166 protein-coding genes, 5 tRNA genes and 5 pseudogenes are annotated in these 193094 nt (G+C 60.2%); 79 read left to right on the top strand and 97 right to left on the bottom strand.

The window, feature by feature from the left end; translation table 11 throughout:
* The first annotated feature begins 315 nt into the window (after nt 1-315).
* From pqqA to JFT44_RS19280, 9 genes and pseudogenes are all read left to right on the top strand, one after another.
* Entirely contained in the window at nt 316-387 is a 72-nt protein-coding gene (gene pqqA / locus JFT44_RS19320) for a pyrroloquinoline quinone precursor peptide PqqA (protein WP_003243383.1), read from the top strand.
* Between the two features lie 127 nt (nt 388-514).
* Entirely contained in the window at nt 515-1678 is a 1164-nt protein-coding gene (gene ercA, locus JFT44_RS19315) for an alcohol dehydrogenase-like regulatory protein ErcA (protein ID WP_057960071.1), read from the top strand.
* Nucleotides 1662-3032, top strand: coding sequence for a hybrid sensor histidine kinase/response regulator (locus JFT44_RS19310; protein ID WP_115128518.1), 1371 nt, complete (start codon nt 1662-1664; stop codon nt 3030-3032). Before ercA ends, JFT44_RS19310 begins: the two co-directional genes overlap by 17 nt.
* 148 nt (nt 3033-3180) lie before the next feature.
* Complete coding sequence (locus JFT44_RS19305; RefSeq protein WP_057439400.1) at nt 3181-3594, top strand: VOC family protein; 414 nt, start codon at nt 3181-3183, stop codon at nt 3592-3594.
* Nucleotides 3595-3684: 90 nt separating this feature from the next.
* A pseudogene (locus JFT44_RS19300) lies at nt 3685-3834 on the top strand (ATP-binding cassette domain-containing protein); the annotation flags it as partial.
* 75 nt (nt 3835-3909) lie between these two features.
* Nucleotides 3910-5196: an amidase gene (locus JFT44_RS19295; protein WP_198831038.1), complete on the top strand. Its 1287-nt coding sequence runs from the start codon at nt 3910-3912 to the stop codon at nt 5194-5196.
* A 108-nt stretch (nt 5197-5304) separates the two neighbouring features.
* A complete protein-coding gene (locus tag JFT44_RS19290; RefSeq protein WP_198831037.1) occupies nt 5305-6783 on the top strand; it encodes a DASS family sodium-coupled anion symporter in 1479 nt (492 codons plus the stop codon).
* 185 nt (nt 6784-6968) lie between these two features.
* Entirely contained in the window at nt 6969-8630 is a 1662-nt protein-coding gene (locus JFT44_RS19285; RefSeq protein ID WP_120733519.1) for an MFS transporter, read from the top strand.
* Nucleotides 8627-9778, top strand: coding sequence for an HlyD family secretion protein (locus JFT44_RS19280; RefSeq protein WP_115128515.1), 1152 nt, complete (start codon nt 8627-8629; stop codon nt 9776-9778). Before JFT44_RS19285 ends, JFT44_RS19280 begins: the two co-directional genes overlap by 4 nt.
* A 14-nt stretch (nt 9779-9792) precedes the next feature.
* Here JFT44_RS19280 and copD read toward each other — a convergent pair whose 3' ends face one another.
* Together copD and copC are read right to left on the bottom strand one after the other, a co-directional pair.
* Nucleotides 9793-10641 carry a copper homeostasis membrane protein CopD gene (gene copD / locus JFT44_RS19275; protein WP_169990357.1) on the bottom strand — a complete coding sequence of 283 codons (849 nt, stop codon included), beginning with the start codon at nt 10639-10641 and terminating at the stop codon, nt 9793-9795.
* A 3-nt stretch (nt 10642-10644) separates the two neighbouring features.
* On the bottom strand, nt 10645-11010 hold the full coding sequence (copC, locus tag JFT44_RS19270; RefSeq protein WP_169990356.1) for a copper homeostasis periplasmic binding protein CopC: 366 nt from the start codon (nt 11008-11010) through the stop codon (nt 10645-10647).
* Between the two features lie 115 nt (nt 11011-11125).
* Between copC and JFT44_RS19265 the strand changes: the two genes are divergently transcribed.
* The gene (locus JFT44_RS19265) at nt 11126-11746 is read left to right on the top strand and encodes a TetR/AcrR family transcriptional regulator (protein ID WP_029298440.1); all 621 of its coding nucleotides are present in this window, start codon (nt 11126-11128) and stop codon (nt 11744-11746) included.
* A gap of 112 nt (nt 11747-11858) precedes the next feature.
* Here JFT44_RS19265 and preA read toward each other — a convergent pair whose 3' ends face one another.
* The 3 genes from preA to hydA form a co-directional block, all read right to left on the bottom strand.
* Entirely contained in the window at nt 11859-13133 is a 1275-nt protein-coding gene (gene preA / locus JFT44_RS19260) for an NAD-dependent dihydropyrimidine dehydrogenase subunit PreA (protein WP_057441482.1), read from the bottom strand.
* Nucleotides 13134-14501: an NAD(P)-dependent oxidoreductase gene (locus JFT44_RS19255; protein ID WP_120734445.1), complete on the bottom strand. Its 1368-nt coding sequence runs from the start codon at nt 14499-14501 to the stop codon at nt 13134-13136.
* 146 nt (nt 14502-14647) lie between these two features.
* Nucleotides 14648-16087, bottom strand: a complete 1440-nt coding sequence (gene hydA / locus JFT44_RS19250; RefSeq protein ID WP_057441486.1) for a dihydropyrimidinase — start codon at nt 16085-16087, stop codon at nt 14648-14650.
* A gap of 600 nt (nt 16088-16687) precedes the next feature.
* Between hydA and JFT44_RS19245 the strand changes: the two genes are divergently transcribed.
* A complete protein-coding gene (locus tag JFT44_RS19245) occupies nt 16688-18175 on the top strand; it encodes an NCS1 family nucleobase:cation symporter-1 (protein ID WP_057441488.1) in 1488 nt (495 codons plus the stop codon).
* Between the two features lie 127 nt (nt 18176-18302).
* Entirely contained in the window at nt 18303-19583 is a 1281-nt protein-coding gene (locus JFT44_RS19240) for a Zn-dependent hydrolase (RefSeq protein WP_120733516.1), read from the top strand.
* Nucleotides 19584-19622: 39 nt separating this feature from the next.
* On the opposite strand, the gene JFT44_RS19235 is transcribed toward JFT44_RS19240, so the two are convergent.
* Nucleotides 19623-19784 (bottom strand): hypothetical protein, encoded by a 162-nt coding sequence (locus JFT44_RS19235; protein WP_164844848.1) that lies wholly within the window; start codon nt 19782-19784, stop codon nt 19623-19625.
* Between the two features lie 212 nt (nt 19785-19996).
* Between JFT44_RS19235 and JFT44_RS19230 the strand changes: the two genes are divergently transcribed.
* The gene (locus tag JFT44_RS19230; RefSeq protein ID WP_057441587.1) at nt 19997-20683 is read left to right on the top strand and encodes a peptidase C39 family protein; all 687 of its coding nucleotides are present in this window, start codon (nt 19997-19999) and stop codon (nt 20681-20683) included.
* 48 nt (nt 20684-20731) lie between these two features.
* Here JFT44_RS19230 and pbpG read toward each other — a convergent pair whose 3' ends face one another.
* The 3 genes from pbpG to folD all read right to left on the bottom strand — a co-directional run bounded on the left by pbpG (nt 20732) and on the right by folD (nt 23105).
* Nucleotides 20732-21655 carry a D-alanyl-D-alanine endopeptidase gene (gene pbpG / locus JFT44_RS19225; protein WP_057441495.1) on the bottom strand — a complete coding sequence of 308 codons (924 nt, stop codon included), beginning with the start codon at nt 21653-21655 and terminating at the stop codon, nt 20732-20734.
* Between the two features lie 246 nt (nt 21656-21901).
* Nucleotides 21902-22222 carry a hypothetical protein gene (locus JFT44_RS19220; protein WP_198831036.1) on the bottom strand — a complete coding sequence of 107 codons (321 nt, stop codon included), beginning with the start codon at nt 22220-22222 and terminating at the stop codon, nt 21902-21904.
* Between the two features lie 28 nt (nt 22223-22250).
* On the bottom strand, nt 22251-23105 hold the full coding sequence (gene folD, locus JFT44_RS19215; protein WP_057445013.1) for a bifunctional methylenetetrahydrofolate dehydrogenase/methenyltetrahydrofolate cyclohydrolase FolD: 855 nt from the start codon (nt 23103-23105) through the stop codon (nt 22251-22253).
* 280 nt (nt 23106-23385) lie between these two features.
* Here folD and JFT44_RS19210 point away from each other — a divergent pair.
* From JFT44_RS19210 to JFT44_RS19165, 10 genes are all read left to right on the top strand, one after another.
* Nucleotides 23386-23462, top strand: a tRNA-Arg gene (locus JFT44_RS19210).
* Nucleotides 23463-23494: 32 nt separating this feature from the next.
* Nucleotides 23495-23570 (top strand) — tRNA-His (locus JFT44_RS19205).
* A 58-nt stretch (nt 23571-23628) separates the two neighbouring features.
* Nucleotides 23629-23713, top strand: a tRNA-Leu gene (locus JFT44_RS19200).
* 77 nt (nt 23714-23790) lie between these two features.
* Nucleotides 23791-23866, top strand: a tRNA-His gene (locus tag JFT44_RS19195).
* Between the two features lie 402 nt (nt 23867-24268).
* Nucleotides 24269-25579 (top strand): trigger factor, encoded by a 1311-nt coding sequence (gene tig, locus JFT44_RS19190; protein WP_057441496.1) that lies wholly within the window; start codon nt 24269-24271, stop codon nt 25577-25579.
* A 92-nt stretch (nt 25580-25671) separates the two neighbouring features.
* On the top strand, nt 25672-26307 hold the full coding sequence (gene clpP / locus JFT44_RS19185; protein WP_029298421.1) for an ATP-dependent Clp endopeptidase proteolytic subunit ClpP: 636 nt from the start codon (nt 25672-25674) through the stop codon (nt 26305-26307).
* A 112-nt stretch (nt 26308-26419) separates the two neighbouring features.
* Nucleotides 26420-27703 carry an ATP-dependent Clp protease ATP-binding subunit ClpX gene (clpX, locus tag JFT44_RS19180; RefSeq protein WP_029298419.1) on the top strand — a complete coding sequence of 428 codons (1284 nt, stop codon included), beginning with the start codon at nt 26420-26422 and terminating at the stop codon, nt 27701-27703.
* A gap of 160 nt (nt 27704-27863) precedes the next feature.
* Nucleotides 27864-30260 carry an endopeptidase La gene (gene lon, locus JFT44_RS19175; protein ID WP_169990353.1) on the top strand — a complete coding sequence of 799 codons (2397 nt, stop codon included), beginning with the start codon at nt 27864-27866 and terminating at the stop codon, nt 30258-30260.
* A gap of 146 nt (nt 30261-30406) precedes the next feature.
* Nucleotides 30407-30679 (top strand): HU family DNA-binding protein, encoded by a 273-nt coding sequence (locus JFT44_RS19170; protein ID WP_003174819.1) that lies wholly within the window; start codon nt 30407-30409, stop codon nt 30677-30679.
* A 229-nt stretch (nt 30680-30908) separates the two neighbouring features.
* Entirely contained in the window at nt 30909-32780 is a 1872-nt protein-coding gene (locus JFT44_RS19165) for a SurA N-terminal domain-containing protein (RefSeq protein ID WP_115128511.1), read from the top strand.
* A gap of 63 nt (nt 32781-32843) precedes the next feature.
* On the opposite strand, the gene JFT44_RS19160 is transcribed toward JFT44_RS19165, so the two are convergent.
* The gene (locus tag JFT44_RS19160) at nt 32844-34019 is read right to left on the bottom strand and encodes an MFS transporter (RefSeq protein WP_198831035.1); all 1176 of its coding nucleotides are present in this window, start codon (nt 34017-34019) and stop codon (nt 32844-32846) included.
* A gap of 126 nt (nt 34020-34145) precedes the next feature.
* Between JFT44_RS19160 and JFT44_RS19155 the strand changes: the two genes are divergently transcribed.
* Nucleotides 34146-35090, top strand: coding sequence for a LysR family transcriptional regulator (locus JFT44_RS19155; protein WP_198792515.1), 945 nt, complete (start codon nt 34146-34148; stop codon nt 35088-35090).
* Nucleotides 35091-35134: 44 nt separating this feature from the next.
* Nucleotides 35135-35932 carry a DUF2242 domain-containing protein gene (locus tag JFT44_RS19150; protein WP_057960059.1) on the top strand — a complete coding sequence of 266 codons (798 nt, stop codon included), beginning with the start codon at nt 35135-35137 and terminating at the stop codon, nt 35930-35932.
* Here JFT44_RS19150 and aceE read toward each other — a convergent pair whose 3' ends face one another.
* The gene (gene aceE / locus JFT44_RS19145) at nt 35933-38593 is read right to left on the bottom strand and encodes a pyruvate dehydrogenase (acetyl-transferring), homodimeric type (protein WP_198792514.1); all 2661 of its coding nucleotides are present in this window, start codon (nt 38591-38593) and stop codon (nt 35933-35935) included.
* 155 nt (nt 38594-38748) lie between these two features.
* On the opposite strand from aceE, the gene JFT44_RS19140 reads away from it, so the two are divergent.
* Nucleotides 38749-39228 (top strand): MarR family winged helix-turn-helix transcriptional regulator, encoded by a 480-nt coding sequence (locus tag JFT44_RS19140; RefSeq protein ID WP_057441509.1) that lies wholly within the window; start codon nt 38749-38751, stop codon nt 39226-39228.
* An 18-nt stretch (nt 39229-39246) separates the two neighbouring features.
* Here JFT44_RS19140 and JFT44_RS19135 read toward each other — a convergent pair whose 3' ends face one another.
* The 3 genes from JFT44_RS19135 to JFT44_RS19125 all read right to left on the bottom strand — a co-directional run bounded on the left by JFT44_RS19135 (nt 39247) and on the right by JFT44_RS19125 (nt 42773).
* On the bottom strand, nt 39247-40269 hold the full coding sequence (locus JFT44_RS19135; RefSeq protein ID WP_057960057.1) for a hypothetical protein: 1023 nt from the start codon (nt 40267-40269) through the stop codon (nt 39247-39249).
* Nucleotides 40270-40597: 328 nt separating this feature from the next.
* A complete protein-coding gene (locus JFT44_RS19130; protein ID WP_057441512.1) occupies nt 40598-41638 on the bottom strand; it encodes an AraC family transcriptional regulator in 1041 nt (346 codons plus the stop codon).
* A gap of 4 nt (nt 41639-41642) precedes the next feature.
* Nucleotides 41643-42773: a carbon-nitrogen hydrolase family protein gene (locus tag JFT44_RS19125; protein WP_057960056.1), complete on the bottom strand. Its 1131-nt coding sequence runs from the start codon at nt 42771-42773 to the stop codon at nt 41643-41645.
* Between the two features lie 211 nt (nt 42774-42984).
* Between JFT44_RS19125 and JFT44_RS19120 the strand changes: the two genes are divergently transcribed.
* Both JFT44_RS19120 and JFT44_RS19115 read left to right on the top strand, forming a co-directional pair.
* Nucleotides 42985-45024, top strand: coding sequence for an NADPH-dependent 2,4-dienoyl-CoA reductase (locus JFT44_RS19120; protein WP_198792511.1), 2040 nt, complete (start codon nt 42985-42987; stop codon nt 45022-45024).
* 57 nt (nt 45025-45081) lie between these two features.
* Nucleotides 45082-45972, top strand: coding sequence for a 1-aminocyclopropane-1-carboxylate deaminase/D-cysteine desulfhydrase (locus JFT44_RS19115; protein ID WP_057960054.1), 891 nt, complete (start codon nt 45082-45084; stop codon nt 45970-45972).
* On the opposite strand, the gene JFT44_RS19110 is transcribed toward JFT44_RS19115, so the two are convergent.
* The 3 genes from JFT44_RS19110 to JFT44_RS19100 form a co-directional block, all read right to left on the bottom strand.
* Complete coding sequence (locus tag JFT44_RS19110) at nt 45969-46514, bottom strand: cytochrome b (protein ID WP_057960053.1); 546 nt, start codon at nt 46512-46514, stop codon at nt 45969-45971. The two genes, JFT44_RS19115 and JFT44_RS19110, sit on opposite strands and share 4 nt — an antisense overlap.
* Nucleotides 46515-46628: 114 nt before the next feature.
* Nucleotides 46629-47456, bottom strand: a complete 828-nt coding sequence (phnX, locus tag JFT44_RS19105; RefSeq protein WP_057441522.1) for a phosphonoacetaldehyde hydrolase — start codon at nt 47454-47456, stop codon at nt 46629-46631.
* A gap of 77 nt (nt 47457-47533) precedes the next feature.
* Nucleotides 47534-48643 (bottom strand): 2-aminoethylphosphonate--pyruvate transaminase, encoded by a 1110-nt coding sequence (locus tag JFT44_RS19100; protein WP_057444272.1) that lies wholly within the window; start codon nt 48641-48643, stop codon nt 47534-47536.
* 112 nt (nt 48644-48755) lie between these two features.
* Between JFT44_RS19100 and JFT44_RS19095 the strand changes: the two genes are divergently transcribed.
* Nucleotides 48756-49616, top strand: a complete 861-nt coding sequence (locus tag JFT44_RS19095) for a LysR substrate-binding domain-containing protein (RefSeq protein ID WP_057960052.1) — start codon at nt 48756-48758, stop codon at nt 49614-49616.
* Here JFT44_RS19095 and JFT44_RS19090 read toward each other — a convergent pair.
* Nucleotides 49586-50491: a LysR substrate-binding domain-containing protein gene (locus JFT44_RS19090; protein WP_057441524.1), complete on the bottom strand. Its 906-nt coding sequence runs from the start codon at nt 50489-50491 to the stop codon at nt 49586-49588. The genes JFT44_RS19095 and JFT44_RS19090 overlap by 31 nt on opposite strands.
* Nucleotides 50492-50757: 266 nt before the next feature.
* Between JFT44_RS19090 and JFT44_RS19085 the strand changes: the two genes are divergently transcribed.
* Both JFT44_RS19085 and JFT44_RS19080 read left to right on the top strand, forming a co-directional pair.
* Nucleotides 50758-52083 carry an MFS transporter gene (locus JFT44_RS19085; RefSeq protein WP_057441526.1) on the top strand — a complete coding sequence of 442 codons (1326 nt, stop codon included), beginning with the start codon at nt 50758-50760 and terminating at the stop codon, nt 52081-52083.
* A gap of 118 nt (nt 52084-52201) precedes the next feature.
* Complete coding sequence (locus JFT44_RS19080; RefSeq protein WP_057441529.1) at nt 52202-52909, top strand: YebC/PmpR family DNA-binding transcriptional regulator; 708 nt, start codon at nt 52202-52204, stop codon at nt 52907-52909.
* 149 nt (nt 52910-53058) lie between these two features.
* Here the strand turns inward: JFT44_RS19080 and JFT44_RS19075 are convergent, their stop codons facing one another.
* Genes JFT44_RS19075 through JFT44_RS19060 form a run of 4 tightly spaced genes read right to left on the bottom strand, consistent with a single transcriptional unit; the run spans nt 53059 to nt 56773 of the window.
* Nucleotides 53059-54363, bottom strand: coding sequence for a protein kinase (locus tag JFT44_RS19075; RefSeq protein ID WP_169990348.1), 1305 nt, complete (start codon nt 54361-54363; stop codon nt 53059-53061).
* A gap of 35 nt (nt 54364-54398) precedes the next feature.
* Complete coding sequence (gene zapE, locus JFT44_RS19070; RefSeq protein WP_198831034.1) at nt 54399-55511, bottom strand: cell division protein ZapE; 1113 nt, start codon at nt 55509-55511, stop codon at nt 54399-54401.
* A gap of 12 nt (nt 55512-55523) precedes the next feature.
* The gene (locus JFT44_RS19065) at nt 55524-56270 is read right to left on the bottom strand and encodes an anti-sigma factor (RefSeq protein ID WP_057960049.1); all 747 of its coding nucleotides are present in this window, start codon (nt 56268-56270) and stop codon (nt 55524-55526) included.
* A complete protein-coding gene (locus tag JFT44_RS19060) occupies nt 56267-56773 on the bottom strand; it encodes a sigma-70 family RNA polymerase sigma factor (RefSeq protein ID WP_198831039.1) in 507 nt (168 codons plus the stop codon). Before JFT44_RS19060 ends, JFT44_RS19065 begins: the two co-directional genes overlap by 4 nt.
* Before the next feature lie 152 nt (nt 56774-56925).
* Here JFT44_RS19060 and JFT44_RS19055 point away from each other — a divergent pair.
* Together JFT44_RS19055 and JFT44_RS19050 are read left to right on the top strand one after the other, a co-directional pair.
* Nucleotides 56926-58008 (top strand): annotated as a pseudogene (locus JFT44_RS19055) (catalase family peroxidase).
* Nucleotides 58005-58541, top strand: a complete 537-nt coding sequence (locus JFT44_RS19050) for a cytochrome b (protein WP_169990346.1) — start codon at nt 58005-58007, stop codon at nt 58539-58541. Before JFT44_RS19055 ends, JFT44_RS19050 begins: the two are co-directional and overlap by 4 nt.
* Here the strand turns inward: JFT44_RS19050 and JFT44_RS19045 are convergent.
* Nucleotides 58439-59704 carry an MFS transporter gene (locus JFT44_RS19045; RefSeq protein ID WP_198831033.1) on the bottom strand — a complete coding sequence of 422 codons (1266 nt, stop codon included), beginning with the start codon at nt 59702-59704 and terminating at the stop codon, nt 58439-58441. The genes JFT44_RS19050 and JFT44_RS19045 overlap by 103 nt on opposite strands.
* 96 nt (nt 59705-59800) lie before the next feature.
* On the opposite strand from JFT44_RS19045, the gene JFT44_RS19040 reads away from it, so the two are divergent.
* Complete coding sequence (locus JFT44_RS19040; RefSeq protein WP_057960045.1) at nt 59801-60262, top strand: helix-turn-helix domain-containing protein; 462 nt, start codon at nt 59801-59803, stop codon at nt 60260-60262.
* A gap of 20 nt (nt 60263-60282) precedes the next feature.
* Here JFT44_RS19040 and JFT44_RS19035 read toward each other — a convergent pair whose 3' ends face one another.
* On the bottom strand, nt 60283-61434 hold the full coding sequence (locus JFT44_RS19035) for a M14-type cytosolic carboxypeptidase (RefSeq protein WP_120733500.1): 1152 nt from the start codon (nt 61432-61434) through the stop codon (nt 60283-60285).
* 479 nt (nt 61435-61913) lie between these two features.
* The gene (locus tag JFT44_RS19030) at nt 61914-62258 is read right to left on the bottom strand and encodes a DUF6124 family protein (RefSeq protein ID WP_057960043.1); all 345 of its coding nucleotides are present in this window, start codon (nt 62256-62258) and stop codon (nt 61914-61916) included.
* 129 nt (nt 62259-62387) lie between these two features.
* Here JFT44_RS19030 and JFT44_RS19025 point away from each other — a divergent pair, with 129 nt between their 5' ends.
* Nucleotides 62388-63035: a LexA family transcriptional regulator gene (locus JFT44_RS19025; protein WP_057441591.1), complete on the top strand. Its 648-nt coding sequence runs from the start codon at nt 62388-62390 to the stop codon at nt 63033-63035.
* Here the strand turns inward: JFT44_RS19025 and JFT44_RS19020 are convergent.
* The 4 genes from JFT44_RS19020 to JFT44_RS19005 are packed head-to-tail and all read right to left on the bottom strand — an operon-like array spanning nt 63032 to nt 68584.
* Nucleotides 63032-64984, bottom strand: a complete 1953-nt coding sequence (locus tag JFT44_RS19020) for an acetyl/propionyl/methylcrotonyl-CoA carboxylase subunit alpha (RefSeq protein ID WP_169990344.1) — start codon at nt 64982-64984, stop codon at nt 63032-63034. The genes JFT44_RS19025 and JFT44_RS19020 overlap by 4 nt on opposite strands.
* Nucleotides 64981-65787, bottom strand: a complete 807-nt coding sequence (locus JFT44_RS19015) for a gamma-carboxygeranoyl-CoA hydratase (RefSeq protein ID WP_120733498.1) — start codon at nt 65785-65787, stop codon at nt 64981-64983. The genes JFT44_RS19020 and JFT44_RS19015 overlap by 4 nt, the downstream gene beginning before the upstream one ends.
* 14 nt (nt 65788-65801) lie before the next feature.
* A complete protein-coding gene (locus JFT44_RS19010; protein ID WP_198831032.1) occupies nt 65802-67409 on the bottom strand; it encodes a carboxyl transferase domain-containing protein in 1608 nt (535 codons plus the stop codon).
* 11 nt (nt 67410-67420) lie between these two features.
* Nucleotides 67421-68584 (bottom strand): isovaleryl-CoA dehydrogenase, encoded by a 1164-nt coding sequence (locus tag JFT44_RS19005; protein ID WP_057441554.1) that lies wholly within the window; start codon nt 68582-68584, stop codon nt 67421-67423.
* A 171-nt stretch (nt 68585-68755) separates the two neighbouring features.
* Here JFT44_RS19005 and JFT44_RS19000 point away from each other — a divergent pair, with 171 nt between their 5' ends.
* Entirely contained in the window at nt 68756-70438 is a 1683-nt protein-coding gene (locus JFT44_RS19000) for an AMP-binding protein (protein WP_115128492.1), read from the top strand.
* A 685-nt stretch (nt 70439-71123) separates the two neighbouring features.
* Here JFT44_RS19000 and JFT44_RS18995 read toward each other — a convergent pair.
* The 3 genes from JFT44_RS18995 to JFT44_RS18985 form a co-directional block, all read right to left on the bottom strand.
* Entirely contained in the window at nt 71124-72023 is a 900-nt protein-coding gene (locus JFT44_RS18995) for a hydroxymethylglutaryl-CoA lyase (RefSeq protein WP_057441558.1), read from the bottom strand.
* A 13-nt stretch (nt 72024-72036) separates the two neighbouring features.
* A complete protein-coding gene (locus JFT44_RS18990; protein WP_057960037.1) occupies nt 72037-72438 on the bottom strand; it encodes a MerR family DNA-binding transcriptional regulator in 402 nt (133 codons plus the stop codon).
* A gap of 70 nt (nt 72439-72508) precedes the next feature.
* On the bottom strand, nt 72509-73438 hold the full coding sequence (locus JFT44_RS18985; RefSeq protein WP_057960036.1) for a LysR family transcriptional regulator: 930 nt from the start codon (nt 73436-73438) through the stop codon (nt 72509-72511).
* A 151-nt stretch (nt 73439-73589) separates the two neighbouring features.
* Here JFT44_RS18985 and JFT44_RS18980 point away from each other — a divergent pair, with 151 nt between their 5' ends.
* Complete coding sequence (locus JFT44_RS18980) at nt 73590-74819, top strand: acyl-CoA dehydrogenase (RefSeq protein WP_120733494.1); 1230 nt, start codon at nt 73590-73592, stop codon at nt 74817-74819.
* A gap of 116 nt (nt 74820-74935) precedes the next feature.
* On the opposite strand, the gene JFT44_RS18975 is transcribed toward JFT44_RS18980, so the two are convergent.
* Both JFT44_RS18975 and xthA read right to left on the bottom strand, forming a co-directional pair.
* A complete protein-coding gene (locus JFT44_RS18975) occupies nt 74936-76276 on the bottom strand; it encodes a phosphate ABC transporter substrate-binding/OmpA family protein (protein ID WP_198799373.1) in 1341 nt (446 codons plus the stop codon).
* Between the two features lie 198 nt (nt 76277-76474).
* Nucleotides 76475-77287, bottom strand: a complete 813-nt coding sequence (xthA, locus tag JFT44_RS18970) for an exodeoxyribonuclease III (protein ID WP_057441571.1) — start codon at nt 77285-77287, stop codon at nt 76475-76477.
* Nucleotides 77288-77475: 188 nt separating this feature from the next.
* On the opposite strand from xthA, the gene JFT44_RS18965 reads away from it, so the two are divergent.
* The 6 genes from JFT44_RS18965 to JFT44_RS18940 all read left to right on the top strand — a co-directional run bounded on the left by JFT44_RS18965 (nt 77476) and on the right by JFT44_RS18940 (nt 87008).
* Nucleotides 77476-78126 carry a GNAT family N-acetyltransferase gene (locus JFT44_RS18965; protein WP_057441572.1) on the top strand — a complete coding sequence of 217 codons (651 nt, stop codon included), beginning with the start codon at nt 77476-77478 and terminating at the stop codon, nt 78124-78126.
* Between the two features lie 64 nt (nt 78127-78190).
* A complete protein-coding gene (locus JFT44_RS18960) occupies nt 78191-79918 on the top strand; it encodes an autotransporter assembly complex family protein (protein ID WP_057441574.1) in 1728 nt (575 codons plus the stop codon).
* Nucleotides 79915-83589 carry a translocation/assembly module TamB domain-containing protein gene (locus JFT44_RS18955; RefSeq protein WP_198831031.1) on the top strand — a complete coding sequence of 1225 codons (3675 nt, stop codon included), beginning with the start codon at nt 79915-79917 and terminating at the stop codon, nt 83587-83589. Before JFT44_RS18960 ends, JFT44_RS18955 begins: the two co-directional genes overlap by 4 nt.
* A 172-nt stretch (nt 83590-83761) precedes the next feature.
* Nucleotides 83762-84235 carry a MarR family winged helix-turn-helix transcriptional regulator gene (locus JFT44_RS18950; protein WP_057441577.1) on the top strand — a complete coding sequence of 158 codons (474 nt, stop codon included), beginning with the start codon at nt 83762-83764 and terminating at the stop codon, nt 84233-84235.
* A 41-nt stretch (nt 84236-84276) separates the two neighbouring features.
* Nucleotides 84277-85479, top strand: a complete 1203-nt coding sequence (locus JFT44_RS18945) for an efflux RND transporter periplasmic adaptor subunit (RefSeq protein WP_115128488.1) — start codon at nt 84277-84279, stop codon at nt 85477-85479.
* Nucleotides 85479-87008, top strand: a complete 1530-nt coding sequence (locus JFT44_RS18940) for a DHA2 family efflux MFS transporter permease subunit (protein WP_057441580.1) — start codon at nt 85479-85481, stop codon at nt 87006-87008. The genes JFT44_RS18945 and JFT44_RS18940 overlap by 1 nt, the downstream gene beginning before the upstream one ends.
* A gap of 70 nt (nt 87009-87078) precedes the next feature.
* Here the strand turns inward: JFT44_RS18940 and lpxH are convergent, their stop codons facing one another.
* Together lpxH and JFT44_RS18930 are read right to left on the bottom strand one after the other, a co-directional pair.
* Nucleotides 87079-87828, bottom strand: a complete 750-nt coding sequence (lpxH, locus tag JFT44_RS18935; protein ID WP_057960031.1) for a UDP-2,3-diacylglucosamine diphosphatase — start codon at nt 87826-87828, stop codon at nt 87079-87081.
* A complete protein-coding gene (locus tag JFT44_RS18930) occupies nt 87825-88328 on the bottom strand; it encodes a peptidylprolyl isomerase (RefSeq protein ID WP_057441582.1) in 504 nt (167 codons plus the stop codon). Before JFT44_RS18930 ends, lpxH begins: the two co-directional genes overlap by 4 nt.
* 247 nt (nt 88329-88575) lie before the next feature.
* On the opposite strand from JFT44_RS18930, the gene JFT44_RS18925 reads away from it, so the two are divergent.
* Nucleotides 88576-90276 carry a glutamine--tRNA ligase/YqeY domain fusion protein gene (locus JFT44_RS18925; RefSeq protein ID WP_057960030.1) on the top strand — a complete coding sequence of 567 codons (1701 nt, stop codon included), beginning with the start codon at nt 88576-88578 and terminating at the stop codon, nt 90274-90276.
* 21 nt (nt 90277-90297) lie between these two features.
* Nucleotides 90298-91680, top strand: a complete 1383-nt coding sequence (gene cysS / locus JFT44_RS18920) for a cysteine--tRNA ligase (RefSeq protein ID WP_057441584.1) — start codon at nt 90298-90300, stop codon at nt 91678-91680.
* A gap of 71 nt (nt 91681-91751) precedes the next feature.
* On the opposite strand, the pseudogene JFT44_RS18915 reads toward cysS, so the two are convergent.
* From JFT44_RS18915 to JFT44_RS18880, 9 genes and pseudogenes are all read right to left on the bottom strand, one after another.
* Nucleotides 91752-92301, bottom strand: a pseudogene (locus JFT44_RS18915) (dihydrofolate reductase family protein).
* Nucleotides 92302-92758: 457 nt separating this feature from the next.
* Nucleotides 92759-93178, bottom strand: coding sequence for a hypothetical protein (locus tag JFT44_RS18910; protein ID WP_057441586.1), 420 nt, complete (start codon nt 93176-93178; stop codon nt 92759-92761).
* A 705-nt stretch (nt 93179-93883) separates the two neighbouring features.
* Nucleotides 93884-94273 carry a hypothetical protein gene (locus JFT44_RS18905; RefSeq protein ID WP_170045415.1) on the bottom strand — a complete coding sequence of 130 codons (390 nt, stop codon included), beginning with the start codon at nt 94271-94273 and terminating at the stop codon, nt 93884-93886.
* Entirely contained in the window at nt 94273-94581 is a 309-nt protein-coding gene (locus tag JFT44_RS29215; RefSeq protein ID WP_120733481.1) for a polymorphic toxin type 47 domain-containing protein, read from the bottom strand. Before JFT44_RS29215 ends, JFT44_RS18905 begins: the two co-directional genes overlap by 1 nt.
* Nucleotides 94582-95014: 433 nt before the next feature.
* The gene (locus JFT44_RS18895; protein ID WP_198831030.1) at nt 95015-95425 is read right to left on the bottom strand and encodes a hypothetical protein; all 411 of its coding nucleotides are present in this window, start codon (nt 95423-95425) and stop codon (nt 95015-95017) included.
* Between the two features lie 902 nt (nt 95426-96327).
* Nucleotides 96328-96696, bottom strand: a complete 369-nt coding sequence (locus tag JFT44_RS18890; protein ID WP_081044273.1) for a hypothetical protein — start codon at nt 96694-96696, stop codon at nt 96328-96330.
* A 1-nt stretch (nt 96697) separates the two neighbouring features.
* The gene (locus tag JFT44_RS18885; RefSeq protein ID WP_374068251.1) at nt 96698-100876 is read right to left on the bottom strand and encodes an RHS repeat-associated core domain-containing protein; all 4179 of its coding nucleotides are present in this window, start codon (nt 100874-100876) and stop codon (nt 96698-96700) included.
* Entirely contained in the window at nt 100877-101326 is a 450-nt protein-coding gene (locus tag JFT44_RS29210) for a hypothetical protein (protein WP_374068250.1), read from the bottom strand.
* A gap of 176 nt (nt 101327-101502) precedes the next feature.
* Entirely contained in the window at nt 101503-103323 is a 1821-nt protein-coding gene (locus tag JFT44_RS18880) for a sigma-54-dependent Fis family transcriptional regulator (RefSeq protein ID WP_198831029.1), read from the bottom strand.
* A gap of 253 nt (nt 103324-103576) precedes the next feature.
* Here JFT44_RS18880 and JFT44_RS18875 point away from each other — a divergent pair, with 253 nt between their 5' ends.
* Genes JFT44_RS18875 through JFT44_RS18850 form a run of 6 tightly spaced genes read left to right on the top strand, consistent with a single transcriptional unit; the run spans nt 103577 to nt 109506 of the window.
* A complete protein-coding gene (locus JFT44_RS18875; protein WP_057445261.1) occupies nt 103577-104671 on the top strand; it encodes an ABC transporter ATP-binding protein in 1095 nt (364 codons plus the stop codon).
* Entirely contained in the window at nt 104671-105768 is a 1098-nt protein-coding gene (locus JFT44_RS18870) for an ABC transporter ATP-binding protein (RefSeq protein WP_198831028.1), read from the top strand. Before JFT44_RS18875 ends, JFT44_RS18870 begins: the two co-directional genes overlap by 1 nt.
* Nucleotides 105765-106631: a carbohydrate ABC transporter permease gene (locus JFT44_RS18865; protein WP_057441394.1), complete on the top strand. Its 867-nt coding sequence runs from the start codon at nt 105765-105767 to the stop codon at nt 106629-106631. The genes JFT44_RS18870 and JFT44_RS18865 overlap by 4 nt, the downstream gene beginning before the upstream one ends.
* A gap of 10 nt (nt 106632-106641) precedes the next feature.
* On the top strand, nt 106642-107442 hold the full coding sequence (locus JFT44_RS18860) for a carbohydrate ABC transporter permease (RefSeq protein ID WP_017735079.1): 801 nt from the start codon (nt 106642-106644) through the stop codon (nt 107440-107442).
* Between the two features lie 10 nt (nt 107443-107452).
* Nucleotides 107453-107725, top strand: coding sequence for a DUF2160 domain-containing protein (locus tag JFT44_RS18855; RefSeq protein WP_029293327.1), 273 nt, complete (start codon nt 107453-107455; stop codon nt 107723-107725).
* Between the two features lie 38 nt (nt 107726-107763).
* The gene (locus JFT44_RS18850) at nt 107764-109506 is read left to right on the top strand and encodes an ABC transporter substrate-binding protein (protein WP_029293329.1); all 1743 of its coding nucleotides are present in this window, start codon (nt 107764-107766) and stop codon (nt 109504-109506) included.
* A 233-nt stretch (nt 109507-109739) separates the two neighbouring features.
* Here the strand turns inward: JFT44_RS18850 and nuoN are convergent, their stop codons facing one another.
* From nuoN to JFT44_RS18740, 22 genes are all read right to left on the bottom strand, one after another.
* A complete protein-coding gene (gene nuoN / locus JFT44_RS18845) occupies nt 109740-111203 on the bottom strand; it encodes an NADH-quinone oxidoreductase subunit NuoN (protein ID WP_057441395.1) in 1464 nt (487 codons plus the stop codon).
* Nucleotides 111204-111210: 7 nt separating this feature from the next.
* Nucleotides 111211-112743 (bottom strand): NADH-quinone oxidoreductase subunit M, encoded by a 1533-nt coding sequence (gene nuoM, locus JFT44_RS18840; protein WP_057445263.1) that lies wholly within the window; start codon nt 112741-112743, stop codon nt 111211-111213.
* A gap of 39 nt (nt 112744-112782) precedes the next feature.
* A complete protein-coding gene (gene nuoL / locus JFT44_RS18835) occupies nt 112783-114636 on the bottom strand; it encodes an NADH-quinone oxidoreductase subunit L (RefSeq protein ID WP_029293339.1) in 1854 nt (617 codons plus the stop codon).
* Complete coding sequence (gene nuoK / locus JFT44_RS18830; protein ID WP_003174727.1) at nt 114633-114941, bottom strand: NADH-quinone oxidoreductase subunit NuoK; 309 nt, start codon at nt 114939-114941, stop codon at nt 114633-114635. The genes nuoL and nuoK overlap by 4 nt, the downstream gene beginning before the upstream one ends.
* A 2-nt stretch (nt 114942-114943) precedes the next feature.
* Entirely contained in the window at nt 114944-115447 is a 504-nt protein-coding gene (gene nuoJ / locus JFT44_RS18825) for an NADH-quinone oxidoreductase subunit J (protein WP_017476146.1), read from the bottom strand.
* A gap of 9 nt (nt 115448-115456) precedes the next feature.
* Complete coding sequence (gene nuoI / locus JFT44_RS18820; RefSeq protein WP_003174725.1) at nt 115457-116005, bottom strand: NADH-quinone oxidoreductase subunit NuoI; 549 nt, start codon at nt 116003-116005, stop codon at nt 115457-115459.
* Between the two features lie 11 nt (nt 116006-116016).
* Nucleotides 116017-117024 carry an NADH-quinone oxidoreductase subunit NuoH gene (gene nuoH, locus JFT44_RS18815; RefSeq protein ID WP_017737147.1) on the bottom strand — a complete coding sequence of 336 codons (1008 nt, stop codon included), beginning with the start codon at nt 117022-117024 and terminating at the stop codon, nt 116017-116019.
* Complete coding sequence (gene nuoG, locus JFT44_RS18810) at nt 117021-119735, bottom strand: NADH-quinone oxidoreductase subunit NuoG (protein WP_057960016.1); 2715 nt, start codon at nt 119733-119735, stop codon at nt 117021-117023. The genes nuoH and nuoG overlap by 4 nt, the downstream gene beginning before the upstream one ends.
* A gap of 135 nt (nt 119736-119870) precedes the next feature.
* Complete coding sequence (gene nuoF / locus JFT44_RS18805) at nt 119871-121226, bottom strand: NADH-quinone oxidoreductase subunit NuoF (RefSeq protein ID WP_057441397.1); 1356 nt, start codon at nt 121224-121226, stop codon at nt 119871-119873.
* The gene (nuoE, locus tag JFT44_RS18800) at nt 121223-121720 is read right to left on the bottom strand and encodes an NADH-quinone oxidoreductase subunit NuoE (protein ID WP_057441399.1); all 498 of its coding nucleotides are present in this window, start codon (nt 121718-121720) and stop codon (nt 121223-121225) included. Before nuoE ends, nuoF begins: the two co-directional genes overlap by 4 nt.
* 2 nt (nt 121721-121722) lie before the next feature.
* Nucleotides 121723-123507 (bottom strand): NADH-quinone oxidoreductase subunit C/D, encoded by a 1785-nt coding sequence (gene nuoC, locus JFT44_RS18795; RefSeq protein WP_198831027.1) that lies wholly within the window; start codon nt 123505-123507, stop codon nt 121723-121725.
* 71 nt (nt 123508-123578) lie between these two features.
* Nucleotides 123579-124253: an NADH-quinone oxidoreductase subunit B family protein gene (locus JFT44_RS18790; RefSeq protein WP_012724951.1), complete on the bottom strand. Its 675-nt coding sequence runs from the start codon at nt 124251-124253 to the stop codon at nt 123579-123581.
* Nucleotides 124254-124263: 10 nt separating this feature from the next.
* Nucleotides 124264-124677, bottom strand: coding sequence for an NADH-quinone oxidoreductase subunit A (locus JFT44_RS18785; protein ID WP_003219575.1), 414 nt, complete (start codon nt 124675-124677; stop codon nt 124264-124266).
* Nucleotides 124678-125347: 670 nt separating this feature from the next.
* Nucleotides 125348-126673, bottom strand: coding sequence for an isocitrate lyase (gene aceA, locus JFT44_RS18780; protein WP_003219577.1), 1326 nt, complete (start codon nt 126671-126673; stop codon nt 125348-125350).
* Between the two features lie 509 nt (nt 126674-127182).
* On the bottom strand, nt 127183-127908 hold the full coding sequence (locus JFT44_RS18775; protein WP_198831026.1) for a secretin N-terminal domain-containing protein: 726 nt from the start codon (nt 127906-127908) through the stop codon (nt 127183-127185).
* A gap of 240 nt (nt 127909-128148) precedes the next feature.
* Nucleotides 128149-128571 carry a GNAT family N-acetyltransferase gene (locus JFT44_RS18770; RefSeq protein WP_029293368.1) on the bottom strand — a complete coding sequence of 141 codons (423 nt, stop codon included), beginning with the start codon at nt 128569-128571 and terminating at the stop codon, nt 128149-128151.
* Entirely contained in the window at nt 128564-129733 is a 1170-nt protein-coding gene (locus tag JFT44_RS18765; RefSeq protein WP_120733467.1) for a cupin domain-containing protein, read from the bottom strand. Before JFT44_RS18765 ends, JFT44_RS18770 begins: the two co-directional genes overlap by 8 nt.
* An 84-nt stretch (nt 129734-129817) precedes the next feature.
* On the bottom strand, nt 129818-131188 hold the full coding sequence (gene purB / locus JFT44_RS18760; RefSeq protein ID WP_038441746.1) for an adenylosuccinate lyase: 1371 nt from the start codon (nt 131186-131188) through the stop codon (nt 129818-129820).
* A 125-nt stretch (nt 131189-131313) separates the two neighbouring features.
* The gene (gene hflD, locus JFT44_RS18755) at nt 131314-131937 is read right to left on the bottom strand and encodes a high frequency lysogenization protein HflD (protein WP_005789104.1); all 624 of its coding nucleotides are present in this window, start codon (nt 131935-131937) and stop codon (nt 131314-131316) included.
* Nucleotides 131934-133058 carry a tRNA 2-thiouridine(34) synthase MnmA gene (gene mnmA, locus JFT44_RS18750; RefSeq protein ID WP_057441406.1) on the bottom strand — a complete coding sequence of 375 codons (1125 nt, stop codon included), beginning with the start codon at nt 133056-133058 and terminating at the stop codon, nt 131934-131936. The genes hflD and mnmA overlap by 4 nt, the downstream gene beginning before the upstream one ends.
* 59 nt (nt 133059-133117) lie before the next feature.
* Nucleotides 133118-133564 (bottom strand): NUDIX hydrolase, encoded by a 447-nt coding sequence (locus JFT44_RS18745; protein ID WP_198831025.1) that lies wholly within the window; start codon nt 133562-133564, stop codon nt 133118-133120.
* A 213-nt stretch (nt 133565-133777) separates the two neighbouring features.
* Nucleotides 133778-136003 carry an NADP-dependent isocitrate dehydrogenase gene (locus JFT44_RS18740; protein WP_198831024.1) on the bottom strand — a complete coding sequence of 742 codons (2226 nt, stop codon included), beginning with the start codon at nt 136001-136003 and terminating at the stop codon, nt 133778-133780.
* A 495-nt stretch (nt 136004-136498) separates the two neighbouring features.
* Between JFT44_RS18740 and icd the strand changes: the two genes are divergently transcribed.
* Entirely contained in the window at nt 136499-137755 is a 1257-nt protein-coding gene (gene icd, locus JFT44_RS18735) for an NADP-dependent isocitrate dehydrogenase (RefSeq protein ID WP_057441442.1), read from the top strand.
* Nucleotides 137756-137834: 79 nt separating this feature from the next.
* Here icd and cspD read toward each other — a convergent pair whose 3' ends face one another.
* Nucleotides 137835-138125: a cold shock domain-containing protein CspD gene (gene cspD, locus JFT44_RS18730; protein ID WP_057960026.1), complete on the bottom strand. Its 291-nt coding sequence runs from the start codon at nt 138123-138125 to the stop codon at nt 137835-137837.
* A gap of 223 nt (nt 138126-138348) precedes the next feature.
* On the opposite strand from cspD, the gene clpS reads away from it, so the two are divergent.
* Complete coding sequence (clpS, locus tag JFT44_RS18725; RefSeq protein WP_029293391.1) at nt 138349-138717, top strand: ATP-dependent Clp protease adapter ClpS; 369 nt, start codon at nt 138349-138351, stop codon at nt 138715-138717.
* 29 nt (nt 138718-138746) lie between these two features.
* Nucleotides 138747-141017, top strand: coding sequence for an ATP-dependent Clp protease ATP-binding subunit ClpA (gene clpA / locus JFT44_RS18720; protein ID WP_057445275.1), 2271 nt, complete (start codon nt 138747-138749; stop codon nt 141015-141017).
* Between the two features lie 211 nt (nt 141018-141228).
* Here the strand turns inward: clpA and infA are convergent, their stop codons facing one another.
* The 3 genes from infA to aat all read right to left on the bottom strand — a co-directional run bounded on the left by infA (nt 141229) and on the right by aat (nt 142991).
* Entirely contained in the window at nt 141229-141447 is a 219-nt protein-coding gene (gene infA / locus JFT44_RS18715; protein WP_002553999.1) for a translation initiation factor IF-1, read from the bottom strand.
* Between the two features lie 100 nt (nt 141448-141547).
* Entirely contained in the window at nt 141548-142255 is a 708-nt protein-coding gene (locus JFT44_RS18710; protein WP_057441413.1) for an arginyltransferase, read from the bottom strand.
* Nucleotides 142256-142310: 55 nt separating this feature from the next.
* Nucleotides 142311-142991 (bottom strand): leucyl/phenylalanyl-tRNA--protein transferase, encoded by a 681-nt coding sequence (gene aat / locus JFT44_RS18705; RefSeq protein ID WP_057441414.1) that lies wholly within the window; start codon nt 142989-142991, stop codon nt 142311-142313.
* A 521-nt stretch (nt 142992-143512) separates the two neighbouring features.
* On the opposite strand from aat, the gene JFT44_RS18700 reads away from it, so the two are divergent.
* Genes JFT44_RS18700 through cysG form a run of 6 tightly spaced genes read left to right on the top strand, consistent with a single transcriptional unit; the run spans nt 143513 to nt 151001 of the window.
* Nucleotides 143513-145921: a DNA translocase FtsK gene (locus JFT44_RS18700; protein ID WP_057441416.1), complete on the top strand. Its 2409-nt coding sequence runs from the start codon at nt 143513-143515 to the stop codon at nt 145919-145921.
* Nucleotides 145922-145978: 57 nt separating this feature from the next.
* Nucleotides 145979-146602, top strand: a complete 624-nt coding sequence (lolA, locus tag JFT44_RS18695) for an outer membrane lipoprotein chaperone LolA (protein WP_057960009.1) — start codon at nt 145979-145981, stop codon at nt 146600-146602.
* Between the two features lie 10 nt (nt 146603-146612).
* Nucleotides 146613-147938 carry a replication-associated recombination protein A gene (locus JFT44_RS18690; protein ID WP_057960008.1) on the top strand — a complete coding sequence of 442 codons (1326 nt, stop codon included), beginning with the start codon at nt 146613-146615 and terminating at the stop codon, nt 147936-147938.
* A complete protein-coding gene (gene crcB, locus JFT44_RS18685) occupies nt 147935-148309 on the top strand; it encodes a fluoride efflux transporter CrcB (RefSeq protein ID WP_057441422.1) in 375 nt (124 codons plus the stop codon). The genes JFT44_RS18690 and crcB overlap by 4 nt, the downstream gene beginning before the upstream one ends.
* 16 nt (nt 148310-148325) lie before the next feature.
* A complete protein-coding gene (gene serS / locus JFT44_RS18680) occupies nt 148326-149606 on the top strand; it encodes a serine--tRNA ligase (RefSeq protein ID WP_057441423.1) in 1281 nt (426 codons plus the stop codon).
* Entirely contained in the window at nt 149607-151001 is a 1395-nt protein-coding gene (cysG, locus tag JFT44_RS18675) for a siroheme synthase CysG (RefSeq protein ID WP_057960007.1), read from the top strand.
* A gap of 66 nt (nt 151002-151067) precedes the next feature.
* Here cysG and JFT44_RS18670 read toward each other — a convergent pair whose 3' ends face one another.
* The 7 genes from JFT44_RS18670 to JFT44_RS18640 form a co-directional block, all read right to left on the bottom strand.
* The gene (locus tag JFT44_RS18670; protein ID WP_120733461.1) at nt 151068-152063 is read right to left on the bottom strand and encodes a glutathione S-transferase family protein; all 996 of its coding nucleotides are present in this window, start codon (nt 152061-152063) and stop codon (nt 151068-151070) included.
* Nucleotides 152064-152151: 88 nt separating this feature from the next.
* Nucleotides 152152-153153 carry a glycosyl transferase family protein gene (locus JFT44_RS18665; protein ID WP_198831023.1) on the bottom strand — a complete coding sequence of 334 codons (1002 nt, stop codon included), beginning with the start codon at nt 153151-153153 and terminating at the stop codon, nt 152152-152154.
* On the bottom strand, nt 153150-153485 hold the full coding sequence (locus JFT44_RS18660; RefSeq protein ID WP_057441427.1) for a TusE/DsrC/DsvC family sulfur relay protein: 336 nt from the start codon (nt 153483-153485) through the stop codon (nt 153150-153152). Before JFT44_RS18660 ends, JFT44_RS18665 begins: the two co-directional genes overlap by 4 nt.
* Nucleotides 153482-153775 carry a sulfurtransferase complex subunit TusB gene (tusB, locus tag JFT44_RS18655; protein WP_128593583.1) on the bottom strand — a complete coding sequence of 98 codons (294 nt, stop codon included), beginning with the start codon at nt 153773-153775 and terminating at the stop codon, nt 153482-153484. The genes JFT44_RS18660 and tusB overlap by 4 nt, the downstream gene beginning before the upstream one ends.
* Nucleotides 153775-154125: a sulfurtransferase complex subunit TusC gene (gene tusC, locus JFT44_RS18650; protein WP_057441431.1), complete on the bottom strand. Its 351-nt coding sequence runs from the start codon at nt 154123-154125 to the stop codon at nt 153775-153777. Before tusC ends, tusB begins: the two co-directional genes overlap by 1 nt.
* 1 nt (nt 154126) lies before the next feature.
* Complete coding sequence (gene tusD / locus JFT44_RS18645; protein WP_057960002.1) at nt 154127-154519, bottom strand: sulfurtransferase complex subunit TusD; 393 nt, start codon at nt 154517-154519, stop codon at nt 154127-154129.
* 87 nt (nt 154520-154606) lie between these two features.
* Nucleotides 154607-155278 (bottom strand): Bax inhibitor-1/YccA family protein, encoded by a 672-nt coding sequence (locus JFT44_RS18640; RefSeq protein WP_029293588.1) that lies wholly within the window; start codon nt 155276-155278, stop codon nt 154607-154609.
* A gap of 152 nt (nt 155279-155430) precedes the next feature.
* Between JFT44_RS18640 and JFT44_RS18635 the strand changes: the two genes are divergently transcribed.
* Nucleotides 155431-155521, top strand: a tRNA-Ser gene (locus tag JFT44_RS18635).
* A gap of 128 nt (nt 155522-155649) precedes the next feature.
* Here JFT44_RS18635 and JFT44_RS18630 read toward each other — a convergent pair.
* From JFT44_RS18630 to JFT44_RS18620, 3 genes are read right to left on the bottom strand one after another with little or no spacing between them, the layout of a single operon-like run.
* Nucleotides 155650-156636 (bottom strand): tyrosine-type recombinase/integrase, encoded by a 987-nt coding sequence (locus tag JFT44_RS18630; protein WP_307830299.1) that lies wholly within the window; start codon nt 156634-156636, stop codon nt 155650-155652.
* A 27-nt stretch (nt 156637-156663) separates the two neighbouring features.
* Complete coding sequence (locus tag JFT44_RS18625; RefSeq protein ID WP_198831021.1) at nt 156664-156900, bottom strand: DUF4224 domain-containing protein; 237 nt, start codon at nt 156898-156900, stop codon at nt 156664-156666.
* 11 nt (nt 156901-156911) lie between these two features.
* Nucleotides 156912-157142: a hypothetical protein gene (locus tag JFT44_RS18620; protein WP_198831020.1), complete on the bottom strand. Its 231-nt coding sequence runs from the start codon at nt 157140-157142 to the stop codon at nt 156912-156914.
* Nucleotides 157143-157887: 745 nt separating this feature from the next.
* Between JFT44_RS18620 and JFT44_RS18615 the strand changes: the two genes are divergently transcribed.
* Nucleotides 157888-158286 carry a TonB family protein gene (locus JFT44_RS18615; protein WP_198831019.1) on the top strand — a complete coding sequence of 133 codons (399 nt, stop codon included), beginning with the start codon at nt 157888-157890 and terminating at the stop codon, nt 158284-158286.
* 300 nt (nt 158287-158586) lie between these two features.
* Here JFT44_RS18615 and JFT44_RS18610 read toward each other — a convergent pair whose 3' ends face one another.
* From JFT44_RS18610 to JFT44_RS18600, 3 genes are all read right to left on the bottom strand, one after another.
* Nucleotides 158587-159441: an SPFH domain-containing protein gene (locus tag JFT44_RS18610; RefSeq protein WP_057959923.1), complete on the bottom strand. Its 855-nt coding sequence runs from the start codon at nt 159439-159441 to the stop codon at nt 158587-158589.
* A 377-nt stretch (nt 159442-159818) separates the two neighbouring features.
* Complete coding sequence (locus JFT44_RS18605) at nt 159819-160511, bottom strand: cytochrome P460 family protein (RefSeq protein ID WP_057959922.1); 693 nt, start codon at nt 160509-160511, stop codon at nt 159819-159821.
* Between the two features lie 143 nt (nt 160512-160654).
* Nucleotides 160655-161161, bottom strand: a complete 507-nt coding sequence (locus JFT44_RS18600) for a YkgB family protein (RefSeq protein ID WP_198831018.1) — start codon at nt 161159-161161, stop codon at nt 160655-160657.
* A gap of 121 nt (nt 161162-161282) precedes the next feature.
* On the opposite strand from JFT44_RS18600, the pseudogene JFT44_RS29205 reads away from it, so the two are divergent.
* Together JFT44_RS29205 and JFT44_RS18595 are read left to right on the top strand one after the other, a co-directional pair.
* A pseudogene (locus JFT44_RS29205) lies at nt 161283-161370 on the top strand (DUF4113 domain-containing protein); the annotation flags it as partial.
* A gap of 541 nt (nt 161371-161911) precedes the next feature.
* Nucleotides 161912-163165, top strand: coding sequence for a ferric reductase-like transmembrane domain-containing protein (locus JFT44_RS18595; protein ID WP_198831017.1), 1254 nt, complete (start codon nt 161912-161914; stop codon nt 163163-163165).
* Between the two features lie 142 nt (nt 163166-163307).
* Here JFT44_RS18595 and JFT44_RS18590 read toward each other — a convergent pair whose 3' ends face one another.
* The 3 genes from JFT44_RS18590 to JFT44_RS18580 all read right to left on the bottom strand — a co-directional run bounded on the left by JFT44_RS18590 (nt 163308) and on the right by JFT44_RS18580 (nt 165745).
* Entirely contained in the window at nt 163308-163871 is a 564-nt protein-coding gene (locus JFT44_RS18590; protein WP_198831016.1) for a histidine phosphatase family protein, read from the bottom strand.
* 498 nt (nt 163872-164369) lie between these two features.
* Nucleotides 164370-165209, bottom strand: a complete 840-nt coding sequence (locus tag JFT44_RS18585) for an endonuclease (protein WP_169990002.1) — start codon at nt 165207-165209, stop codon at nt 164370-164372.
* Between the two features lie 68 nt (nt 165210-165277).
* Nucleotides 165278-165745, bottom strand: coding sequence for a helix-turn-helix domain-containing protein (locus JFT44_RS18580; protein ID WP_057959916.1), 468 nt, complete (start codon nt 165743-165745; stop codon nt 165278-165280).
* A gap of 71 nt (nt 165746-165816) precedes the next feature.
* Between JFT44_RS18580 and JFT44_RS18575 the strand changes: the two genes are divergently transcribed.
* Nucleotides 165817-166338 (top strand): DUF2938 domain-containing protein, encoded by a 522-nt coding sequence (locus JFT44_RS18575; RefSeq protein WP_169990000.1) that lies wholly within the window; start codon nt 165817-165819, stop codon nt 166336-166338.
* Here the strand turns inward: JFT44_RS18575 and JFT44_RS28745 are convergent.
* From JFT44_RS28745 to JFT44_RS18565, 3 genes are read right to left on the bottom strand one after another with little or no spacing between them, the layout of a single operon-like run.
* Entirely contained in the window at nt 166291-166539 is a 249-nt protein-coding gene (locus tag JFT44_RS28745; protein ID WP_222933367.1) for a DUF6434 domain-containing protein, read from the bottom strand. The genes JFT44_RS18575 and JFT44_RS28745 overlap by 48 nt on opposite strands.
* A 54-nt stretch (nt 166540-166593) precedes the next feature.
* Nucleotides 166594-167115: a GNAT family N-acetyltransferase gene (locus JFT44_RS18570; protein WP_169989999.1), complete on the bottom strand. Its 522-nt coding sequence runs from the start codon at nt 167113-167115 to the stop codon at nt 166594-166596.
* Between the two features lie 50 nt (nt 167116-167165).
* Nucleotides 167166-167771, bottom strand: a complete 606-nt coding sequence (locus tag JFT44_RS18565) for a hypothetical protein (protein ID WP_198831015.1) — start codon at nt 167769-167771, stop codon at nt 167166-167168.
* A gap of 146 nt (nt 167772-167917) precedes the next feature.
* Between JFT44_RS18565 and JFT44_RS18560 the strand changes: the two genes are divergently transcribed.
* The 3 genes from JFT44_RS18560 (at nt 167918) to JFT44_RS18550 (ending at nt 169376) form a co-directional block, all read left to right on the top strand.
* A complete protein-coding gene (locus JFT44_RS18560; RefSeq protein WP_198831014.1) occupies nt 167918-168121 on the top strand; it encodes a hypothetical protein in 204 nt (67 codons plus the stop codon).
* A complete protein-coding gene (locus JFT44_RS18555) occupies nt 168121-168918 on the top strand; it encodes an aminoglycoside phosphotransferase family protein (RefSeq protein ID WP_198831013.1) in 798 nt (265 codons plus the stop codon). Before JFT44_RS18560 ends, JFT44_RS18555 begins: the two co-directional genes overlap by 1 nt.
* Nucleotides 168919-169043: 125 nt before the next feature.
* Nucleotides 169044-169376: a DUF2790 domain-containing protein gene (locus JFT44_RS18550; protein ID WP_057959910.1), complete on the top strand. Its 333-nt coding sequence runs from the start codon at nt 169044-169046 to the stop codon at nt 169374-169376.
* A gap of 314 nt (nt 169377-169690) precedes the next feature.
* Here the strand turns inward: JFT44_RS18550 and proP are convergent, their stop codons facing one another.
* The gene (proP, locus tag JFT44_RS18545) at nt 169691-171193 is read right to left on the bottom strand and encodes a glycine betaine/L-proline transporter ProP (RefSeq protein WP_057959909.1); all 1503 of its coding nucleotides are present in this window, start codon (nt 171191-171193) and stop codon (nt 169691-169693) included.
* Nucleotides 171194-171468: 275 nt separating this feature from the next.
* On the opposite strand from proP, the gene JFT44_RS18540 reads away from it, so the two are divergent.
* From JFT44_RS18540 to JFT44_RS18520, 5 genes are all read left to right on the top strand, one after another.
* Nucleotides 171469-172803, top strand: a complete 1335-nt coding sequence (locus JFT44_RS18540; protein WP_198831012.1) for an EAL domain-containing protein — start codon at nt 171469-171471, stop codon at nt 172801-172803.
* Between the two features lie 381 nt (nt 172804-173184).
* A complete protein-coding gene (locus JFT44_RS18535; RefSeq protein WP_057959907.1) occupies nt 173185-173850 on the top strand; it encodes a response regulator transcription factor in 666 nt (221 codons plus the stop codon).
* Nucleotides 173851-173963: 113 nt separating this feature from the next.
* Complete coding sequence (locus tag JFT44_RS18530) at nt 173964-174629, top strand: response regulator transcription factor (RefSeq protein WP_057959906.1); 666 nt, start codon at nt 173964-173966, stop codon at nt 174627-174629.
* Entirely contained in the window at nt 174626-177013 is a 2388-nt protein-coding gene (locus JFT44_RS18525) for an ATP-binding protein (protein WP_081044264.1), read from the top strand. Before JFT44_RS18530 ends, JFT44_RS18525 begins: the two co-directional genes overlap by 4 nt.
* Nucleotides 177010-179358 carry an ATP-binding protein gene (locus tag JFT44_RS18520; RefSeq protein ID WP_198831011.1) on the top strand — a complete coding sequence of 783 codons (2349 nt, stop codon included), beginning with the start codon at nt 177010-177012 and terminating at the stop codon, nt 179356-179358. The genes JFT44_RS18525 and JFT44_RS18520 overlap by 4 nt, the downstream gene beginning before the upstream one ends.
* A 14-nt stretch (nt 179359-179372) precedes the next feature.
* Here the strand turns inward: JFT44_RS18520 and JFT44_RS28915 are convergent, their stop codons facing one another.
* A complete protein-coding gene (locus JFT44_RS28915; protein ID WP_258571518.1) occupies nt 179373-179507 on the bottom strand; it encodes a hypothetical protein in 135 nt (44 codons plus the stop codon).
* Between the two features lie 252 nt (nt 179508-179759).
* Between JFT44_RS28915 and JFT44_RS18515 the strand changes: the two genes are divergently transcribed.
* The 4 genes from JFT44_RS18515 to JFT44_RS18500 all read left to right on the top strand — a co-directional run bounded on the left by JFT44_RS18515 (nt 179760) and on the right by JFT44_RS18500 (nt 184882).
* Nucleotides 179760-180308 (top strand): fimbrial protein, encoded by a 549-nt coding sequence (locus JFT44_RS18515; protein WP_057959903.1) that lies wholly within the window; start codon nt 179760-179762, stop codon nt 180306-180308.
* 153 nt (nt 180309-180461) lie between these two features.
* On the top strand, nt 180462-181127 hold the full coding sequence (locus JFT44_RS18510; RefSeq protein ID WP_307830297.1) for a fimbria/pilus periplasmic chaperone: 666 nt from the start codon (nt 180462-180464) through the stop codon (nt 181125-181127).
* 171 nt (nt 181128-181298) lie between these two features.
* The gene (locus JFT44_RS18505; protein ID WP_307830295.1) at nt 181299-183758 is read left to right on the top strand and encodes a fimbria/pilus outer membrane usher protein; all 2460 of its coding nucleotides are present in this window, start codon (nt 181299-181301) and stop codon (nt 183756-183758) included.
* On the top strand, nt 183755-184882 hold the full coding sequence (locus tag JFT44_RS18500; RefSeq protein WP_057959900.1) for a fimbrial protein: 1128 nt from the start codon (nt 183755-183757) through the stop codon (nt 184880-184882). Before JFT44_RS18505 ends, JFT44_RS18500 begins: the two co-directional genes overlap by 4 nt.
* A gap of 20 nt (nt 184883-184902) precedes the next feature.
* On the opposite strand, the gene JFT44_RS18495 is transcribed toward JFT44_RS18500, so the two are convergent.
* From JFT44_RS18495 to JFT44_RS18475, 5 genes are read right to left on the bottom strand one after another with little or no spacing between them, the layout of a single operon-like run.
* A complete protein-coding gene (locus tag JFT44_RS18495; protein WP_128593577.1) occupies nt 184903-186174 on the bottom strand; it encodes an FAD-binding oxidoreductase in 1272 nt (423 codons plus the stop codon).
* Between the two features lie 2 nt (nt 186175-186176).
* On the bottom strand, nt 186177-187748 hold the full coding sequence (locus JFT44_RS18490; protein ID WP_198799362.1) for an aldehyde dehydrogenase (NADP(+)): 1572 nt from the start codon (nt 187746-187748) through the stop codon (nt 186177-186179).
* Nucleotides 187749-187803: 55 nt separating this feature from the next.
* A complete protein-coding gene (locus JFT44_RS18485) occupies nt 187804-188751 on the bottom strand; it encodes a dihydrodipicolinate synthase family protein (protein WP_057441006.1) in 948 nt (315 codons plus the stop codon).
* Between the two features lie 44 nt (nt 188752-188795).
* On the bottom strand, nt 188796-189722 hold the full coding sequence (locus JFT44_RS18480) for a 4-hydroxyproline epimerase (RefSeq protein ID WP_057959897.1): 927 nt from the start codon (nt 189720-189722) through the stop codon (nt 188796-188798).
* A gap of 26 nt (nt 189723-189748) precedes the next feature.
* Nucleotides 189749-191365, bottom strand: a complete 1617-nt coding sequence (locus JFT44_RS18475; protein ID WP_120733440.1) for an APC family permease — start codon at nt 191363-191365, stop codon at nt 189749-189751.
* 200 nt (nt 191366-191565) lie between these two features.
* On the opposite strand from JFT44_RS18475, the pseudogene JFT44_RS18470 reads away from it, so the two are divergent.
* Nucleotides 191566-192330, top strand: a pseudogene (locus JFT44_RS18470) (helix-turn-helix domain-containing protein); the annotation flags it as partial.
* A 354-nt stretch (nt 192331-192684) separates the two neighbouring features.
* Complete coding sequence (locus JFT44_RS18465; RefSeq protein WP_198818267.1) at nt 192685-192879, top strand: hypothetical protein; 195 nt, start codon at nt 192685-192687, stop codon at nt 192877-192879.
* Nucleotides 192880-193094: the final 215 nt, after the last annotated feature.

Genomic DNA, 193094 nt, shown 5'->3' with positions numbered 1-193094 from the left:
GGGGGGCCGCCGCGATGGGCCATCCATGGCCCAGCGCGGCTAACCCGGCGTCCTGCCGGGTTACCCCCCAAATCAATATCGGATGACGGCCAGCGTGGTTTAACGGGGCGCCTAAGATCAAAATCACCAGCAAAGCGAGGCGGCCTGACAGCCGACCTGATCGTCGAATCGTGCGCGTACCCCTGTGGGAGATTCTATGTACATCCGAGACTAATGACTGCGGCCGGTTCGTTCGAAAGTAGCATTCGCTCGCCAGCCCACCCATGTATTAATGCCTGTACCGGACTCTCCCGGTATAACAAGAGGAACGCTCCCATGTGGACCAAACCCGCCTACACCGACCTGCGTATCGGCTTTGAAGTGACCATGTATTTCGCCAACCGCTGAAACCATCCCAGGAGCCGGCCTGCCGGCTCCTGCAGGGATAAGGGCTAGCCCATTGGTCTGATTGCATTCGCCAGCGGATGCGTTAGTGTGGCCCGTATCTTCCAAAACAATAAAAACAGGCTTTCCAATGAGCCATAGCCTCAGCCAATTGCGTAAATTCGTCTCCCCAGAAATCATCTTCGGCGCCGGTTCCCGGCACAATGTCGGCAATTACGCCAAGACCTTTGGTGCGCGCAAGGTCCTGGTGGTCAGCGACCCGGGTGTGGTCGCTGCCGGTTGGGTCACGGATGTCGAGGCCAGCCTGCAGGCCCTGGGGATCGAGTACTGCCTGTACACCGCGGTGTCACCCAACCCGCGTGTCGAAGAAGTGATGCAGGGCGCCGAGGTCTACCGCGAGAACCATTGCGATGTGATCGTCGCCGTCGGCGGCGGCAGCCCGATGGATTGCGGCAAGGCCATCGGTATTGTGGTCGCCCATGGGCGCAGCATTCTTGAGTTCGAAGGGGTGGACACCATCCGCGTGCCCAGCCCGCCGCTGATCCTGATCCCGACCACCGCCGGCACCTCGGCCGATGTGTCGCAGTTCGTGATCATTTCCAATCAGCAGGAACGCATGAAGTTTTCCATCGTCAGTAAGGCAGTGGTGCCGGATGTGTCGCTGATCGACCCGGAAACCACCGCCAGCATGGACCCGTTCCTCTCGGCCTGTACCGGGATCGACGCGCTGGTGCATGCCATCGAAGCCTTTGTGTCCACCGGCCACGGCCCACTGACCGACCCCCATGCGCTGGAAGCCATGCGCCTGATCAATGGCAACCTGGTGCAGATGATCGCCAACCCCGGCGATATCGCCCTGCGCGAGAAAATCATGCTCGGCAGCATGCAGGCCGGCCTGGCGTTTTCCAATGCGATCCTCGGCGCGGTGCATGCCATGTCCCACAGCCTGGGCGGCTTTCTCGACTTGCCCCATGGCCTGTGCAACGCGGTGCTGGTGGAGCATGTGGTGGCGTTCAACTACAACTCGGCGCCGGAACGGTTCAAGGTGATTGCCGAGACCTTCGGCATCGACTGCCGGGGCCTCAACCACCGGCAGATCTGCGGGCGGCTGGTGGAGCACCTGATTGCCCTCAAGCACGCCATCGGCTTCCATGAAACTCTCGGCCTGCACGGGGTGCGGGTGGCAGATATTCCGTTTTTGTCGCAACACGCCATGCATGACCCGTGCATCCTGACCAACCCGCGTGAGTCGAGCCAGCGTGACGTCGAGGTCGTCTATGGCGAAGCTCTCTGACGACCAGCAGCGGGCTCTGGCCGGGCTGCTGGGGCTGGGCGATCACTCGGCGCGCAAGAGCCACTACCCGGAGCTGACGGCGCGGCTGGATGAACTGGAAGCCGAGCGCAAACGCTATATCCGCCTCAACGATGAGCTGGAACAACGGGTGGCGGCGCGCACCGATGAGCTGCTCGAAGCCAACCACAACCTGCAACAGCAGATCGCCCGGCGCGAACAGACTGAACAAGACCTGCGCGACGCCCGTGACGCCGCCCAGGCCGCCAATCGCAGCAAGGACAAGTACCTGGCCGCTGCCAGCCATGACCTGCTGCAACCGCTCAACGCGGCGCGGCTGCTGATCTCTACCCTGCGTGAACGCAACCTGCCCAGTGTCGAGCAAGTGCTGGTGGAGCGCACCCATCAGGCTCTGGAAGGGGCCGAGGACCTGCTGACCGACTTGCTGGATATCTCGCGCCTGGACCAGGCAGCGGTCAAGCCGGACGTGGCGCTGTACCGCCTGGATGAGCTGTTTGCGCCGCTGGTGTCGGAGTTCCATTCGGTGGCCCAGGCGGCGGGCCTCAAGCTGCGGGCGCGCACTGCCGGCTACGCGATCCGCACGGACTTGCGCCTGATGACGCGTATTTTGCGCAACTTCCTCAGCAATGCCTGCCGCTACACCGATGAGGGTTGCATCCTGTTGGGCGCGCGGCGACGCGGTGATCGCCTGCGCCTGGAGGTCTGGGACACCGGGCGCGGAATCGCGGCGGACCGGTTGAGCTCGATCTTTTTGGAGTTCAACCAACTCGATGTCGGCCGCGCCGCGGATCGCAAGGGCGTTGGGTTGGGCCTGGCGATTGTCGAGCGTATCGCGCTGATTCTAGGTTACCCGGTGGCAGTACGTTCATGGCCGGGGCGCGGCTCGATGTTCAGCATCGAGGTGCCGTTGAGTGCCGAGGTACCCCTGGCCATCAGTCAGTTGCCGACACAGCCGAGCACTGGTAATCCGTTGCCCGGGCGCCGCCTGCTGGTGATCGATAACGAGCTGAGCATCCTTGAAAGCATGCGCGCGCTGCTCGGGCAGTGGGGCTGCGAGGTGGTGACCGCCACCGACCAGGCCGGTGCCTTGCTGGCGTTGCAGGGCCGGGCGCCGGAGCTGATCCTGGCTGACTATCACCTCGACCATGGGGTGGTGGGGTGTGCGGTGGTCAAGCAGTTGCGCGAGCATTTCGCCCAGAACATTCCCGCCGTGATTATCACTGCGGACCGCACCGACCAGTGCCGCCGCGCCCTGCGCCGCCTGGAAGCACCGTTGCTGAACAAACCGGTCAAGCCAGGTAAGTTGCGGGCGGTGTTGAGCCAGTTACTGGGGTAGGGCAATACTCCCTGCTCTTGTACGGGGCTATCGTTAAAAATTCTTTCGCTCTGAGTAAAAATTACATGCTGTGTGTTTCTGTAAAAGCAGCACAAACTTTGCCTTATTCCACTGTCATTTAAATAGATGGTGCTTTAAGGAGCGCTCCATGCAGTCGATTTTTCATCTGGCCTACCATGTTCGCGATTTGGAAGTTTCACGTCAGTTCTACTGTGACTTGCTGGGTTGCGCACAAGGGCGCAGCACGGATACATGGATGGACGTGAATTTCTTCGGGCATCAATTATCCCTGCACCTGGGTGAGCCCTTTGCCGTCACTGATACCGGCAGGGTCGGCGATCATCTGGTACCGATGCCTCATCTGGGGGTGTTGCTGGAGATGCCGGACTGGCTGGTGTTAAAGGACCGTTTGATCGCGGGCGGGGTGAAGTTTGTCCTCGCCCCTTATCTGCGCTTTGCCGGCGGACCGGGCGAGCAGGCAACCCTGTTCTTCCTGGATCCGGCCGGCAATCCCATCGAGATAAAAGGCTTCTGTGATTTGCAATCGGCGTTCGCTGTTTAACGCATGTTACGCAAACGACGTTAAGTTGATTTAAGTCTTTTGGGCGCGCCAGCCAACGGTAGGACGTGAACTCGTCAAGTTGCTCAATGGCTGCGACGGAACCTGGAGCGCGTGCGTATCCCGAAGCAGGCCCACAAGTTTTCGGGGCAATTGTGGGGCGGCCAGCAACAGCGCGTGGCGATTACCTGTGCCCTGTGCATGAAGCCGAAAATCATGCTGTTCGACGAGCCGACCTCGGCGCCCAATGACTTCTTCGACAACCCGCAGATTTTGCATTGAGCCCTTGGGCAGACAGGCCTGTAACAGAGGAATGCCATGTACCGTTTTGATCATTTGGATGCCTCCACCCTGGCACAGCGGGTCTGTGCGGGTGAGGTGAGCGAAGAGACAGTCGCCGCACACTTCCTTGGGTGTGCCGAGGCTCAGGAGTCGACAATACAGGCCTTTGTTTCGTTCGACCCCGACGCGGTTCGTGCTCAAGCGAGGCAATTGACCGGGACGCGTGCGCGAGGTCTGTTGGCAGGTATTCCGGTGGGGGTCAAAGATAACTACGACACCGTGGATCATCCCACCGGTTTTTACTCGCCGATCTATGAGGACAACCGCCCGTCCCGTGACGCACAGGTTGTCTCGCTGCTGCGCCAGGCGGGGGCGCTGATTATGGGCAAGACCCACACCACCGAATTCGCCTATATGCACACCGGGCCGACGCGCAATCCCCAGGACCTCCGACGCACGCCTGGGAGTTCGAGTGCGGGCTCGGCGGGGGGGCTGGCGGCTGGATTCTTTCCCATCGCCCTGGGTACGCAGACGGCCGGATCATTGATCAAGCCTGCCGCTTACTGTGGGGTGCACGCCTTCAAACCCAGCTATGGGTTGGTCTCGCTTGAGGGGGTCAAGCCACTGGCGCCGAGTTTCGACACGGTCGGCTGGTTTGGGCGTTCGGTGCGTGACCTGAGCCTGATCGCGCAAGTCCTGATCCCGGGGTTCCCGGCGCGCCCCGCGGAAAGCCCGCTACGGTCGTTGGGCTTTTGCCGTACGGCGCGCTGGGATCAGGTGGACAAGGACGTGGCCCTGGCACTGGAAGCCGCTATGGATACGCTGCGTGCGGCAGGGCACCGAGTGAGCGAAGTGGTGTTGCCCGAGGGGTTTGCCAGGGTGTTTGATGACCATCTGTTGATAAACGATTGTGAGGGCGCCCGCTCATTGGCCGCCGAGTTCAATCGGCATCCGGACAAGATGAGCATGGAAATCCTCGATATGTTCGCCCGTGCCGAGCGGACCAGTTGGGAGCAAGAGTCAGCGGCCAAGAGGCGTCTGGCACAGTTGGCGCCGGTGCTGGAGGAGATATTCGAACCGTTTGACGCCGTCCTGGGGGCGAGCTGCGGCATCGTCGCCCCGTTGGGCCTTGGCGCCACTGGGCCGTCGGACTTCATCAAATTCTGGATGGCATTTGGATTGCCGCAAGTGAATATTCCTCTTGTGCGCAAAACTGCAGAGCTGCCGGTAGGGCTGCAAATAATCGGAGGATTTAGAAACGACAGCCTTTTGCTAAGCGTGGCTGAGCAGGTCGATGCCCTGCTGCGGCCGGCTGGCCGATAGAGGGGGGCAGTGCTCACGTGTTGGCCTGGCACGTTGATACCCGTCAACACGGCGTGCGGTGCTTTGCCTCATGCTGTCGGCCTGATTTGAAGGCTGACGGAGAACCCCATGAACGGCCCCGCAACAACCGCTGCATCATTCAAGTTGCCCATGGGCCTGGTGATTGCCGTACTGGTGATGGTCGGCGTGCTGCTGTTGCCGCTGCCCGCCGATTTGCCGATGGCCGGCCAGCGGATGCTGGCGATCCTCGCGTTTGCCGTGGTGGTGTGGATCACCGAAGCGGTGTCCTACGAAGCCAGTGCGATCATGATCACCTCGTTGATGGCCTTTCTGTTGGGCACCGCACCATCCTTGCAGGACCCGACGCACCTGATCGGTTCCAGCCCCGCTATCAGCATGGCGCTCACCGGGTTTGCCAACCCGGCCCTGGCCCTGGTGGCCGGTGCGTTGTTTATCGCCGCCGCCATGACCCACACCGGCCTCGACCGGCGTATCGCCCTGGTGACTCTGACCCGGGTCGGCACCAGCACTCGCGGGATCCTGGTGGGCGCGATTGCGGTGACCATCCTGCTCAGCCTGGTGGTGCCCAGCGCCACCGCCCGCAGCGCCTGCGTGGTGCCGATCATGATGGGGGTGATTGCCGCGTTTGGCGTGGACAAACGCTCGAATATCGCCGCCGGGATCATGATCGTCGTCGCCCAGGGCACCAGTATCTGGAACGTCGGGATCCAGACCGCCGCCGCGCAGAACCTGCTGACGGTCGGTTTTATGGACAAGATGCTCGGCCAGCGCGTGTCGTGGATCGACTGGTTGATCGCCGGGGCGCCGTGGGCGCTGATCATGTCGGCGGTACTGCTGTTTCTGGTACTCAAGTTGCTGCCCCCGGAAAGCAATAGCATTCCCGGTGGCAAGGAAGCGGTGGCGCAGTCCCTGGTGGAGATCGGCCCGATGACCGGGCCGCAGAAGCGCTTGCTGACCGTTTCGGTATTGCTGCTGCTGGCCTGGGCCACGGAAGGGCGCCTGCACAGCTTCGATACCACCTCCACCACCTACGCCGGCCTGGTGTTCCTGCTGCTGCCGGGGATCGGCGTGATGACCTGGAAGGACGTGCAGTCGCGTATCCCCTGGGGCACGGTGATTGTGTTCGGCGTGGGCATCAGCCTGGGTACCGCGTTGCTCACCACCCAGGCCGGGCAATGGCTGGGCGCGCAGGTGGTGGGGCATACCGGCCTGGATCAACTGGGGCCGCTGGGGGTGTTTGCGATCCTGGGCGCATTCCTGATTGTGATTCACCTGGGCTTTGCCAGCGCTACCGCGCTGACCTCGGCGTTGTTGCCGATCCTGATTGCCGTACTGCAAACCCTGCCGGGAGACTTCAGCCGGCTGGGCATGACCATGTTGCTCGGGTTTGTGGTCAGCTACGGTTTTATCCTGCCGATCAACGCCCCGCAGAACATGGTGTGCCTGGGCACCGGCACCTTCACCGCGCGGCAGTTTGCCAAGGTGGGCTTGCTGGTCACGGTGATTGGCTATCTGCTGATGCTGGTGTTTGCCGCCACCTACTGGAGCTGGCTGGGCTGGATCTAAAACCTCCTGTGGGAGCTGGCTCTCACAGGGGGGGGCTCGGCTGGGCACATAATTTGCGCCACATCACAAATCAAATGTGGGAGCAGGCCAGCTCCCACAAAGATGACAAGATGAACCCCGCTCAGGTCTACTAAGCTCTGAGTCAGGGTTTTACCGGCCTCGTGCGTCGGTCATCAAGGTCACGAATGGATAAATACACCCCGCACACCTGGCAACCCCACGAGCGTCCGAGCTTGCCGGGGTCGCCGTCGACGCCCCATCACCCCACGCTCAAACGCTGGGCTTTTGCCCTGGTTGGGGTGCTGGTGGCAATCACCGGCGGCCTGGGCAATGCGCTGGTGATCGCCAATCTGCCGTATCTGCAAGGGGCATTGGGCGCGACCACCGCCGAAATGGCCTGGCTACCCGCCGCCTATGTGATGACCAACGTGTCCATGAACCTGCTGCTGGTGAAGTTCCGCCAGCAGTTCGGCTTGCGCGCGTTTACCGAAGTGTTCCTGGTGCTCTACGCCCTGGTCACCTTTGGCCATCTGTTCGTCAATGACCTCAGTTCGGCAATCGCCGTGCGTGCGGCCCACGGCATGGTGGGCGCGGCCCTCAGTTCCCTGGGGTTGTACTACATGGTCCAGGCGTTCCCGGCGAAGTGGCGGCTCAAGGCTCTGGTGCTGGGCCTGGGTACCGCGCAACTGGCGTTGCCGATGGCGCGGCTGTTTTCCGAAGACTTGCTGCAGATTGCCGAGTGGCGCGGCCTGTACCTGTTTGAGCTGGGCATGGCGCTGACTTGCCTGGGCTGTGTGTTCCTGCTCAAGTTGCCGCCGGGTGATCGCTTCAAGACCTTTGAAAAGCTCGACTTCCTGACCTTTGCTTTGCTCGCCTCGGGCGTGGCATTGCTCTGCGCGGTACTGTCCCTGGGGCGCATCGACTGGTGGCTGGAAGCCCCATGGATCGGCGTGGCCTCGGCCTGTTCCCTGGTGCTGATCATGGCCGGGCTGGCCATCGAACATAACCGCGCCAACCCGCTGCTGATGACCCGCTGGCTGGGCGGCGGGGTGATGATTCGCCTGGCCCTGGCGGTAATCCTGATCCGCATGGTGCTGTCCGAGCAATCCACCGGCGCCGTGGGCTTTTTGCAGGCGCTGAATATGAGCAGCGAGCAGATGCGCACCCTGTACCTGGTGATGCTGTTGGGGGCGATCAGTGGCCTGGTGATCAGCGCGTTGACCATCAACCCGGCACACTTGCTGATGCCCTTGGTGATTTCCCTGGCGCTGATGGCCACGGGCTCGGTGATGGACAGCTTCTCCAGCAACCTGACGCGGCCGCAGAACATGTACCTGAGCCAGTTTCTGCTGGGGTTTGGCGGTACCTTCTTCCTCGGCCCGACCATGGTGCTGGGCATGCGCAATGTGCTGGCCAACCCGCGCAACCTCGTGAGTTTCTCGGTGCTGTTCGGGATCTGCCAGAACCTCGGCGGGCTGTTGGGCGCGGCGTTGCTCGGCACCTTCCAGGTGGTGCGGGAGAAATTTCATTCGAGCATGATTGTCGAACACCTGACCCTGCTGGATCCGCGGGTCGCGGCCCGTGTACAAAGCGGTGGCTCGGCCTACGGCTCGGTGATTGCCGACCCGGAACTGCGCAACCTGATGGGCATTCGCAGCCTGGCCACGGCGGCCACCCGCGAGGCCAATGTTATGGCTTATAACGACGTGTTTATGCTGATCGCGATCATCGCGATCCTCACCATGTTGTGGATCTTTACCCGCAGCCTGTGGCTGATGAGCACCACCAAGAAAGCTGCCGCCAGTGCAGCGCCTTCCGTTCAACCTAGCGGCGCACTTCCTTCATGAGCGAACCTACGGCTACCACCACGACCACCAATGCCATTGCCGCCACCCCGGAGGGCAGCACGCCACCGGGTGCGACGGCCACCGAGCCGCGCTCCCTGGGCGTGCGCATCGTCTCGTCCCTGGGCTTTGCCGCGATTGCCATCGTTGGCGTGTTGATTGTGCTGTACGCCTGGCAATTGCCGCCGTTCAGCAGCGCCGTGGAAACCACCGAAAATGCTCTGGTACGCGGCCAGGTGACGATCATCAGCCCGCAATTGGGCGGTTATGTGTTCGAGGTGCCGGTGCAGGACTTCCAGCACGTCAAGGCCGGGGATTTGCTGGTACGCCTCGACGACCGCATCTACAAGCAGCGCCTGGATCAGGCCCAGGCGCAACTGGCGGTGCAGCAAGCCGCCCTGGCCAACGTGGTGCAACAGCGCAACAGTGCCGAAGCGACCATCAAGCTGCGCCAGGCCGCCCTGGCCGATAGCCAGGCCCAGGCGCGCAAAAGCACCGCCGACCTGCGTCGCAACGAAGAGCTGATCAGCGACGGCTCGGTGTCGCGCCGTGAATTGGACGTGACCCGCGCCGCCAACGCGCAAACCATCGCCGCTGTGGCCCAGGCCCAGGCCAGCCTGGAAATCGCCCGCCAGGACCTGCAGACGGTAATCGTCAATCGCGGCTCCCTGGAAGCGGCGGTGGCCAGTGCCGATGCGGCGGTGGAGCTGGCGCGGATCGACCTGTCGAACACCCGCGTCCTGGCCCCCCGGGACGGTCAACTGGGGCAGATTGGTGTACGTCTGGGGGCCTACGTCAACTCCGGCGCGCAGCTGATGGCACTGGTGCCGAACCAGTTGTGGGTGATCGCCAATATGAAAGAAACCCAGATGGACAACGTGCAGGTGGGCCAGCCGGTAACGTTTACCGTGGATGCCCTGGACCACCGCAAGTTTCATGGCACGGTGCAGCGTATTTCGCCGGCGACGGGGTCTGAGTTCAGCCTGTTGCAGGCCGATAACGCCACCGGCAACTTCGTCAAGATCGCCCAGCGCGTGCCGGTGCGGATCACGGTGGACCCCGATCAGGAGCAAAGCGAACGCCTGCGACCGGGGCTGTCGGTGGTGGTGAGTATCGACACGGCGGGGCGCTTGAAGAACAGTCCGCCTTGAACTGGATGATGCTCCTACAGCATCGGTGGCAGGGTGCCCAATAGGGAAACGGCCGCCACCGCCGCCGCGCCCAACAGCCATTCCAGCAACACGCTGGCCTGCAATTGGCCACGTCGCTGCTGGCAATCCTGGGTCCGTAGCCGGTTCAGCACTGCCAGGCCGAGCATGCCCGCCACCAGCAGCGCCTTGATCAACAGGATCAAGGCAAACCCGCTGAACAGCGGGGTAGGCCAGAATTGCCCGGTGAGCACGCGGATATTGATCAGCCCGGTGACCAGCAAACCCGCCACCAGCCCGTAACCGACGCCACTGAAGCGCTGCAGAATCTCTTCCAGGGGCGTGTGCTGCGTTTGGCGCAGGAGCAGGACCAACAACAGCAACCCACCGAGCCACGCACCGACGCAGAGCAGGTGCACCGCCTGGTTGAGGATCAGCAATTGGCCGCTAAGGCCACTGAGCATGGCGCCATGGCCCACGGGGGCCAGGGTTGCCAGGAGCAGCGTCGTCAGGGGCAGGCGCGCGCGGTTGCAACGTGTCAGCAGGCTCAGCACCAACAGGCCATTCAACAGCAGGTGCACGCTCCAGACCTGGCCGAAAAAAGTCTTGCCCAGCACCAATTGCACCGTTGCAAGGTCCAGCGCCAGCAAGTCGCTGCCGGCCATGCTGGCACTGATCAACAGCAGCCACGCCACGCCGCTGCCCAGGGCCAGCCAGGCCAGTGGCCCGGTGAGGCGCGCCAGTTGCCGGTCCACTGCCGGCTGGGGCTTGGTGCCCAGGAGCAAGGGCCGGAACACACTGGCCCCGAACATCAGCAGCACCGCCATAAAGTGCAGGAAACGGCACAGCACCAGCAGGGTTGCCATGGGTTATTGGCCGACCTTGAAGCTGTAGCTGCCTGCGCTCTTGTGGGTATCGACCGAGATGGCGTGCCACTCGACCTTGTAGGTGCCGGCAGCCAACGGGGCGGCCGGGGTCACCACCAGGGTTTTCTTGTCTTTGTCCGGGGTTTCCAGGCCCTTGACCGCCACTTCGGTGCCGTCCCTGCTCAGGGACACCTTGGTGAACGTGGCTTCGACGCCTTCGGAAAACACCAGGCGCAGGTCGGCGGGGGCCGTGACGGTGCTGTCGGCCGCCGGCGTGGTGCTTTTCAGGTGGGCGTGGGCCAAGGCCGCCTGGGCGCCCAGCAGAGAGGTCAGCAAGGCAACCGTCATCAACGTGTTCTTGATCAACATCGTGCACTACCTATCAAGGGGAGGAGCGGGCAGTGTACGAAGTTTCCACTCAGGCTGTCGCCCCGATCTAGAGCGGATGGTAGTCTTCCAGGCATGTCGTTGTCAGGGAGCCCCTATGGGCAATCACAAGATCGGTATCCGTCGGGTCAACGTCGAAAAGATTCTGCTGGCCGCTGAAAAGGTCTTCGCCGAAAAAGGCTATGGCAGCACCGCCATGGCCGACATTGCCGAACAGGCGCAACTGCCGCGCTCCAACCTGCATTACTACTTCAGCACCAAGAGCGAGTTGTACAGCGCGGTGTTGTTCGACCTGCTGGAAGTGTGGAAGCAGGACGCGCTGTGCTTCGAAATGTTTGATGATCCACGGGTGGTGCTCAGCAGCTACATCCGGGCGAAGATGCAGCACTCGCGCAGCCGCCCCTATGGTTCGAAAGTCTGGGCCAATGAAATCATCCACGGCGCGCCGACCCTCGGCGAAGCGCTGGATGCGAGCCTCTACGATTGGGCCAAGATGAAGGAAGCGAAGATCCGCCAATGGGTGGAAGACAAGCGCATCCTCGCGGTGGAGCCGTCGAGCCTGCTGTATATGATCTGGGCCTCGACCCAGCACTATGCCGACTTCGATCACCAGGTGATGATCCTCAACGACCATCAGGCGCTGTCGGATATGCAGTTCGAGCGGGCGGTGCAGACGGTGACCAGTGTGATTCTGCGGGGGATTGGCTTGGAGCCCTGAGCTTTGGGGAGAGGTTGAGGGCCTCATCGCAGGCAAGCCAGCTCCCACATTGGATTGGATTCACACCATTGAAATGTGGAAGCTGGCTTGCCTGCGATAGCGATTTAAAAGGTTACACCGCCTCCCGATAGGGGTTCCTCGGATCCTGGGTCCAGTTGAGAAACGGCTTGCCAGTGTCCATCGGCACCATCTCGATGCAATCCGCCACCGGGCAGGTGATCTGGCACAGGTTGCAGCCCACGCATTCGTCGTCGATCACTTGGTACACGTGGGTGCCATCGGCCTGCTTGAGGCTGGCAATCGCCTGGTGCGAGGTGTCTTCACAGGCAATATGGCAACGCCCGCAGCCGATGCACGCGGCCTGGTCAATCTTGGCGATGACCTGGTAGTTGATGTCCAGGTACTTCCAGTCCGTGGTGTTGCCCACCGCGCGCCCGGAAAAATCCTGCAGGCTGCTGTAGCCCTGGCTGTCCATCCAACGCGACAAGCCATCCTTCATCTCGTCGACAATCCGAAAACCATGCAGCATCGCCGCCGTGCACACCTGCACTGCACCGCAGCCCAGGGCCACGAATTCTGCGGCATCGCGCCAGTTGCCGATGCCGCCGATCCCACAGATCGGCAGGCCCTGGGTCTGGGGATCGCGGGCAATTTCGGCGACCATGTTCAAGGCAATCGGCTTGACCGCCGAGCCGCAGTAGCCGCCGTGGGTGCTTTGGGTGCCGACGATCGGCAGGGCGACCATGCGTTCCAGGTCGACGCTGGTGATGGAGTTGATGGTATTGATCAGCGACACCGCATCGGCGCCCCCGCGATACGCGGCACGGGCGGCCACGCGAATATCGGTGATGTTGGGCGTGAGCTTGACGATCACCGGCAGCGAACAGTAGGTCTTGCACCAGCGTGTCACCTGTTCCACGTACTCCGGCACCTGGCCCACGGCCGCGCCCATGCCCCGTTCCGGCATGCCGTGGGGGCAGCCGAAGTTCAGTTCGATGCCATCGCAACCGGTGGCTTCTACCAGGGGCAGAATGTTTTTCCATGACTCTTCGACGCACGGCACCATCAACGACACAATCAGTGCGCGGTCCGGCCAGTCCTTTTTCACCTGGGTGATTTCCCGCAGGTTGATCTCCAGGGAGCGGTCGGTAATCAGCTCGATATTGTTGATACCCAGCACTTCGCGGTTGGCGCCAAAGTGCGCCGAATAACGGGACGAGACGTTGACCGCCGCCGGGTCCTCACCCAGGGTTTTCCAGACCACGCCACCCCAGCCGGCCTCAAAGGCGCGGACCACGTTGTAGGCTTTGTCGGTGGGTGGCGCGGAGGCCAGCCAGAACGGGTTGGGGGCTTTGATACCGGCGAAGACAATCGAGAGATCGGCCATTTACGCAGCCTCCACGTTGAGCATGAGTTGAGCGTGCATGGCCTCGGCGGCCAGCTTGCCGTGTTGCACGGCCTGGACGGTGAGGTCTTGCCCGAGGCTGACGCAATCGCCGCCGGCATACACGCCGGGGATGCTGGTTTGCAGCTGCGCATCGACAAAGATCCGTTCACCCTGGCGTTGCAGTTGCTGGGCCAGGGGATCGTGCAAGGCCTGCTCGTCGAAGCCTTGGCCGATGGCCTTGAAGATCGCATCGGCCGCCAGCTCGAAGGTTTCGCCGGTGGTGTGCAGGCGGCCGTTTTCCAGGCGCGTGCGGGCAAAGCGCATACCGCGTACCTGGCCGTGGTCGTCCAGCAGCACGGTGTCGGGTTGGGCCCAGGTCAGCAGGCGGACCTGGTTGGCCTTGGCGATCTCCTGTTCATGGTCGGTGGCGCCCATGTCGGCAAGGCCACGGCGATATACCAGGTTGACGTCCCGCGCGCCCAGGCGAGCCATTTGTACGGCCATGTCGATGGCGGTATTGCCGGCACCGAGCACGATGCAGCGGTCGGCCAGGGGCAGTTGGCTGAGGTCGTCGGCCTGGCGCAGCTCACGGATGTAGTCGGTGGCGGCGAGCAAACCGGGGGCGTCTTCGTGGGGCAGGCCCAGGTGTTTGCTGGCGGCCAGGCCCAGGCCGAGGAAAACCGCGTCGAATTGCTGGTGCAGGTCGCTCAGGCTCAGGTTGTCGCCCAGGCGCTGGCCGTGGCGGATTTCGATGCCGCCGATCTGCAAGAGGAAATCCAGCTCCTGCTGGGCGAAGTCATCCACCAGTTTGTACTTGGCGATCCCGTATTCATTGAGGCCGCCGGCTTTTTCCCGGGCTTCGAAAATCACCACGTCATGCCCATGCAAGGCACTGCGATGGGCACAGGACAGCCCCGCAGGCCCGGCACCGACCACCGCGATGCGCTTGCCGGTAGGGGCGGCGCGCTGGAACGGGTGTTGCTCAAAGTGCGCGTTGTCGATGGCATAGCGTTGCAACAGGCCGATCAGCACCGGGGCGCATTCGTCGCTGTGGTTGCGCACACAGGCCTGCTGGCAGAGGATTTCTGTCGGGCAGACCCGGGCGCAACTGCCGCCGAGGATATTGGCCGAGAGAATCTTCTGCGCCGCGCCCTGGACGTTGTCGGTGTGGATATTGCGAATGAACGAGGGGATGTCGATCTCGCTGGGGCACGCGTTGACGCACGGCGCGTCGTAGCAATACAGGCAGCGCGAGGCTTCCAGGTGGGCCTGGCGGGCATTGAGGGGCGGTGCCAGGTCGGTGAAATGGCTGGCGAGGGTCGCCCCATCTTCGTTGGGGTGGGGGAGGTGGTTCAGGGTCTGGATCACGGTAAGGGCCTCACGGTTTTTTTTGCCTCTGGCGGGCATTGGTTTTTTGTTGTTTGCACTGGCCTCATCGCGGGCAAGCCTGCTCCCACATTTGATCGGGTTCACCTATCAACGGGTGGCAGCTGGCTTGCCTGCGAGTGGCGATTTCAGCGGTTTATCGCGACTGGCCTGGAATGCTCGGCCCGCTTGCGCAACTGCTCGAACACCGCCGGATACGCCGGCCGTTCGACATAGCGCCCGGCACCACGCTCGGCGCGCAGGTCGCCATCGACCCACACCAGCTTGCCCTGGCTGATGGTGTGGCTGGGTACGCCACGTACGGTCTTGCCTTCGAAGATATTGAAGTCCACCCGCTGATGGTGGGTCTTGGCCGAGATGGTCCGTGTGCCCTGGGGATCCCACAGCACCAGGTCGGCATCGGCACCGACGCGGATCGCCCCCTTGCGTGGGTAGAGGTTGAAGATTTTTGCGGTGTTGGTGGAGGTCAATGCGACAAACTCCTGCATCGACAGGCGCCCGCTGTTGACGCCTTCGTCCCACAGCAACGCCATGCGGTCTTCGATGCCGGCGGTGCCGTTGGGGATCTTGCTGAAGTCGTCACGCCCGGCGGCCTTTTGGTCGGCGCAGAAGCAGCAGTGGTCGGTCGCGGTGGTGTGCAGGTTGCCCGATTGCAGGCCGCGCCACAGTGCGTCTTGATGCCCGCGGGGGCGGAAGGGCGGGCTCATCACATAGCCCGCTGCGGTTTGCCAGTCGGGATGCTGGTACACGCTGTCGTCCAGCAGCAGGTGCCCGGCCAGGACCTCGCCGTAGACCGCCTGGCCCTTGGCGCGGGCGTAGGTGATTTCGTCGAGGGCTTCCTGGGTCGAAACATGCACCAGGTACAGCGGCGTGCCGATGGTTTCGGCAATCCGGATCGCCCGGCTGGCCGCTTCGCCTTCCACTTGTGAAGGGCGCGACAGCGGATGGGCTTCGGGCCCGGTGATGCCCTGGGCCATCAGCTTGCGTTGCAGGTGATACACCAGCTCGCCGTTTTCTGCATGCACGGTGGGCACCGCGCCCAGTTCCAGGCAGCGTTCGAAGCTGGCGACCAGGGTGTCGTCGGCGGCCATGATCGCGTTCTTGTAGGCCATGAAGTGCTTGAAGCTGTTGATGCCGTGGTGGCTTACCAGCTCGGCCATTTCCTCGCGCACCTGTTCGCTCCACCAGGTAATCGCGACATGAAACCCGTAGTCGGCCGCCGACTTCTCGGCCCAGCCGCGCCACTGGTGGAAGGCCTCCAGCAACGACTGCTGCGGGTTGGGAATCACGAAGTCGATGATCGACGTGGTCCCGCCCGCCAGGCCTGCTGCCGTACCGCTGAAGAAGTCCTCGCTGGCCACGGTGCCCATGAAGGGCAGTTGCATGTGGGTATGGGGGTCGATACCGCCGGGCATCAGGTATTGGCCGCTGCCATCGAGTATCTCGGTGCCGGCGGGCACCTCCAGATCAGTGCCAATAGCGCGGATTAGACCGTCTGCGCACAAGACATCGGCTGGATAACTTTCATCATGGGTAACAACGGTGGCGCCGCGGATCAACAGAGACATGCCGAGTTCCTCAGGGGCTTGACCGGCTTATGCCAGTTCTAAGTGTTGTAGTTCTGCTCACCGTACAGAATCTATTCTTGTCATCGGTGACAGGAATAGAAACTAGCCCGAGTTTTTCGAATGATCAAGATTATTTTTTATAAGTATATATCCGTAATAACTCGTTGATTTACAAGAATAAAAACTGAAAATCACCAAAATGTAGCGACCTCTCACCATTTTGACGCACTTGACAGGTTCTCAATATGAGCAACATTTCCTATTGCAAATCAGACGCTTGAGAGTTGCCTCTTGACGGCAGGCAGTAATAAAAATAATTGTGTTGCACCAGATTGAGTCCTGATTGTTCGGACAACTTCTGCGTTATTTGGCCTGAGTAACGTTGAAAGTGCTGTGGGACTTTTCGGTAAACAAAATAAAGCTGATAAACATCAGCCAGTTATATAAGCGGTACGGATGCGGTGACGGTGTGCGGCACGGTAATTGAGTGCGCTGCCGGTTGGCCGGGTCCGTGATGTCATGTTGTCCATGCGGGACTGCGGCCATCCAGCGTTGAACGCCGGATGAGCAACAATAATTCAAAAAAACCGTGGAGCGGCCATGCAACAGAACAGATCGCAAGTCATAGAACGCGACGGCCTGTATGAACTCGACGCCGGCAGCGACGTCCTCGACAGCCCCCGTTACAACCACGATATGGCACCGACCAAGGTGCACGAACGAACCTGGAACAAGTGGCACATCACCGCGCTGTGGGTCGGCATGTCGATCTGTGTGCCGACCTACACCCTGGGCGGGGTGCTCACCGCGTACTTCGGCTTGTCGGTGGGCGAGGCGCTGGTGGCGATCCTGCTGGCCAATATCGTGGTGCTGGTGCCCCTGACGCTGAATGCCTTTCCGGGCACCAAGTACGGCATTCCGTTCCCGGTGCTGCTGCGTTCATCCTTCGGCATCCTTGGTTCCAATGTGCCGTGTCTGATCCGGGCGCTGGTGGCCTGCGGCTGGTTCGGTATCCAGACGATGTTCGGCGGGCTGGCGATCCACTTGTTCCTCGGCTCGATCTTCGAGGGCTGGAAGAGCCTGGGCGGCACCGGTGAGGTGATCGGCTTCATGATCTTCTGGGTGCTGAACCTGTGGGTGGTGCTGCGCGGTGCCGAGTCGATCAAATGGCTGGAAACCCTGTCGGCACCGCTGCTGGTGGCCGTGGGTATCGGCCTGCTGGTGTGGGCGTTGCCCAATGTGTCGCTCAGCGAGTTGATGGCGATCCCGCCCAAGCGGCCCGAAGGGGCGAGCCTGACGGGGTACTTTATGGCCGGGCTGACCGCGATGGTCGGGTTCTGGGCCACCTTGTCCCTGAATATTCCTGACTTCAGCCGTTATGCCAAAAGCCAGAAGGACCAGATCCTGGGGCAGATTTTCGGCCTGCCGCTGACCATGTTCCTGTTCGCCGCCCTGGGCGTGATCATGACCGCCGCCTCGGTGAAACTGGTGGGGGTCAGCGTCTCCGACCCGGTGACCCTGATCGGGCACATCCAGAGCCCGGTGTGGGTTGCGGTGGCGATGGCGCTGATCATCATTGCCACGCTGTCGACCAACACGGCGGCCAATATTGTCTCGCCCACCAACGACTTCCAGAACATCGCGCCCAAGCTGATCAACCGCACCACCGCCGTGATACTCACCGGCCTGGTGGGGCTGGCGTTGATGGCCCACGAACTGCTGAAAAAGCTCGGCCTGATCGTGTCCGATGTCAGTCTGGAAACCGTGTATTCCAATTGGTTGCTGGGTTATTCGAGCCTGTTGGGGCCGATTGCCGGGATCATGGTGGTGGACTATTTCCTGATCCGTCGCCAGCAACTGGACCTGGCGGGGCTGTACCGCGATGACGTGTACCCGGCCTGGAACGTGGCGGGTTTTATCGCTTTCGGTGTGCCGGTGGTGCTGACCTTGCTGTCGTTGGGCAGCGATGCCTTCAGCTGGTTCTACAGCTACGGCTGGTTTACCGGATCGGCATTGGGCGGGGTGTTGTATTACGGGCTGTGCAGCAAGCGCAAAACCAGTCCTATCGCCGCTAAATTTCCGTCGTAAATGCGGTCAATGTGGGAGCTGGCTTACCTGCGATAGCGGTGGTAACTGACCCACCGCCATCCCAGGCAAGCCAGCCCCCGCGGATATCGCGCCGACTCAAACAATAATATTGCCTGAGGAGATCCCCATGAACGCTGCCATCGACGTTCTGCAATCCACCCATCAGCACATCAACCGCGACCGCCTGTGGCAGTCGTTGATGGACCTCGCCAAGCTTGGCGCTACCCCCAAGGGCGGTGTGTGTCGCCTGGCCCTGACCGACCTTGATCGTCAGGCCCGGGATCTGTTTGTGCAGTGGTGCGAGGCGGCGGGGTGCACTGTGACCGTCGATGGGGTGGGCAATATTTTCGCCCGTCGTCCGGGGCGCAACCCGGCGCTGGCGCCGGTGATGACCGGCAGCCATATCGACACCCAACCCACTGGCGGCAAGTTCGATGGTTGCTTCGGTGTACTGGCGGGTGTGGAGGTGTTGCGCACGCTCAATGACCTGAAGATCGAAACCGAGGCGCCGCTGGAGGTGGTGGTGTGGACCAACGAAGAAGGCTCGCGCTTCCCACCGTGCATGATGGGCTCCGGGGTGTTCGCCGAGAAATTCACCCTGGCAGACACCCTGGCCAAGACCGACGCCGAGGGCGTCACGGTGGGCGATGCACTGAATGCGATTGGCTATGCGGGCACCCGGCCGGTCAGCGGGCATAAGGTGGGGGCCTATTTCGAAGCCCATATCGAACAGGGGCCGATCCTGGAAGACGAACGCAAAACCATCGGCGTGGTGCTGGGGGCGCTTGGCCAGAAATGGTTCGACCTGACCCTGCGCGGCGTTGAGGCTCATGCCGGGCCGACGCCGATGCACCTGCGCAAGGACGCTCTGGTCGGCGCTTCGGCAGTGGTGGCTGCGGTCAACGCCGCAGCCCTCGGCCATCAGCCCCATGCCTGTGGCACCGTGGGTTGCCTGCAAGCCTACCCGGGCTCGCGCAATGTGATCCCCGGCGAAGTGCGCATGACCCTCGACTTCCGCCACCTGGAACCGGCGCGCCTGGATTCGATGATTGCCCAGGTGCGCCAGGTGATCGACGACACCTGCGCCAAGCACGGCCTGACCTTCGAAATGGTGCCCACCGCCGATTTCCCACCGCTGTATTTCGATGAGGGCTGTGTCGATGCAGTGCGTGAGGCGGCCAATGGTCTGGGGTTGTCGAACATGGATATCGTCAGTGGCGCCGGGCACGACGCGATCTTCGTCGCTGAACTGGGGCCGGCGGGGATGATATTTGTGCCGTGTGAAGGCGGGATCAGCCATAACGAGATCGAAAATGCGGCACCGGATGACCTGGCGGCGGGGTGCGCGGTATTACTGCGGGCGATGCTGGCAGCGTCAGTTGCGGTCGCTCGCAAACAGCTGGCCTAGATCTGTAGGGGCCGGCTGCCTGCCGGCTCCTGGCTGGGCTCAGGCGTGATGCGCGACCGGCTTGTGGCTCTTGGCGTGTGCAGCGGGTTTGGGTTGTGGATGATGGTGCCGGCGGGTCACGCGCAACACCCCCCACAACATGGCGCCGGCGACGGCCAGCCAGCCAAGCACCAGCATGAAAATCGTGGTTGTCAGGCTCATAAGTGCCTCCTTTTGCCCTGTGCAGGGCACTCACTGTCTTTGCAATGGACAGTCTAGCTGCCTCCCGGTTGCGTGCTATTGACCAATGGTCGTGTACATCCAACTTGTTTGCTCTATGCCGGGCTTTTTACTGTGGCCCAAGGCTATACCCGCGTCCCCGGGCGCCCTATGATCAACGCCCCAGCCCGCTGATGATCAAGAGAGTGAAGAAGTTGCGTTTACGGTCGAACCTCAAAACATCCTTGTTGGTGGCTGCCTGCGTCCTCGGCTTGGCCGCGTGTGCGGGGCATCCCACTCCCTCAAACCTCCGCGGTTTGCCCGAGCGCGTAGAGCTCAACGGGGTGCCGGCGTTTCGCGGTGACACCTATCAGGGTGGTCCGGCCGCTTTGGCTAGCATGCTGTCGCAACAAGGCATTGTGATTACACCGGGGTTGCTGGATAAGCCATTGCACTTGCCGGGCGGTGAAGCCGACCTTGAGCGCAATATGCAGGTACTGGCGCGTGAGTACGGGATGCTGGTGTATCCGCTGGACCCCAAGCTGACCGCGCTGTTGGCGCAGGTGGCGGCGGGCTACCCGGTGATGGTGCGGATTACCGAGGGCTCGACGCTATGGGCCGAGCCGCGTTATGCCGTGCTGGTGGGGTTTAATCAGCAAAACAGTACGGTGGTGTTGCGAGTTGCCAGGGACCGGAGACGCCCGGTGGCGTTCAGCGACTTCGAGTCCGCCTGGAAAAGCGCCGGCCAGTGGGCGGTGCTGGTCCAGCGGCCAAGCCAGTTGCCGGCCAACCTGGATGCGGGTAGGTGGCAGCAGGCCGCCAACGCCACGGCCCAGGCCGGCCAGGAACAGGCGGCCGCCCAGGCACTCAAGGTGATGGCCGAAAGGCCGAAGCAGCCATAATGCAAACGGCGCTCGAGGGCGCCGTTTTTTGTGCCTGTCAACCGTGCCTCAGTGGGACTGGGCGACCCCGGTCTGGCGGGCCTTGAGGTTCTTGTCGGCCTTGTATTGCAGGGCCACGTCCGGCACCGAGCCGCTCTTGCCGGTTTCGATCCACTTGCGGATGCGGCTGGCATCGGCAAAGTGTGTGAACTTGCCGAAGGCATCGAGGATCACCAGCGACACCGGGCGGTTGCCCATGCTGGTCACCAGCACCAGGCAGTGGCCGGCCTGGTTGGTGAAGCCGGTCTTGGTCAGCTTGATATCCCAGTTGGCACGGTTGACCAGGTGATCGGTGTTGGAAAAGCCCAGGGTGTAGTTGGGCTTGCGGAACGACACGGTTTTTTCCTTGGTGGTGCTCAATTGCGTGAGCATCGGGTACTTGCGCGCGGCCTGCACCAGCTTGCTCAAGTCGCGGGCGGTAGACACGTTATGGATCGACAGACCGGTCGGCTCGACATAGCGCGTGCTGTTCATGCCCAAGGCCTTGGCCTTGGCGTTCATCGCGGCAATAAACGCGGCATAGCCGCCCGGATAGTGATGGGCCAGGCTGGCGGCGGCGCGGTTTTCCGAGGACATCAGGGTAATCAGCAACATCTCCTTGCGCGGCATCTCGCTGTTGAGCTTGACCCGCGAGAACACCCCTTTCATTTCCGGGGTGTCGCTGATGTTGATGGAGATGTACTCGTCCATATTCTGCTTGGCGTCCAGCACCACCATGCCGGTCATCAATTTGGTGACGGAAGCAATCGGCACCACTACGTCGGGGTTGCTGGCGTAGATCACCTTGTTGGTTTGCAGGTCCACCAACATCGCGCTGCCCGAAGCGATGTGCAGTTGCGAGGTGTCCCGTGGGGCCAGGGTGGTTTCGCTGGCGTTGGCGACAGTGCCTGCGAATGCGAAGAACAGGCTGACAAGAGAAAGACGAATATTCACGCGGATGAACTCGCTAAAAGGTAGAAAAATACCGGGTGTGACCGGCTATATGAAAAATGACGTTACATATTATTAGTATGGATCAGAAACTGATAGAGAGCCTTTAAATAAAGGCTGTAAGCCGATGATTGGTTAGGGTTGTAGCGCAAAGCGCATTGGCGCGCAGATATGGCAAAAACGCTTCTGTCAGCCCTGGGCATGTAGGACTGATACAAAAGCCTCAGGGCCTTTGAGAGGGGCTTTTTGTCAGCGGTGCGTCGAGTAGGAGTCGTTGAAATCAGGGACGAAGATGAACGGTAAAACGATTCGTTGGGCCACCCATTTATTACTGTGCGTAGGGGTACTACGTTGTTGATCGGTGAAGTCGCAGATGCCACTGACCATCATAGGGTTATGGGGGTTGGGGATTGCACTGCTGATTGGCGTTGCTTTTAAGTGCGCAGGCATCACTTTCAGAAAGCCGCGGCGCACTGTTCTGTCGAGCGGGAATAAAAAAATCCGCTGCCAGACAGCTGGCAGCGGATTTTTCAGGAGGCCCGGCGTGACCTGTGAACAGCCTTGGGTCAAGACGGGGCTCTTTTGGCGCTGCAGGTGATCAGCTGTGCAGGGTTTCGGCCGCGTACAGCGTGTTTTCCAGCAGGCAGGCACGGGTCATCGGGCCAACACCACCCGGCACCGGGGTAATCCAGCCAGCACGGGGCAGGGCGGTTTCATACACCACGTCGCCCACCAGCTTGCCGTCGTCCTGACGGTTGATGCCCACGTCGATCACGATGGCGCCTTCCTTGATCCACTCACCCTTGACCAGGCCCGGCTTGCCGGCGGCGACTACCACCAGGTCGGCACGGCCGACATGGCCCGCCAGATCCTTGGTGAAGCGGTGGGTGACGGTCACGGTGCAGCCGGCCAGCAGCAGTTCCATGGCCATTGGGCGACCAACAATGTTGGACGCGCCGACGATCACGGCGTCCAGGCCGTACAGGTCGACGCCGGTGCTTTCCAGCAGGGTCATGATGCCCTTCGGCGTGCAGGGGCGCAGCAGTGGAATACGCTGGGCCAGGCGACCGACGTTATAGGGGTGGAAACCGTCGACGTCTTTGTCGGGGCGGATGCGCTCCAGCAACAGGGAAGCATCCAGATGCTCCGGCAGCGGCAATTGCAGCAGGATGCCGTCGATATTCGGATCGTCGTTGAGGCCGTCGATCAGGTCGGTGAGGGCCTGCTGGGTGGTGTCGGAAGGCAAGTCGTAGGCCTTGGAAATAAAGCCGACCTCTTCACAGTCTTTACGCTTGTGCGAGACATAAACCTGGGAGGCAGGATCGCTGCCGACCAGGATCACCGCGAGCCCCGGCGTGCGCAGGCCAAGCTGGCGACGCTCGGCGACACGTTTGGCGATCTGCTGGCGCAGGCTGGCGGCGATTGATTTGCCGTCGATAAGTTGTGCAGTCATTACGCGTGATTAACCATCGAGAGGGGGAGGAAAAGTGCGCGCATTCTCGCACGCCAGGACGTGAGGGCAAAGGCGCTTGGTCTGCAAATTCCCCTAACCCCTTAAATAAAATGAATTTTTTTCAAAAAAGATTTGACGGCCCCTGGGGGCGTCTATACTATTCGTCGCACTTGTCGGGCACAGCCTAGCACTGGTTAAGAAGGTCGAGCGCAATAGCTGTTTTATTGTGTGAGGCTGGAAGCATTTAGTTTGTAGTCCTCCAAGAGTACAGATTAATCAGGCGCCCGTAGCTCAGCTGGATAGAGCATCCGCCTTCTAAGCGGATGGTCGCAGGTTCGAGTCCTGCCGGGTGCGCCATTAGGCAGCTTTGGCACAAGTAGCGCAAGATGGTGGGCGTAGCTCAGTTGGTAGAGCACGGGATTGTGACTCCCGTTGTCGAGGGTTCGATCCCCTTCGTCCACCCCATATTTCAAAAGGCGCCAGATTTAACGGTCTGGCGCCTTTGTTTTAAAAGTTTCAAGCCGCGGATGTGGTGGAATTGGTAGACACACTGGATTTAGGTTCCAGCGCCGCGAGGCGTAAGAGTTCGAGTCTCTTCATCCGCACCAAATACAGCGTCACCCTTGCCATGGGCTAGGTTGGGGCTTAACAGAGAAGGCAATTGGCTTCTTTGTCACGCAATATGGTGGGCGTAGCTCAGTTGGTAGAGCACGGGATTGTGACTCCCGTTGTCGAGGGTTCGATCCCCTTCGTCCACCCCATATTCCGAAAGGCGCCAGATTTAACAGTCTGGCGCCTTTTTTGTTTTAGCGGTTTGCGTATTCGGCGGCTGCAGGTACTGGGTCGCAGGGGTGGGGCGCTTCGTCGTATTTTTGTTTCTCGATGATGCCGAACTACCCGCCGGCCTTGCGTGCAAGGTCGGCTGTCAGGGAGATGGTCGCTGGCTGCTTCTATATATAGAAGGGTTGGCACAGAGCCCTGGCGTGATTGGCTGTATTTGTCACTGGGGCGAGGAGCATTCGTGCATTCGTACCTGTAAATTGCCTGCTGTTTTTTTACCCGTTTTCAGTAGGGTGACTTCTTGAGTTTGACCCACTAGAATGCATGCCCTTGATTCTTGGGTCGGAAACGGCCGGCTAACGTCTGTGCAACGAGGAATATCCATGCAAGTTTCTGTTGAAAATACTACTGCTCTCGAGCGCCGCATGAGCATCACCGTGCCGGCAGAGCGCATCGAGACCGCGGTCAACAAGCGTCTGCAGCAGACTGCCCAGAAGGCCAAGATCGCTGGTTTCCGTCCAGGCAAAGTGCCGATGAGCGAAATCAAGCGCCGTTTTGGTGCTGATGCACGTCAAGATGCTGTCGGTGACGTGATCCAGGCTTCCTTCTACGAAGCGGTTGTCGAGCAAAAGCTGAACCCGGCTGGCTCGCCTTCCATCGAGCCTAAGTCCCTGGAAGCTGGCAAGGACCTGGAATACGTTGCTGTATTCGAAGTGTTCCCGGAGTTCACCGTTGCTGGCTTCGAAGGTATCGAAATCGAGCGCCTGAGCGCCGAAGTGGCCGATGCCGACCTGGACAACATGCTGGAAATCCTGCGCAAGCAGAACACCCGTTTTGAAGTGGCCGATCGCGCTGCCCAGAACGAAGACCAGTTGAACATCGACTTCGTGGGCAAGGTTGACGGCGAAGTGTTCGCTGGCGGCTCGGCCAAGGGCACCCAGTTGGTACTGGGCTCCAACCGCATGATCCCGGGTTTCGAAGACGGTCTGGTTGGCGCTAAAGCCGGCGAAGAGCGCGTTCTGAACCTGACTTTCCCTGCTGACTACCAGAACCTGGACCTGGCTGGCAAAGCCGCCGAGTTCACTGTGACCGTCAACAGTGTTTCCGAGCCTAAGCTGCCAGAACTGAACGAAGAGTTCTTCGCCCAGTTCGGTATCAAGGAAACCGGTATCGAAGGTTTCCGCGCCGAAGTTCGCAAGAACATGGAGCGTGAGCTGCGCCAGGCCATCAAGTCCAAGGTCAAGAACCAGGTTATGGACGGTCTGCTGGCCTCCAACCCGATCGAAGTGCCTAAGGCCCTGCTGTCCAACGAAGTGGATCGCCTGCGCGTACAAGCTGTTCAGCAGTTTGGTGGCAACATCAAGCCTGATCAACTGCCGGCCGAGCTGTTCGAAGAGCAAGCCAAGCGCCGCGTTGTGCTGGGTCTGATCGTGGCTGAAGTGGTCAAGCAGTTCGACCTCAAGCCAGACGAAGATCGCGTTCGCGAAATGATCCAGGAAATGGCTTCGGCCTACCAGGAGCCTGAGCAGGTCGTGGCTTGGTACTACAAGAATGACCAGCAGCTGAACGAAGTCCGTTCGGTTGTGCTGGAAGAACAAGTTGTGGATACTGTTCTGCAGAAGGCTAAGGTGACCGACAAAGCGGTCTCTTACGAAGAAGCAGTCAAGCCGGCAGAAGCAGCACAAGCCGACTGATTGTCCAACTCGTTTGAAAATACACCCATAAGCCAGCCTCGCGCTGGCTTATGCGTATTCAAGACATGACTATTTGGGAGTAACTGCAGAGCATGTTCCGTAATTCGTATATTCAGCAGAACTCTGATATCCAGGCCGCAGGCGGCCTGGTCCCGATGGTTGTCGAGCAATCTGCTCGTGGCGAACGCGCCTACGACATCTATTCGCGCCTGCTCAAGGAGCGAGTGATCTTTCTGGTTGGTCCGGTAGAGGACTACATGGCCAACCTGATCTGTGCGCAACTGCTGTTCCTTGAAGCGGAAAACCCGGACAAGGACATCCATCTTTACATCAACTCCCCAGGCGGTTCGGTGACAGCCGGCATGTCGATCTACGACACCATGCAGTTCATCAAGCCGAACGTGTCCACCACTTGCATTGGCCAGGCCTGCAGCATGGGTGCATTCCTGCTGACAGCCGGTGCTGAAGGCAAGCGTTTCTGCCTGCCTAACTCGCGTGTGATGATTCACCAGCCACTGGGCGGTTTCCAGGGCCAGGCGTCGGACATCGAAATCCACGCCAAGGAAATCCTGTTTATCCGTGAGCGCCTCAACACGCTGATGGCCAAGCACAGCGGGCACACCCTGGAAGAAATCGAGCGCGACACTAACCGCGACAACTTCATGAGTGCCGAAGCCGCACGTGAATACGGGCTGATCGACGCCGTGATCGACAAGCGCCCCGCTTAATATAAGCAGCTCAAAATAGGCCTGGTCGGCATGTCCGACCACCGGCGGGCTTGAAAAAGCCCGCATAAGCCTTCATCTTGTGTTGCAAGCCTATCGGATTTGGATCGAACGAATGACTGACACCCGCAACGGCGAGGACAACGGCAAGCTGCTCTATTGCTCCTTCTGTGGCAAAAGCCAGCATGAAGTGCGCAAATTGATTGCCGGCCCCTCGGTCTTTATCTGCGACGAGTGCGTCGACCTGTGCAATGACATCATCCGTGAGGAGGTGCAGGAGGCACAGGCCGAGAGCAGCGCGCATAAATTGCCTTCGCCTAAAGAAATCAGCGGCATCCTTGATCAGTACGTGATTGGTCAAGAGCGTGCAAAGAAGGTTCTGGCCGTAGCGGTGTACAACCACTACAAGCGCTTGAACCAGCGTGACAAGAAAGGTGATGAGGTCGAACTCGGCAAGAGCAACATCCTGCTGATCGGTCCTACAGGCTCGGGTAAAACCCTGCTTGCAGAAACCCTCGCTCGCCTGCTGAACGTTCCCTTCACCATCGCCGACGCCACCACCCTCACCGAGGCGGGTTACGTGGGTGAAGATGTCGAGAACATCATTCAGAAACTGCTGCAGAAGTGCGATTACGATGTAGAGAAGGCCCAAATGGGTATTGTCTATATCGATGAAATCGACAAGATTTCGCGCAAGTCTGACAACCCGTCGATCACCCGGGATGTTTCCGGTGAAGGCGTGCAGCAAGCCCTGCTGAAGCTGATTGAAGGCACGGTCGCTTCCGTACCGCCCCAAGGCGGCCGCAAGCACCCGCAGCAGGAATTCCTGCAGGTTGATACGCGTAACATCCTGTTTATCTGTGGCGGTGCGTTCTCCGGCCTGGAAAAGGTTATTCAAAACCGTTCCACCCGTGGCGGCATCGGTTTCAGTGCAGAAGTGCGCAGCAAGGAAGAAGGCAAGAAGGTGGGCGAGTCCCTGCGTGAAGTCGAGCCTGACGATCTGGTCAAGTTCGGTCTGATCCCGGAGTTCGTTGGCCGTCTGCCGGTCCTGGCGACGTTGGACGAGCTGGATGAGGCTGCTCTGATTCAGATCCTCACCGAGCCGAAAAACGCCCTGACCAAGCAATACGCCAAGCTGTTCGAAATGGAAGGTGTAGACCTCGAGTTCCGTGCCGACGCGCTTAAATCGGTGGCCAAGCGGGCACTGGAGCGCAAGACCGGTGCACGCGGTTTGCGTTCGATTCTCGAAGGCGTATTGCTCGACACCATGTACGAAATCCCCTCGCAGTCCGAGGTGAGTAAAGTGGTGATCGACGAAAGCGTTATAGAAGGTAAGTCCAAGCCACTGTATATCTACGAAAACAGTGAGCCGGCTGCCAAGGCTGCGCCAGACGCGTAAGCGTTTCGCAGTTTCGGTACAAACAAGGGGCCTCTAGGGGCCCCTTTGTTTTGCATAGGAATTTTTACTGTGTGTAACTGCCAGCATTGAGCTTGTTTTTTTTACACGCAGCCCCCATCTTGGTTTCAAGCTTACTTTCATCTGTCATAGAGGCGAAATCATGAAGACAACCATTGAATTGCCTCTCCTGCCATTGCGTGATGTGGTTGTGTATCCGCACATGGTTATCCCGCTGTTCGTGGGGCGCGAGAAGTCTATCGAAGCCCTCGAGGCCGCGATGACGGGCGACAAGCAGATCCTGCTGTTGGCCCAGAGAAATCCGGCTGACGACGATCCAGGCGAAGAAGCCCTGTATCGCGTCGGCACTATTGCTACCGTTCTGCAATTGCTCAAGCTGCCAGATGGCACCGTCAAGGTGCTGGTCGAGGGCGAGCAGCGCGGTGCGGTCGAGCGCTTCATGGAGGTGGATGGCCACCTGCGTGCAGAAGTGGCGTTGATCGACGAAGTCGATGCGCCTGAGCGTGAATCCGAAGTTTTTGTACGCAGCCTGCTGTCCCAGTTCGAGCAATACGTGCAACTGGGCAAAAAAGTCCCGGCTGAGGTCCTGTCCTCCCTCAACAGCATTGATGAGCCAAGCCGCCTGGTCGACACCATGGCCGCGCACATGGCGCTGAAGATCGAGCAGAAGCAGGACATCCTCGAAATCATCGACCTGTCGACCCGGGTCGAGCACGTCTTGGCCCTGCTGGATGCCGAGATCGACCTGCTGCAGGTTGAGAAACGCATTCGCGGTCGCGTGAAGAAGCAGATGGAGCGCAGCCAGCGCGAGTACTACCTGAATGAGCAGATGAAGGCCATTCAGAAAGAGCTCGGCGACGGCGAAGAAGGCCACAACGAGATCGAAGAGCTGAAAAAGCGCATCGACGCCGCTGGCTTGCCTAAAGACGCGCTGACCAAAGCCACCGCCGAGTTGAACAAACTCAAGCAAATGTCGCCGATGTCCGCCGAAGCCACCGTGGTTCGTTCCTACATCGACTGGCTGGTGCAGGTGCCGTGGAAGGCCCAGACCAAGGTACGCCTGGACCTGGCGCGTGCCGAAGATATCCTCGACGCCGACCACTATGGCCTCGAAGAGGTCAAGGAACGCATCCTCGAATACCTCGCCGTGCAAAAGCGTGTGAAGAAGATTCGTGGCCCGGTATTGTGCCTGGTCGGTCCTCCTGGCGTGGGTAAAACCTCCCTGGCCGAGTCGATCGCCAATGCCACCAACCGCAAATTCGTGCGCATGGCCCTCGGTGGTGTGCGTGATGAAGCGGAAATTCGCGGTCATCGCCGGACTTACATCGGTTCGATGCCGGGAAGATTGATTCAAAAGATGACAAAGGTTGGCGTACGCAACCCACTGTTCCTGCTCGATGAAATCGACAAAATGGGCAGCGACATGCGGGGCGATCCGGCATCGGCCTTGCTCGAAGTGCTCGACCCCGAGCAGAACCACAATTTCAACGACCATTACCTGGAAGTCGACTACGACCTGTCCGACGTAATGTTCCTGTGCACCTCCAACTCCATGAACATCCCGCCGGCGTTGCTGGACCGGATGGAAGTGATTCGTCTGCCGGGTTACACCGAAGACGAGAAGATCAATATCGCCGTCAAATACCTCGCGCCCAAGCAGATTTCGGCCAATGGCCTGAAGAAGGGCGAGATCGAATTCGACGTCGAGTCGATCCGCGACATCATTCGTTACTACACCCGCGAGGCCGGTGTACGGGGCCTTGAGCGCCAGTTGGCGAAGATCTGCCGTAAGGCGGTCAAGGAACACGCCCTGGAAAAACGCTTCTCTGTGAAGGTCACCGCCGATGCTCTGGAACACTTCCTGGGCGTGCGTAAATTCCGCTACGGCCTGGCCGAGCAGCAGGATCAGGTAGGGCAGGTGACTGGCCTGGCGTGGACCCAGGTGGGCGGCGAATTGCTGACCATCGAAGCGGCGGTTATCCCTGGCAAAGGTCAATTGATCAAGACCGGTTCCCTGGGTGATGTGATGGTCGAATCCATCACTGCCGCGCAGACCGTGGTGCGCAGCCGCGCACGCAGCCTGGGGATCCCCCTGGACTTCCACGAGAAGCACGACACCCACATCCACATGCCGGAAGGGGCTACCCCCAAAGACGGCCCCAGCGCTGGCGTAGGCATGTGTACGGCCCTGGTATCGGCCCTGACCGGCATCCCGGTGCGCGCCGATGTCGCCATGACCGGGGAAATCACCCTGCGCGGCCAGGTATTGGCCATTGGTGGCCTGAAGGAAAAGTTGCTGGCGGCCCACCGTGGTGGCATCAAGACGGTGATCATTCCGGAAGAGAATGTTCGCGACTTGAAGGAAATTCCTGACAACATTAAGCAGGATCTGCAGATTAAACCGGTTAAATGGATTGACGAGGTCCTGCAAATTGCGCTGCAATACGCGCCGGAGCCCTTGCCAGATGTGGCTCCGGAGATAGTCGCGAAGGACGAAAAACGCGAGACTGACTCTAAGGAAAGAATTAGCACGCATTAATACGTTTAAGCCTGGTGGCTTCCTTGACAGCTTTTTAGAGCCCTTGTTATAAAGCGGCTCTTAAGTGTCTGTAGGCCATTCAGCACTGGTTTTTGCTTTCACCAAAAAACTTAGAATCATACTCAATAGATATAAGGGGACTTAGAGTGAACAAGTCGGAACTGATTGATGCTATCGCCGCATCTGCTGATATCCCGAAAGCCGCTGCTGGCCGTGCGCTGGACGCAGTAATCGAATCCGTCACTGGCGCTCTCAAGGCCGGCGACTCCGTGGTACTGGTAGGTTTCGGTACTTTTTCTGTGACCGATCGCCCAGCTCGCACTGGCCGTAACCCACAGACTGGCAAAGCACTGCAAATCGCTGCTGCCAAGAAACCAGGTTTCAAAGCCGGTAAAGCCCTGAAAGAAGCCGTTAACTAAGCTTCGTTCAAGCCTTTGCCTATCCGGGCTGGACGCTGGTCTGGCCTGGCAGCGGAGCGGCAACTGACCCGAGTATCCATCGGGTCGCTACGCCGGGGGGCGGGTTCAATACCCGTCCGTTCCGCCAGTTACGAGAAGGCGCATCCTCGGATGCGCCTTTCTTCTATCCGGATTCTACCCACGCTCCACGGTTGCCTAATTTTGAAGTTCAACCGTTTCTGGGGGACGCATGCTGCAGAATATCAGGGACAATTCACAAGGCTGGATTGCCAAGACCATTATCGGCCTCATCGTTGTATTGATGGCTTTCACCGGTATCGAGGCCATTTTCCAGGCCACGACCAACAGCCAGGACGCGGCCAAGGTCAACGGTGAAGAAATCAGTCAAAACGAGCTGAGCCAGGCCGTCGACATGCAACGTCGGCAGCTGATGCAACAACTGGGCAAGGACTTCGATGCGTCCTTGCTGGATGAAAAAATGCTGCGCGAAGCGGCCCTCAAGGGCCTGATCGAGCGCAAGCTGCTGCTGCAAGGCGCGGCGGATTCGAAGTTCTCCTTCTCGGAAGCTGCACTGGACCAAGTGATCCTGCAGACCCCGGAGTTCCAGGAAGACGGCAAGTTCAGCGCTGAACGCTTTGACCAGGTGATCCGTCAACTGGGCTACAGCCGTATGCAATTCCGTCAGATGCTGACCCAGGAAATGCTGATCGGCCAACTGCGTGCAGGCATTGCCGGCAGCGGTTTTGTCACCGATCAGGAAGTCCTGAACTTTGCGCGCCTGGAAAAACAGACCCGTGATTTCGCCACCGTCAGCGTCAAGGCCGACCCGGCCGCAGTGAAACTCACTGACGACGAGGTCAAGGCTTATTACGACCAGCACGCCAAGGAGTTCATGACCCCGGACCAGGTCGTCATCGACTACCTGGAGCTGAAGAAGGCTTCGTTCTTCGACCAGGTAACGGTCAACGACGATGAGCTGCAGGCCCTGTACGAGAAAGAAACCGCCAACCTCGCTGAACAGCGTCGTGCCGCGCACATTCTGATCGAAGTCAACGACAAGGTGACCGAGGCCCAGGCCAAGGCCAAGATCGACGAAGTCCAGGCACGCCTGGCCAAGGGCGAAAGCTTCGAGGCCCTGGCCAAGGAGTTCTCTCAGGATCCGGGCTCGGCCAACAACGGCGGCGACCTGGGTTTTGCAGGCCCTGGCGTCTACGATCCTGAGTTCGAAAGCGCCCTGTACGGCTTGAACCAGGACCAGGTCTCGGCACCGGTACGTTCCAGCTTCGGCTGGCACCTGATCAAGCTGCTGGGTGTTGAAGCGCCAGAAGTGCCATCGTTCGCCAGCCTGAAAGACAAGCTGACCCGCGAGCTGAAGACCCAGCAAGTGGAGCAGCGCTTCGTCGAGGCGACCAAGCAACTGGAAGACGCGGCATTCGAAGCCTCCGACCTGGCCCAGCCAGCTTCGGACCTGAAACTGACCGTGCACACCTCGGCGCCGTTTGGCCGTGAAGGTGGCGAAGGCATCACGGCCAACCGTGCCGTGATCCAGGCAGCTTTCAGCCCTGAAGTGCTGGATGAGGGTGCCAACAGCACCGCCATCGAACTGGATCCGGAAACCATCGTAGTCCTGCGCGCCAAGGAGCACCGCAAGCCGGAGCAATTGCCGCTGGAAAGTGTGGCGACCGCCATCCGTGCCCAGATGACCAAGGAGCGTGCAAGCGCTGCGGCGAAGGCTCACGCTGACGAGCTGATCGCCAACCTGCGCGATGGCAAGCTGGCGTTGGACAAGCCGGTTGATGGTCAGGCCTGGAAAGTCACTGAAGCGGCCACCCGTGGCCAGGAAGGCGTTGAGCCTGCCGTACTGCAGGCACTGTTCCGCATGGCCAAGCCTGTTGCTAAAGACAAGCCGACCTTTGCTGACGTGACCCTGCGTGATGGCAGCTTGATGATCGTGCGCTTGAACAGCGTCACCGAAGGGGCTGCGCCAACCGAAGAGGAGAAGGAGCAGTATCGTCGCTTCCTCGCTTCGCGCGTCGGCCAGCAAGACTTCGCTGCGTTCCGCAAGGAACTGGAAGCCAAGGCTGACATCAAGCGCTTCTGATGCTGTGATAGCGTCTCAAAAAAAGACCCCGGCCTGAAACCGGGGTCTTTTTTTGCCTGTTTGTCAGGTGCGGCGAGGCTGTAGGGTGGTGATCAATGCCAGCGTAGCCAAGGCGGCAACGACCCAGGGAAACCACATGACGCCCCATCCCTGAAGCAGTATGCCGCCCAGCAGCCCACCGCTGGCAATCCCCAGGTTCCACACCGTCACCAGCATCGACTGGGCTGCATCCGCCGAGTCACCGGCCGATTTGGCCAGCGCGGTTTGCAGCAAGGCGGGCAAGCCGCCAAATGCCAGGCCCCAGATGGCGACTGACAGGTAGACGACCTCGGTAGAGGCGATCCACAGCCCCAGGGCCAATGCCGCAGCGGCAAACAGCGTGCAACTGATCACCAGCAAGACCTGCAGCAGGCGGTCAATCAACAGGCCGACGATCCAGATTCCCATCAGCGCGGCCAGGCCAAATACCAGCAACACCCGGTCGATGTCGGCGCTAAGCCCTGCGGGCACCAGGAACGGCGCGATATAGGTGTACAGAATGTTGTGCGCCAGCACGTAGGTAAAGGTCACCCACAGCACCGGACGCACCCCCGGCAAACGCAGGACCTGGCGCAAGCCCAGGCGCTGTTGCGCACGTTGCCCGGCAAAGTCCGGCACCTGCCAGCGCACCCACGCCAGTAGCAGCACCGTCAGTCCGGTCATGATCGCAAAGCTCAAGCGCCAACCCACTGCAGTGCCCAGAAACGTGCCGGCAGGTACTCCAAGGGATAACGCCAGGGGCGCGCCCAGCATTGCCACGGCAATCGCCCGGCCCTGTAGGTGCGGGGCCACCATGCGGCTGGCGTATCCTGCCAGCAGTGCCCAGAGCAAGCCCGCGAACACCCCGGCCAACAGCCGTGCGACCAGGGTCAGCCAATACACGCTTGATAGTGCCGTGACACTGTTGACTAGCGCGAAGCCACCAATGGCTAGCATCAGCAAGGGGCGGCGGCGCCAGCCACGGGTGGCGATGGTCAGGGGGATGGCGGCCAGCAACGAGCCGAGGGCATACAGCGTGACGAACTGGCCGACCAGCGCCTCGCTCACCCCGAGGCCGGCGCTCATCTGGGGCAGCAGACCTGCGGGCATCGCCTCGGTGAGGATGGTGATGAAGCCGGCGGTGGCCAGCGCCAGCAAGCCCGCCATGGGCAGGCGTTCGCGCTGGCTGGGCAGGCATTGCGGTGTACTGCAGTCATTCATGTGGCTCGGCTCCGTATTCAAGGCATCAGGACATCGGGGCAGAGTAGGGGGCTGAACCACTTGGAAAAATGGGCTAAGGTTCCGAACTTATCGGACGTTTATATCCGTAATTCGCAGGAAGTGACAATGGACAGTCTGGGCAGTATGTCGGTGTTTGTGCAGGTCGCGGAGACCCGCAGCTTTACCCAGGCCGGTCGGCTGCTGGGGGTGTCGTCCTCGGCTGTGGGCAAAAGCATTGCGCGCATGGAGCAGCGTCTGGGGGTGAGGCTGTTCCATCGCAGTACCCGCAGTATCACGCTGACGGCCGAGGGCGCGCTGTTTCTCGAGCGTTCACGGCGGATCCTGGCCGAGGTTGAAGCGGCCGAGCAGGAGTTGACTGAAGCAGCGACCACCCCCCGAGGCAAATTGCGCATCAGTTTGCCCCAGGTCAGGGGCCTGTTGATGCCGGTGCTGACCGAGTTTATGCGGGCCTATCCAGAGATTGAGCTGGACGTGGATTTTTCCGACCGCATGGTGGATGTGATCGAGGAAGGCTTCGACGCTGTGGTGCGCACCGGCAAGCCCGAGGACTCGCGGCTGTCGGCGCGGCTGCTGGGGCACTATCGGTTGGTGCTGGTGGGAGCACCGCAGTATTTCGCCCTACACGGCGTACCGGCCTGTCCTGCGGACCTCAACCATCATGCCTGCCTGCGTCACAAGTTCTGCGCCACCGGCAAGCTGGAGAGCTGGCCCCTGCGCCATTTACCCGGCGAACCCGAGCCGGTGCTGCGTGCACCGTTGGTCAGCACTACCATCGAGTCGCTAAAGCACGCAGTGCACGAAGGCCTGGGGATTGCCTGCCTGCCGGACTTCATGGTCCGCGAATCCGTCGAGCAGGGCCGCCTGCAGCGGGTGCTGGACGATTACCTGGAGCACAGTGGCAGCTTCTGGATGCTCTGGCCGTCGAGCCGACATGCCTCGGCCAAACTGCGGGTGTTTATCGATCATATGAGCGCCAGGCTTTTTCCTGCACCGCGCGTCGAGCCGGCCAGTGACGTTTTACCGACAGGAATCCGCGCGCGCACCCGGTGATCTGTTGCACAATACCGCCCTGACCGTTTTCCTCAGGATGATCAATGTCGACTTCATTTCACTTGCGTGGCCTTGCGCTCGCGCTGGTGCTGGCAGGCGCCACGGGCTGCTCGTCGCCCAAGACCGCTATCTACGAACATGAGAATTTCGACGATTCCGGTACGTTTTCGCGCAATTACCCGGTCAGCGATGTCGCGGCCTGCGAAGCGGCACGCCGGGCGTTGCTCAGCCAGGGCTACATCATCACCAGCAGCGACCCGAAGCTGGTGAGTGGTAACAAAAGTTTCCAGCAGACCGGCGAGACCCATCTGCAGATCAGCTTCAACGTGGTGTGTGCCGAAGATGGCAGCGGCGAGCATCATGCGACGATGTTTGCCAACGCCCTGCAGGATCGCTACGCGCTGAAGAAGGTCAACAACTCCGCCAGCCTGGGGGTGGGCGTGCTGGGTTCGGTGTCGATGCCGATTGGCTCCACCGACGACTCGATGGTCAAGGTGGCCAGCGAGACCGTCACCTCACCCAAATTCTATGACCGCTACTTTGCCTTGGTGGACGTGTTCCTGCCTCAGGAAGTGAAGGCCGCCGAACACATTCCCGAAGCGCCCAAGGCCGATCTCGGCGTGCCGGAGCCCAAGCCCGCGCCGGTGGTGGACAAGGTGCAAGCGCCTCAGGAAGCGCCGACCATGCCTGTCGCACCGCCCGTCTCGGAGCCGCTTGCACCACCGGTGGAAGCCACGCCGATTGCGCCAGAGGCAGTACCGGCAGAAGTGCCAGCGCCGACTGCGCCTGTGCTGCCGCCACCGACAGAGACCATCCCGCCGCTGCCGGCCAACGGGCAGTAACTAGACGCCGGTCGGGTCGGCTTTATCGACGTCGATCCCGTAGCGGCTGATCGCCTCGCCGACTTTGGTACGGCTGATCAGGCCGTCATCAGCCAGGGCCTTCAATGTCGCCAAGACGATGAAATGGCGGTCCACCTCGAAGAACTCGCGCAGCGCTTCACGGGTATCGGACTGGCCAAAACCGTCAGTGCCCAGCGCGACAAAGCGCCTGCCTGTGACGAATGGGCGAATCTGATCGGCGAAGATCTTCATGTAGTCGGTGGCTATCACCACCGGCCCCGGGTGGTCCGCCAGGCATTGCTCCACGTAGCTGGTGCGTGGCTCGTCCTCGGGGTGCAAGAGGTTCCAGCGCTCCACCCCAAGGCCCTCGCGGCGCAGTTCAGTGAGGCTGGTAACACTCCAGACGTCACTGTCCACGGCAAAGTCCTCGCGCAGCAAATCTGCGGCGGCGATCACTTCGCGCAGGATCGAGCCACTGCCCATCAGTTGCACCTGGGCTTGCTGGCCCGCCTTCAGTCGATACATGCCCTTGAGAATTCCATCCTCGACACCTTCGGGCATGGCCGGGTGCGGGTAGTTTTCATTGAGCAGGGTGATGTAGTAGTAAATGTCCTCCTGTTCGACGTACATGCGCCGCATGCCCTCGCGGATGATTACCGCAAGCTCGTAGGCAAAGGTTGGGTCGTAGGACACGCAGCAAGGAACCACCGAGGCCAGCACATGGCTATGCCCATCATCGTGCTGTAAGCCTTCGCCCATCAGTGTGGTGCGCCCGGCGGTGGCCCCCAGCAGGAAGCCACGGGCCCGCGCATCGCCTGCGGCCCAGGCCAGGTCGCCGACACGCTGGAAACCGAACATCGAGTAGAAAATATAGAAGGGCAGCGTCATCAGGCCGTGGTTGGCGTAGGACGTGCTGGCAGCGATCCACGAAGAAAACGCGCCGGACTCATTCAGGCCCTCCTGTAGGATCTGCCCGTCTTTGCTCTCTTTGTAGTAGCTCAGTTGCCCGGCGTCCTGCGGGGTATAGAGCTGGCCCACGGCAGAATGAATACCGATCTGGCGGAACAGGCTTTCCATGCCAAAGGTGCGCGATTCGTCCGGCACAATCGGCACGATCAACTTGCCGATGTGCGGGTCTTTCAGCAGGGTGCCGAGGATGCGCACGAAGGCCATGGTAGTGGAAATGGCACGCTCGCCAGTGTCTTTGAGTTGGGTGGCAAACGCTTCGAGCGGCGGCACTTGCAGGGCCGGTACCGAACTGTGCCGGGCAGGAATATAACCGCCCAGGGCCTGGCGCCGCGCGGCAAAGTAGCGGCCTTCTTCGCTGTCGGCAGCGGGCTTGAGATAGGGGATTTCAGCCAGTTGGTCGTCAGCCACCTCCAGGCCGAACCGGTCGCGGAACGCCTTGACGGCCTCGGCGCCCATTTTCTTGAGTTGGTGATTGATGTTCTGGCCTTCGCCTGCCTCGCCCATGCCAAAACCCTTGACGGTTTTCGCCAGGATCACCGTAGGTTGCCCGGTATGGCGGACTGCGGCGGCATAAGCGTTGTAGACCTTGTCGGGGTCATGGCCGCCCCGTGAGAGCTTCCAGATATCGTCGTCGGAAAGATCCTCCACCAGTGCCAGCAACTCCGGGTATTTGCCGAAGAAGTGTTCGCGCACGTAGGCGCCGTTTTGCGACTTGTAGTTCTGATAGTCGCCATCCACACATTCCATCATGCGTTGGCGCAGCAGGCCGCTGCGGTCCTTGGCCAGCAGGGCATCCCAGCCACTACCCCAGATGACTTTGATCACGTTCCAGCCGGCAGCGCGATACAGGCTTTCGAATTCCTGGATGACTTTGGCGTTGCCCCGTACCGGGCCGTCGAGGCGTTGCAGGTTGCAGTTGACCACGAAGATCAGGTTATCGAGTTTCTCGCGCCCCGCCAGGGAGATCGCCGCCAGGGATTCCGGCTGGTCCATCTCGCCATCCCCCAGGAACGCCCAAACTTTGCGCCCCGCCTCAGGCTTGAGGGCGCGCAGGTCCAGATAGCGCATGAATCGCGCCTGGTAGGCCGCAGTGATCGGCCCCAGGCCCATGGACACGGTAGGAAACTGCCAGAAGTCCGGCATGAGGCGGGGGTGGGGATAGGACGACAGACCCTGGCCGCCGGCCTCGCGGCGGAAGTTATCGAGTTGTGCTTCGTCGATGCGCCCTTCGAGGTAGGCGCGCCCGTAGATGCCTGGCGAGGAGTGCCCCTGGATATACACCAGGTCGCCGGCAAAGGTCTCGGTTCGACCACGGAAGAAATGGTCAAAGCCTACGTCGTAGAGTACCGCGGCCGACGCATAGGTGGCGATATGCCCGCCCACGCCCGAGTGTTTACCGGCGCGCAAGACCATGGCCATGGCGTTCCAGCGGATAAACGCATTGAGCCGGCGTTCGATTGCCAGGTTGCCGGGGTAGGGCAGTTGCCGGTCCACCGCGATGGTGTTGACGTAGGGGGTGGTGACCCGCCCATGGAAGTCGCCATGTCGCGCTACGTCGAAATCCAGCAACTGATCGATCAGGTAATGGGCGCGGGGGCGACCTTCGGTGGACAGCACCGATTCGATGGACTCCAGCCATTCGCGGGTTTCCTGTGGATCGTCGTCGAGTCTTACTGCGTTGTTCGCGTTCATGTGAGGCTCCAGGTGTGCGGATACCAGCGTGCGGTTTCCTTGTGGGAAGGTGATTCGGCACGCTGCAAAAGTAATTGCAATTGCAACTACATGCCTGAATTTAGCGCGGGATGCGCTACCATTGCAACCTTCTCGAATTCCCCGGATGGTGTTGCATGTCGTCGAAAGAGCCTGATGTCTGGTTCCGTTTTGTCAGGGCCCACAGGACAGTCATCCGTGAAATCGAACGGCGCCTGGCCTTGGCCGACCTGCCGCCATACGCCTGGTACGATGCCCTGTGGGGCCTGGAAAGCGGTCCTGATGGCACTCGGCGCATGCATGAATTGGCCGATGTGCTGGCGATCGAGCGCTACAACCTGACGCGATTGGTGGACCGCCTGGAAAAGGACGGCCTGGTGGTGCGCTCGCGCTGCGAAGGTGACGGGCGCGCCGCGTTTGCCTCGATCACCGATGAGGGCCGGGTGTTGCGTAAAAAGATGTGGGGCATCTACGAAAGTACTGTGGATGAACTGTTCCTCTCGCAACTCGACGCCGAGCAACGCCAGGGCTTTGCCGATGCGCTGGAGCGCACGGCCGGGCTGGCGATGCAGGCCAGTGTGCAGACCCGCGGACGGCGCAGGCCTGAAACACCATAGGCAAGGGCATGCTCTTGCTCATTTGAGGGCGTACTGTTGCAGCGCGCGCTCCACTTGTCGCACCTCGATCCGTCCCTCGTCTGCCAGCGCCTTCAGGGCCAGCACGGCAATCCAGTAGCGGTCAGGTGCCGTCGGTTGGACTGAGCCGGCCCCCAGCGCGACAAACCGTGCATCCACATGGGCCGCCAACGGGTCGACGATGGATTGCGGATAGCCGGTGACAGCGATCACCGGGCTGTGGTGGGCCGCCAGGCAATCGCGCAAGTGGCAGCTACGCTTTTCGGCCAGAGGGTGTAGGCGGTTCCAGCGCTCGGCGGCGCGTGCTTCCCGCGCCAGCCGGGTGTAGCTGGGGCAGCTCCATAACTGCGCCGATACGTTCCAGTCGGTCTCCAGCAGCCTCGCTGCATGCAGGACTTCTTCAAGTGCGCGGCCAGCCCCCAGCAAGCGCACGTGCAATTCGCCGGGTGGCTCGCGCCCGATCCGATACATCCCCTTGATTGCATCCTGTCGGTGCTGTGGCGCCAGTCCAGGTCCGTCGTCCTGGTCATGCAGGGCCAGGTAGTAAAATCCGGGCCTGCCGTCGACATACAGCGCGTGCAAACCCGCCAGCACAATCGCTCGGGTTTCGTCGCCGGAGGCTGGATCGTATGGGGTGCACTGCGGGTTGCTGGCCAGCCATAGCGCAAGTGAAGGGTGCGCGCCGTGGCGCCCGGAGGCGGGGCGGGTGTGGATGTCGTTGCACAGAATCCCGCGTTGATCGGTGCCCTGGCAGAGGGCACGCAACTGCGCCGATGAAGTGGCGTTATGCAGGTACAGCAGTGGTTTTTCCCCGGTATTACGCGCAAACCAGGTGGGCCAGGCGGTAATGCGCCTGGAGTGGGATTGGCCGCGAATGACCCAGGCTTGCCGGCGTGTCGCCGGGTGAAACTCCAGGGTGTTGGCCATGGCCATCACTGTATACAGGGGCGAGCTGCGGGGTGGTTGTTGATCGTTGAGGGTGTCGATGCAGATTCGTGCGGATTGCGCAGTGCTGGCAGTCATGAGTCACGTCCCATGGCAATGGAGCGCATCACCCTACTGGAAGTTGACATATAATTGCAATTGCAATGATTGCAGTTGCATTTAAATCGCTCGGTTAAATCCGCGCCTGGCTGCTGCGTTTAATCTTCAAGCGCAGGAACGTCATGCCCCTGTCTTTTTTTCGTCATGACGGCACTTTACGCTGGTGATGCAGGTCACTTGAGTCACCTGCTTTGATTAAACAAGGAGTCGACGATGGACGATTATCAAGAAGAGCTGCTGGAATACCAGGCCTTTGAACTGGACCCTTCGCACCCGGCCGACGACGCCACCGAGCTGTAGGCAGGCGTCAGGCGGAATGCCGCTGACTGCGGCGAAATTCCCCTGGGGTCTGGCTGTTCCAGCGCTTGAAGGCCCGTTGAAAGGCTTCCGCTGAGGCGAAACCGAGCAAGTAGGCAATTTCCCCGAACGCCAGTTCGGTATCGCGAATGTAGGTCATGGCCAGGTCGCGACGGGTGTCGTTGAGAATGGCGCGAAACTGCGTGCCTTCCTCGGCCAGTTTGCGGCGCAAGGTCCAGGTCGGCAGTTTCAGGCGTGCCGCCACTTCTTCCAGGTCGGGTTCCCGGCCGCCATTGAGCATCGGCCCCAGTAAACGTGTGATGCGCTCGCGCAGGCTGCGGGTGCGGGTCAGTTGTTCCAATTCCCGTTCACACAGTTGCAGCAGCAAGTGCCAGGTACTGGGGCAGTGCTGCGGGTTGCGCAGGCCAAGGCTGTGCTGGCTCAGGCGCAGTTGATTGAGTTCGGCGCCGAACTGGATCGGGCAATCTCCCAGCACGGTGTAGCTCGCGCTGTAGTCCGGCGCGGCGAATTCGATTTCGATCCGCTCGGCCAATACAGGCTGCTGGCACAAGGTCGCCATCTGCTGCAGCCAACCGGCCAGAATCGAGTCCACCACGAAGCGGTTATAGGCGTTGTAGGGGCTGATGGAATAGAAACGCAGCCAGGCACCCTGGGCGTCTTCATGAAAGCTCGACTGGCCACGGTAGTTGGCGCCGTACAGGGCCTCGAAGCGCGTCAGGGTGCGCGCGGCTTCGCGCACGTTGGGCGCCTGGGCGGCGGTGACGCCGGCCAGGCCAAGTTGATTCATGCGGCTCAACTGGCCCATGCGCAGGCCCAGGCTGGGGTCGCCGGTCAGTTGGATGGCTGCATGGCCCAGGCGCATATAGCGTGGGATCGACAGGCGCGCACCGGGCTCACTCAAGCGCGCCGGGTCGAGGCCGTACTGCAACAGCAGCGGCTGCGGGTCCAGGCCATGGCTGAGGATGGCGTCGGCCAGGGTATGCACGATGCCCACCGATAAGTCCCCGAGGCGCATCGGTGCCGGTTTCATGGGCTTACAGCCACACGTTCAGCAGGCGCGCACCACGCGCGTTGCTGTCGGCGAAGACTTGGCCCTGGGCACTGAGAAAGCTCTGGCCGCTGGTTCCCTGGTCCCAGAATTGCCCGCGCATGAATACGCTCATGCCCGCACCCGCGAGGCTGATGGGAGGCTGGCTGATCAGGCTCAGACGATGCCAGGCTTCGCCTTCACTGAGCTCTTCGGGCTTGAGGCTGACTTCCGGGGGCGTGGACACGCTCTTGAAGCCGCGCCATGGCTTGTCCCAGGTGTCGCGGCCAATCACCAGTGCCGGCACGGCCACCAATTGCGCACCTTGTTCGTTGAGCTTGCGGTAGTTGTCGGGGTACCAGCTGTCGCTGCCGATCAGGATGCCCAGGCGCCCGGCCGGAGTGTCGATCACGCTGATCGCGTTTTCGTCGCCCGGGGCGATAAAGCCGCGCTCATTGAAGATCGGGTAGAGCTGGCGCTGGGGTTGGCCCAACGGCAAGCCATCGCGGTCGAACACCAGGCTGGTGTTGTACAGCGCGCCATGACCGACCTGCAATTGGCCCTGGCTGACGCTCGGGTTGGGCAGGGCGATGGAGCCGGCCACCAGGGTCACTCCGAACTCTTTGGCCAGGCCGCCAAACAGCACCTGGTAATCACGGGCCATGGCCGGCGCCTTCATGCGCAGGTAGGCATCGTCCAGGCGGTTATCGCCCTGGGCACTGATCAGTGCGCGCAGGAACAGCAACGGATTGCTTGCCGACAGCCAGTTCATCGCCTCTTTCAGGCTGGTGGCCTGATACAGCTGGTTTTTTTCGCCACTGACCATCAACCAGGTGCCGACGTGCTCCGGCAGGACCACGATGGTTTTGTCGTTGATCAGGCCCATGTCCCGGGCATTGCGCAGGTAGGCCGAGAGCTTCAGGTGCAGGCGTTCCAGGCTCTGGTAGTCGGCGGGGAACAGCTCCGGCTGGATGCCCAGCAGGTTGCCGTGATCGGCGGGAGTGCCCTCGTTCACCGCCAGGTTGATCCGCAGGTCCGACAGGTAATGCCCCACGGGGCGCTCCTGGGTCCAGACCAGATAGGCGGAAACGGCGGCGACCAGGGCCATGGTCAGGGTCAAAGCAAGTAATTTACGCATGGGGGAACAGACAACAGGCCGTGTGCAGGGTTCGCCCCTAGGGTAGGGCCCGTCGTCCCGCTTGCCAAGGGGCGCTGCACATTTGGATCAATAAGTTGTCAGTTTCAGTCATTGAGCGCTAAGGGCGGGGCTCTTAGTCTGTGGGACATAAACCGATGGCCGGCCATTCGAGCCTGCCACGTCCCGTGATGATCCGTTGTGGAGCTGTACCATGACCGCTGCTGCCTACCCGCACCTGCTGGCCCCGTTGGACCTGGGTTTTACCACCTTGCGCAACCGTACCCTGATGGGGTCGATGCACACCGGCCTTGAAGAAAAGCCCGGCGGCTTCGAGCGCATGGCCGCGTATTTCGCCGAGCGTGCCCGTGGCGGCGTCGGCCTGATGGTCACCGGCGGTATTGGCCCGAACGATGAAGGCGGGGTGTATTCCGGGGCAGCCAAGCTGACCACTGAAGCCGAAGCGCTCAAGCACAAGATCGTCACCCAGGCCGTGCACGAGGCGGGCGGCAAGATCTGCATGCAGATCCTTCACGCCGGGCGTTATGCCTACAGCCCCAAGCAGGTTGCGCCGAGTGCGATCCAGGCGCCGATCAACCCGTTCAAGCCCAAGGAGCTGGACGAGGAAGGCATCGAGAAGCAGATCAGCGACTTTGTCACCTGCTCTCTGCTGGCCCAGGTCGCTAAGTACGACGGCGTCGAAATCATGGGTTCCGAAGGTTATTTCATTAACCAATTCCTCGCCGCCCACACCAACCATCGCACCGATCGCTGGGGTGGCGCCTACGAAAACCGTATGCGTTTGCCGGTGGAAATCGTGCGCCGGGTGCGCGAAGCCGTCGGGCCGAATTTCATCATCATCTTCCGCCTGTCGATGCTCGACCTGGTGGAAGGCGGCAGCACCTGGGAAGAAATCGTGCAGTTGGCCAAAGCCATCGAGCAGGCGGGCGCGACGATTATCAATACCGGTATCGGCTGGCATGAAGCACGCATCCCGACCATCGCCACCAAGGTGCCGCGCGGCGCGTTCAGTAAAGTCACGGCCAAGCTGCGTGGCGCGGTGCAGATCCCGTTGATCACCACCAACCGTATCAACACCCCGGAAGTGGCCGAGCAGATCCTCGCCGAGGGCGATGCCGACATGGTGTCCATGGCGCGGCCGTTCCTCGCCGACCCGGAGTTCGTCAACAAGGCCGCCGCTGGCCGGGCCGACGAGATCAATACCTGCATCGGCTGCAACCAGGCCTGCCTGGACCACACCTTCGGTGGCAAATTGACCACCTGCCTGGTCAACCCGCGCGCCTGCTACGAGACCGAGCTCAATTACCTGCCGGTCAAGCAGATCAAGAAAATCGCCGTGGTCGGTGCCGGCCCAGCCGGCCTGGCTGCTGCCACCGTGGCGGCGGAGCGCGGCCATCAGGTGACCCTGTTCGACTCGGCCAGCGAGATCGGTGGCCAGTTCAACGTGGCCAAGCGCGTGCCGGGCAAGGAAGAATTTTTTGAAACCCTGCGTTACTTCAAGCGCAAGCTGCAGACCACCCATGTCGAACTGTGCCTCAACACCCGGGTCGATGTAGCGCAACTGGTGGCCGGCGGTTATGACGAGATCATTCTCGCCACCGGTATCGCGCCGCGTACCCCGGCGATTCCTGGCGTGGAAAACCCCAAGGTGCTCAGCTACCTGGACGTGCTTCTGCAGCGCAAACCGGTGGGCAAGCGCGTTGCGGTGATCGGCGCCGGTGGTATCGGCTTTGACGTGTCGGAGTTCCTTGTGCACCAGGGCGTGTCCACCAGCCTGGACCGTGAAGCGTTCTGGAAGGAATGGGGCATCGACACCCTCCTGCAGGCGCGCGGTGGCGTGGCCGGGATCAAGGCCCAGCCCCATGCCCCGGCGCGTGAGGTGTACTTGCTGCAGCGCAAGGCTTCCAAGGTTGGCGACGGCCTGGGCAAGACCACCGGCTGGATCCACCGTACCGGCCTGAAGAACAAAAAAGTGCAGATGCTCAATAGCGTCGAGTACCTGAAGATCGACGACGCCGGCCTGCACATCCGGATCGGCGCCGAGGGCGAGCCCCAGGTGCTGGCGGTGGACAATATCGTCATCTGCGCCGGCCAAGACCCGTTGCGCGAGTTGCAGGACGGCCTGGTCGCCGCTGGCCAGAACGTGCACCTGATCGGGGGGGCCGACGTGGCTGCCGAGTTGGACGCCAAGCGCGCCATCAACCAGGGCTCGCGCCTCGCCGCCGAGCTGTAAGGCGACACGAGGGGCGGTGTTAGACTACCGCCCCTTTTTTCATGCAGACATGCACTGATGGGTCCTTTCGACTGGCTTCCCCATGCGCCCCTTGAACCTTTGCAACTGGAGTGGCTGAACGGGGTCGAGGTGGCCGTGTTGCGCCTGGACCGCATCGACCCGCTGATCAGCGGCAACAAGTGGTTCAAACTCACCGGGCACCTGGCCGAGGCGCAACAGGCGGGGGCCAGCGGTATCATCAGTCTGGGTGGCGCCTACTCCAATCATCTGCATGCCCTGGCGGCGGCCGGCAAACGCTTCGGTTTTGCCACCGTCGGCCTGCTGCGTGGGCACCCACAAGACACCCCAACCGTCCTCGACCTGCAAGCTTTCGGCATGCAACTGCACTGGCTGGGCTATGGCGGTTACCGCGCGCGCCATGGGCCGGACTTCTGGTTGCCTTGGCGCGAGCGATACCCGGATTTGCATCCCGTGCCCGAGGGCGGCGGCGCAATGACAGGGGCGTTGGGCTGTGGCGTGTTGGTCGAGCAGGTGCGCAGGCAGTTGCACACCCTGGGCTGGGCCGATTACCACGCCTGGTGGCTGGCAGCCGGTACCGGTACCACCCTGGCGGGCCTGGTGCTGGCGGAGGCGGGTGCCCATCTTGTGTACGGGGCCCTGGCGGTGCCGGATGACCACGGCGTTGCGCAGAACGTGCAGGCTATCGTGCAGGGCGGGTATGAGTTGCTGGATGCCAGCCGTGGCGGCTTTGCAAAGGTCGATCCGTTATTGCTTGAGTTTATCCAGGCCACCGAGCGGGCCAGCGGCCTGCCGTTGGAACCGCTTTACACCGGCAAGGCGCTGCTGGCGCTCAAACAACAGATCGAGGCCGGGCGCTTTGCCCCCGGCACTCGCCTGATTTTTGTGCACACCGGTGGCCTGCAAGGCCGCCGGGGTTTTGTGGGTTAACGCTTGGGCAACATGCGCAACACGGTGTTATCCCGCATGAAGTAGTGGTGGTACAGACCCGCCGCGGCATGCAGGCCGATCAGCCAATAACCGAGGGTGCCGCCCAACACATGCCAGCCTTCGATCTGCTTGGCCAGGTCCTTGTTCTCACCAATCAGCGGTGGCAACTCGATCCCGTAGAACCACACCGAATGCCCTTCGGCACTGACGATCAGCCAGCCAAAGATCGGCATGCCGATCATGAACACATACAGCGCCACATGCATCAGCGTCGCCAGCAGGGCTTGCCATTGCGGCGGCGCGGGTAAAATCTTCGGCGCCACGCCAAGGCTGCGGGCAAACAGGCGCAGCCAGACCAGTACGAATACGGTCAGGCCGAACATGAAGTGCATTTCCTTGATCAGGGTGCGGCCGCCGCTACCCTTGGGGAAAATCCCGCGAAACTCAATGGTGGTGTAGACCAGCACCAGCAGCACTAGCATCAGCCAGTGCAAGGCGATGGACATCGTACTGTAACGGGACTCGCTGTTTTTCCACGGCATCGCGTATTTCCTCACTCATCAGGGGCAAACCTCCGTTCTTTGGCGACGAAGTCCCTTTAGCCTAAACCTGTTATGCAAGGTTTGCCCGAGTGAGGGGCGATGTATTGACGTCGATCAGGCGCTTTGCGGCATTTCACCTCGGGCCAGGCGCTGATTGATGTCGGCGATCACGCCGGGCAGGTCGGTGATGGTGTCGATCAGGTAGTGCGGGCGCGAGCCGGCAAACAGCGTTTCGATGCGCTGGCGTTCACTGGCCAGGGTCGCCGGGTCCAGGGCGCGGAACTGCTCGTAGGTCAGGCCCAGGGCGTTGCCTGAGCAGGTCAGCGCCACGGTCCACATCCCGGCGCGGCGGCCTTCGAGGATGCCCGGCACGGTGTCGTCGATCTTCACGCAGGCCGCCACGTCATCGATGCCCAGGGCGATCACGTTGGCCAGGGCCTGGGCCGGCCATGGGCGGCCATTGGGTACTTCGTCGGTGGCCACGACGTGGTCGGCGATGTAGCCGTTGGTGGCGGCCAACTCGACCACTTTGTCCATCACTTGCTTGGGGTAGCCGGAGCAGGAGCCGATCTTGATCCCTTGCGCACGCAGCGCGGCAATGGTCTCCAGGGCGCCGGGAATCAGCGCCGAGTGTTCGGCGATCTTCTCGATCTGCAACGGCATGAAGCGCTCGTAGATGGCGGTCACGTCATCGTCGGTCGGCGTGCGGCCGAAGGCCTTGCGGTAGCGCTCGGCGACTTGCGGCTGATCGCACAGGGTGCGGATGTGGTCCCACTTGCCCATGCCCATCGGGCCACGGGCTTCTTCGATGGAGACCTGCACGTCGAACTCGGCAAACGCTTCGACAAAAATCTGCGTAGGCGCGAAGGAGCCGAAGTCGACCACGGTGCCGGCCCAGTCAAGAATGGCGGCCTGCAGGGTGTTGGGGTTCTGATAGTTCATGGTTTAAATCCTGTCAGTAAGGGGTAGGAGTCGGCTTGCCGGCGATGGCGGCCGTGAAGGCCCCATCGTCGAGGGAATCAGATTTCGAGTACTTCCATCTCTTGCAGCGCCTGGGCAATCGCCGCCACCGCCGCTTGCATCTCGGCCTGGTTGACATGGCCGATGCAGCCGACGCGGAAGGTCTCCACTTGGGTCAATTTGCCCGGATACAGAATGAAACCCTTGGCCTTGACCCGCTCGTAGAAGTCTTTGAACTGGTAGCGCGGATCGTTCGGCGCATGGAAGGTGACGATGATCGGCGCCTGGATCGCGCTCGGCAGGAAGCTGCGCAGGCCCAGGTCGGCCATGCCATCCAGCAGCGTCTGGCAGTTGGCGGCATAGCGCTGATGGCGCGCCGGCAAGCCGCCTTCTTCGTTGTATTGCAGCAGCGCTTCATGCAGGGCGGCCACCACGTGGGTCGGCGGGGTAAAGCGCCATTGCCCGGTCTTGGCCATGTAGGCGTGCTGGTCGAACAAATCCATGGCCAGGGAGTGGCTGTTGCCCTGGGCCGCGGCCAGGGCCTCTTTTTTCGCAAACACAAAACCCATGCCTGGCACGCCTTCCAGGCATTTGCCGGAGGCGGCGATCAGTGCATCGAACGGCACCTGGGCGGCGTCGATGGGCAGCGCGCCAAAGGAGCTCATGGCGTCGATGATCAGGTGCTTGCCGTGGCGCTGGATGACCTGGGCGATCTCCGGCAGCGGGTTGAGGATGCCGGTGCTGGTTTCGCAGTGGATCAGCGCGATATGGGTGATGCTGCTGTCAGCCTGCAACAGCCGGTCGACATCGGCGGCGGTGGTGGGCTGGTCTTCGGCGGTTTCGAAGGTGCTGAACGGGCGGCCCAGCACTTCGCAGATCTTCGCCAGGCGCTTGCCGTACGCGCCGTTGATCAGCACCAGTACCTTGCCATCGCGGGGTACCAGGGTGCCGATGGCCGCTTCGACGGCGAACGTGCCGCTGCCCTGCAAGGGCACGCAGTGATGGCTGTCGCCACCGTTGATGATCGCCAGCAGTTGCTCGCAGAGGCTGGCGGTCAGTTGGTTGAAGCGGTCATCCCACGAACCCCAGTCAACCATCATCGCCTGGCGGGTGCGGGCGGAGGTGGTCAGGGGCCCAGGTGTGAGCAGGATCGGCGCGGCAGTACTCATTCTCATGTCCTCGCAAAGCAGTGGGATGAAGCTACGGGACATAAATTGCAGTTTGGCTTGTCATCAATCAAATTGTTTGTTGTTATGCCAGCCATCAGTGAGGCCGATAGCTATGAATCTTTTCCAACTCCGTGCATTTGACGCCGTGGCCCGGGACGGCAGTTTTACCCGTGCCGCCGCACGCCTGTTTATCAGCCAGCCAGCCGTGACCGGGCATATCAAGGCGCTGGAAGAGCACTACCAGATCACCCTGCTGCGGCGTACCGCGCGGCGCGTCGAGTTGACGGAGGAGGGCATCAAGCTGGCGGCCATTACCCGCAGTATCTTCGGCCTGGTGGATGAAGCGCAGACCCTGCTCGAAGCCAACCGCCAATTGCTCACCGGGCGCCTGGAAGTGGCGGCGGATGGCCCGCATATGGTCATGCCGATGCTGGCCAAGCTGCGTGCCCGTTACCCGGGGATTACCGTCAACCTGCGCCTGGGCAATGCCCAGGAAACCCTGGCGGCGCTGCTGTCCGAGCATGCGGATGTGGCCGTGTTGACCGAAGTCGAGCCGCGCAAGGGCGTGCACCTGCAACCCTTGAGCGAATCCCGTATCTGCGCCTTGGTACCGGCTGGCCATCCGTGGCTGGCGGACCCGGCGGGTATCCGTCTGGAGCAGTTGGACCAGGTGATCATGGTACTGCGCGAGCCCAGTTCCATTACCCGCCGCACCTTCGACGACGCCTGTGCCAAGGCCAGCGTGCAGCCCAGGGTGTTGCTGGAACTGGACAGCCGCGAAGCGGTGACGGAAGCGGTGGCGGCCGAGTTGGGGGTGGGCGTGGTGTCGTCGGTGGAAGTCAGCCGCGATCCGCGGGTGCATGCGATTCCTATCCGTGGCGACGGGCTGCTGAACCAACATATGCTCGGCTGCATGGAGCGGCGCCGGGAATTGCGCTTGATTCAGGCGTTCTTCGAGTTGGCTTCAGGCTGATCTTCGCGCAGGCTTTCGCGGACAATCTCCAGAAAGGTCGCCACTACCCGCCGCGAACTCTGTTCCTTGAGGCACACCAGTGTTTCCTTCATGCGCTGGGTGCAGTCGCGGATGGGCATGGCATACACCCGTGAATCGGCGCCGAACTCCGACGCCGACACCACGCCCACGCCAATCCCCACCACCACGGCCTCACGCGCGGCTTCGCGGCCCTCCACCTGGATCGCCGGGCGGATGCGCAGCCCGGCCTGGTGCATCTCGCGCTCCAGGGTCTGACGGGTCACCGAGCCGGTTTCCCGCAGGACCAGGGGGGTGTCGTCCAGATCCGCCAGCTCGATGGACTCGCGCCCGGCCCACGGGTGGTTGCGGGCGACGAACGCCAGCATCGGGTCATCACGCAAGGGGATCGAAAGCAGGCGCTCATCGTCGACGTCACGCCCCACCAACGCCAGGTCGGCCTGATAGTTATACAGGCGGTACAGCGCATCATCGGTGTTGCCGGTCTCGATTTTCACGGTGATTCCCGGATAACGTTCGCAAAACCGGGCGATTTGCGGCAGCACATGCACCGGGGCGTCCACCGCCAGGGTCAGGCTGCCGGTTTGCAGGGCCTTGGAGTCTTGCAGCAGCTCCTGGGCTTCGGCGGCGATGACAAACAGGCGCTGGGTGATACTCAGCAGGCGCTCGCCGAGGTCGGTCAGGCGCACCGAGCGTTTGTTGCGATGGAACAGCAGCACGCCAAAACGCTCTTCAAGCTTGCGCACTTGGTCGGAAATGGCCGGCTGGGTGAGGAACAACCGTTCGGCCGCCAACGTGAAACTGCCATGGACAGCCACGGCATGGAAGGCTTTGAGTTGGGCGTGGGAAACCGACATGGCGCGACCTCTTACAAGCTGAGCTTATATTTGAAATACGATAAATCGATTTTACCTATTAGTCAGCCATTGCTTTGATAGCCCTCAGTCGCCGTAGGTTGAGTCCTACAACTTCGGCGATCATGAGCCCTTGCGTGCAACCTTGCAGGACTCATCTGACCAGTACCCGGTGCTCTGCCACCCAGTACTGCAGTGCAAAACAATAAAAACACAGGCAATTGCTTCTCGATTCTGCCGGCACACTCACACCTGAGGTCAGAACCACCATGAATATCCCTATGGGTAGCATCAAGCGTTGGCGCGTGCAGATTTTCGCCATCACCTGGCTGGCATATGCCGCTTTCTATTTCACCCGCAAAGCATTTTCCGTGGCCAAGTTAGGGATCGTTGACGACCCGAGTTTCCCGCTGGACAAGATGATGATGGCCAACCTGGATGGCCTGTACCTGGCGGCCTATGCCGTCGGCCAGTTCACCTGGGGCATGCTCGCCGACCGTTTCGGGCCACGGGTGGTGGTGTTGGGCGGGCTGGTGATTTCAGCGGCTGCCGCGCTGGTCATGGGCACGTTTGCCACCTTGCCGATCTTTGTCACGTGCATGTTGATCCAGGGGTTGGCGCAATCCACCGGCTGGTCGGGGCTGTGCAAGAACCTTGGTAGTTTCTTCCCGGCGCAACAGCGCGGGCGTGTGCTGGGCTTATGGAGCTCGTGTTACGCGTTTGGCGGGCTGGTAGCCTCGCCCTTTGCCGGCTGGTGGGCCTACACCCTGATTGGCAGTTGGCACGCGGCATTTATCTCCAGTGCCGCGGTGGTGGCGGTGGTGGCGGTGCTGTTCTTTATTTTCCAGCGCAACACGCCACAGGACGTCGGCCTGCCAGAAGTGGAGCCCGAGCCGGCAATGAGCGCCGAAGAGCAGGCGGCGGCGAAAAAAATCAGCATCCTTGAGCCGTTGCGCGAGATCTTGCGCAACCGCACGGTGCTGACCCTGGGCCTGGCGTACTTCCTGTTGAAACCGGCGCGTTACGCGATCCTGTTGTGGGGCCCGGTGATTGTCTATGAGCAGATGCCCTCGGTGGGCAAGGTCGGCGCGGCCATTGTGCCCACGGCGTTCGAGCTGGCGGGGTTGTTGGGGCCGATCATGATTGGCCTGGCGTCCGACAAACTGTTCGGCGCCCGGCGCATGCCGGCCTGTGTTCTCAGTTTGTTGGCGCTGACCGTGTCCCTGGCGCTGTTTATGGGGGCGTTGCATACCGGCAGTGTGATGTTGGTGATGGCTTTGCTGTTTGTCATGGGTCTGACCCTGTACGGGCCGGACTCGATGATCAGCAGCACGGCGGCCATTGACTTCGGTACCGCCAAGGCCGGCGCAACGGCGGCGGGCTTCGTCAATGGTTGCGGCTCGGTGGGCGCGATCCTCGGTGGCCTGCTGCCGGGCTACTTCGACACGGTGACGGTGTTTATCGTGTTCGCCGGCGCTGCCCTGTTTTCCTCGCTGGTGCTGATGCCTTATTGGAACGCCCGGCCTGCGGTATTGGCGCAAGTGGGCGACTTTGTGCCGGATCGCACGGTGGCAATCAAACCCCTGCGCACCTGAGGTACCTGCAACGCTGGCCGGTTTTTTGGTGGAACGATGGGTTCTTGCCCTATAAACTCTGCGGCCAAAGCGCCGGCCAGTAGACGTCTCGGCGCCACGGATATCAAGAGAGTGAGTCATGGGCGCACAGTGGAAGGTTAAACATAAAGAAGCGGCATCCAATGCCAAGGGCAAGATTTTCGGCAAGCTGGTGAAGGAAATCACCATTGCCGCCCGTAACGGTGCGGACACCGCGACCAACGCCCACCTGCGTCTGGTGGTCGAGCAGGCCAAAAAGGCCTCGATGCCCAAGGAAACCCTGGAGCGCGCAATCAAGAAAGGCGCGGGCCTGCTCGGCGAGACCGTGCAGTACCATCGCGTGACTTATGAAGGGTTCGCCCCGCACCAGGTGCCGTTGATCGTTGAATGCGTGACCGACAACATCAACCGCACCGTGGCGGAAATCCGCGTAGCTTTCCGCAAGGGGCAACTCGGAGCTTCGGGCTCGGTGGCCTGGGACTTCAACCATGTAGGGCTGATCGAGGCCTCGCCGGACACCCCCGATGCCGACCCGGAAATGGCCGCCATCGAAGCCGGTGCCCAGGACTTTGAGGAAGGTGAAGAAGAGGGCACGACCCTGTTCATCACCGAGACCACCGACCTGGACGCGGTGCAGAAGGCGTTGCCGGAGCAGGGTTTTACCGTGTTGTCGGCGAAGTTGGGCTACCTCGCGAAAAACCCGGTCAGCGGCCTGAGCGACGAGCAGATGGCTGAAGTCGAAGCCTTCCTGGAAGGCCTGGACAACCATGACGACGTGCAGGACATGTTCGTCGGCCTGGCGGGCTAAACCCGGCCTGGAATTATGGGCACGGGCTTGTGTGTGAGCGGGCTTGCCCGCGATTGCGGTGTATCAGATGGCACATCAGCTGGCTGACCCACTGCTATCGCGGGCAAGCCCGCTCCCACATAAGCCCGCTTGCGCATTTGCAGGGCATTTCAGAGTGAGGACAGCAGTGCCTCGATCTCTTCGAACGCCGGACGCGCCAGCACCTGCGGCTGGCAGCAGCGCTCCCGCAGCGCCTCCAGCACTTGGCGCTGGTCATCGCTCAAACCTGCGTCAATGCGCTCCAGCAACTCCTCCAGCAACACCCCGAACGCCCGCACTTCAATGCGCTGCAACGCCCTGGTTTCCAAGGTGTCGGCCGTGGCATGGAATGACGCCGCGCCAAAGTCCCCCAGCAAACAATCACCCCCGGCATTCCACAGGATATTGTGGCCATACAGGTCGCCATGGGTGATGCCATGCCGGTGCAGGTGTGCGGCCACGGAGGCGATGCCGCGCGCCATGCGCAACGCCACAGCCACGCTGAAACGGCTGGCGGGGTCGTAGATGTCCCGGGTGCAGGACGCCAGGCTGGGCAGGCCGGCGAGGTTGCGGTAGCTCGGGTCGATCAGGTCCATCACCAGCGCGGCCTGGTCATCGGGGTGGCCGATTACCCGGCCTTGCACCTTGATCAGGTTGGGGTGCAGCCCGGCGGCAATGCAGGCCTGCATTTCATGCAGCGGTGAACCGTCGCTGGTGATGGTGCCCTTATAGAGTTTGACCGCGACCGGCTCGTTCGACGGTTTGCGCAGTGCCTTGCGAATCACCCCCGAGGCGCCTTCGCCGAGCACCTCGGCCAGCTCCAGTTCGGCCCAGGGAATATTCGCTGTGTTGTCGTCAATTGCCAGTTCGACCGCGCTTTCCACCGGGTTGCCGGCATAGGCCAGCCAGGTCAGGCGCGGCAGCGTCAGCAGCCATTGCGGCAATTGCGTCAGGCGGTTGGCGGCGATGCGCAGCAGTTCGAGGTTATGGCACTGGGCCAGGCTCGCCGGCAGTTGCTCCAGGCGATTACCGGCCAGCATGAGTTTTTGCAGCAGCGGCCGTTCGCCGAGTTCATCCGGCAAGTGGCTGAGACGGTTATCGGTGAGGATCAACCAACGCAATTGCGGCGGCAGTGCAGCAGCCGACACCTGCTCGATCTGGTTGGCCTTGAAGCCGACCATGCTCAATTGCTGGCATTGCCCCAGGCACGCCGGCAGTTCGGTGAAGGCGTTGTCCGAGCAAAACAGCACGCGCAGGTGGGGCAGCCGGTGCAGGTCGTCGGGCAGACTGCGCAGGGCGTTGCCGCTCAGGTTGAGGATTTCCAGGGAGTCGGCCAGGTCGAAGATTTCCCGGGGGAACTGCGTCAGGCCGCAGGACAGGTCCAGGCGCTTGATGCCAGCCAGTTGGCCAGCCTTGAGTTGGGCAAGGGTATCCATGAACAGCTTAGGTCACTCGACAAGGTCAAAGGCGCTCATGATAGCGACTTGAGCGCCAGCGGGCTGACTTGTTGCAACTGCCCCAGGCGGCTGCGGGTGCGTGCCAGGTCAATCGCCTGGCCTTGCAGGGCGTCGTCCAGTGGCTGTTGGCCCAGCAGGGTCAGGTGCTTGTCCTGGTCGTAAAGCACGTCGATCAGGTTGATAAAGCGCTGTTGCACGGCAATCGGGCAATCGCCGAGCAGCGGCAGGTCGTCGATGATCCAGTGGTCGAAATCCTCGCACAGCAGCAGGTAATCCATCACGGCGGTGGGCTGTTCGCACAGGTCGTTGAAGGTCAAGGCCAGGCTGCGCGCCTGGTGCCAGCGCACCTGCAGTTGCTGCGAGCCGACCGCCAGCGCCAGGGGCGGGCCATCGGTGGCGGGCAGCCCCAGCTCACGGCGCTGGGCCGGGGTGCCCGGCCACACGTACTGGCCATGGGTGAAGCGCTGCAACTGGTGGTTCTGCGCCAGGCCCCGGTAGTCCTGGGGCGCGCTGACTTCCATGACGTCCATGCGCGCGCTGATCAAGTCAATCACCGGCTTGAAGCGCTGATGGTACAGCGGGTTGGGCAGCAAGCCCTGGGGCGGGTAATTGGAGGTGACCAGCAGCAGGATGCCCCGTTGGAACAGGGCCTTGAACAGGCGAGTGATCAACATCGCGTCGCCGATGTCATGCACATGGAACTCGTCGAAACACAGCACCCGGCAGCCGTCGAGCAATTGATCCAGAGTGGCGCCCAGGGCATCGGCCTGCTGGCGGTGGGCAAACATGCCGCGGTGCAGGCGGGCGAAAAAGTCGTGGAAATGTACCCGCTGCTTGTCAGGCAAGGGCAGGGCCTGGAAAAACCCGTCCAGCAGCCAGCTTTTGCCCCGGCCGACAGCGCCGTGCAGGTACAGGCTGCGGGTCGGGCGCTGGGCCAGCAGGTGTGCGGCCTGCCGCGCCATAGCGTCGATCACCTGCACCTGGCTGGGGCTGAGGGTGTAGCCCTGTTGCCGAGCCTTGTCCGCGAAGAAGCGCTGAATGGCTGGCGCGCTGTCGTGGGCGGTTTTTTTGCCCAGCAGGCGTTTGAGCAGGGGCAGGCGCCGGGGGCGGCTCTCTCGAAAAGGCATGGCGTTGGCGTCCTAGAACCGGGTGGTCTGCTTGAGCAATGGGGTGGTCGGCTCGTCCTCCGGGCTGACCATCGCATAGTTGTAGCCGGGGCTGGACCAGTATTCGGCCTGCAGTCCATCGGCACTGCGGCTGCCCCGTGGCAGCAGGGTGTTTTGCGGGCCGGGCGGGCGAATATAAAAACTGATGCGCCGGCCCTGCGGGTTCTCGTAAAGCACCATCGCTGCCGCGCCCTGATCGGTGCTGAGCAGCCGTGCGCTGACCGGGCTGAAGCCGGCCTCGCTGAGGTCTGGCAGGCGATGGGCCTGGGCGAAGTAACGGTCGAGCCAGGCTTGCATATCGCCATTGCCCTGCACCTGGTAATCGGCGGGCATGATTGGGTTCTGGGCAAACAGGCGGTACGCCTGCATGGCGTCGGTCATCGGCAGTGCGCTGGCGACCAGGGTCGCCTGCCGCGCTTGCCAGCCACCCAGGCCGCCCAGGCCGACGGCGAGCACCAGCATGGCGGCAGTGGCCAGCTGGCGGCGCGACTGGTGCTTGAGACGCTGGCGAATCTGCGCCGGATCCAACTCGGGGTTGGCCGCTGGCGGCGCACCGATGGCCGTGCGCAGGTGCTGGGCATCCTGTTGCCAGGCGTGGACCTGGGCCGCGACCTCGGGGTGGGCGGCGAGCCAGATCTGCAGTTGGCGGCGATCCGGCTCGCTGAGCTGGTGATCGACGTACGCGTGCAGGTCGCGTTCGTTGGGGGGCAGGCTGATCATTTGAGTATCCGCAGGGAAGGGCGGGTGATGTCACCGTCGCTGAGCTGGCGCAAGGCCTGGCGGGCACGGGACAGGCGTGACATCACGGTGCCGATGGGCACGTCGAGGATATGGGCGACTTCCTTGCAGCTCAAGCCTTCCACCGAAACCCACAGCAGCAGGGCGCGTTGCTCGCTGCTCAACTGGTCGAAGGCTTGCAGGGTCGATTGGGCGATCACCGTACGTTCGACTGACGGTTGCGCGTCATCACGACCGGTGAAGAACTCCAGCATCCGCGCATAACGCCGCGAACGCCGGTGCGCGTCGAGGAACTGCCGGTAGAGGATCGAGAACAGCCAGGCGCGCAAATCGCCGTCGACGCGCTTGTTGCGCCAACTGACGATGGCGCGCTCAAGCGTGGCCTGCACCAGGTCGTCGGCGCTGCTGGGGTTGCGTGTCAGGGATACGGCAAAGCGCCGTAGCCTGGGGAGGAGTTCACGCAATGAGTCGTCGAGTTCGTGCATGGCAATCTTGGTCACTGTGCTTGGACCAGGAAGACGTCCGGCCTTGGAGGTTATTCCAGGGATTGAAAAATAAACAGTGCGGGTGGGAATAGAGCGTGTCGACGCTCGTCCTGCTTCTCTCTCACCTGTGGCCGCTGGCCCTGGAGCACTGCATGCCAGATCAACCATCCCCCTTACGCCCGCCGCTGGGGCGCGCCAGCCTGATGCTGCGCCTGGCCGCTATCGGCGTGGTCGTCGGCGCCGCCGCCGGGGCGTTTGCCTACGTCAACGGTACACTCGACCCGCAGCGGTTGCGCCCCCAGGCCCTGGTCAATGCCCTGGAAACCAATAACGGCGTGCACCCCGGCTACCGGCGCAACCATTCCAAGGGTGTATGCGTGGCGGGCTATTTCGAGAGCAGTCCTGCGGCGCGTGCCTATTCCCGTGCGCAGGTATTCAGCGAGGCCCGCACCCCGGTGATCGGCCGTTTTGCCTTGCCCAGCGGCAACCCCTATGCCCCGGACAGCAGCGTGCCGATCCGCAGCCTGGCCGTGCAGTTCAACCAGGCCAACGGCCAGCAATGGCGCAGCGGGATGAACAGCATGCCAGTGTTCCCGGTGGGCACGCCCGAGGCGTTCTACCAGATGCTCAAGGCGGGGACTCCCGACCCGGCGACCGGCAAGCCCAACCCGGCCAGTATGCCGGCGTTTTTTGCCAGCCATCCGGAGACGGCGCCGTTCCTGGCCTGGGTCAAGACGGCCAGGCCGTCAGCCAGCTATGCCACCGAGCGTTACAACGGCATCAATGCGTTTTACCTGGTGAATGCCGACGGGCAGCGCCAGGCCGTGCGCTAGGGGCTGGTGCCGATGAGCCAGGACGTCAGCGCAGCCGCTGCGCCGCCAGGGGCGGATTTCCTCCAGGCCGACCTGGAGCAACGATTGGCGGCCGGCCCCCTGCGCTGGCAGTTGCAGATCACCCTGGCCAACCCCTCAGACCCGGTGGATGACGCCAGCAAGGCCTGGTCTGGGGCGCACACGGTGCTGGATGCCGGCACCCTGATACTCGAGCGCAGTCAGCCGCAGTTGGACGGTGATTGCCGCGATATCAACTTTGACCCGCTGATCCTGCCCAGTGGTATCGAAGCCTCCAATGACCCGCTGCTGGCTGCACGTTCTGCTGCCTATGCCAGTTCCTACCTGCGCCGTACCGGCGAAGTCAGCCAGTTGCACAGCGCCTCTCAGGAGTCCCGGCCATGAAGACTCAACCACGTTTTTTCGCCCCGCTGGCGCGCCTGCTGCACTGGCTGATGGCGCTGATGGTCATTGCCATGCTGTTTATCGGTGCTGGCATGGTGGCCTCGGTGTCCCAACGCCATGCATGGTTGTTGCACCTGCACAAGCCATTGGGCATTGCGATTCTGCTGTTGGTGATCGTGCGCCTGGTGGTGCGCTTTGCTACCCGCCAGCCGCCGCTGCCTGCCGATTTGCCGGCGTGGCAGGTGTTGGCGGCCAAGGCGTCGCATCTGCTGCTGTATGGCTTGATGCTGGCGCTGCCGTTGTTGGGATGGGCGATGATTTCGGCGGCCGGTGACCCAGTGATGCTGAGCAGTTCTTTGCAGTTACCGGCGTGGGTGCCGGCCAACGCGCAGTTGTTTGCAATTCTGCGCAAGGCCCATGGGTATCTCGCCTATTTGCTGTTCCTCACGGTGTTGCTGCATTTGGCGGCGGCGTTGTTCCATGGCTGGATTCGCCGGGATGGCGTTTTGCAAAGCATGCTCGGCAAGGACTGAGGCCCCAGGGTCGCCCACCAGTATCCCAGGGCCAGTAGGTTGATGGTGGCGCCCAGGGCACAAACGCCGAGCCAGCCGGCCCAGGCGTACATCAGGGTGGCGCCGAGCGAGCCCAGGGCGCTGCCTGCCGAATAGAACAGCATGTAGCCGGCAGCCAGGCGGCTCTGGGCTTCGGGGAGCACGCTGTAGATCAGGCTTTGGCTGGTGACATGCACGGCTTGCAGGCCGAGGTCGAAGGCAATCACCCCAAGCAACAGTGCCCACAACGAAGACTGGGTCAAGGCGATGGGCAGCCAAGACACCAGCATCAGCGCCAGGGCCGCGCCGCTGGTCCACTGTGCCCAGCCTCGGTCAGCCAGGCGCCCGGCATGGGCCGCTCCCAGCGCGCCGGCGGCACCGGCAAGGCCGAACAGGCCGATCTGGGTGTGGGACAACGACAGCGGCGGGGCGCTCAAGGGCAATACCAAGGGCGTCCATAGCACCGTGCCCGCGGCAAAAATCAGCAAGGCCAGCACTGCGCGGTCGCGCAGCACTTTTTCCTCGCGCAACAGGCTGAACACCGAGCCGAGCAACTGGCGATAGGCGCCTGGCGCCCGGGGCTGCTCGGTAGCGGGCAAGACACGCCAGAGCAGCAGCGCCATCAGCAACGTCAAGCCAGCCGACAGCAGGTACACCGAGCGCCAGCCGGCCAGGTCCGCCATGAGCCCGGACACCGTGCGCGCCAGCAGCAAGCCAACCACGATGCCACTGGTCACCAGGCCCACCACATGCCCCCGTTGCTCGGGGCGCGCCAGGTTTGCGGCGTAGGCCACCAACACCTGGGCCACCACGGCGAGCAAGCCCGTCAGCAACAGGCCAGCCAGAAACCCCACGCTGCTGTTGGACAGGGCGACCAGCAATACCGCGCCGGTGGACAGCAGTAACTGGCCGACGATCAAGTGCCGACGGTTGAGCAGATCGCCCAACGGCACCAGCAGTAATAAACCGAGGCCATAGCCGACCTGGGTCAGGCTGATCACGATGCCGACGGTGGCGGGGTCCATGGCGAACGTCGTGGCCATGGCATCCAGCAGGGGTTGGGCGTAATAGACGTTTGCCACCGACAGGCCGCAGGCAATGGCGAACAGCAGCACCACGGCGCCGCTTAACGATGATTGGGGCATGCTGAGTTCTCATTGTGGTTGTTAAATAAAACCAGTTGTACGGTAGGTATTCCGGTTTTATATTGCAACTACATTTTTATCAGGCAGGCGTTACTCATGGTCAAACTCACTCGCTTTGAAAGTGCCGAATGCCCGGTGGCGCGCTCGCTGGAGGCGATTGGCGATGGCTGGGCACTGTTGATCATTCGCGATGCATTCGATGGCATCCGCCGCTTTGGCGAGTTTCAGCGCAGCCTGGGCATGGCCAAGAATATTCTTTCGGCACGCTTGCGCAGCCTGGTCGGCCACGGGATTTTCGAGATTGTCCCGGCCTCGGATGGCAGTGCTTATCAGGAGTATGTGTTGACGGAAAAGGGCAGGGGGCTGTTTGCCGTGATCATTGGGTTGCGGCAATGGGGCGAGGGGTTTTTCTACGCCGAGGGCGAGGCCCATTCGGTGCTGTTGGACCGTGAGCACGGACAGCCGCTGCAGGCTTTGCACGTGCAGGCGGCAGATGGCCGGGTGCTTGGGCCGCTGGACTGCGTGCGGGTGGCGGCGCAGTCCGAGGCTGAGGGTTAACGACGCTTATTGGGGCAGGGTCAGCGCAGTACGTTGACCATGTCCGCCACGGTGCTCAGCACGTCCTTGCCCAGTTGCCGGGAGCGTTTGCCGGACCAGCCGGTGCGTGGGTCGGGCGCATCGTCGTTGTCCTTGAACGGCATTTCAAGGGTCAGGGACAGGCAATCGAATTTCTCGCCCACGCTGTTGCACGCCAAGGTCATATTGGCCTGGCCCGGCAAGTCGCGGGTGTAGCCATGGGTGGTCTGGAAGTCGCGGGTCAGTTCGCTCAAGTGGCTGCGAAAGTGTTTTTCCAGGGCCTCGATACGCGGGGTATAGCCGGGGTTGCCTTCACACCCTGCGGTGAACACATAGGGGATTTCTTCGTCGCCGTGGATATCCAGGAACAGGTCGACGCCGTATTTTTCCATTTGCTGCTGGACGAACAGCACTTCCGGGCTCTGTTCCTGGCTTGCGCTTTGCCAGGCGCGATTGAGGTCCTGGCCCATGGCGTTGGTGCGCAAGTGACCGTGGAACGCGCCATCCGGGTTCATGTTCGGCACCAGGTACAGGTCGGCGGATGCCAGGAGTTTTTTCAGTTCAGCATCACCTTCCTGCTGCAGGCGCTCGATGATGCCTTCCATAAACCACTCGGCCATATGCTCGCCCGGGTGCTGCTGCGCAATGATCCACACTTTGCGCTGCCCGGCGTCACCCTTGCCACGGCGTAGCAGGGGAATATCACGGCCTTCGACACTCTTGCCGGTGGCCAGCAATTGCGTACCGGCGCGGTTCAGTGCCTGCTCGATCAACCAGGCGTGACGCTCGCGACTGTAGGGTTCGAAGTAGGCGAGCCAGGCGTGTTTTTGCTCGGCCTGCAGTTCGATGTGCAAGGTTTCGCCATCAAAGCGTGTCGGCACCCGGAACCAATTGACGTGGTCGTAGGACGCCACGGCGTTGTAACCGCTCCAGGCATGTTTGTAGGAGGACTGGCCGGCGTTGCTCAGGCGAAAGGTATGGGTATGACCAATGTGCATGCCTTCGGCCTTGAAGTGGAACCATTGGAAGTGCTGGCTGCGGGTATCAGGTTTGATCGCCAGCAGTAACTGATGGGCATCGCTGGTGTCGAGCACCTGGATATTGCCACTGTCGAAGTCGGTGCTGATTTTGATGGAGGTCAAGGCCACGGTCATAGTCTGATTGCCTGAATATGAGAGTTGTGGCGGGCAGTTTACACAGACGCGGGGTAAAGTCTGGACGCAAATTATTGCGAAAAGGGAGGGGGCGTCATCCTTGACGCAGCCGCAGCTTAGAGTCTATGAGATTGATTCTCAAGTGCTATCTTGGAAAGAAGCGGGCCAGAGCGCTTGATCGGCTTTCTTTCGGTGATTGTCTTTTGCTACCATGCGCGCCATCGAGCAACACACAGTCTTCATTAGCCTGAAGCCACGCCAGAATAACTGGCAAAAAAAAGACCCGGCCAAAGAGCCGGGTCAAAAACCGTGATTAGCCTGATGAGGAGATATTCCAAGAGTCCGACCTAAGGTCTCTTGGCCTATCGACTGATCTCGCGACCAGCTGCTTGCAATAATAATCATTATCATTTGCAAGTCAAATGTTTTTATCCGTCTGATAGAAATATTTTTCCTTCTGTTCCTGCACGCCTATCTGGCTATGAGGCTTTGCCGCCTGCCAGTTGCAGTGGACGCTCCAGCATGGCCTTGGCCATATCAATCAAATACACCACTGAAAACGCCAGGTCTCGGGTGCCCCCCAGCTTGTTGTTCGCCAACTCATACGCGATGGCGGCGGCGCTGCGCAGCAGGTCCGAGGCATGCACCAGGGCTTCTTCGCTGCTGACATGGGGGTTGGCCTCGAAAAAGGCCACATCGTCCACTGGCTCCGTGTCCTCTTTCAAGTAGTAGTCCAGTGCGCGTCGGGCGGCTTCGCTGCCCTGCAAGAACTTTATTTCATCGTCATCAGGTGTGCCAGGCAGGTGATCCAGGGTAGTGGTCATGAGGTCGGTGCTCTGGGTGGGAAGGTGAACAGGTGGGGCTGATAATAATACGATCTGTATTTATGTCATTTGATTGATTACTACAAACTGTTTATTGTCGCCCTGAATTCATCCGGTATTGTGTGGCCCATGGATAAATGGATAGCGTTGGTCAAAGCCAACATGAAGGCCCGCAAGGTCACGCAGCATCAACTGGCCGCACGTTTGGGCATGTCCCAGGGCGGCATTGGCCACTGGCTGGGCAAGCGCCGGGTGCCCAGCCTCGCCGATATGAACCGGGTGCTCGAAGAGCTGGGCCTGGGCTATCTGGAGACGGTGCTGGTGATCCGCGAAAAAAGCGACGCCCCGGCGAACGACGATGCCGCGCCGGTCACTCAATACAATCCGTATTTTCGTTACCCTGTGACCGACTGGAAACACCCCTGCCAGGTGCACGAACAGCGGCCAGCCTATGGCGCCACGCGTTTTGAGGCGAGCGATTACGAGGCCGACGGCGAGGCGTTCTGGCTCCAGGTGAGCGGCGATGCGATGACCGCGCCCAGCGGGCCGAGTATTGCCGAAGGGATGATGATCCTGGTAGACCCGGCCCGCGAAGCCGAGCCCGGTACATTGGTGGTGGCCCAATGGGCCGGCAGCAGCCAGGCGACCTTTCGCAAGTTGATCGAGGAAAGCGGCCAGCGTTACCTGGTGCCGCTCAACCCGACCTACCCCAAAGCCCTGCTCACCGATGACTGCCGGATCATCGGCGTGGTGGTACAGGCCACGGTGAAGTTCTAGGCCTGGGCTTCCAGCTCCACCAAGGCGCTGCCTTCGCCGACCATTTCGCCTTCCTGGCAATACAGTGCCTTGATCACGCCTCCGTGGGGCGCGCGGATGCTGTGCTCCATCTTCATCGCTTCAAGCACCACCAGTTGCGCACCGGCCTCCACCGTCTGCCCGACTTCCACCAGCACCCGCACGATGCTGCCGTTCATGGGTGCGCTCAGGCCGCCCTGATGGGCTTGTCCGGCATCGACGGCGGCGATCGGGTCAAACAGCGTCACGCTGCGCATCTCACCTTGCCAGCGCAGGAACAGCGTCTGCCCATGGCGCACGGCCAAGTGCGAACGGCGGATGCCAGCATCCTCGATCAGCAATTGTTCGCCACGCAGTTGCGGCGCGGTGCTGGTTTGCAGTGTTACCAGGCGATCCTGGCCGTCACTGCTCAAATGCAGGGATGTTTCGGCAGGCAGGCCCGCACGAAAGCCCAGGGTTGCAGCCCACGGCGAGGCAGGATCGTCCTGCCGCAGCCGGGAGGGCTGGCTTTGCATGAAAGCATGACCGGCCGCCTGCCAGAACTCATCACTCAACGCACTGGCGGCAGGCAGCAGTTGCTCCTGATAACGCGGGATAAACCCGGTATCCAATTGCGCTGCGGCAAAGGCGGGATGGCCGATGATGCGCCGTAAGAAGCCCAGGTTGGTCTTCAAGCCGCCGACCGCAAACTCGTCGAGCATGCTCAACAGGCGCAGGCGCGCCTGTTCGCGGTCCTCGCCCCAGGCAATCAGTTTTCCAAGCATCGGGTCGTAGAAGGGCGAGACGTCGTCCCCTTGCTCGACGCCACTGTCCACCCGCCGTCCCGGGCCAGGCGCCGATTCGCGGTACAGCGCCAGATGCCCGGTGGCCGGCAAAAAGTCATTGGCCGGGTCTTCGGCATACAGCCGCACTTCAATCGCGTGGCCGCGCAACGGCACCTGCTCCTGGGTCATGGGCAGCGGCTCGCCTTGCGCCACGCGAATCTGCCAGGCCACCAGGTCCAGGCCGGTGATGGCCTCGGTCACCGGGTGTTCTACCTGCAAGCGAGTGTTCATTTCCATAAAGAAAAACTCACCGCGCGCATCCAGCAGAAACTCCACGGTGCCGGCGCCCACATAGCCAATCGCCTGTGCGGCACGCACCGCTGCCTCGCCCATGGCCTGGCGCAGGGCAGGGCTGAGGCCGGGTGCCGGTGCTTCTTCGACGACCTTTTGATGGCGACGCTGGATCGAGCAGTCGCGCTCATTGAGGTACAGGCAATGGCCGTGCTGGTCGGCAAACACCTGGATCTCCACGTGACGGGGCTTGATCAGGTACTTTTCCACCAGCATCTGCGCATTGCCAAACGACGACAGCGCCTCGCGCTGGGCCGAGGCCAGGGCTTCGGCCAGTTGGCTTTCGTCCTCGACCACTTTCATGCCCTTGCCGCCGCCGCCCGCCGTGGCCTTGAGCAGCACCGGGTAGCCAATGCGCGCGGCGGCCTGGCGGAAGGTTTCCAGATCCTGGCCGGCACCGTGGTAACCCGGCACCAGCGGCACGCCAGCGGTTTCCATCAATGCCTTGGCCGCCGACTTGCTGCCCATGGCATCAATGGCCGAGGCGGGCGGGCCGAGGAAAATCAGCCCGGCCTCTTCAACCGCTCGGGCAAAGCGTGGGTTTTCGGAAAGAAAACCATAGCCTGGATGAATCGCCTGGGCGCCGCTGGCCTTGGCCGCGGCGATCAGTTTGTCGATCTGCAGGTAGCTGTCGGCGGCCTTGCTGCCACCCAGGTCCACCCGGATATCGGCTTCTCGGCTGTGGCGCGCATCGCGGTCTGTGGCGCTGTGCACGGCAACGGTGGTCATGCCCAGCGCCTTGGCCGTGCGCATGACCCGACAGGCGATTTCGCCCCGGTTGGCCACCAGTACGCAGGTAATCAACGGTGCACTCATGAACGTGGCTCCTGGGACTGCCAACTGGGCGCACGCTTTTGCAAAAATGCGCGCAAGCCTTCCTGGCCCTCGGCGCTGACGCGGATGCGCGAGATGGCGTTTTCGCAGTAACGGCGCAACGCCGGGGTCAGGGCGCCATTACCCACTTCGCGCAACAAATCCTTGCTGGCGCGCATGGCGGCCGGGCTGTTGAGCAGCAGGTTGGCGATCCATTGCTCGACGTGCTGATCCAGCGCATCCAGCGGGTAGCTTTGCGCCAATAGCCCGATGGCCTGGGCCTGCTGACCGTCGAAGCGTTCTGCGGTCAGGGCATAGCGGCGTGCCGCGCGCTCGCCAATCGCCTGCACCACAAACGGGCTGATGACCGCCGGCGCGAGGCCGATGCGTACTTCCGACAGGCAGAACTGCGCATCATCGGCGCCAATGGCCATGTCGCAGCAACTGATCAGGCCCAGGGCGCCGCCGTAGGCCGCGCCCTGGACCACCGCCAGTGTCGGGATCTTCAGCTTGGCCAGGTTGTACATCAACTCCGCCAATTCGCGGGCGTCGTCGAGGTTGGTGTGGTAATCCAGTTCGGCCGACTGTTGCATCCAGGCCAGGTCCGCGCCGGCGCTGAAATGCTTGCCGCGCCCGCGCACGACCAGAAAACGCAGCGCGGCATCGGCCTGGACCTGGTCCAGGGCAATGATCAGCTCGCGGATCATTTCGGCGTTGAACGCGTTGTTCTTCTCTTCCCGGCTCAACCACAGCGTGGCAAAGCCACGGGGGTCGTTGACCAGCTCAACAGTGTTGAAATCGCTCATGGGTGCAGCTCCAATTACATGCGGAACACGCCGAAGCGGCTCGGCTCGATGGGGGCATTCAGTGCGGCGGACAAGGCCAGGGCCAGCACGTCACGGGTCTGCAAGGGGTCGATGACGCCGTCATCCCACAGGCGGGCGCTGGAGTAGTAAGGGTGGCCCTGGGTTTCGTACTGGTCGAGGATCGGCTGCTTGATCTGCGCTTCGTCCTCGGCGCTGAACGCCTGGCCACTGCGCTCGGCCTGTTCGCGCTTGACCTGCACCAGCACGCCGGCGGCCTGTTCGGCGCCCATCACGCCAATGCGGGCGTTGGGCCACATCCACAAAAAGCGCGGGTCGTAGGCGCGCCCGCACATCCCATAGTTACCGGCACCAAAGCTGCCGCCGATGATCACTGTGAATTTCGGCACCTTGGCGCAGGCCACCGCCGTGACCAGCTTGGCGCCGTGCTTGGCGATGCCGCCGGCTTCGTATTTCTGCCCGACCATAAAGCCGGTGATGTTCTGCAAGAACAGCAGGGGAATCCCGCGCTGGCAGGCCAACTCGATAAAGTGCGCGCCTTTTTGCGCCGCTTCGGCGAAGAGGATCCCGTTGTTGGCGAGGATCGCGATGGGGTAGCCATGCAAATGGGCAAAGCCGCAGACCAGCGTCGTACCGAACAACGCCTTGAATTCATCGAAGACCGAGCCGTCCACCAGTCGCGCAATCACTTCACGTACATCGAACGGTTGCTTGGCGTCGGCCGGGATCACCCCATACAGCTCTTTGCTGGCATACAACGGCGCGACCGGCGTGCGCTGTTGCAACTGCCCCTGTTTGCGCCAGTTGAGGTTGGCGATGCTGCGACGGGCCAGGGCCAGGGCATGTTCATCGCTGTCGGCGTAATGGTCGGCCACCCCGGAGATCTTGCAGTGCACATCGGCACCGCCAAGGTCTTCGGCGCTGACCACTTCACCGGTGGCGGCCTTCACCAGTGGCGGCCCGGCGAGGAAGATGGTGGCCTGCTGGCGCACCATGATCGCTTCATCGGCCATCGCCGGCACATAAGCGCCACCCGCCGTGCAGGAGCCCATCACCACGGCAATCTGCGGAATGCCCTGGGCGCTCATATTGGCTTGGTTGAAAAAAATCCGCCCAAAGTGCTCGCGGTCGGGGAACACCTCGTCCTGGCGCGGCAGGTTGGCGCCGCCGGAGTCCACCAGGTAAATGCAGGGCAGGCGGTTCTGTTCGGCGATGGTCTGGGCGCGCAGGTGTTTTTTCACGGTCAGCGGGTAGTAGGAACCGCCTTTTACCGTGGCATCGTTGGCGACGATCATGCATTCGACGCCTTCGACCCGGCCGATCCCGGCGATCACGCCCGCGGCCGGTACCTCTTCACCGTAAACCTGATACGCCGCCAGTTGGCTGAGTTCGAGGAACGCCGAGCCCGGGTCGAGCAGGCGGTTGATACGCTCGCGCGGCAGCAGCTTGCCACGGGAGGTATGACGCTCCTGGGCCTTGCTGCCGCCGCCTTGCTGGACCTGGGCGAGCAGGGTGTGCAAGGCATCGACCTGTTTGAGCATCGCCGCGCTGTTGCTGGCGAATTCCGCCGAACGCGGGTTGAGTTGGGTGTGCAGGGTGGCCATGGTGCACTCCCTCAGCGGGTTTCGTTAAACAGTTCGCGACCAATCAACATGCGTCGGATCTCACTGGTGCCCGCGCCAATTTCATACAGCTTGGCATCACGTAACAGACGGCCTGCGGGGAATTCATTGATGTAGCCATTGCCGCCGAGAATCTGGATCGCATCGAGGGCCATCTGTGTTGCGCGTTCGGCGCTGTACAGAATCACCCCGGCGGCGTCCTTGCGCGTGGTCTCGCCGCGCTCGCAGGCCTGGGCCACCGCATAGAGGTAGGCACGACTGGCGTTGAGCTGGGTGTACATGTCGGCAACTTTGCCCTGGATCAGCTGGAATTCGCCGATGCTCTGCCCGAACTGCTTACGGTCGTGGATGTAGGGGACGATCAGGTCCATGCAGGCCTGCATGATCCCGGTAGGGCCGCCGGAGAGCACCACACGCTCGTAGTCCAGGCCGCTCATCAGCACTTTGACCCCGCCATTGAGCACGCCGAGGATGTTTTCTTCGGGCACTTCGACGTCATCGAAAAACAGCTCGCAGGTGTTGGAGCCGCGCATGCCCAGCTTGTCGAACTTGTTGCTGCGGCTGAAACCCTTGGCGTCGCGCTCGACAATAAACGCGGTAATACCATGGGCGCCTTTTTCCAGGTCGGTCTTGGCGTAGATCACATAGGTGTGGGCATCGGGACCGTTGGTGATCCAGGTCTTGCTGCCGTTGAGCACATACACGCTGCCGCGTTTGTCGGCGCGCAGCTTCATCGACACCACATCGGAGCCCGCATTCGGCTCGCTCATGGCCAGGGCGCCAATGTGTTCGCCGCTGATCAGCTTGGGCAGGTACTTGAGTTTCTGTTCATGAGTGCCGTTGCGGTTGATCTGGTTGACGCACAGGTTGGAGTGCGCCCCGTAGGACAACGCCACCGAGGCCGAGCCGCGGCTGATTTCTTCCATGGCCACCACGTGGGCCAGGTAACCCAGACCGGCACCGCCGTATTCTTCCGGCACGGTGATGCCCAGCAGGCCCATGTCACCGAACTTGCGCCACATATCCACGGGGAACAGGTTGTCGATATCAATCTGCGCTGCCCGTGGCGCCAGCTCCTTGGCCACGAAGGCCTGCACCTGGTCGCGCAGCATGTCGATGGTTTCACCGAGGGCGAAATTCAGGGTCGGGTAACTCATGGAGGGGCACCTATAAACATTATTGTTGTGGGGCTGGCGACGCCATTGGGCGATCACCTTTACGTTAACGTAAACTTGCGTTGCATGACTGTCAATCGTAGCTTACGTTAACGTCAAGCTCGCGCCTGACCGGCGCACCGTCCACCTACAAAAAAGACAATAGGGGTCGTCATGGATCAACCGAATCAGAGCTACAGCCGTGGCCCACAGGACAAGGCCTTGCTGGCCATGACCATCGGCCAGGCATTTGACCGCACGGTGGCGCAGTACCCGGAGGGCGAGGCCCTGGTGGTGCGCCATCAGCAGCTGCGCTACACCTGGCGGCAGCTGGCCGGAGCCGTGGACCTGCATGCACGCGGGCTGCTGGCGCTGGGGTTGCAGGCCGGGGATCGCCTCGGCATCTGGGCGCCGAACTGTGCCGAGTGGTGCATCAGCCAGGTGGCCAGCGCCAAGCTCGGGGTGATTCTGGTCAACGTCAACCCGGCCTACCGCAGCAGCGAGCTGGAATACGTGCTCAAGCAGTCGGGTTGCCAGTGGTTGATCTGTGCCGGTTCGTTCAAGTCCTCCGACTACCACGGCATGCTGCAGGCGCTGGTGCCGGAACTGGCGGAGCAGGGCATTGGCCAGTTGCACTGTGATCTATTGCCGGAACTGCGCGGGGTGATCAGCCTGGATGCGCGACCGCCCTCGGGGTTCATGCCCTGGTCGCAATTGTCGGCCCTGGGGACGGGGACACCCCCGGAACAATTGCAGCACCGCGAAGCCAGCCTGCACTTCGATCAAGCCGTCAATATCCAGTACACCTCCGGCACCACGGGCTTCCCCAAGGGCGCCACCCTCAGTCACCACAACATCCTCAATAACGGTTACATGGTTGGCGAAAGCCTGGGCCTGACCGCGCAGGATCGCCTGGTGATCCCGGTGCCGCTCTATCATTGCTTTGGCATGGTCATGGGTAACCTGGGCTGCATCACCCATGGCACCACGATGATCTATCCCAATGACGGCTTCGACCCACTGCTGACCCTGACCGCCGTGGCCGAAGAGCGCGCCACCGGCCTGTACGGCGTACCCACGATGTTTATTGCGGTGCTCGATCATCCGCAACGCAGCACGTTCGATCTGTCGAGTCTGCGCACCGGGATCATGGCCGGCTCCACCTGCCCGATAGAGGTGATGCGCCGGGTCATCAGCGACTTGCATATGAGCGAGGTGCAGATTGCCTACGGCATGACCGAGACCAGTCCCGTTTCCCTGCAGACCGGCGCGGATGACGATCTGGAGCGGCGCGTGACCACGGTCGGGCGGACCCAGCCGCAACTGGAAAGCAAAATCATCGACGAGGCCGGTAACACCGTGCCGCGTGGGCAGATTGGCGAGTTGTGCACCCGAGGCTACAGCGTGATGCTCGGCTACTGGAACAACCCCGAAGGCACCCGCGAAGCCATCGACGACGCCGGCTGGATGCACACCGGCGACCTGGCGACCATGGATGAGCAGGGTTATGTGTGCATCGCCGGGCGCAACAAGGACATGATCATTCGCGGTGGCGAGAACGTGTACCCACGGGAGTTGGAGGAGTTCTTCTTCACCCACCCGGCGGTGGCGGATGTACAGATCATCGGCATTCCCGATGAGCGTTATGGCGAAGAGATCGTGGCCTGGATCAAGTTTCACCCCGGGCACGTGGCCAACGAGCTGGAACTGCAAACCTGGTGCAAGGGGCGCATTGCACACTTCAAGACGCCGAAGCATTTCCGCTTTGTCGAAGAATTTCCGATGACCGTGACGGGGAAGATTCAGAAGTTTCGCATGCGTGAGATCACCATCGAGCAACTGCGTAGCGAAGACTGAGATCTGGCGCCGATCAAAAATGTGGGAGCGGGCTTGCCCGCGATGGCGGAGTGTCAGTCAACTATTCATCAGCTGACCCACCGCTATCGCGGGCAAGCCCGCTCCCACATTTGCCTTTGCATGTACCGCGCAATGGTTTTCACCCAGACAGCACAAAGGGGAGCCGAAGCTCCCCTTTAATTTGTTGTTACGTGCTCTTTTTTTATTATTGAGGGGCGGTCTATTGTTGTTTTTGGCAACCGTGGCCCTTTACCGCTGTTTTTGGCGACCCCCATCCGGGGTCAAGAGCAAACGTATTTTTTTGAGCGCTGATCTGCTTCTTCGCACGCGATCCAACCAGTGGGTAGCTACCTTGAGGTAGTTTTATTGTTCTCTGCCCGGTTGCGAGTGGCGGCTTGCGCCGTACCCTGCGAAGCACATCTTCTCCAAAAAAATCTGTTAGCTGCGTCTCTGCCGTGTTGTTTTTGTTATGTCAGAGTCGTTACGTCTTATTTTTATTAGGTTTGGTGCTTTTTATTCTTGTTATGCCATAGAGATAGCAGAAGCCGTGCCAACTTTTAAAAGCCCTTTAAAATCAATGGTTTGATTTTTTAGTAGGAAATTTACTTCAGAGAATGCGACAAAATATGTTCCCGTGTTACCCGATGTGTAGCCGCGAGGTAACACATCGGAGCAGGCGCGCTACTCAACGGGCACTACGGGCCTTGGCCACGCGTGAGCCGGTGGGGCGGCCCAGGACCGTACAGATCTGCTGGCCCGCCACAATCAACTTGTCCATGTCGATACCGGTTTCGATGCCCAGGCCGTCGAGCAGGTACAGCACGTCCTCGGTGGCCACGTTACCGCTGGCGCCCTTGGCATAGGGGCAGCCGCCAAGGCCTGCGATAGAGCTGTCGAACACCTGGATACCCTCCAGCAGGCTGGCGTAGACATTGGCGATGGCCTGGCCGTAGGTGTCATGGAAGTGTCCGGCGAGCTTTGCCCGTGGCACGTCCTTGCCCACTACCTCGAACATGCGCCGCGTAGCGCCTGCGGTGCCGGTGCCGATGGTGTCGCCCAGGGACACTTCATAGCAGCCCATGGAATACAGCTCGCGGGCCACCGCAGCGACTTGCTCCGGGGCAACCTGACCTTCATACGGGCAACCCAAGACACAGGACACATAGCCGCGCACACTCACGCCGTGCTGTTGTGCCGCCGCCATGATGGGCGCAAAGCGCTCCAGGCTCTCGCTGATGGAGCAGTTGATATTGCGCTGGGAAAACGCCTCGGACGCCGCTGCAAATACTGCGACCTCCTTGACCCCGGCCGCCAGCGCGTCCTCGAAGCCCCGCAGGTTAGGCGCCAACGCGCCATAGATCACGCCCGGCTTGCGCTGGATCTGCGCAAACACTTCGGCCGAGCCGGCCATCTGCGGTACCCACTTGGGCGAGACAAAACTGCCGACTTCGATATAGCCCAGGCCCGCCGCGCTGAGGGCGTCGACCAGTTGCACCTTGTCGGCCACGCTGATGGGCTGGGCTTCGTTTTGCAGACCGTCGCGCGGGCCGACTTCGATCAGGCGCACCTGAGAGGGGAGAGACATGGGATCTACCTTTTTATTGGGGTTGGCCGACCTGGCTCTGGATCGTCTGTTCCAGGGCCTGGGTGCAACGTTCTTCGGCGGTGTCCAGTTCCAGTTTCATCTGCTCGATGTCCAGCAACTGCTGTTCCAACTGCTCACGGCGTTCGCTGATTTTTGCCAGCATGCTGTGCAATTGCTTTTGATTGCCGCTGCTGGGGTCGTAGAGTTCGATCAGTTCGCGGCATTCGGCCAGGGAAAAACCGATGCGCTTGCCCCGCAGGATCAGCTTCAGGCTGACTTTGTCCCGGGGCGAATAGATACGCTCCTGGCCGCGGCGCTCGGGGCGCAGCAGGCCCTGTTCTTCATAGAAACGAATGGCCCGGGTGGTGATGTCCAACTCGCGGGCCAGGTCGGAGATGCTGTAGGTCGTGCTCATGGTGGCGCTCAAGGAGGGTCTTGGCGCTACGCTAATGGCTGCTTGACGTAAACGTCAAGCAAATCACCGCCTACGCGTTATCCAACTTCTTCTCACGCGCCGTAACCTGCTGGCACAACTCGATCATCTGCTCGCGCATCCAGCGGTTGGCGGGGTCCTGGTCGGTGCTTTCATGCCAGTACAGGTGGGTTTCCACCGGCGGCACATCATTGACCGGCAGGTTGAACGAGTGCAGCTCGTTACGCCGTGCAAAGCGCTCGGGCACGGTCATTACCATATCGGTCTGCTGCAACACCTGGGAAGCCATCAGGTAATGCTGGGAGCGCAGGGCGATCTTGCGCTGGATCCCCATTTTGCCGAGGGCCAGGTCGACGTGGCCCAGGCCATTGCGCCGGCTGGAAATATGGATATGGGTCAGCGACAGGTAGTCATCGAGGCTGAACTTTTCCTTGCCCGCCATCGGGTGGCCCTTGCGCATGGCACACACGTAGCGGTCTTCCATCAGCTTGACGTGGCGCACTTGCGGGTCGGTGTTGAGCGGCGCGTCCACTGCGAAATCCAGGCGTCCGGCGGCCAGTTCCTTGGTGGTTTCCCGACGTTTGGACAGGAAACTCTCAATGATCACCGTGGGCGCCAGGCGGCGCAGGCGCTGGAACAGTGGCGGCAGGATCACCGCTTCAGTGAGGTCGGTCATGCTGATGCGGTAGGTCTTGGCCGCTTGCAACGGGTTGAAGATCCGGCTCTCTTGCACCGACACCCGCAGCAACGACAGGGCATTGCGCACCGGGCCAATGATGTTCTGGGCCATGGGGGTCGGCACCATGCCCTGGGCGGTCCGCACGAAGAGCGGGTCGTTGAAGGTCTCGCGCAGGCGTGCCAGGGCGTTGGATACGGCCGGCTGGGTGATGCCCACGATCTGTCCGGCACGGGTCAGGTTGGCTTCGGTGTAGATCGCGTCAAAGACGATGAAAAGATTGAGGTCGACCTTGCTCAGATTCATTTCGTTGCGCTCTTCTTGTTAGGTTTTCATACGCCGATCATATATCGGTGATGAATGTTAATACACGCCGAGAATAGGCTAGGTAAATTATCAGCGCTGTTCTAGCATCGTTTGCATGACCTAAACAACCTCTCCAAGAAGGGAGCTGCTCATGGATTTTGCCTATTCGCCCAAGGTTCAGGAACTGCGTGAACGCGTCACCGCGTTTATGGATGCTTACGTTTACCCTGCCGAGCCAGTGTTTGAACGCCAGGTCAGCGAAGGTGACCGCTGGCAGCCCACTGCGATTATGGAAGAGCTCAAGGCCAAGGCTAAGGCCGAAGGCCTGTGGAACCTGTTCCTGCCGGAATCCGAACTGGGCGCTGGCCTGACCAACCTGGAATACGCGCCGCTCGCCGAAATCATGGGCCGCTCCCTGCTGGGGCCGGAGCCGTTCAATTGCTCGGCGCCCGACACCGGCAATATGGAAGTGCTGGTGCGCTACGCCAACGAAGGGCAGAAACAACGCTGGCTGGAGCCCCTGCTGCGTGGCGAGATCCGCTCGGCGTTCGCCATGACCGAACCCGATGTGGCGTCTTCCGACGCCACCAACATGGCCGCCCGCGCCGAGCGCCAGGGTGACGAGTGGGTGATCAACGGTAAGAAGTGGTGGACCTCCGGCGCGTGCGACCCGCGCTGCAAGATCCTGATCTTCATGGGCCTGAGCAACCCGGATGCGCCGCGCCACCAGCAGCACTCGATGATCCTGGTACCGGTGGATGCGCCCGGGGTGAAAATCGTCCGGCCGCTGCCGGTGTTCGGCTACGACGACGCGCCCCATGGGCATGCCGAAGTCCTGTTTGACAACGTGCGTGTGCCGTACGAAAACGTCCTGCTGGGTGAAGGCCGCGGCTTTGAAATTGCCCAGGGGCGCCTTGGCCCGGGCCGTATCCATCACTGCATGCGCTCGATTGGCATGGCTGAACGGGCCCTGGAGTTGATGTGCAAGCGTTCGGTCAGCCGCACCGCCTTTGGCAAACCGCTGGCGCGCCTGGGTGGCAATATCGACAAAATCGCCGACTCGCGGATGGAAATCGACATGGCACGCCTGCTGACGTTAAAGGCCGCCTACATGATGGATACGGTCGGCAACAAAGTGGCGAAAAGTGAAATCGCCCAGATCAAGGTCGTGGCGCCGAATGTGGCTCTGAAGGTGATTGACCGGGCGATCCAGATCCATGGCGGTGCCGGGGTCTCCAATGACTTCCCGTTGGCCTACATGTACGCCATGCAACGCACCTTGCGCCTGGCCGACGGCCCGGATGAAGTGCACCGGGCGGCGATTGGCAAGTTCGAGATTGGCAAATATGTGCCTAAAGAACTGATGCGCAGCGGCCAGTAGGACCGAGTCGCCGGTATCGCGGGCAAGCCCGCCCCCACATTGTGATCGCACGCGGTCAGTGTGGGAGCGGGTTTGCCCGCGATTGCGGTGGGCCAATCCACACCCATCTTCAGGTTTCAATAAACCCATACCTCCACCCGGCGATTCTTGATTCGCCCCTCATCCACGGTATTCGCCGCTACCGGCATCTCGGCGCCGAAGCCGCGAATATCGCGCAACACCACACCACTTTTGACCAGCTCCCGGCGTACCGCCATTGCCCGCAGCTTGGACAGCAGGTCGGCGCGCTGCGGATCATCCTTGGCGTCACCAAACCCCACCAGCGTGACGCGCTTGTCCCGTTTATCGTGGCTATCTATATAAGCCACCACGCGGGCGAGGTCCTGGCGCGCCTTGTTGTCCAGGCTGGCGCTGCCTTCTTCGAAGCGAAAATTCACCGTCAGGCGTTGCGCCTCGCGGGCAATGGCCTGGTAGTCGGCTGGCATCGGCGCCCGAGTCTGCACGGTGATGGCCTGGACCTGCTGGGCGATAAAGCCATTGGCCGCCACGATGGCCTGGCCTTGGGCGCTCTGGGTAAAGTCCACCAGAGCCTCGGCCCAGGGATTGCTGTTGTTGGGCGGCAGATAGAAAAACAAGCGGCGCGACAGCGGGTAGTCTTCGGTGGCGATCAGGCTGCTCTGCGGTAACATGGCTTGGGAGTCGCCATCGCTGATGGCCACCGCCTTGGCCTGACGCACATAGGGCAGGCCGATAAAACCTATCCCCTGAGGGTCCTGGCTGACTGCATCGGACAATTGTTCGCTCGACTCAAAGCGCTGAGCCTTGCTGTCGAGGGTTTTACCGCGACGGCTGAGCACCAGCTCCTTGAAGGTGTCGTAGGTGCCGGATTGATCATCGCGAGCATACAGGCGGATCTTCCCGCCGCTGCCGCCCAAGGCCTCCCAGGTGCTGATCTCGCCGCTGAAAATCCTCGCCAGTTGTTCGGTAGTCAACACCTGCAGCGGGTTGCGTGGGTGCAGGATGATTGCCAGGCCATCAATCGCGATCACCTGCTCGGCACCGGGGCTTTTCAGGTCACCCAGGGGCTCGAGGTCCACCAGTTCGCGGTCCTTGATCGGGCGTGACGCGGCCGCCAGGTCGGCCGCGGCCTGTTTCAGCGCGGCAAAGCCGGTGCTGGAACCATGGGCGGCGATCTCGACCAGTACCCGCTTGCCTTGGGGGCTGGTGCCGACGAGGCGCTCTTCGTTGGGGCGGGCGGGTGTTTCGCTGTGTACAGCCTTGAGACCCTGTTGCTCCAGCAAACCCCTGACCAGCGCCGGGCCCAACGCCGCGCCAATGGTGTTGGAGCCCTGGATGCGCAAGGCCGGGCCGTGTTCGGGAAAGGGCAGGGGCGTTGCAGAAACTGTAAGAGGAAAAACGCTGCAAAGTGTCAGCAGGTACAGAACGCGCAGCATCATGCCGGCACCTTCTCAAGCCAAAGGACGTGCGGGCAGATTAAGTCAGTAAGGTTGCCAAAATATGACTGACACCCAGCCGGTCCAAATGTGCGAGCAGGCTTACCTGCGAAGGCGGTGTGTCAGTCAACATATCTATCGACTGCCCCAGCGCCATCGCAGGCAAGCCAGCTCCTACATTTTATGGTGTGGTCGCAAAGATCAGCTCAGTTCCAGCCAGATCGGCGCATGGTCCGAGGGTTTTTCCAGGCCGCGCAACTCATAGTCCACACCCGCATCCTTGACTCGTGGCAACAGGCCGTTGGAGGCCATGATCAGGTCGATCCGCAGGCCACGCTTGGGTTCGTCTTCAAAGCCGCGGCTGCGGTAATCGAACCAGCTGAAGCGATCCGCCACGTCCGGGTTGAGGTGACGGAAGCTGTCGGTCAGGCCCCAGTTCTTCAGGCGCGCCATCCACTCGCGTTCTTCCGGCAGGAAGCTGCATTTGCCGGTCTTCAGCCAGCGCTTGGCATTGTCGGCACCGATGCCGATGTCGCAATCCTCGGGGGAAATATTCACGTCGCCCATCACCACCAATGCCTGGTCATTGCTGAACTGGCTCTCCAGCAGGTGTTGCAGATCTTCGTAAAAGCGCTGCTTGGCCGGGAACTTGGTCGGGTGGTCGCGGCTTTCGCCCTGTGGGAAATAGCCATTCATGATGGTGATCGGGTTGCCGTGTTCATCGGCGAAGGTGCCCCAGATAAAGCGGCGCTGGGCATCCTCTTCGTCGCTGGCAAAACCCTTGTGCAGGGCCAGCGGTTCCTGGCGCGAGAGCAGGGCGACGCCGTAGTGGCCTTTCTGCCCGTGGTAGTACACGTGATAGCCCAGGGCCTGGACTTCGGCCAGCGGGAACTGCTCGTCGTGGACTTTGGTTTCCTGCAGGCCGATCACGTCGGGTTGATGTTTGTCGATCAGGGCCGCCAACTGATGAGGCCGGGCGCGCAGCCCGTTGATATTAAAAGAGACGATTTTCATGGTCGGCAGTCCAGTCTGGCAAAAGGGCGATGCTAGCCGACAAGTCGGACGGGGGCCAGCGTGGCGGTAGGACTGATGCGCTGCTAATGTCTCTCAGGGAGCCAATGGCAGGGAACGACTCCGTTGCCCCGGGCTCGTAACAATAAGAGCGCGACCTTTTTGAGTGGCGCCCAGGGGAGATACGACTGATGCCCGACACCTCGACCGCCGTTGCCCAGGTGCACCTGCTCGATAGCGGCTATTCCCGCGAAGCGCGCTCGTTGCTGTACCACGCCTATCGGCATGAGCCGACCTTTGCCTATCTGTTCGAAGCTGAACGCTCAGGGTACGAGCAGCGGGTCCGCGCGACGGTGCGCGAGCTGGTCAAGCAACACTTTCTCCAGGAACTGCCGGCCATCGGCCTGTTGGTCAATGACCGCCTGATCGGCATCGCCCTGATTGCCCCGCCGCAACGGCGCCTGGGCATCACGGAAAGCTGGGCCTGGCAATTGCGCATGTGGCTGAGCACCGGTTTCAGGTGCACCCGGCGCTACCTCGAATACCATCAGGCGGTGCTGGCGTGCTTGCCATCGGAGTCGGTGCATGTGCTGCCGCTGCTGGGGGTCCACCCGCAATTCCAGGGCAAGCATTACGGCGAGCAACTGTTGGAAGCCGTGCATAACTGGTGCGCCGAAGACCCGCATTCACAAGGGGTGGTGCTGGACACCGGCAATCCGCTGTACCTGGAGTTCTACAAACGCCAGGGCTATGCCGAAGTGGCAGAGGTGGCTGTAGGACCCATTCTGGAGCATGTGTTTTTTCACCCGAATCCCCAGGTGTTACAACCTGCAACGCCTTAACCCAGAATTATTCAGACAATTCCAGGTTCTAAGGTGCTCCTCAGCTCGTGTAGCATCCGCGCCTATGAAGTTTCCAAATAAAATTACCAGCGGCTTGATTCTGCTGTTCACAAGCTGCGGCGCCTTGGCACAAAGCGAACTGGACGTGCGGGTCAAGCCTTCAAACGATGCGCTGAAGGCCAATATCGAAGGCTATATCGGCGGGGTTGGCGAGCGTGACGAAGAGGCCTTGCAGCGCTTCAGTCGCGGCGCCGAGGAGCAGGCGCGCAAGGCCGCCCAGGCACTGGGCTTTTATCAGCCGCAGATTGCCAGTGAGGTAAAGCCCGGCAAGAATCCGCGCCTGATCCTCAGCATCGACCCCGGCGAACCGGTGCATTTACGCAATGTCACGATTCGCGTCGACGGCCCGGCGGCCGAGCTCAAATCCTTCCGTGTGCCCGACAGCAAAGACCTCAAGTCCGGCGCCGTACTCAACCATGGCCATTACGAAGACGCCAAGCGCCTCATCCAGAACCAGGCCTCGCGCTTCGGCTATTTCAGTGGCCGCTTCACTCGTCAGACACTGTCCGTCGACCCCCAGGCGGGCGTGGCCGATATCGAACTGGTCTACGACAGCGGCCCGCGCTACACCCTCGGCAAGGTCAACTTTGCCGGCGATACCCCCTTTGATGAAGAGCTGTTGCAACGCATGGTGCCGTTCAAGAGTGGCGCGCCCTACGATTCCGAACTGATCGCTGAACTGAACCAGGCCCTGCAATCGAGCGGCTATTTCGAGGGCGTGCGCGTGGATGCCGCCCCGGCAGCGGCGGCCAATGATGTGATCCCGGTGGCGGTCCAACTGGAAACCCGTAAACCGCGGACCATGGGCCTGGGCCTGGGTTTTTCCACTGACGTCGGCCCGCGTGGCAAGGCCAACTGGACACGGCACTGGGTCAACCCCCAGGGGCACAGCTATGGCTGGGAGGCCGAGTTGTCGGCGCCCCGGCAGAACGTCGGCCTGTGGTACGACATTCCCCTTGATCCGCCGCTCACCGACAAGCTGCGTTTTGCCGGCGGCTATCAGAATGAAGAGCTGGCCAATACCGACACCCTCAGCAAGCTGCTCACCCTCGGCCCGGAATGGCACAGCAAATTGCCCAGCGGCTGGACACGGGTGATCTCGCTCAAATGGCAGCGCGAAGAATATCGCCTGGGGGACGACTCCGGCTTGAGCAATTTGCTGATGCCCGGTATCAGCTATTCCTACCTGCGCAGCGATAACCGCATCGACCCGCATAATGGCTATCGCCTGCAGTTCGATACCAAAGTGGCCAAGGAAGGGCTGGGCTCTGACACCAACCTGCTGTACGGCACTGCGATGATCAAGGGCTTGACCACCGTGTGGGACAAGCACCGTTTCCTCGGCCGCGCGCAGTTTGGCGGCAGCGCCACCAACGGCTACAAGTCGGTGCCGCCGTCCCTGCGCTTTTTTGCCGGTGGCGACCAAAGTGTGCGTGGCTACGAGTACCAGACCCTGTCCCCGGAAAACAACAAGGGCGACCGTATCGGTGGCCGCTACATGGTGGCCTTGAGCGCCGAGTATCAATATTCCATCGCCGAAAAGTGGCGGATCGCGACCTTTGTCGATCAGGGCAACTCCTTTAACACCCTTGAGTTGCCAAGCCTGAAAACCGGGGTCGGCGTCGGCGTGCGCTGGGTGTCTCCGGTCGGCCCGATTCGTCTTGACCTGGCCCATGCCCTGGAAGATCCGGGCGGCATTCGTTTGCACTTTTCCATGGGGCCTGAGCTGTGAAGCGTGGTTTGAAAATAGCGGGTCTGAGTGTGGCAGCGGTCGTTGCCTTGGTGCCGCTGGCGGTGTGGAGCGTACTGGGTACGCAAGTCGGCAGTCGCTGGGCCCTCGGTCAAGTCCCGGGGTTGAGCGTGGAAAACTTCCAGGGCCGTTTGGGTGGGCAATGGAGCGCCGACCAGGTGCTGTGGCAACAAGACAGCAGCCGCGTAGAGCTCAATGCCCCCAAATTCGACTGGTCGCCGGCGTGCCTGCTGCGCATGACCCTGTGCATCCGGCAACTGGACGTGGAGCAGGTCAGCCTGCAATTGCCACCCAGCACCGAAGACAGCAGCGGCCCGATTACCCTGCCGGACTTGAACCTGCCCGTGGCGATCGAACTGGGCGACGTGCGCGTCGGCAGCCTGCTGTTCAACGGCAGCGAAGAACTCAAGGGCCTGCAACTGGCCGCGCACTGGACCGCCGAGGGCATGCAGATCGACGCGGTACATCTGCAACGCGACGACCTGGTGCTGGATCTCAGCGGTGTACTGCACCCCGCGGGCGATTGGCCGTTGACCGCGACTGGCAACCTGAGCCTGCCCTATGCCCCGGGCGGCGCGCCGTGGACGGTGGCGCTGAACGTGACCGGTGATCTGCTCAAGACCCTCAAGCTCGACGCCGACAGCACGGGCTACCTGCCGGCCAAACTTAGCGGCGAGCTGCAACCCCTGGTCGAGAACCTGCCAGCACAGTTGCGAATCACCGCCGATGGCTTCAAACCTGCCGCCGACTTGCCGGACACCTTGCAGCTCAACCAACTGGACCTGACTGCCAAGGGCGACCTGGGCAAGGGCTATCAGTTGCTGGGCAAGGCTGTATTACCCGCAGAAAAGGGCCCGGTTGACCTGTTGCTGCAAGGCCGGGTCGATGCCAAGGGCGCGCAGCTCGCCTGCCTGGACCTGAATGCCGGGGACAAGCAAAGCCTCAAGCTCAGCGCCCAACTGGATTGGCAGCAGGGCTTCAGCGCAGACGCAAAAATCGACTGGCTGGACTTCCCCTGGCATCGCCTGTATCCGCTGATTGACGAGCCGCAAGTGGTGCTACGCACCTTCAACGGTGAAGTGTCCTACAAGGACGGCAACTACCTGGGCAATCTCAAGGCCGACCTCGATGGCCCGGCCGGCAAATTCAGCCTGATCACGCCGTTCAGTGGCGACCTCAAGCAAGTGTTCCTGCCCGAGCTGAAATTGACCGCTGGCCAGGGCAAGGCCGAAGGGCACTTGAACCTGCAATTTGCCGAGGGCATCGCCTGGGATACGGCGCTGGACCTGTCGGCGTTGAACCCGGCGTACTGGGTCGCAGAATTGCCCGGTACCCTGGCCGGGCCGCTGCGCAGCAAGGGCGAGTTCAAGAACGAACAACTCAAGCTCAACGCCGACCTTGACCTCAAGGGCCGCTTGCGCGGCCAAACGGCGGTGCTGGCCGCCAAGGCCGAAGGCGCGGGCGAGCAGTGGACCCTGGCCAACCTGGATATCCGCCTGGGTGACAACCGCATCAATGGCAGCGGCAGCCTGCAACAGCGCCTGGCCGGGCAGATCGACATCAAGCTCGCACGCCTGGCCCAGCTGTGGCCGCAGTTGCGTGGGCAGGTCAATGGTCGACTCGATGTGGCCGGTACTCTAAAGGCGCCCCAGGGCAAGCTCGACCTCAAGGGCCAGCAACTGGTGTTTGAAGATAACCGCCTGCAAGCCCTCACCCTGGACGCCACGCTTGATAACGCACAACGGGCGAAGATCGACCTCAAGGGCACCGGCATCCAGGCCGGGGATACCCAGCTCGGTACCTTGACCGCCAGCGCCCAGGGCGACATCAAAAACCAGAAAGTCCAACTGGACCTCATGGGCCCCCTGGTCAAACTGGCCCTGGCCCTGGACGGCACGCTCGACAAGGGTAACTGGCGCGGGCGCCTGGCCAGTGGCGAGGTGCAGGCCGGGGGCCAGGACTGGAAGCTGCAGGCCCCGGCGAAAATCGAGCGCATGGCCGATGGCAAGCTGACCTTCGCTGCCCATTGCTGGGTCTCCGGGCCCGCCAGCCTGTGTGGCGAAGACCAGCGACTGATGCCCGATCCCAAGCTGCGTTATCACCTCAAGCAGTTCCCCATCGACAGCCTGGCGCAGTGGCTGCCCAAGGATTTCGCCTGGCAAGGCAAACTCAACGCCGATATCCAGCTCGACCTGCCGGCCAGCGGCCCTAAAGGCCTGATCGCGGTGGATGCCAGTGGCGGCACGTTGCGGGTCAAGGACAAGGACCAGTGGCTGGACTTCCCCTACGACACCCTCAAACTGGACACCACGCTCAACCCCACGCGCATTGATACCCAGCTGAATTTCCGCGGTGGCAAGCTCGGCGAGTTGCTGCTGCAGGCGCAGATCAACCCGCTGGCGAAAAACAAGCCGATCTCCGGCAACTTCAGCCTTACCGGCCTGGACCTGGCGGTAGCGCGGCCGTTTGTGCCGATGGTGGAAAAACTCAATGGCAAGCTCAATGGCAGCGGGCGCATCTCCGGCGGCTTGTTGGCGCCGCAGGTCAACGGCAACGTCAACCTGATCGCCGGCGAGATTTCCGGGCCCGAACTGCCCATCAGCCTTGAAGGCCTGAACGTGCAGGCCCTGATCGCCGGCGAAAGCGTGCAGCTCAACGGCGGCTGGCGCAGTGGCAAGGCCGGGCAGGGCAGCCTCAAGGGGCAGATCGACTGGGGCCGGGCCCTGGCCGTTGACCTCAGCCTGCAAGGCTCGCAATTGCCGGTCACGGTCGAGCCCTACGCCGAACTGGAAGTGGCGCCTGACTTGAAGATCACGCTCAAGGACGACAAGTTGGCGATTGCCGGCAATGTGCACATCCCGCGCGGTGATATCACTGTGCGCGAACTGCCGCCATCGACGGTCAAGGTCTCGGATGACACGGTGATCGTCGGCAGCCAGACCGAAGAGGGCAAGCCGCCGATGGCCATCGCCATGGACATCAACGTGGTCGTGGGCGAGGACCAGCTCAACTTTGCCGGTTTCGGCCTGACCGCCAAGGTCCAGGGCCAGGTGCATATCGGCGATAACCTGGACACCCGTGGCGAGCTGTGGCTCAACGACGGGCGCTACCGCGCCTATGGCCAGAGGCTGGATGTGCGGCGTGCGCGCCTGCTGTTCGCCGGGCCGCTGGACCAGCCATACCTGGATATCGAAGCCATCCGCAAGACCAACGACGTGATCGCCGGTATCCGCCTGAGTGGCAGTGCCGAGCAGCCGACCACGCAGATCTTCTCGGAGCCGGCCATGAGCCAGGAGCAGGCGCTGTCCTACCTGGTGCTGGGCCGTCCGTTGAGCACCACCGGCGAAGACAACAATATGCTGGCGCAAGCGGCACTGGGCCTGGGCTTGATGGGCAGTGCCGGCGTGACCTCGGACATTGCCAAGAACCTGGGGATCCAGGACTTTGAGCTGGACACCCAGGGCAGCGGCACCAACACGGCAGTGGTGGCCAGCGGCAAGATCACCGAGAAACTCAGCCTGCGTTACGGGGTCGGGGTGTTCGAGCCGGCCAGCACCATTGCCTTGCGTTACCTGTTGAGCAAGAGGGTGTACCTGGAAGTGGCCAGCGGCGTGGCCAGTTCATTGGATATCTTCTACAAGCGGGATTTCTGACGGTTAAAGGCACATCAAATGGTGGGAGCTGGCTTGCCAGCTCCCACCATTTTTTTGGGGTGCATTCAGCGCCTGATTACCAAGCAACCTAACTATTTATTTGACATTCGCTGCCTAGGCAGTAATATTTCGTCACACATTCACTGCCTAGGCAGTAATAAGGTGACTCCCGATGGAACACTTCACCCCGGAAAACTTCCATAACTGCCATCTCGGGCTGTTGCTGGGGCGCGCCGCGATTCTCAAGGACCGCATCATCGACACCCATATGGAACCCCACGGCATCACTGCCGCGCAGTTCAAGGTGTTGATCATCATGGCCCAGTTCGGCGTCGATACCCCGGCGGAGCTGTGCCGCAACCTGTCCCTGGACAGTGGCTCGATGACTCGCATGCTCGACCGCCTGGAGCAAAAAGACCTGCTGGCGCGCAAGCGCTCCGAGCAGGACCGGCGCCAGGTGCAACTGGTGCTGACTGCAGAAGGCCAGCGCCTGGCGGACATGCTGCCGCAGATCGGCGCCCAGGCCCTGAACCAGTTGGCTGGCGCACTCGAACCGGGGGAGTTGCAGACCCTGGAGCACATCCTGAAGAAAATCCTGATCGCTGCGGGTGATCCCATCACGTTGCAGCGGGTCGGGACTCAATGAACACGCCAGTCACGCGCGCTGAATAACGCAAGGTACTTGTCATGGCTACTGCCCAAGCAAACAACACCGCACACTCCCAACCCAACGACGGCAACCCGCGCAAACGCAAAATCATGTTGCTGGGCCTGGCGCTGATCGTCGTCCTTTGCGTCCTGGGCGTGTGGGGCTGGCACGAGCTGTATGGCCGTTGGAGCGAAAGTACCGACGATGCGTACGTGAATGGCAACGTGGTGGAAATCACCCCGCTGGTCACCGGTACCGTGGTCAGCATTGGCGCCGACGATGGCGACCTGGTCCACGAAGGCCAGGTGCTGATCAACTTCGACCCCAACGACGCCGCCGTCGGCCTGCAAAGTGCCCAGGCCAACCTGGCGCGCACGGTACGTCAGGTGCGTGGCTTGTACAGCAATGTGGATGGCATGAAAGCCCAGGTACAGGCGCAAAAAGCCCAGGTGCAAACCGCCCAGGACAACTTCAACCGCCGCAGAATCCTCGCCCAGGGCGGCGCGATTTCCCTGGAAGAACTGTCCCACGCCCGCGATGCCCTGAGCGCGGCGAGCAACTCACTGGCCAACCTGCAACAGCAACTCAATACCTCCACTGCGTTGGTGGATGACACGGTGATTTCGTCCCACCCGGATGTGCAGGCCGCTGCCGCGCAACTGCGCCAGGCCTACCTGACCAATGCGCGCAGCACCCTGATCGCACCGGTCACCGGCTACGTCGCCAAGCGCACCGTGCAACTGGGCCAGCGGGTCGAGCCGGGTACCGCGTTGATGGCGGTGATTCCCCTGGACCAACTGTGGATCGACGCCAACTTCAAGGAAACCCAACTGCGCCAGATGCGCATTGGCCAGCCGGTGGATATCGAGGCCGATCTCTACGGCAGCGACGTGAAGTACAGCGGCACCGTCGACAGCCTCGGCGCCGGTACCGGCAGCGCCTTTGCCTTGCTGCCGGCCCAGAACGCCACCGGCAACTGGATCAAGATCGTGCAGCGGGTACCGGTGCGCATCCATATCAATGCCCAGGAGTTGGCCCAGCACCCGTTGCGGGTGGGCTTGTCGACCCAGGTGGAAGTCAACCTGCACGACCAGAGTGGACCGGTACTGGCGCAACAACCGCCGCAAAAAGCCTCGTTCACCACCACCGTGTATGACCGCCAGTTGGCCGAGGCCGACGCGATGATCACCCAGTTGATCCATGACAACAGCGTGGCCGCGCCCAAGGCAGCACAACGCTAATGAGCAATAACGCCTCGTTCACGCCACCCAGCTTGCTGATGGCCACCATTGGCCTGTCCCTGGCGACCTTTATGCAGGTGCTCGACACCACCATCGCCAACGTGGCGTTGCCGACCATTTCCGGCAACCTGGGCGTGAGTTCGGAGCAGGGCACCTGGGTCATCACCTCATTTGCCGTAAGCAATGCCATTGCCTTGCCATTGACCGGCTGGTTGAGCCGGCGCTTTGGTGAGGTGAAGCTGTTTTTGTGGGCGACCGTCCTGTTTGTGCTGGCCTCGTTCCTGTGTGGTGTCTCCACCTCGATGCCCGAGTTGATTGGCTTTCGCGTGCTGCAAGGCTTGGTGGCGGGCCCGTTGTATCCAATGACCCAAACCTTGCTGATTGCGGTCTATCCCCCCGCCAGGCGCGGCATGGCCTTGGCGTTGCTGGCGATGGTCACGGTGGTCGCGCCCATTGCCGGGCCTATTCTTGGCGGCTGGATTACCGACAGCTACAGCTGGCCGTGGATCTTCTTTATCAACGTGCCCATCGGGATATTTGCGGTGATGGTGGTGCGTGCGCAGCTCAAGAAACGCCCGGTGGTCACCAGTCATCAGCCGATGGACTATGTCGGGCTGCTGAGCTTGATCGTCGGGGTCGGTGCCTTGCAGATCATCCTCGACAAGGGCAATGACCTGGACTGGTTCGAATCCAATTTCATCATCATCGGCGCGGCCATTTCGGTGATCGCCCTGGCGGTGTTTGTGATCTGGGAAATGACCGACAAGCACCCAGTGGTCAACCTGCGCCTGTTTGCCCATCGCAACTTCCGCATCGGCACCATCGTCTTGGTGCTGGGCTACGCCGGGTTCTTTGGTATCAACCTGATCCTGCCGCAATGGCTGCAGACGCAGATGGGCTACACCGCGACCTGGGCCGGGCTGGCGGTGGCGCCGATCGGCATCCTGCCGGTGCTGATGTCGCCCTTTGTCGGCAAGTACGCGCACAAGTTCGACTTGCGGCTGCTGGCCGGCCTGGCGTTCCTGGCGATCGGCCTGAGCTGCTTTATGCGCGCCGGCTTCACCAATGAAGTGGACTTCCAGCATATCGCCCTGGTGCAGCTGTTCATGGGCATCGGCGTGGCGCTGTTCTTTATGCCGACCTTGAGCATCCTGATGTCCGATCTGCCGCCGCACCAGATCGCCGACGGCGCAGGCCTGGCGACCTTCCTGCGGACCCTGGGCGGCAGCTTTGCGGCATCGCTGACCACCTGGATCTGGATTCGCCGCGCGGACCAGCACCATGCCTATATGAGCGAGAGTATGAGCGTGTACGACTCGGCTACCCGCGATGCGCTGAACACCCTGGGCGGTGCGGGGCACAAGGCCTATGCGCAACTGGACCAGATCCTCACCAGCCAGGCGTACATGATGTCCACCGTGGATTACTTCACGCTGCTGGGGTGGATGTTCATGGGCTTGATCCTGCTGGTGTGGCTGGCCAAGCCGCCGTTTACTGCGAAGGCGGGGCCGGCGGCATCAGGGCACTGATCTTGACGTGTTCGCGGTTAGAAATGTGGGAGCAAGCCCGCTCCCACATTTGCTTCGTGTTGTTTGCAAGTCAGGCGCCAGGCAACGCCAACTGCGGATTGACGAAGTCAAACGCCGCCAGTTGAAACCCTTGCTCATCCACCTGCAACGCCCAACCCTGCTTGTCCCAATCTCCCAGCACAATGCGCTTGGCCGCCTGCTCGCCAATCTGCAACTTGTGAATGGCCGGGCGGTGGGTGTGGCCGTGGACCAGGGTGCGCACGCCGAAGGCTTGCATCACCCGTGGCACTTCCTCGGGCGTTACATCGACAATATCGTTGGCCTTCATGCGTACCTGGGCACGGCTTTCGCTGCGCAGCTTGTGCGCCAGTTTATGGCGGGTGCGCAAGGGCAGGTGGCGCAGGATAAACAGCACGATGGGATTACGTAGGATGCGCCGCAGCTTCATATAGCCGAGGTCGCGGGTACACAGGCTGTCGCCGTGCATCAACAGCACGGGCTCGCCATACAGCTGCACGACGGTAGGGTCCTTGAGCAACGTTGCGCCTGCGGCTTTGCAGAACGCCTTGCCGATCAGGAAATCCCGGTTGCCGTGCATCAGGAATACTTGGGTGCCACTGTCGCTCAGCTCACGTAGAGCCGCGCAAATCGAACGCTGGAACGGGGTCATGCCATCGTCACCAATCCAGGCTTCGAAAAAGTCCCCCAGGATGTACAACGCTTGCGCGCCACGGGCGCGGCCGTGGAGTAAATCCAGAAACGCCCGGGTAATGTCCGGGCGCTCCTCTTCCAGATGCAAGTCTGAAATCAGCAGTATCACGCAACGATCTCGGCTTTCTCGATGATCACGTCTTCTGCTGGTACGTCCTGGTGACCGCTTTTCGTAGTGGTGGAAACACCCTTGATCTTGTCCACGACGTCGGTGCCTTCGGTGACTTTACCGAATACCGCGTAGCCCCAACCCTGTACGGTCTTGGCGCTGTGGTTGAGGAAACCGTTGTCAGCCACGTTGATGAAGAACTGCGCGGAGGCCGAATGCGGCTCCATGGTACGGGCCATGGCGACGGTGTACTTGTCGTTGGAAAGGCCGTTGTCCGCTTCGTTCTGGATGCTTGGACGCTTGTCTTTCTTTTCTTTCATGCCAGGCTCGAAACCGCCGCCCTGGACCATGAAGTTGCCGATGACACGGTGGAAAACGGTGTTTTCGTAGTGGCCGGCGTTAACGTACTCGATGAAGTTGGCGACGGTGATCGGCGCTTTCTCGGCGTTCAGCTCGATGACGATGTCACCGTGGTTGGTGGTCAGTTTGACTTGAGTCATGTTCATTACTCTTTTCAGGGAATTCGTGGGTTCGGACGCCTGGGCACCTTACCGGGTTGGCTAAACTGCGGCCAAGGCGCGCAGTTTAGCGTGCCTGTCAGGAATTTCGAGGTGGTTTTTTACCGCCCATGCAATAAATGCAGCAGTTTTTGGCCATGCCCTGTCAGGTGCTTGACGGCATCGGCTATGATAAGCCCTTTGTTTGTCTGGCCCGACCCGGCCACGTACCTGTCTGTTCAAGGATCCTATGAGCAAGCCCACTGTCGACCCTACCTCGAATTCCAAGGCCGGACCTGCCGTCCCGGTCAATTTCCTGCGCCCGATCATCCAGGCGGACCTGGATTCGGGCAAGCACACGCAGATCGTCACCCGTTTCCCACCTGAGCCCAACGGTTACCTGCATATCGGCCACGCCAAGTCGATCTGTGTGAACTTCGGCCTGGCCCAGGAGTTCGGTGGCGTAACGCACCTGCGTTTCGACGACACCAACCCGGCCAAGGAAGACCAGGAATACATCGACGCCATCGAAAGCGACATCAAGTGGCTGGGCTTCGAATGGTCCGGTGAAGTGCGCTACGCCTCCAAGTATTTCGACCAGTTGTTCGACTGGGCCGTGGAACTGATCAAGGCTGGCAAGGCCTACGTCGACGACCTGACGCCTGAGCAGGCCAAGGAATACCGTGGCACCTTGACCGAGCCGGGCAAGAACAGCCCGTTCCGCGACCGTTCGGTAGAAGAGAACCTGGACTGGTTCACCCGCATGCGCGACGGCGAGTTCCCGGACGGCGCCCGTGTATTGCGGGCCAAGATCGACATGGCCTCGCCGAACATGAACCTGCGCGACCCGATCATGTACCGCATCCGCCACGCCCATCACCACCAGACCGGTGACAAGTGGTGCATCTACCCCAACTATGACTTCACCCACGGTCAGTCGGACGCCATCGAAGGCATTACCCACTCCATCTGCACCCTGGAGTTCGAAAGCCATCGCCCGCTGTACGAATGGTTCCTCGACAGCCTGCCGGTGCCGGCGCACCCGCGTCAGTACGAATTCAGCCGCCTGAACCTGAACTACACCATCACCAGCAAGCGCAAGCTCAAGCAGTTGGTCGATGAGAAGCACGTACATGGCTGGGACGACCCACGCATGTCGACCCTGTCGGGCTTCCGCCGTCGTGGCTACACCCCGGCGTCGATCCGCAATTTCTGCGACATGGTCGGCACCAACCGCTCCGACGGCGTGGTTGACTACGGCATGCTCGAGTTCAGCATCCGTCAGGACCTCGACGCGAACGCCCCGCGCGCCATGTGCGTGCTGCGTCCGTTGAAAGTCGTGATCACCAACTACCCGCAAGACCAGGTCGAGCACCTCGAACTGCCGCGTCACCCGCAAAAAGAAGAACTGGGCGTGCGCAAGCTGCCGTTCGCCCGTGAAATCTACATCGACCGCGATGACTTCATGGAAGAGCCGCCCAAGGGCTACAAGCGCCTGGAGCCGAATGGCGAAGTGCGCCTGCGTGGCAGCTACGTGATCCGTGCCGACGAAGCCATCAAGGACGCCGATGGCAACATCGTCGAACTGCGTTGCTCCTACGATCCTGAAACCCTGGGCAAGAACCCTGAAGGCCGCAAGGTCAAAGGCGTGGTGCACTGGGTGCCGGCCGCGGCCAGCGTCGAGTGCGAAGTGCGCCTGTACGATCGCCTGTTCCGCTCGCCTAACCCCGAGAAGGCCGAAGACAGCGCCAGCTTCCTGGACAACATCAACCCTGACTCCCTGCAAGTACTTACAGGTTGTCGTGCCGAACCGTCTTTGGGCGACGCACAGCCGGAAGACCGTTTCCAGTTCGAGCGCGAAGGCTACTTCTGCGCGGATATCAAGGACTCGAAACCTGGTCAGCCGGTATTCAACCGTACCGTGACCTTGCGTGATTCGTGGGGCCAGTGATCAAGTCTTAAGGGAAACATCGTGCTAACGATCTACAACACGCTCAGCAAGACCAAAGAAGTCTTCAAACCGCTGGACGGCAACAAGGTGCGCATGTACGTGTGCGGCATGACCGTGTACGACTACTGCCACATCGGCCACGGCCGCAGCATGGTTGCTTTCGACCTGGTGACCCGCTGGTTGCGTTTCAGCGGCTACGACTTGACGTACGTGCGCAACATCACCGACATCGACGACAAGATCATCAATCGCGCCAATGAAAACGGCGAGTCGTTCGACGCGCTGACCGAGCGCATGATCGCCGCCATGCACGAGGACGAGGCGCGCCTCAATATCCTCAAACCAGACATGGAGCCGCGCGCCACGGACCATATCCCGGGCATGCACGCGATGATCCAGACCTTGATCGACAAGGGCTACGCCTACGCCCCGGGCAATGGCGACGTGTACTACCGCGTCGCCAAGTTCATGGGCTACGGCAAGCTGTCGCGCAAGAAAATCGAAGACCTGCGCATCGGCGCACGCATCGAAGTCGACGAAGCCAAGCAAGACCCGCTGGACTTCGTGCTGTGGAAAGGCACCAAGCCCGGCGAGCCGAGCTGGGAATCCCCCTGGGGCGCCGGGCGTCCGGGCTGGCACATCGAATGCTCGGTGATGTCCACCTGCTGCCTGGGCGAGACGTTCGACATTCATGGCGGCGGCAGCGATCTTGAGTTCCCGCACCACGAAAACGAAATCGCCCAAAGCGAAGCGGCCACCGGCAAGACCTATGCTAACGCGTGGATGCATTGCGGCATGATTCGCATCAATGGCGAGAAGATGTCCAAGTCCTTGAACAACTTCTTCACCATCCGCGACGTGCTGGAAAAGTACCACCCGGAGGTTGTGCGTTATCTGCTGGTATCGAGCCATTACCGCAGTGCCATCAACTACTCGGAAGACAACCTCAAGGACGCCAAGGGCGCCCTGGAGCGGTTCTACCACGCGTTGAAAGGCCTGCCGGTTGTGGCGCCGGCCGGTGGCGAGGCGTTTGTTGAACGCTTCACTACCGTGATGAACGACGACTTCGGCACCCCCGAAGCCTGCGCCGTACTGTTCGAGATGGTCCGCGAGATCAACCGCCTGCGCGAGAGCGATCTCGCCGCAGCGGCCGGCCTGGCGGCACGCCTCAAGGAACTGGCCAGCGTGCTGGGCGTGTTGCAAATGGAAGCGGACGACTTCCTGCAAGCCGGCGCCGAAGGGCGTGTGGACGCCGCCGAAGTCGACGCCTTGATCCAGGCCCGCCTGAATGCCCGTGCCAACAAGGACTGGGCAGAATCCGACCGCATCCGCGACCAACTCACCGCCATGGGCGTGGTATTGGAAGACGGCAAGGGCGGGACGACCTGGCGCTTGGCTGACTGACGGCTGATGCCTGCATGAATAAAAACGCCCCGACTGGTTCGGGGCGTTTTTGTTTGTGGCGGTGTTGCGAGTCAACGCTGCTCGATGGCATACCGGCTCTGGACAAAGCCATTGTCCGAGGTACAGGTAGCGATGTGGCGAAGCTCACATTCACGACCGACGTGACTGAACAAGGGAACTCCCTGGCCCAGCAGAATCGGAATGCGGGTGATGATCAACTCACTGAGCAGGCCTGCTTCAAGAAATGCCTGGATGGTCTGGCCGCCGTCGATATAAAGATGTTTCATGCCGCGCTCGGCCAGTTGGTCGACGAGCGTGCTCACATCGGCGGCCAACACCTCCACCTTGCCCTGTAGGTGCGCAGGAATCTCTAAGGTCTTGTGGGAAAGCGCTATGACCGGCGTGCCCTCATAGGGCCACTCTGGAAAGGACAGTACTTTTTTCCAGGGTCTTGCGCCCCATGACCAACCCGTCGACTGTTGCGATGAAGCTTTCATAAGTGATGCCATTCAAGCCCGAACTTTCATATTCCGGTCGGTGCAGCCACTCAATATCCCCATCTGGCCGGGCAATAAAACCGTCAATGCTTGCTGCGATAAAGACGGAACATTTGATCCTCATGGGTGGTAAAACTCCTTTTTTATCAAGTGGAATCAAGACGGTATCACTTTAGCGCCTGCACGTTGGCGGCGAATGGGAGCGACGTAGTGGTTGAGCCGACGCAAGGTCCTCCGAAGCGTTGATCAACAACGTCTTTGGATCTGTTCCTTTGCGCACGATGAAGATGCCATGGCCTTCAGCAGACCGCTTTGTTTCAGTAGGAGGGTTCAGCGGTGAGCCGCTGCGTGAAGCGAGGTTGAGTCTGATGGAGGGCTTGGGCTGTGTTTGATCATGGTAAAGCTCCTAGAGGTTGGAGCTACTACCCATCGCTGCGAAACCCGGTCGCTGAATTTGCAGCGACTGCCGAAGATTATGGGGGGCTTCCGAGTGGTAACCCTAAAACGCTGTCGGAAATATCTGAGGGGTAGGGGGCGAAGTTCTTAAATGCGATTAAATAAATCCTCCTTTTTGTCCAGGGTTACCAGGTGGATGGGTCCTCCTGGCTGGCTTTGTCCAGATCGTCTTTCCATTTATCACTGGCTAATCTATAAACTTCCTCAAAAAACTCTCGAGGATCCTCTATTTCATCTTCATTCCAGGCCATGCTTGTATATTCATCATGGTTGTCCTCAAAGAAAGCGTTGAAATTAAAATTTTTGCTGTCTAGAGAGTGTTTCAAGGCTTTCATAAGAGTGTATCTGTGCCTGTATGAAAGCTGCTCGTCTGGGTCAAGACAGTATTTGAGTATAAGTTTTTTTCTGTCTTTTGGGTTGTTTGGGTTGTACTTTGAGAGTTCAACCCCTTTGGTCTCTTCTTGGTCGTAAATGTCAAAAACACCTACAAAATAATTCAAGCTCGCATCGAAAGGTATATGGCTGGAAAAAGGGTGAAATAGCACTTTTGTATTCCTTTTCTGGGGGATAGCGTGAATGGTGTTCCATCTTTATGAAACTTCATTTCGGCACCGTTCATGGCTTAATTTAAAATCGGATTTTGCGGATCCCTTCTGCGAAAAGGGGGCGGATCTACTTAACGAAGTGTACAGATAACGACTATAAGCGTTTGCCGAGCACCACGCCTTAGTGGTTGGCTTCATTCAGACACACTAATTAAGTGGGGCATTAATGACGGGCTTGTTTTTTATTGGCTAGGGATTAAATATGTCCGTCACTTTTATCACTCACATTATTAATGTTTAAATGGCTAAGGGTTTCTGAGATTTGAGCCAAAGCTTCGAGTCTGTCTAGAATGTTTAGATTGACGGAAGCTTTTACAGTGCTCCAATCTATCTTGCTTCCTGCGAACGTGAATTTTCTTGTATTTCATCAATTAGCTTTGCTTCTTCAGTTTTAGATAGCTCATTTTTTCGCAAACCTTCTGTTTATTTTGAGAACTGGTTCTGCAGAACCTTGGAACAGATAGTGAGTCTCTTTTTTCTTTCCCGACCAGACGTTTGCGTGAGAGCCATTTCGCTCATCACGCCGTAGTGGATGGTTTATCCAAGCACACAAACTCAGGGCGCATAGGCGATCAATGGCGGATCTACTACTGCATCGACTCGCCATCAAATAGATTCGTCCCGTACTGTATGTCACTTTGGTTTTTAAGCCCAGAGCACGCAATCATGGTCATCCAGATGAACCAAAAACGATAGATCATGATCGGTGACCCAGAACGGATAACCAGTTGTTTCGCTTATTAACAGCGCAAGGTCTTGTGCGTTTTCGAGTTTCCATGCTCTGTGACCCGTGTCAAAAACCAAAAGTATGAGGTCGTTTTTTTTTATGCGGTCTGGTATTTCCTTCCAAAAGTCAGGGTTGTGCTCGGTGCATTTCTCGTTGAAATCGACTGGATCTAGTACATTTTTTTCTGTTTTAAAGTATTTTTTGGTTAAGGTGGATATTAATGTTGCGATCTCTTCAGAATTGAGCTTCTTTGAGGAGATTTTCAACGTGTTTATAGTTTCGTCTAATTCTTCTTCTAGATAATTCATCATGGTTCTCCGATTCTTGAGCGGCTAACTGGAAGTAACTCTAAAAGTATATGGCCCCTTACTGCACCACCACCTGCCCTTTTTCCGGCAGTTTGGTAACCAATATGAGGTGATTGAGGACCTTTTTTGCTAGAAACAAGCGTTGGGTCATCAATGTTGACTTCCGTTCCTCTGTTTGGCCCTTTCTGTACACGCCACTCGGTTGGGAAGGTTTTTCCGTATTTGTCCTTTCCCCACTTGGTCACGCTGTAATCGTCCTTGGAGACCCCTATCCGGCGAAATGCCTTGCGAAAAGGGGGCGGATCTATTTAACAAAGTGTAAAGATAACGACTATAATTGTTTGCCGAGCACCAGGCCTTAGTGGTTGGCTTCATTCAGACACACTACTTAAGGGGGGCATTAATGACGGGCTTGTTTTTTATTGGCTAGGAATTAAATATGTCCGTCACTTTTATCGGGCTGCGAAACCCGGTCGCTGAATTTGCAGCGACTGCCGAAGATTATGGGGGGGGCTTCCCAGTGGCAACCCTAAAACGCTGTCGGAAATATCTGAGAGGGGATTGATATATAACCCTTCCGGTAGTTGGTTAAAGGAACGGATCTATTTAGCGCCCTGCGGGAGCAATGGCCGTTTGCCGCCGCTCAACGCGTTTTGGTGTTGATTCATAGTGGGCAATGGTGGGCCTATTACTAAATTTACTAGCGATTAAATAGGTTCGTTCCTTTTGTTCCGGTTTTTATCAAGGTTTCTGGAAAAATAAGTTGGAAGTTGAGCCCTGAATTTTCTTTGCTTTTCCTTTTTCTACGTACTCGCTGAACTCTCGCTCGAGCGTCGTCTTGTTAGTGTATTTTTTGTATTTTTTTGGAACTTCGCATGCGTAAATGTAAAGTCTCCATGAGTCGAAGCCATCAATTCGACCGTCGGGGCCGTAATCGAAGTCAATACATTTCTCGGATATGTAAACCCTACAGCCGACTCCATGTAGTTCGTACGTTGCGTCATCGCTGAGCTTTCCGCGCAGCGGGATTTTTTTTGAACGCCACAGTCCTAAGATATTTTTTGTACTAAAAGATAATTCAAGTAAGTTGGTTGCCTTTTCAACTTCCTCTAAGTATTCGCTGATTAGGTCTTCTAGCGTCTGAGTTTTCATTTTCTTGACCTTTCTAGCCTATCTGGTCCAGCGATTTTTGAAGAGTTCACTACGTCATTGATGCTGCTAAATGAGGTGTGGTGGTTTTCTATATTGTCAATCAGTCTTATGGTGACAAGTGTATGTGTTCGCCTTGCTGCAGACGCCCGATGGTGCCCATATTATATAATGCGAAAAGGGGGCGGATCTATTTAACAAAGTGCACAGATAACGACTATAAGCGTTTACCGAGCATCACGCCTTAGTGGTTGGCTTAATTCGGGCGCACAAGTTAAGGGGGCGCATTAATGATGGACTTATTTTTTATTGGCTAGGGATTAACTATTTCCGTCACTTTTATCGCTGATATGCAGGTTCTGGACAAGGCTGTCGATACTGGGTACATTAAAGTATTGACTTTCAAGTGAGTGGCTCTCGTCTAGACGTCTGTTGGGTAAAGTGAAATGTTTGTTGTTTTTAAGTTTACATACTTTGGAGTATGGTCGGGCTTTTCTTTCAGGTCTATAAGGATTGTTTAAGATCCAATGCGTAGGGCTGCGCAATTATCATCATTCCCTAAGATCAGTTCTGCGGTTATGTAGGTAATGCTGTCTATGATCTCTATTTTTTCCTCATGCTGGGGTGGTCGGGTAATATTATTGTTTCCAACAAAAAATATCATTCAGGTCGAATTCGACATCAATATACTCTCCGATTTTCGGTATCGGGCCTATCCACGTTGCTACACCACGTCCGGCAGATGTCTCATAATTAACATAAGATTTTTCGCGATGAGAAAATATATTTAGTATTTTTACAATCATCTTATTTTTTTGTAGTGCGCTTTAATTGCTGGGTTGTCAATGTTCATTGTTTTGTTTTTTGGGGGAGTAAAAGGGAGCTATTATTGCATCGGCTTGCGATCAAATAGAATCGTTCCGTTTTTTACGTTTGGTAGTGTATGTGTTGTGTGTGCAGTCAAGTTTTTCAGCGGTATAGCTACCTGCAATTACTGTAAATATCACATCGCATCCGTCACTGGATGTGAAGCAATAACTTGTCCCTGTCTCGTTTGGATCTACTCGTGTTGCCTCTGCTGAGAGAGGCGTGTCAGTGGTTTCGTACATTTCGGATATTTCAGATCCGATCGCACCTATCCCTTGGAAGGCGATTAGTTTGTGGAAGGTTATTAGCCATAGCTGCTCCTGCCAGTCTGAAAACTCTATTGATAGCGTGCTTCTATCGCATATTAGTTTTTCTATTGTTCCGTCTGAAACGGGAAATTTCTTCATCTTAAGATCCTGGATGTTTTTCGCCCGGTAGAAACCCAGTTCCGTGCCCGGGCTGATAATTTTCAGGGGTGACCTTCAGTAGCGTATTTTGTTTTTCAGATTGCTTCCAGCTTAAGTCATTCGGCTTAAGCTCAATGTGATAGTGGTTGCCGTGATGTCTTGGACTAAAAGGGCCAGGATCTCCCGGGTGGCTTTCAAATCTAATGCGGGTATCTGTATTAGGCCTCCATTCCATTCGTTGGGTACCGTGTTTTGTTGTTGAAATCTTTGGCTGTACGCCTAAAGCCTCGGTAAAGTCATTTGGATCAGAAGGGAAGTGGGTGTAAGCATTCGGTATAGCAGGTGAGTTGTGGTCGGCTTCTATTTGCGATGTAGGGTCTTCGATACGAACGGCTGGTTTACACCCGCTTTCGCCCGGACACGTATTCAACCCCAACGGATCCACCCACCCCGTAGGGTTGGGCACATACAAATACCCGTTCAGCCCACCGGCCAACTTCACCGGGTCGGGCGTCAGGTAGCGTCCGTTATCCGGATTGTAGTAGCGATGCCGGTTGTAGTGCAGCCCGCTTTCCCGGTCGAAATACTGCCCCTGAAAACGCAGCGGGTTATCGACGGTGCTCACGTCCAGCCGGGTGACTTTTCCGTAGGCTTGGTAATGGGCTGACCAGACGATTTTGCCGTCCGTGTTCGTCAGTTCCTGGGGCGTACCCAGGTGGTCCAGTTGGTAGTGGAACGCCTGGGTATTGGCCGGACCAAACCCTTCCAGCAAGGCCAGCGGCCTGAAGCTATCAGGCTCGTAGAGATAGCTGCGATGCTGCCCCGCCGTGTGCTCGGCGATGACTTTGTCGCCTTGCCAGAAAAACTCAGTGGTTTTGCCCGCCACGGTTTTGCTGATGCGCCGCCCAAATGGGTCATAGCGATAACTGGCCTGGCTGCCGTCCGGTTGCGTCACGCCGATCAGGCGGTGCTGGCAGTCGTAGCGGTATTCGGTGACTAACTGCTGCGCGCGGCCACGGCGTTCGCGTATGAGGTTTCCGAAGGCGTCGTAGTCGTAATGCCGGTCGCCTTGCAGTAACAGGCGGTTGCCGACGACGATGCCGGGGCCTGGGCGGTCTTGCATCAGCAGGTTGTTCGCCGGGTCGTGGGCGAAGCGTTCGGTGGGATCCTGGGAATGGTCGGCGCGGGTCAGGCGGTCGAGGGGGTCGTAGTGGTAGTCGTGCTGGCCCTTGCGGGTGTCGAGCAGGCGGGTGAGGTTGCCGCTGTTGTCGTAGGTGTAGCGGCGAAGGCCGTGGCGGTGTTCGTGTTGGGCCAGGCGGCCCTGGTCGTCGTAGTGGTAGTGGCTCAGCAGTTGGCCCTGCTGGCGCTGGTGTTCGCGGCCTGCTTTGAACAGGTGCGAGCTGAGTGTCCGGCCATTCAGGTCGACAGTGGCAAGGTGGCCGCCCTTGTCGTGGTTGAAGGTCAGGCGGTTGTTGTCTGGCAGGCGCAGGGTTTCGAGTTGGCCGCAGTGGTCGTAGCCATAACGCAGGGTGCCCCAGCCTTGGTGCTCGGCGGTCAGGCGGCTTTGCGCGTCGTATTCGTACTGCAGCGGCCAGTGGCCGTCGTCGACGCTAAGCAGATTGCCGAGGCGGTCGTAGGTGTAATCCACCGTGCTGCCATCGGGCAGGTTTTTTCGGACGAGGCGGCCGGTGTTATCGCGCTGGTAGGTGGTAACCAACTGACGGTCATCGTCGCCAAACTCGGTTTTTTCCTGCAGGTGGCCGTTGAGGTCGTAGACGTAGGCGGTGCGTTGGCCGTCGAAGCCGGTTTCCTGCTGGATCAGGCCGTTGGCGTGGTACTCCAGTTGATAGCGCTCACCTGCCTCGTTTTCGATCTCGGTCAGCAGCAGGCGAGTGTTGTCGTAGCGATAGCGCAGGGCCGTGCCATCGGGGTTGATCCGGCGACTGATCAGGTGCAAGCCATCGGCATATTCATACCGGGTCACACGCCCCAGTTCATCGCGCTCGGCGGTGATTTTTCCGTAGGGGTTGTAGCTCAATTCGCGGGTGGCGCCGCCCGGCATTACCACCTTGATCAGCCGACCCACCGCGTCCCAGTGATACTGGGTCAGGGCGCCATGTTCATCCTCGCGGGCAATCTGCCGGCCCAGGTCGTCATAGCGATAACGGCGCACGCCGCCATTGGGCAGTTGCTCCCCAATCAACTGCCCAAGATCGTTCCACGTCAGGCGCTGGCAGCTGTGGTCCGGGTACCAAACCGCTAAAAGCTGGCCACGCTTGTCATAGCTGTACTCGGTGACATTGCCGTCAGGATCAGTCTGGCGCGTGATCGCGCCCTGATCATTACGCTGGTACTTCCAGACCGCCTCACCCCGGCGCATGACCCGTACGAAGCCATCCTCATACTCGTAGGAGGTAGGCTCGTCATCCCCAGGAAACAGCGCCACCAAGCGCCCAGCCTCGTCGTACTGGTAGGCCGTGATCGCGCCCAGGGGATCCTGTTCAACCGTCAGCCGCCCCTGTGCGTCGTAGGACCTGAAATGCTCGCCGCCATCCGGATCAACCCGCTGCACCAGGCGTGCCCGCGGGTCATGCACGTAAACTTCCTGACTGCCATCGGCGTTAAGCAGGGTGACGCGGCCGTCGTCCCAGCTATAGCGCGTATCCATCTGCGCAAAACTGGCCCAATGCCGCACACAGCGCGCCGCCTTGCCAGACCGTTCCCACTCCCAGAAGAAACTCGCCCCACCGGCCAACTGCCGCTCAGTAATTACCGCAAGGCTGTCATATTGATAGCGCTCGCTTTCGCCGACGGCATTGATCGCCTCAAGCAGTCGCCACTGTTCGTCATAGCGGTAGGAAACAACGTTCTGCTCAGTAACCCAGGCGTCATCCGATTCGCTTTCCACGCGAAACACCTGGTAGTCCAGCGCCACGATATGCCCGCGGTCATAACGCAACAGCAAGGCGCGACCGGCACCGTTATCCAGGCGCAGAATCCGCCCCAAGCCATCGCGGGAAATACCCAGGCGGTTGTCATACCCATCGCTGATCGCCGTCAGCACACCGTCGTGAAAGTGGTAGAAGCGTGCCCCCTGCGCCAGCACCAGCTCATCCGGCGTCGCCCCCAGATAAATCGCCGCTTCAGCCAGGCTATTGCTGATCGCCGGGCGGGCAACGGAGGGCAGGGGAAAGGTGGTGCTGCGGTTCTCATGGTCCGTCCACACCACCGACCCGCCGACCACCTCCAGCCGCTGCGCCAAGGAATGGCTCCAGCCAAAGCCCAGCCCGCAATCCACCTCTACGGCACTGGTGCGATACAGGCGCGTCCAGGCAAATGGCAGCACGCCATCCAGTTCGCCATCGGTCAGGGTCAGCAGTTCTTCGCCGGTGACCATGGACACCGGGCAACCGTGGGTCGCGGTTTTATCAGCGCTAGCAGTTGCTTCCCCGTTGGGGTTTTTCGCGGAGGAGGGTGCGTCGTCCAACGCCTCTGCCTGCTTGAGCGTGGTATTGCGCCGCGCGCCCCAGTGCATCTGCAGGCCACCCTTTTTCAAGCCGCCAACCACGCCGCGCACAGCCACCGCCTTGTAGCGATCCACCGCCCCCATAAAACGCTTGAGGATGTCGAACACGCCTTTGACGAAGCCCACTGCAACGTCAACCACCTGCTTGCCATACTTCGCCAGACGCAGCCCCAGGTACGCGATCCCGGCACCTTGCAGGGCAATGGTCAGCACCAGCGCAATCAGCAAATCAATGAGCAGCGACACCGCAAACCCGGCAATCACCTCGGCGGTTTTCCCTGCCACCTGGCTGGGCGGCAACGCCGACAACCAGATCATCGCCGTGCGCAACATCAGGTACAGCGCCGCTTCGTCGCTGGCCAGCAACATCGCCTGTTCCATCACCTGCGGCGCTTCGCGCGCCAGGGCTGCCAGCTCGGCGGCCTGGGCGCCAAGGCGTTCGATGTGCTTGGCCGGGTCCTTGAGGATGTCCTGCACCAGTGACAGGCTGTCCCACACCTCGGAAATGGCTGACCAGGTACCGGCCAATATCCCACTGCCAATGGCACTTGACGCCGACACCTGCCAGTGCGGTTTGAACCCCCTCCATTCCTTGCGCAGCCAGGCTTGTAGCTCGGCGGTCAAGCCGTTGTAGGACGCAAATAGCGCCTCCACCTACGCCGCCGAAGCCCCGCCCTGTACGCGCACCTGATAGCGCCCACCGGCCGCGCAGTGATGGGCGCCCTTGCCCTGTTCATCCAGTTGGATAAACGTGGAACTGCCGTCCTCCAGGCCAATCACCTGCACCTGGAGATTGCCCAGCGGCACGTCATACACCGACTCGAATTTGCTTTCGATCTTCAACTCGCCGCCTGCCGGGCACACGGCAACACTGGAAGAAAAGTCGGTGTCGGTCAGGCTTACCGACACCTGGGAATCACCGACCCGCAGCACCCGCTCCATGCCCAGCAGCGACGGCAAATCCGTGGCGTGGCTGACCTTGTCCAGGGCCAGCGCGTACCAGCTTGTTACCTGCTGGCGATACAGCGCCAGGCTCTGGTGAAAGCCATCCAGCTCGTATTCGATCAGGTCGATGGGCGATGAATCAGGGGCAGGGGCTGGCATCCATGACGTCTCTGCAAAAGAAAGGCGTCGGAGAATGCCGCAGGAAAAGGGCGCTTGGAGGTGTGGTCTGTTAAATCAGAATGGGCTTACGGACAGGGGGAATTTTTCAGTTGGAATCGGCGCTTATGCCCACATCAACTAGCGATCAGTCTTAAAGAAAGACACAGGGTTTACGGCTATGGAGCGGCGCGTAATCGCTTGTATAAGGTATTGCGGCTGACCCCCAACTCCCTCGCCAAGTGGGAGATATTGCCGCCGACCGCTGCCAGTCGTTGCTGAAGGTTTTGCCTATCGTCCAGATCGTCCATGACCACCGGCGCGCTGGGTGCGGCTTGCCCTAGGTCGACAAAAAAATCATCCGGCAGGTGCTCCGGGCGAATCGGTTGATCTTCGGCCATGACCAGCGCCACCTGCATTACGCTGCTGACCTGGCGCAGGTTGCCCGGCCAGGGGTGTTGCTCGAATAACGCCAGCACTTCAGCACTGAGCCCGGCCCATTGCGTGGGTTCGCGGTGCTGTTGCCACAGTTGCTTGAACAGCGCCTGCTTGTCACTGCGCTCGCGCAGGGGCGGCAGTTCCAGGGTCAGGCCGCCGATGCGATAGTACAAATCCTCCCGAAACCGTCCGATCTGCACCTGTTCGCGCAGCGAACGGTTGGTCGCCGAGATAATCCGCAGGTCCACCGGGAACAATTCGCTGCTGCCCACCGGCTGTACGCAGCGCTCCTGCAATACCCGCAGCAGCCGGGCCTGGGTGGGTAAGGGCATGTCACCGATTTCATCGAGAAACAGCGTGCCTTTGTCCGCCTTGCGGATCAGGCCAATGCTGCCTTTTTGATTGGCGCCGGTGAACGCGCCTTTTTCATAGCCAAACAGCTCCGATTCCACCAGCTCCGCCGGAATTGCCGCACAGTTGACCGCGATAAACGCCTGCTGGCTGCGGGAACTGGCCTGGTGCAGGGCTTTGACGAAAACTTCCTTGCCGACACCGGTTTCACCGTGGATCAGCAGCGGAATGTCTTTTTCCAGTAGGCGTTCGGCCTGGCGCACAGCTTTTTCCACGCGGCTGTCGCCAAAGTGCAGGGTCTTGAGGCCGATGGGCGCGGGGGCTGGTTCACTAAAGACCCTGGCCTGCACCGGCGCCTGTTTGGGGCGTTTGAGCAGGCACTGGAAACGGTTGCGCCCCGCAGCCTGCAGGGCAAAGGGCAGGCCTTCGGGCTGGTTGAGCAACTCCAGCAGCGAGACCTTGAACAGGTTGTCGATCATCACCCGCGACAGGCTGATGCCCAGCAAGTTGTCGGCGCGGCGATTGGCTGACAGCACCTGGCCACTTTCATCGAAGATCAGCAGGCCGGCCCATTGGCTGTCGAGGTTGTTCAGGCCGGTGTTGAAGGTCAGTTGGAAGTGTTCGCTGCCAAACAGGTTAAGGATCAGCCGGTTTTCCACGGTCTGGCTCATCATCTTGACCATGCCCAGGGTGTGGGAGGGCGGCAGGTAGCTGTCGCTGGACACATCCAGTACCGCAATGATCTCGCGGTTGGCATCAAAGATCGGCGCGGCTGAACCGGTCATAAAACGGTTGGCCTTGAGGAAGTGTTCGTCATGTTCGATATGCACCGCCTGGGCGCAGGCCAGCGCGGTGCCGATGGCGTTGGTGCCGGTGGCGCGCTCCATCCAACTGGCTCCGGCGTTGAAGCCACGGGCCAGCTTGGGGTCGATAAAGCGTTGGGTGCCCCACGAGGTCAGGACTTGGCCCTGATTGTCGGCCAGCATGATCAGGCAGTTGGAATTGCTGAGGATGTTCTCGTAATAAGGCAGCACTTCCTGGTGGGTGGTCTGGACCAGCGCGTGCTGGCTCTCCAGCAGTTGGCTGATGCCCTCGGCGGGCAGTTGGTCGAAGCTGGGTGCGCTCTGGTGATCCAGGCCGAACGCACGGCAGCGGCGCCAGGAGTCCTGGATGATGGTGTCGTGGGGCAAAAGCGGGGCTGGTGCGGCCATGGCGGTGACCTTCTTTTTATTGTTGTTATGAACCCTATGCAATTCCAATGTGCGAGCGGGCTTGCTCAGTGTTGTTCAGAACTGTTCATTGTCAACCTGGAGGTTGTTCAATTGTTCAGTTGTGAATGTTCATTTCTGTTCAGCACTGAGCAATGGTTTTGCTCAAGTCTTTGGCAAATCAACGTTTTTTACTATTGGCACGAAACTCGCTCTGCCCCTGGAAGAACAATTCCAATAAGAAAAAGGGCGTGTCATGTCATTGACCCTGGAACATGTGACCCGTGTCGTCGAAGGCCAGACCTGGATCGACGACGCCAACCTGCGCTTTGAAGCCGGTTCTTTCAATGTGTTGCTGGGCCGTACGCTGTCCGGCAAGACCAGCCTGATGCGCCTGATGGCCGGTCTGGACAAGCCTGACAGCGGACGCATCCTGATGAACGGCGTCGACGTCACCCATAAGCCGGTGCGCTTGCGCAATGTGTCGATGGTGTACCAGCAGTTCATCAACTACCCGACCATGACCGTGTTCGAGAACATCGCCTCGCCGCTGCGCCAGGCCGGGGCCTCCAACGAACTGATCCACAGCAAAGTGCTGGAAACCGCGAAGATGCTGCGCATCGAGAAGTTCCTGCAACGTCACCCTCTGGAGCTGTCCGGTGGCCAGCAGCAACGCACGGCGATGGCCCGGGCGCTGGTCAAGGATGCCGAGCTGATTCTGTTCGACGAACCCTTGGTCAATCTGGACTACAAACTGCGCGAAGAGCTGCGCCAGGAAATGCGCGAGCTGTTCAAGGCCCGCAACACCATTGCCATCTATGCCACCACCGAGCCCAACGAGGCACTGGCGCTGGGCGGCACCACCACCATTCTCCACGAAGGCCGGGTGATCCAGAGCGGCAAGGCCGCCGAGGTCTATCACCAACCGCAGACCGTGCTGGCGGCCGAACTGTTTTCCGAACCGCCGATCAACCTGATGCCGGGGCGCATCAGCGGCAATGAAGTGAGTTTCGCCAGCGACGTGCACTTTCCGTTGAATGTCGACCTGCGCCCCATCGGCGAGGGCGAATTCCGCTTTGGTGTGCGCCCCAGTCATATCAGCCTGGTGCCCAGCAACGACGATGACCTGGAACTGGCAGTAACCGTGGAAGTGGCGGAGATCAGCGGCTCGGAAACCTTCCTGCACGTGCGCAGCGAGCATTTTTTGCTGGTTTTACACCTGCCGGGAGTACACGAGTACGACGTGGATGCGCCGATCCGCATCTATATTCCGACCCATAAACTGTTTGTGTTCGATGGTCAGGGCCGTTTGGTCCAGGCTCCCGGGCGCCGTGTCGCGAGGGTTGCCTGATGGCCGAGATCCATTTGCAGAACCTGGCACATAGCTACAGCCCTACACCCGCCGGGCCTGAAGACTACGCCATTCGCGAAATGAACCACATCTGGGAGCAGGGCGGTGCCTACGCGTTGCTCGGGCCGTCTGGCTGTGGCAAGTCAACCTTGCTCAACATCATCTCCGGCCTGCTCAGCCCTTCGGAAGGCCAGGTGCTGTTCGACAATAAGGTGGTAAATGAGCTGACCCCGGAAAAGCGCAATATCGCCCAGGTTTTCCAGTTCCCGGTGGTCTACGACACCATGACCGTGTTCGATAACCTAGCATTCCCCCTGCGCAACCAGGGCATGGCCGAGGCGAAAGTGCACAGCAAGGTGCAGGAAATTGCTGAAGTGCTCGAGCTGCAGAACCTGCTGGGCAAAAAGGCCCGCAACCTGAGTGCCGATGAAAAGCAAAAGGTCTCGATGGGCCGTGGGCTGGTGCGCGATGACGTCTCGGCGATCCTGTTCGACGAGCCGCTGACGGTAATCGACCCGCACCTGAAGTGGAAACTGCGGCGCAAGCTCAAGCAGATCCATGAGCAGTTCAATATCACCATGGTTTACGTCACCCACGATCAGTTGGAGGCCTCGACCTTTGCCGACAAGATCGCGGTGATGTACGGCGGGCAGATTGTGCAGTTCGGCACGCCGCGGGAATTGTTTGAGCGTCCCAGCCATACCTTTGTCGGCTATTTCATCGGCAGCCCTGGGATGAATCTGATTGAGGTGCAGGCCGAAGCTGGTGGGGTGCGGTTTGCCGGGACACATCTGGCGTTATCCGAGGTGCAGCAGCGGCAGATCGCGGAAAAGGACTACAAAAAACTTCAGGTCGGCATTCGTCCCGAGTTTATCCATGTGTGGGACGAGCCCAATCCTGATGCGTTGCAGGCCGACGTCATGCATATCGAAGACCTGGGCACCTACAAGATCCTGACCCTCAACCTCGACGGCGCGCCGTTGAAAGTACGCCTGGCCGAAGACAAACCGGTACCCGAGGGCCGGGCGTCGATCAGCTTCCCGGCGCAATGGTTGATGGTCTATGCCGATGATTACCTGCTGGAGGCGCGGCCATGAACAAGGTGCAGAACAACAAGGCCTGGTGGCTGGTATTGCCGGTGTTCCTGCTGGTGGCGTTTAGCGCGGTGATCCCGATGATGACCGTGGTCAACTACTCGGTGCAGGACATTTTCGACCAGTCCAGCCGCTATTTCGTCGGTGCCGACTGGTACAAGCAAGTGCTGCTGGACCCGCGCCTGCATGACTCGCTGCTGCGCCAGTTCATCTATTCCGCGTGTGTGCTGTTGATCGAGATCCCGCTGGGCATTGCCATTGCCCTGACCATGCCCACCAAAGGCCGCTGGTCGTCCCTGGTGCTGATTGTGATGGCCATCCCGCTGCTGATCCCGTGGAACGTGGTCGGCACCATCTGGCAGATCTTCGGCCGTGCCGATATCGGCCTGCTGGGTTCGAGCCTGAATGCCATGGGCATCAACTACAACTATGCCGCCAACACCATGGACGCCTGGGTCACGGTGCTGGTCATGGATGTGTGGCACTGGACCTCTCTGGTGGCGCTGCTGTGCTACTCCGGGCTGCGGGCCATACCGGATGTGTACTACCAGGCCGCGCGAATTGATCGGGCATCAGCCTGGGCGGTATTCCGACATATCCAGTTGCCGAAAATGAAGAGCGTGCTGCTGATCGCCGTGATGCTGCGCTTTATGGACAGTTTCATGATCTACACCGAGCCGTTTGTCCTGACGGGGGGCGGGCCGGGGAATGCGACGACTTTCCTCAGTCAGACCTTGACCCAGATGGCTATCGGCCAATTCGACCTGGGGCCGGCGGCAGCGTTTTCCCTGGTGTATTTCCTGATCATCCTGTTGGTGTCCTGGCTGTTCTACACCGCCATGACCCACTCCGACGCCAACCGCTGAGGCCGCCAACATGAGCAAGCGCAAGGTCATCCCGCTGCTGATCTACATTCTGTTCCTGCTGGTGCCGATCTACTGGCTGCTGAACATGTCCTTCAAGAGCAACACCGAAATCCTCGGCGGCCTGACGCTGTTTCCGCAGGATTTCACCCTGGCCAACTACAAGGTGATTTTCACCGACCCCAGTTGGTACACCGGGTATCTGAACTCGCTGTACTACGTGAGCCTGAACACCGTGATTTCCCTGACGGTGGCACTGCCGGCGGCCTACGCGTTTTCGCGCTATCGCTTCCTCGGCGACAAGCACCTGTTCTTCTGGTTGCTGACCAACCGCATGGCGCCGCCGGCGGTGTTCCTGTTGCCGTTTTTCCAGTTGTATTCGTCCATCGGCCTGTTCGACACCCATATCGCTGTGGCTCTGGCCCACTGCCTGTTCAACGTGCCGCTGGCGGTGTGGATCCTGGAAGGCTTTATGTCGGGGGTGCCCAAGGAGATCGACGAAACGGCCTACATCGACGGCTATAGCTTTCCGAAGTTTTTCGTGAAGATCTTTATCCCGCTGATTGGCTCGGGGATCGGTGTCACGGCGTTTTTCTGCTTTATGTTTTCCTGGGTCGAACTTCTGCTGGCGCGCACGCTGACGTCCGTGAATGCCAAACCGATTGCCGCCGTGATGACCCGCACCGTGTCAGCGTCCGGGATTGACTGGGGCGTACTGGCGGCCGCCGGGGTGCTGACCATCCTGCCGGGCATGCTGGTGATCTGGTTTGTTCGCAACCATGTGGCCAAGGGCTTTGCCCTTGGCCGGGTCTGAGGAAACGATGATGGAATGGATGGCCTGGACCACCCCGACTGCACTGTTCTTTGCGGCGATTGCCCTGTTGCTGGCGGGCATGACCACGTGGGAGCTGCGTTCGCCGAGCATTCCCCGGCGCGGGTTGTTACCGATCAGCACCACCCGTGGTGATCGTTTGTTTATCGGTCTTCTCGGGAGCGCCTACCTGCATCTGCTGGTGATTGGCGTAACCGGCTGGAGCATCTGGGTGGCGTCCGCGCTGTCTGTGGTGTGGCTGTTGTCTGTGATGCGTTGGGGATAGCCACAGGCATCCCTTTTGATCCCAACCAGGAGGTCTCTATGTTCGATAAAAACAATAAGCTGCGACATAGCATTTCATTGGCCGCTGTCTTGGCCCTCAGTGGCCTGAGTGCTGCGGCCTGGGCTGATGCCTATGAGGATGCCGCGAAAAAATGGATTGGCAGCGAGTTCAAACCGTCCACTCTCACCGAAGCCCAGCAACTTGAAGAGTTGAAGTGGTTTATCAAGGCCGCCGAGCCGTTTCGTGGGATGAAGATCAATGTGGTGTCGGAAACCCTTACCACCCACGAGTACGAATCCAAGGTGCTGGCCAAGGCCTTCAGTGAAATCACCGGGATCAAGCTGACCCACGACCTGCTGCAGGAGGGCGATGTGGTGGAAAAACTGCAGACCCAGATGCAGTCGGACAAGAACATCTATGACGGCTGGGTCAACGATTCCGACCTGATCGGTACGCACTTTCGCTATGGCAAGACCGAATCCATCACCGACCTGATGGCCAATGAAGGCAAGGACTTCACCTCGCCGACCCTGGACCTCAAGGACTTTATCGGCATCTCGTTTACCACTGCGCCGGATGGCAAGATCTACCAGTTGCCCGACCAGCAATTTGCCAACTTGTACTGGTTCCGCGCCGACTGGTTCGAGCGGGCCGATCTCAAGGCCAAGTTCAAGGAAAAGTACGGCTATGAGTTGGGCGTCCCGGTGAACTGGTCGGCCTATGAAGATATCGCCAAGTTCTTCAGCGAAGACGTCAAGGAAATCGACGGCAAACGCGTCTATGGCCATATGGACTACGGCAAGAAGGATCCGTCCCTGGGCTGGCGTTTTACCGATGCCTGGTTCTCCATGGCCGGGGGCGGCGACAAGGGCCTGCCCAACGGCTTGCCGGTGGACGAGTGGGGCATTCGGGTCGAGGACTGCCACCCGGTGGGTTCCAGCGTGACCCGTGGCGGCGATACCAACGGCCCGGCCGCGGTGTTTGCCACGCAGAAATATGTCGACTGGATGCGCGCCTATGCGCCACCGGAAGCGGCGGGCATGACCTTCTCCGAGTCCGGGCCGGTACCGTCCCAGGGCAACATCGCGCAGCAGATTTTCTGGTACACCGCCTTTACTGCCGATATGACCAAGCCGGGCTTGCCGGTGATGAACGCCGATGGCACGCCGAAGTGGCGCATGGCACCATCACCACGCGGTCCATATTGGGAGGAGGGTATGAAGCTGGGGTATCAGGACGTGGGCTCCTGGACCTTCCTCAAATCCACGCCTGAGAAGCAAAAACTGGCGGCCTGGCTGTATGCGCAGTTCGTCACCTCGAAAACCGTGTCCTTGAAGAAAACCATCGTCGGCCTGACGCCAATCCGCGAATCGGACATCAACTCCCAGGCCATGACTGACCTGGCACCGAAACTCGGCGGCCTGGTGGAGTTCTATCGCAGCCCGGCGCGGGTGCAATGGACGCCGACCGGCACCAACGTGCCGGATTATCCGCGCCTGGCGCAGCTGTGGTGGAGCCATATCTCGGAAGCCGCCAGCGGCGAGAAAACCCCACAACAGGCGCTGGATGGCCTGGCCAAAGATCAGGACGCCATCATGACGCGCCTGGAGCGCTCCAAGGTGCAGCCGATCTGCGGGCCGAAGATGAACCCCGAGCGCGATGCCCAGTACTGGTTCGACCAGCCGGGTGCACCGAAGCCGAAACTGGCGAACGAAAAGCCCAAGGGTGAAACCGTGAACTATGCCGACTTGCTCAAGTCGTGGGAGGCGGCGCGTAAGTGAGGTAGGGCAGATAGCACAACGGCACCGTGAGGTGCCGTTTTTTGTGGTGTCGCTGCTACCGCCATCGCGGGCAAGCCCGCTCCCACATTGATCCGGTTTCATCATGAGAGCACGGTCATGTGTGGGAGCGGGCTTGCCCGCGATGGCGACAGCGGTGGCACCGCATATCTCCCCCCAGAAACGCAAAACGGCACCCAAGGGTGCCGTTCTGTTTACTGCTTGAGCCTAAGCGATCAACCCGCCATCACCGCATGCTGCACCAGGGTGAGCAACGGTTGTGGGTAGACACCCAGGAAGAACGCCAGCAGGGCAATGGCCAGCAGCATCACGCCACCGGCTTTTTGCTCCCAGTGCAGCTCGGCGTCCACACGGCGCAGGTTTGGCTCGATCAGGTACAGGGTGACCATCACGCGCAGGTAGTAGAACACGCCGATGGCGCTGCCCAGTACCAGGGAGGCTACCAGCCACCATTCGTGGGCTTCAACACCGGTCGCGACGATGTAGAACTTGCCGATAAAGCCGGCGGTCAGCGGGATACCGGCCAGGGACAGCATCATCACGGTCAGCACGGCGGTCAGGTACGGACGGCGCCAGAACAGGCCGCGGTATTCGTACAGGGCGTCGGCGTCCCGACCTTTGTAAGGCGAGGACATCAGGGTGATCACGCCGAACGCACCGAGGCTGGTGATCACGTAGGTGACCAGGTACACGCCGATGGCTTCCACGGCCAGGCCTTTGCTCGCCACCAGGGCGATCAGCAGGTAGCCGAAGTGGGCGATGGACGAGTAACCCAGCAGACGCTTGAGGTTGTTCTGGGTCAGGGCCAGCAGGTTACCGAACAGGATCGACGCAATGGCGATCACGGTCAGCACGTCGCTGAGTACGCCGGTGTTGGCGGCAGGGGAGATCTGGAACAGACGCACCATCACCGCAAACACTGCAACCTTGGACGCGGTAGCCAGGAACGCGGCTACCGGTGCCGGGGCGCCTTCGTACACGTCCGGGGTCCACAGGTGGAACGGTACCAGCGACAGCTTGAACGCCAGGCCGATCAGCATCATGGCCAGGCCCAGTTGGGCAAGCGGCGCAGGCATGCTGGTGGTGGCCAGTGCGTGGCCGATACCGCTGAAGCTCAGGCTACCGGCTTCGGCGTAGAGCAGGGCCATACCGAACAACAGGAACGCGGAACCGGCGGCCGACAGCACCATGTACTTGATGCCGGCTTCCAGGGAGCGCTTGTTGAAGAAGGCGTAGGCCACCAGGCCGTAGGTCGGGATCGACAGCAGTTCCAGGCCGATGAACAAGCCGGCCAGGTGCTGCGCGCTGACCAGCACGATACCGCCGGCCGCAGCCAGCAGGATCAGCAGGTACAGCTCTTCGCGGTTGCCCGGGTAGCCGGTGCCGCCTTCGCCGAGGTAAGCGTGGGCGAGGGTGACGCAGGCCAGTGTCGCAACCAGGATCAACGCGGTGTACAGCAGCGCGAAGTCATCGATCATCACCAGCGGGGTCACCGCCAGTGGGGCGACCTTGAGGGCCGGGATAATCGACAGCAAGGCCAGGTTAAGGCCTGCGGTAGACAGCAGGAACGTCTGTGAGTGATTGCGGCGCCAGGCGATTGCCAGCATCACCACCACAATGGTGAGGCTGGTAATCAGCAGCGGCGCAAGCGCGATAAAGTGTTGGATCGTGAATTCCATAGCGCTCTTACCGGGCCGAAGCGAGTTGAGTGAAGGCGGTGCTCAACCACTGCTGCACGCCATGCATCGTGGCGGCAGAGGTGTCGAGGAACGGTTGCGGATACACGCCGATATACACCAGCAATGCCGCAAGGCCGAGCACCATGATCAGTTCGCGAGCATCCATCCCTTTGAGGACAGCGTCCGACTTGGTCGGGCCGAAGTAGGCGCGGTGGATCATGATCAGCGAGTAGACCGAACCGAACACCAGGCCGGAGGTGGCAATCGCGGTGATCCACGGCGCACTGACGAAGCTGCCCATCAGGATCAGGAACTCGCCGACAAAGTTACCGGTGCCCGGCAAGCCCAGGGAGGCGGCTGCAAAGAACAGGCTGATCGCCGGCAGGTAGGCGATACGCGACCAGATGCCGCCCATTTCACGCATGTCACGGGTGTGCAGGCGCTCGTACAGTTGGCCACTGAGGATAAACAGTGCGGCTGCCGAAACACCGTGAGCCAGCATCTGGATCACCGCGCCTTGCAACGCCAACTGGCTGCCGGAGTAGATGCCGATCAGTACGAAACCCATGTGGGAAACGGACGAGAAGGCAATCAGACGCTTGATGTCGGTTTGTGCGAAGGCCAGGAACGCGCCGTAGAAGATCCCGATCAGACCCAGGGTCATGGCAATCGGCGCGAACTCGGCCGAAGCATTCGGGAACAGCGGCAGGGCGAAACGCAGCAGGCCGTAGGCCGCCGTCTTCAACAGGATACCGGCCAGGTCCACGGAACCTGCGGTGGGTGCCTGGGCGTGAGCGTCAGGCAACCAGGAGTGGAACGGTACCACTGGCAGCTTCACCGCGAAGGCGATGAAGAAACCGAGCATGAGAATGTACTCGGTGGTCATCGACATCTTGGTTTTCAACAGGTCGGCGTAGTTGAAGGTAATCACGCCGGTGTTGTTGAAGTTGACCAGGACCAGGCCCAGGATCGCCACCAACATGATCAGGCCGGAAGCCTGGGTGAAGATGAAGAACTTGGTCGCCGCGTAGATCCGGGTTTTCTTGCCGTCCGAAGAACTGTGACCCCAGAGCGCGATGAGGAAGTACATCGGCACCAGCATCATTTCCCAGAAGAAGAAGAACATGAACAGGTCCAGCGCAAGGAACACGCCGACAACGCCGCCCAGGATCCACATCAGGTTCAGGTGGAAGAAGCCCACGTGACGTTCGATTTCTTTCCAGGAGCAGAGTACCGAGAGGATACCCAGCAGGCCGGTCAGCAGGATCATCAACAGCGACAGGCCATCGAGGGCCAGGTGCACGTTGATGCCGAAGCGTTCGATCCAGACGTGCTTGAATTCAAGCGCGAAGGTTGGATCGACACCCGGTGCCGGAGCAAATGAATAGTCGCCATGGGCCCACAGCCAGAGGCCGAGTGCGAGTTCCAGGGACATGGTCAGCAACGCAATCCAGCGGGGCAGGGTAGCGCCGAAGCGCTCGCCCATCCAGCAGAGCAGGCCGCCGATAAAAGGGATCAGGATTAGCCAGGGCAGAATCATGACGGGCTCGTTTCCTTTCGCAAGTTCGCAAAGTTCATATCAGACCGCTACCACTACGATGGCGCCGATCACCAGCACGGCACCGGCCGCCATGGAAGCTGCATACCAACGCAATTGGCCGGTCTCGGTGCGGCTCAGGGCGGTGTGACCGGCCTTGGCGGCACGCGGGATCAAACCAATGGTCTGGTCGAGCGGGTCTTTGCGCAGTACATGGCTGATCGCAAGGTAAGGCTTGACGAACAGTTTGTCGTAGATCCAGTCGAAGCCCCAGGCAGCGAACCACCAGGCCGAAAGGAAGCGGCCAATGCCACTGTTGGCCACGGCAGTGACGAAGCGACGCTTGCCGAGGAACAACATGGCCGCCAGCAGGATACCGGCGATGGCGATGGCGCCCGAGGCGATTTCCAGGCTGTGCTTGGCGTCGCCGCCGGCATGCCCGACGCTTTGTGGCAGTACGCCAGCCAGTGGCGGGGTGATCATGGCGCCGACGAAGGTCGACAGGATGATCAGCACCGACAGTGGCAGCCAGTGGGAAATGCCGTGGCCTGCGTGGGCTTCGGTCTTGGCTTCACCGTGGAACGTGATGAAGATCAGGCGGAAGGTGTACAGCGAGGTCATGAATGCGCCAACCAGACCGGCATACAGCAGGCCTTGGTTACCGCTGGCAAAGGCTTCCCAGAGGATTTCGTCTTTGGAGTAGAAACCTGCGGTCACCAGTGGCAGGGCTGCAAGCGCCGCGCCGCCGACGATGAAGCTGGCGTAGGCCAATGGCAGTTTCTTCCACAGGCCGCCCATCTTGAAGATGTTCTGCTCGTGGTGGCAGGCAACGATCACCGCACCGGACGCAAGGAACAGCAGGGCCTTGAAGAAGGCGTGGGTCATCAGGTGGAAGATCGCGCCGTCCCAGGCGCCGACGCCCAGGGCCAGGAACATGTAGCCGATCTGGCTCATGGTCGAGTAAGCGAGGATCCGCTTGATGTCGGTCTGCACCAGCGCGGCGAAGCCGGCCAGCACCAGGGTCACGCCACCCACCAGGCCCACCAGGTGCAGGATTTCCGGCGCCAGGGTGAACAGGCCGTGGGTACGGGCGATCAGGTAGACACCGGCGGTCACCATGGTTGCGGCGTGGATCAGTGCCGAAACCGGGGTAGGACCGGCCATGGCGTCTGCCAGCCAGGTTTGCAGTGGCAGTTGTGCCGACTTACCGACAGCGCCGCCCAGCAGCATCAGGGTTGCCAGGGTGATCCAGAAGTCGCCGACCTGGAATTTCTGCGGTGCCAGCACCAGCAGTTCCTGGATATTCAGCGTGCCCACCTGTTGGAACAGGATGAACAGGCCGATGGCCATGAACACGTCGCCGATCCGGGTCACGACAAACGCCTTGAGTGCCGCGTTACCGTTGTTGCGGTTGCTGTAGTAGAAACCGATCAACAGGTACGAGCACAGGCCCACGCCTTCCCAGCCGAAGTACAGGAACAACAGGTTATCGCCCAGCACCAGGAACAGCATGCTGGCGATAAACAGGTTGGTGTAGGCGAAGAAGCGCGAGTAACCGGCCTCACCGCGCATGTACCAGGACGCGAACAGGTGGATCAGGAAGCCCACGCCCACCACCACGCCGAGCATGGTGATCGACAGGCCGTCGACGTAGAGGGCGAAGTCAGGCTTGAAGCCTTCGACCGCCATCCACTGCCACAGCACCAGGGTGTAGTGACCCGCTTCTGGTGGCGCAACGTTGAATTGCCAGATGACGTAGGCGGCGACAATCGCCGACAGGCCAATGGAACCCACGCCGACCAGGGCCGAGAGGTTTTCCGACCAGCGTCCACGGGAGAACGACAGCAGCAGGAAACCGATCAGGGGAAATACGAAAGTCAGAAAGATCATGTTCATCCGCGCATCTCACTGGCAGCGTCGATATCAAGCGTGTGGAAGCGACGATACAGTTGCAGCAGGATCGCCAGGCCAATACTGGCCTCGGCGGCTGCCAGGCTGATCACCAGGATGAACATCACTTGCCCATCCGGCTGGCCCCAACGCGCACCCGCCACGATGAAGGCCAGTGCAGCAGCGTTCATCATGATTTCCAGGCTCATCAACACGAACAGAATGTTACGGCGAACCATCAGGCCGACCAGGCCAAGGCAGAACAGGATGCCGGCGACCGCCAGACCATGCTCCAAAGGGATAGCAGGCATCGTCATTGCTCCTTGGCTTCGTTGCGGCCCAAGTGGAAGGCAGTGATGGCTGCAGCGAGCAGCAGCATCGAAGCCAGTTCGACCACCAGCAGGTACGGGCCGAACAGGCTGATGCCCACGGCCTTGGCGTCCACGGTGGTGTGGCCGATGGCCTGGCCGCTCTGGTGAGCGAACAGTACATACAGCAGTTCAGCCAGCAGCAGCGCTGCCAGGATCACCGGGCCAAGCCAGATGCCGGGCTTGAGCCAGACGCGCTCCTGGGCGACCGAAGCCGGCCCCAGGTTGAGCATCATCACCACAAACACGAACAGCACCATGATGGCGCCAGCGTAGGCGATCACTTCCAGGACACCGGCAAACGGTGCGCCGAGGCTGAAAAAGGTCATGGCCACGGCGATCAGCGAAATGATCAGGTAGAGCAGGGCGTGCACGGGGTTGGTGTTGGTGATCACGCGAAGCGTGGACACCACTGCAATACCCGATGCGAAATAGAAAGCGAATTCCATCTTTCTTCCTTAAGGCAGCAAGCTCTTCACGTTGATCGGCTCGGCTTCGTTTTGTGCGGCGCCCTTGGGCTTACCGGCAACGGCCATACCTGCAACACGATAGAAGTTGTAATCAGGGTTTTTACCGGGACCAGAGATCAACAGATCTTCTTTCTCGTACACCAGGTCCTGACGTTTGAACTCGGCCATTTCGAAATCCGGTGTCAGCTGGATTGCGGTGGTCGGGCAAGCTTCCTCGCAGAGGCCGCAGAAAATGCAGCGCGAGAAGTTGATGCGGAAGAAGTCCGGGTACCAGCGACCGTCTTCGGTTTCAGCTTTCTGCAGGGAGATACAGCCAACCGGGCACGCCACGGCGCACAGGTTGCAGGCTACGCAACGCTCTTCGCCATCGGGGTCGCGGGTCAGTACGATACGGCCGCGATAACGCGGCGGCAGGTACACCGCTTCTTCCGGGTATTGCAGGGTGTCGCGTTTGCGAAAGCCATGGCCGAAAACCATCACCAGGCTTCGCAACTGGGTACCGGTACCCTTAACGATGTCGCCAATATATTTGAACATGGGTCAAATCCTCACTGAACCGCGCCCGCTGGCGTGTTCAACAACACAACGGCAGCAGTCACCAGCAAATTGATCAGGGTCAGCGGCAGGCAGAAGCGCCAGCTGAAATCCATCACCTGGTCGTATCGTGGACGCGGAATGGAAGCGCGCAGCAGGATAAACAACATGATGAAGAACGCGGTCTTGAGGAAGAACCAGAAGAACGCCAACTGCGGCAGGATGCCGAACGGACCGTGCCAGCCGCCGAAGAACAGCGTGACCAGCAGGGCCGAGATCAAGATGATGCCGATGTACTCACCGACGAAGAACATGCCCCATTTCATGCCGGCATATTCAATGTGGTAACCGTCGGCCAGTTCCTGTTCCGCTTCGGGCTGGTCGAAAGGGTGACGGTGAGTCACGGCCACGCCAGCGATGAAGAAGGTACAGAAGCCGAAGAACTGCGGAATGATGAACCACAGGTTCTGTGCCTGGTACTCGACGATGTCGCGCATGTTGAACGAGCCCACCTGCACCACGATGCCCATCAGCGCCAGGCCCATGAACACTTCGTAGGACACAGTCTGGGCCGAGGCCCGCAAGCTGCCCAGCAGGGCGAACTTGTTGTTACTGGCCCAGCCGGCGAACAGCACCGCGTAGACCGACAGACCGGCCATGGCGAAGAAGAACAGCAAGCCGATGTTCAGGTCCGCCACGCCCCAGGTCGGGGTGATCGGGATGATCGCGAAGGCGATCAGCAAGGCGCTCATGGCCACGACCGGTGCCAGGGTGAAGATCACCTTGTCGGCAAACGGCGGGGTCCAGTCTTCCTTGAAGAACATTTTCAGCATGTCGGCAGCGATCTGGAACATACCAAATGGGCCAACGCGGTTCGGACCGTAACGGTCCTGCCACCAGCCCAGCAGGCGACGTTCGACGAAGCTGAGCAGGGCGCCCGCGACGACCACGGCCAACAGGATCACGATGGCCTTGACGACCGAGATGATCACGTCGATCACTTCAGGGGTGAACCAGGTCATTGCGCTGCCTCCTGCAGACCGTCAACGGTTTGGCCAAAGATCGCAGGAGGAATCCCGGCGAGGCCTTTTGGCAGTGCAACCAGGCCAGCACCCAGCTCGTCGTTGATGCGCAGCGGCAGACGCAGGGTCTGGCCGGCTACGTTCACGCTGAGTAGGGCACCATCGTTGACGCCCAGGCGATCGGCTTCGGACTTGGCCACGGACACGTAGGCTTGTGGAATGCGCTCTTGCACCGGTGCGGCTTTGGAAGAGGTCTCTTCGCTGCCGAACAGGTGGAAGAACGGCACAACCTGCCAGGTGCCCTGGGCCGGGTTGAACGGACGCGGTACTGCAGCGAACCAGTTCAGCGAATCGCCGGTGCTTTCGATCAGGCGGGTGCCCGGGTCGCCAGCGCGGATATGACCACCGACTTCGTCCTGGAACTTGTTCCAGGCCTGCGGCGAGTTCCAGCCCGGCGACCAGGCAAATGGCACCTGCTGACGGGGCTCGACCGAACCCGAGTAGCCTTCCATGGAGAAGGCGAACGCGGTGTCGTTGTCTTGCGGGGTACGCGGTTCGTGCACGCTGATATCCGCGCGCATGGCGGTACGCCCGGAGTAACGCAGCGGTTCACGGGCCAGCTTCATGCCCTTGATGCGGAACGCGGCGGACGGTGCGGCATCGACGATACGCGCCAACTGCGGTGCGCTCGCGGCGACGGCTGCGGTGACGTGGTCGAGCTGGGTCCAGTCGATCGGCTGGTTCAGCAGGGTTGCGCGCAGGGCATGCAGCCAGCGCCAGCCTTCGTGAACCAGGATGCTGGCGTCCATGTACTTTGGATCGAACACCTGGAAGAAGCGCTGGGCGCGGCCTTCCTGGCTGACCAGGGTCCCGTCGCCTTCGGCGAAGGTGGCGGCTGGCAGCACCAGGTGGGCGCGGTCGCTGGTGGCGGTCTTCTGGTGATCGGCGACGATCAGCACTTTGGCAGCATTCAGCGCGGCATCGACCTTGGTCGCATCGGTGCGGGTGTACAGGTCGTTTTCCAGTACCACGATGGCGTCCGCAGTGCCGTCGATCACGGCCTGCAGGGCGCTGTCCAGGGACTCGCCACCGAGCATGGCCAGGCCAAGGCTGTTGGCTTCCGGCACGACCAGGCTGATGGAGCCGTTCTTCTCGCGCAGCTTCAAGGCTTTGGCGATGTTGGCGGCGGCCTCGATCAGCGCCTTGGAACCCAGCGAGGTACCGGCAATGATCAGTGGACGCTTGGCCGCCAGCAGGGCATCGGCGATGCGCTGGGCCAGGGCTGCAGCTTCTGCGTCCAGGCCTTCGACGGCAGGGGCGCTGGCGTCGAGGGCGTGGGCCACGGCGAAACCGATGCGAGCCAGGTCGTCGGGTGCTGCGTGTACGCATTCTTCGGCGATATCGTCGAGCTTGGTTTCAGCCAGGCTGGCGATAAACAGCGGGTTCAGCGCGTGCTGGCCGATGTTTTTCACCGCGGCGTCGAGCCACGGCTGGACGCGCATGGCGTCGGCCATTTCTTCGGCCTTGCCTTTGACCGACTGGCGCAGCGACAGGGCGATACGTGCGGCGGTCTGGGTCAGGTCTTCACCGAGCACGAAAATCGCGTCGTGGTCTTCGATGTCGCGCATGTTCGGTACTGGCAGCGGGCTGTCATTGAGCACTTGCAGGACCAGGCGAATGCGCTCCAGCTCACCGGCTTCAATACCGCTGTAGAAGTGCTCGGCGCCTACCAGCTCGCGCAACGCGTAGTTGCTTTCGAGGCTGGCGCGTGGCGAACCGATACCCACGATGTTGCGCCCGCGCAGCAGGTCAGCGGCTTTATCCAGCGCCGCGTCCAGGCTCAGCTTGGCGCCATCGGCCAGCAATGGCTGGCGAGGGCGGTCTTCGCGGTTGACGTAGCCATAGCCGAAACGGCCACGGTCGCACAGGAAGTACTGGTTGACCGAACCGTTGAAGCGGTTTTCGATGCGACGCAGTTCGCCATAGCGCTCGCCCGGGGAGATGTTGCAACCGCTGGAGCAGCCATGGCAGATGCTCGGCGAGAACTGCATGTCCCACTTGCGGTTGTAGCGCTCGGAGTGGGTCTTGTCGGTAAACACACCGGTCGGGCAGACCTCGGTGAGGTTGCCGGAGAACTCGCTTTCGAGCACGCCGTCTTCAACGCGACCGAAGTACACGTTGTCGTGGGCGCCGAATACGCCCAGGTCGGTGCCGCCGGCGTAATCTTTATAGAAGCGCACGCAGCGATAGCAGGCGATGCAGCGGTTCATTTCGTGGGAAATGAACGGGCCGAGGTCCTGGTTCTGGTGGGTACGCTTGGTGAAGCGATAACGGCGCTCGTTGTGGCCGGTCATCACCGTCATATCTTGCAGGTGGCAGTGACCGCCTTCCTCACAGACCGGGCAGTCGTGGGGGTGGTTGGTCATCAGCCATTCGACAACGCTGGCGCGGAACGCCTTGGATTCATCATCGTCGATGGAAATCCAGGTGTTGTCGGTGGCCGGCGTCATGCAGGACATAACGATACGACCACGGGTGTCGTTTTCGTCGGTGTACTGCTTGACCGCACACTGGCGACAGGCACCGACGCTACCAAGCGCGGGGTGCCAGCAGAAATAAGGGATGTCGAGGCCTAGTGACAGACACGCCTGTAACAGGTTGTCCGCCCCATCGACTTCGAGCGCTTTGCCGTCTACGTGGATAGTGGCCATGGTTCAAAGTTCTTCGTTGGCCCGTTGTCAGCGGGCGTGGCTAATGGAATCTTGTTATTCATGTGCATCAACACAGCCTTCAAGGCGTCAGCACATGACAAGGCGAAGGGCACGGACCCTTCGCCTATTGAAGCGTTACGCGCCGACTACGATCGGCTTTGCCAGAGGCGGGACGGCGGCGCTTTTGGGCGCGATGCCGGCTTCGAACTCCGAGCGGAAGTACTTGATTGCGCTGCCCAGTGGCTCCACGGCGCCCGGTGCGTGAGCACAGAAGGTCTTGCCCGGGCCGAGGAAACCCACGAGGCCCAGCAGGGTCTCGATATCCCCCGGCTGGCCTTCGCCTTTCTCGATCGCCATCAGGAGTTTGACGCTCCATGGCAAGCCATCGCGGCACGGGGTGCAGAAGCCACAGGATTCGCGAGCGAAGAACTGCTCCATGTTGCGCAGCAGCGAGACCATGTTCACGGTGTTGTCCACCGCCATCGCCAGGCCGGTACCCATCCGGGTGCCCACCTTGCCGATGCCGCCGGCATACATCTGTGCGTCGAGGTGCTCGGGCAACAGGAAACCGGTGCCGGCGCCGCCTGGCTGCCAGGCCTTGAGGGTGTAGCCGTCGCGCATGCCGCCGGCGTAGTCCTCGAACAGCTCACGGGCGGTCACGCCGAATGGCAGTTCCCACAGGCCAGGGTTCTTGACCTTGCCGGAGAAGCCCATGAGCTTGGTGCCCATGTCTTCGCTGCCTTCGCGGGCCAGGGATTTGTACCAGTCCACGCCGTCGGCGATGATCGCCGGCACGTTGCACAGGGTCTCGACGTTGTTCACGCACGTAGGCTTGCCCCACACGCCAACGGCGGCAGGGAAGGGCGGCTTGGAGCGTGGGTTGGCGCGGCGGCCTTCGAGGGAGTTGATCAGGGCGGTTTCTTCACCGCAGATATAACGCCCGGCGCCGGTATGCACGAACAGTTCGAAGTCAAAACCCGAACCGAGGATGTTCTTGCCCAACAGGCCTGCGGCCTTGGCTTCGGCCACGGCACGGTTCAGGTGCTTGGCGGCGGTGGTGTATTCGCCACGCAGGAAGATGTAGCCCCGGTAGGTTTTCAGCGCACGGGCACTGATCAGCATGCCTTCGATCAGCAGATGGGGCAGTTGCTCCATCAGCATGCGGTCTTTCCAGGTGTTGGGCTCCATCTCATCCGCGTTGCACAGCAGGTAACGGATGTTGATGGATTCGTCTTTAGGCATCAGGCCCCACTTCACACCCGTGGGGAAGCCTGCACCACCGCGACCTTTAAGGCCTGCGTCCTTCACGGTCTGGACGATATCGTCCTGGGCCATGTCGGCAAAGGCTTTGCGCGCTGCGGCGTAACCGTTCTTGGCCTGGTACTCGTCAAGCCATACCGCCTCGCCGTCGTCACGCAGGCGCCAGGTCAGCGGGTGAGTCTCGGCCGAACGCTTGATCAGGTTGGCGGGACCAAAGGAAGTCAGGGTCATGGGTAGCCCTCGAGCAATTGGGTGACGCCAGCAGCCTGGACGTCACCGAATGTGTCGTCGTCGATCATCAACGCCGGCGCCTTGTCACAGTTGCCCAGGCAGCACACTGGCAGCAGCGTGAAGCGACCGTCTGCTGTGGTTTGGCCCAGGCCGATGCCCAGCTTGCTCTGGATCGCGTCGACCACCGACTCGTGGCCGCCGATGTAGCAGACCATGCTGTCGCACACGCGAATGATGTGGCGACCGACCGGCTGGCGGAAGATCTGGCTGTAGAACGTCGCCACGCCTTCCACATCGCTGGCCGGGATGCCGAGGATCTCGCCGATGGCGTAGAGGGCACCGTCGGGTACCCAGCCACGTTCCTTCTGGACGATCTTCAAGGCTTCGATCGACGCCGCGCGCGGGTCTTCGTAGTGATGCAGCTCGTGCTCGATGGCCGAGCGCTCGGTTTCACTCAAGGTGAAACGGTCTGTCTGGATAAGCGTGCTGTTCATGCTTAGCGGTCCACGTCGGCCATAACGAAATCGATACTACCCAGGTACGCAATCAAGTCCGCGACCATCTCGCCTTTGATCACCGAAGGGATCTGCTGCAAGTGGGCAAAGCTTGGGGTACGAATCCGGGTGCGGTAGCTCATGGTGCCGCCATCGCTCGTCAGGTAATAACTGTTGATACCCTTGGTCGCTTCGATCATCTGGAAGGACTCGTTGGCCGGCATGACCGGGCCCCACGAGACTTGCAGGAAGTGCGTGATCAGGGTTTCGATGTGCTGCAGGGTGCGCTCTTTAGGCGGCGGCGTGGTCAGCGGGTGATCCGCCTTGTACGGGCCGGCCGGCATGTTGCGCATGCACTGCTCGATGATTTTCAGGCTCTGGCGCATTTCTTCGACGCGCACGATGCAACGGTCGTAGGCATCGCCGTTGGCCGCCAGCGGGACTTCGAACTCGAAGTTCTCGTAGCCGGAGTACGGGCGCGCCTTGCGCAGGTCGAAATCGCAACCGGTGGAACGCAGGCCAGCACCGGTGACGCCCCATTCCAGGGCCTCCTTGGTGTTGTACTGGGCGACGCCGATGGTCCGGCCCTTGAGGATGCTGTTATCCAGCGCAGCCTTTTGGTACTCGTCCAGACGCTTGGGCATCCAGTCGATGAATTCCTTGACCAGGCGCTCCCAGCCGTTCGGCAGGTCGTGGGCCACACCGCCGATGCGGTACCAGGCCGGGTGCAGGCGGAAGCCGGTGATGGCTTCGATGACCTTGTACGCACGCTGACGGTCGGTGAAGGTGAAGAACACCGGGGTCATGGCGCCGACGTCCTGGATATAGGTACCCAGGAACAGCAGGTGGCTGGTGATCCGGAAGAACTCGGCCATCATGATGCGGATGGTGTCGACGCGGTCCGGAACCTTGATCCCGGCCAGCTTCTCGACCGAGAGCACGTACGGCAGGTTGTTCATCACGCCGCCGAGGTAGTCGATACGGTCGGTGTACGGGATGAAGCTGTGCCAGGACTGGCGTTCGGCCATTTTCTCGGCACCACGGTGGTGGTAGCCGATGTCCGGTACGCAGTCGACGATTTCTTCGCCGTCCAGTTGCAGGATGATGCGGAAGGCACCGTGGGCCGAAGGGTGGTTCGGGCCCAGGTTGAGGAACATGTAGTCCTCGTTGGTGCCGGAGCGTTTCATGCCCCAGTCTTCCGGACGGAAGCGTGCCGCTTCTTCTTCAAGCTGTTGCTTGGCCAGGTTGAGGCTGAACGGATCGAATTCGGTGGCGCGGGCAGGGAAGTCCTTGCGCAGCGGGTGACCTTCCCAGGTTGGCGGCATCATGATGCGCGTCAAGTGCGGGTGGCCCGGGAAGTCGATGCCGAACATGTCCCAGACTTCGCGTTCGTACCAGATGGCGTTCGGCCAGATACCGGTCACGGTCGGGATGCTCAGGTCGCTTTCCGACAGGGCGACCTTGATCATCACGTCGCTGTTACGTTCCAGCGACATCAGGTGATAGAACACGGTGAAATCAGCGCCGCTCGGCAGCCCCTGGCGCTTGGTGCGCAGACGCTCGTCCACGCCATGCAGGTCATAGAGCATGACGTACGGCTTGGGCAGGTTGCGCAGGAAGGTCAGGACTTCGACGAGCTTGGCACGCGCCACCCACAGCACCGGCATACCGGTGCGTGTGGCCTGGGCAGTGAAGGCGTCAGGGCCAAAACGGTTATTGAGTTCGACGACCACATCCTGGTCGTCTGCCTTATAAGGCGGGATGTACAGAGCACTGCCTGTAGTCATGGTTTTTATCGCTTTCGGTCAACGTAAAGAATGAAGCCAGGTTTTCGTTCTATAAAAGAAGCGGTTCTGGATCAGACTTCGTCGGGGCTGCGCAGGTTGGTGACTGCGATTCGCTGTTCGCGGCGCTGTTCCTTTTGTGACGGCATCTCGGCGCGGTACACGCCTTGATCGCCGACAACCCAGGACAGTGGGCGACGCTCCTTGCCAATCGACTCCTGCAGCAGCATCAAGCCTTGCAGGAAAGCTTCAGGGCGGGGCGGGCAGCCAGGCACGTAGACGTCCACGGGCAGGAACTTGTCGACCCCCTGAACCACGGAGTAGATGTCGTACATGCCACCGGAGTTGGCGCACGAACCCATGGAGATAACCCACTTCGGCTCGAGCATCTGCTCGTAGAGACGCTGGATGATCGGCGCCATCTTGATAAAGCAGGTACCGGCGATAACCATGAAATCCGCCTGACGCGGCGATGCCCGGATAACCTCGGCGCCAAAGCGCGCGATGTCGTGGGGCGCCGTGAAGGCGGTGGTCATTTCCACGTAGCAGCACGAAAGGCCGAAGTTGTACGGCCACAGGGAGTTCTTACGCCCCCAGTTGACCGCGCCACTCAGCACGTCTTCCAGCTTGCCCATGTAGATGTTTTTGTGGACTTGGTCTTCTAACGGATCGGAGACGGTTTCCCGCTCGCCGATGGGGTACTGATCGTTAGGAGCATCCGGGTCGATCCTGGTGAGATTGTATTGCATCGCCAAAGCCTCATTGTTTCAGCTTCGCTTGCCGCTTGCGACGAGCTTCCGGAGCCCAGTCAAGGGCGCCCACTCGGAACAGGTAGACAAGACCTGCCAACAGAATTGCTATGAAAACGAGAGCTTCGACGAATCCGGTCCAGCCGCTTTCGCGGACGGACACAGACCAGGCAAAGAGAAAGAGGGCTTCGATATCGAAGATCACGAACAGCATCGCGACCAGATAGAATTTGGCTGAGAGCCGCAAGCGGGCGCCACCTGTAGGTAGCATGCCGGACTCGAACGGTTCGTTTTTGCTGCGGCCCCAGGCTTTTGACCCGAGGAGGCTGGAAACACCGAGCATGAAGGCGCAGAGGCCGACAACACCGAGGAGGAAAATGGCAAAGCCCCAGTTGTGGGCCATGAGTCCTGTCGCTTCGGTCATGCTGGAAATCCTTAACAGAGAGCAAAGGTCTCTGAGCTCGAAAAAGTAACGACGCAGTGACGATATGTCGCAGCGCAATCAATCGCGGTGATTTTATGGCTAAACACCTAGCAAGTAAAATTCCTGTGGCTAAATTATTCGCTGAAATAAGGACATAGTGCACCTTTGTGGGGCTGTAGCCCAGACGCTGCGGGCATTAGCTTGATTTTAATCAATTGTGTTTTGTTTAGGGTGTAACGAAGTTTTATTGCTCTAAATGATAATGAATATTGTTTGCGAGAGTTTTAAGCGGGTGTTGAGTGCGTCGCGGGGAAAGTTGTTGTTACTTGCCCGTATGGCGCAAGTTGCCAGCGCGCAACTTTTAACTGATTTTTCCTAAGCCAATACCGCTCTGGATCAAGGTTTTGCTCAAAAAGTCGTTTTGACTCGGTTTCTGTGGGAGTCGGGCTTTTCGGATCGCCGCATCGCCGCGATGGCGGTGGGGCATTAGGCAAATGGGTGGCTGAAACGCCGCTACCGCAGGCAGGCCAGCTCCCACATTGGGTTTCGGGAGGGGGGCAGTAACCTTTCGCCCAGGCAAAAAAACGCCCCGAACCAGTCGGGGCGTCAGATCGTGCGGCACTGCGGTTAGCTTTCTATCGGGCCCGCAATGGCCGTGTACTCAGGTCACTTAGTGAAACTGTTCTTCTTCGGTCGAGCCGGTTAGCGCGGTCACGGACGAGGTGCCGCCCTGGATCACGGTGGTCATGTCGTCGAAGTAGCCGGTGCCCACTTCCTGCTGGTGCGCCACGAAGGTGTAGCCTTTGGCGGCGTCAGCGAATTCCTGCTCTTGCAGCTTCACGTAGGCAGTCATGTCGTTGCGGGCGTAGTCGTGCGCCAGGTTGAACATGCTGTGCCACATGTTGTGAATGCCGGCCAGGGTGATGAACTGGTGCTTGTAGCCCATGGCGGACAGTTCGCGCTGGAACTTGGCGATGGTCGCGTCGTCCAGGTTCTTCTTCCAGTTGAAAGAAGGCGAGCAGTTGTAGGACAGCAGTTGGTCCGGGTATTCCTTCTTGATCGCCTCGGCGAAGCGACGGGCTTCGTCCAGGTCTGGCTTGGCGGTTTCGCACCAGATCAGGTCGGCGTACGGTGCGTAGGCCAGGCCGCGGGCAATTGCTTGATCCAGGCCGGCGCGTACCTTGTAGAAACCTTCCTGGGTGCGCTCGCCAGTCACGAACGGCTGGTCGTACGGGTCGCAGTCCGAAGTCAGCAGGTCAGCAGCGTTGGCGTCGGTACGGGCCAGGATGATGGTCGGCGTGCCGGCAACGTCAGCTGCCAGACGGGCAGCGGTCAGCTTCTGTACGGCTTCCTGGGTCGGAACCAGTACCTTGCCGCCCATGTGGCCGCATTTTTTCACGGAAGCCAGTTGGTCTTCGAAGTGCACGCCGGCGGCGCCTGCTTCGATCATGCTTTTCATCAACTCGTAGGCGTTCAGTACACCACCGAAACCGGCTTCGGCGTCAGCCACGATTGGCGCGAAGTAGTCGATGTAGCCTTCGTCGCCCGGACCTTTACCGGCTTTCCACTGGATCTGGTCGGCGCGGCGGAACGAGTTGTTGATGCGCTTGACCACGGTCGGCACGGAGTCCACCGGGTACAGCGATTGGTCAGGGTACATGGACTCGGCGGAGTTGTTGTCCGCAGCCACTTGCCAGCCGGACAGGTAGATCGCCTGGATACCGGCCTTGACTTGTTGCACAGCCTGGCCGCCGGTCAGGGCGCCCATGCAGTTGACGAAATCTTTCTCGGGGCGGAAGGACGGCTTGGCGCCCTGGGTAACCAGCTTCCACAGCTTCTCGGCGCCCAGTTTTGCAAAGGTGTGCTCGGGTTGAACCGAGCCGCGCAGGCGGACGACGTCAGCAGCGGAGTAAGCGCGAGTCACGCCTTTCCAGCGTGGGTTTTCAGCCCAGTCTTTTTCAAGGGCTGCAATTTGCTGTTCGCGTGTCAGTGCCATGGGGAAAAACCTCGTCGCGTCTTTTGTGGAAAAACTACTGGGTTGAAAATTCCGTTTTGCCAGCCACGCATTCAGTACGTGGTTATGGCTGCTCGCTGACCAGAAGCTTAGGCGGTCAAGTTGGGCTTGGCGGGGAAGGCGACGGGATGAACGATAGGCTCAAGGGAGAAAGTGAGCAGGTAGAGGCGAACCGAGAACAGTCTTCGGGCGTCGTGGGCCTTTGTACGATCCAACAGTGTGTTGCCGGGTTACCTGGTTAGCTTCCGTCCCTCGGGACAACTTCGTTCCAGTCGCAACCTCGTCAAACACGCCTTGTGGGCGGTACAGACACGAATCGGCTCAGGTGGGTAACTTGGAGCGACGATCCGAAGGCCCTTGCCAGGGCCCCTGATTAGCGGGAGCGAGGCCATCATGCCCATGCTTTTTTGGATCGTCAAATGTTTTGTAGTGCTTTTTTTATGGCACTACATCTTTGGTCTAATACGACTAATCAGTCAGTTTTTGGTGCTTCAGTTCAAGGTGTCGACTTTGACCCGCACTGTCAGGTCGTCCCGGCCCTGGGTCGAGTAGGTGCGGGTCGCGCCCTGTTTGTCGGCCTGGGTCTGGCGATTGATGCCGGCCAGGGTGATCCACTCACCCAGGCGCCCGCTGACGGTTGTGTCGGTACTTTGCACGTTCACTACATCGGGACGCTCCTGGCTCATGCGGTCACGATTGGTGCTGATGCTCAGGTGCACGGTCTCGCCGGTGACGCTGGCGGTGACATAGAAGCCCTGGGTGACGTTGCGGTACTGGGTCTGGTTTTGCGGGCGGCCATAGGCGTCGGGCTGGGTGGTGGTCAGTGGCACGCTCTGGCCGACCTGGATCAGTGCGGGCACGCCTTCGCTGGCCTGGATCTGCTGGATCCCGCCGTCACGGCTTTCGGTGCTGTAGGTGATGACCTGGCGGTTGGCCTGCTGATTGTTTTCGTTGGTGTCGACGGTGATCAGCAAGCGTTTGGAGGGTGTATCCAGTTGTGCGAGCAGGGCGCGCAGGGCCTGGATCCTGTCGGGCTCGGCATTGACGATCAACTGATTGCCGTAGGCGCTGACAGTGCCGTCCTTGCCAATGAAATTCTGCGCCACGGGTAACAGGTCGGCGCTGGTGCGGTTGTTCAAGGGTACGACTTCGGTGGCTGCCATTGTCGAAAAGCTGACGGCCACGAGCAGGCTGGCGACTAGGGTGCGTAGGGACATGTCCGTTATCTCTGCAAGTCATTTGGGCTTGATGGTGCCAGTTTATCGGCCCGGCGGGGCGCAAGTTGAATCGTAGACGGCAAAAGGCCCTGGCATCGGTGGATGGCAGGGCCTTTTTGGGGGGCTGCTAATGACGCCTTCGCGAGCAAGCCCGCTCCCACTGTTGACCGCATTTCAGGGGTCGAGCTCGATCAAGTGTGGGAGCGGGCTTGCTCGCGAAGGGAGCGACTGGGTCTAAAGTCAGCCCTCGCGTTCCATATCAACATGGGGAATCCCGACTTCCAGGAATTCCCCGCTGACGATCTTGAACCCCAACCGCTCATAGAACGGCGCGGCATACACCTGTGCGCTGAGGAACTGCCGGGTCTGGCCGCGTTTCTCGGCCTCGCCAATCACCGCTTCCATCAGTTTGTCGCCGACCTTCAGCCCGCGCCAGTCCTTGAGGACCGACACGCGACCGATCTCGCCGCTGGGCAGCAGGCGCGCCGTGCCAATGGGGAAGTCGCCTTCGAACGCGAGGAAATGCATGGCCCCGGCGTCGTCTGCGTCCCATTCCAGCTCAGGTGGAACCGATTGTTCAGCGATAAATACCGCTTCACGAATGCGCCGAATCTCGGCGATATCCTTTTGCCAGTCCGCGACACTTACGTGAATTTTATTCATCGGCAAACCCCAGGCTTCCTTGCTTGACCAGTTCGCACAGCAGGTCGCGGCCATCTTCATCAATCAGCCACGGGCCCAGGTTGTCGACGTGCAGGGCGTCGGCCGCGCAGATCAACTTCAACAGCTCGCGCAGTTTGCCCGGCAGGTAACGGCTCTGGCCGCTGGCGAACAGCAATACATCGTCGTCCACTTCCGACCAGGCCAGGCGCGCGCTTGGGTTGCGGATCAGGACTGCACCGTCTTCCAGGCTGCTGATTACTTCATCCTGCGCCAGCTCTTCGGGGCCGGCGACCAGTTCCGGGTAGCGCGGCTCGGTCATGAATTGGCCGAACCAGGTCAGCAGCATGCGCTCGTCGCTCATGTGCTCGGCCAGCAGGCTTTTCAGGCGGTCGAGGGCGTCGCTCTGGATCTGGTGCGGGTCACTGACGGGCTGGACGTCGGCGTCGGTGTAGCGCTCTTCATCCGTCAGGTACTGGCTGAGGAAGTCGGTGAAGTGGGTCAGCACTTCGGCGGCGCTCGGTGCACGGAAGCCGACCGAGTAGGTCATGCAGTCATCTTCGGCGATGCCGAAGTGCGCCAGGCGCGGCGGCAGGTAGAGCATGTCGCCAGGCTCCAGCACCCATTCGGCGCTCTCTTCGAATTCGGCTAGGATGCGCAGGTCGGCGTGTTGCAGCAGCGGGCTCTCCGAGTTGCACATCTGGCCGATCTTCCAGTTGCGCTTGCCATGGGCCTGCAGCAGGAACACATCGTAGTTATCGAAGTGCGGGCCTACGCTGCCACCAGGGGCGGCAAAGCTGATCATCACGTCGTCGATGCGCCAGCTTGGCAGGAAGCGGAACTGCTCCAGCAACTCGGCCACTTCCGGTACGAACTGGTCGACCGCCTGCACCAGCAGGGTCCACTCGCGCTCGGGCAGGGTGCTGAAGGCATCTTCGGCAAATGGGCCGCGACGCAGCTCCCACGGGCGCTCGCCGTGCTCGATCACCAGGCGCGACTCGACTTCTTCTTCCAGCGCCAGGCCGGCCAGTTCGTCGGCGTCGATCGGGCTTTCGAAATCAGGGATGGCCTGGCGGATCAGCAGTGGTTTTTTCTGCCAGTAGTCGCGCAGGAATTCCCTTGCCGTGATGCCGCCCAGAAGTTGAAGAGGAATATCAGGATTCATGTGTAACCTATTGAAAAAAAGCACTTTTCAGACGGGAATAAAAACGCCCGGCGCTGCCGGGCGTCTTAAGGGGTCAAGCCGCAATCAGATGCGTTTGGCTTGGTCTACAGCGTTGCCGATGTAGTTGGCCGGGGTCAGCAGTTTCAGCTCGGCCTTGGCCGCAGCTGGCATGTCCAGGCCGTCGATGAAAGTTTGCAGTGCTTCAGGGCTGATGCCCTTGCCGCGTGTCAACTCTTTCAGCTTCTCGTACGGGTTTTCGATGTTGTAGCGGCGCATTACGGTCTGGATCGGCTCGGCCAAGACTTCCCAGCAGGCGTCCAGGTCAGCGGCGATTTTCTGCGCGTTGAGCTCCAGCTTGCTGATGCCTTTGAGGCTGGCTTCGTACGCGATCACGCTATGGGCAAAGCCCACGCCGAGGTTGCGCAATACGGTGGAGTCGGTCAGGTCGCGCTGCCAGCGGGAGATCGGCAACTTGCTGGCGAGGTGCTGGAACAAGGCGTTGGCGATGCCCAGGTTGCCTTCGGAGTTTTCGAAGTCGATCGGGTTGACCTTGTGCGGCATGGTCGACGAGCCGATTTCGCCTGCGATGGTGCGCTGCTTGAAGTAGCCCAGGGAGATGTAGCCCCAGATATCGCGATCGAAGTCGATCAGGATGGTGTTGAAGCGCGCAATGGCGTCGAACAGCTCGGCGATGTAGTCGTGGGGTTCGATCTGCGTGGTGTACGGGTTGAAGCCCAGGCCCAGCTCGTCTTCGATGAAGGCGCGGGCGTTGGCTTCCCAGTCGATCTCAGGGTAGGCCGACAGGTGGGCGTTGTAGTTGCCTACGGCGCCGTTGATCTTGCCCAGCAATGGCACGGCAGCCACTTGCGCGATCTGGCGCTCCAGGCGGTACACCACGTTGGCCAGTTCTTTACCCAGGGTGGTCGGCGAGGCCGGCTGGCCGTGGGTGCGCGACAGCATCGGCACGTCGGCGAAGCGGATGGCCAGTTCGCGGATGGCGTTGGCGGTCTGGCGCATCAGTGGCAGCATCACGTCATCACGGCCTTCGCGCAGCATCAGGGCGTGGGACAGGTTGTTGATGTCCTCGCTGGTGCAGGCAAAGTGGATGAACTCGCTGACCTGGGCCAGTTCCGGCAGCTTGGCCGCTTGTTCTTTGAGCAGGTACTCGATGGCTTTGACGTCGTGGTTGGTGGTGCGCTCGATCTCTTTCACACGCTCGGCGTGCTCCAGGGAGAAGTTTTCCGCCAGGGTGTTGAGTACCGCGTTGGCTTGCGCAGAAAACGCCGGCACTTCGCTGATGGCGGGGTGAGCGGCCAGGCGCTGGAGCCAGCGCACTTCAACCAGTACACGAGCACGGATCAGGCCGTATTCGCTGAAAATAGGGCGCAGGGCCTGGGTTTTGCCGGCGTAGCGGCCGTCAACAGGGGAAACCGCAGTGAGCGAAGAGAGCTGCATGGGGTGTTCTCGGACAGTCGGGCAACGAAATGGGGCGCGTATCATACATGAAAAAATCCGCCGGTCCGTTGCCAACTGACCGGCGTATTACGCGTAACGGCTTGAAAATAGCCCGTGGCTGCGACTTATTCGTTGCGCATCAACGGGTAAAGCTCTTTGAGCAATTTGCGACGGCTGATGACCAACTGCCAACGATGACCGCCCAACTGCCGCCACAACCGCGCCGAACGGATACCGGCCAGCAGCAGGGCGCGGATTTTCGAGGCGTTGTTGGGCTGTTGCAGGTTGCGCATGTCGCCGTGGACCTGGATCCGCTGGCGCAAGGTGCTCAAGGTGTCCTGGTACAAAGCGCCACAGGCGGCGATCACGTTCTCGTGGGCCGGGCCGAAGTGCTCGACCTGGGACTGGATCTGCGGCAGGCGCTTGCCGATGGTTTCCAGCAGGTCGTCGCGCTTGGCCAGTTGCCGCTCAAGGCCGAGCATCGACAAGGCATAGCGCAGCGGCTCGCGTTGCAGGGTGCTGGGGTCGCGCTCGAGGGCGCCGATCAGCGCCCGATAACCTTCACGCAGGCTCAGGTCGTCGCCGCCGTACACATCCAGGGTGTCCTTCGGGTCGACCACCAGCAGGCTGCCGAGCATGCAGGTCAGGCCGGCCTCGGTGACCTGGCCGGTCTTGGCGATCTTGTCCACCAGCACTGCGGCGAGAAACACGCCGCCCAATGCCGTCAATTGCTCCTGGGTCGGGCTCATGCCGGGGTGCTCCAGGGTTCGGCGACTTCAATCACGCCGCCCCCCAGGCAGATCTCGCCGTCGTAGAACACCACGGACTGGCCGGGCGTGACCGCACGTTGCGGGTCATCGAAGGTGGCACGGTAGCCATTGGCGGTTTTTTCCAGGGTGCAGGGCTGGTCGCTCTGGCGATAGCGCACCTTGGCGGTCAGGCGGCGCGGAGCGCTCAGGTCGATCGGGTTGACCCAATAGATCTCCGAGGCCAGCAGCGCGCCGGAGAACAGCAGGGGATGCTCGTTGCCCTGGCCGACGATCAGCACGTTATGTTGCAGATCCTTCACCAGCACGTACCACGGCTCTTCACCAGCGTCCTTCAAGCCGCCAATACCCAGGCCCTGGCGCTGGCCGATGGTGTGGTACATCAGGCCGTGGTGACGGCCGATGACTTCGCCTTCGGTGGTCTTGATCTCGCCCGGTTGCGCCGGCAGGTACTGCTTGAGGAAGTCACTGAAGCGGCGTTCGCCGATAAAGCAGATCCCGGTGGAATCCTTCTTCTTGGCGGTGGCCAGGCCGTGTTTCTCGGCAATCTTGCGCACTTCGGGCTTTTCCAGTTCGCCCACCGGGAACAGGGTCTTGGCGATCTGTTCACCGCCGACGGCGTGCAGGAAGTAGCTCTGGTCCTTGTTCGGGTCCAGGCCCTTGAGCAATTCGGTGCGGCCATCAACATCGCGACGGCGCACATAGTGGCCAGTGGCAATCAGGTCGGCGCCGAGGATCATGGCGTAGTCGAGGAACGCCTTGAACTTGATTTCGCGGTTGCACAGGATGTCCGGGTTCGGCGTGCGACCGGCCTTGTATTCGGCCAGGAAGTGCTCGAACACATTGTCCCAGTACTCGGCGGCGAAGTTGGCGGTGTGCAGCTTGATGCCAATCTTGTCGCACACGGCCTGGGCGTCCGCCAGGTCGTCCATGGCGGTGCAGTATTCCGTTCCATCGTCTTCTTCCCAGTTCTTCATGAACAGGCCTTCCACCTCATAACCCTGCTCCATGAGCAGAACGGCGGAAACGGAAGAATCCACGCCGCCGGACATACCGACGATGACGCGCTTCTTTTGTGTGTCAGAAGGGGCTGGATCACGCATAGGATTTCAACGGGTGTCTTTAAAAAGGACGCGATTCTAGCAGGCCCGAGCCCGCAAGGCTAAAGAGAAGGACGGATCAATTCGAGACTGTGGCAGTGGCCGGCCAGATAATCGTCAATACAACGCATGATCAGCTCGCTGCGCCAGTCATCGCGCAAGGCCATCAACTCGTCACGGGTCAGCCAGCGGGCGCGCACGATGCCTTCGTCCAGTTGATAGTCCGGGTGGTGTTGCAAGGCCTTGGCGACAAAGCACACGCGCTGGTAGGTCACGCCATTGCTGGGAGCGGTGTACAGATAGAGGCCGACGATGCCGGTGGCTGCGACGTCCCAGCCGGTTTCCTCGAGGGTTTCGCGCACGGCGGCTTCGGTCAGGGTTTCGTGCGGGTCGAGATGGCCGGCAGGCTGGTTGAGCACGGCGCGGCCGCCCTTGAGCTCTTCGACCATGAGGAAGCGGCCATTGTCTTCGACGATGGTGGCGACGGTGATGTGGGGTTGCCAGGTCATAGTGGCCTCGAATTCGGTGGGGGTTGGGCCTAATCAGTGTGGGAGCTGGCTTGCCTGCGATGGCGGTGGCTCGGCTACATCTGTACCGACTGGCAGACTGCTATCGCAGGCAAGCCAGCTCCCACATGTGCTCGGGTTTTTTCATTAAAGCGGTGTTGGGCACAAAGAGAAACCCCGGCACATGGCCGGGGTTTGTGATGTCGCCCTACAGCATTACTTCAATGCAGCAATCGCCGCATTGAGGGTAGCGCTCGGACGCATAGCCTTGCTGATCAGCTCAGGATTCGGCGCGTAGTAGCCGCCGATGTCCGCTGGCTTGCCCTGCACGGCGTTGAGTTCGGCAACGATGGTTGCCTCGTTCTCGGCCAGGGTTTTTGCCAGTTGAGCGAACTGCGCCTGCAGCGCGGTATCTTCAGTCTGGGCGGCCAGGGCTTGTGCCCAGTACAGCGCCAGGTAGAAGTGGCTGCCGCGGTTGTCGATGTTGCCGACTTTGCGCGATGGCGACTTGTTGTTGTCGAGGAACTGGCCGGTGGCCTGGTCCAGGGTCTTGGACAGTACCAGGGCTTTCGGGTTGTTGTAGTTCACACCCAAATGCTCAAGGGAGGCTGCCAGGGCCAGGAACTCGCCCAGGGAGTCCCAACGCAGGAAGTTTTCTTCCAGCAGTTGCTGCACGTGTTTTGGAGCCGAACCGCCAGCGCCGGTTTCGAACAGGCCGCCACCGTTCATCAGCGGCACGATCGACAGCATCTTGGCGCTGGTGCCCAGTTCCATGATCGGGAACAGGTCAGTCAGGTAGTCGCGCAGTACGTTGCCGGTCACCGAGATGGTGTCCAGGCCCTTGCGGGTGCGTTCCAGGGTGAACTTCATCGCGTCGACCGGCGACATGATGCGGATGTCCAGGCCTTCGGTGTTGTGGTCTTTCAGGTAGGCCTGAACTTTCTCGACCACGACGCCGTCGTGGGCGCGCAGCGGGTCCAGCCAGAAAATCGCTGGCGTGTTGCTGGCGCGGGCGCGGTTAACGGCCAGTTTGACCCAGTCCTGGATCGGCGCGTCTTTGGTCTGGCACATGCGGAAGATATCGCCGGCTTCAACCGACTGTTCCATCAGCAGCTTGCCCTTGCTGTCGGTGACGCGGACTACGCCGTCAGCCTTGATCTGGAAAGTCTTGTCGTGGGAACCGTACTCTTCGGCTTTCTTCGCCATCAGGCCAACGTTTGGCACGCTGCCCATGGTGGTTGGGTCGAAGGCGCCATTGGCCTTGCAGTCTTCGATGACCGCCTGGTAGATGGTGGCGTAGCAGCGATCCGGGATCACGGCCTTGGTGTCGTGCAGCTGGCCGTCGGTGCCCCACATTTTGCCGGAGTCACGGATCATGGCTGGCATCGAGGCGTCGACGATCACGTCGCTCGGCACGTGCAGGTTGGTGATGCCTTTGTCGGAGTTGACCATCGCCAGGGAAGGGCGAGCGGCGTAGACCGCCTGGATGTCGGCTTCGATCTGCGCTTGCTGGTCGGCCGGCAGGGCCTTGATGCGAGCGTACAGGTCGCCGATGCCGTTGTTCAGGTTGAAGCCGATCTGTTCCAGCACGGTAGCGTGCTTGGCCAGGGCGTCTTTATAGAACTCGGCAACGATCTGGCCGAACATGATCGGGTCGGAGACCTTCATCATGGTGGCTTTCAGGTGAACCGACAGCAGTACGCCTTGTTTCTTGGCGTCTTCGATTTCGGCGGCGATGAAGCTGCGCAGGGCGTTCTTGCTCAGCACGGCGCTGTCGAGGATCTCGCCGGCCAGTGCGGTGGTCTTTTCTTTCAGGACGGTGGTGCTGCCATCCTTGCCGATCAGTTCGATCTTGACCGCATCGGCGGCTTCGATCTGTACGGCTTTTTCGCTGCCGTAGAAGTCGCCGTTGCTCATGTGAGCGACGTGGGACTTGGAGTCAGCAGCCCAGGCACCCATTTTGTGCGGGTGCTTGCGCGCATAGTTCTTGACCGATAGTGGGGCGCGGCGGTCGGAGTTGCCTTCGCGCAGGACCGGGTTTACGGCGCTGCCCTTGACCTTGTCGTAACGTGCACGGGTTTCTTTTTCCGCGTCGGTGGTTACGGTTTCCGGGTAGTCCGGCAGGGCGTAGCCCTGGGCCTGCAGTTCCTTGATCGCGGCTTGCAGCTGCGGGGTCGAGGCGCTGATGTTAGGCAGCTTGATGATATTGGCTTCGGGGGTCACGGCCAGGGCGCCCAGTTCGGCGAGGTGGTCCGCAACGGCCTTGGTGCCCAGTTGCTCGGGGAAGCTTGCGAGGATGCGCCCTGCGAGGGAGATATCGCGGGTTTCCACTTCAATATCAGCGGAAGCGGTGAAGGCCTCTACGATAGGCAGCAGTGAATAGGTGGCGAGGGCTGGGGCTTCGTCGGTGAAGGTATAGATGATCTTCGAGCGGGTGGGCATATTCGGATTAACTCTCTTCTTTGCTAAAAGCGTGCGCGGAAACTCGAGATGCGCCGGGTAAAGCGCGTTCGTTCAAAGTCATCCATGAGCCGAATGTCGATGTTTCTTCGCGGTGATGTTGGGTTGCATCAGTCGAGCGTCAAGCGGGTGGGCTACGGTGGCAGCCCGGCTTTTTCAGGCGCAGGTGCTCGATATAGAGCGGTCGGCCGTCGTGACTCTTTGGTCAGCGGCGGCATTATACATAGGTCGCTATGCTTACGCCGAGCCTTCATACAAAAGGTGGATCGTCCATTGGTCTAAAGGTCGCATGGACCGGATTGCGCCTAAAGTCGCACGCAGTGCTCAAGTTTGGCGTTTTTCCCTTTTGTTTCAAGGTTGTAGGCGACTAAATCTACCGTTTTCGCAGCAAATGTACCGGGCGCAAGGTTCCAGTCCACATTCAACTGGAGTAGGCTCGGGCACAGCCAGATGTTCAATCCACAAACGGAGTTCAGCATGGGATACAAGAAGATTCAGGTTCCGGCAGTCGGCGACAAAATCACCGTCAACGCAGACCATTCTCTCAATGTTCCTGACAACCCGATCATTCCCTTCATCGAAGGTGACGGTATTGGCGTCGACATCAGCCCGGTGATGATCAAGGTGGTCGATGCAGCTGTTAACAAGGCTTACGGCGGCAAGCGCAAAATCTCCTGGATGGAGGTGTATGCCGGCGAGAAGGCGACTCAAGTTTACGACCAGGACACCTGGCTGCCCCAGGAAACCCTGGATGCGGTCAAGGACTACGTGGTTTCCATCAAGGGTCCGCTGACCACGCCGGTCGGTGGCGGTATCCGCTCGCTGAACGTTGCCCTGCGCCAGCAGCTGGACCTGTATGTCTGTCTGCGTCCGGTGCGTTGGTTCGAAGGTGTGCCAAGCCCGGTCAAGAAGCCAGGCGATGTGGACATGACTATCTTCCGTGAGAACTCCGAAGATATTTACGCCGGTATCGAGTGGAAGGCCGGTTCGCCCGAAGCAACCAAGGTCATCAAGTTCCTCAAAGAGGAAATGGGTGTCACCAAGATCCGTTTCGACCAGGATTGCGGGATTGGCATCAAGCCGGTTTCCAAAGAGGGCACCAAGCGCCTGGCGCGCAAGGCCCTGCAATATGTAGTGGATAACGACCGTGAGTCGCTGACCATCGTGCACAAAGGCAACATCATGAAGTTCACCGAAGGTGCCTTCAAGGAGTGGGCCTACGAAGTGGCGGCCGAAGAGTTCGGCGCGACCCTGCTCGATGGCGGGCCGTGGATGCAGTTCAAGAACCCGCGCACCGGCCGCAATGTGGTGGTCAAGGATGCGATTGCCGACGCCATGCTCCAGCAGATCCTGCTGCGCCCGGCCGAATATGACGTGATCGCCACCCTAAACCTCAATGGTGACTACCTCTCCGATGCCCTGGCGGCAGAAGTGGGCGGTATCGGTATTGCACCGGGTGCCAACCTGTCCGACACCGTGGCGATGTTTGAAGCCACCCACGGTACTGCGCCTAAATACGCGGGCAAGGACCAGGTCAACCCGGGCTCGCTGATTCTGTCGGCGGAAATGATGCTGCGCCATATGGGCTGGACCGAGGCGGCCGACTTGATCATCAAGGGCACCAACGGGGCGATTTCGGCCAAGACCGTGACCTATGACTTCGAGCGCCTGATGGACGGCGCCAAGCTGGTGTCGTCGTCGGGCTTCGGCGATGCGTTGATTTCGCATATGTAAGTCGAAGGCTATGAAAAACGGCCATCCTGATTGCTCGGGATGGCCGTTTTTTTATGCGTGGTATCTGCTCGGTGGCGGATCAGGCCGTTTGTTTCTTTTTCGAATGAGCGGATTTATCTGCCTTGTCGTGCCTGTCTTCGTTGGTTTTTCCAGGCTCGACTGCGCAGATGGCGACAGCATGCAGGCCCTTGGGCCCCTGGACGATTTCAAAGGATACTAATTGACCCGCTTTAAGGGTCTTGTATCCGTCCATCGTGATCGCCGAGTAATGCGCAAAAAGATCATCCTCTTTGCCGTCTTCGTTAATGAAGCCGTAGCCCTTGGCATTGTTGAACCATTTGACCTTGCCACTGATCTTGACGCCAGACATACCCATATCCCTCTGCACCAGACTCCATCACTGGAGTATCATCCAGTTTATCCGTCCTAACCCGAATAAATAAGGTTGACTGCGCGGACCTTTTTTACCCACTGTGGGTTCTATTGGTTGTAACACCGTTTTGCCGATAGTCAAGGTGACCAGTCGGTCGGAGTTGAATTTCTGACAGGTCGCCCCCATCACTGTAAATGCACAACAGACGAACCTTTCTTTCATGCATGCATTCAGCCAGATTCGACTAACATTCAATCAGGATCGCCCGGATCATCTAGAAGACGATGACGGTTCTGCAGGCATCGCTGTTCAAGAGGCCAAGCCTGCTTTACAGGCGCCGCCGATGTACAAGGTGGTTTTGTTCAATGATGACTACACGCCGATGGATTTCGTCGTCGAAGTACTCGAGGTGTTTTTTAATCTGAACCGCGAGTTGGCGACCAAGGTAATGCTGGCCGTTCACACAGAAGGACGGGCAGTATGTGGAGTGTTTACCCGCGACATCGCCGAGACCAAGGCCATGCAGGTCAACCAGTACGCCAGGGAAAGCCAGCATCCGCTACTCTGTGAAATCGAGAAGGACGGTTAACTCCGACCACTTGGGTATGAGGTGAAGCTATGTTAAACCGCGAGCTCGAAGTCACCCTCAATCTTGCCTTCAAGGAGGCCCGTTCGAAGCGTCATGAATTCATGACCGTCGAACACCTGCTGCTGGCACTTTTGGATAACGAAGCTGCCGCCACCGTTCTGCGTGCGTGCGGCGCCAACCTCGACAAACTCAAGCATGACCTGCAGGAGTTCATCGACTCCACCACGCCACTGATCCCTGTGCATGACGAGGACCGTGAGACCCAGCCAACCCTGGGCTTCCAGCGGGTGTTGCAGCGTGCTGTCTTCCACGTGCAGAGCTCCGGCAAGCGCGAAGTGACGGGCGCCAATGTCTTGGTTGCCATCTTCAGCGAACAGGAAAGCCAGGCCGTGTTCCTGCTCAAGCAGCAGAGCGTGGCGCGCATTGATGTCGTCAACTACATCGCCCATGGCATCTCGAAAGTGCCAGGGCATGGCGATCATTCCGAGGGTGAGCAGGATATGCAGGACGACGAGGGCGGTGAGTCTTCTTCTTCAAGCAACCCGCTGGATGCCTACGCCAGCAATCTCAACGAACTGGCGCGCCAGGGGCGGATTGATCCGCTGGTGGGGCGTGAGATGGAAGTTGAGCGTGTTGCGCAGATCCTCGCGCGTCGTCGCAAGAACAACCCTTTGCTGGTGGGCGAGGCGGGCGTGGGCAAGACCGCGATTGCCGAAGGCCTGGCCAAGCGCATTGTTGATAATCAGGTGCCTGACCTGCTGGCCAACAGCGTTGTCTACTCCCTGGACCTGGGCGCGCTGCTCGCCGGGACCAAGTACCGTGGCGACTTTGAAAAGCGTTTCAAGGCGTTGCTTGGCGAGCTGAAAAAGCGTCCGCAGGCGATCCTGTTCATTGATGAAATCCACACCATCATTGGCGCCGGTGCGGCTTCCGGTGGGGTGATGGATGCGTCCAACCTGCTCAAGCCGCTGCTGTCTTCGGGTGATATCCGTTGCATCGGTTCGACCACGTTCCAGGAGTTTCGCGGGATCTTCGAAAAAGACCGTGCCCTGGCGCGTCGCTTCCAGAAAGTCGACGTGTCCGAGCCTTCGGTCGAAGACACTATTGGCATCCTGCGGGGACTGAAAGGGCGTTTCGAAGCGCACCACGGCATCGAGTACAGTGATGAGGCGCTGCGTGCGGCCGCCGAGCTGGCCTCGCGCTACATCAATGACCGGCATATGCCCGACAAGGCCATCGACGTGATCGACGAAGCCGGGGCCTACCAGCGCCTGCAGCCGGTAGAGAAGCGCGTGAAGCGCATCGAAGTGCCGCAGGTCGAGGATATCGTGGCGAAAATCGCGCGAATTCCGCCAAAACACGTCACCAGCTCCGACAAAGAGCTGCTGCGTAACCTGGAGCGCGACCTCAAGTTGACAGTGTTTGGCCAGGATGCGGCGATTGACTCGCTGTCGACGGCGATCAAGCTGTCCCGGGCTGGCCTCAAGTCGCCGGACAAACCGGTGGGTTCGTTCCTGTTTGCCGGGCCTACCGGCGTCGGCAAGACCGAAGCGGCGCGGCAGTTGGCCAAGGCCATGGGCATTGAGCTGGTGCGGTTCGACATGTCCGAATACATGGAGCGGCACACCGTGTCGCGCCTGATCGGTGCACCTCCGGGCTATGTCGGCTTCGATCAGGGCGGTCTGTTGACCGAGGCGATTACCAAGCAGCCGCACTGCGTACTGCTGCTCGATGAAATCGAAAAGGCCCACCCGGAAGTCTTCAACCTGCTGCTGCAGGTCATGGACCACGGGACCCTGACCGACAACAACGGGCGCAAGGCGGACTTCCGCAACGTGATCGTGATCATGACCACCAACGCCGGTGCCGAGACGGCCGCGCGGGCTTCCATTGGCTTTACTCATCAGGATCACTCTTCCGACGCCATGGAAGTGATCAAGAAGAGCTTCACGCCGGAATTCCGCAACCGCCTGGACACCATTATCCAGTTTGGTCGCCTCAGCCATGAGGTGATCAAGAGCGTGGTGGACAAGTTCCTTACCGAGCTTCAGGCGCAGCTGGAAGACAAGCGCGTGCAGTTGGAGGTGACGGAGGCGGCACGCAGTTGGATCGCCGAGGGCGGCTACGACGCGGCAATGGGCGCCCGCCCAATGGCGCGTCTGATCCAGGACAAGATCAAGCGGCCATTGGCCGAAGAGATCCTGTTCGGCGAGCTCTCCGACCATGGTGGCGTGGTGCATATCGACTTGAAGGATGGCGAGCTGACCTTCGACTTCGAGACCACTGCTGAAATGGCCTGATCGCAACACAACAAAAAGGCGCTTCGGCGCCTTTTTGCTATTTCTCAAGCGCTGCAATCAAAATGTGGGAGCGGGCTTGCCCGCGATAGCGGTGTATCGGTGCCAGATGTATTGCCTGACACACAGCTATCGCGAGCAAGCCCGTTCCCGCATTAATTTTATAGCGCGCACAAAAACGCCCGGCATAACCGGGCGTCTTGTATTGACTTGTTTAGCGAGCGCGGTAAGTGATGCGCCCTTTGCTCAAGTCATAGGGCGTCAGCTCGACGCGCACTTTGTCACCGGTAAGAATACGAATGTAGTTCTTGCGCATCTTGCCGGAGATATGCGCGGTTACGACGTGCCCATTTTCCAACTCCACACGAAACATGGTGTTGGGCAGGGTGTCGACGACAGTGCCTTCCATTTCGAAGCTGTCTTCTTTCGACATGCAGTAAAGCCCTCGGTATCCAGTGAATGGCCCGGTGCAACTGCGCCAGGCAAAAGCGGCGTGCATTGTGCCCGAAAAAGGGTGTTTAAGCCAAGGGGTTCTAGTTAAGCGTGACCCATCTTTGATTAATTAGCAGCTCAATGGGCCGATATTGGGTCTTGTAATTCATCTTTTTACAGTTTTTTATCCAGTATCCGAGGTACACCGCGTCCAGGTTTTGCCGGGAGGCTTCACTGATTTGCCACAAAATCGCAAAGCGCCCGAGGCTGCGGCGCTCTTCGGCGGGTTCGTAAAAGGTGTAGACCGCCGATAAGCCATTGGGCAGCAGGTCGGTGACCGCGACCGCCAGCAGCCTTCCCTCAAGGCGGAATTCGTAAAAACGCGAGAACGGCAGGTCGCGCACCAGGAACGTGGAAAACTGGTCACGACTCGGTGGGAACATGTCACCGTCGGCGTGGCGTTGCTCGATATAGCGCTGGTACAGGTCGAAGTACTCTTCGCTGAAGCCGGGCTTGGCGGGGGTCACGATCAGGTCGGCATTGCGCTTGAGGATGCGTTTTTGATTGCGATCGGCTAAAAATTGCGCCACGGGGATACGCGCCGGCACACAGGCGTTGCAGTTCTGGCAGTGCGGCCGGTACAGGTGGTCGCCACTGCGCCGAAAGCCCATCTCTGACAGGTCGGCATACACATGCACGTCCATCGGCTGGCTGGGGTCGAGGAACAGCGTAGTGGCCTGTTCTTCGGGCAGGTAGCTGCAAGAGTGGGGTTGAGTGGCATAAAACTTCAAGCGCGCCAACTCGGTCATGATCAACCCTCGGATAAGCTTTGAAATAAGTGTAAGCCAGGTGCGCGCATGTCGCCTAAGAAACCCACGGCCCACTGCTGGCTTGATCAAGATGGTCGCGCAGGTAACCGGCAAAGTCGCTGCGGGGAATGGCGCGGGCGCCGAGGCTGTGCAGGTGATCGGTGGGCATCTGGCAGTCGATCAGCACAAAACCCCAGGCCTGCAATTGCCTGACGAGCGTGGCAAAGCCATATTTCGAGGCATTGTCTGCGCGACTGAACATCGACTCGCCAAAAAACAACTGGCCCATGGCCAGGCCATACAGGCCGCCGACCAGTTCGCCCTGGTCCCAGACTTCAACGGAATGGGCGTAGCCCCGTTGGTGCAGTTGCAGATAGGCGTTCTGCATGGCTTCGGTGATCCAGGTGCCGTCTGCATAGCTGCGTGGCGCAGCACAGGCCTGTATGACAGCGGCGAAGTCCTGGTCGAAGGTGACCTCGTAGCGTTGCTGGCGCAGCAGCTTGGCGAGGCTGCGGGACACGTGCAGTTCGGCGGGGAACAGCACCGTGCGTGGGTCTGGCGACCACCATAGGATGGGCTGGCCTTCGGAGAACCAGGGGAAACAGCCGTGGCGATAGGCCTGGACCAGGCGGTCGGCGGACAGGTCGCCACCGGCAGCCAGCAGGCCGTTGGGTTCACGCATGGCTTTGGCCAGCGGTGGAAACGTCAAGGTGTTGCGTTGCAACCAGGTGAGCATGGTATTCAGGCTTACAGAAGGGGAGGGCGGTGACAGGCCGGGGCCCGCCGCGTTAAGCAGTGATTATTGTCGAGCCGGCGCCACTCGGCCAGCCCGATCATGTAATCCGTACCCTGATGCATGAGCGGGTGTTTCTGCAACTCTATAGCGGTGATGCGGTCGTAATCGCGTCATGTCGCCATCCGTTGAGCGGGAATGCTGGGTAAAGCTTGTCCAGTCTGATAAAAACAGCTCATAAGCCTTTGTCAGTAAAGACAATGCATGCTCAAATTGAAATGCATCGGCAATGCGCCGGATGATGCTCCATGAGCGAAGCCGGCAGCGTGGCAACGGGCACACAAACCCGTACAATGGCGGCACTATGTCCTTGTGGGCTGGCGTTAACGTCGGCGCATGATTCAATCTCGGAGTGTTAAAGGACGCTTGACGACGCTCATTCACTTTTCATCTGTCCGGATTGGGCAGTATTTTTATAGTCATTCAACTGTTGGACGCGCTTAAGGCGCAGGAAAAGACCCGTTTTGAAGAAATCCGCCGCAGCACCCAAAACAGCAGTAGTACCGGCCTGGCGCCAGCACCTGCACTATCGGCTCAAGGAAGGCGCGCTGATTGCCATCGGTGCTTTATGCCTGTTCCTGATGATGGCCTTGCTGACCTATGGCAAGGACGATCCGGGCTGGAGCCATAACAGCAAGATCGACGATGTGCAGAACTTCGGCGGGCCTGTGGGCTCCTACAGCGCCGATATCCTGTTCATGATCCTGGGCTATTTCGCCTATATCTTCCCGTTGTTGCTGGCGATCAAGACCTGGCAGATCTTCCGCCAGCGCCATGAGCCGTGGCAGTGGAGCGGCTGGCTGTTCTCCTGGCGCCTGATCGGCCTGGTGTTCCTGGTGCTGTCGGGCGCGGCCCTGGCGCATATTCACTTCCATGCACCGACCGGCCTGCCGGCTGGCGCGGGCGGTGCCTTGGGCGAAAGCCTGGGTGACCTGGCCCGCAGGACCCTGAATATCCAGGGCAGCACGCTGACGTTCATTGCCCTGTTCCTGTTTGGCCTGACGGTATTTACCGACTTGTCGTGGTTCAAGGTCATGGACGTGACCGGCAAGATCACCCTCGATCTGTTCGAGTTGTTCCAGGGTGCCGCCAACCGCTGGTGGGCCGCCCGTGTGGACCGCAAGCGCATGGTCGCGCAATTGCGTGAAGTCGACACCCGGGTCAACGAAGTGGTGGCCCCGAGTACGCCGGATCGCCGTGAGCAGGCCAAGGTCAAGGAGCGCCTGATCGAGCGCGAGCAGGCCCTGACCAAGCACATGTCCGACCGCGAGAAGCAAGTGCCGCCGGTTATCGCCCCGGCGCCGGTCAAGGCGCCCGAGCCAAGCCATCGCGTGCAAAAGGAAAAGCAGGCGCCGCTGTTTATCGACAGCGCCGTCGAGGGCACCTTGCCGCCGATCTCGATCCTCGATCCGGCGGAAAAGAAACAACTCAACTATTCCCCGGAATCCCTGGCGGCCGTCGGCCATCTGCTGGAAATCAAACTCAAGGAGTTTGGCGTCGAAGTGTCGGTGGATTCGATCCACCCCGGCCCGGTGATTACCCGTTACGAAATCCAGCCGGCCGCAGGGGTCAAGGTCAGCCGTATCGCCAACCTGGCCAAAGACCTGGCGCGCTCCCTGGCGGTTACCAGCGTGCGGGTGGTGGAAGTGATCCCCGGCAAAACCACCGTGGGTATCGAGATTCCCAACGAAGACCGGCAGATCGTGCGCTTCTCCGAAGTGCTGTCGACCCCGGAATACGACAACTTCAAGTCGCCGGTCACCCTGGCCCTGGGGCACGACATCGGCGGCAAGCCGGTGATCACTGACCTGGCGAAAATGCCCCACTTGCTGGTTGCTGGTACCACCGGTTCCGGTAAGTCGGTGGGTGTGAACGCAATGATCCTGTCGATCCTGTTCAAGTCCGGCCCGGAAGACGCCAAGCTGATCATGATCGACCCGAAGATGCTCGAACTGTCGATCTACGAAGGCATCCCGCACCTGCTGTGCCCGGTGGTGACCGACATGAAGGACGCCGCCAACGCCCTGCGCTGGAGCGTGGCCGAGATGGAGCGGCGCTACAAACTGATGGCGAAGATGGGCGTGCGTAACCTGTCCGGCTTCAACGCCAAGGTCAAGGAAGCCCAGGACGCCGGCACGCCGCTGACCGACCCGCTGTACAAGCGCGAAAGCATTCACGATGAAGCGCCGCTGCTGACCAAGTTGCCGACCATCGTGGTGGTGGTCGACGAATTTGCCGACATGATGATGATCGTCGGCAAGAAGGTTGAAGAGCTGATCGCGCGTATCGCGCAGAAGGCCCGTGCGGCCGGGATCCACTTGATCCTCGCGACCCAGCGGCCGTCGGTGGATGTGATCACCGGCCTGATCAAGGCCAACATCCCGACCCGTATGGCGTTCCAGGTGTCGAGCAAAATCGACTCACGGACCATCATCGACCAGGGCGGTGCCGAGCAACTGCTGGGCCATGGTGACATGCTCTACATGCCGCCCGGCACCAGCCTGCCCATCCGCGTTCACGGTGCATTTGTGTCCGATGACGAGGTGCACCGCGTGGTCGAGGCGTGGAAACTGCGGGGTGCGCCGGAATACAACGACGATATCCTGGCGGGTGTCGAAGAAGCCGGCAGCGGTTTCGACGGTGGCAGCGGTGGCGGCGACGATGATGCCGAGACCGACGCGCTGTACGACGAAGCGGTGGCATTCGTGCTGGAAAGCCGTCGCGCCTCGATCTCGGCGGTGCAACGTAAACTGAAGATCGGCTACAACCGCGCCGCGCGTATGATCGAGTCCATGGAAATGGCCGGCGTCGTTACGGCCATGAACACCAACGGCTCGCGCGAAGTCATCGCGCCAGGGCCGATGCGCGACTGACCTCGCGCCGCGTGGCAGCACGCGGCGCGCCTTTCACATCATTCTATGAGGACTCCCATGCGTCTTATCCGCATGCTGTTGTTGCCGGCATTGGCCCTGACCGCGTTTTCGGCCCACGCCGACCAGGCATCCGTCGCGAGCCTGACCAACTTGCTGGACAAATCCAAGACCCTGACCGCGCGCTTCTCCCAGTTGACCCTGGACGGTGGCGGTACGCAGTTGCAGGAAACGGCCGGTGAAATGGCCGTGCAGCGTCCTGGCTTGTTCTTCTGGAAAACCGACGCGCCCAATGAGCAGACCATTGTCTCCGATGGCAAGAAAGTCACGCTGTGGGACCCGGACCTGGAGCAGGCGACCATCAAGACCCTCGACCCACGCCTGAGCCAGACCCCGGCCTTGCTGCTGTCGGGTGATGTGTCGCAGATCAGCGAGAGCTTCGAGATTACCTCCAAGCAACAAAGCAACGTGATCGACTTCACCCTCAAGCCCAAGTCCAAGGACACGCTGTTCGACAGCCTGCGCCTGTCGTTCCGCAATGGGGTGATCAACGATATGCAACTGATCGACAGTGTCGGCCAGCGCACCAATATCCTGTTCACCGGGGTCAAGGCCAATGAGTCGGTCCCGGCCAAGACGTTCAAGTTCGACATCCCCAAGGGTGCCGATGTGATCCAGGAGTAAAAAGCCGCCCATGGACCTGTTTCGCAGTGACCCGATTGCCCAGCCATTGGCCGCGCGCCTGCGCTCGACCAACCTGGATGAGTATGTCGGGCAGGAGCACTTGCTGGCTCGTGGCAAGCCGCTGCGCGAAGCTCTGGAGCAGGGTGCCCTGCACTCGATGATCTTCTGGGGGCCGCCGGGCGTGGGCAAGACCACCCTGGCGCGGCTGCTGGCGAAGGTCTCCGATGCACACTTTGAAACGGTCTCGGCGGTATTGGCCGGGGTCAAGGAAATCCGCCAGGCGGTGGAAGTCGCCAAGCAACAGGCCGGGCAATATGGCCGGCGCACTATCCTGTTTGTCGACGAAGTGCATCGCTTCAACAAGTCGCAGCAGGATGCGTTCCTGCCTTACGTGGAAGACGGCACGCTGATTTTTATCGGTGCGACCACGGAAAACCCCTCGTTTGAGCTGAACAACGCTTTGCTCTCGCGAGCGCGGGTGTATGTGCTCAAAAGTCTCGATGAAGCAGCGATGCAGAAGCTGTTGCAGCGGGCGCTGAGCGAGGACAAGGGGCTGGGCAAGCGCCACCTGAGTCTGGGTGACGAGGGTTTCAAGATCCTGTTGGCGGCGGCAGACGGCGATGGTCGGCGGTTTCTCAACCTGCTGGAAAACGCCTCCGACCTTGCCGAAGACAATAGTGAGATTGGCGTCGACCTGCTGCAAAGCCTATTGGGCGATACCCGGCGGCGTTTCGACAAGGGCGGCGAAGCCTTTTACGATCAGATTTCCGCGTTGCACAAATCCGTGCGCGGCTCTAACCCGGACGGCGCGCTGTACTGGTTCGCCCGCATGATCGACGGCGGCTGCGACCCGCTGTACCTGGCCCGGCGCGTGGTGCGCATGGCCAGCGAGGACATCGGCAACGCCGACCCACGGGCCCTGAGCCTGTGCCTGGCGGCCTGGGAAGTCCAGGAGCGCCTGGGCAGCCCGGAAGGTGAGTTGGCGGTGGCGCAAGCCATCACCTACCTGGCCTGCGCGCCGAAAAGCAATGCGGTGTATATGGGCTTCAAATCGGCATTGCGCGCCGCGGCCGAGCACGGCTCGCTGGAAGTCCCTTTGCACCTGCGTAATGCGCCGACCAAGCTGATGAAACAATTGGGTTATGGCGATGAGTACCGCTACGCCCACGATGAACCGGATGCCTATGCCGCCGGTGAAGACTACTTTCCCGACGAGCTTGCCCCGCAACCGTTCTACCAGCCGGTGCCCCGTGGCCTGGAGTTGAAGATCGGGGAAAAGCTCAACCACCTGGCGCAACTTGATCGCCTGAGCCCCAAACAACGGAGAAAACTATGATTCCCTTGGTGGTCGCAGTCTCTGTTGGCGGTGTGGCCGGTACCTTATTGCGCTTTGCCACCGGTAATTGGATTAACGCCAATTGGCCGAAACACTTCTATACCGCGACGCTGGCCGTTAATATCGTGGGCTGCCTGTTGATCGGCGTGTTGTACGGCCTGTTTCTGTTACGCCCGGAGGTGCCTGTTGAGGTGCGCGCCGGGTTGATGGTGGGCTTCCTTGGCGGCCTCACCACCTTTTCATCCTTTTCACTGGATACCGTGCGCCTGCTGGAAAGTGGGCAAGTGCCGCTGGCGATAGGCTATGCGGCCATCAGTGTATTCGGCGGGCTGCTCGCCACCTGGGCCGGCCTGTCCTTGACCAAACTTTGATAAACGAGAGACCGACATGCTCGATTCCAAACTGTTACGTAGCAACCTTCAGGACGTAGCGGACCGCCTGGCATCCCGTGGCTTTGCCTTGGATGTTGCGCGCATCGAAGCGCTGGAAGAACAGCGCAAGACCGTCCAGACCCGCACCGAAGCACTGCAGGCTGAACGCAATGCGCGCTCCAAATCCATCGGTCAGGCCAAGCAGCGTGGCGAAGACATCGCGCCGTTGATGGCGGACGTCGAGCGTATGGGCAGCGAGCTGTCTGACGGTAAGGTCGAGTTGGACAAGATTCAGTCCGAGTTGGATTCCATCCTGCTGGGCATTCCCAACCTGCCGCATGAGTCGGTACCGGTCGGCGAAGATGAAGACGGCAACGTCGAAGTGCGCCGCTGGGGTACGCCAAAAGCCTTTGATTTCGAGATCAAGGACCACGTCGCCCTGGGCGAATTGACCGGCGGCCTGGATTTCGAAACCGCCGCCAAGATGTCCGGTGCGCGCTTTGCCTTGCTGCGCGGCCCGATCGCGCGCATGCACCGTGCCCTGGCGCAGTTCATGCTCAACCTGCACACCGGCGAACACGGGTACGAAGAGGCTTATACCCCGTACCTGGTTCAGGCGCCGGCGCTGATGGGCACCAGCCAGCTGCCGAAGTTCGAGGAAGACCTGTTCAAGATCAGCCGCGATGGTGAAGCCGATCTGTACCTGATTCCGACTGCCGAAGTGTCGCTGACCAATATCGTGGCCGGCGAGATCCTCGACGCCAAACAGCTGCCGATCAAGTTCGTGGCCCACAGCCCGTGCTTTCGCAGTGAAGCTGGTGCCTCGGGGCGTGACACTCGCGGCATGATCCGCCAGCACCAGTTCGACAAGGTCGAGATGGTACAGGTGGTCGAGCCGTCGACCTCCATGGAAGCCCTGGAAGGCCTGACTGCCAACGCCGAGCGCGTCCTGCAACTGCTGGAGCTGCCGTATCGCGTATTGGCGCTGTGCACTGGCGACATGGGTTTCAGCGCGGTGAAGACCTACGACCTGGAAGTGTGGGTGCCGAGCCAGGATAAATACCGCGAGATTTCTTCGTGCTCCAACTGCGGTGATTTCCAGGCCCGACGCATGCAGGCGCGTTTCCGTAACCCGGAAACCGGCAAGCCGGAGCTGGTCCACACCCTTAACGGTTCGGGCTTGGCGGTAGGTCGTACCCTGGTTGCCGTTCTGGAGAACTACCAGCAGGCCGACGGTTCGATCCGTGTACCTGAAGTGCTCAAGCCGTACATGGCGGGCGTTGAGGTCATCGGCTAAATGGAATTTCTGCCACTGTTTCATAACCTGCGCGGCAGCCGTGTGTTGGTCGTCGGTGGTGGGGAGATTGCCTTGCGCAAGTCCCGGCTGCTGGCCGATGCCGGCGCGGTATTGCGGGTGGTTGCTCCCCTGATTGAAGATCAGTTGCGTGAACTGGTGCAGGGCAGTGGCGGTGAACTGATTGTGCGCGGTTATCAGGAGGCGGACCTTGATGGCTGCACCCTGATCATCGCTGCAACCGACGACGAGCCGCTGAACGCGCAAGTGTCCAGCGATGCCCGGCGGCGGTGTGTGCCGGTCAATGTGGTGGACGCGCCAGCCTTGTGCAGCGTGATCTTCCCGGCGATTGTCGACCGCTCGCCCTTGGTGATTGCAGTCTCCAGTGGCGGCGATGCGCCGGTGCTGGCGCGTTTGATCCGCGCCAAGCTGGAAACCTGGATTCCTTCCACCTACGGTCAATTGGCCGGGCTGGCCGCGCGCTTTCGTGCCCAGGTCAAGGGCTTGTATCCCGATGTTCAGCAACGCCGGGCTTTTTGGGAAGAGGTTTTCCAGGGCCCGATTGCTGATCGGCAACTGGCGGGGCAAGGTGATGAAGCCGAGCGGTTGCTGGTGGAAAAAGTCAACGGCAAGCCGCCCCATGCACCAGGTGAGGTGTATCTGGTGGGCGCAGGCCCCGGTGATCCGGACCTCCTGACCTTTCGCGCGCTGCGTTTGATGCAGCAAGCCGATGTGGTGCTGTATGACCGCCTGGTGGCCCCCGCGATTCTTGAGCTGTGCCGACGGGATGCCGAGCGGGTCTATGTCGGCAAGCGCCGCGCCGATCACGCGGTACCGCAAGAGCAGATCAACCAGCAACTGGTGAACCTGGCCAAGCAAGGTAAGCGTGTGCTGCGCCTCAAGGGCGGCGACCCGTTTATTTTTGGGCGCGGCGGCGAAGAGATCGAAGAGCTGGCGGCCCATGGCATCCCGTTCCAGGTGGTGCCGGGCATCACCGCGGCCAGTGGTTGCGCGGCTTACGCTGGCATCCCTTTGACCCATCGCGACTATGCGCAATCGGTACGCTTCATCACCGGCCACCTGAAAGATGGCACCTCGGATTTGCCCTGGAATGACCTGGTGGGGCCGTCGCAGACCCTGGTCTTCTATATGGGGTTGGTGGGCTTGCCGGTCATCTGCGAGCAACTGATTCGCCATGGTCGTTCGGCGGACACCCCGGCTGCGCTGATCCAGCAAGGCACCACGTCCAACCAGCGTGTGTTTACCGGCACCCTGGCCGACTTGCCGCGCCTGGTGGCGGAGCATGAAGTGCATGCGCCGACCCTGGTGATCGTAGGCGAAGTGGTGGTGTTGCGTGAGAAGTTGAAGTGGTTTGAAGGCGCCCAGTCCCAGGTATAACCTGTTCGCCCGGCTGCACACAGACCCACTGTGGGAGCCGGGCTTGCCCGCGATGAGGCTGGCGCATCAGCGCCAGATCTCTTTACCGCTTAATCCTTCTCGATCATGTTTGCTATCAAACGCCTGCAATGGCCCCTTCGGCACAATCCCTGTCGGATTGATCGTCCGGTGGCTGGCATAGTAATGCCCCTTGATATGCGCAAAATCCACGGTCTCGGCCACCCCCGGCCATTGATACAGCTCTCGCAACCAATTCGACAGATTCGGATAATCTGCTATCCGCCGTAGGTTGCATTTGAAGTGGCTGTAATACACCGCGTCAAACCGAATCAGCGTGGTAAACAGCCGCACATCGGCCTCTGTCAGGTATTCACCGGCCAGGTAGCGCTGCTGGCCCAGGTGTTGTTCCAACTGATCCAGCTCGGCAAACACCTCATCAAATGCGCTTTCATACGCCTGCTGCGAGGTGGCAAAGCCTGCGCGATACACGCCATTGTTCACGGCAGGATAGATCCGCTCGTTCAACGCGTCGATGGTCGGGCGTAGCGGTTCGGGGTAGAAGTCCAGGGTGTTGCCGGTCAGCCCGTTGAACGCGCTGTTGAACATGCGGATGATCTCTGCCGATTCATTGCTGACGATGCGATTGAGCTTCTTATCCCATAGCACCGGCACCGTGACACGCCCGGTGTAGTCGGCGGTGTCGGCGGTATAGCGCTGGTGCATGAAGGCAAAGTCATCGAGCTTGTCGCCAGTGGAGCCGTGGGCCTTGTCGAAGGTCCAGCCATTCTCCAGCATCAACCAACTGACCACCGACACGTCAATCAGGCTTTCCAGGCCTTTGAGCTTGCGCAGGATCAGAGTGCGGTGCGCCCACGGGCAGGCGAGGGAAACATAGAGATGGTAGCGGCCAGCCTCGGCCTTGAAGCCGCCATCCCCGCTCGGGCCAGGTTGGCCATCGGCGGTGACCCAGTGCCGGCGTTGCGCCTGTTCCCGTTGGAAGGCGCCATCTGCGCTACTTTCGTACCACTGGTCGTGCCAGTGTCCTTCAATCAGCAAACCCATGACTGACTCCTTGGCTAGTAAGCGTTGGAGTGCAGTCTAATCGTCTGGGTTCGAACAAATAGCGCAAAGGGTCGGGGTTAATTATCGACTAGTTCGATGTGTTGCGCGCACCCCAATACTGTTGGGCCAGTTCGAAGGCCTGTTCCCGTGGGTGCCCCAGGCCGCGCAGGGCCAAGGCCATGGTGGCGATCAGCGCTAATTGCGGGTAGCTGTCTTGTACCTCACCACGCCACAGGGCCTTTAGATGTTCGGGGTCGAGACTGGCGGGCTTGACGTGGCGCTGGGCGGAGAGGGCAGGCCACTCCTCGTCCCAGCTTGCGCCGCCGGTGGTGCCGTACAAGTGGCTGGTGGTGTCGGGATTGATCTCGATCTCGCCGCCATCGCCCTTGATCACAATGGTGTTGTCACCCAGCAGGCCACTGGCATCGCGGTGTACCCCCTGGTAGCCGGGATGGAAGATGCTTTGCAGGCCGCAGCGTGCGCCCAGCGGGTTGAGGATGCGGGCCAGGGAGTGAATGGGCGAGCGCAGGCCGAGGATATTGCGCAGGTCAATCATGCGTTGCAACTGCGGGGCCCAGTCGCCCAGTGGCATAAATGCCAGGTTGCCTTGTTCCAGAGCGGTCTCGACCTGTTGCCAGTTGCGGCACAGTGGAATCTGCAGCTCACCCAGCAACTGTTCGGTGTACAGCCGGCCGGCCGTATGGGCACCGCCGCCGTGCATGAAAATCCGCACGCCATTCTGCGCCAGGCACTTGGAGGCCAGCAGGTACCACGGCAGGTGGCGTTTTTTTCCGGCATAGGTGGGCCAATCGAGATCCACCGTCAGTGCTGGAGGGTTGAGCCGCTCGCGCAGGGCCTCGGTGAAGCCGGCGAGCTCCTCCGGGCTTTCTTCCTTGTGGCGCAGCAGCATCAGGAACGCACCGAGCTGGGAGTCCTCGACTTTCTCGTCGAGCAGCATGCCCATGGCTTCCCGGGCTTCTTCGCGCGTCAGGCTGCGGGCGCCGCGCTTGCCTTTGCCGAGGATCCGCACAAACGGCGCAAAGGGGTGTTCGGCGGGAGTTTCGGTGATCAACGGGGCGAAGTCGGTCATAAGCAATTCGTCGGCCTGGGCAGGCCCGCCAGCTTGGCGGCAAGTTTGGCGGGAGTGCCTTTGAACAGTCGGTTGAGGTGCAAGCTGTTGCCCTTTTCCGGGCCCAGCTTCAAGGCGGTGTACTTGATCAGGGGGCGGGTGGCCGGGGACAACTGGAACTCCTGGTAAAAACCCCTGAGCAGCTTGAGGATTTCCCAGTGTTCGTCGGTCAGTTCCAGCGCTTCGGCGCTCGCCAGGGCATTGGCCACCTCGACTGACCAGGCATTCAGGTCAACCAGGTAGCCGTCCTTGTCCAGCTCAAGGGTGTGAGGGCCTACGGTCAGGGTGTTCATAGCCAGGTGTTGACCTTGTCATGGTCGATCGACAGCTGCACAAAACCTGGGTAGTCGACACTCCTGGCCCACTGCGGCAACGCCAGGCCGCGGGCCTGGGCATCTTCGGCAAGCACGAAGATGGCCAGGGCCTTGGCTTGCAGGGCCTGGAAGGGGGCGCTACCGGGTTGCAGGGCATAGATTGCATCGCCGCACAGCAGGATCGCATCTTGCGCGCCACACAGGCGTAGGCAACTGCCGAGGCGGCTGTCGGTAAACGGGGAGTGGGACAACACATGCAAGGTCGACATCAGAGGGTCATCACCTGATCGTAACGGTCAATCATCTGGGAAATCTGTTCGCTGCTCAGTGGCTGCGCGCTATCAGGGGCGGTCAACCCACGCTCCGCCAGGCTGTGGCTGCATGCGAACACGTCGTCAATGCCAAACAGCGAGAGGGCCTGCAGATTGGCCGTCACATCCTTTTGTTGCAAGGCCTTGGCATCTTGGGAGGTTGCCAGTTGAAACACCCCGTCATCGAGAAACAGCAGCCCGATCGGCAAGTCGAATGCGCCGCCGGCCAGCACCACATCCAGTGCTTCCCGCGCACTGGGCCCGGACCATGGCGCCTGGCGGCTGATGACTAACAAGGATCTGGACATTTCATGGCCCTCCAAAGCAGATCAGGCGGTCGGCGTCCTGAATGGCGTCGTGCAACTGCCCCAGGCCTGACAGCGCCCACGGCGCGTCCAGATTCACCGCACTGCGCTGGTAGCGCGCAGCTTCCTCGGCATTCAACACCCCTCGACGCAGCGCCGCCGCAATGCAGACCACGCCGTCAAGCTGATGCTCGCTGACGAAGGCGCGCCATTGTTGGGCGATATCCTGCTCATCCTGGGGCGTGACCACCGAATTGGCAGCGCTGTAGACGCCATCCTGATAGAAAAACAGCCGCACAATCTCATGCCCGCCGGCCAACGCCGCCTGGGCAAACTGCAGGGCGCGGCGCGAGGAGGGCGCATGGGCGGCGGAAAAAAGCGCAATCGCGAACTTCATGGAACACTCTGTAGGCAAACCTTTGCCAATGATAAAGCCGCAGGCAACAAAAAGCCCGCCGAAGCGGGCTTTTTGATGAGGCTGGGATCAGTCGTCGCGGCTCATGATGCCGAAGATCTGCAACAGGCTGACAAACAGGTTGTAGATCGATACATACAGGCTGATGGTCGCCATGATGTAGTTACGCTCGCCGCCATGGATGATGGCGCTGGTCTGGAACAAAATGCAGACCGAGGAAAACAGCACAAAACCGGCGCTGATCGCCAATTGCAGGCCGCTGATCTGGAAGAACATGCTCGCCAGCACGGCCGCCAGCAACACGAAGAAGCCAGCCGTGATGAAACCGCCGAGGAAGCTCATGTCCTTACGGGTGATCAGCACATAGGCCGACAGGCCACCAAACACCAAGGCCGTCATGGCGAATGCCGAGCTGACCACTTCCGCGCCGCCCTGCATACCCAGGTAACGGTTCAGGATCGGGCCCAGCAGGAACCCCATGAAGCCGGTCAGGGCAAACGCCGACACCAGGCCCCAGGCCGAGTCGCGCAGCTTGTTGGTGAGGAAAAACAGGCCGTAGAAGCCGATCAATACCACGAAGATATTCGGGTAGCCGACACGCATCTGCTGCGCCACATACGCCATCACGCCGCTAAATGCGAGGGTGAGGGCGAGCAAGCCGTATGTATTGCGCAGGACGCGGCTAACCTCTAGCTGCTCAGCCTGCACGTTGCTATTAACTGCGTAATCCTGTTCGCGCATGGCGACACTCCTTCAGTTTTGAAACGTTCAGTCGCAAAGATCATAACAGACGCTCTGTAACAAGCTATGCAGAGAGTTTGACAGTGTGTTTCATTCGGGTATTATGGCGCCCGCTGAGACAGGATGGGCTATTATAATCCTGTGTTGCGCAAGGGAAATTGGCAGAGTGGTTGAATGCACCGGTCTTGAAAACCGGCGAACGTTAATAGCGTTCCCAGGGTTCGAATCCCTGGTTTCCCGCCAAGATTCATACGAAAGCCCCGCGAATGCGGGGCTTTCGTGTTTCTGGCGTTCGATAATTGGACAGGGTTTTAAACTAACAGTTTCCGCATCGTTTAAGACGCTTTCCGCAACTACTGTCAGATCCTCTATCAACGGGTTGGCTTTACGATCTCACCAACACGTCTATAAACCGTCTCGGTTATCCGCTTATCCGTGTGCCCAAGCAGGCGACTGGCATCGCCCAGGTCCAATATCTCACTGGCTGCTTTCGGTCGGATGTCGCGGAACTGGAACTGCCGGATGCTCGCGGCAAGTACGCCGTCTCCCGCCTCGTTAGCAATGGCAATTGCCTTGTTCCTGGCATCGTCAAAGCGTAGGCGTAGCATCGGCTTGGTCACCTGCCGGCCATCTTCAGTGATTATTAGGTATGGAGTCCGTACTCCACGCGAGCGCCGCTGCTCTATCAGTCGCTCGACCAGTGTGCCCAGGTCATTAAGGTTTCCGGCAGCGGTAAGGCGGATCCGGAGCTTCTTGGCCGTCTTGCCTTGCGATACCTGCAGGAATTCATTTACTGCATCAGCCTCGCGCATCGAAAGCACATCTGCGGGGCGCTGTCCGGTCAGGTAGGCCAAGTCCATAGCATCGCGAAGCTCCGAGGCTGCGACTGCGTAAACGGCGCTCCAGATCTCCTCAGTTGCGTAGAAGTCCCGAGGCGCCTCCTTGTTCTTGCGCACGCCGGCGGCAGGGTTGTTCTCGGTGAGCCCCCACTCCCGCGCAATGTTGTAGATGTGCGACAGCAGAGATATTTCCCGGTTGGCTCGTACCTTGGCGGTCCGGCTATCCCTGTACTGCGCGATGATCTGTGGCGTAACCGCATCAATAGGGGCGTCGCTGAACGCTTTGCGCAGTTGCTTCAGGCTCAGGAGATTATCGCTCTGCGTCTTGGGCGCCTTGCCTGGGATGATCTCGCGCTCGTAACGGTCAAACACCTGGCCCAGCAGGGCTCCTTTCTTCGGTACCGGCTTGCAGTCGAGCTTTGCCCATTCAGCCTTTGCGATTTCCAGGTCACCCCCGAGCGGTATCTCCACCCGCTTCCCGTCTTCATTCCTCCCGTCGTAGTAATACCCAACCCACACTTTACCGCCTTCTTAGCTCGCATCTTTTTATCCTACCTTTGATAAATCTAGCGACCAGGCTTCGGCCGCAACGTTTTCTGCTGATGGCTTCACTCCGGCCAACTTCATCCGGGCGTAAACGCGGCCCACCACTGGACGGCGCGAGCGAGTCAGTACGTATTTCCAGCCGTTTTTGTTGAGCCACTCGATCTGCCTGGACGGGATCATGTAGCCCGTTACTGCCGCGATCTCTTCCTCGGCAAGCGTTTTGCTTTGCATTTCCATGGTGTGCACCTCTATGCCCGGGGATTGTCATGCGGGCCAGTAGGCCGCGCTGTCTTGATGATGTGGATGATGAAACCGAAGGTGAGCAGCATCCAGGCGACGGTGCCTGCGAATGCTGCAACCAGGGTTTGGTCGGTACCGGTGGAGAGCAGCTCCGGCACCTGCCAGAAAAACCAGAAGGTGGACCACGCCACGTACAACACGATGGCCGTCATGAGCAGGGTGAGTTTCGTTGCGTACATGAGGTTTCCTTGCCGCTCGAGGCAGCAGATATTGATATAGGGAAGGGCGGGTGTTTCTCGCTGGAAAATTCAGTCAGGACTGTTTTCGGACAGTTCCTACAGACGATGCGAGTCCGCGTTCATATGATTTTGGATTTCGTACCTAGCAACTCCTGTGGCCGCCGGCGGGGAGTTTTAGGTAGCCAAATTCATAGTTCTAAGGGTTGAACATGTCTGATTACTGGAAAGAGGTTGCTGAGCTGAGTAGCAAGGTCGAAGTTGCTTCGAAAAACCTTACGGAGTATCTACGGATCAATCCTGAGCCTTGGAGAGCCTCTGACCTTAGGGAGTTTGCTGCTTTGCATGTAGAGCTTTTGGATGCACAGATTGCATACGTCTCTTTTCAGCACACAAAACTTGTATAAACGCCGATGCCCTTGAAACGGTGAGCAACTGCAGGAATCATTTGATACTGATTATCAGTAGAGGGTATCTTTGCCGCGCTTCCCCAGCAGGGAAGGCTCTTTACCGGTCTATGGATGGCGAGGCGTACTCTGCTGGGTGATCACCTCGCCGGCCGTTCACCGGCAGGAATTTATGGTGTAATGAGAAGGATTCTTAAAGGTGGGGCGAGATGGTCAAGGCGTTAAGGCGGGGCTACCCCGTTACCGATGACATCCAGCAAGCTAAATCATGAGATAGGGCATTGCGATGCGTTTATCTCAAGCCTCCCTTCGCGAATGAAGGCGTCAAAGGAAATGCGCTCATGAAGTACAGCTGGATAGTGATTGTTTTACTGCTTTGTGCTTGTGTCAGTGGCCCAAGCCCTCAACAGCTGGCAGAGCAGCGCTTATGGGAGCAACAGTTGCTCACCCATCTCTCCTTGTACAAGTACTACCCCGAACAAGCTCGACTTCAAGGGGCGACAGGCTTGGTTAGAGCCGAATTCTTCGTCGACGCTCGAGGCAACGTCTCACGTCAGAAAATCATCAACTATTCTGGGTCGGAACTCTTTGTTCCTGCTGTACAGGCATTGATTTCGGTAGCATCACCCGTACCTGCGCCGCCACCTTCAATGCTTAAGGACGGTGAAGTCCAGATAGTAGCCCCCTTTCTATATTGCTTGGAGCAGGGTGCATGCCCGCGTCCCACAGCAGGCATTTAAGCAGCACGGAATAGTGCTGCGGCAACTCTAGCTGTCACAGCGGATTTTAAGAGCTAAGGGGCGACATTCCAGGCCATGAAGGGCGGCTAATTATGAGTCCGCATTTGTGTGTGGACTTGTGGTCGTGAACCTTGCTTTTCTTACGTATCGAGCCAGGCAGCAAGATCTTTCGAACGCGAAAGACTGAGTTGGTTACCACCATCCGTGATACCCGATGCAGCGAGTAGGGCGGTTTTTTTCAACAGGAAGACAGCAGTGGTTCGCTCGCCGCCCCTGCGCGGGGCGGCGAAATAGACAGGGTTACTTGACGTCTATGAAAGGAAGGGCGCTGTTCGGCAGAACAGTAGTAGGCAGCACTCCGTTCCAGCGTTCTGCTTTGGTCAGCTCAACCAAGTTTTGATTACTGGCCAACGCTTGAGCTCTTGCTTTGATAGCTTCTGCTTCTGCTTTGCCTCGCAACTCGGTGGCCTGGGCATCTGCTTTAGCCTGAGCGAGCTGTGAATCTGCTTCCGCCTGGGCTTGAGTAACTCTGATCTGAGCTTGAACCTGCTCTGTGGCTAGTTGTTGTTCGCGGGTTTTTACTTGCACCTCTGCGGCCATGCGCGCCTCAATAGCCCTCTCATAGGCGTCGCTAAAGTCAATGTTCTCAACTTGCACACTATCGATGATTACCGGCCCGATGATGGTTGCCTTAATGGCTGTTGATATATCGTTTACCAATTGAACGCGGTTCTGCACAGCAGCAACCGCATTGAATTTACCGAAGACATTCTCGACCTGCGTTGGTACCTGGCGACTGATCAACCTGTCGCGGATGCCGTCGAGGTCTTTGAACTGCGTGTAGACCTTCGCTACGTCTGACGGTGCGATGTGCCAGGACACAGAAACCTTGAGATTTGCTGATTGCTGGTCTTTGCTGTATGCCTGCATGCCATCGTAGGAGGTAACTTGGCTCTGGGTGCTGATGAAGCGCACCGATTCAATGAACGGGGTTTTGAAGGATAGTCCAGGGTCGACGACGCCGACGAGTGCTCCGTTGCGCAGTAACACACCGCGTTCTGTTTCATCTACCGTGTACCAACTTCCAAAGAACACGAACAGCAGGGCAAGAGCGATTGCTGCGCCGATGATGCTACCGTAAGCCTTACTGATCATTTTTTCTCTCCTTGATTAATTTATAGGCGGCGACTGCGCCGTACATGACCAGCGCAATCAGTACGACGGCGCCGATAAGTGTTGCTAGTGCTCTCATGAGCTCTCCAAAGGTAATCGCGCCGTCCGTCACGGAAGCAGCAGGGCGAGGGTTGATATTTTTTGATATATAATAACGTTTTGCTGGAGAAAGGGCGCGAAGGAGTGCAGAAATTTATTCAGCTCAAATAATCACTGTCGTGCCAGGCTAACCGCTCTATGCCAATGCGCTTATCCGGCTTTCTTCCTGTCTCGGTAGCTCAAAGAATACTTGGCTGCTGCTGATTTCTCCGCTGACATCTCAAGTCTCCGTCCAGCCAAATAGAACACCTTCGCCGTGACTACTCGTCGAAAGCCGCTTCTAGATTAAGTTTTGCGGCGCCGCCTTCCCGTTGAAAACCAGGCTGGTTCAGCCTTACAGACCATACATAGTCGTGTTTGGGGCCCACGTTGTCGATGTGACATTGGGCGCACTGAGCACGCGCTCGCGCTGGAGAGAATTGTTCATAGGGTGGCGCCTGATGCCCAAAACTGAAGTACGACCAACCGCCCGGCTCGCCGGGATAGCGTTTGCTGTCTTTGAGCATTAGGCTGAGCCCTGTTTGTCCGTGGGCAAAAATGACCTTACTGCCGCCGAGATTGCAAACATAAGCTGGCGGACCATCGCAGTTCTTCGGATCGATACTAGTGATACTGAACTCCTTGATCATCAGAGAACCTTCCGGCCACGTCCCTGTTTTCATGAAGGCTCGGTAGGCGCTTGGCTCAACATAGACACTATGGAATTCGGGCGTCTTCGTTACGGTGTTGTCTAGAGGGGTTACAGTGATAGATTCCCACGCTGTATAGGCGTGCACCCACGAGCGGTAGCCTTTCGGAAGGGCCGCCTCACCGTTTTCGTTAAAGGCGAGCTTCACTGCCGGGAGAGGCAGTCCGGCATCATTGGATTGCTTCTCAATGGTGCCAGCCAGGGCAAAGGTCCCCGCCAAGGCTACCGCCGCCATAATCAGCCCATAAGGCAGTACTCGAACCATACATCCTCCTAGAGACGCCGCCGGTGAGAACGCTCTCACTGCATTGTTTGCTTTCCTTAAAGATAGAAATAATCGAAGTACTTGATCGTTAGTTTCTTTCCAATCACTGGTCCACTTTCTGTTGTAGTGGGTCAGCGAACGTTTCAGGCTAGATCGCTGCGCTCCGTGTCACTCTGTTTGGATTGAGTCGTCAGTTGTTGCGCCGCGTTCTTGAGCAGCACCAACGAGCCGGCCATCAACACCAGGTCTTTGATAAGGAAAGAGGTGGCGCCGCCCATGGCTGGGAAACCACCTGCCGAAGCCTCCCAACCACCCGGAGTGGTTAGGAGCAGACTGGCGGTTGTCAGATAGGTAAGAGAGGAGGCGGCGGCGGCAATAAACGCGATCCTCGGTGACCATGCGCCTATGGCCAGACCGAGACCGATAGTCCACTCAGATGCACCGAGAGCATAACTTGCGCCCTGAGTGCCAAACGCTCCGTACATCCAAGAAAGGAGGGGGCTGTTGCTGATCAGAGGGATCAATGCCTGGGCTTCGTAATCAAACCATTTTGTGTAGCCAAACATCAGGAATATCAATACAAGAGCCCAGCGCATGAATTCGACTTCAAACGACTGGCGAAGCAAGCGGTAATATATTGATGAGGGCATGGGATTTCCTTAACGTCTATGAGAGTTATAGACGTAGAGTTCCCTCAAATCGGTGCGTTACAGTTTTTGTAATTTTTTTGAAAAGGTCATGAAGGGGATGCTGCGCTCGACCAACGTGCCGACGAATCTCGACTGGGGGGCGCCGGGAGATGATGAGTCAGAGCTTTACGACGAGGCTTGATCAGTTATGGTCGGTGGCTTGCAAATAAGGTTGGTGTTCGTTCGGCAGGACGCCGGGGGAGAGGGTAAATCATTTCCGCAACTGTACATACGCCCCTTGATCTGTGGGGCTTACAGACCAGCAAAAATCGACCAAGTGCGGAAACGATACATGGCTAAGGTGTTGATTTATTTAGTTAACTCGGCAGTCTTGAAAACCGGCGAACGTTAATAGCGTTCCCAGGGTTCGAATCCCTGGTTTCCCGCCAAGATTCATACGCGAATGCGGGGCTTTTGTGTTTCTGGGGTTTGACAATTACAGTTTCCACTCGCTCGACCAGTGCGCCAAGAAGGCGAATCCAGAGATTATTGCCTGTGAGTCCTACACTGGACGACCCACAGAACCCCCGCTCCCGAAGACCGCTGTGGCGAGCGAAATCGCGCACGGCTGGGTTCATTCGCATGTTCTCTCTAGATATGACCTGGGTCATCTTCCTATTTCAGTAGCCTGCTAACGTATCAGGCCGCTGACGGTTTCAGGGAGGATAAGGTTCAGCCTACGACACCATATTCATAACGGGAGCGTTCACGGTGAAGAGCTGGCACTGCATACTCGGTATCTTAGTGATTACGACACTAACGCTGCTGATTGAAATACCTGTTGATACCTGGCTCACTTCGGCAACTCTCAGCCTGATATTTGGAGCGTGCGCACTGGTTTATATGGCGGCTTCCTGCCTGTTGGCCAGTCGCTGGAGGGTAGTTGAGAATCTATTCGGCGGCTTGGACCGGGTCTATGAGTCACACAAGTGGCTAGGTATCTGGGCGCTTGTATTCGCCACGTATCACTTTGTATTCAAGGCAAATCTGGATGTCTGGAACAGCGTGCCTATTCTGGAACTGCCAAAATACTGGACGCGGCTAGTGCGCCAGTTGAGCTATGTAGCACTAGGTCTGATCGTACTTCTTGCGTTGAACCGCAATATTCCTTACAGCCTGTGGCGGTGGTGGCACAAGCTCTCCGGGCCATTGTTTCTGGTCGTGATTTTACATTGGTTAAGCTTCAAGTCGCCGATCACTTTGTTCAGCCCTTCAGGCCTCTGGTTGGCGCTGTCCTGCGGGTTGGGTGTGCTGGCAGCCCTTTACAAACTGGTTCTTTACCCCTTTTTTGCCCGTGCTGGCGAGTACAGGGTGAAAACCGTCAATAGGGGCAACAGGGCGCTGCATTTGACGCTGGAGCCCATCCATAAAGGATTTGACTTCAGTGCCGGGCAGTTTGCGTTTCTGGCCATGCAGCAAAAGGGGTTGCGTGAGCCTCACCCTTTCACGATCGCTAGCGCCAGCGGTCCGAATGGGCAAATTGAGTTCATTATCAGAGGGCTTGGGGATTACACCAAAAAGCTCTGCGAGTGCGCGAAAGCCGGAATGCTTGCCACTGTCTACGCCCCTTATGGGAGATTTAAACGGGTCTCTCACGCCGAGCGAGAAATCTGGATCGGCGCGGGTGTGGGGATTTCGCCTTTTATTTCCTGGTTGCAAGATCCGAATGCCAAAGACTTCGAAAAGGCAACGCTGGTCTATTGTTTCACCCCCTCGCGCGCCTTCCCGCCGTCCGAAGAGTTGGAAAGTATGGCCACCATGCGTGGTGCGCAATTTGTTCGCAATACGGGGGGGACTGAGCAGTTGGCTGAAACCTTGAGTGACGCGGTGGCTCAAACCAAACCGCACCAAATTCATATCAGTTTTTGCGGCCCCAAAGGACTACTAAGCAGGGTGTATGAACTAATGGATCTCCATCGAATTCCGAAAGCTAATCTTCACTTCGAACTTTTCGACTTCCGTTGATTCGATAGACTGCCTACTGCAGGTCATGCCAGCTGGTCATCCAGCTCCTGGGGGCGCAGCTAGGCTGCAATCCCTGGAGGCTGTTAGATGATCCGTAAAAACCAGCTTCTACGAAGCGCGCGTGGCGTTCTCTCGACGGGCCTTACTGCTGATTCATCTGATAGACCACTGCGCTCCAGTAGCGGTTTCCGTTACGAATCTGGCGAGTCCAGCCGTTAACCTCGAGCTGCTTGCCGATCATTCGATTCATAAATCCATGACCGAGCAACAGGACTGGCCCTGCGCTGGAAAGGTCTTGAAGTTGTCGCGCTGCCTTGCCGGCCCGTAGCCTGGCCTGGCGGGCTGATTCGACCGTTCCCGAGAAACCGCACAACCAGGAAATACGCAGGATAAACGCCCACGTAAACCCAGAGAGCTTCGGCAGTCTCCAGCGGCCATGGGGCAGTTGTGCCTCACAGAACACCGGGTCTACCACTGTAGGCTGAAGACACAACGCCCGTACGGAGGAAAGCGCTCGAGGGGCACTACTCGATACGATTACTCGAGCGGTCGCCGCCAGTTGCATGCTCGCCTGCGGGGCGGGCTGGCGGGTGATTTCAGATAAGTTGTAGTGTTCGATCCAGTGTTTCATTTCGAATAATGAAACCTTGCCGAGCATGGTCAGGTTCGGCTGGCCATGGCGCATCAGGATGATCTCCCTGTTCATTGTGTTCACGTCCTTGTCTTGCCGCACATTGAGCCGAAAGGGTATCAGCTAGCCAGCAGGTTTGTGGAGCCACCATCATTAAATCAGGCCATCGGATAAGGGCAATCAGCTATTAGCCTTTCTGTGCGAGTTCCTCCGCCAGGGGATCAATGCTGACTTTTTCTTTGTTTTTATTGTGAGAGAGGGTTTTTATGCCTGACCGCTTCTCTGATGCTTTATTGGTTTAATTAAATAAATCCGTCCCCCTAACATGGCTCACATGCCCAGAGTGGGAATGGTCACCTGGCCACACTCTATGAGTTGGCCAGCGGTTACTTGCAGCCCATCATTGGGTTTTGCGGCGTACCCGGCAAGAAAGCCGGCGGCCACCAAGGCGATACAGAGCAGGGATCTTCTGAGAATCATCGGGAATTCGCTGAGTTGTTGGTATGAAAACATGCAGCACTGATTCCCGATTATGAAAAAGGTTCCTGGCGCACGGGCTCTGCAAGGCACCACCTACGACAGCACCACCACACGGGCGCTCTCGAACAGCACCGGACGGACAAGAATTTTGTAGCTGTCAGCATCGAAGGACTGCGGCGGGAGGGCCGGCGCCAATCGGGCTTCGGCCTCCGAGGCATAAGTCCCGATGTACCGCCAGTTGTCCACGACGTGGTATTGCTCCATCTGGCCATGGCGTTCGTGCAGCGCAATGGCCGCGGGGTATGGCCAGCGGTGGACGGCCCAGTGCGCCAATGCCTGCAGCAAACGTTCGGTATGGGCTGCATGGGTTTCGTCGCCTCGGCATGCCCCGGCGCATTTACGGATCTGCGCGCGGAAACAGCCCTTTGTGTTGGCTGGCTCTATACCCAACAGGCTATGACAGAGGCGATGCTCGTCGGCGAGCAGCATCAACGCTTCGATTGCCATGCGCCGGCTGCGGAACAGTCCGTACAACTGTGGCCCCTCAGCTAGCGCGGTGGTGTCGATGATCTCGAGTTTGCCTTGGTGCATGCGCAGCGAACACAGGCGTCGCTGCCTGCGCAGGCGCTTGTTCTTCAGGGGCTGCAGCTCTTTGATCAGGCGCGACTCCAGCAACAGTGCACCGATTTCCCCAGCGGTCTGCTGGTACTCGATCCGCTGTGCCTGACGCAGCATGCGCGCTTCTTCGGGAGTGCGCAGGTGTGCCAGCAGACGGCTGCGGATATCGACACTTTTACCGATATACAGCGGCATCGAATCGCCTTGCGCGTAGAAAAAATACACGCCGGGCGCACGCGGCGCAGCTTCGGCCTGGGCGCGAAGGTGGGCAGGGTATTCGAAGGGCAGGGCAGGGGGCGTCGGTCGTAGAGGCATGCCAAATATAGTGCGGCATCAACTGGCGAAACGGGGTGCCGCTGGTCGGGCACCTTGGTGGACACGCCTCAGGGGGTTCGACCCCCTTTGATCTTGGCGGTCTTGAGGTGTGATTGAGACCTGTTGCTGGTATTTCTCCTCACGCTGCCCGTCTTCACAGCGCTCAGGATTTTTTGAAAGTTCGCGCACTCGATATGCCGGGCCGCAGGGCAGGCCGCAGCACGCCGCAGTCCATCGCGTATGGCGCTGAGCTGCTGGATCGTACGGTCCAGCTCATCAGCCTTTTCGGCCAGTCGCTGATGGTCAATGGCCGGCTGGCCATCCGCGTCCAGCATGGTGGCGATATCGTCCAGGGAAAACGCCGCAGACTGGCCGAGTGTGATCAATGACAGACGTTCAAGTACATCCGCAGCAAATACCCGGCTCAGGCCACGGCGACCTATGGAGCGGATAAGGCCTTTTTCCTCGTAGTACCGCAGGGTCGAAGACGGTAGGCCGCAGCGGCGTGCCACTTCACCGATATCCATTTCTTTCATGCTTGACCTCAAGTCGACTTGAACTTGCAGACTGCCGGGATCAAAACCGGCCAAAGGCAAGAGGAAATAACATGGAAACCGCTGAGATGGTACTGCGTATGGTGCTGGTTGGGCTGGGGGCCACGTTGATCATGGACCTGTCAGCGTTGATTCAAGCACGGGTATTTGGCAGCGCATCGCTGGACTACAGGCTTGTCGGCCGTTGGCTGGGCCACATGCCCAAAGGACAGTTTCGCCACGCCTCGATTGTGGCTGCGCACCCTACCTGGCATGAAAGCCTGATTGGCTGGGGGTTCCATTACGTCACCGGCAGCGTCTTCGCGATGGTGCTTCTGGCATTCCAAGGGCAGGCCTGGCTCTGCAGCCCCTCGCTGATGCCCGCGTTGCTGACGGGCTTGATTAGCGTGCTTGCACCGTTCTGCATCATGCAGCCCGCCTTTGGTTTCGGCTTCGCCGCCGCCAAGACGCCGACACCGAACCGAGCCAGGCGCCGAAGCCTGCTTGCCCACCTCACGTTTGGCGCCGGGTTGTTTGTCGCGGGCTGGTTACTGATCCAACTCTTTCCCGCGTCGGTGTGCTTGAGGCAAGGATGACCGAGTCCGATTCCACTGATCCGCCACGTCCCCCATGGTCAAGGGCTCGCCACTCTTGATCCAGGCCATGAACGCCCGATCGAACTTGAATGACCCCCCGCACTCGCCGATCAGGAACTGGCGCACCTTCTGTGTATTCCTGTAGTGCTTGTCCAGTGGGGTGGTGCGGGTGATGGGGCCGGAGTGCCAGTCGAAGCTCATTGCCATTCCTTGGGTGATGTAATGCGTTGCGGGTATGAGAAGCGTGACCCTTGTCTACCGGGAAAGATCGCAGCGCATTACAACCATCCCGATGTCGGCCTTGTCGGTACTGAACGGAATTTCGCCGAGTGCCTCAAATCCGCAGTTTTCATAAAAGCGCTGTGCACTGGTATTGGACCTCAGCACATCCAACCAGATAGAGCCTTCCTTACGGTCTTTTGCGTACTGGTGGATAAGCTGCAAGAGTTGCTTTCCGTAGCCTTTGCCGGCCTGTGACTTGAGGAAGTAAATTTTCTGTAGCTCACTGCCAACCTGACCAGGCAAGGGCATAGGTTTGGACCAGTTGACCTTTGAAAAGCCTACGGCGTGGTTGGTTTCGTCGAATGCGATAAGCCAGCAGTGATGGGCAGGCGACTCGATTGATTTCTGCATTTCGTGGGTCGAGAAGTCTTCGTTCAGGAAGTTCTGCATGCCCGCAGCGGTCCAGATTTCAGAGAAATGCTCTCGGTATGTCTTCATGCCGAGTTCCTGAAGGAGGGGGATGTCTTCTATGGTTGCTTCCCGAATGCTGATCACTGCTCTGCTCCTTGCCTGAATTGTCGGACGCAGGTCCTGAATTTTTTCACTCAACAGTTAAATACCGGTGCATAGCGCTCTTCCCGTTTCTTGAAGTGAATCGGCGCCATCGGCACTTTTTCACCGTTCACAAATATAGCCGGGAAGGTGAGGGTGAAATCATCCATATCGCCCTTGCCCAGGGCCGTGCCCTTGCGGCTGCTGCTGGATTGCTTCTTGGGGTCAAAGCCGGTTTTCAGTTGTTCGATACTGACTTGATAGGTCTCGCCTGTCGCCAGCGTAACAGTGACCAACGGCGAATCGGCGCTGACCCACAGCGGCGGGTCAGTTTGTTTGTAAGCCGCCCGGCGCTGATCCGGGGTGTCCAGGTTGCGCCGACGTGGGGGGATGTAGAGCCGGCCAAACAGGCGCAGTTCGGTGTCGGTTGAACGCAGGTTGCCTGGCCAGCTGGATGTTCCGGGCGGTGCTACATAGACCAATACGTGCACCCAATCGAGTTCTTCCGAGAGCGGGGCGTAGCTCATTGCGGCTTTCGGGCCGGGGCAGGTACGTTCGAGTAACGCATGGGTGCCCACTGCCGATTGCGGATGCAGATACGGCCCGCTGCTGCATCCTGCGAGCAGCGCCAAGAGGGGGTAGAGGATGTATTGCTTCATTGGGGGCCAACTCCATTTGCTGTACGGGCGACTATGCCATTTCTGCGGTTGATTCTCATCAGCTCTGTGCAGCATTATTCTGGTGTTTTTCAGGATCGGCGGGTGTAAGTGTGCGGATACCGTCACCATTATCCAGGGATAAACCAATGAAGTACCTGCGCACCTTGAATGCCGCAATGGAACGCTTTCTGAGCCGGTTTCCCCCCACGCAATTCCTGTGCGCCGCCATTGCGTTGACCGCGCTCAACTTCTTATTGGACTACACCGTTGCTTCGTACACCTCTATCTACCTGTCCATGCTCAGCGGTTGGCTGTTTGCCATGAGCTTTCTGAGGTTCCGGGCCCAGTGATGGCGCTGTTTGAGCCTTACCTGAGGCGCTGGGACCTGACCGTCGATGGCGATGCATTCGCCTCGCGCAATGGCAATCTACTGCCCGTTCGCCAGCGCGGCATACCGGCCATGCTCAAAATCTCCCAAGTGGCCGAGGAGCAAGCCGGCAGCTTGCTGATGGCCTGGTGGGACGGCGAAGGCGCAGCGCCGGTGCTGGCACAGGATACCGAGGCTTTGCTGATGGCGCGTGCGCTGGGACCGGCCTCGCTTGTACAGATGGTCAATGGTGGGCGGGATGAGGAGGCCACTCGCATCCTGTGTAGCGTAGTCGCGCGTTTGCATGCACCACGGGCCAAGCCAATTCCCGCCCTGGTTCCCCTGGCGCAGCGGTTCGAGGCACTAGAGTCCGGGGCGGCGAGGCACTGCGGCATCCTGGCACAGTGCGCAAGCACCGCACGCGAACTACTGGCGGCGCCTCAGGATGTCGTGGTCCTGCATGGCGATATCCATCATGGCAACGTGCTGGATTTTGCCGCGTCCGGCTGGCTGGCAATCGACCCCAAGGGCCTTTACGGCGAGCGGGGTTTTGATTATGCGAACCTCTTCTGCAACCCCGATGAAAACGCCCTGGCCCCCGATTGCTTCGCGCGGCGGATCGAGGTTGTCGCCAGCGTGTCAGGTATCGAACGGCGCAGGCTCCTGCAATGGGTGCTCGCCTGGGCAGGGTTGTCGTTGACCTGGATGCTCGAAGACGGTGATGAGCCTGGAGTCACCCTCGGGGCAGCACAACTGGCCGCGTCGGCGCTTAGTCGGTGATGCTTGTTGCCGTTGCAGGCACTGTTTGGTTGCGGATAACAGAAAGGTAATCATCAAGCTACCTTGCTGACAGGGTCGGTTCGTTAATCTCAAGTCTGGAATGAGTGACTTGAGAGGTAAACCCGATGAACCTGTTGAAACTGAGTATTGCTGCATTGGCGTTGTCATTGTCTACGGTCGTGCTCGCCACGGGAGGCAGTGATCGTGCATTTGAGGCGTTGATGAGCGATAACCAGAAAGCCATGGAGGCTTACGCGTTAAAGCATGGCAAGGACCGGCCAGTGGTCCAGGATTATCGCTACGGGATGAAACTGGACATCGCCAAGGTGGTCAGCGTGACCCCGCCGATCCGCTCCTGTGACATCGTACCGTCGCGGATGACCTACGAAGATTCGAGCGGCAAGCTCAACACCATCGAATATAAAGTCATGGGGCTGTGCCGTAACAATGGCCGCTGAAAGGACGCCGCGGCGGGCCCTGCGCCGCAGGGGAGTAACGCACCGTCTGCTCAAGAAAATGGCCCCACACGCCGGGTTTTTGTCATAGGGGCCGTCCAGTTCAGGCAAGCCAGCTCCCACATTGGATTTGTGGTGGGACCGCAATTCTCTGCCCCAATGAGGTCCCCTGTGGGAGCGGGCTTGCCCGCGATGACGGTGTACCAGTCACTATAGTGGGTGACTGACCCGCCGCCATCGCAGGCAAGCCAGCTCCCACATTGGATTTGTGGTGGGACCACAGTTCTCTGTCCCTATGAGATCCCCCGTGGGATCAGTCAGTCAATCCGCGGATGCTGTTGTGCCAGGTTCTTGCGCTTGGCCTCCAGCTCGGCGATCTGCTCGTCGAGGTCTTCGATTTTCTGTTCGATATTGTCGTGGTGTTCCTGCAACAGCTCCCGAGCTTCTTCAATATCCGACGCCGCCGGCGCCGCGCCGCGCAGGGGTTTGTTGGCGGTTTCCTTCATGGTCAGGCCGGTGACCAGGCCCACCACGGCAATGACCATCAGGTAGTAGGCGGGCATATACAGGTCGTTGGTGCTTTCCACCAGCCAGGCCACGGCAGTGGGGGTCAGGCCGGCGATCAGCACCGAGATGTTGAATGCACTGGCCAGGGCGCTATAGCGGATATGGGTGGGGAACATCGCCGGCAGGGTGGACGCCATCACGCCGATAAAGAAGTTCAGCACCACTGCCAGTATCAGCAAGCCTGCAAAGATCAGCCCCAGCTTGCCGCTGTTGATCAGCATAAAGGCCGGAATCGCCAGGGCCAGCAGGCCGATGCTGCCAGCGATGATAAAGGGCCGGCGTCCGACCTTGTCGCTGATAAAGCCGATCAAGGGCTGCACGAACAGCATGCCCACCATGATCGCGATGATGATCAGCACGCCATGGTTTTCGCTGTAGTGCAGGTTGTGTGTCAGGTAGCTGGGCATGTAGGTGAGCAGCATGTAGTAGGTGACGTTGGTCACCGCCACCACGCCGACACAGGTCATCAGGCTGCGCCAGTGTTGGGTGGCGATTTCCTTGAACGACACGCGCGGGCCGCGTGCCAGGCCTTCGCGGTCACCTTGTTCGAGCTTCTCGACATGCTGCTGGAAGGCCGGGGTTTCCTCCAGGGCGTGGCGCAGGTACAGGCCGATCATGCCCAAGGGTAGGGCGAGGAAAAACGGCAGGCGCCAGCCCCATTCCAGGAACTGTTCTTCACCCAGTACCGACGAGATCCCGACTACCACGCCGGCGCCGAGTACAAAGCCGGCAATGGAGCCGAAGTCCAGCCAGCTGCCGAGAAAGCCGCGCTTGCGGTCGGGTGCGTATTCGGCGACGAAGATCGAGGCACCGGTATATTCCCCGCCCACCGAGAAACCCTGGGCCATTTTGGCCAACAGCAACAGGATCGGCGCCCAGATGCCTATCGAGGCATAGGACGGGATCAGGCCGATGGCAAAGGTACTGAGGGACATGATCACGATGGTGGCCGCGAGGACTTTTTGCCGCCCGTATTTATCCCCCAACGCACCGAAGAACAGGCCCCCCAGGGGGCGGATCAGGAACGGCACGGAAAAGGTTGCCAACGCTGCGATCATCTGTACGCCAGGGTCGGCGCCGGGAAAGAACACCTTGCCCAGTACGAAGGCGACAAAGCCATACACGCCGAAGTCGAACCACTCCATGGCATTGCCCAGCGCCGCGGCGGTGATCGCCTTGCGCATCTTGGCGTCGTCGACAATGGTGATGTCTTTCAACCCGATAGGGCCGACACTTTTCTTGCGCGATTTCATACAGGTCACTCTGTTGCTGATCGGTGTCGATGCCATTGTTTTAATGGCATGGTCTATTGGGTCAGATACATGAGGACACTAAATAATTCATCGCTCGACGTTATTTTTCACTAGCGCGCCTATCAGCGCGCGCATTGGCCAGCTCTGATCCCTACCGATCAGCGCTTCGTTGTGGGTCTCCCCGCGAACAAGGGTACTTTTAGTCCCAGTCCTATTTGCATCTTTTTTGGTACTGCTAAGCTTTTTTTCTGGAAAAGTATCGGGAAATTTTTGTCATGATCGTAAATGCCGCCGTGTCTGAGGAGTTCAACGCCCTACGCGTTATCACGTTGGCAGCTGACGTCACCTGTGCCGATCGGTTAGCCGGCGCGCTGAGCAGTATGGGCGTTACAGCGCTGACCAATGCTCAATCGTTGAAGGACGTGGAGGCATGGCTGCTGGAACAGCCGGTGGACGTCATCGTCTGCGAAATTCTCCCGGGATGTGATGATGGGCTGATGCTGCCAAGCCTGCTCAAGGGGCTGCACGAAGCCGGTGCCGTGGCGCAGTTGCCGAGTATCTTCTGGACCGGCAAAGCCACCTTGAATGCCCAACTGCGCGATGTGAAAGGGGGCAGCGTGACTGCCCCGCATACTGGCACCCAGCAGTTCTGGATCAAGTACATGGGGGGGGTGGCCATCAGTGCGTTGGAGTCTCATGCACGATTGGCCCGGGCTGCAGGGATCCTGGTGGAAATTCTGCGTGAAGGCGCAACCCTGGAACTGGGCGATGCCTTGCGAGCCGTGGTGCTGACCCGGGCGAAACCGGACCCGCAGTTGTGCATGACCACATTCGACGCCTTGGCCGAAGATGAAGTGATCAACGCGCTGACCACGGGGGAGGGATTGCGTTTTGTGTTCCAGCCACAATTCGAGCTGTTGAGCCGGCGTGTAGTGGGGGCTGAGGCGCTGGTGCGCTGGAAGCACCCGCGCTTTGGTGAAATCCCGCCGTCGGTGCTGATGCCGTTGGTTAACCGACTGGGCCTGGACCTGTTGCTGTTCAGCCTGGTGGAAATGTGGAGCATCAGGGCGATGCTGGCGCTCAAGCGTGAAAACATCCTGATCCCCATCGCGGTGAATGCATCGGCAAAAACCATTTGCACCCCACATTTTGCCGAACGCCTTGCCACACGGATGCAGCAGGCCGGCTTACCGAACCGTTTGCTGAAAATCGAGCTTACCGAGGACGTACACGAACCGGATGAGCTTCATCTTTCGGCATCACTGACGGCGATCCGCGCCAAGGGTTTCCAGGTGTCCCTGGATGATTTTGGTACCGGCGCGGCTACGCTGAACCTGTTGGCGAACCTATCGTTCGATGAGATGAAAATCGACGGCTCATTCGTGCGTGCTGTAGAGCAGCATTCCTCATCACGCAAGGTGATTGCGGGCATCGTCAGTTGGGCCGGCCTGCTGAATCTGAACCTGGTGGCCGAGGGCATTGAGGATGAGTCCACGATCCCTTTACTGCATCGCCTGGGCTGCCGCGTCGGGCAGGGTTATGCGCTGGCGCGGCCGATGGAAATCGAGGCCTTCTTGAGCTTCCTGATTGAGCGGGGGAAACACCCGTAAAAATATTTCTGTCCGTCTGGCTCTGGGAGGAGGCGGTTTTTAGGAGTGCTCTTATTTCAATTGTTTCGTCATGGCCTTAAATTTCCATCATCGATTTTTTTATATTGTATGCCGCTGGAGTTAACTGCTCTGCCCATTCGATAACCACTGCTGGATGTCTTGAATCTCAAAAAGTCGACTACTTGCCTGGCAACTTAAAGTTTGCCGGTGGGTGTTGTATTGCCTGATCGAAAGTTCGCCTGTTTGTTTTTAATGTGCGATGGCTCAGTTGCACGGATGGAATTGATGTTGTAGGTCCGTCTTCCCTGGCGGCAACTTACCAATGATGAAATAGCGTTATTTTTCATCTTTTTGCTCGTTATACAGAGTGTCCTGTGATCTATGAAACGCTTACAAATTGCTTTGCTGGATGATCATGCAATCGTGCGACATGGCCTGGTCAATCGATTGCTGCAGGAACCTGATTTTGAAGTGGTCGGTGTCTACGCTCGGACGCGTGAACTGTTGGCAGGGTTGGCCAAGGACCCGGCGCAGGTGCTGTTGCTGGACTATGTCCTGGGGCCCAGCGAGTTGGACGGCGTGTTACTGATTCGAGCGTTACGGGTGAAGTTTCCACAATGCCGCATCCTGGTGTTCTCTACGCACCATGACGCCGCTACCGTGATCCTGGCCTTGCGTGCCGGTGCCCGGGGATTTCTCGGCAAGGGTGAAGACATGGGCCAGTTGGTCGACGCCGTCCGGCTGGTGGCGTCGGGGGCGGTTTACCTGAGCCCGGACATGGCCTACAGGGTTGCCGAAGCCACTGCGGTCAACTATGACGGCGAGGCGCGCAATCGCGAGGATGCGTTGCGCTTTGTCAGTCTCTCTGCCCGTGAGCAGGAAGTGATTCGCTGTTATCTGACGGGCATGACCATCACCGAAATTGCTGAGAAATTCAGCCGTAGCATCAAGACCATCAGCACCCAAAAGGCTTCGGCATTTCGCAAGTTGGGTGTGATATCGAACAACGAGCTATTCAAGATCAAGCACCTCATTGAAGGTATCTGAACCTGGCGGGCTGGCGCCGTGTCATTTGCCGGTTATTGCATATACTGTTCTATCGTTGGGTATCCCTGTTTTCGGCAGCGCGGTTTGCGCTGGGTTGAGTGGGCTCGATCATAATGAAATCTATACGTATTGCTTTGTTGGATGATCACGCGGTTGTTCGACATGGTCTGGCCAATACCCTGGCGGCCGAGGCGAACTTTGAAGTAGTAGGCATTTATGAGCGCAGCCGCGACCTGATTGCCGGTCTCGCCACAGCGCCTGCAGACTTGCTGCTACTGGATTTCTCCCTGAGTCCCGAGGAGTTGGACGGCGTGTCATTGATCCGTGCCTTGCGAGTCAAGTTTCCTGCTAGCCACATCCTTGTGTTGTCCACCCATCACGACCCGGCGACCGTGGGCCTGGCCATGCGTGTCGGAGCCCGCGGGTTTGTCGGCAAGGGTGAGGACATGGACCAGTTGGTCAAGGCCATTCGCAAAGTGGCGTCGGGGGCGGTGTACCTGAGTCCTGACATGACCTATCGCCTGGCCGAAACCGTCACCAGTGATACCCGCAAAGGCCCTGGCGAAGTGCCCGACGCCCTGATCCTGGCGGAGTTGACCAGTCGCGAGCAGGAGGTCATTCGTTGTTATCTGGCGGGCATGACCATCACTGAAATTGCCGAGAAGTTCAATCGCAGCATCAAGACCATCAGCACCCAGAAAACCACGGCGTTTCGCAAGCTGGGGGTTACGTCGAACAACGAACTGTTCAAGCTCAACAAAATCATTGGCTCGCCATGAGGCGGTGGTGGCTGGGGGGCGTGCTGTTGTGGTCGCTTGGAGGGACCGTCTTCGCTGCTGGCCCGGTTCAACTGAGCGAGCAGGAGCAGCGCTGGATACAGCAGCATCCGGTGTTGCGGGTGGGCGTGGTCGAAGACCTGATACCTTTTGAGTACATGCGTGATGGCACCCTGCAGGGACGCTCAGCGCATTACCTGCAATTGGTGACCGATGCCACCGGCCTTGAATTCACCTATGTCCCGGGAAAGACCATTGAGATACGCGAGCAAATGCTCCTCGATGGCCAGGTGGATCTGCTGTCCTCTTACTTGCGTTTCAGGACTGAGCCGGCCACCAAGGGCCTTGCCTTGCTGACCTACCAGACCACCTCGCCGATCATCGTGACGCGCTTCGAAGACCCGGATATTTTCGACCTCGACCAACTGCATGGCAAAACCGTGATGGTTCCCGACGTGGATCATTACGAAGAGATCGTCGGAGCATCAGGGATCGAGGTCACGCTGATCAAAAGCAAATCGGCCCTGGAGATGCTGACCCGCGTCCGGGACGGCAGTGCTGACGCGGTCGTTGCCACGGAAATCTTCCTGATGCCTTATCTGTACCGCCAGTTCCAGGGCATCCTGGAGGCTTCAGGTGTGGTCGGCAGCCAGATGCTGGATGTCAGCATGGCGGTTCGCTCGGACCAAGCGCTGCTGCATTCGATCCTCGAAAAAGTCCTGGGCTCGATCACTGCCGAGCAACGCAATGAGATGTACGAGCACTGGTATCACGACCTGGGTCTGGATGTTCCAACCCTGGTTGCCGTCTCCAGCCACTACTGGCATGTACTGATCATGGGGGCGTTGCTGCTGGCCAGCCTGTGTGTGCTGGTCTATCGCGGCCATCTCCGGTGGCGTCAGGCTGTGCGCAACGAGCAGGAAAAAACCATGTTTCTGGCGGTCATGGGCCATGAAATCCGTTCGCCTATGAATGCCGTGCTGGCGGCCATGGAGTTATTGGGGCACACCCGGCTCAATGAACAGCAGCGCCACTTTGTGCACCTTGCCAATGGCGGCGCCAATGCGTTGGTGCGTTTGCTGGATAACGTGCTGGACACGCCAGGCTCGGGTGCGCGGGCGTTGCGCCTGAGCATTGAACCGACCGATGTGACGGCGCTGGTGCAGGGTGTAGTTGGCTTGCACCGCCTGCGCGCCCGGGAAAAGCACCTGAGCCTGAATGTGAGCATCCACACCGCGCTGCCCTTGCTGTTACTCGACAGCTCCCGCCTGACGCAGATTCTTCATAACCTGCTTTCCAATGCCATCAAGTTCACCGATGTCGGCGGTGTCGACATCAAGCTGTACCTGTTGGCCCTACCGGCCGGTGGTCAACAGTTGCAAGTCAAGGTGCGCGACACCGGGATCGGTATCAGTGAAGCGGTACAGGCGTCGTTGTTCCGGCCATATGCCCAGGCCAGTCAATCCTACAAGCGCTCCGGTGGTACCGGGCTGGGCCTGGTGATCTGCCAGCAACTGGCGAACTTGATGCAGGGGTCGTTGACACTCAGCAGTGAGCCGGGGGTTGGCACGACCTTCATCCTCTGCGTGCCGGTAACGGTTGCCCCCCAGACTGCTGAACCACCGCAGGTTCAGCAGTCCGCGCCAGAGGCCGAGACGGACGGCCTGCAAATCCTGGTCGTGGAAGACACCCTGGCCAACCAGGAAGTGCTGCGGGCGCAGATCGGCGGCTTTGGCTGCGAGGCGGTGATCGCCGCCGATGCCGCCCAGGCCCACAGCTTGTTCGTGCAGCAGGCCTACCAATTGATTCTGATGGACTGTGACCTGCCGGACCAGGACGGTTACAGCCTGGTTCGCGAACTGCGTGAGTTCGAGCGCGGCTTGGGGCGTCCACGCTGCCCAATCATTGCCATTTCTGCCCTGACCGGTGAACAGCACCTCAAACGTTGCATGGATGCTGGGATGGACGCCGCATTGAGCAAGCCGATACGCCTTGGGCAACTGCGCGAAGTGATCGAGCGCTGGTGCGACGTCACCCTGGCTGCACCTCGTGCGAGCCTGATGGCCCCTCAACTGGATCAGGCGGCGATCAATCGGGAGATGGCCAGTGACCTGGGGAGCCTGATCAAGGCCATAGCGCTCTGTGACCGCCCCAGCGCCGTCCACGTTGCCCATCGTCTGCACGGTGCTGCGCTGATTATGGAGTGGCTGGCCCTGGGGCAGAGTGCCGAGCATCTGGAGCGCCTGCTGCGCGCGCAGGAGGGCTGGGATTGCCCGGCCTACGCCCAGGCCCTGCGGGCGTTGGTTGAGCATTGGCGGGCCTTGGGCGGGGATGCTCCCCTGGAAGTGCTGCCGCCCGCGCGTGCCTCGCGGGTGACCCAGCGATGAACGCCAAATTGCTACGCCTGCTGCTGATAGCGTTCGTGTTGGGAAACCTGGGCGTCGGGGTGCAGGCAGGCCCGACGCCGCTGGACTTGACCCAGCAGGAGCGTGATTGGATTGCCGCCCATCCGGTGCTGCGTGTTGGCGTATTCGATAACTTGCAGCCTTTTGAATACATCAGCAATGGCCAACTCAGAGGGTTGTCAGCCAAATACCTGGGGTTGATTGCATCGCGCACGGGCCTGTATTTCGAACCCGTCACCACCACTACGCGCAGCGCCCGCAAGGACATGCTGATCAGCGGCGAAGTCGATATCTTGTCCACCCGGCGCCGGGATGATGACCCGGCAAAGGATCTCGGGCTGCGTTACACCACGCCCTACAACACCAGCTCGACCGTTATGGTCAGCCGTTTTGGCGATCAACCGTTTGCCGACTTGGAGCAACTCGCCGGCAAGCGGGTGGTGGTGCTGGGGCGTGAGGAGGATTACGTCGCTTTTTTGAAGCGTAAGGCCCCGGGGATAACCATTGTTTCAGCCCTGAATGCGCTGGACATGATGGCGATGGTCAAGGACGGCCGCACGGACGCGGCGATTGCTTCGGAATGGCTGCTGATTCCCTACCTGTCCCGCCAATATCATGGGGTACTGCAGATTTCTGGGGTGCTGCCGTCGCTGCATACCGGCGTGAGCATGGCAGTACGTGACAGCGATGTGCTCCTGCTGTCTATTTTGGACAAGGTGCTGGCGTCCATCAGCGGCGAAGAGCGCAAGGCGATCTATGACGCCTGGTTTGTGGATATGGACCTGGATATTCCCACCGTCAAGGCCATTGCCGAGCACTACCAAGGTGAGCTGTGGTTGCTGCTGGCCGTGGTGGCAGTGCTCGTCGGGCTGGTCGTGCAAAGTCGCCTGCAACGGCGCCAGGCCATGAACAGCGAACGGGAGAAGGCGATGTTCCTGGCGGTCATCAGCCATGAAGTGCGTTCGCCGATGAACGCAGTGTTGGCCGCCGTGGAACTGCTGGAGCACACCCCGCTCGATGAGCAGCAGCGACATTTCACCAGCTTGGCCAATAGCGGCGCCAATACCTTGCTGCGGCTGGTGGATGATGTGCTGGATATCTCCAAGATGGAAGCCGGGCAACTGGCCCTCAATCTTGAACCGGTGGACCTATGGGCGCTGGTCTTGCGGATAGTCGATGAGCATCGAGCGCAAGCACAGGAAAAGGGCATTGAGCTGCTCGTCACCGGCGAGCGTCCCGGCGCCCCATTGTTGCTGGACGAACTGCGTCTGGCGCAGGTGCTGCGCAACCTGATCTGCAACGCCGTCAAGTTCACCGATGTGGGCCGGGTAGAGGTGCAGTTGCAACAGCTGGAAAAGCCTGCGGTCGAGGTGCGACAGCTGGTGATCCGGGTCATCGATACGGGCATAGGCTTGTCCAAGCAGGCGCAAGCCTCGCTGTTCCGGCCGTATGCCCAGGCCAAGCAATCCTATCGGCGCACTGGCGGTACCGGCCTGGGCCTGGTGATCTGCCGGCGCCTGGTCAGCTTGATGCGCGGCAGGTTGGTGCTCAGCAGCTTGCAGGGGGTCGGTACCCAGGTCGAGGTGTGGTTGCCAGTTGAGCGGGCTGTTTCCCCGCAACTGCCGGCACCTGAGCCTGCGCCGAGCGCGGAATCGGCTAACGGTTTGCAGGTGTTGGTGGTGGACGACTCGCTACCCAGTCGGCAAGTGTTGCAGGCACAACTCGACAGCCTTGGTTGCGCGGCGCTGCTGGCGGCTGATGCCGACCAGGCGGTGGCGTTGTTCAGTGCGCACCGGGTCGATATGGTGCTGATCGACTGTGACTCGCCAGAGGGCGACGCCGAGGGCATGGTCAGCGCGTTTCGTGAGTCGCAGCTCCAACAGGAACGCTCATATTGCCCGATCATCGCGATCTCGCAATTTAGCGGGAATGAATACCTGCAACGTTGTTTCGATGCCGGTATGGATGGTGTACTGAGCAAACCGGTCCAACAGGCCATGTTGCAGCAGATGATTGAACTCTGGTGCGAAGTAACCCCGGCGCCGCAAGTTGCAGAGTACCTGGAAACTCCAGGGTCGCCGGAGGCTGTGCGCCAGGAACTTAACCGCCTCATAGAACTACTTGCCCTGCGCGATCGCGGCATGGCGCTGGAGGCGCTACACAGACTGCGCACTGCCGCGTTGGACGTCGGCTGGGAGGACTTCGCGGCCACCGCGCAGCGTATCGAAGTGCTGTTGCAGGACGAAGTGAACTGGCCAGCAGAAGCGGTTGCGGGCCATGCCCGTAGCCTGCTTGAGCACAGGGCCGGGCTTCCCTGCGGAGCCTAGGTAGAGTAGGGGCTTCACAGCAGGACAGGCTGATCTGGGAATGAGGCAATCGCCGCGAATTGCATGCCCTGCCGCAACATCTGCCTCACCGCCTCGATAAAACTCGATGGCGGCCACCGGTTGTTCGCTGCTTCTGCATTGATAAACATTGCAGCGCCTGTTTTTAGGAGTGCTCCTATAGACGGGTTACTAATGTTTTTCCATTAAATAGTGCAGTGCGACAGTAAGTTTTATAGTGGTTTTAATTGTTGGGAATTTTCCGTGCTCAATTGTTTTTCAGAGCGCTCCTATATTGAGTTCGATGTGGGCTCCCTAAACTCAGCCCCGCAACAGCACAGAAGCTCTCCGATAAACGGAAGCTTTATAACTTACTGTAGAACATCGCTCTCTCGGAGTTACTCATGAATTACAAAGCTCGCGCCCTCGCTGTACTGGTCGCTGCCACCGCCTCTACCGTTGCTCTGGCTTCAGACGGCAAAATCGATTTCAACGGCGAACTGAAAGCCGAAACCTGCAAGGTTGCGGTTAACGGCGCGGCTGGTGCGAGCCCGTCGACTGTCACGCTGCCAACCGTCTCTACCGCTGCCCTGGGAGCAAAAGGCCAAGTGGCAGGCCAGACCGGTTTCAATATCGAGCTGAGCGATTGTTCTGCCGCGCTGAAAACAGCTGCTGCATTCTTTGAGTCGAGCGGCAGCGTTGATGCAACCAGCGGCAACCTGAAGAACGTGAGCGGTACTGCCACCCAGGTTCAGCTGCAATTGGTTGACGCAACCAATGGCAACGCGATCAAGGCCGGCAACACTGCGCAGGTCACTTCCACCAGCCGTATTGCCATCGATGCAACCTCCAAGGCCGCCATCCTGCCATACGCTGTCCAGTACTACGCTCAAGCCCCGACCACTCCGGGTACCGTAGTTGGCTCCGTGACTTACTCCATCAATTATCAGTAAGTCGCCGCTCATGGACACACGCCCTGTTCAGTGACAAAAGGGCGTGCTTCCAGGCAGCAACGGGATTACGTAATGCCTTGCACATCTGCCCTCAGACAATTGCTCCTGGCAAGCCTTGTGACACTGACGTGTTCCCAGGCTATCGGGGGTGTAGTGATTACCGGAACCCGCCTGCTCTACCCGGCGGACCAGAAAGAAATCACGGTAAAACTCAACAACAACGGCACGCAGCCAGCGCTGATCCAGTCGTGGATCGACACCGGCAGCGTTGAGTCGACTCCGACCAGCTCCAAGGCGCCGTTCCTGCTTTCACCGCCGGTGGCGCGCATCGATCCGACCAAGGGCCAAAGCCTGCGGGTGTTGTTTACCGGGGCTCCCATGGCCCAGGACAAAGAGTCGGTGTTCTGGCTCAACGTATTGGAAATTCCACCCAAGCCCGAGGCGGGTGCAGATATCAATACGCTGCAAATGGCATTCCGTTCGCGGATCAAATTGTTTTATCGCCCGACCGGCTTGCCAGGCACTGCCAGCGAGGCGATCGAGCAGGTGCAGTGGCAATTGGTGCCCGCACGCGATGGGCAAGGCTTGGCCTTGCAGGCCTTCAATCCGTCGGCGTTCCATGTTTCGCTGATCGAGTTGGAACTGGTGGCTGGCGCCCAGCGTGAGCGCAGTGAAGACGGCATGATCGCTCCGGGTGAAACCCGCCAATTTGTGCTCCCAACGCTCAAGGTCCGACCGGCTGCGGGTGCTCAGGTGGAGTTCAGCGCTATCAACGATTACGGCGCACTGATCCCGACCCGTAAAGCACTCAAGCCCTGATTAAACCTCAAGTTTTTTAGTCGCGAGTCATTTATGTCGACCTCTTCCAGCTGCAGGCTTTCTCTGCGGGCGCGGCCTTGCTTCGCCTTGAATCCGCTCTCTGCCTTGATCCTCAGGGTATTGGCCATCGCCCCTGGTGCATGGGGTATACAGGGTGCGCTGGCGCAAGAGGTGCAGTTCAACGATGCGTTCCTGCCTGAAGACTCGCGCAATCTCGACTTGGGCGCCTACCAGACCGGCAACCCGGTGATGCCCGGGCAATACCGTGCAGACGTAGTGCTTAACGGCCAGTTGAACAGCCGCCAGGACATTCGCATCGACGCCCAGGCCGACGGCAGTAAGCCGGTGGTCTGCATGACGCGTGGCTTGCTTGAGCGTCAGGGTGTGGAGATGAGCAAGCTGGCGCCTGAAAGCACTTTGGCGCTGGACAGCCAGGGCTGTGCCGCCGTGGGCAGTCTGATCCCGGGTGCAACCGCGAATTTTTCACCGGAAAACCAGGCCCTCGACCTGAGCATTCCCCAGGCGGCGCTGCGGCGCAATGCCCGAGGATACGTCAGCCCGGAACTGTGGGATCGCGGCGTGACCGCAGGCATGCTCAGCTACAGCTTCAATGGCAGCCGTAACCGTACCCGCAGTGGCAACTCTGACTCGGCATTCCTGGGCCTGCACACCGGCCTCAACCTGGGTGACTGGCGCCTGCGCCACAACGCGTCGATGAGCTGGCAGTCACGTCAGGGCAATAATTACCAAGCCCTGGACTCCTATGCGCAACGCGACATCACCGCGTTGAAAAGCCAACTGACGGTGGGTGAGTCCAACACCTCCGGCGAGATCTTCGACACCCTGTCCTACCGTGGTGTGCAACTGGCCAGTGACGACCGCATGCTGCCCGACTCCATGCGCGGCTATGCCCCGGTGATCCGTGGGATTGCCCGCACCAACGCCCGTGTGACCATTCGCCAGGCCGGCAACATCCTGCTGGAAACCACCGTGGCTCCCGGGGCATTTGTGATTGATGACCTGTATTCAACCGGCTATGGCGGCGACCTCAGTGTCAGCGTGGCGGAAGCCGACGGCACTGAGCAGAACTTCATCGTGCCCTATGCCTCGGTCAGCCAGTTGCTGCGCCCCGGTACCTCGCGCTTCAGCCTGACCGCAGGCGAGACCCGCAATAACTACGTCGACAAGCAATCGCGCCTGCTACAAGGCACTGTGCAATATGGCCTGAACAATACGTTCACCGGATTTGCCGGGATGCAGTCCAGCGATGACTACACCGCCGTGCTCACCGGCCTGGCGTTTGGCACGCCGATCGGTGCCATGGCCATCGACTTGACTCACGCCCAGACTGACCTGGCCACTGGTGCCGCCAAAGGGCAGAGCATGCGGGTGTCCTACAGCAAAAATGTGCTCAGCACGGGCAGTAACTTCACCGTTGCGGCTTATCGTTTTTCTACCAGCGAATACCTGGACTTCAGTAACGCCATGCAACTGCTCGATGCCGAGAAAACGGGGTGGGACACCAGCATGTTCGGGCGCCCGCGCAGTCGCTTTTCGGTCACCGCCGACCAGAGCCTGGGGGAGTGGGGGCAAGTGGCAATCAGCGGCTATGCGCAGAACTACTGGAACCTGCCGGGCAGTGATTTGCAGTACCAGTTCAGCTACAGCAAGCAGTTCAATCGCATCAGCTTCAGTGTGAACGCCAACCGCAGCCGCATGGGCCTGGGGGACATGGAAAACAGCTTTTTGCTGACCATGAGCATGCCTCTGGAATTTGACGGTCCAGGCTTCAGCCCGCAAATGACCGCACAGGTAGGACGTGACTCCCAAGGCAACTACAGCGAGCAGGCCGGCATCAGCGGCACCGCTGGCGAGGACCGTCAATATGGCTACGGCGCGACGGTCGGCCATGACGGTGCCAGTAACAGCAAGAGCGCGGCCCTCAATGGCCAATACACCGGCGCGCGCGCCATGCTCAGCGCTGCCCTGGGACGCGGTGATGGCTACACCAGCGCCTCGGTGGGCGCGAGCGGCAGCGTGGTGGCGCATGCCGATGGGGTGACCATGACTCCTTATCGCGGTGAAACCATGGCGGTGGTCAGTGCCCCGGGTGCGCAGGGGGCCAAGGTGTCCGGCTACCCTGGCCTCAAGCTCGACAGCCGCGGCAATGCCGTGGTTCCGTACCTGCGGCCATATGAGTTGAACGAAGTGGCAATCGACCCTATTGGTAGCTCGCTGGACGTCGAACTCAGCGAAACCAGCCAACAGGTGGCCCCGCGCGCCGGTGCGGTGGTGCACCTCAAGTACACCACCAACCAGGGCCGCGCAGTATTGCTCAACGTACGCCTCGACGATGGCAGCAGCCTGCCCTTTGGTGCTGGCGTGACAGATATCGACGGCACCTCGGTCGGCGTGGTCGGGCAGGGTGGCCAGCTCTACGCACGGATCAAGCCGCAAACCCGTCAGTTACTGATCAACTGGGGAAGCAAGACCCATCAACAGTGCGCACTGGTCATCCCGGCGGGCCCCGGCGAAGGGCAGCAATTGCAACAGGTAGACGCGGTTTGTGCGGCCGGTAAGCAAGTCGCTGGCAGCGTGCAGCCCAACACTCTTCAAAAGGTACAGTTATGAACATTGGCGCTTTGATCAAGGCGGGCCTGGCCGTCGCGGCATTGTGGGCGGCGGCGGGGACGGCCATGGCGGTCACTTGCACCTACATGGAGGGTATCCAGCCGGCCGTGGGCTCCATGCCATTGCAGATTTCGGCGATCACTATCGGGCGCGATCTGCCGGTGGGTACCGAGGTATATCGTCAGCGCTTCAGCATGGCTGCGGGCCAGGCGCCCAAGCTTGAATGCCTCTATGCCCCGTATCAGCAGTGGACTGAGATGACAGTCGACTCCCGTTATCCCATGGCCAATGTGTCCAGCGGGACCTACGCCAACAAGGTCTATAGAACCAGCATTCCGGGGCTGGGGGTTGCCTTCAACAGCTCGGGCGGCCTGCTGCCAAGGCAATCTGGCAAGGCATGGACCACATGCACATCTGGCTACAGGTGTGTGGTCCCATTTGACGGGCCTTCGAACTTTGAGCTGATCTTGATCAAACTGGGCGATGTAACGCCTGGTGTATTGGTGGGCAATACGTTGCCGGTCGTCAGTCTGTACGGCAACTTCGGCGATGCGAGAATGCGCGGCTTCAGTATGGGGATCTCCGGCAATATCCAGATTGTCTCGAGTACCTGCCGTACACCGGATGTCTCGGTGCCCATGGGCTCTCATCTGACCTCCAAGTTCACCGGGCTCAACAGCAGCACGGGCTGGACGGATTTTTCCATCGCTTTGAATGACTGCCCGGCGTTCAACGGGATCTATACGACAACGGGGCCGGCCTGGTCATCGCAAAGTGGAAATTTTCCTTCTGGTACGAACATCGGCAGTGGCTCTCTGGTGCGTAACACCCTGCAGTACCGCATCGACCCCGCGCGTACGGCGATCAACACGAATAACGGTGTACTGAGCCTCGACCCTGGCGCCACGGGCAGTGCGCCCGCCGCCACAGGGGTTGGCGTGCAGGTGCAGAACCGCAACGGCAACTCGGTCATCCTTGGAACCAACCAAAGCAGCGGCCTCACCCTGCGCCCCAACGAGGGGAGTTATACGATCCCCTTGCGCGCCCGCTACCTGCAGACGGCGAGCAAGGTAACCCCCGGCCCGGCGAATGCCTCGGCGACGTTTACGATTATTTACCAGTGATTGCTCCTGCTAGGTCTGCGTCAGAACCGATCCAGCCGATAGGCCGCCAATGCCGGCAATCCCTGGGGCTGAGGCACATAAATCGGCGATACCCACTGCGCGATCAGCTCGGCAGTGACGGCCGCTTGCGTCAACCCCAAATGTTGATGCCCGAAAGCAAGCAACACTCTGCCGTCGCACACCCGGTCGATGATCGGCAGCGAGTCCGGCAACGACGGCCGAAAGCCCATCCACGGCGTGGCGTCCTCAGCGCTCAGTTCGTCACGCAACAGGCCGCGGCTGAGCCTGTGCAACTGCCAGGCGCGCTGCATGTTTGGCGGGCGGTCGAGGCCGGCGAATTCCACGGTGCCGGCCAGCCGTAGCCCATCGCTCATGGGCGTCATGATGAACTTGCGTTCCAGTGAGGTGACGGCGAAGGGCAGGCGATCTTGTTCATGGGGCAGCATCAGGTGATAACCGCGCTCGGTGTCCAGGGGCACCTTTTTGCCGGTCAGCGCCTGGGTGAGCCTGGCCGAGTGGGCGCCGCAGGCGATCACCACCTGGCGTACGGCCAAGCGGCCCTGGTCGGTGATCAGTGCAACGCCCTGGGCCTGAAGCTGGCCGTCCCGGACCTGGCGCTTGAGAAAGGTCACGCCGCTGGCCTTGGCGGCCTCGACCAGTTCGCACACCACGCGATACGGATCGAGGAAATGCCCGGTGCGGGGAAAGAACAAGCCCCCCTGGATCCGCTCGCTTAATTGCGGTGCGGCCTGCTGCACGGCGTCGGCCGACCAGCAGTCCACCGGCACATTCTGCTGGGTCATGCGCGCTTGCAAACCCTCAATTGCTTGCCGCGATTCGGCACGCTCGAACACCAGCAGCGAGCCGTCCTCGCGCATCAACTGTGGCCGGTCGATGTTCGCCAACAAGCGCTGCCAGGCGCCCAGGCTGCTTTCGTTGAGGGCACGGATGCCGGCGACCGTGCGCTGGTAAGCTGCCGGGCGCAGGTTTAACAAGAGGCGAGCAAACCAGGGCAGCGCACGGGGCAGGTATTTCCAGTCCAGGCGCAGCGGCCCCATGGGATCCATGAGCATCGCGGGCAGGCGCATCAGGATCGACAGGTCGGCGATGGGGAACACCTGTTCGGTGGCCAAATGCCCGGCATTGCCGAACGAGGCGCCCATCCCCGGTTCCTGCTGGTCGATGACCACCACGCGCCGGCCCTGGTGCGCCAGTTGCAGCGCGCAGGCGACGCCGATGATGCCGGCGCCGACCACCGCGATGTCGATCTCGGGTTGACGATTGTCGAGCATGATCAGGCTTCTCTCTGGCCGTCGAGCAAGCGTCGCAGCCGCAGCGGATTGCCTTGTTTCAGTGCGTCGGGCAGCAGGCTGTCGGGGAAGTCCTGGTAGCACACCGGCCGCAGGAAGCGCAGGATCGCGGCGGTGCCGACCGAGGTCGAGCGCGAGTCCGAGGTCGCGGGGAAGGGCCCGCCATGCACCATGGCATCACACACCTCGACCCCGGTCGGCCAGCCGTTGACCAGCAGCCGGCCAGCCTTGCGCTCAAGTGCCGGCAGCAATGCCCGTGCCTGTTCAACATCGCCCTCATCCAGGTGCAGGGTGGCGGTCAACTGGCCTTCGAGGTGCTCAGTCACTTGGCGCATTTGCGCGTTGTCGGCGCACTGCACCAGGAGCGAGGCGGCGCCGAAGACTTCGGCCTGCAAATGCGGGTTGGTAAGGAAGTCTTGCGCGTGGGTAGTAAACAGCTGCGCCTGGCATTGGTTCGGCCCTTGCGCCGGCAACCCGCAGGCCAGGCAGTGGGCATGCTCAGCCAGTGCGCTGACGCCCGCCTCATAGGCCTGGAAGATGCCCGGTGTGAGCATGGTCTGCGCCGGGCTGCGTTGCAGCAAGTCGCTGGCGAGGCTGACAAACTGCTGCAGTTCCGGACCTTGAACCGCAATCACCAGGCCGGGGTTGGTGCAGAACTGCCCGGCGCCCTGGGTCAATGAGGCAACAAACCCTTGTGCCAGCGCTTCGCCGCGCGCCTTGAGGGCGCCCGTAAACAGGTACACCGGGTTGATGGCGCTCATTTCCGCGTACACCGGAATGGGCTCCGGCCGTGCCTGGGCCGCCTGGCACAAGGCAATACCGCCACTTTGCGAACCGGTGAATCCCACTGCCTTGATCCTTGGGTCGCTGACCAGGGCAATCCCCACTTCGCGTCCGGAACCGTACAGCAGGGAAAACACGCCCTCGGGCAGACCACACTGCTTCACGGCACGTGCCAGCGCGCGGGCCACCAGTTCGCTGGTGCCGGGGTGGGCGCCGTGGGCCTTGACGATCACCGGGCAACCGGCGGCGAGGGCTGAAGCGGTATCACCGCCGGCCACCGAGAACGCCAGCGGGAAGTTACTGGCGCCGAATACGGCCACCGGGCCCAGCGGCACCTGGCGTTGGCGCAGGTCGGCACGGGGCAGGGGCTGGCGGCCTGGTTGGGCGCCATCGACCCGCACGTCCAGCCATTCGCCAGCGCGTACGGTGCGGGCGAAGGTGCGCAGTTGCTGGCAGGTGCGGCCCCGTTCGCCCTGAATCCGCGCGTGGGGCAAGCCGGTTTCGGCCACGGCACGCTCGATCAGTTCATCGCCGAGGGCTTCGATTTCGCTGGCGATGGTTTCGAGGAATTCAGCACGCGCCGCCAGGGATGTCTCGCGGTAGCTGTCGAAGGCTGACCACGCCAACGCGCAAGCCTGGGCCACCTGCTCGGTGGAACCGCCGGGATAGGCCGGCTCCAGCGCAGCATCGGTGGCTGGGTTGATCGCACGGATGGCTGTGCGGGTGCCGGGAATGGAGTGCTGACCGATCAGCATATTGCCTGTCAGAGTCATGGCCTGTTCCTGAAAAAAGAAGGGACGCCGCTGTGTAGCAGCGGCGTACGAGCAGTCAGTCGACGTTCTGTTCTGCCGACCAGTTGGCGTACCACTGGCGGAACAGCGCGTACTGGTGCTCGGCATACCGGCGTTGGGCATCGCTGAGCACATCGCTGTCGTTGAAGTGCAGGCTGTATTCCAGGTCGCCATTGAGCACCATCAGGTGCTTGTAATAGAGCACCAGGTCGCAGCCTTCATCGAAGGACGACAGCACCGCCAGCGCCGCTTCCAGCTCCCGGGCCTGGCGCCGGGCCTTGGCATCGCCCTTGGCAGCCTTCTTACTCAGGGCCACCAGTTGCAGGACTTCCCGTGGCAGGGCGTTGCCGATGCCAGTGATCGCGCCGGTGGCGTTGCAGTTGACGAAACCGTGCACCACCTGGGTATCGACACCGACCATCAGGGTCACGTCATCGTCTTTGGAAGTGATGTGTTCGGCCGCATAGCGCAGGTCGGCACCGCCGCCGAACTCCTTGAAGCCGATCAGGTTCGGGTACTCGCGACGCAGTTCAAAGAACAGGTCGGCGCGGGTGGCGAAGCCGTAGTAGGGGCTGTTGTAGATCACCGACGGCAGGTTCGGTGCGGCGCTGAGGATCGCCGCGAAGTGGGCCTTTTGCGCAGTGGCCGAAGCGCCACGGGACAGCACCCGTGGGATGACCATCAAACCGTGGGCGCCGACCTTGGCGGCGTGGGCGGCATGGGATATTGCTTCACGGCTGTTGACCGCCCCGGTGCCGACAATGGTCGGGATGCCCGCAGCCACCAGGCGCGCCACGCCTTCCTGGCGCTGGGCTTCGGTGAGCAACGGCCAGTCGCCCATGGAGCCGCAATACACCACGGCGCTCATGCCGATGTCGATCAGTTCGCGGCCCTTGGCGACCAGGGCGTCGAAGTCCGGCTGACGCTCGGCGGTGCACGGGGTCATCAGGGCAGGGATGCAGCCGGTGAAAATGTTATCGCTCATGGTTCTATCTCCTTGGAAGGGTCTGTTGTAACGCTGCCGGGTGCTCAAATGCCCCAGGCGAAGGGGTCCTGTTCGTCGATCAGCAAGGTGCTGTCGGCGGTCATATAGGCGCGGCCGGTGATGAAGGGGCGGATGCGTTCGCCCTCCCATTCAAAACGGCCTTCGAATTGGCTGGCGGTGATGCTGGCTTGTACCCAGGGCTCACCGGCCTGAAGCTTTCCATCGGCGGCCAGGCACGCCAGCTTGGCGCTGGTACCCGTGCCGCAGGGCGAGCGGTCGTAGGCCTTGCCGGGGCACATGACGAAGTTGCGGCTGTCGGCCTGGTCGTCATCGGCGAACAGTTCGATATGGTCGATCAACGCGCCGTCTGCGCCATGGATGCCTTGGGCTTCGAGGGCCTTGAGCATGGCCCAGGTGAAGTCGGTAAGGACCTCGACATTGGCCATGTGCACATCCTGGCCGTGCTCGGACACCAGGAAAAACCAGTTGCCGCCCCAGGCGATATCGCCGTAGATCCGGCCATGCCCCGGTACATCCACGGGCACCTGCTGGCGATAGCGATAGGCGGGCACGTTGCGCAGGGTGACCGCGCCGTCCTCATGCAGGGTGGCGCTGACTTGGCCCACCGGCGTGTCGATGCTGTGCACCCCTGGCGCGATGCGGCCCAAGTAGTGCAACGAGGCAATCAGGCCGATGGTGCCGTGGCCACACATGCCGAGGTAGCCGGCGTTGTTGAAAAAAATCACCCCGCAGGTGGCCCCCGGCGAAACCGGCTCGCAGTACAGCGCGCCGACCAGTACATCGTTGCCACGGGGCTCCAGCAGGCAGGCGCGGCGCCATGGGTCGTGCTCGGTGCGCAGGCTCTCGAGCTGCTCGGCGATGGTCTGGCCGGCCAGCTGCGGGAAGCCATTGATGATCAGGCGCGTCGGTTCGCCGCCGGTGTGGGAGTCAATCACATGCAGTCGTTTCATCCAGCTATTCCTTGGTGATTGGCCAATTACGCGTTCGCCGGGTGCATGCCGGTAGTGGGCAGCACGGCTTCGCTTTCGTCGTCTTCGTGTTCCAGTTCTACCAAGTGCGCCGGCACGCCGGTGGCCGCACCCCAGTAGTAGATGCCCATGGCGCAGGCGGCGACGACCAGGGTGTCGAAGGGATGACTGAGCACGCCCAGGCCGCCGAAACTACCGAGTTTCGACAGCACCATGGTCACGGCGTAGAAGCCGATCAGCCACGCGCTGGAGCGCACTTGCTGGGCGATGCTCAGGTGCTGGGTCGGCACCAGGCGGCGGCACAGCAGGTACACCACAAACATCACGATTTGCAGGCCCAGCAGCCAGGACACGGTGTTCCAGCCCGACCAGTAGACGATCAGCGCGGCGATGATGAACGACAGCGGGCCCAGCACACTCATCCACTTGACCCGGAACGGGCGCGGCATGTCCGGTGCATTGCGTCGTAACGCAGCCACGCACACCGGGGCCACGGCGTAGCTCAACACCAGGGCGGCGGACACCACATTGATCAGCGCTTCCCAGGACGGGAACGGCAGGGTCCAGAACACCGACAAGCCAAAGGTCAGCCACAACGCCGGGCGCGGGATGCCGGATTTCTCATCAATACGCGTGAAAATCTTGAAGAAGGTGCCGGTCTGCGCCCAGCCATAGATCACCCGTGGCGTGGCGTTCATATAGATATTGCCGCAGCCGCTGGGGGAGATCACCGCGTCGGCCACCACCAGGTAGGCCAGCCAGCCCACGCCCAGGGCCAGGGCGATATCGCGATAGGGCAGGGCCAGTTCCTTGCTGATGCCGGCCCAGCCATTGGCGAGCATTTCGGTGGGCACGCCGCCGAGGAAGGCCACTTGCAGCAGCACATAAATTGCCGTGGACAGCAGCACCGAAAGGATCAGGGCAATGGGAATGGTGCGTTGTGGGTTTTTCACTTCGCTGGCCACCGAGATGATCGGCGTCAGCCCCAGATAGGCAAAAATCACCCCGCCGGCGGACACCGCCATTTCAATCCCCGACAGGCCGAACGGCGCGAACCCCTGGGAGTGGAAGTTGGCCGGTTTGAAGAAGGTGAACAGCACGCCAATCACCAGCAGCGGCACGATGAACTTGAAAATGCTGACCAGGTTATTGGCGATGGCGAAGGTCTTGACGCTGCGGTAATTGAGCACGAAAAACAGGCAGAGCAGGCCGAACTGCACCAGCCAGCCGAGGGGGGTGGGGTCGCTGGAGCCAGCCTTGGTCAACTCGGGAAACCAGGCGGCGGCATATTGCCTTGCGGCAACCACTTCAATCGCCACCAGGCTGGAAAACGCGATCAGCGTGATAAAGCCCATCAGGTAGCCCAGCAGCGGGCCGTGGGAATACACCGGGTAGCGCACCACGCCCCCGGCACGGGGCAGGGCGGCGCCCAATTCGCAATACACAATGCCCAGCAACAGCACGGCAAAACCGCCGAGCAACCAGGAAAAAATCCCCGCGGGGCCGGCAATGGACGACACGTGACTGGCGGCAAACAACCAACCGGAACCGAAGATGGCTCCCAGGCCGATAAAGGTGAGGTCGATCAGAGACAGCTGTTTCTTGAACTTGCCTTGGGCTGACATAGCGGCGCCTTCTTGTGGGTTATTGGATAGGCATGCAGTGGCGCTACAGTGAACCCATCGGCGCGCTGGCGATTGATGTTTTGCGCGGCTATCAATGACGAATTCAGCACAATTGCCAGGTGGGCAACGGCACTCGACAGGGCCCCGGCCATCGGGCAATCTGCTGGCCCGGCGAGGCGATAAACGAGGCGGTGAGCGGCATGATGCACAACGCGTTTGCAGCCCTGTGCCAGGGCGATGAGCAGCGCCCCCACAGCCTCGAACAGCTGCTGGCGGGCGTGGCCATGCTGTTACCGATGCTCGACGTGATCCCCAATGCGACGATGTTTATAAAGGATGTGCAGGCGCGCTATGTCATGGCCAACCACACCCTGGTGCAGCGCTGTGGCTTGAAAGACCGGCGCCCGTTACTGGGCAAGACCAGCGCCGAAGTGTTCCCCGCGCAGTTGGGGCCGGGCTATACCGAACAGGATCGGCGCGTACTGGAACAGGGCCTGGTACTGGAGGACCAACTGGAGTTGCACCTGTACGGCAGCCGCGAACCCGGTTGGTGCCTGACCCACAAATGGCCGTTGTATAACCGCGAGGGGGCGATCATCGGCTTGGCTGGGATTTCGGTCGACCTGCAATCCGCCAGCGAGACCCACCCGGCCTATCAGCGCCTGGCGGCGGTGGACGAACACATCCGCGCCCATTTCAACCAGCGCGTGACCCTCGGCGAACTGACACGCATCGCCGGCATCTCGGTGGCGCAACTGGAGCGTTACTGCAAGCGCGTATTCCACCTGACACCCCGGCAGATGATCCAGAAAGTGCGCCTGGAACATGCCCATCGCCTGTTGCACACCGAGTTGCCGATCACCGAAGTGGCCTTGCAATGCGGCTACACCGACCACAGTGCATTCACCCGCCAGTTCAAGGCATTGACTGGCTTTACGCCGCGTCAGTATCGGCAGGCCACCAGCCAAGGAGTGGGCGCAAGTCCCTGTGACAGATGGCTTGCCAGCGATAGCGGTGGGTCAGCCAGCATCAATCCCAGCAATGCCGCCGCCATCGCAGCCTCGCTGGGGCTCGACAGCTCCCACCTCGATCTTCAGGGGGTGGAGGATTGCATTTCAGCTGTCACCGCAGGATGCATACGATGCTCAATGTGCTGAAGATCCAATGTGGGAGCTGGCTTGCCTGCGATAGCGGTAGCTCAGCCAACATCAACCCCAGCAATACCGCCGCCATCGCCGCCTCGCCGGGGCTCGACAGCTCCCACCTCGACCTTCAGGGGTTGGAGGATTGCATTTCACTGCCACCGCAGGATGCATACGGTGCTCAATGTGCTGAAGATCCAAGGTGGGAGCTGGCTTGCCTGCGATAGCGGCGGGTCAGCCAACATCAACCCCAGCAATGCCGCCGGCATCGCCGCCTCGCTGGGGCTCGACAGCTCCCACCTCGATCTTCAGGGTTTGGAGGATTGCGTTTCAGCTGCCATTGCAGGATGCATCCGGTACTCAATGTACTGAGGATCCAAGGTGGGAGCTGGCTTGCCTGCGATAGCGGTAGTTCAGCCAACATCAACCCCAGCAATGCCGCCGGCATCGCAGCCTCGCCGGGGCTCGACAGCTCCCACCTCGATCTTCAGGGTTTGGAGGATTGCGTTTCAGCTGCCATTGCAGGATGCATCCGGTACTCAATGTACTGAGGATCCAAGGTGGGAGCTGGCTTGCCTGCGATAGCG

It is taken from the genome of Pseudomonas sp. MF5691 (genome assembly GCF_016405645.1).
Lineage (GTDB): Bacteria > Pseudomonadota > Gammaproteobacteria > Pseudomonadales > Pseudomonadaceae > Aquipseudomonas > Aquipseudomonas shahriarae.
This window is presented reverse-complemented; position numbering and strand designations above follow the sequence as displayed.

Bases quoted from the DNA above. Each gene is read 5' to 3' on its own strand.
- zapE (WP_198831034.1), bottom strand. From the start codon at position 55,511: ATGCCTTTTCGAGAGAGCCGCCCCCGGCGCCTGCCCCTGCTCAAACGC.
- JFT44_RS18550 (WP_057959910.1), top strand. From the start codon at position 169,044: ATGAACCTGTTGAAACTGAGTATTGCTGCATTGGCGTTGTCATTGTCT.
- JFT44_RS18850 (WP_029293329.1), top strand. From the start codon at position 107,764: ATGTTCGATAAAAACAATAAGCTGCGACATAGCATTTCATTGGCCGCT.
- JFT44_RS18600 (WP_198831018.1), bottom strand. From the start codon at position 161,161: ATGCCCTCATCAATATATTACCGCTTGCTTCGCCAGTCGTTTGAAGTC.
- hflD (WP_005789104.1), bottom strand. From the start codon at position 131,937: ATGAGCCCGACCCAGGAGCAATTGACGGCATTGGGCGGCGTGTTTCTC.
- JFT44_RS19240 (WP_120733516.1), top strand. From the start codon at position 18,303: ATGAACGCTGCCATCGACGTTCTGCAATCCACCCATCAGCACATCAAC.
- JFT44_RS19110 (WP_057960053.1), bottom strand. From the start codon at position 46,514: ATGCCGTGGAAAAACAGCGAGTCCCGTTACAGTACGATGTCCATCGCC.
- JFT44_RS28915 (WP_258571518.1), bottom strand. From the start codon at position 179,507: ATGTTTATCAATGCAGAAGCAGCGAACAACCGGTGGCCGCCATCGAGT.
- JFT44_RS18985 (WP_057960036.1), bottom strand. From the start codon at position 73,438: ATGAATCTGAGCAAGGTCGACCTCAATCTTTTCATCGTCTTTGACGCG.
- JFT44_RS18990 (WP_057960037.1), bottom strand. From the start codon at position 72,438: ATGAGCACGACCTACAGCATCTCCGACCTGGCCCGCGAGTTGGACATC.
- JFT44_RS18540 (WP_198831012.1), top strand. From the start codon at position 171,469: ATGATCGTAAATGCCGCCGTGTCTGAGGAGTTCAACGCCCTACGCGTT.
- JFT44_RS19075 (WP_169990348.1), bottom strand. From the start codon at position 54,363: ATGGATACCCTTGCCCAACTCAAGGCTGGCCAACTGGCTGGCATCAAG.
- aceA (WP_003219577.1), bottom strand. From the start codon at position 126,673: ATGGCACTGACACGCGAACAGCAAATTGCAGCCCTTGAAAAAGACTGG.
- JFT44_RS18860 (WP_017735079.1), top strand. From the start codon at position 106,642: ATGAGCAAGCGCAAGGTCATCCCGCTGCTGATCTACATTCTGTTCCTG.
- JFT44_RS19290 (WP_198831037.1), top strand. From the start codon at position 5,305: ATGAACGGCCCCGCAACAACCGCTGCATCATTCAAGTTGCCCATGGGC.
- tusC (WP_057441431.1), bottom strand. From the start codon at position 154,125: ATGTCCAGATCCTTGTTAGTCATCAGCCGCCAGGCGCCATGGTCCGGG.
- nuoI (WP_003174725.1), bottom strand. From the start codon at position 116,005: ATGTTCAAATATATTGGCGACATCGTTAAGGGTACCGGTACCCAGTTG.
- cysG (WP_057960007.1), top strand. From the start codon at position 149,607: ATGGAATTTCTGCCACTGTTTCATAACCTGCGCGGCAGCCGTGTGTTG.
- xthA (WP_057441571.1), bottom strand. From the start codon at position 77,287: ATGAAAATCGTCTCTTTTAATATCAACGGGCTGCGCGCCCGGCCTCAT.
- JFT44_RS19115 (WP_057960054.1), top strand. From the start codon at position 45,082: ATGGGTCCTTTCGACTGGCTTCCCCATGCGCCCCTTGAACCTTTGCAA.
- clpA (WP_057445275.1), top strand. From the start codon at position 138,747: ATGTTAAACCGCGAGCTCGAAGTCACCCTCAATCTTGCCTTCAAGGAG.
- JFT44_RS19160 (WP_198831035.1), bottom strand. From the start codon at position 34,019: ATGAATGACTGCAGTACACCGCAATGCCTGCCCAGCCAGCGCGAACGC.
- JFT44_RS18555 (WP_198831013.1), top strand. From the start codon at position 168,121: ATGGCGCTGTTTGAGCCTTACCTGAGGCGCTGGGACCTGACCGTCGAT.
- aceE (WP_198792514.1), bottom strand. From the start codon at position 38,593: ATGAACGCGAACAACGCAGTAAGACTCGACGACGATCCACAGGAAACC.
- JFT44_RS18525 (WP_081044264.1), top strand. From the start codon at position 174,626: ATGAGGCGGTGGTGGCTGGGGGGCGTGCTGTTGTGGTCGCTTGGAGGG.
- JFT44_RS18485 (WP_057441006.1), bottom strand. From the start codon at position 188,751: ATGAGCGATAACATTTTCACCGGCTGCATCCCTGCCCTGATGACCCCG.
- JFT44_RS18640 (WP_029293588.1), bottom strand. From the start codon at position 155,278: ATGCGCGAACAGGATTACGCAGTTAATAGCAACGTGCAGGCTGAGCAG.
- JFT44_RS19000 (WP_115128492.1), top strand. From the start codon at position 68,756: ATGGATCAACCGAATCAGAGCTACAGCCGTGGCCCACAGGACAAGGCC.
- nuoG (WP_057960016.1), bottom strand. From the start codon at position 119,735: ATGGCCACTATCCACGTAGACGGCAAAGCGCTCGAAGTCGATGGGGCG.
- JFT44_RS18980 (WP_120733494.1), top strand. From the start codon at position 73,590: ATGGATTTTGCCTATTCGCCCAAGGTTCAGGAACTGCGTGAACGCGTC.
- JFT44_RS18560 (WP_198831014.1), top strand. From the start codon at position 167,918: ATGAAGTACCTGCGCACCTTGAATGCCGCAATGGAACGCTTTCTGAGC.
- icd (WP_057441442.1), top strand. From the start codon at position 136,499: ATGGGATACAAGAAGATTCAGGTTCCGGCAGTCGGCGACAAAATCACC.
- JFT44_RS18745 (WP_198831025.1), bottom strand. From the start codon at position 133,564: ATGACCTGGCAACCCCACATCACCGTCGCCACCATCGTCGAAGACAAT.
- JFT44_RS19280 (WP_115128515.1), top strand. From the start codon at position 8,627: ATGAGCGAACCTACGGCTACCACCACGACCACCAATGCCATTGCCGCC.
- phnX (WP_057441522.1), bottom strand. From the start codon at position 47,456: ATGAACTATCAGAACCCCAACACCCTGCAGGCCGCCATTCTTGACTGG.
- JFT44_RS18945 (WP_115128488.1), top strand. From the start codon at position 84,277: ATGGCTACTGCCCAAGCAAACAACACCGCACACTCCCAACCCAACGAC.
- JFT44_RS18965 (WP_057441572.1), top strand. From the start codon at position 77,476: ATGCCCGACACCTCGACCGCCGTTGCCCAGGTGCACCTGCTCGATAGC.
- JFT44_RS18495 (WP_128593577.1), bottom strand. From the start codon at position 186,174: ATGCTCGACAATCGTCAACCCGAGATCGACATCGCGGTGGTCGGCGCC.
- JFT44_RS18925 (WP_057960030.1), top strand. From the start codon at position 88,576: ATGAGCAAGCCCACTGTCGACCCTACCTCGAATTCCAAGGCCGGACCT.
- nuoK (WP_003174727.1), bottom strand. From the start codon at position 114,941: ATGCCTGCTATCCCTTTGGAGCATGGTCTGGCGGTCGCCGGCATCCTG.
- JFT44_RS18575 (WP_169990000.1), top strand. From the start codon at position 165,817: ATGGAAACCGCTGAGATGGTACTGCGTATGGTGCTGGTTGGGCTGGGG.
- hydA (WP_057441486.1), bottom strand. From the start codon at position 16,087: ATGTCTCTGTTGATCCGCGGCGCCACCGTTGTTACCCATGATGAAAGT.
- JFT44_RS18880 (WP_198831029.1), bottom strand. From the start codon at position 103,323: ATGGCCGCACCAGCCCCGCTTTTGCCCCACGACACCATCATCCAGGAC.
- JFT44_RS18710 (WP_057441413.1), bottom strand. From the start codon at position 142,255: ATGACCGAGTTGGCGCGCTTGAAGTTTTATGCCACTCAACCCCACTCT.
- nuoM (WP_057445263.1), bottom strand. From the start codon at position 112,743: ATGATTCTGCCCTGGCTAATCCTGATCCCTTTTATCGGCGGCCTGCTC.
- JFT44_RS18930 (WP_057441582.1), bottom strand. From the start codon at position 88,328: ATGACTCAAGTCAAACTGACCACCAACCACGGTGACATCGTCATCGAG.
- JFT44_RS19060 (WP_198831039.1), bottom strand. From the start codon at position 56,773: ATGCACGAACTCGACGACTCATTGCGTGAACTCCTCCCCAGGCTACGG.
- nuoL (WP_029293339.1), bottom strand. From the start codon at position 114,636: ATGAACATGATCTTTCTGACTTTCGTATTTCCCCTGATCGGTTTCCTG.
- JFT44_RS18480 (WP_057959897.1), bottom strand. From the start codon at position 189,722: ATGAAACGACTGCATGTGATTGACTCCCACACCGGCGGCGAACCGACG.
- clpP (WP_029298421.1), top strand. From the start codon at position 25,672: ATGTTCCGTAATTCGTATATTCAGCAGAACTCTGATATCCAGGCCGCA.
- JFT44_RS18585 (WP_169990002.1), bottom strand. From the start codon at position 165,209: ATGCCTCTACGACCGACGCCCCCTGCCCTGCCCTTCGAATACCCTGCC.
- JFT44_RS19035 (WP_120733500.1), bottom strand. From the start codon at position 61,434: ATGACCGTGGCCTTGACCTCCATCAAAATCAGCACCGACTTCGACAGT.
- JFT44_RS18940 (WP_057441580.1), top strand. From the start codon at position 85,479: ATGAGCAATAACGCCTCGTTCACGCCACCCAGCTTGCTGATGGCCACC.
- copC (WP_169990356.1), bottom strand. From the start codon at position 11,010: ATGTTGATCAAGAACACGTTGATGACGGTTGCCTTGCTGACCTCTCTG.
- JFT44_RS19265 (WP_029298440.1), top strand. From the start codon at position 11,126: ATGGGCAATCACAAGATCGGTATCCGTCGGGTCAACGTCGAAAAGATT.
- JFT44_RS18785 (WP_003219575.1), bottom strand. From the start codon at position 124,677: ATGACCGAAGCGACAGGACTCATGGCCCACAACTGGGGCTTTGCCATT.
- JFT44_RS19120 (WP_198792511.1), top strand. From the start codon at position 42,985: ATGACCGCTGCTGCCTACCCGCACCTGCTGGCCCCGTTGGACCTGGGT.
- lon (WP_169990353.1), top strand. From the start codon at position 27,864: ATGAAGACAACCATTGAATTGCCTCTCCTGCCATTGCGTGATGTGGTT.
- nuoH (WP_017737147.1), bottom strand. From the start codon at position 117,024: ATGACCTGGTTCACCCCTGAAGTGATCGACGTGATCATCTCGGTCGTC.
- JFT44_RS18515 (WP_057959903.1), top strand. From the start codon at position 179,760: ATGAATTACAAAGCTCGCGCCCTCGCTGTACTGGTCGCTGCCACCGCC.
- JFT44_RS18610 (WP_057959923.1), bottom strand. From the start codon at position 159,441: ATGATCAGTAAGGCTTACGGTAGCATCATCGGCGCAGCAATCGCTCTT.
- JFT44_RS18580 (WP_057959916.1), bottom strand. From the start codon at position 165,745: ATGAAAGAAATGGATATCGGTGAAGTGGCACGCCGCTGCGGCCTACCG.
- JFT44_RS19130 (WP_057441512.1), bottom strand. From the start codon at position 41,638: ATGAAACCGGCACCGATGCGCCTCGGGGACTTATCGGTGGGCATCGTG.
- cspD (WP_057960026.1), bottom strand. From the start codon at position 138,125: ATGTCTGGCGTCAAGATCAGTGGCAAGGTCAAATGGTTCAACAATGCC.
- JFT44_RS19015 (WP_120733498.1), bottom strand. From the start codon at position 65,787: ATGAGCGATTTCAACACTGTTGAGCTGGTCAACGACCCCCGTGGCTTT.
- JFT44_RS18905 (WP_170045415.1), bottom strand. From the start codon at position 94,273: ATGAATTATCTAGAAGAAGAATTAGACGAAACTATAAACACGTTGAAA.
- JFT44_RS18500 (WP_057959900.1), top strand. From the start codon at position 183,755: ATGAACATTGGCGCTTTGATCAAGGCGGGCCTGGCCGTCGCGGCATTG.
- JFT44_RS19305 (WP_057439400.1), top strand. From the start codon at position 3,181: ATGCAGTCGATTTTTCATCTGGCCTACCATGTTCGCGATTTGGAAGTT.
- JFT44_RS18950 (WP_057441577.1), top strand. From the start codon at position 83,762: ATGGAACACTTCACCCCGGAAAACTTCCATAACTGCCATCTCGGGCTG.
- JFT44_RS19140 (WP_057441509.1), top strand. From the start codon at position 38,749: ATGTCGTCGAAAGAGCCTGATGTCTGGTTCCGTTTTGTCAGGGCCCAC.
- JFT44_RS18590 (WP_198831016.1), bottom strand. From the start codon at position 163,871: ATGAACAGGGAGATCATCCTGATGCGCCATGGCCAGCCGAACCTGACC.
- JFT44_RS18865 (WP_057441394.1), top strand. From the start codon at position 105,765: ATGAACAAGGTGCAGAACAACAAGGCCTGGTGGCTGGTATTGCCGGTG.
- mnmA (WP_057441406.1), bottom strand. From the start codon at position 133,058: ATGCGTGATCCAGCCCCTTCTGACACACAAAAGAAGCGCGTCATCGTC.
- JFT44_RS28745 (WP_222933367.1), bottom strand. From the start codon at position 166,539: ATGAGCTTCGACTGGCACTCCGGCCCCATCACCCGCACCACCCCACTG.
- lolA (WP_057960009.1), top strand. From the start codon at position 145,979: ATGCGTCTTATCCGCATGCTGTTGTTGCCGGCATTGGCCCTGACCGCG.
- JFT44_RS19125 (WP_057960056.1), bottom strand. From the start codon at position 42,773: ATGCGTAAATTACTTGCTTTGACCCTGACCATGGCCCTGGTCGCCGCC.
- JFT44_RS18690 (WP_057960008.1), top strand. From the start codon at position 146,613: ATGGACCTGTTTCGCAGTGACCCGATTGCCCAGCCATTGGCCGCGCGC.
- aat (WP_057441414.1), bottom strand. From the start codon at position 142,991: ATGCTCACCTGGTTGCAACGCAACACCTTGACGTTTCCACCGCTGGCC.
- JFT44_RS19065 (WP_057960049.1), bottom strand. From the start codon at position 56,270: ATGATCAGCCTGCCCCCCAACGAACGCGACCTGCACGCGTACGTCGAT.
- JFT44_RS19245 (WP_057441488.1), top strand. From the start codon at position 16,688: ATGCAACAGAACAGATCGCAAGTCATAGAACGCGACGGCCTGTATGAA.
- tusD (WP_057960002.1), bottom strand. From the start codon at position 154,519: ATGAAGTTCGCGATTGCGCTTTTTTCCGCCGCCCATGCGCCCTCCTCG.
- JFT44_RS19010 (WP_198831032.1), bottom strand. From the start codon at position 67,409: ATGGCCACCCTGCACACCCAACTCAACCCGCGTTCGGCGGAATTCGCC.
- JFT44_RS18615 (WP_198831019.1), top strand. From the start codon at position 157,888: ATGAAGTACAGCTGGATAGTGATTGTTTTACTGCTTTGTGCTTGTGTC.
- JFT44_RS19310 (WP_115128518.1), top strand. From the start codon at position 1,662: ATGGCGAAGCTCTCTGACGACCAGCAGCGGGCTCTGGCCGGGCTGCTG.
- JFT44_RS18520 (WP_198831011.1), top strand. From the start codon at position 177,010: ATGAACGCCAAATTGCTACGCCTGCTGCTGATAGCGTTCGTGTTGGGA.
- JFT44_RS19090 (WP_057441524.1), bottom strand. From the start codon at position 50,491: ATGTCGGTTTCCCACGCCCAACTCAAAGCCTTCCATGCCGTGGCTGTC.
- JFT44_RS19100 (WP_057444272.1), bottom strand. From the start codon at position 48,643: ATGAGTACTGCCGCGCCGATCCTGCTCACACCTGGGCCCCTGACCACC.
- JFT44_RS18890 (WP_081044273.1), bottom strand. From the start codon at position 96,696: ATGAAGAAATTTCCCGTTTCAGACGGAACAATAGAAAAACTAATATGC.
- serS (WP_057441423.1), top strand. From the start codon at position 148,326: ATGCTCGATTCCAAACTGTTACGTAGCAACCTTCAGGACGTAGCGGAC.
- nuoE (WP_057441399.1), bottom strand. From the start codon at position 121,720: ATGAACAGCACGCTTATCCAGACAGACCGTTTCACCTTGAGTGAAACC.
- infA (WP_002553999.1), bottom strand. From the start codon at position 141,447: ATGTCGAAAGAAGACAGCTTCGAAATGGAAGGCACTGTCGTCGACACC.
- JFT44_RS18995 (WP_057441558.1), bottom strand. From the start codon at position 72,023: ATGTCTCTCCCCTCTCAGGTGCGCCTGATCGAAGTCGGCCCGCGCGAC.
- JFT44_RS19030 (WP_057960043.1), bottom strand. From the start codon at position 62,258: ATGACCACTACCCTGGATCACCTGCCTGGCACACCTGATGACGATGAA.
- JFT44_RS18740 (WP_198831024.1), bottom strand. From the start codon at position 136,003: ATGCCCACCCGCTCGAAGATCATCTATACCTTCACCGACGAAGCCCCA.
- nuoN (WP_057441395.1), bottom strand. From the start codon at position 111,203: ATGGAATTCACGATCCAACACTTTATCGCGCTTGCGCCGCTGCTGATT.
- tig (WP_057441496.1), top strand. From the start codon at position 24,269: ATGCAAGTTTCTGTTGAAAATACTACTGCTCTCGAGCGCCGCATGAGC.
- nuoC (WP_198831027.1), bottom strand. From the start codon at position 123,507: ATGACTACAGGCAGTGCTCTGTACATCCCGCCTTATAAGGCAGACGAC.
- JFT44_RS19235 (WP_164844848.1), bottom strand. From the start codon at position 19,784: ATGAGCCTGACAACCACGATTTTCATGCTGGTGCTTGGCTGGCTGGCC.
- nuoJ (WP_017476146.1), bottom strand. From the start codon at position 115,447: ATGGAATTCGCTTTCTATTTCGCATCGGGTATTGCAGTGGTGTCCACG.
- JFT44_RS18665 (WP_198831023.1), bottom strand. From the start codon at position 153,153: ATGACCGACTTCGCCCCGTTGATCACCGAAACTCCCGCCGAACACCCC.
- JFT44_RS18535 (WP_057959907.1), top strand. From the start codon at position 173,185: ATGAAACGCTTACAAATTGCTTTGCTGGATGATCATGCAATCGTGCGA.
- JFT44_RS19005 (WP_057441554.1), bottom strand. From the start codon at position 68,584: ATGAGTTACCCGACCCTGAATTTCGCCCTCGGTGAAACCATCGACATG.
- JFT44_RS19165 (WP_115128511.1), top strand. From the start codon at position 30,909: ATGCTGCAGAATATCAGGGACAATTCACAAGGCTGGATTGCCAAGACC.
- JFT44_RS18620 (WP_198831020.1), bottom strand. From the start codon at position 157,142: ATGTACGCAACGAAACTCACCCTGCTCATGACGGCCATCGTGTTGTAC.
- JFT44_RS29210 (WP_374068250.1), bottom strand. From the start codon at position 101,326: ATGCCAGCCCCTGCCCCTGATTCATCGCCCATCGACCTGATCGAATAC.
- JFT44_RS18625 (WP_198831021.1), bottom strand. From the start codon at position 156,900: ATGGAAATGCAAAGCAAAACGCTTGCCGAGGAAGAGATCGCGGCAGTA.
- JFT44_RS18790 (WP_012724951.1), bottom strand. From the start codon at position 124,253: ATGCAATACAATCTCACCAGGATCGACCCGGATGCTCCTAACGATCAG.
- JFT44_RS18895 (WP_198831030.1), bottom strand. From the start codon at position 95,425: ATGAAAACTCAGACGCTAGAAGACCTAATCAGCGAATACTTAGAGGAA.
- JFT44_RS18660 (WP_057441427.1), bottom strand. From the start codon at position 153,485: ATGAACACCCTGACCGTAGGCCCTCACACCCTTGAGCTGGACAAGGAC.
- JFT44_RS18565 (WP_198831015.1), bottom strand. From the start codon at position 167,771: ATGAAGCAATACATCCTCTACCCCCTCTTGGCGCTGCTCGCAGGATGC.
- JFT44_RS19050 (WP_169990346.1), top strand. From the start codon at position 58,005: ATGAAGACTCAACCACGTTTTTTCGCCCCGCTGGCGCGCCTGCTGCAC.
- folD (WP_057445013.1), bottom strand. From the start codon at position 23,105: ATGACTGCACAACTTATCGACGGCAAATCAATCGCCGCCAGCCTGCGC.
- JFT44_RS18605 (WP_057959922.1), bottom strand. From the start codon at position 160,511: ATGGTTCGAGTACTGCCTTATGGGCTGATTATGGCGGCGGTAGCCTTG.
- JFT44_RS19045 (WP_198831033.1), bottom strand. From the start codon at position 59,704: ATGCCCCAATCATCGTTAAGCGGCGCCGTGGTGCTGCTGTTCGCCATT.
- preA (WP_057441482.1), bottom strand. From the start codon at position 13,133: ATGGCCGATCTCTCGATTGTCTTCGCCGGTATCAAAGCCCCCAACCCG.
- JFT44_RS18870 (WP_198831028.1), top strand. From the start codon at position 104,671: ATGGCCGAGATCCATTTGCAGAACCTGGCACATAGCTACAGCCCTACA.
- JFT44_RS19295 (WP_198831038.1), top strand. From the start codon at position 3,910: ATGTACCGTTTTGATCATTTGGATGCCTCCACCCTGGCACAGCGGGTC.
- JFT44_RS18770 (WP_029293368.1), bottom strand. From the start codon at position 128,571: ATGAATAAAATTCACGTAAGTGTCGCGGACTGGCAAAAGGATATCGCC.
- JFT44_RS18855 (WP_029293327.1), top strand. From the start codon at position 107,453: ATGGAATGGATGGCCTGGACCACCCCGACTGCACTGTTCTTTGCGGCG.
- JFT44_RS19150 (WP_057960059.1), top strand. From the start codon at position 35,135: ATGTCGACTTCATTTCACTTGCGTGGCCTTGCGCTCGCGCTGGTGCTG.
- JFT44_RS19040 (WP_057960045.1), top strand. From the start codon at position 59,801: ATGGTCAAACTCACTCGCTTTGAAAGTGCCGAATGCCCGGTGGCGCGC.
- JFT44_RS18670 (WP_120733461.1), bottom strand. From the start codon at position 152,063: ATGGGTTTGCTGATTGAAGGACACTGGCACGACCAGTGGTACGAAAGT.
- JFT44_RS19085 (WP_057441526.1), top strand. From the start codon at position 50,758: ATGAATATCCCTATGGGTAGCATCAAGCGTTGGCGCGTGCAGATTTTC.
- JFT44_RS19135 (WP_057960057.1), bottom strand. From the start codon at position 40,269: ATGACTGCCAGCACTGCGCAATCCGCACGAATCTGCATCGACACCCTC.
- purB (WP_038441746.1), bottom strand. From the start codon at position 131,188: ATGCAGCTCTCTTCGCTCACTGCGGTTTCCCCTGTTGACGGCCGCTAC.
- nuoF (WP_057441397.1), bottom strand. From the start codon at position 121,226: ATGACCCTGACTTCCTTTGGTCCCGCCAACCTGATCAAGCGTTCGGCC.
- JFT44_RS19095 (WP_057960052.1), top strand. From the start codon at position 48,756: ATGAATCTTTTCCAACTCCGTGCATTTGACGCCGTGGCCCGGGACGGC.
- proP (WP_057959909.1), bottom strand. From the start codon at position 171,193: ATGAAATCGCGCAAGAAAAGTGTCGGCCCTATCGGGTTGAAAGACATC.
- JFT44_RS18530 (WP_057959906.1), top strand. From the start codon at position 173,964: ATGAAATCTATACGTATTGCTTTGTTGGATGATCACGCGGTTGTTCGA.
- crcB (WP_057441422.1), top strand. From the start codon at position 147,935: ATGATTCCCTTGGTGGTCGCAGTCTCTGTTGGCGGTGTGGCCGGTACC.
- clpX (WP_029298419.1), top strand. From the start codon at position 26,420: ATGACTGACACCCGCAACGGCGAGGACAACGGCAAGCTGCTCTATTGC.
- JFT44_RS19155 (WP_198792515.1), top strand. From the start codon at position 34,146: ATGGACAGTCTGGGCAGTATGTCGGTGTTTGTGCAGGTCGCGGAGACC.
- JFT44_RS19025 (WP_057441591.1), top strand. From the start codon at position 62,388: ATGGATAAATGGATAGCGTTGGTCAAAGCCAACATGAAGGCCCGCAAG.
- JFT44_RS18765 (WP_120733467.1), bottom strand. From the start codon at position 129,733: ATGAATCCTGATATTCCTCTTCAACTTCTGGGCGGCATCACGGCAAGG.
- JFT44_RS18775 (WP_198831026.1), bottom strand. From the start codon at position 127,908: ATGTCCCTACGCACCCTAGTCGCCAGCCTGCTCGTGGCCGTCAGCTTT.
- JFT44_RS18975 (WP_198799373.1), bottom strand. From the start codon at position 76,276: ATGATGCTGCGCGTTCTGTACCTGCTGACACTTTGCAGCGTTTTTCCT.
- JFT44_RS18960 (WP_057441574.1), top strand. From the start codon at position 78,191: ATGAAGTTTCCAAATAAAATTACCAGCGGCTTGATTCTGCTGTTCACA.
- JFT44_RS18875 (WP_057445261.1), top strand. From the start codon at position 103,577: ATGTCATTGACCCTGGAACATGTGACCCGTGTCGTCGAAGGCCAGACC.
- JFT44_RS19080 (WP_057441529.1), top strand. From the start codon at position 52,202: ATGGGCGCACAGTGGAAGGTTAAACATAAAGAAGCGGCATCCAATGCC.
- tusB (WP_128593583.1), bottom strand. From the start codon at position 153,775: ATGTCGACCTTGCATGTGTTGTCCCACTCCCCGTTTACCGACAGCCGC.
- clpS (WP_029293391.1), top strand. From the start codon at position 138,349: ATGCATGCATTCAGCCAGATTCGACTAACATTCAATCAGGATCGCCCG.
- copD (WP_169990357.1), bottom strand. From the start codon at position 10,641: ATGGCAACCCTGCTGGTGCTGTGCCGTTTCCTGCACTTTATGGCGGTG.
- ercA (WP_057960071.1), top strand. From the start codon at position 515: ATGAGCCATAGCCTCAGCCAATTGCGTAAATTCGTCTCCCCAGAAATC.
- JFT44_RS18490 (WP_198799362.1), bottom strand. From the start codon at position 187,748: ATGACTCTGACAGGCAATATGCTGATCGGTCAGCACTCCATTCCCGGC.
- JFT44_RS19285 (WP_120733519.1), top strand. From the start codon at position 6,969: ATGGATAAATACACCCCGCACACCTGGCAACCCCACGAGCGTCCGAGC.
- JFT44_RS19020 (WP_169990344.1), bottom strand. From the start codon at position 64,984: ATGAGTGCACCGTTGATTACCTGCGTACTGGTGGCCAACCGGGGCGAA.
- JFT44_RS18475 (WP_120733440.1), bottom strand. From the start codon at position 191,365: ATGTCAGCCCAAGGCAAGTTCAAGAAACAGCTGTCTCTGATCGACCTC.